Below are 169,618 nucleotides of genomic sequence, written 5' to 3'. Positions count from 1 at the left end.
CGGGCTTGCCGGTGGCCTTGATCTTGCGCAGCATCCCCAGGTCAGTGACCGACGCGGAGGCGATCTTGTACGCCACCGTATCCATCGACTCCAGGAAGTCCACGCTGGGCTCGTCCCACGGAGACGCGAACCACACCACGCCCTTTTCCTTGCAGTACGCGTCGATCTCCGAGTACTCGGCCTGCTCGAACTCGACCTTGTAGCGGTACTCCAGGTACGTCATCGTGCCCCACGGCGTCTCGCGCGGCGTGGCCTTCATGTGCTCAGGCGTGGCGATGTCGGGGGTGCGCTTTTGGAACTTCACCGCCTGCGCTCCAGCCTCAACGGCCACATCGATGAGCTTCTTCGCGTTCTCGACCGAACCGTTGTGGTTTAACCCGATCTCAGCGATCACATAGACGGGAAGCCCGTCTCCGATCGCGACATCACCAATCTTCACCGAATCAGACAACGAGGTACCTTTCGAGCAAGTGCATAGGACGGGAGCAAGCGCCTCCGCGGCGGGCCGCGATACGCAAGGGCGTCAGGAACTCCCGAGCCGCAGAGACGTCAATCTGAGTCATCCTAACCCGCTCACCTGAGAGCGCCCGGTGAGATTCACCGCTCGTTCACCAAGCCGTAAGCAACGAGCGCCGCTGCACCATTTCCGAGCGCACGCGCCCACCAGACGTCATTCGCACCCAAGGCCTGACGTCGGTGTCGCCACGCGTTGATGCGCTGACGCCACCCTCGGGGCGCCTGCACACCCGGCGAGCCCTCCGCCCGCACGGCGCCCACCAACGCGTCCAGTTCCTCTAGCCAGTTGTCTCGCTCAGGGTCATGCAAGTAATTCGCGGGTGCCCACTGAGGATCGGGCATCCGCAGGCGTAGCGCCCGCAGATCATCGAAGGACCCGTGCAGGCCTGAAGCTTCAAAACCGGTGGTGATGCGTCCCGCTTCCTCCGCGAACTCCTCAAGGCACAGCGCGGGGACCCGGGAGGCTACTGCCTCAAGTGCCGCCGTCGAGTTCACGGTCACGAGGCCGATCGCGCCGGGCAGCCAGCGACTCAGGGCGCCGTGGCCGATCGTCAAGTTGTGCGGAGCTCCTTGCCCGAGCGCGGCGAGAATTTCCTGGTATGGGTCGGAGTCGCGATGCGTCTGGGGGTCGCTTTTGTCGCCGCGCACCTTGATGACCACGTCCAGCTCTGGGTGCTCACGTGCGACATCAGCGAGCGCCTCCACAATCGCGCGACGGTCTGCGACGGCCTGTGGCACCAGTGCTTGGGGTGCGAAAATCAGGCGCCGATGCGCGGGCTCAGCGTTCGCTGGCGCGTGGGCTTGATCACGGGTGGTGTCAGCGACCAGCGACGCGAGCGCCACCGTCCGCGGCTTAGGTCCAGCATGACTGCGCACCGCCTCGCGCTCACGCTCTGAGTGCACCACCATCAGGTCGATCGAGCACCGGAGCCGCAAACCCAAATCTGTTGGCGGCATCCAGATGCCGGGTAGGCCGGCGGCCGTGACGGGGCGAGCACCGGGGCGTCCGAAGGCGTCGCGCATGAGCAGCTCGATGAGAGGACCCCGGCACGCGAGCAGCAGCGCGTCGGGCGCGCAGCGGCTGAGCCGGTTCAGCAGGTCGCGATAGGCGATGACCTCGGGAAGGCGCGCAAGGCGCCCATCTGCGGCGGCGGCTATCTGCTCACGCGTGGGAGTCACGGCAGAGCGCACCACGACCACCTCGACGTCCCACGCTGTGGCAGCCTCGAGGGCACGCGTGATCCCCCACTTCACGTACGAGTCGGCGTCGGCGACCACGAGAAGGCGGCGAGAGGGGGGCGTCACCTGGGGGGCCATGGCCGACCGTCAGCCGCGTGCCGCGAGCACGCGCTCGGCGGCCTCGCGCACCGCGCCACGCCCGCCAGGGCGAGTCAGGACCACGCGCGCCTCTGCGAGCGCCTCGGCACGCGCATCGGCCACCGCAACAGGCCACCCCACGGCGCGCATGCAGGCAACGTCGTTGATGTCATTGCCCACGTAGGCGACGCGTGTCAGATCCACGCCTTGCGCTGCGCACCAGCGCTCGAGTTCGGGCAACTTGTCGTCGATCCCGTGCAGAACGTCTACCTGGAGCTTCGCGGCGCGAGCCGCGACCACAGGGTTCTTCTCCTTCGACAAGATGAGTATCGGGACACCCGCAGCACGCAAGAGTCCCACCCCCATGCCGTCAGACCGGCTCACCGTGACGGACTCGACGCCGTCCTGGTTCACGGTCACCAAGTCGTCGGTGTGCACACCGTCGAAGTCAGTGACCAGCGCATCAGCGTCAATGGGCCCTGGGCTCGCGAGCAAGGCCGCGAGTCCACGCGACATCTCCAGCTCGGCGGCGGTATCGATTTCGATGGCACTGGACTCAGGAACCGGGGCGATCCCCACCCGGCCAAAGAACCGGTGGCCCGCGGCACGGAAGCCCTCCGCACGCATGACATAGAACGCGCCGGTCTCCTGAAAGTGAGGCTCGCGATCCTGGCGACGCGGCCGGAACGAAGAATCATGATTCACGCCTTCAGCGCCTGCCTCGCCCTCACGCCACAAGAACGCATAGGTCTCGAAGGCCGAGAACACGACGTCCTCATCACCGCTGGCCACCCGCGCCACCGCATCGGCAAGGCAATCGGCGGGGATGAAGGGGCTCGTTGCCTGAAGGAATACGAGCACGTCAACAGGCCCACCATCAGCCTCAAGAACGTCGAGGGCGTGAACGAGGGCGCTTTCCGATGTCGCCGTGTCACCCGCGATCTGCGCAGGGCGATCAATGACGGCCGCACCGTACTGGCGTGCCACCTGCGCAATGCCAGCATCATCCGTCGACACGCACACGTCAGTGATCGCCGGAACGCTGAGCGCGGCCTGCGCCGCACGGCCCACGAGCGGCACGCCGCCCACCCGTGCCACGTTCTTTCCGGGCACTCCCTTGGACCCACCCCGGGCGGGGATCACCGCGGCGATGCGTAACGAGCGTGCGCTCACTGATTGCCCCTCTCGTTGACGATGGCCTCCATGGTCGCACGCAGATGCGTGTCCGCTCGCGTAGTCCACCAGTCATCCTGCACCGGGTCAACGTGGATGCGCACCTGGCTTGGAAGGACCCCGCTGAGCGTTGCCGCAAGGCTTGAAGGGAGCATCGCCACGCGCGCCACGCGGGCTGCCGCGAGCGTCAACTCTGCAGGCAGACCAGGTCGCAGTACCGTCACGCCGTCGATTGCTGCCACCTGCGCGAGCCAGGAGCCTTCCTCGCGCCGATGCGGGAGGTACGTCACGTGCCCCCACTGGCTCGCGTAGCCGCTCACCCATGCGAGTTGCGCACGTGGCTCGATGAAGCCGTCACTCGCCAAAGCGGATCCCAGCACCACAGACTCAGTGAGTCCCATGCCCAGGTTGAGATCGGCACCACGCAACCACGCGAAGTCGTTGCTCATCACCCGGGCGCCGAGCGCCCCCAGGGCGGCCACTGCATCGGCCGTAGAGTAGGCAGTGAAGAGCGTCAGCCGACCGGCGCCGGCCAACGAGCGCAAGCGAGCAGCGGCGCGAGCGCCGAGCACACGCGACAGGCCAGACTCGACGATTCCTGGACGAGCAAGCGCTGCGCCGCTGCCAAGTTGAGCGGCGAGTGCCAGGGTGATGGCCCCGTCGTCCACCAACACCACCTGGCGCGGCCGCGCCACCGTCAACACGGCCCGTACCTGGCCGGACATGGCATCGCCCGTCACCTTGACCTGCGCGCGGGAAAACGGGGATTGCAGTGCCGAGCGGGCCGGCGGCATGATCGTGACCGATGGCGGCACGTGCGGGCGCAACACCTCGGCCGTGTGGTCGAGCTGCATCACTCGTGCGCGCGGCACGATCGCGAGCGGGACCGGCTGAGAAGCACCCCACTCAATCGCGTTGAGCAACTGCAGCGGAGACTCGACCCAAGCGACGGCCCCCACCGTCAGTTCACTTACTTGCCTGATAGGCGTTGACGACCTCCTGGGCGTCGCCGTCCATCTTGAGCACCCCGTGGTCGATCCACAGTGCGCGCTGGCACGTATCCAGAATGGAACGCATCGAGTGGCTCACCAGGAACACGGTGCCCGCCTTGTCGCGAAGCTCGCGGATACGAGCCTCGCTCTTGTCGCGGAACGCCTTGTCACCCACCGCGAGCGCCTCGTCAACCAGCAGAATCTGGTGGTCACGTGACACCGCGATCGAGAATCGCAGACGCTGCTGCATGCCAGACGAGTACGTCTTCATGGGCAGGTCCATGAAGTCCTCGATCCCCGAGAACTTCACGATGTCGTCGTATCGCTGGGCGATCTCAGCTTGGGTCAGCCCCAACGCGAGGCCGCCCAGAAGCACGTTCTTTTCACCCGTGAGGTTGGGGATGAGGGCCGCGTTCACCCCCAGGAGCGCGGGGCGGCTCGCCGCATAGACGGACCCCGACGACGCGGGGGTGAGTCCAGCGACAGCGCGCATGAGCGTGGACTTACCCGAGCCGTTGTGCCCGATCACGCCGATGGATTCGCCCTCACGGGCAACGAAGGACACGCCTTTGAGGGCATGCACCACTCGCACGCCGCGCTGGCGGGTCATGAGCGACCGGCGGTCGTTGGCCCGCTTGCCAGAAGCGAAAGACTTGTAGTCGACCTTGAGGTCGTGTGCGACGACCGTCGGGGCGCCGAGCGTGGACTCAGTCACGTCCGTACCTCTCCTCTGCACGCCAGAAGAACACGATGCCGATGGCGAGCGTGACGAACGCCCCACCCACGGCGACAATCCACACCAGCGGCTCGAGCTCCGGCCCAGCGATCATGAAGTTGCGCACCAAGGCGATGTAGTCGTGCACAGGATTGAGTTGAGCGACGGTGAGCATCCACGGCGGGTTGTCGGCGAGCACCAGCTCAAGCGAGTAGAAGATGCCGCTCGAGTAGAAGATCAGGCGGCTGATGAGCGGAATCATCTGGGTCACGTCCCGCAGGTGGACCGTCAGACGGGCGGCGATCAACGCCACGCCCAGGTTAAACATGGCCATGAGTGCGTACACCGGGATGACAAGGAGCCACTTCCAGGTGATCGCTTCGCCTGTGCCAGCCACGATGATTCCCATGACCAGGACCATGGGGATCAGTTCGATCAGTTCCTGGAGTACCTGGGCAATGGGCATGAGCATGCGCGGGAAACTTAGGCTCCGCACCAGACCCGAGTTGCCGGTGATCGATCGCGCACCTTGCGAGAAGGACTGGGCGAAGAACTGGAACGTGAAGACACCGACGACCAGGAACGCGATGAAGTTTTCTGGGCGCGAGCTGCTCGACATGATGAAGCCGAACACCAGCCCGTACAGGGCAGCGTTGAGCAAGGGCTGGAGCACGATCCATCCCAGGCCTAGCCGACTCTCGTTGAGCGAGGCTTGGATGCGGAACTTAGCAAGCGAGTAGGCGAAGGCCCGACGGCGCCAGATCTCCGCAAGGTACTCGCCCAACGGGGGCCTTGCCCCCACTCGCTTGAGGCCCGCGTCGCGCGCGATTGCCTCGTAGTCGATATCTGACACTGTGCTCCTTGACGTCCCTCAGCGCCCGGAAAATGCGTTGAGACCGCGGGTGGGACGGACCAAACCTAACAGGCAGCCCCCACCCCAGCTCAGATGCATCACGGGCAACACCACCGGCAGCAGCGCACGGGAGGGCCACGGAAGACCACGCGCGCCCACCACTGCGAGGATCAACCATCCAGCGTAAGCGATCCCAGGCAGTGCTCCCGCCGCGGTCCACGCGACGGCGGCATTGCCATGGGTGAAGAACGCGGCAATCCCCGCGCCGATCGCCACGGCGAGCGAGACGACCAAGAGTGGAGGCAAATAGAATCGCAAGCCGTTGTGTCCGGGGAATCGGCGGATGAGTTCCCCCCTCCACCGGCCGGAGGCAAAGAACTGCTTGGCGAGCGCCCGCACTGTCGAGCGAGGTCGGTAGATGACCTCCACTCGCGGCTCGAACCACACCGTGCCCCCGGCACGGCGGAGCCTGAAGTTCAGTTCCCAGTCCTCGCCACGCGAGAGATGCTCGTCGAATCCTCCGACGGCAAGGACGGCATCGCGACGGAAAACTCCGAGGTAGGCGGATTCCGCAGGGCCCGCGTCACCGCCCACGTGATACACGCCGCCACCAAGCCCCGCCGGCGAGTTGTACGCCCACGCGACGGCGCGCTGGAAGGGGCTCAGGCCCTCGGCCAACATGCGTCCCCCTACGTTGACCGCATCGGCACGCGTGATGGCCGCCAGCATTCTGCGCGTGTAGTCGGCCGGCAGCACCGAGTGAGCATCGACACGCACAACGACATCGGTGGTGGCGGCCGCAAAACCTTTGTTCAGCGCGATTGAGATCCCGTTGTCCGGGTTCTCAATCACGGAGACCTCAGGGTGACGAGCGCACAGCCCGTCAATGATCGCGTTGGTCCCATCGGTCGAACGCCCCCGCACGAGCAGGATGGGAGACCCCGTGCATCCGTCCTGAGCGAGGATCGATTCGACTGCGGACCCGATGTAATGCTCCTCGTTGAGCACGGGGACCACAAAGGTGACACCTACGCTCGCCGGTTCCGCCACGTGCACCTCTCGGGTCGCGGACATCCGAGCGAGGGCGCTCGGTGTCGTCGCGGTCGAGTCTAGGCCACGCACCCGGACAAGCCGGGCACCGTCACAGCGACCTGATCGCCGCCAAGAACGCGTCGTTCTCCTCTCGAGACCCGATGCTCACGCGCACGCCCTCACCGGCAAACGGCCTCACCAGCACGGCGGGGTCGAGCGCGCCCAGCGCGGCAGCGATCTCCCCGGTGCGCTCCCCGGCAGGCAACCACACAAAGTTGCCCTGCGCATCGGGGACGTCCCAGCCCAACTGAGCCAGCGCATCGGCCACTCGAGAACGTTCGGCGACGGTGGACTCGACCCTCTCGAGCAACTCGTCGACGGCGCTCAGCGATGCCAGTGCCGCGATCTGCGCAGGGGCCGACACGGAAAACGGCGTGACGCACGAGCGCACGGGCGTGACCAGCTCGGGGTCGCCGGCGACGTAGCCCACGCGCAGGCCCGCGAGGCCGTAGGCCTTGGAGAAGGTGCGCGCGATGAGCAGGTTGGGGTGGCGGGTCAACGCGGCAAGGCCGTCGACAGCGTCGGGGTCGCGCACGAACTCGACGTAGGCCTCGTCGAGCACCACGAGCACGCGGCGCGGCACGGCGGCCAAGAAGCGGTCTACCTCATCGGTGCGCAGCGCCGGTCCCGTGGGGTTGTTGGGGGAGCACAGCAGGATCACCTTGGTGTCGGCGGTGACGGCGGCGGCCATCGCGTCGAGGTCATGACGACCGTCGGCCGCGAGCGCCACGGGCACCGGCGTCGCGCCGGCAATCTGGACGAGGATGGGATACGCCTCGAACGAGCGCCAGGCGAACACCACCTCGTCGCCCGGCGCCGTGTACGCCTGGAGCACGTGCTGCAGCGCGGCGACCGACCCACCACCGACGGCCACATGCTGGGCGCTCAAGCCAAGAGAAGCGCCGATGCGCTCGTGCAGTTCCACCGCGAACATGTCGGGGTAGCGGTGCACCACCTCGCCGGCCGCAGCGACGGCCGCAGCGACCGAGGGCAACGGATCAAACGGGCTCTCGTTCGACGACAGCTTGACGGGCGGCAGGCCGTCCTGCGCACCGCGAGCTCCGGGCACGTAGACGGGCATGGCTGCGACGGCAGGGCGAGGCTGAGGGCGATCCATGCCTTCAAGAATGGCAGGCGCCGAGGGTGCCTGTGACAGACTCCTGGCATGAAGTTTGTGCTCAAGTCCGCTGTCATCGCCGTCGCGATCTGGATCGCCACGCTTCTGCCGCTTGACCTGGCGGTCACCGGAGGCGAAGCCGAGTGGTGGACGCGCGCCCTCGCATTCCTCGCGCTCGGTGCCGTCATCGCGGCTCTCAACGCCATCGTCAAGCCCATCCTGACCGTGCTGGCGCTGCCCATCACGATCCTGACGCTAGGCCTGTTTGCCCTGGTGATCAACTGGTTCATCCTGTGGCTGACCGCGTGGATTTCCGAGCAGGTGGACTTTGTCAACCTGTCCATCGGCGGTTTCTGGCAGACGCTGCTCGCGGCGCTGGTCATCTCGTTTGCGAGCGCGGTCATGGGCGGTCTTCTAGGGTCAAACCGGGGCTGAGCCCCAACGCCTCGGGGCCGGGAGGGACGTTCCTCACCTGGCCAGGGGGTGCTACCGGCGGTTCGCACAGCGCAACGGGTGGGGGCTCGTGGACCTGCTCGAACATCACGCGCTGCTCAAGGTCGCCCGCAAAGAACTCGCTGCTCGCAGCCATGAAGTCGTCGAGCGAGGTGCTCTCAGAAAGCTCCGCCTGGGCCATGATCGCGGCGTAGGTCTGCGCCTGGTGAGCGCCGATCAACGTGTGCGACTCCTCGGCCAGCGCCGCATCGCTGCTGATGCGCGTGTCTGCCGCGATGACCGTCTCGTTCGCCCTGGGAGGCTCGTCGAACCCGCCGGCCGCCCAGGTGGGATCGGGACCATTTCTGAACTCCGCGTACTGCACCTTGGGGTTGCGGTCCATGGCGGCCAGCGGCGTGCCGGCCGTGACGACCGTCGTGACGTTGAACCGCGCGGTCGCCTTGGACGCCACCGCGATGGTGCCCGCGACGATCCCGCCCTGTGAGTGGCCGACGAGCATGACCGGCTCGTGTGCGGCGATGCCGGCCTGCTCCATCGCGAGCAGCACCATCTCCGTCGCGTCGGAGGCGCTGCCATCCACCGCTACCAGGTTGCCCTCGATGTCGAAGACCTCGCCGTTGGCGCCCACCGTGTCGCCCGTACCCGGGATCGTGACGATCCAGGCATAGGTGCCGTCCGCCTGCAGGACCTTGTCAACCGTCACACCGCGGGGGTGATGACCGTCGAGGGCCACGAGCAGGTCTCCGAGGTCACCAAGCGCGGTGATGGGCCCCACCGCAGGGGGATCAGCCCGCGTCACGGCAATGAGCGCCGGCTCTCCGGAAAAGTGGTCGATGATCCGTGCGAGCGAGGCCGCTGCACTGCGCATCGGCTCATACAGACCCCGCTCTTTGAGGAACGTGGTGAGGATGCCCGCGGAGATGCCATTGAAGTAGCCCGCCGTGGGAGGAGGGCCGTCGGGTTCGATGGCGTCACCGATAGGGTCCCAGCCCACGGCGCTCATCAGGCCACCGAGCGGGGCCATGTCCCATACCTTGCCCGCCACGGTGCGCCCCACCCACGCCTGGGTGCCATGCCAGCTCTTGACGGCCCACCACGCCTGAGGGAGAACTCCGACGACCTGCTGCGCCTGCTGCTCGGCGGCCAGGAACGTCGCCGCCACCTGAGAGAGTCGGGTCGCCATCTCCTCCATGTCCCCGTCCAGGCGCTTGCTGCCACGAGATCCGCCGGGCGAACCGGTGCGAGCGTCTTCCACCTGCTCCTTGGCGTCCCAGACATACGGCGCGACATCGGGTAGTGACACGGGATGGGCGTCCGCCGCGAGACTCGCCGCGTTCCCGAGCACGCGGTCGGCACTGCGCACGGCCTCGGCCGCCGCTTCCAAGAGTCGCACCGCCCGCTCCATGTCCTCGGTCACTGCCACCTGCCCACCGGTGCCCCCGTGGACCGCGATCGGGATCCAGGGGCGCTCGGCAGGCTCCGGCTCGCTCACAGCTGCCCCGCGCGCTGCGCGGCCTCACGTGCCTGGATCCAGCGGCCACGCGCGTACTCGATGTCAGCCGCCAGCGCGTTCAAGTCGCCATGCATGACCGCGAGCGCGGTGCGGAACCTCCCGGCCGCAGCGGACACCCACTCCACGTCGCCGGCACCCGACAGCGCGCGCATCGCCTCGTCGACGTAGTCGCGCGCCCCGAGCAATGCGTCATAGGGCAGGTAGAGCTGGGGTGGGATCAGCGCGGAATCGTCCATGCCGCGACCGTAGGAAACCCCATCGGCTCGCTCGCACTGCACCCCCGGCGCACTGTGGACAATGCACCGGAGCCCAGGTGCTGTGACCGTGGAACAATGGGCGCCGTGACCGCCTGGAACCCCTCCGCCCTCGTGTCCTTCGCCGCGCTTGAGCCGGCCATCGCCCTCGGCCCGCTTGACGGCCGCTACCGAGCCGCCGCATCGGCCCTCGTAGACCACCTCTCCGAGCCCGCGCTCAACCGCGCGCGCCTGCACGTCGAGGTCGAGTGGTTCATCCACCTGTGCGCCACCGCCGCCGTCCCGGGCACCCGCGAACTCACGGGAGACGAGGTGGCGCTGCTGCGCGCGATCCCCGCCGAATTTGGCGCCGACGGGATCCGCGAACATGCCGAGATCGAGAAGGTCACGGTCCACGACGTCAAGGCGATCGAGTACTACATCAAGCGCCGCATTGAGGGCACGTCGCTCGCGCCGCTCGCGGAACTCGTGCACTTCGCGTGCACCTCCGAGGACATCAACAACCTGTCGTACGCCCTCATGGTCAAGGGCGCCGTCGAGCAGGTGTGGCTGCCTGCGGCCGATGCGCTGGCTGGCCAGATCGCGGACCTCGCCCGCGAGACCAAGGCGACCCCCATGCTGTCGCGCACCCATGGCCAGACGGCGACCCCCACCACCCTGGGCAAGGAGCTTGCGGTGCTCGCGCACAGGCTCCGTCGCCAGCTGTCACGTATCGAGCGCCAGGAGTACCTGGGCAAGATCAACGGCGCGACCGGCACATTCGGTGCCCACACGGCCGCTGTCCCGAGCACCGACTGGGTGAGCGTGTCGCGCACCTTCGTGGAGGGCCTGGGGCTCACGTGGAACCCGCTCACCACCCAGATCGAAAGCCACGACTGGCAGGCGGAGTTGTACGCGGACGTCGCGCGGTTTGGTCGCATTCTGCACAACCTCGCCACCGACGTGTGGACCTACATCTCGCTGGGCTACTTCGCGCAGGCGGCGGTCGCGGGCGCCATCGGGTCCTCCGCGATGCCGCACAAGATCAACCCCATCCGCTTCGAGAACGCCGAGGCCAACCTCGAGATCTCCGCGGCGCTGTTCGACACGCTGGGCGCGACGCTCGTGACGAGCCGCATGCAGCGCGACCTGACCGACTCGACGTCGCAGCGCAACATCGGCGTCGCGTTCGGCCACTCGCTGCTGGCGATCGACAACGTGCGCCGCGGTCTGGGCGCGCTGTCGGTGAACGAGGCCGCGCTCGCCGCCGACCTCGACGCTTCGTGGGAGGTGCTCGCCGAGCCCATCCAGTCGGCGATGCGCGCGGCCGCCATCGAGGGTGTGCCAGGCATGGAGAACCCCTACGAGCGTCTCAAGGACCTCACGCGAGGGCACTCGATCGACGCCGACTCGATCCGGGAATTCGTGGGCGGCCTGTCGCTGCCCGCCGAGACCGCCGAGCGCCTGGCCGCGCTCACTCCCGGCTCCTACGTCGGGCTCGCCGAGCGCCTGGTGGACGACTACCTGGCCTAGCCGTTCGTGCGCCCCAGTGGGACATGGCGGTCACTTTCCGCGCGAATCTGACACTCATGTCCCACCAGGGTGCAGCGGGCCGCGGCTGACCGGTCAGATCACGACTGCGTCGCCCAAGGTCACTAGGCCCGGCGTCACGACGTCCAGGTAGATCGCGACCCGCAGGTCACGCCGCGCACCGAGCGCCTTGAGCCACCGGGTCGGGGCATCGACGCCATCCTGGGCGAGGTCGATGGTGCGGCACCTCTCGATACGTCCCGCAGGCCGCAGCACCGTAGCGCCGATGCGCACGTCACCTACCCAGGCTTCCTCCTCGAAGGGTTCGCTCGTCTCGACCACCAGGTTGGCGCGCAGCCGCCGAGGGTCGGCGTCCACGCCTAGTTCACGCTCGCACCACTCGAGGGTGGCCGTGCCGATAAGCGAGACCGCACCGTCGTCAAAGTGCTTGACATCCGATTCGGGGGCAACCGCGACATCGGCCGCGAGCGCGTCGCACAGCCAGGCGTCGAGACTCGGGTCCCCCACGAGGCCGTGACGGCCGCCGGGGCCTGACACCACCACGCCCCGGTCTTCGGTGTGGGCGGTGAACGCGAAGATGCCGTCGCGACGCACCATGCGCCGGGTGTTCTTGCCCGATGCGAGCCGCGACTCTGCGTCCCGCACCGCGAACGCCCGGTCGCCCTCGAGCCCGCGGGCTTCTACCTGCACGGACTCGAGCGATTCGCCTCCCATCGACTTGACGGGATAGCGGCGAATCGAGGTCACGCGGGTCATACGGCCAGGTTACGGGCGCTCCCCACGTCACACCGCTACGGGAGCGCCGGTTCCGGTGACGGCTCGGGCGACAGGCTAGGCACGGGAGAGATGCTCGGCGCGGGAGAGATGCTCGGCGCGGGCGACACCGCAGGGCCAGAGCTCGGCTCCGGTGACAGACCCGGCTCCGGTGACAGACCCGGCTCCGCTGGCTCGACTGCGTCAATGCCGACGGTGGGCACGACGCTGGGCTCCGGGCTAGGCGTCACACACACCACGCTGCCCTCGGCCGCCGTAGCATCCTGCTCGTCAAGCGAGTCAAGCGAGTCAAGCGAGTCATGCAAGTCAAGCGAGCTAAGCAAGTCGACGTTGACCGCCCAGGACTCGCCACCGGTGGCCACCGTGACACCTTCGCCTGCCCCGTCCAAACTGACGGTGGCCGTGCTCCCAGAGGCAAGCTCAAGCGTCAGCGTTTCACCGGGAGTGAGCGCGATCCGCTCCCCATCACGCCGCACCACCGACGCGACGCCATCGGCGACCACCACTTCGATGTCATCTGAGACCGTCGCGGGGTACACAATCATGAACTCATCAAGCGAGGTGACACTCGGCTCGGGCGTAGGCGTCGCCGGGACCTCGACGACAGTGGTTCCGGGAGGACATTCGCCGGTCGCGGCCGTCTGCGTTGTCCACTCGGGAATCCGCGCCGCACCCCACGCGACCGCTCCCACAGAGACCGCGGCAACGGAACCTGTGCTGGCGGCACGCGCCACTCGGCGCCGCCTAATGCGGCCTCGCACCGTGGGTCCGAGCGCATCGGCGAGCAAGTCACCGCTCCCTGCCCGCGCATCGGCCGTCACGGCCCTGGACAACAGATCATGCAGATCGTTCATCATCGTGCTCCCTTCAGCACTGGCGCCTCCACGGGCACCGAGGGGGGGTCACCGGCCCAGTCGGCATGGGTGTCGAGCAATCGGGCAAGCCGGGCCGATGCGTCGGCGAGGTACCGCTTGACCGTCCCCTCGGCGATGCCGAGACGCTCGGCGATCGCCGGGACGGTGAGGTCGTCGTAGAAGCGCAGCACGATGCACGCACGTTCCCGCGGAGACAGCTGGGCTAGCGCCTGACGGACGTCGAGCACGGCGGCCGTGTCGACCACATGCGGCTCAGGGTCTCGGTTGCGGCGGTGGGCACGAGCGGCGGCGTCGCGTCGGCGCAAGCGATCGACGAAGACGCTGGGAATCGCGCGCCGAACATACGCCTCCGCGCGGTTCACGTCGTCGAAGGCGCGGCCCTTGGAGAAGCTGCGGACCAGGGCGTCCTGCAAGACATCCTGAGCCTCGGCGTGGTCGCCCGTGAGGAGCTTCGCGTACGCGAGCAGCCGTGCTCCGCGCTCGCGCATCACCGCGTCGAGTACCGGTTCCCACCGCGCCATACGCCACTCCCTGCCGCTTCACTCATCCGCATCATCGCCCACATAACGGGGCCCGTGGTGCGAATCGTTGGGGCAGTGCGCGATGGTGGAGGGCGGGGACACCACGGGGCACTCGCTCGTTAGAGTGGCCGTGACCATGGATGCTCCCGCTACCGCCGATGCGCCCGGCCCGTCCGCCGCAACCCAGCCTGCCGCTCCCGCGCCAAGCCGTCGCCGCCTGCGCGCGGAGATCTTCATCGTGCTGGGCTTGTCGCTGGGGTATTCGGCAATCCGGTCGTTCCTGCGTCTGATCGAGCGCTACCTCGCAGAGCCGTCGATTGGCGAGCAGACCACCACGCTCAATCCCACGCGCTCCGAGATCGACTACATGGATCTCGCCTACCAATTGCTGAGCCTGGCCTACCAACTCATGCCCGTCGCACTCGCGCTGTACCTGCTGAGCGCGGGCGGAGCCAGTGCATTGCGCCGCCTTGGCCTGACAGGTCCGGGACGCGCATGGTTCAAGGATCTCGGCTCAGGGTTGCTGCTGGCGGCGTGCATTGGCCTGCCCGGCCTGCTGCTGTACATCGCGGGACGCGCGATCGGCCAGACAGTCCGTGTGGACACCTCGGGCCTTCCCGACCTGTGGTGGTCGGCCACCATCTTGCTGCTCGCGGCAGCGGTCGCTGGCGTGCTCGAAGAGGTCGTGGCAGTCGGCTACTTCATGACCCGGCTCAAAGATCTGGCGTGGTCGCCATGGGCGGCGATTGTCGCATCGGCCGTGCTACGGGGCTGCTACCACCTGTACCAGGGGTGGCCCATGGCACTGGGCAACCTGGTGATGGGCTTGGTGTTCGGCTGGTGGTTCCATCGCACGGGCCGGCTGGGGCCGCTCATCCTCGCGCACTGGACGCTCGACGCCGTCGCGTTCATTGGCCCCGAGATTGTGGGCCAGGAGACCCTCGAGGCCTGGGGCATCTCCTGATGGCTGTTCAGGGCCTGTGCGCGGGGCGCCTTTCGCTCCGCCGTGTCCCGGGTGCGACCTCCTAGACTCGACGCATGACCGCAGCGGACACGATGCAGGAAGTTCCTGCGGACGACCCCTTGCGGGGCGTGACCGTCATCGACCAACCCTCCACGAGGGTGCATCGCGTCACCGACCTCATTGCGGCGATCGGCACCGTCGTGGGCATTGTGTTGGTGCTGCTGCTGGGTGCCTACGGGCACGCGACGACGCAGGGTTTTGCCGAGGATGTCTCCGGGATCGCGAAGGTGCTGCAGCGGTTGCTGGTCGCGCCCGTCAACATTTTCTCGGGCATCGTCACACTGATGGTGCCCTCCGCGGTGATCATCGACTTTGCCGCACGACGCGAGCCCCGGCGCATTCTCGAGGTGCTCGGCGCCGCGGTCCTGGCGTTTATCGCGACCCTCATCGCCGCTCTGACCACGCTCGAATGGGGCTCGGACGAGCTGATCTCGAGCCTGTCGGTGCGCGGCGCCGAGGGCGCCATGGTGGTACAGCTGCCCGCCTACCTCGCGGCGGTCGCGGCCATGCTGACCACCGCGGGCTTGCGCACGACCCGTCGTGTGCTGTCGATCTCGTGGACGCTGCTGTGGATCTCGGCGGCGGTCGCGTTCGTGTCCGGCATCGTCACCCTGCCCGCGGTCATCACCGTGATCCTCATTGGCCGCGCATCGGGCCTGACCTTGCGCTGGCTGCTGGGCTCGATGGCCGACCGCGCGTATGGCGCCGTGCTCGTCGAGGGCATTCGTCGCGCCGGGTTTGAGCCGCGCCGGGTGGTGCGCTCCGATGCACACGACGGGTACGACCCCGGAGTCATCGATCCTGTTTCCGCGGCCCTGGGCCGCACCCGCTCCGGCCGCGTATACGACGTCACCACTGTCGAGGGGCATCGCCTGATCACGATCGCCGTCGACGGAGACCGTCACGCGGCTGGCTTCCTCACCAAGCTGTGGACCACCATGCGCTTTCGCGGCATCGACGCGCGCGCAGAGATGAGTCTGCGCCACTCCGCGGAATCGACCGCGCTCGCTTCCCACGCCGCCCGCGCCGCCGGGGTGCGCACCGCTCGCGTGCTGGGCATGAGCCAGGCCCGCGACACCATGATCACCGTCTACCAGCGGCCGCTCGCCACGCGTTCGCTGCTCGACATCCCTGCCGCCGAGGTGAGCGACGCGCTGCTGGATGCCGTGTGGGCAGAAGTGTCACGGGCCAACGCGGCCGGCATCGCGCATCGGACCATCAGCGCGGACACCGTGCTGGTGGGTGAGGAAGATGCCACCGGTGCACCCGTGGTGTGGATCACCACGTGGGAGATGGGCGAGGTCGCGTCGTCGACGCTCGCGCGCAGGCTCGACAGCGTCCAGGTCCTTGCAGCGACGGCCGCCATCGTGGGTGCCGAGCGTGCCGTCAATGCGGCGTTCCGCGCGCTCGGCGAGGACGTGGTCGAGCAGATCGCTCCGCTGCTGCAGATGATCGTGCTTCCCCGCGAGACCCGCCAGGCCATCAAGCGCGACAAGTTGCTGCCCGAGCTGCGCTCGCGCATTGTTCAGCGCCTGCCCGATGCGGAGATCGAGCAGCAGAACATCGCCCGGTTTGGGTGGCGCACGATCGCGACGATCATCCTGGCGCTCATTGCCGGCGGCGTGATCCTCGCCAGTTTCAACACGGCCGATGTGGTCAGCGCCCTCGAGCAAGCCAACGCCTGGTGGATCCTGGGCGCCTTCCTGTGGTCGCTGCTGACCTTCCTGGGTGCGGCGCTGGCCATGGTCGCGTTCTCGCCGGTCAAGCTCCCGTGGACCAGGGTGGTGCTCACCCAGGTGGCGGCGGCCTACATCGCCCTAGCCGTGCCTGCTGGAGTGGGCCCGGCAGCGCTGAACCTGCGCCTGCTGACCCGGCGCCGGGTGGCCAACCCGCTCGCCGTCGCGACCGTCGCGCTCGTCCAGGTGAGCGCGATCGTCGTGACCGTCGGTGGCCTGCTGGTGCTCACGCTCATTACGGGGTCGGAAGGCACGCTCGCGGCACTGCCGTCGACCACGGTGCTCATGGGCGTTGGCGCGGTGGTGACCGTCGTGGTCGCCGCCATGCTCATCCCCCGCCTGCGCCGCTGGGTGCTGGCCAAGATCATGCCGCCGCTGCGCCAAACCTGGCCGCGCTTGGTCCAGATACTTGGCCAGCCCATGCGCCTGCTCACGGGACTCGCGGGCAACTTTGTCCAGACCATCGCCTTCGTGGGCGCGTTCTACTGCACGCTGCAGGCCTTTGGCCAGGAGCTTGCGATCATCGACGTCGCGGTGCTGTTCTTCCTGTCCAACGCGGTGGGCGCCGTGGTCCCCACCCCCGGCGGCTTGGGCGCCGTGGAGGCCGCGCTGATCGCCGGACTCACCACCTCTGCGGGACTGTCGACGGGTGTCGCGACCTCCGTGGTGATCGTCTACCGACTCATCACCTACTGGATCCGCATCCCCATGGGCTACGTGGCCATGCAGTGGCTGCAGCGCAAGGGTGAGTTGTAGGCGCCACGCCTTACTGACCCACCGGCCTCACCCTCAGCCGCGTCACGCCGCCGTCCACGTCGAGCACGGTGCCGGTGGTCGAGCCCGACAGAGGCGAGGCCAGGTACACGATCGCCCGCGCGACCTCCTCTGGCGTGACCAGCCGGCCGATCGCCTGGCGGGCCTCGAGCGCGGCGCGCTCGGCCGCCGGGTCCGGCGCCTGCGCGAGCAGCCGCTCGACCCACGCGGTGCCCACGGTGCCAGGGGAGACGGCGTTGACCCGCACTCCCTCGCGCACGTGGTCTGTGGCCATCGCGAGCGTGAGCGACATGACCGCACCCTTGGAGGCGGAGTACAGCGCACGCGCCGGCAGCCCGTTGAGCGCCGCGATGGAGCTGACGTTGACGATCGCGGCCGCCTGAGACTCCCGCAGGTACGGCAGCGCCGCCGCGCTCACTCGCGCCATCCCCACGACGTTGACGTCGAGCACCCGCGCCCAGTCCTCGTCGGCGTTGTCCTCCACGGTGCCGATGGCGCCGATACCTGCGTTGTTGACGAGGACGTCCAGGCCGCCCAGCGCATCGGCCGCCCCGGAGACGGCCGCGAAGACCGCCGGGCGCGAGCGCACATCGGCCTCGACAACGGCGAATTCCTCGGCGACCGCGGCGGGAGAGAGGTCGAGCACTGCCACGGACGCCCCCTCGGCCGCGAGCGCGCGGGCCGTCGCGAGTCCGATGCCGTCTGCGCCGCCAGTGACGAGCGCGCGCAGTCCTGCGAGGCCGGTGGCGCTCACGCCTGCACCATGCGCTGGCGTGCCGTGCCCAGCCCCTCGATAGCGAGGTCGACCACGTCTCCCTCGCGAAGATAGGGGTTGCCCTCGATGCCGAGCGCGACGCCCGCGGGGGTGCCGGTGTTGATGAGGTCGCCGGGACGCAGCACCATGAATTGGCTGAGGTACCAGACCACATGCGCGACGGAGAAGATCATCGTGACCGTCGAGCCGTCCTGGCGGCGCACGCCGTTGACCGACAGCGACATGGACAGCGCCTGTGGGTCCTCCACCTCGTCTGCAGTGAGCAACCACGGCCCCAGCGGGTTGAAGGTCTCGCAGCTCTTGCCCTTGTCCCACTGGCCGCCGCGCTCAAGTTGGAACTCGCGCTCAGAGACGTCGTGGGACAGCACGTAGCCCGCGACGTGCGCGAGCGCGTCGGCGGGCGAGTCGAGGTAGCGAGCCTCGCGGCCGATCACCACGCCGAGCTCGACCTCCCAGTCCGTCTTGGTCGAACCGCGCGGGATCAGCACGTCGTCGCGCGGCCCCACAATGGTGCCGGGGTCCTTCATGAACACCACTGGCTCGGCGGGCACCGCGGCGCCCGTCTCCGCGGCGTGATCCGAGTAGTTCAGCCCAATACACACGATCTTCGAGGGGTTCACGATCGGGGCGCCGATGCGCGTGCCCGGCTCCGTACTCAGGCGCGGCAGGGCGCCGCTTCCCAGCGCATCGGCCGCGGCGGCCACGCCACCACCGGCGAAGAAGGCGGGGTTCACGTCGGCCGCGATGGGGCGCAGGTCGTACCAGGCCTCGTCCTGCGCGACGGCGGGAATCTCCTGCCCTACCTCGCCGAATCGTGCGAATCTCATGTGCTATCTCCCTTGCTGGTGGTCGGTGAAAGGCCGTAGACCCGGGTGGCGGTGACGCCCATCACGAGGTCCCGGTCGTGGTCGGTGAGGCTCGCGAGCGCGGCGGTGGTCAGGCCCCAGGCACGCTCGAGCCCTCCGGACAGCTCGCAGATGGGCCAGTCGGAGCCGATCATCAGGCGTTGCGGCCCCACGATGTCGAGCGCTGCCTCCACCACTGCAGTCACGGCCCTCGGTTCGGGCAGGCCGTCCCGGTACAGGCCGGAGAGTTTCGCGCTGACCTGGGCCGATGCGGTGGCGTCGGCCAGCAGGTCCATCCACTGGGCGAATGTGGCGGGCTCGCGGTCGCCGCTCGCGCCGCCGACGGGCGGCTTGCCCAAGTGATCGATCACGATGGCGAGGTCGGGATCGCGCTGCGCGAGCACGGGGACGTGACGCAGGGCCTGCGGGTCGGCGCACACAAAGTCGAAGGCGAGACCCGCATCGGCCACCGCGGCCAGGCCGTCGGTGACCGCAGGCGACACGATCCAGTCGGGATCGGCCATGTCGTGGATGAGCGCCCTCACGCCGACGACGGGACCGCGGGCCGCGAGCGCCGCGAGGCGGTGCACCGCTTGCTCGGGGGAGTCGAGCGGCACCCAGACCACGACGCCAGCCACCCGCGCATCGGCCGCGGCGACGTCCATCATGTGCTCGGTGTCCTGGTCGTTGTCGGCCGCCTGCACCAGCACGGCGCGCTCGACGCCGAGCGCTTCGAGCCGGGGGGCGGCGTCCGCGACCTCGAGAGTGCGGTCGATGGGTGCGAGCTGAGCCGTGAGCCACGGGTACTCGGCGCGTGCGAGGTCCCACACATGCAGGTGACTGTCGATGACGCTCATGCGCGGCCTACGATGGTCGGATGAATCCGGGTGCCCCCGCCGAGGCCACGCCCTCGCTGTCGCAGACCGACACCGTGATCCATCGGATCAAAGCGATGATTCTCGAGGGTTCGCTCGGCCCCGGGGCGCGACTGCCCGTCGAGAAGGACCTCGCGGCCCAGCTCGGCGTCTCTCGCGGCTCGCTGCGCGAGGGCGTGCGCGCGCTCGCCCACATGGGAGTGCTCGAGACGCGCCAGGGCGACGGCACCTACGTGACGTCCCTCGAGGCCGGGCGCCTGCTCAGCCCCCTGGGATTCCTCGCGGACCTTCCCACGCCCGGCAACGCGGCCCACCTGCTCGGCGTGCGCCGCGCGCTCGAGGCCGAGAGCGTCAGCCTTGCCGCCACTCACATCAGCGCCGATGCGCTCGCAGCCCTCGCACACACGCTCGACAAGGGGGACGCTGCCGGGGATGACGCCGACCTCGACGCGTTCCTTGACGCCGACACCGAGTTCCACCTTCATATTGCGCAGGCCTCGGGCAACCCCGCCCTCGCGGCGCTCGTCGGCAGCCTGTTGGGCAGCACCGAGCGGGCGCGCGTGGTGCGCGCCATGCACGACCGCGGCGCGGTGGCCGCAACCCAGGCGGAACACCGGGCGATCCTCGCGGAACTCACGCGACGCGACCCCCAACGCGCACGCGTGCGCATGGAGGCCCACCTCATGGGCGTCGAGGAGTTCGCTCGCGATCATGACCTCGACGCAGCCTCCCAGTAGCCACCCGCGGGATACGCGTACTGCGCAAGGGACTCCTCGTGCATCTGGGCACTGTAGCCGGGCGCCTGGGGGATCAGGTAGTGCCCGTCGCGCACGATGCACGGGTCAACAAAGTGCTCGTGGAGATGGTCGACGAACTCGGTGACGCGGTCCTCGAGCGAGCCCGAGATGGCCAAGTAGTCGAAGATCGACAGGTGCTGGACCAGCTCGCACAGGCCCACGCCGCCCGCGTGCGGGCACACCGGCACGCCGAACTTCTTGGCCATGAGGTACACCGCGAGGATCTCGTTGATGCTCGCAAGCCGCGCAGAGTCGAGCTGGCAAAAGTCCAGCGCGCCCGCCTGGAACATCTGCTTGAACAGCACCCGGTTCATACCGTGCTCCCCCGTCGCGACGCCGATGGGCGCGACGGCCTTGCGGATCGCCGCGTGGCCCAGGACGTCGTCGGGGCTCGTGGGCTCCTCGATCCATAGCGGCTGGTACGGCGCCAGTTGCTCCATCCAGTCAATCGCCTGAGGCACGTCCCACACCTGGTTGGCATCGATCATGAGCTTGACGTCGGGGCCGATCACCTCACGCGCGATCGCGAGGCGCCGCTTGTCTTCCTCCAGGCTCACTCCCACCTTGAGCTTGACGTGGCGGTAGCCCGCGTCAATCGCCTCGGTGAGCAGGCGCCGCAGCTTGTCATCGCTGTAGCCGAGCCAGCCGGCGCTCGTGGTGTAGCAGGGGTAGCCGCCTCGCTCGCGCAGGGCTTCCAGGCGCTCGTCTCGTGTGGGCTCAAGCTCGGCGAGCATCTCGCGCGCCTCATCCTTAGTGAGCACGTCGCTCAGGTACCGCAGGTCGATGGCGTCGACGAGGGTGTCGACCGGCAGGCTCACGAGGTAGGCCCACAGGGGTAGACCCGCCCGGCGCGCGGCGAGGTCCCACACGGCGTTCATCACCGCGGCGAGCGACAGGTGCACCACGCCCTTCTCGGGGCCGAGCCAGCGCATCTGGGAGTCGCCGCTGAGTTCGCGATACACCGCGCCGAGGTCTGACACCAGGTCGTCGACGTCGCGGCCGATCAGCGGCTGAGCCTGCTGTCGCGCCGCCTCGGTGACGATGTCGGTGCCGCGCCCAATGGTGAACGTGAAGCCAAAGCCAGCCAGCGCATCGTCCGTCTCGAGGATCACGTAGGCGGCCGAGTAGTCGGCGTCCTTGTTCATGGCGTCCGAGCCATCCGCGCTGAGCGAGGTGGGGAAGCGCACATCGATGGCGCGCACGCCCGTAATGGTGGTCATGCCGGTCCTTCCAGGGGGTTCGCCTCGATCGCGGCGTCGATGTCGTCCCACAGGGCGGATGGCAGCTGGGCGTCGAGCCGCTCGGCGTTGGCGTTCACCTGCTGCGCCGTGCGGGCGCCGATGACCACCGACAGCACCGCGTCGTGCCGCAGCGGGAACTGCGCAGCGGCCTGCGGGAGGGTCGCGCCGTGGGACTCGCAGATGCGTGCCAGTTCCTTGGCTCGCGTGAGTCGCTGGACGTCGGCTGGCGCATAGTCGAAGCGGGCGTCGGACGCTGGTTGAGGCGTGGAGAGGAGGCCAGAGTTGTAGACGCCCGCGGCGACGATCCCCACACCACGCTCAAGCGCAAGCGGCAACAGATCGTCCTGCGCGGTGCGGTCGAGCAGCGTGTAGCGACCGGCGAGCATCACCAGGTCGAGGTCATGCTCGCGGATGAACCGCGCGGGCATCTGGGACTGGTTCATGCCGACGCCGACGGCGGCCACCATCCCTTCGTCGCGCAGCTCGATGAGCGCTGGCATCCCCTCGCGGTGGGCCTGATCCCCGTGGTCGTCCGGGTCGTGGAGGTAGAGAATGTCGACGCGGTCAAGGCCCAGGCGTGTCAGGCTCGCGTCCACGCTGCGCCGAATCCCGTCGCGGGAGAAGTCCCACTCGCGGCGTGTGCTCGCCATCACCGCGAAGCCCTGGTCGTCTTGCTTGCCCTCGCCTCCGGGATTGTCGACCAGCAGGCGACCCACCTTGGTCGAGACCAGGAAGTCGTCGCGCGGGCGCCCCTGCAGCGCCTTGCCCAGGCGGCGTTCCGACAAGCCCAGCCCGTAGTGGGGCGCGGTGTCGAAATAGCGAACGCCGGACTGCCAGGCCGCGGCCACCGCAACGGCGGCATCCTGGTCGCTCGTCTCTCGATAGAGGTTGCCCAACTGCGCCGCGCCAAACCCGTGCCGACTCATGGTCGTGCTCACCCGGCGCGCGTCGCGCATGCCCCGCCTCCGTCGTCAGAGATTAGATGTATCTGACGAGAACTTACCAGTCGACGCCGTTAAGAGGTGCTTGCGGGCCTAAAGGTCAGAGGTTTCGGCCGCTGCGACGAGATCTCGGACCCGGCGTGCCGGGACTCCGGCGTATAGGCCGTCTGGCGCGGTGTTCGCGGTCACGACCGCCCCAGCCGCCACCACACACCCAGGCGCGACGGTGACGCCCGGCAACACGATCGCACCCGCGCCGATCCACGTCCCTGCACCAATCCGCACCGGCTTCGAGCCGGGCACCCCCGCGCGCCGCTCTGGCGGGCCGGGCTCGTGCGTGGTGGTGATGAGCTTGGCGTCACAGGCGATGCTCACGCCGTCTTCGACCACGATGGGAGCATTGACATCGAGCAGCACCCCCGTATTGACGAACACCCGGTCGCCCAAAGTGAGCGAGGTGCCGCCGACAATCCTCACCCCACCCTCGAGGTGAGAATCGGTGCCGATACGCACGGCGGTCAGCCGCAACAGCATCGGGCGTACTCGATGGGGAAGTGGTCGCACGGCCGCGGCCGCCAGCACCCACTCGCTCGCCCACTGTCGTTTTGCCATGCTCGGCCTCCCCTACACCCCCACTGCGAACACTCGCTGGTTCGCACAGTACTCGCGCGCGGTACGCCAGGCACAGAGAGCACAAGGCCCGGACCGCGGGTGACGAACCTGCGGGCCGGGCCTCGCTGACAGAAACGAAGAGGTCAGCCGGTGACGCCCACGACCTCGTTGAAGGCGATGCCAGATTCAGCGGACTTCCAGACCTCACCGCCCACGTAGTCGACGGCCGTGATGGTGCCCGCGGCCGGGTCGGTCACGTACGCCATGCCCTCAAGCACGGTGAGCGACGGGTGAGCGGTCTGCCACTCCTCGGGAACCCCCCAAGCGTCGATCACGTCGATGGTGGTGGTCACCTCGCCCGTGGCCGGGTCGATCACGCGCAGCGCGCCGTCGGTACCGAGCACCAGAACCTCACCATCCTCGCCCCGGGTCAGCCCGCGCCAGGTGTAGAGCGCATCGGCGCCAGCGAAGGGGTCAACCACGGTGAGGGTCTCGTCCTCAACATTGGTCAAGGTGATCTGCGACAAGCCCAGCCCACCCTCGGGGTCGGTCTTGTAGTCGCCCAGGATCACGTTGGACTCGTCCGAGGAGAACAGGTTGCCCGTACGACCGTACGCGTCGGGGGCGTCGATCTTGTGCGCGTGCTCGCCGTGGAACAGCAGCACGCCGTCCTCGCAACCAAACGCGACCATGGTCTCTTCAGCGAGTTCGAAGGCCGTCTCGCCGTGGACGCCGGGGCACTTGTCGGACTCGACGACAACCTCGCCGTCCTCGACCAACATCGCGCCCGTGCGGCCGTCCTCGGTGCCCACCGTGACGTAGAGAGTGTCCTCGTCGGTGGCCACGGCCACTCCATGGTGCGCGGCGGCGGTCGTGTACTCGCCGATGGCGTGCGCGTGGCCGTGCTCGACCATGTCCGTCCACTCGTCCGCTTCCACGAGCACCACATGGCCGGTTCCGTCATCGAAGAGGGCGACAAGGTCGTCCTCGACCACGACGTGGCCCGGAATCTCAGCCTCGATGAGCACGCCCGAGAGCGCCGGGTCCGCGGTGTAGTAGTGGAAGTGGTCACCGTGTGCCTGCGACCAGGTGCCCGCGTCAAGGATTGCCCATCCACCGGTGGTGGAGACGGCGACGTGGCGTCCGTCGCCCGCGCTGGCTAGGCGGTTGAAGCCGGCGAGTTCGATCTGAGAGACGGTCTCGAGGGTCGCGGCGTCGATCACGGCGATACCGCCGTCGTACGTGGCGACGATGCGGGGGGTCTTCGAGGAGTTCTCGGTGGCTGAGTGCTCCTCAGTTGCCTCGTCGTGGTCGTGACCCTCTTCGGCATGAGCATCAGTTGCCTCCGTGGTGGGGGTGGCGGGCTCTTCCTCGGTGGCACACGCGGTCAGGCTCAGCGCGAGCGCGGCCGCTGCGGCGAACGATGCCACGCGGGCGGGTCGGGCGGTGAATGACATGGGTGACCTAGCCCCTCAGCGGGGCGTCCTTTCACATGGGGTGGATGGCGGGGCGAATGCCCGCTCGCGCTACGCTACACGATAGTGATAACGGTTATCAAACCTATGAGTGGGTGATGTGATGCGTGAACGGGTGGCGTGGCCCGCATCCCCACCCCGGCCCCGCGTCCCCACCCCGGTTGATACCCATCACGACGTGCCTCAGCAGGTCCGAGCGCGCTTGATACCCACCAGCACGCGAAAACCGGTCGCGAGAGGGGGTAGTGGGGACTCGCAGTCCAGCCGGCGCCAAGCAGTCCAGCCGGCGCCAAGCAGGCCAACCGGGGCCAAGCAGGCCAAAAGGTGAAGCCGAGGTCGCTAGAGGTCTTGCGCCATGTCGGCGAAGTGCGCGTAGTCCTTCTTGAAGGCGACGGCGATGGTGTCAGTAGGTCCGGCGCGGTGCTTGGCGACAATAAAGTCCGCCTCGCCCGGACGGTTGTCGCGGTCGTAGGCGTCGTCACGGTGCAGCAGGATGACGATGTCGGCGTCCTGCTCGATGGCGCCGGACTCACGCATGTCGGACAGCATCGGCTTCTTGTCGCCGCGCTGCTCGGAGCCACGGTTCAGCTGCGAGATCGCGATCACGGGGACTTCAATCTCCTTGGCGAGCAGCTTGAGCGCACGCGAGAACTCGGAGACCTCTTGCTGACGAGACTCGACCTTGCGTCCCGAGCTCATGAGTTGCAGGTAGTCCAGCACCACGAGCTTGAGGTCATGCTGCTGCTTGAGGCGGCGGCACTTGGCGCGGATCTCCATGAGCGTCATGTTGGGGGAGTCGTCGATGTAGAGGGGGGCCGACGAGATCTTGGCGGCGGTCTGCGCCAAGCGCTCCCAGTCGCTCGGTCCCATGGGCCCCTTGGTCAGGCGTGACAGCTTGACGTTCGCCTCCGCGGCGAGCATGCGCTTGGTGATCTCTTCGCGGCTCATTTCGAGCGAGAAGATCACGGACGCCTTGCCGTGGTGGATCGACGCCGAGCGCGCAATGTCCAGACCGAGCGTCGACTTACCGATCGCGGGTCGCGCGGCGATGACGACCATCTGGCCGCCCTGGAGACCACCAGTAAGGTCGTCGAGCGCACGGAAGCCGGTGGGGATCCCGAGCATCTGGCCGTCACGGTTGGAGGAGGCCTCGACCTGCTCGAGCGTCTTCTCCATGACGTCGCCAATGGACAGGTAGTCCGCGGAGTTGCGGCGCTCGGTGACCTGGAAGATCTCGGCCTGAGCGCCATCGACGACCAGGTCGACCTCGCGGCCATCCGAGTCGTAGCCCATGGCCGCGATACGCGTGCCGGCCTCGACCAGGCGGCGCAGGATCGACTGCTCGCGCACCAGGCGGGCGTAGTACCCCGCCGATGCCGCGGACGGCACCACGGAGATCAGCGTGTGGAGGTACTCCGCTCCGCCCACGCGAGCAAGCTGGTTGGTGCGCTGCAGTTCAGCGGACACCGTGAGCGCGTCGACAGGGTCGCCGGCGTTGTAGAGCTTGACGGCCACGTCGAAGATGGCCTCGTGGGCGGGCTTGTAGAAGTCGTCCGCGCGCACCGACTCGATGACGTCGGCCATCGCGTCCTTGCTGAGCAGCATGGAGCCAATGACGGACTGCTCTGCCTCGAGGTTCTGCGGGGGGAGGCGGTCGTAAGTCGCCGGCTCGGATCCGTATGAGTCAGGCCCATACGAGGCTTCGAGCTCGTCGATCGACATTCGCGTTCCTTGTCCTTTCCATGCAGTCCCACGCTCAGCTGACCACAGTGTCTCTCTGAGGGCTGACACGCCAACGTATGGCCCTGGGCGAGTTGGCACAAGTCCGCTTCTGTCCGACCGGTGGATAACTCGTGGACAACTTCCTCTGTCACGGTGGACGGCCTGTGAACAACGCGCGTGGGGGATTGTGGACAGTGGTGTGGATGACTTGAAAACTCTGTCCGCAACCAGTCATTTACCAGGCATGTCGAGAACTACACCGTTGTGGATATCTTCCGCACAAAACTCGTCGGCGTGTCGCGCCCGTGGGCGTGTCGCGCACGCCGCGCCCGAGGTGACGATCCGTCCACAAGCCAGCCAGCGCATCGGCCCTACGCGAGCCAGGACGCGCCGCCCCCTTGAACTGCGAACCGGCGTCGCGGCGACACTCCGTAGCGAACGGCGGCCAGAAGACGTTCCGCGGGGTGTCGCGCGCCCCAGCGGTTCGCAGTTCGAGAGTCGGCCCGGCCTCCCCCACCAACGCCACGAGGCCCGGCCTCCCCACAGGGAAACCGGGCCTCGCGTGCGTACGAACGCGTTACTTCGCGGCGACGACCTGCACCACGACCGTCGCGGAGACGTTGTCGTGGAGGGACACCTTCACGTCGTAGGTACCCAGCGCCTTGATGGGCTGAGCGATGTGGATGCGACGCTTGTCGACCTTGGCGCGGTCGCCAATGGCGTCGGCGATGTCGGCAGGGGTCACGGCGCCGAACAGACGACCGGAGTCGCCCGCCTTCGCCTCAACCTTGACGGGGTTCGCCTGCAGCGAGTCGCGGGCCGCCTGGGCCTCCTCGACGCTGGCGATCTCCTTCTCGCGACGCGACTTGCGCAGCGCCTCGATCTGCTTCTCCGCACCAGCGGACCACGGGGTGGCCAGCTTGCGGGGAACCAGGTAGTTGCGTGCGTAGCCGTCCTTGACGTCGACCACGTCGCCGGCGATGCCGAGGCCGGAGACCTCGTGGGTCAGGATGAGCTTGGCCATCTTCTAGCCCCCGATCAGCGGCCGGAGCCGGCGTAGGGGAGAAGGGCCATCTCGCGTGCGACCTTGATCGCGCGCGCGATCTCGCGCTGCTCCTGGACGGAAACACCGGTCACGCGACGCGAACGGATCTTGCCGCGGTCCGAGATGAACTTGCGCAGAAGAGCGGTGTCCTTGTAGTCGACCTTGTCGACCTTGGCCGCCTTGAGCGGGTTCACCTTCTTCCGCGGCTTGCGGATGTCGTGCTTAGCCATTGAATGAACTCCTGTGTGGAAAAGTGCTTAGAACGGGGGCTCGTCCGACGCGGGGGCCGAGGCCCACGGGTCGTTCGAGGAACCGCCTGCAGGGGCACCGCCGAAGCCGCCGCCCGAGTTGCCACCGAAGCCGCCGCCGTTGCCGCCCTGGCGCTGAGTACGGTTCACCTTGGCGGTGGCGTAACGCAGCGAGGGGCCGACCTCGTCGACCTGCAGCTCGACAACCGAGCGCTTCTCTCCGTTGGACTCGAACGAGCGCTGCACCAGGCGGCCGGTCACGATGACCCGCATGCCCTTGGTGAGCGACTCGGCGACGTTCTCCGCGGCCTCACGCCACAGGGAGCAACGCATGAACAGGGTCTCGCCATCCTTGAACTCGTTCGTCTGACGATCGAACGTGCGCGGCGTCGAAGCAACCGTGAAGTTGGCCACCGCAGCACCGGACTGGATGAAGCGCAGCTCCGGGTCGCCGGTCAGATTGCCGACAATCGTGATGGGAGTCTCGCCTGCCATGTGTATCCCCTTAGTTTCGTGTCGTGAGTCGTTGCAGTCGGGAGTGATCGGCTACTTGGCGTCGGGACGCAGCAGCTTGGTGCGAAGAATCGACTCGTTGAGGCCGAGCTGGCGCTCGAGCTCCTTGGCCGTGGCGGACTCCGAGGTGAAGTTGATCACCGCGTAGATGCCGTCGTTCTTCTTCTTGATCGGGTAGGCCAGGCGACGGCGGCCCCAAATGTCGACCTTGTCGACGGTGCCCTTGTCGCTGGTGACCACGTTCAGGTACTTGTCAAGCGACGGCTGAACCGTGCGCTCGTCCACCTCGGGGTCGAGGATGACCATCATTTCGTACTGACGCATCGAATACCCACCTCCTCTGGACTCATGCGGCCACGGACGTTCCGTGACAGGAGGGTTGATGCCGGCCCGCACGCCATAGGGGCATGAAGGCCACCGACAAGGATACCTTGCGTGCCCCCTGTGAGGGAATCTCTGTCCACAGGTAGCCTCGTAGCCGTGAGCGAACTGCGGGTGGAGCACTGGGACGACGACCGATTCATGGCGGCCGCACGGGCGTGGGACCACCCTGTGCCCATCGAGCAGGCGCCCGCGTGGGACGCGTTTGACCAGGCAGTTGACGGTCGCTCGCCCTGGCGTCGGCTCGCTGTCCTCGATGGGGCCGATGCGGTGGTGGCCTTGATCGCCCTCAGCCAGTTTGCGGGGCGCGGGTTCACGTATCTGTGGGCCAAGCACGGGCCAATGTGGCCCGCGCGTCCCGACGCGGCGGCAGAGGCCGCCGCGCGGGAGGCAGTGCTGGCCTACGTGCGGTGGGAGGCGCCAGAGGTGGTGTTCGTGCGCATGCATGCGTGGCACCCGGCCCCGGGGCTATGTGAACTGCTGCAGACGGTCACCTACGACCGCACTGTCGTCATCGACCTGACCCGTTCCGAGGACGAGATCCTCGCGTCCTTCACCAAGCGCGGTCGCTACAAGACTCGGCGTGCTCTCAAGGACGCCGATATGACGGTGACCGACGAGTCGGGCATGAGCGCAGCGCAGTTCGCGGAGTTGTACGAGATCTATCGGGAGACGGCAGAGCGCGACGGCTTTGGCATCTTCCCCATGTCCGTCTACACCACCATGATCGAGTCGCTCGGCGAGCACGCGAGGGTTTTCGTGGCGCGACGCCACGACACGGGACCCGAGGGCAACCTGGTCCCCGGACGCGCGGTGTCTTGGGTGGTCTCCCTCGTCCACGACGGCGGTGGCGTTGACTTCTACGCCGGCGGCAATCGCGAGGCGCGCGACACCAATGCCGCGATCGCGCTGAAGTGGCACATCTTCACGACCCTCAAGGCCGAGGGGGTGACTCGCTACGACCTCATGGGGGTGGGTTCGGAGCGCGTGCCGCAGCTCGCAGGTGTCGGCGAGTTCAAGCACCAGTTCGGCGACGACGTGGAGATCGACGGCGCGTGGGATGTCCCCGTCAAGCCCATGCGCTACCGCTCTCTCGTGCTCGCGCTGCGCGCCAAGCGCGCCCTGCGCCGCTAACCCAGCCCGCGCATCGGCCCCCTACCCGTCAAATGGATCCATTTTCATCGCGATAGCGCCCGCGTTCCCCGTCAAATGGATCCATTTTCATCGCGTGAGCACCCCCTTTTTCCAGCAAATGGATCCATTTGACGGAAGAGGGGGTGCTGGCGAAGGCCGGCGCCAGGCGCTACGGCAACGCCGGCGTGGTGACTGACGGCTCGGGGTCGGGCGTCGACACGGGCGGGGTCGAGGGCTCCGGGTCGGGCTCCTCCGTGGTCGGCTCCGGCTCAGGCTCGACTGGCTCTTCGGTGGTCTCCTCGGGCTCGGGCTCCGTTGCGGTGGGGCTCGGCGACGTGGTCGGCTCGGTGGGCGCCGCCGAGTGGTTGGTGCCGACGTTTGCGCGCTCAGGGAAGTCCACGATGTCCATCGACTCAAAAATGGGCTGCATCATCCAGGTCCACACCCGCACGGGCACGGTCGAGCCGGTGATCTGCGAGAACCCTCCAAACGGAGTGATCTGTTCGGCCGAGCCGTCCTCACCTACCTGGTACAGGGCCACCGCGCCGACGATTTGCGGCGAGAAGCCCACGAACCACGCGGAGCGGTTGTCGTTCGAGGTTCCCGTCTTGCCCGCGAGCGGTCGGTCGATGTTCTCGCCCGCGTACGAGCCCGAGCCGTACTTGACGACCTGCTGCATCGCGTAGGTCGTGTCCGCCATCACGTCCTCGGCGAAGACTCGCTCCGGCTCTTCTTCATAGACGTAGACCTGTTCGCCTTGCCAGTCGGACACCGACGCGATGAGGTGCGCTTCAGTACGCAATCCGCCGGAGGCGATCGTGGCGTAAGCGTTCGCCATGTCCAGCGGGTGCGGGGACGCCGTGCCTAACACGTTCGACAAGTTGGCCTCAAGGCCCAGCGTGTCCTCGGGGAGCCCCGCGGCGATGGCGGTTTCCATCGTCACCTGCGGCGTCACGTCCTCGTTGAGCCCCACATAGGCCGTGTTGATCGACTTCTGGGTGGCCTCGATCAGGTCGACGTACCCATAGGAGACGCCACCAAAGTTGCGCACCGGGTTCTCGAAGCCCTCGAACTCCATCTTGTTGTTGCCCAGGTATTCGCTCTCGAGCCCAATCCCCCGTTCCAGCGCCGCGATGAGCGCGAAGGGCTTGAAGGTCGAACCTGCCTGCGCGACGTCCTGGGTTACCGCGTTGCGTTGGATTTCGAGGTAATCCTCGCCGCCATACATCGAGGTAATGGCCCCGGTGGCGGCCTCGACGGTCACGGCCGCGGTGCGCAAGTTGTCGGCGTGGTCTTCCGGCATCTGCGCCACGGCCTCCTCGGCGGCCTTCTGGTGCTCGGGCACGATCGTCGTCGTGATCCGGTAGCCCATGGACTCGATCTCTTCTTGGGTAATCCCGGTCGACGCAGCGACCTCCTCGAGCGCCGCGCGCAGGATGTATCCCTCGGTGCCCGCGTAGACATCTTCGTTGACGTACTCAATGGTCTCGGGGAACTCAGTGATGTCGGCGCGCTCGTCCGCGCTGAGGAAGCCCGCGTCGACCATGCCGTCGAGGACGTAGTTCCACCTCTGCTCGGCCTTGTCGTGGTTGATGCGGGGATCCCAGGCGCTGGGCGCGGGGATCAGGCCCGCGATCATCGCCGACTCCGACACCGTCAGCTCCGAGGCGTGCTTGCCGTAGTACTGCTGCGCCGCGGCCTCGATGCCGTAGGCGCCACGACCCAGGTAGATCGTGTTCATGTAGTTCTCAAGGACGTCGGACTTCTCTTGCTCCTGGTCGATCTTGAGCGCCATGAGCGTCTCGTCGATCTTGCCCTTGATCGAGGTGGTGGTCTCGCCCACGTAGTAGCGCTCGACGTACTGCTGGGTGATCGAGGAGCCGCCTCGCGGGTTGTCGAGCACGATGGTGTCCCACAGCGCCTTGGCCATGCCGGGGATGTTGATACCCGGGTTGGTCCAGAAGCTACGGTCCTCCGCCGCGACGATCGCGTTGCCGACGTACTCGGGTAGGTCCTCGTACGCAACGATTTCTCGGTCGGCCACGCCCAGGCGCCCCATCTCCGTCTCGCCGTCCGCGTAGTAGAAGATCGAGGACTGTGCCTGCGCAAAGTCGTCGGGCTCGGGGATCTCGAGGTTCTCGTAGCGAATCCACAACGCGAGCACGGCGATCAGGCCGAGCCCGAGCATCGCGATCAGCAGACCCAGCAGAATGCGCTTGAGCCACTTCTTCCAGCCGGGCTGGTCCACGTCGCCGTCCTTCTTGTTGCCGCCCCCGTTACCTGCACCCTTGCCCTCGGTACCGGCCGATGCGGGTGCCTTCTTGGTCGCGGGCGCTCCCGTAGCGCTCCAGGCGGGCAGGCCGTTGGCCGGCTTGCCGTTCGCTCGCCGCACTCCCGTCGCGGGACGTGCAGGCGTGGAGTTCGCCGGCGTACGGGTGCTTCGGCGCTGAGGGGTGTGTTGAGATTCGCTCACAGTAGTTCCACCCTAGGGATCGTCGGGGCGGGACGCATGTATCCCGCCGGGGCGTCGGGCTGGTCGGTGGTGCGCTGCCCGTGCGTTGGCTGTTGGTCCTAACGCTCGGGCCGCGCTTTTCGTGACCGGCACACCCGACCCCGCACCCGACCCCGCCCGACAGTTCCGAACACCCGCGCCGCGACACGCCGCCGCTGGCACGCGTCGTTCACGCTGCGTCGGGGTGTCGCCGCCAGGAATGTTCGGAACTGTCGCGGGGGCAATGCGGGCAGAACGGCGGGTGCGAAGAAAGCGGCAGGCGACACGCGCATCGGCCGGCCTCGCGATGTATCGTGGCGATACAACGCTCTGCTACTGTGGCGAACGCTCCACACACGAGGCCCGGAAAGGGGGAGCGCGTGGCCAAGACCGATGTCCTGTCCCTCGCCATCCTTGGGATGCTCGCGGAGCAGCCGCTGCACGGCTATCAGATTCGCAAGCGTCTGGGCGCTGAGCTCGGCCCCTTCCGAGCGCTGAGCTACGGCTCCCTGTACCCCTGCCTCAAGCGCATGGTCGGTGCGGGGCTCATCGCAGCAGATGAGACCGATGCGGGACGAGCCTCGGGCTCCAAGCGTTCCCGTATCGCCTACCGCCTTACCGATGCCGGCCAGGCGAGCCTGGCCGAAGAACTGGCGCACGCCGGCGCATCGGCCTGGGACGACGACACCTTCGACGTACGCTTTGCGTTGTTTGCCAAGACTGACTCGGCAACGCGCCTGCGCATCCTCGAGGGCCGCCGCTCCCGACTGTCAGAACGACTCGAGGAAGTGGCCGACGGCCTCGCGCGAGTGCGCGAACGCCACGACGCCTACACCACCGAGCTTCACCGTCACGGACTTGAGCGCGTCGAGCGCGAAGTCGAGTGGTTGGACAGGCTCATCGAGAATGAACGATCCGCGCCCCGCGGAGACAATCCCAACTCCGCTTCCGCGGGCAACAACTAAGGAGACAACCATGGCAGCACTTCGCGTCGCCATCGTCGGCGTCGGCAACTGCGCCACCTCGCTGATCCAGGGCGTCGAGTTCTACAAGGACCGCTCGGCCGACGAGACCGTCCCCGGCCTCATGCACGTTCAGTTCGGTGACTACCACATCTCGGACATCGAGTTCGTGGCCGCCTTCGACGTGGACTCGCTCAAGGTGGGCAAGGAGTTGGTCGAGGCCACCGAGTGCTCCGAGAACAACACCATCAAGATCTGCGACGTCCCCAAGACGGACATCCAGGTGCTGCGTGGCCACACCCTCGACGGCCTTGGCAAGTACTACCGCCAGACCATCGTCGAGTCCGACGAGACCCCCGTCGACGTGGTCCAGGTGCTGCGCGACACCCAGGCGGACGTGCTCGTGTGCTACCTGCCCGTGGGCTCCGAAGAGGCCGCGAAGTTCTACGCCCAGTGCGCCCTTGACGCTGGCGTGGCGTTCGTCAACGCGCTGCCCGTGTTCATCGCCTCCGACCCCGAGTGGGCTGCCAAGTTCGAGGCGGCCGGCGTGCCGATCGTGGGCGACGACATCAAGTCGCAGGTGGGCGCCACCATCACCCACCGCGTGATGGCGAAGCTGTTCGAGGACCGCGGCGTGGTGCTCGACCGCACCTACCAGCTCAACGTCGGCGGCAACATGGACTTCAAGAACATGCTTGAGCGCGACCGCCTCGAGTCCAAGAAGATCTCGAAGACCCAGGCCGTCACGTCCAACCTCAACGGCCCCCTGGCCGGCAAGAAGGACGACCGCGACGTGCACATCGGCCCCTCGGACTACGTCGCCTGGCTCGACGACCGCAAGTGGGCGTACGTGCGCCTCGAGGGCCGCGCGTTCGGCGAGGTGCCCCTGAACCTTGAGTACAAGCTCGAGGTGTGGGACTCGCCCAACTCGGCCGGCATCATCATCGACGCGATCCGCGCCGCGAAGATCGCCAAGGACCGCGGTATTGGCGGCCCCATCCTGTCCGCGTCGACCTACTTCATGAAGTCGCCGCCGGTCCAGATGGAGGACACCAAGGGCCGTGCCCAGCTCGAGGCGTTCATCGCCGGCGAGGTGGAGCGCTAAGGTTCGCTGAGTAGTTCACACGAAGGCCGGGGCACCCGCTGAGGGGTGTCCCGGCCTTCGTGCATGCAGCGCCCCGACTCGGCGCCCCACCCCCGCCTTTCCGTCAAATGGATCCATTTGCTCGGGCGGGCGGGCGCGCCTCACGAGTCAAATGGATCCATTTGACTCGTGAGGGGTGTGGAACCCGGTCGCATGCATCCCTGTGACGGGGTTAGCGGGGCGCGGACTCGAGCGCCGTGGGGATCGGCACCTGCCCGCTCACGACCTCCCATTGCGCACCCACCGTCGCCGGAAGGTCAAGCACATCGGCGATCACATGGGCCACATCGGCGCGAGGAATCGACCCCCGCTCGACCGTCGGAGCCACGGCCACCCGGCCCGTCGCCGGGTCATCAGTGAGGCCTCCGGGCCGCACGATGGTCCACTCCAGGCCCGAGTCGCGCAGCGCCGCATCGGCGTCACGCTTGGCCTCGACATAGGCACGCCACACGGGCTCCGTGCCCTCGGGCAGCGGCTCGTCGACCCCGATCGCACTCACCTGTACGAACCGCGAGATGCCCGCCGCGCGCGCCCCCGCGATCGACTTGAGTGAGCCCTCCAAGTCGACCGTGCGCTTGCGGTCGATGTTGCCGTCGGGGCCGCCGCCAGCGGCGAAGACCACCGCATCCGCACCTTCAAAGGCGCGAGCGAAGTCCCGCTCCGTCGCGGCCTCGATGTCGAGTTCACGCGGGTCGGCGCCCATGGCCGCGAGGTCGAGCAGCTGCTGCTGCCTGCGCGCCAGCGGCACCACCTCCTTGCCGCGCCCGATCAGGGTCGGGATGAGCTGGCGAGCGACCTTGCCGTGGCCGCCGACGATGACGATGCGCTGTGGTGTAGTCATCCCTCCACCCTGCCCCGCCCGCGGCAGCTTCGCCACGGCGTTCGCGTTCAGGGAAAGTGGGAATGGCCGATGCGCGGGCTGGCGGCGCGCCAGCCCGCCGTCACGCGGGGGTTACGGCTGCTGGCTGGGCGGCGCGGGGTAGGTGGGCGCGGCCGGGTACGACGGATCCGTGGGGTACGCCGGGTAGGCGGGGGCGCCGTAGCCCGCCACGCCCTTGGGGTTGGGACCCCAACGGTTCTCCCCAGGCTGCGAATCGAGGAAGGCCATGATGAAGGGCACGATGCCCAAGCTCACGAGGTTCAACCACAACCAGTGACCGGTCTGGCCCATGTCATGAAGGCGGCGAGCCCATACCGCGTAGGTGGGCAGCAAGAGCGCGAGCGAGACCACCAGTAGCAGGAGGCCCGACAGTCCGAACATCGCCCAATTGCCGTCGACCAGCGGGTCGGCTCCCAGCTGCTCGGCCTCCACGAGCGCGACGACCACCTGTACGTAAGTGGCGAGGAAGAACACCGAGAATGGCAGAGTCACGAGGAACAAGAAGAGCTGGAACCACCAGAACTCACTGCGCCGTGCGCGCCCGCTGAAAGTCGCATACTTGCTGAAGCCCGTCTTCACTGCTGTGCCAAAGCCCATGGGGTTGCCCGCCTCTCGTGTCAGTCGTCGCGCGCCACTGTAGCGGGGGAGTCCGACACCGCAACGGAGCCGCGCGGCAGCGCGGCGAGCGCCGTGAGCATGGCCGATGCGCCCACCAGCACGATCGGCGCCCACGACGGCATGGGCAGACCAGCCAGGTTGCCGACGTAGCCGGTCGCCAGCCCACGGAACCCCACCACTGCAAATCCCAGCATGCCGACGATCGCGCACACCACGCCGGCGGCCGCCACGGCAGCCCGGGCCGCGGAGGGCCCCACCACCCCAGCGCGACGGGGCGCGCGCTCGAAGCGCCTGAACAGCGCGATGAGTGCCACCAGCAGCAGCGCGAAAGGGACCAGCTCTACGAGTTTCAGCAGCCACCACGCGCCGGTGCCGCCCTCCGGCCCGATCCCGAGCAGGTACTGCCCTGCGAGCACCAGGATCAGTGCCGTGAAGTGCCACAGGTACGCGGTCATGGCGACCGAGCCAGCCGCGATCACGCCCTTCCATGCGCGTGGCCGGTCGAGCCACCGGCGCAACGGGTCGCGCACCATCAGTAGCGCGCCTTGCTGCGCCACCGCGAAGGCCAGCAGCGCCACCGTGGGCGGCGTGAGGTTGCTCAACTCTTCCCCGCCAAAGCTCACCATGGCGATGCCGTAAGGGCCGAGCCCCACGAGGGCCGCGAGGGCTACGCAGCCCAGCACGAGCATCGTCCCTCCGAGCCTGCGCGGCCCCACCCGGTCCGCAGCACCGTCCGCGTAGAAGAAGCCCAGCTGGTGCACCGCGAGCCAGACGAACGCGAAGTTGAGCCACATCACGAATGGGACGTCGAAAGCCAGTCGGGCGACGTCGACCGCCACGACCGCGAGCCCCAGTGCTGCGAGGGCCGCCATCCCCCAGCGCTCGTGGGCGCGCAACATCAGTGGGGCGAGCGAAGCGGCGATGAGGTAGATGCCGATGAACCACACCAACTGACCGGCGATCTGCAGGACCGCGCCGGCCTGCGCATCGCCATCAGTGGTGAGGTCAACGACGATCGCCACCACCGCCCACACCGTGATGAAAGCGAGCGCGGGGCGTACCAAGCGCCCGATGCGCTCGGACACGAAGTCCGCGTAGCCACCACCCCGAGCTCGCAACGACCGCAGCGCCACCGCATGCGAGAAGCCGCCGACCGCGAAGAAGATCGGCATCACCTGGAGCACCAGGGTCATCCAGCGCGTCCACGGCTCGACCTCGAGGATGTTGGTGAAGGAGAAGGACCCGTCGTCGCCGATCACGAGAACGGCCATCATGAAGTGGCCCACGATGACCCCGCCGAGTGAGGCCACTCGCAGGAAGTCGATGTACCTGTCGCGCGACGCCGGTGTGCGCGCGGCCAGCTCGCTCAGGCTTGCCATGGGGCGATAGTAGCGATGGCGACATATGCGAGAAGGCAAGGGCGCATCGGCCCTGCGCGGCGACGGGACGCTCGCGGGGCGGCCCTAGGCTGTCGCCATGTCCTTCGTGCGCGACCTCCGCCACCTGTGGCGGGCGCGCGGCTTCAGGCATCTGGCATATGTGCGCCTGCTGTCGCAAGGCGGCGACGGGATGTTCCAAGTCGGGATCGCGGCGGCCTTCTTCTTTGACCCGACCATGGCGACCACACCCGAGGCGATCGCCGCCGGATTTGCCGTGCTCCTCGCGCCGTTCACCATCGTGGGGCCGTTTGTGGGGCCGCTCATCGACCGGTGGCAACGCCAGCGCATTCTCGTGGTGGGCAACTTGGTGCGCCTGGTCCTGGTCGGCGCGATTGTGCTGCTGCTCGTATGGGACACGCCGACGTGGGCGCTCTACGCGGTGGCGTTGCTGACGCTGTCGGTCAACCGGTTCTTGCTCGCCGCGATGACCGCAGGCCTGCCACGCGTGGTGGCTCCGGAGGACCTGCTGACCGCCAACGCGGTGCTCCCTACCCTGGGCACGGTCTCTGCCGCGCTCGGCGGGACCATCGGCGGCATCGTCACGTTCTTGATGCCCGACGCCAGCGATGCGGGCCTCGCGAGCGCAGCCCTCGCGGGGGCCGGCATCGCCTTTGGCCTGGCGGCATGGGCGACGCTGCTCATCGGTCACCGCGATCTGGGTCCGGCCAACCCGCTCGAGAAATTGCGCCTTGGCGCCCAGGTACGCGAACTCGGGGTGGAGCTCGCGCAGGCGGTGCGCTACCTCCGTGCGCGGGTCACACCGTTCCACGCCCTGGGCGTGATGGCCGCGCAGCGGCTGCTCTACGGAGTCATGTTCGTCGCGTCGATCCTGATCTCGCGCGAGGTGCTCGGCGACCCCTCGAAGCCCGAGGAGGCGCTGGGACGGTTCACCATCGTGGTCGGATTCGCCGCCGTGGGGTTCGGGCTCGCGGCGGTGTTGACGCCTGTACTCAAGGAGCGGTTCTCGCGGCACACGTGGATCGTGATCTGCCTGTGCATTGGCGCAGCGGGGCAGGTGGTGCTGACGGTGTCGGCGGCTCCGTGGGCACTGTTGAGCGCGGCCGTGATCGTGAGTTTCGCGGTGCAGGGCGGCAAGATCGCGGTCGACACCATCGTGCAGCGCGACACCGAGGACCACGTGCGCGGCCGGGCATTCACGCTGTACGACATGGCCTACAACGTCGCATTCATCTCGAGCGCCGTCATCGGTGGACTGGTGCTGCCGGACGACGGCTACTCGCGGTGGGTCATGGGCGCGCTGGTGGTGGTCTACCTGCTGGTCGCGGCGGTGTTCGCGCGTGCACCGCGCGCGGCGGCCCCGGCGCCAGGCCAGGCCCCAGCCCCGGCGGTGTGAGGCTCAGGACCCCTAAGCTCACCACCCCGAAACTCATCACCCCCTGTCGAGGCAACTGATGTCTACGAATCCGCGCTTCGAGAGCCTACGAGGCAACTGATGTCTGCGCGCCGCGGCTGACCAGCGTGGCGATCGCGATGTCGCGGCACCATTGAGGCCGGCTCATCACATCGACATAGTCGAACCTCACCGTCTCAATGCCCACGGAGGACAACAGGGCGTCTCGACGGAGGTCTCGCCTACGCTTGTCGACTCCTTGGTGATGAGCCTTGCTATCGAACTCGAATGCCGTGCGGGTCGCCGGGTCGTATGCGTCGAGCCGGAAGCTCTCTCCCGTGACGGTGATGCGATGCTGGCGCACGAGCCCGGCAAACGGCGCACCTGTCAGCACATCCTCCGCACCCCGCTCCTCGAGATAGCTCTCGATCCCATCGGCGGCGTGCCCGAGCCGACGCATCATCGAAGCCCGTCCGCGTACGCGTGGCAGCCTCGCGAGGTGATCTCGTACCCGCTCGAGGTTGAGTGCACCACTGCGCGTCAGTGCATAGAGCAGTTCCGCCCGCCGGTCCTCACTGGCGAAGCCATAGGCGTGAATGAACGCCAGTTCGGGATCCACCATGGGGGCGTCGTCGTGGCGCAGGTACACGGCGGGGACGTAAAGCGAACTCGTGATCGTCAGCCACGGCGGCGAGGGTCGGTGCCGCCATCGTGGCACAAAGAGGTGAACACCAGGGGGTTCCTCGGTGATGACGCCGGCTTCGCACAGCACTCCTGCACCCGTCAACGCACTGCGCTCCGGTCCCCACATCGCCGCCGCATGCGACCGCACCAGCCAAGATCTGGCATGGAGCCCGGCGGCGTAACGGTCAGGGAGCACGCGTGCGATGGCGCCGCGCCGGATCGCCGATGCGATGCCTCCCCTACTGGCGCGCCCAGTCAGGTACTCGCGGCTGAACGAGGTGGGCCGTGCTTCGAGCATCGCGATGAGGTCGTTGAGTGCCATCCCTTGGGTGTACTCGGGCCGTCGCAAAGCGCGCCGGCTGACCCACGCCGCGTTGGGGATGACACGCCCTCACCCTCGCCTGGGGACGCCCCGAGCCCCGTGCTAGAGGTCGCGAATAGGCACCACTTGCCTCGAGCGCCAAGCACGCCCACCTTCATGAGCACCACTTGCCTCGAGCGCCAAGCACGCCCACTTTCGTGAGCGCCACTTGCCTCTGGGGGAGGGGGAGCGGGGAGGGGAGGGGAGGGAGGTCGGGAGGGCCGATGTGCGGGCTGGCTCGCCGGGTCAGGCCCCCTGGGCCCGCCACCAGGACAGCAGTTCCTCGCGCGCACGCTCCTCACCGAGTGGGCCGTGTTCCATGCGAAGTTCGAGCATGTGCTTGTAGGCCATGCCTACTTCGCGACCGGGTCCAATGCCAAGGATCGACATGATCTCGTTGCCGTCGAGGTCGGGGCGGATCGAGTCGATCTCCTCTTGCTCGCGCAGTTCAGCGATGCGCTGCTCAAGGTCGTCGTACGCGAAGGACAGCCTGTCGGCGCGGCGCCGGTTGCGTGTCGTGACGTCCGCGCGCGTGAGCCGGTGGAGCCGCTCGAGCTGCGGGCCCGCATCCGTCACGTAGCGCCGCACCGCAGAGTCCGACCACCTTGCGTCGACGTAGCCGTGGAAGCGCAGGTGCAGCTCCACGAGGTGGCACACGGCACGGATGGTGTCCTTGTCAAAGCGCAGTTCCTTCATGCGCTTGCGCGTCATCTTCGCTCCCACGACCTCATGGTGGTGGAACGAGACGCCGCCGCCGGGCTCGTGGCGCTTGGTGGGTGGCTTGCCGATGTCGTGCAGCAACGCCGCAAGGCGCAGCACGAGGTCGGGCCCAGGCACGGGCCCAGCAGCATCGGTCTCGAGGTCGATCGCCTGCTCCACGACGGTGAGCGTGTGCTCGTAGACGTCCTTGTGGTGGTGGTGCTCGTCGACCTCAAGCTTGAGCGCGGGCAGCTCGGGGAGCACGTGCTGCGCGATTCCCGAGTCGACGAGTGCTCCCAGACCGCCGCGCACATCGACCCCGAGCATCAACTTGCACAACTCATCGCGCACTCGCTCAGCCGACACAATCGCGATGCGATCCGCCAGCCGCGACATCGCAGAAAACGTCGCCGGCTCGATCTCGAAGCCCAGCTGGGACGCAAATCGTGCGGCGCGCATCATGCGCAGCGGGTCGTCGCCAAAGGAGATCTCGGGCTCGACGGGGGTGCGCAGCAGGCCGCCTGCGAGGTCCGCGAGGCCGCCGTGCAGGTCGACGAATTCCTTGGACGGCAATCGCACCGCCATCGCGTTGACGGTGAAGTCACGCCTCGCGAGGTCTCCGTCGAGGGTGTCTCCAAAGGCCACCACGGGCTTGCGTGTCAGGCCGTCGTACTCGTCCGCGCGGAAGGTCGTGATCTCGACGACCAGGTCACCGCGCCGGCCGCCAATCGTGCCGAACTCGCGCCCCATGTCCCAGGTTGCCCGCGTCCACCGCTTGAGCAGCGCCTCGGTGTCGTCCGGCCTGGCAGACGTGGCAAAGTCGAGGTCCGAACTCGATCGTCCGAGGAACGCGTCCCGCACTGGACCCCCGACGAGCGCGAACTCGTGGCCGGCCCCGTCGAAGAGCTCCGCGAGTTCGGTGATCTCGGGAGGCAGCGCGTCCCACAGCAGCGAGGCACGCTGGCGCAGGACGCCCATTGACGGAGGGGTGGGTGCGGAATTCACTCCCCTATGGTCCCAGATCGCTCGTGACCCGTCCGGCCGATGCGGTTGCGCTGTCCCGAATGACCCACCGCTTGCGCTGTGCGGGCCACAGGGGGCTGGGTGCTGGGCCAGGGTGGCGTGCCCCGGCCCAGGCCCCTGGCTCGTTAGAGTGAGGCCATGCCTCGTCCGTCCGATCCGCGCCCTTCGGCCACGCCCCGGCCGCCCGCGGGTCACGCCTTGAGGATGCGCCGGGAAGCGGCGGCCCGTCGCGCTGCGCAGTTACCAGTGTCGAACGAGACCTCCGCTGGAGGCATCGCCGTGCGGGTAGAAGACGGTGTCGCCTACGCCGCATGCATTGGCCGACGTAACAGGGCGGGCCGGCTCGAGTGGTGCCTGCCCAAGGGTCACATCGAGGCAGGCGAGACGCCCGAAGAGGCGGCTATCCGCGAGGTCGCGGAGGAAACAGGCATCGACGCGGACATCATTCGTCCTATCGGCGTCATTGACTATTGGTTCACCGGCGACGACCGGCGTGTTCACAAGGTGGTGCATCACTTTCTCATGGAGGCCCGCGGAGGGATCATCACCACCGAGAACGATCCAGACATGGAAGCGGAGGTGGCGGAGTGGATTCCCGTGAGCGACCTCGGCACGCGCCTGGCCTTCCCCAACGAGCGCAAGATGGCCCACATCGCGGCCGAGTTGCTCGCGATCGCACCGTGAGGCGAATAGCAGCAGCCGCGGGCGCCGCGGTCGTGATGACCCTTGTCGCTCCCGCCGCCGTGGCAGCGTGGATGCCGACGCTCTCCCCGGAGTCGTTGCCCTCCGACGTGGTCCCGGTGGACGTGGGCGAGTTGGTCACCGCAAGCCTGAGCGACTTCACGACGGCGGCGATCGAGAAAGGCGACTCGCTCGATGCCTCGGTGACCGTCACCAATGGGTCGATGTTGCTCGTCGAGAACGTCGTGATGCGAGTCTCGCTCACGAGGGCACCATTGAGTACGGACGATGCGCTCGAGGAGTTTCTCGACAATCCCACCTCGCACGCACTTCGGTTTGTCGCTCAGGAACCCCAGCCCACGGAAGAGTCTGATGCGGCCGACGAGGGCTCGGACGCGGGGTCCGATGGCGACGGTGCGGACAGCGCAGACGGTGAACAGGACGGTGAGGCCGAGGTCGGCATTTCGATCGGCCCACGTTCGACCACGAGCATCGGAATGTCGGTCAACGCAACCGACTTGGGTCTCCCTGAGGACTCCTGGGGTGTGTACGGCGCGGTGATTGAGCTCGTGGCCGGCGACACATCGGCGGTGGTCGATGCCCTGCCGATCACGTGGGCGGCCGCGGATGTCCCCGAACTGACCACCTCAGTTCTGGCGAGTACGACTGGCGCTGATTCCCGCGTGGATACGGTGCTCACCGCGTCGAACGTTGAGGGGGTCACGGTCGCTGTTGACCCCACGATGGTGTCCAACGCCTTGGTGTTTGAGCACGACCTCACGCAGCGAGACGTGCTGCGGGTGCCGGCGGGTTCGCCGGACCTCACGTCTCTCGCGCACGCCGATGATGACGTGCTGCTTCCTGCCGCACTCAGTCAGCCTTCCTCGACGGTGCTTGGCAGTTTCGGGTCCGCTGACTGGATCTCGGTGCCGGCGGTGGTGGACGGCGAGACCGTCGCGTTGGCACACAGCAATGGCGCCGTGGCGACCGTGGCCATCGCGGGCGTGCCGGGCTACGAGGCGTTGCTTGAGGCCGACTCGACTGTTCTTGCCGCAGGCAAGAGCCAAGCGCCCGTGCTCGTCGCCAACGACATCCTCAGCACGTCGCTCGAGAGCTACCGGCCCGGGACCGTCGCGGCAAGCGCGGTGCTCGTGGCCAAGTCCGCGCTCGTCGCTGAGGACCAGGCGGGCGAACCCACGCTGGTGGTCGCGGGACCGTCGTGGCAGATCGGCGGGACGGGAACCAGCGCGGCCTTGGAGGCACTCGTTGCCGCGCCGTGGGTGTCGGTGATCCCCGTGACCGAACTGCTTGACCGGGACGCCACCGCGGTGTCCGTGGAGCAGACGCTCGACACGGACAACGATCTGCCCGCGTCGCATATCGAGGCACTGAGCGAACGCATCGGCTTGCTCGCAACCTTGGCGACCGCGACGGATCGGCCCGACACGACCGCCACCGAATGGAACGCTCCGATCGTCAAGGCGGTCCCTGTGACACTCAGGGGAGACTCGCCCGCACGGGACGTCGCGGTGTCCGAGGCCGTGCTTGCCGCCGACGACGTCCTTGGCGGCGTACGCATCGCTGCCAGCTCGGACCTGAATTTGCTCGCTGATTCTGGCGATATCCCGGTGACCGTGGTGAACACGACGGACAAAGACATGACGGTCAGGGTGATCTTGTCCAGCAGTTCGCCGAGCCTGCGGGTACGGGAGAACCCCCTCATCACGGTGCCGGCGGGACAAGAGGCGGTCGCGCCCGTCACGGTGGATGCCGTGTCGTCGGCCAATGTCACGGTCACGGCCACCCTGCGCACGCCCACGGGAGCGATGATCTCTGAGGTGCGTACCTTCGACGTCCGAGTGCGCGCGGACTGGGGCACGGCCGCCACGGCGGTGTTCTCCGTCTTGCTTGTGATGTTGATGGTCGCGGGCCTGGTCCGCACCATCCGTCGCGGGCGCAAGGACACTCGCGACGAGCCATCGCCTGCGCCCGCGACCGCGCCGACCATTCACGAACTGGGTGCGGGCGAGAGCGCTGAGAAGGACACCACGAGCGACGGCCGCGATGACTGAGTCCGACATTCCCGAGCAGGCCGCCGCCTCCACCGGCGAGGAACTCGCGCAGGCACGGGACGGAGCCACCCCGCGCAAGCGCGCCTCTCTGGGGCGCTCGACGGCGATCATGGCTGCGGGGACGGCGACCTCCCGGGCATTGGGTTTTGCCAGGGGCGCCCTGCTCGCCCTCGCTATCGGGGTGAACGCGCCTGCGGCCAACGCCTATGACATCGCCAACAAGCTACCCAACGCGATGTTCGCGATCCTGGCCGCTGGCGTGCTCAACGCCGCGCTCGTGCCCCAGATCGTCAAGGCCTTCCATGGTGCAGGCGGCAAGAAGGTTGTTGACCGCATCGTCACCATCGGCGGCGTGATCTCCCTCGCCGCTTCGGCCGTCTTGACGCTCACCGCCCCGGTCTGGGTAGCGCTCTATACCGACGGCTGGTCGCCGGAGATGCTCGCCCTGGCGACGGCGTTCGCCTACTGGTGTATCCCTCAGTTGTTCTTCTACGGCCTGTACACACTGCTGGGACAGGTCCTCAACGCCCGTGAGCAGTTTGGCCCCTTCATGTGGGCGCCGGTGCTCAACAACGTGGTCGCCATCATCGGGCTGCTCGCCTACCTGCTGACGTTCGGACCGTTCGACGAGACCAACGTGCTCGCGCCGGAGCAGTGGACACCGGGCGCTATCGCGCTCATTGGCGGTGTCGCCACCCTGGGCATTGCAAGCCAGGCACTGATCCTCATCATTCCGCTGGTGCGCGGCGGCTATCACTGGCGTTGGCGCTTGCGCGGGCCCAAGGGAGAACTCACCACCATCGGCAGGATCGCCGGCTGGGGGTTGGCCGCCGTGCTCGTCGAGCAGGTGGCCGTGCTCGTCGCGACGCAGGTGGCATCTGCCGCAGACCCGACGGGCACCTCGCAGGTCATCCCCGGCAACGCCGCGTACTTCTACGCGATGTCCCTGTACCTGGTGCCGCACTCCCTCGTGACGGTGTCGATCGCCACGGCACTGTTTACCTCGATGGCCAAGCATGCGACTCACGACGACATGGCGAGCCTGCGCATGGACCTCTCTCGTGGCATGCGCAACACGGGCGTCTTCACTGTCTTTGCGACGTTCGCCATGATCGTGCTCGCACCGTACTTGGTCCGGATCGCAGTCCCGTCGGTGAGTGCGAGCGAGGTCACTGCGATTAGCCAGGTGATGACTGCGATGTTGCTCGGTCTCGTGCCACTGGGCGCCACCGTGTTGTTCAAACAGCTGTACTTCGTGCTTGAGAATGCTCGGGCCATCTTCTTCATGCACATTCCGATGGCGCTGGCCTGGATGGGCGTCGCTTGGGGTGTGCAGGCCACCTTCGACAACAAGTGGTGGACCGTCGGTGTGGGCCTGGGACTCGCGGTGTCCAACTGGGTGGGGCTCCTGCTGCGCGCTGGCGGGCTTCGCAAGAAGCTAGGCGGGATCGACGGGCGCAATGTACTCGTGGTGCATGCGAAGGCTCTGCTCGCTTCTCTCGTGGCCGCTGGCGTCGGCTGGTTGGTACTGCTCGCCGTCCCCGAGGCTCACGAGCTGCGCGGGTGGGGTGGTCTGTTCGCGGCAGGCGGGATCGTCGTCGGCGTCGGGCTCGTGATGTGCGCCGTCTACGCCGTTGGCGTGTGGCTGTTGCGCCTCGACGAGGCGAAGAGTCTCGCGCAACCCCTCCTGAGGCGTCTGCGTCGCAGTTAGGATGGACGTTCGACGTTAAGAGACCCAGGGGGGTACACGTGCAGGCAGGTGCGACGCTTGGCCGCCGCTTCACCGTGTCGAGCACCGTCGAACACGACCTGCCCGGCGTCGAGCGTTGGATCGCCCACGATGAACGCCGTGCCGTCGAGGTCTACGTCGACGTGGTCGTGGCTGCCACTCCCAACGCCGTCCGCCAGGCGGCCGTCAGGGCGGCGCAGGTGCGCGATGCGCGGTTCGCCCGGGTTCTTGCCTCCGGTCGGGAGACCATCGCGGGCGAGCGCGTCACCTACATCGTCACCGAGCTGCCGCAGGGGATGCCGCTGTCGGCGCTCGCTGGCCAGCGCATCGTCCCTTTCCACGAGGCTGCCTCACTGATCGGCGAAGCGGCGCGAGCGCTCATGGTGGCGTCGACGCAGGGTGTACATCACGGCTATCTGCGAGCCTCGTGCCTCACCGTGACCCCCGCGGGACGTGTGGTGGTCTCAGGCGTGAACGCCGACGGTGAACTCGCTGAGCAAGCCGACCTTGGTGACGGACGCGCGGAGAACACCGACGCAGCGGCGCTGGGCGAGCTGTTCTTGACCCTGCTGACGGGCAAAGAGGCCTCGGATGTGACCGTCGCGGACGTCCCGGTGTCGTTGACCCCCGCCGCCGCCAATCTGGCGCGCATCGTCGTTGCGGGGACGGGCCCCACGACCTTGGCTCAGGTGGCCGATGCGCTCGGTCCCGCGGACATGGACCTGCTCAGGAGCGTGCGTGACAGTGCGGCGGGGTGGCCCAGCGTTCGCCGGGCACACCCCGAGCGACACGCCGTGGTGCCCGTCAATCTGGAGGCGCAGACGCTCGCCGCGGCCGAACGTGAGGCTGCCGCAAGTGTCGCGGCGGGCATCGGCGTGGCTCACCTGACTCCCGAACAGACCCAGGCACACCTCACCGCTGCGCTCACTCCGTCACCACCTCCCAATGCGACGGCCGATGCGCCCGAGACCGGCGAGGTCCGTACGCCTCGCGATCCGCTGGCTCAGTACGCGACCCCCGAAGAAGCCGCTCGATTTTCTGCGCGCACCCGGCGCGCGGTCGTCAAGTCCCAGCACCAGCCTCTCGCGCTGGACACCTTCGAGACCTTCAACGAGCGTCAAAATTCCGGTCCCGACAGATCGCTATGGCAAGCGTTCTTGGAGTTCGTCCAGCGCCATGTGCCCCAGAACGAGCCTCTCGATGCCGCAGTCGATCACGCCCGCAAGCGCGCAGCGAAGTCGGGTCCCCTCAACTCGGGACCGTTGATCGTGGCGCTCGTGCTGACGGGTCTCGTCATCCTCGGAGCCATGGCTTTCAGTTCGCTCACGGCACCGTATGTGCCCGAGGACGGAATCGCTCCTGACCGCGCACCTGGCTATCCGGAGTTCACGTTGAGCCCGTCGCCCGCACCGAGCCCCGAGGGTGACGGCGGCTAGCCCGCCCGACCAGGCTTGGAGCGGGGAAGAAGCAAGCCCTACCATCTGTTACCACGGCGGGCCCCGGACGCCCGCATCATCTGCAATGAAGGAACACCCGTGAGCGACACCCGCAACGTCATCATCGTGGGCTCTGGCCCCGCCGGCTACACCGCCGCGATCTACGCCGCACGCGCCGGGCTTGAGCCCTTGGTCGTGGCTGGCGCCATCACCGCAGGCGGCGCTCTGATGAACACCACCGAGGTAGAGAACTTCCCCGGCTTTGTCGAGGGCATCCAGGGCCCCGAGCTGATGGAGACCCTCCAGGCTCAGGCTGAGCGCTTTGGCGCCGAGGTGCTCTTTGACGACGTCACGGAACTCTCGCTCGAGGGTGACATCAAGTCGGTCCGTACCGGCATGGGCAAGGAATACCAGGCCAAGGCCATCATCCTCGCGACCGGATCTGCGTACCGCGAGCTGGGCCTCGAGGACGAGAAGCGTCTGTCCGGCAAGGGTGTGTCCTGGTGTGCCACATGCGACGGCTTCTTCTTCCGCGACCAAGAGGTCGTGGTCGTCGGCGGCGGCGACTCCGCGATGGAAGAGGCGACGTTCCTGACGCGCTTTGCCTCGAAGGTCACTGTCGTGCACCGCCGCGACGAGCTGCGCGCGTCGAAGATCATGGCCGACCGCGCCATGAACGACCCCAAGATCGAGTTCGCGTGGAACAGCGAGGTGGCGGGCCTTGATGGCGACGTCAAGCTCGAGGGAGTGCGCCTGCGCGATGTCACGACGGGCGAGGAGCGCACCGTCCCCGCGACGGGACTGTTCGTGGCGATTGGCCACGTGCCGCGCTCCGAACTGCTGACCGGCGTCATCGACACCGACGCCGAGGGCTACGTTCAGGTGCAGGGCCGCACGACGGCCACCAACGTCGCGGGTGTGTTCGCGTGTGGAGACCTGGTGGACAACCGCTACCGTCAGGCGATCACCGCCGCCGGCTCAGGTTGCGCGGCCGCCCTGGACGCCCAGCACCACCTGGATGGCCTGGCCGACATCGAGGCCGCTGACAGCGTCGCCGCAGAGGTTGTCGCCGCCGAGGCTCCCGCAGCCGCGGCGCCTTCGGTACCGATCGCGGCGACCGAGGAGTCCTTCCAGGACGAGGTCATCAAGTCGGACATCCCTGTGGTCGTGGATTTCTGGGCCACCTGGTGCGGCCCGTGCCGCGCCGTGGCGCCTCTGTTCGACGAGCTCGCGGAGGAATACGCGGGCAAGATCAAGGTCGTCAAGGTCGACACCGACGCGAATCCCTCGCTCGCAGCAGCGTATGGCGTGACCTCCATCCCGACCATGAACTTCTTCAAGGGCGGTGAACTGGTCAAGTCGGTCGTGGGCGCACGCCCCAAGCCCGCACTCGCAGCACTATTCGACGAGGTCATCGGCTAGACCTTCACACTCAAGAAGGGGCCGGGGACCACACCAGTGGCCCCGGCCTTTTCGCCTTCACACCCCTCCGAGCATGGGAGACTTTCCCGCATGAGCACCGATGAGCGCCCCGGCACACGACTGGACCCCTGGTTCGATTCGTACGCCGCACGAGCTCACGCCATGCGAGCCTCGGAGATCAGAGCACTGTTCTCCGTGGCCAACCGTCCTGAGGTGGTCTCGCTAGCCGGTGGCATGCCGTACATCGGCGGTCTCCCGCTGGAGGAAATCGCGGAGATGGCCAAGCGGCTGGTGCTCGAGCAGGGCGAGGTCGCCCTGCAGTACGGCTCGGGTCAGGGCGACGAGGGCCTGCGTGAGCACATCACCCAGGTCATGGCTCTCGAGGGCATCAATGCCCATCCGGACGATGTGGTGGTCACCACCGGCTCCCAGCAGGCTCTCGACCTGGTCACCAAGATCTTCATCGATCCCGGCGACGTGATCGTTGCTGAGGCGCCGTCGTATGTGGGTGCCTTGGGGGTCTTCCGTGCGCACGAGGCCGACGTGGTGCACGTGCCGATGGACGAGGATGGCCTCGTCCCTGCGGCACTCGAGAGCACGCTCGCGCGACTGGCGTCCGAGGGCCGGCGCGTGAAGTTCCTGTACACCGTGCCGAACTTCCACAACCCCGGGGGAGTGACCCTCTCCCTCGAGCGCCGCCCCCAGGTGCTGGAGATCTGCCGCAGGTACGGGGTCCTGGTGCTCGAGGACAATCCCTACGGGTTGCTCGGATTCGACTCGGAGCCGTTGCCTGCCATGCGGTCAATGTCTGAAGAAGGGGTAGTCTACCTGGGGTCTTTCTCTAAGACCTTCGCCCCCGGCTACCGCATCGGCTGGGCTGTTGCCCCCCACGCGGTGCGCGAAAAGTTGGTGCTGGCGTCCGAGGCAGCCATCTTGTGCCCGTCGAACGCGTCGCAGTTGGCTATCCGGACCTATCTGGACCACGCCGACTGGCAGGGGCAAATCAAGAAGTTCCGCGAGCAGTACCGCGAGCGTCGCGACGCCATGATTGGCGCGCTGGAAGAGCACATCCCCGAGGCCTCGTGGAATGTCCCCAACGGCGGCTTCTACGTGTGGGTCAAGCTCCCCGAGGGCCTCGATGCCTCGTCGATGCTGCCCCGCGCCATCACTGCGCGTGTCGCGTACGTGTCCGGCACGGCCTTCTACATGGACGGCTCGGGGTCCAACTACATGCGTCTGTCGTACTGCTATCCCACTCCTGAGCGCATTCGCGAAGGTGTGCGCCGCCTGGCTGGGGTCGTGGATGCCGAACTCGAGACGGTGCGGATCTTTGGCGACGAGTACCGTCCCGGTGGCGGCACCGTCGACTTCCCCTCGCCGGACCTCGCCTGAATCATCGCTGTTAACGGAGGACTTTCATGGACGTGATCATCCTTGCCGGTGGGCTGTCGCACGAGCGTGACGTCTCCGTGCGTTCAGGACGGCGAGTAGCCGAGGAACTCCGTGACCGCGGCTTGAAGGTTCTTGTCCAAGACGTTGACACCAGCTTGATCCCCACTTTGCGCCAGCACCCCGATGCGGTGGTCTGGCCGCTCTTGCACGGCGCCACGGGGGAGGACGGCTCCCTCCAGGCGCTCCTGGAGCTCGCCAACGTGAAGTACGTGGGTACTCGCTCGAAGGAAGCGCGCGTCGCCTGGGTCAAGCCGGTCGCCAAAGCGGTCTACGCGCGTGACGGCATCGCCACCCCTGACTATGTGACTCTCCCGCAGTCGCTGTTCCGTGAGGTGGGGGCCGAGCAGGTGCTCGACGTCATGGAGTCGCGTTTTGGGCTCCCTCTGGTGGTCAAGCCCGCGCGGGGCGGCTCAGCGTTGGGCGTATCCCTCGTACACGAGCGTGAGCAGCTCGCCCGTGCGATGGTGCACTGCTTTGCCTACGGGGACAACGCCATGGTCGAACGGGCGGTCAACGGCGTCGAGGTCGCCGTCTCCGTGATTGGCACAGGAGACGACGCGCGCGCACTGGCCCCCGTCGAGATCGTGTGCGACGGACCCTACGACTACGACGCCCGGTACAATCCTGGCCGCGTGGAGTACTTCACGCCAGCCCGTCTGAGCCCTCAGCACACGGAGGCCGTCACGGAGGCCGCGCTTGCGGTGCACCGCCGCATGGGCCTTCGCGACCTGTCCCGCACCGACATCATCGTGGACTCCGATGGCGTGGCGCAGGTGCTCGATGTCAACATCGCCCCTGGACTGACCGAGACGTCACTGCTTCCCCAGGCCGCCGTGGCCGGCGGAGAGGACCTTGGGGCACTGTACGAGAGCATCGTCAGTGCCGCCGCAGGGGCGTAGCGTCACTTATATCCCCAGGTATCTCCACACCAGGGGATAAATCGTCCACATATTGGACGCGGCCGTGTGTTAGGACTGAAGCAGGCCCGGCTCTTCGGGATCGATGAGTGACAGGATGCGGTTGAGGTCTTCCACCGACGCAAAGTCGATGGTGATTTTTCCCCTGGCCTTGCCCAGTTGCACCTTCACGCGGGTGTCGAACCGGTCTCCCAGGCGCGAACCGAGGTCGTCCAGGGCCTCCGTACGACCACCGGCCCTCACGCTGCCCTTGCGTGCGGCCTTCGGCCCGTCGACGCCGAGCGTCACGGCCTCTTCCGTGGCACGCACCGACAATCCCTCCGCGACAATGCGCTGAGCGAGCACCTCCATAGCAGCGGGGTCGGCGAGCCCCAGCAGTGCGCGCGCGTGGCCGGCACTCAGGACGCCTGCAGCCACCCTCTTCTGCACAGGGGCAGGCAACCTCAGTAGGCGCAGCGTGTTCGAGATCTGCGGGCGTGAACGGCTAATACGCTCGGCCAACTGCTCATGCGTAATACCAAAGTCCTCGAGAAGCTGCTGGTAGGCAGCCGCTTCTTCGAGAGGGTTCAGCTGACTGCGGTGCAGGTTCTCCACCAGCGCGTCGCGCAGCATGTCCGTGTCGTCGGTCTCGCGAATGATCGCGGGGATGACCTCGAGGCCAGCTTCCTTCGAGGCGCGCAGGCGACGCTCTCCCATGATGAGCTCGTAGCCCTCGCCGTGGGGATTGGTGCGCACCACAATGGGCTGAAGGACACCAATCTCCTTGATGGAGCCCACGAGCTCACTCAGTGCCTCGGGATCAAAGACTGCGCGAGGCTGACGGGGGTTGGGGACCACGCTCTGGGGGTCGATCGTGGCGAACCGCGCCCCCGGTACAGGCAGGAGTTCCACGTCCGCCGAGGGCTCCGAGCCTTCGAAGAAGACGTCGCGGGGACGGGGACGGTCCGCCACGGCGGTGCCGACCGCGGCTGCACCGTTGTCCGCAGCCACATCCGGCTCGCTCGGGATCAGCGCACCGAGTCCTCGTCCGAGTCCACGCTTGGGCTTGCTCACTGGAGTTCTCCTTCGTTGAATGCTGCCGCGCCACGCTTAGCGATTTCGCGTGCTACTGCCGTATAGGCGACGGCACCGCTGGAGTGCGGATCGTGCGTGATCACCGTCTGGCCGTGAGACGGCGCCTCGGACACTCGCACAGAGCGGGGAATGGTCTGCTCGAGGGTCTGCGCAGGGAAGTGGTTGCGCACTTCGTGGGCCACCTCGCGGGCCAAATTCGTACGGCCGTCGAACATCGTGAGCACGATCGTAGAGACCTCAAGCGTCTTGTTGAGGTGCTTGCGAACCATGTCAACGGTGCGAATGAGCTGGGTCAAGCCTTCGAGTGCGTAGTACTCGCACTGGATGGGAATCAGGATTTCCTGCGCGACCACCATCGCGTTGAGCGTCAGCAGCCCCAAACTCGGAGGGCAGTCGATGAACACGTAGTCCAGCCGCTTGCCGTGACCGTCAAGGAGGTCGATGAGCGCGTCGTGGAGGCGGAACTCACGTCTCACGACGGAGACCAACTCAATATCCGCGCCAGCGAGATCGATCGTTGCGGGCACACACCACAGGGTCGGCACATCCGGGCAGCGTTGCGCAACCTTGTGCATGGGGACGTCATCGAGCAGGACGTCATAGATCGAAGGCGTTCCGGAGCGGTGTTCGACACCCAGAGCGGTTGAGGCGTTTCCTTGCGGGTCAGCGTCGATGACCAGAACATTGGCGCCCCGCTTGGCAAGTGCTGCCGCGACGTTGACCGTCGTGGTGGTCTTACCCACGCCACCCTTCTGGTTCGAGACGGCAAAGATCCGGGTGCGGGGTGGGCGAGGGAAGTCCGACTGCTCGAGTTCACGACGCAAACGTTCGGTCGCGATCATCTCGTTCGCGAGGGGACTCCCGCCGTCGGCGCTCAGTGACGAGAACGCGTCCAGTGTTTCACGTGAAACAGAGGCCGACACTGCCTCCATCGAGGGGACGCCGGCCCGCTGGGCTCCGCCCCGAGAAGCGGAGATCGCGGACGTCGTCTGGACGCTGTCCGTGCTTTCGCTCACGCACATTCCTTTCATGTTTCACGTGAAACAGTCCCTGGCGGAACCGCGCTCCGCACGACTCTACCGCCTCAACACTGAGGGTGGACCCTGTGGACAAATCGGGGGATGACCGTCCATTTCCCGTACAAATCGGCTGTGGATAAGGCTGGGGACAAATGCGACACCCCCGCCCACGTTGGCGGCATTGACTCAGCCCTGCCGTTGCAGGCGCACGACGGTAGTCGCCTCGAGTCCTTCGAGAGTGGGGGCCTCATGCACGGATCCCACCAGGCCATGCTTGCGCAAGACGTACTTGCCTCGCTCGAGCTCATCCCCAGCGGAACGTCCTTTGAGTAACACCATCTCGCCGCTCGGACTGAGGAGGGGAGCGCTCCACTTGACGAGCTTGTCGATAGAAGCCACGGCACGGGCGGTGATGACATCGGCTTCCACGACCTCGTCAACCTCTTCGGCACGGCCTCGGACGACGGTGACGTTGTCGATGCCGCATTCCTTCGCGGACTCGAAGAGCCACTGGGTGCGCCGCTCCATGGGTTCGACCAGCACCACAGAGCGCTCGGGCAGCATGGCCGCCACCACCATGCCAGGCAATCCCGCACCCGAGCCGATGTCGACGATCGTGCCTTCACCAAGGAACGGCACGACTGCCGCCGAGTTCAGGATGTGGCGCTCCCACAGACGCGGGACCTCACGGGGACCGATCAATCCGCGCAGTACTCCCTGGTCAGCAAGCATCACCGCAAACCGCGCAACGCGGTCGTAGGAGTCACCGAAGAACTCGCGCAGGGCGGGGGAGTCGTGGAGTGGATCCGCAGTCAGGTCAACGTCAGTCATCAGCACCTCACTGTTTCACGTGAAACAGTCATCACGACGCGGGACGCACCACCACGTGGCGGTGCGGGTCGTCACCTTCGGACTCGGACACCAGTCCGGCCTCCAGGACAACATCGTGAACGACCTTACGCTCGAAGGCGTTCATCGGGGGCATCGCGACAGCGTCGCCGGACTCGTTGACCTGAGCGATGGTCTCGCGTGCCTGCTCCGCGAGTCGCTCTCGGCGGCCCGCACGGAAGTCCGCGATGTCGAGCATCAAGCGACTCAGTTCACCAGTCTCGGACTGCACCGCGAGGCGGGCGAGGTCCTGGAGCGCATCGAGCACCTCGCCGTCGGGGCCGACGAGGCGCTTGAGGTCTTGGCTGGGGCCATCGGCGATGATCGCCACCTTGGCACGGCCTGCCTCAACAGAGATATCGATGTCACCATCCATATCGAGGATGTCCAGCAGCTCCTCGAGGAAATCAGCAGCGGCGTCGCCCTCAGCCTCAAGCGCCGCGTTGTCCCGGTCAGTCATTGCCGTCCTTCTTCTTGTCTCCACCCTCGTCGGTGGGATCAATGGTGGAATCGGGGATGTCGTCGTGCCCCGTTCCCTGAGATAGCGGGGTGCCCGAGCCGCCCTTCTTGCGCTTGGCGCGCGAGCCGCCCTTCTTGGGCTGCTGGCGCTGGCCCGCCTTGGGGGCCTCGATCACCGTCGTGTCCACGCCGGTGCCCTCGATGACAATGCCCTTGCGTCGGGCCTTCTCGGCCTGGCGTGCCTTGAGCTGCTTCTCCGCCTCGGACCCGGGGGTGGGGTTGCGCCGGATCACGTAGAACTGCTGGCCCATGGTCCACAGGTTGGTGGTGGTCCAGTAGATCAGCACACCCACGGGGAAGTTGGGGCCGGTCAGCACAAAGATGAATGGCAGCGCGTACATAAGGATCTTCTGCTGCTGAGCCATCGGGCCCTCGAGCGCGGCAGCCGGCATGTTCTTGCGCGTGAGCTGACGCTGCGTGAGGAAGGTCGTGGCCACCATCGCCACGATGAGCACGGCCGAGACGATTTTTGCTGCAGACCCCTCCGAGGTAAGGAAGGTCTCCGACAACTGCGCACCAAAGACCGACGCGTCGTGGCCCTGCTGAGCAAGCTCCGGAGTCAGCATGCCAATGCTGGCGTACTCACCGTTGGCATCGGGTCGCATCTGATAGTTGAGCACCCGGAACAGCGCGAAGAAGATGGGCGCCTGGATCAGGATGGGCAGGCACGACGCGAAGGGATTGGTCTTGTGCTTGGAGTACAGCGCCATGGTCTCGCGACTCATGGCGTCACGAGAGGCCTGGTCCTTCTTGTTCTTGTACTTGGCCTGAATCGCTCTCAGTTCAGGTGCAATCACCTGCATGGCGCGCGAGGCGTTGATCTGCTTGACGAACAGCGGAATCAGCAGCACTCGGATAGTGATCACGAGGCCCACGATCGACATGGACCAGGTCCATCCCGACGCAGAGTCGAGGCCCAGAGCCGTGAACAGCCAGTGCCACAGCACCATGATGTTCGCGACCACCCATTCGAGTGGATAGAGGATCGTTTCCAACGCAGCGGTCCTTAGTTCGTGGTGACAGACGCATGCGCGTCAGGGGAAGAGTGGTGGGTGTGCCTGAACAGCGGGGTGCCCGCCGCCGGCACATCGTCAACGCCCCCGTTGCTCCAGGGGTTGCAGCGCAGCACCCGCCACGCGGCAAGAATGGTGCCCTTCGCTGCACCGTGTACCCGCACCGCTTCGAGTCCATAGGACGAGCACGACGGGTAGTACTTGCAGCGCGGTCCCAACAGGGGAGAGATCACCAGTTGGTACAGCCGAATGAGGCCGATCAGTATCAGCCGCAGAACGGCGAGAGCGCCGCGAAGGGCCCGCTCGATCGCGTTCACGACAGTGCCGCCTTGCGCAGCGCCGTGCGCGTGGCGTCCGTCACGTCGCTCCGGAGGGTCGCAAAATCGACCTGCGCGGAACGCGGCAACGCCCGCACCACCACCGAAGAGTTCGGGGGAAGCGTGGGAAGCAGCTCAGCGAGGATGGCGCGCAGTCGGCGCTTGACGCGGTTACGAACCACTGCACCTCCCACGGCCTTGGATACAGCGAAACCGGCCAGGCTGTCAGCGTGGCCGGTCTGCTTCAGATACACGACGACGGTGGACCTGCCGCTCCTGGATCCCTGACGCATCGTGGACGCGAAGTCCGTAGCGCTCGTCATCCGGGAACGGGCAGGTAGCACCTTAAGCCGACAGCTTGTCGCGGCCCTTGCGGCGACGCGACGCCAGGATCGAGCGCCCGGCACGCGTGCGCATGCGCAGACGGAAGCCGTGCGTCTTAGCGCGCTTACGGTTGTTCGGCTGGAAAGTCCGCTTGCTCACGGGTCACTCCATAAAAGTCTTCAGGGTACGGTCAGAACAGCGCACTAACGTTACGCGCGCGCCGGTCCATGGTCAAATCGCGCCGCCTACATTGGACGGCCGCTCCGAACAGGATAGGCTCCACCAACACGATCCGCATACCTGTGAGCGACACGCCGAGGTCGCGGTAACGAACAGGTGACACTGTCTCAACCGCCTGTGCACAATCATGTGGAGAACGCCGGACAGAAGGAGCGTCGATGGCTGGTCAGTCCGGCAGCGAGTCAATGGACGACGTGTGGAGCCGCACGCTCACCGTCCTCAGGGAGAACTCCGCGGTCACCGCGCAGCACCGCAGTTTCATCAGACTCATCAAGCCTCTCGCCATCGTCGAGGACAACGTCTTCCTCGCCGTGCGGGAGGACTTCACCAAGACCTACGTCGAGAACACGATCCGCGATCTCATCACGTTTGCGCTGAGCGATGTCCTGGGACGCCAGGTGCGTATCGCGGTCACCGTCGACGCCTCGGTGACTCCGCCGGAACTCAGTAGCGCACCCGACGAGGACGTGGAACCTGAAAGGCCGGCCGCCGCCATCCAGCGCCGCGAGTCTGCCCCCGCGCCGGCGGCCGTCGAGGATCCTCACCTGAACCCGCGGTACACGTTCGACACCTTCGTCATTGGCTCCTCGAACCGTTTTGCCCACGCCGCAGCGCTCGCCGTCGCCGAATCGCCTGGTAAGACCTACAACCCACTGTTCATCTACGGCGACTCTGGGCTCGGCAAGACGCACCTCCTGCACGCGATCGGGCACTACACCCGTCATCTGAAGCCGCAGACGCGGGTGCGGTATGTGAACTCCGAGGAGTTCACCAACGACTTCATCAACTCGATTCGCGACGATCAGTCGCTGAGTTTCAAGCGCACCTACCGCGAAGTGGACGTGCTACTGATCGACGACATCCAGTTCCTTCAGGGTAAGGAGCAGACGCTCGAGGAGTTCTTCCACACGTTCAACGCCTTGCACAACGCAGGCAAGCACGTGGTGATCACCTCGGATGTCAGTCCTCGCAACCTCGACGGGATCGAAGAACGCATGCGTACCCGCTTCGAGTGGGGCCTCATGACGGATGTGCAGCCGCCTGACCTCGAGACACGTATCGCGATTCTGAGGAAGAAGGCCGCGGCGGACGACGTTCAGGCGCCGTCGGATGTGCTCGAGTACATCGCCTCGAACATCACGAGCAATATTCGTGAGCTCGAGGGTGCGCTCATCCGTGTCACGGCATTCGCAGCGCTGAACAAGCAGCCCGTGGATCTGAGTCTCGCGCAGGTGGTCCTCAAGGACCTCATCTCTGATGATGATTCCGAGATCACCGCCTCCGCCATCATCGGCACCACCGCGGACTACTTCGGCATCTCGATGGAGGAACTCACCGGGACGAGCCGCAGCCGCGTGTACGTCACGGCGCGTCAGATCGCCATGTATCTGTGCCGCCAGCTCACGGATCTGTCCTTGCCCAAGATCGGCGAGCACTTTGGCGGCAAGGACCACACGACGGTGATGTACGCGGTCAAGAAGGTCGAGGACCAGATCGCGCAGCGTCGTCAGATGTACAACCAGGTCAACGAGATCCACGCCCGGATCAAGCAGCAAGCGCGCGGCTAGAGACCTCTGACAACGCTCCTGACGGCCCTCGAGAGGCCGTCAGGAGCGTTTTTCTTGCCCCGGGGGACACGAATCTCAGATTTCACACCTGTGGAAAAACCTGTGAGTGTCCGTGGATAGCCTGTGTGGGAGCACTGGGACGAATCTGTGAGCAACCGTGAGCTGACTGTGAATGACAACTTGTCATCCACGGATCGCTCAGACGAATCACAAGACTCGTCCCCATGTTCTTCACACGCAGCTTGAGATCTCTACCAGGGATTTTTGTCGTTCTCCCCAGTTTCCACGTTGCCTATGACGACTACTCACTCTTGTCATTCACACGTGCGCCCGATGGACCTTCATTTCCGGACTGCGACTTTGCGGCGCGGCTCTCGTAGGCCACTTGAGGATCGCTCGCTGTGGCGTAGTCTGTGCGTCAGCAACCGAGGAGCCCATTCATGAAATTCACCGTCGACCGCGACGTGCTCGCTGACGCCGTCGCGTGGACCTCCCGCGCCGTCCCCGCCCGTCCTCCCGTTCCTGTCCTCGCAGGGGTGCGCATCACGGCCGATGCGTCAGGTGAGGTCACGCTCGCGAGTTTCGACTACGAGGTTTCCGCTCGCGGTACGTTTGCGGCCGACGTCGACGATGCCGGCGAGGTGCTGGTCTCGGGTCGCCTCCTCAAGGAGATCGCCAACGCACTCCCACACAAGCCGGTGCAGTTTTCGCTCGACGGCACCAAGGTGTCAGTTACGTGTGGGGCCTCGCGCTTCACCCTGGCGACCATGCCCGTGGACCAGTACCCCGCGCTTCCTGAGTTGCCCGAGCAGTCCGGCACCATCGATGGCACTGAGTTCCAGCGCGCCGTGGCCCAGGTCACGGTGGCGGCGTCCCGCGACGAAACGTTGCCGATCCTCACCGGAATCCGGGTGGAGATTGAGGGCTCTCACATCTCGCTGCTGGCGACGGACCGCTACCGCCTCGCTCTGCGCGAGCTGTCGTGGAAGCCGTCCAACTCCGATGCCTCGTCGATTGCCCTGGTCCGTGCCCGCACCTTGAGTGACACCGCTAAGGCGCTTGGCGCCGGCGAGGTCACGGTGGCGCTGAGCTCGAGCACCGGTGTGGACCTGATTGGTTTTGAGGCCGCCGGCCTGACCACGACGTCGCTGCTCATGGACGGTGACTACCCGCAGGTCCGTCGTCTGTTCCCTGATGAGAGCCCCGTCAAGGCAGTGGTCAAGACTACGGATCTCATCGAGGCCACCCGCCGCGTGTCGCTGGTTGCTGAGCGCAACTCGTCGGTCCGCTTGGCATTCTCGGAAGGCGAGCTCACCCTCGACGCCGGTCAGAGCGACGATGCGCAGGCGTCCGAGGCGCTTGAGTGTGTGCTCGACGGCGACGCCATCACTGTCGCGTTCAACCCTCAGTACCTGCTCGATGGGCTCAGTGCGCTGTCGGCGGAGTACGTGCAGTTGGGCTTCACCCAGGAGACCAAGCCGGTGGAGTTCGTCGGAATCGACAAGCCCGGCGGCGATGTCGTGGCCGACTTCCGCTACCTCTTGGTGCCCATCCGTATCCAGTCGTAGGCGCAGGGCCGATGCGCGTCACGCACCTGCATCTGGTCGACTTCCGCTCGTATCGCGACCAGGAGGTTGAGTTCGGGCCCCGCGTCACCACCCTCGTGGGGCGCAACGGCCAGGGCAAAACCAATGTGGTCGAGGCGGTAAGGTATCTGTCCTCGCTGGCCTCGCATCGGGTGGCGTCGGATGCACCACTCATCAGAGCCGGAGCGGAACGAGCTGTCGTGCGAGCGCGGGTGGAGAAGTCGGCTCGCTCTCTCGCTCTCGAGGTCTCGCTGAATCTGGGCAAGGCAAACACCGCGCGCATCGGCCGTGCCAACGCCAAGCCGCGCGACCTGCTCGGAGTGCTGCGCACGGTGGTGTTCGCACCCGAGGACCTTGCACTCGTCAAGGGTGATCCTGCCGGGCGTCGGCTGTTCCTTGACGACCTGTGTGTCGCGCTCCAACCGGCGCTCGCAGGCGACTTGTCCGACTATGACCGGGTGCTGCGTCAACGCTCGAGCATGCTCAAGTCCGCCAAGCACGCGCGCGGCGACCTCACGATGCTCGACATCTGGGACGAGAAGCTCGCCCACCTGGGCGGCCGCATTCTGGCGGCCCGGCTGCGCGCGGTGCGTGCCCTTGCTCCTCACGTCACGGATGCTTACGCTGCTGTCGCGCCTGATGGCGGCGAGTGTGCCGTCTCGTATGCAACATCGCTGGCAGATCACACTTCGTGGGATGACCATGCGCCCGCTGACGTGCTCGCGGAGGTCCTTCTCGCGCGCCTGCAAGAGGTGCGTCCCAAGGAACTCGATCGTGGCGTGACACTCGCCGGACCCCATCGCGACGACCTCGAGGTGCGTCTGGGAACCCTTCCAGCCAAGGGATACGCAAGTCACGGTGAGTCGTGGTCCTGCGCGCTCGCGCTCAAGCTCGGCACGTATGCGCTCCTGACGGACGAAGGTGGTCCTGACGGCGACCCCGACGGTGAGCCCGTGCTCATCCTCGACGATGTGTTCGCTGAACTCGACTCTGGTCGCCGTGATGCTCTCGCCACCCGCTTGGCGTCCGCGAGCCAGGTCCTCATCACGGCGGCCGTGGCCTCCGATGTCCCGCCAGCACTGATCGGAAAGGTGCTCCGGGTCGCCGATGGACGGGTCACCTCGGAGGATGAGCCCACCGATGAGTGAGGAAGAGCCACGCCTGAGCGATCCGGCTCCTGTCGCCAAGTCGGGTGCCGACATGGCGAGGGAGGCGATGGAGCGAGCACGCGCATCGGCCCGCGAAAGGGGTGCCTTTCGCACCGCTCCCAAGGCGGCGCGCAAGGATCGCGAAGAAAAGCGGCGCCAATCGCAGCCGTTTTCGCCGGGTCGTGACCCGCAGCCCATGTCGCAGGCGGTCGAGGCGCTGCTGCGACGCATGGGCTGGACCGAGCAAGTGGAAGTGTCGGGCGTCACGGGCCGGTGGCGCGAGGTGGTCGGTGACCAGATTGCCGACCACTGCGAGCCGCTCAGTTTTGACGAAGGCGTGCTCACGGTCAAGGCCAGTTCCACAGCGTGGGCCACGCAGCTGGGCCTGATGTCGGGGCAGATCCGTCACCGCATCAACGAGGAGTTTGGCCGGGAGATTGTCCGAGAACTCACGGTGCTGGGACCCACAGCACGGTCCTGGGTGCGCGGCCAGCGCCGCGTCCCCGGTCGCGGCCCGCGTGACACCTATGGATGAGTGGGCGGAAGGCACGGAGATTGCTCGCGGTGCGACGGCGGTCGTGAGCCGCGGCGCACCCGGCACGGTCGTGAAGACCCTGCTACCCGGATTTCCCACGATCATCCTGAGCCTTGAAGCGACGGCGATGCAGGCCGCTCACGCGGCTGGACTTCCGGTCCCCGCGCTACTCGAGGCGCGCCTCGAAGCCGACCCGCCCTGTCTCGTGATGTCGTACGCGGAGGGAACCGAACTTGCTGACCTGGTGCCGGCCCTCGGACCGGTCGCCGTGGGCGAGATTCTCGCCGACGTTCAGCATCAGGTTCGCGGCGTGAGCGGGCCCGATGCCATGGTGACGGTGCACGACTATGTCGGCTCCAGCATCGGCCGGGCCCCTATTGGTGAGCAGTGGCGAGAGGCCGCGGTGGCCGAGTTGCGGGCGCTGCCCGACGGCCAGACGCTGTGCCACTTCGATCGGCACCCGCGCAACATCCTGTGGGACGGCCAGCCCACCATCATCGACTGGAACAACGGTGTGCAGGGGCACCCTGCGGCGGATGTGTCGCGCACCCGGATCGTGGTGGGAGGTTCGATTCACTATGTGCCCGATGAGCATCGAGCCGCCGTGACCCCCGCCCTGGGGTTGTTGCTGAAGGCGTTCGAGCGCCGTACCGAGGAACTCGCGCCCGGGCTGATCGCGCAGTCGCGCGCATGGGACGCGGTGGTGTCGGTGATGAGGCTCGACGATTCACCGCCACAGGGCCACAGGAGCGAAATAAGGGCGTTCCTGGCGGCGCGATGGGGCGAGTCCCCAAATTAGGGCCAAGGCGATTGTCCCCAAACGGCCACCAATCGCCCCAGATCGCCCCTAGAACCGTCTAGAATGGACCGCAGTACACCGCGCCCTGTCTGGGGTTGCGTGAGCCCCGCGAAAGGCGAAATTAGTGTCCGACACTGACGCACAGGCGACTCAGCCTGCCTACGGCGCAGAGAACATCACTGTCCTGGAGGGCCTTGAGGCCGTCCGCAAGCGCCCCGGCATGTACATCGGCTCGACGGGAGAGCGTGGTCTGCACCATCTCGTCTACGAGGTCGTCGACAACTCGGTGGATGAGGCACTCGCCGGGCACTGCGACACCATTGGCGTCACGCTGCTCGAAGACGGCGGCGTGCGCGTCACCGACAACGGACGCGGTATCCCCGTTGACATTCACCCCACCGAGGGCAAGCCCACCGTCGAAGTTGTGATGACGATCCTGCACGCCGGTGGAAAGTTCGGCGGCGGTGGCTACGCGGTGTCGGGTGGTTTGCACGGCGTCGGTATCTCCGTCGTCAACGCGCTGAGCTACAAGGTCGAAACCGAGGTGCGCCGCCAGGGCCACGTGTGGCGCCAGACCTTCGCCCACGGAGGCAAGCCGCAGGGCACGCTCGTCAAGGGTGAGCAGACCGACCAGACCGGAACGCAGCAGACCTTCTGGGCCGATCCGGAGATCTTCGAGACCACCGTCTTCGACTTTGAGACGCTGCGCGCTCGCTTCCAGCAGATGGCGTTCCTCAACAAGGGCCTCACCATAACGCTGACCGACGAGCGCCCCGACCACATCACCGTGACGGACGACGTGGAGGCCGAGGGCGACGACGACGCGCCCACTTCGCGCACCGTCACCTACCGCTACGACGGCGGGTTGGTCGACTACGTGGGCCACCTCAACGACACCAAAAAGTCGGAGCGAGTCCACGAAGAGGTCATTGCCCTCGAGTCGGAGGACACCGACAAGAAGATCTCGCTCGAGATGGCCATGCAGTGGACCACCTCCTACTCGGAGTCGGTATTCACCTACGCCAACACGATCTCGACCACCGAGGGCGGTACGCACGAGGAGGGCTTCCGCGCGGCGCTGACCTCGCTGATCAACCGCTACGCGCGCGACAAGTCGATCCTCAAGGACAAGGACGACAACCTCACTGGTGACGACGTGCGCGAGGGACTGACCGCGGTCATCTCCGTCAAGCTCGGCGAGCCGCAGTTCGAGGGTCAGACCAAGACCAAGCTGGGTAACACCGAGGCCAAGACCTTTGTGCAGAAGGTCGTGGGCGAGCAACTCACCGACTGGTTCGATGCTCACCCGAACGAGGCCAAGGAGATCATCCGTAAGGCGATGCAGGCCTCGCAGGCGCGCATCGCCGCTCGCAAGGCGCGCGAGGCGACCCGCCGCAAGGGTCTGCTCGAGTCCGGCGGCATGCCAGGAAAGCTGCGCGACTGCTCCTCCAAGGACCCGTCGATCTCCGAGATCTTCCTGGTCGAGGGTGACTCCGCAGGCGGCTCGGCCGTGCGCGGCCGCAACCCCGCGACCCAGGCGATCCTGCCGCTGCGAGGAAAGGTCCTCAACGTCGAGCGTGCTCGACTCGACCGCGCTCTGGGCAACACCGAGATCCAGGCGCTGTTCACCGCCTTCGGCTCCGGAATCGGCGACGAGTTCGACATCGACAAGGCCAGGTATCACAAGATTGTGTTGATGGCCGATGCTGATGTTGACGGCCAGCACATTCGCACCCTGCTGCTCACGGTGCTGTTCCGCTACATGCGTCCGCTGATCGAGGCCGGCTACGTCTACCTTGCCCAGCCGCCGCTGTACAAGATCAAGTGGTCCAACGCCGACCACGACTATGTGTTTACCGACAGGGAGCGCGACGCCGTGCTCAAGGACGGCCTTGCGGGTGGCAAGCGCATCCCCAAGGAGAACGGCATCCAGCGCTACAAGGGTCTGGGCGAGATGGACTATTCGGAGCTGTGGGAGACCACCATGGACCCCGAGACCCGCACCCTGCTCCAGGTCACCATGGACGACGCCGCTCTGGCCGACGAGACCTTCTCCATCCTTATGGGAGACGACGTCGAGTCCCGCCGCAGCTTCATCCAGCGCAACGCGAAGGACGTGAGGTTCCTTGACATCTGAGACCCACAACCACGGCAGGATCGACCAGGTCGATCTCAATGTCGAGATGCAGCAGTCGTACCTCGACTACGCCATGGCGATCATCGTCGGGCGTGCGCTGCCGGACGTGCGTGACGGCCTGAAGCCCGTGCACCGCCGCGTCATCTACGCGATGTACGACGGCGGCTACCGCCCGGACCGTGCGTTCTCCAAGTGCACCCGCATCATCGGCGAGGTGATGGGTAACTACCACCCGCACGGTGACTCCGCGGTGTACGACACCTTGGTGCGCATGGTGCAGGACTGGTCCCTGCGCTACCCGCTGGCCGACGGTCAGGGCAACTTCGGTTCCCCCGGAAACGACCCCGCGGCCGCCCACCGCTACACCGAGTCCCGCATGGCGCAGATCGCCATGGAGATGGTCCGCGACATCGACGAGGACACCGTCGACTTCCAGGACAACTACGACGGACGCACGCAGGAGCCCACGGTCCTACCGTCGCGCTTCCCGAACCTGCTGGTCAACGGCTCCGCCGGAATCGCCGTCGGTATGGCCACCAACATCCCGCCGCACAACCTCCGCGAGGTGGCCGACGGTGTGCAGTGGGCGCTGGACAACCCCCAGGCCTCTCGCGAGGAACTCCAGAACGCGCTGATCGCGCGCATCCAGGGTCCCGACTTCCCCACGGGCGCGATGATCCTTGGCCGCAAGGGCATCGAGGACGCCTACCGCACGGGTCGAGGCTCGATCACGATGCGCGCGGTGGTCAACGTCGAGGAGATTCAGGGGCGCCAGTGCCTGGTCGTCACGGAACTGCCCTACCAGGTCAACCCCGACAACCTCGCGCTCAAGATCGCCGAGCTCGTCAAGGACGGCAAGATCTCCGGCATCGCCGACATTCGCGATGAGACCTCGGGCCGCACCGGACAGCGCCTGGTCATCGTGCTCAAGCGCGATGCCGTCGCCAAGGTGGTGCTCAACAACCTCTACAAGCACACGCAGCTGCAGGAGACGTTTGGCGCCAACATGGTCGTCATCGTCGACGGCGTGCCGCGCACGCTGCCGATCGACGGCTTTGTCCGGTACTGGATTACCCACCAGATCGAGGTCATCCAGCGCCGCACCGCGTTCCGCCTGGCTAAGGCAGAGCGCGAGGCCCACATCCTGCGCGGCTACGTCAAGGCGCTCGACCAGCTCGACGACGTCATCGCCCTGATCCGCCGCTCGCCCACGGTCGAGGAGGCACGAGCAGGGCTCATCGAGCTGCTCGACGTCGACGAGATCCAGGCCAACGCGATCCTCAACCTCCAGCTTCGCCGCCTGGCCGCACTCGAGCGCCAGAAGATCGAAGAAGAGTACGCCGAGCTCATGGTCAAGGTTGAGGACCTCAAGGACATCCTCGCCAACGAGCCTCGCCAGCGCACTATCGTCTCGGACGAACTCGCTGAGATTGTGCGGAAGTTCGGCGACGAGCGCCGCACGGTGATCAGCCCCTTCGACGGTTCGGTCGACATCGAAGACCTCATCGCCGAGGAAGAGGTGGTCGTCACCATCACGCGCGGCGGCTACGCCAAGCGCACGCGCTCCGACCAGTACCGGGCGCAGAAGCGTGGTGGCAAGGGTGTGCGTGGAGCGACGCTCCGCAGCGACGACATGGTGGACCACTTCTTTGTCACCACCACCCACCACTGGCTGCTGTTCTTCACCAACCTGGGCCGCGTGTACCGCGTCAAGGGTTACGAGCTGCCCGAGGGTGGCCGCGACTCCAAGGGCCAGCACGTTGCCAACCTGCTGGCCTTCCAGCCAGGCGAAGAAATCGCACAGGTGCTCGACCTCAAGAGTTACGAGGACAAGCCCTACTTGGTGCTTGCGACCAAGCGCGGCCTGGTGAAGAAGACCGCGCTCACGGCCTACGACTCGAACCGCACCGGTGGCCTCATCGCCATCAACCTGCGGGAGGTTGAGGACGAGGACGGCACGCTGCACCCGGACGAGCTGGTCTCGGCGCGCCTGGCCGGCCCCGACGACGACCTCATGCTGGTCTCGCGCAAGGGTCAGTCGCTGCGCTTCCACGCCACCGACGAGGAGATCCGCGCGACGGGTCGAGCCACCTCGGGAGTCAAGGGCATGAGCTTCCGCGGCGACGACGAGCTGCTGGCTCTGGACGTCATCGACGCCTCCGTGCCTGCGGCCGCCGACGATGCGGACGTGGAGGACGGCGTCGAGGTGGACGAGCACATCGACTCCGAAGGTCCGTACTCGTTCGTCGTGACCCAGAACGGTTTCGCCAAGCGCACCTCGGTGTCCGCGTGGACCCCCAAGCACCGCGGTGGTCTGGGCGTCAAGGTGGCGAAGCTCACGGAGGAGCGCGGCGACCTGGTGGGCGCGATGCTCGTGGACGAGACCGACGAGGTGCTCGTGATCATGGCGTCAGGCAAGGTCATGCGCTCGTCCGTCACCGAGGTTCCGGCGAAGGGCAAGGACACCATGGGTGTGACCTTCGCCAAGCCTGCCAAGGGAGACACGATCATCGGTATTGCCCGCAACGTCGAGCGCAAGCTCGACGACGAGACCGAGGACTCCGACGAGCCCGGCGACGCCGAGGCCCCCGAGGCTGGCGCCACCGCTGAGGTCACGCCGGCGACCCCCGCATCGGCCGAGTCGGCCGAGTAACACACGACAGCACGCCCACCCTTGCCACGGTCTTCCGTGGGAAGGGTGGGCGTTGTCGTACCAGGGAACATAGTCCTTGCGGGCCGCCTGCTGGTGGGGTACGTCGCGTGGGCACTATTGGCGCCCCACGTGTCCGACACCCTCATGAGCAACGCCCTCGATCCCGAGGCGTAGGCACCCCCATTCTGAGCGCCCCAGCAGGACGTGGTGGTCGCCTTCCGGACGGCCGATGCGCCCTGCAAGGCACTCAGGTCCGCGCGGCCTCCGCAGGGGCGGCCATCGCACCCCTGTCGGCTGGCGTGTGCACGAACAGCATGAGCACCAGGCCCAACGCGACCACCGAGATCACTCCGAGCGTGCCCCAGATGGTGGCCCCGAAGACCGTGATCGCCAGCGCCCACATGGCAGAGGACATGAAGGACGCCGCGCGGCCCGTGGTCGCGTAGAGCCCAAACATCTCGGCGCCGCGTCCTGGCGGCGTGAGCCGCGCGAGCAACGAACGCGATGCCGCCTGCGCGGGTCCCACCATGCCCGACAGCAGCAGGCCGCACACCCAGAACACGATCGCGCCCACCTCGTGCAGCGCGACGATCACCACGCCCGCGCCCACAATCACGCCCAGCGCAAGCAGGATCACGCGGCGCGGCCCCCACACGTCGTCGAACCGGCCTGCGATCATCGTGGACACGCCGGCGACCAAGTTGGCTGCGATGCCAAAGATGATCACCTGCTGATCGGAGAACCCGAACGCCTTAGCAGCGATGATGGCCCCAAACGTGAACACGCCACCCAGCCCATCCCTGTACACAGCGGAAGCGAGCAGGAACCACAGGGTGGGACGCGCATCGGCCCACAGCGAGCGCAGGTCGCTCCACAGCACGGCGTAGCCACGCAGCAGGCCCACGCGCGGGCGCTCGGCTCGCGGCGCCTCTGGCACGGCCACGAACAACGGCCACGCGAACGCGAGGGTCCATACCGCGCAGCCCAACGCGATCAGGCGGTACGCCATGCCATTCGAGGTATCCATCCCGAACCAGTCGAAGGTGTCGAGCACCACCACGATGACGAGGGCGAGGATGCCGCCCATGTATCCCAGGCCCCAGCCCAGGCCGGAGACGCGGCCCATGGTTCTGGGCGTCGAGACCTGGACCATCATCGCGTAGTAGTTGACGTTGGCGATCTCCGCGATGACCGAGCCCAACGCGATCAGTCCGGCTCCCAGCCAGAACGCGTCTGGCGTGGGCTCGACAAAGTACAGTCCCGCGACACACGCCACGAGCATGAGCGTCGTTACGCCGAGCCACGACTTGCGCCGCCCGCTGGCGTCCGCGCGCTGACCCAGCACGGGAGCGAGGAGCGCCACGAGCAGGCCCGCGGCCGTCATGCCCCAACCGAGGTTGGCGTCGAGCGCGGCCATCGCGGAGTCGTACGCAGGATCTCCCGCACCCAGCGCCGCGATGTCGGGATCGATGAAGCCGTCCTCGGTCAAGTACAAGGCGGTGAAGACGAACGTGATGATCACCGAGTTGAACGGCTGCGTTGCCCAGTCCCACAGGGCCCACGCCCACACCTGTTTGCGGGGCACGCGGTCCGCGTCGGGATAGCCGGGAGCGTCGGCGACGGAGGGCAGCACGTCATCGTGGGGACTCATGCTCACAGTGTGCCCGTCCCTGGTGAATGGCCGGTTACGTCTCGCCCGGCGCGTCTCGTGGGGCCTTACTACGATCGAGTGATGGAGCCCATCACTGCCCCCGCCGCCTTGTCGTGGACAGCCGATGCGCTGGCTGGCTTCGAGCGGGCCGATCTGGTGGGCGAGGGCTCGCCGCTCGCCACGCTCGTGCGGCGCGTGGAGCGGCCTCATCCCGCGCGGGCCATCGCGTTGCACGTGCACGGTTACAACGACTACTTCTTCCAGGCCCACGTCGCCGACGTCTTCGCGGATCATGGCTGCGCCTTCTACGCGGTGGACATGCGCCGAGCGGGTCGTTCGCTGCGGCCAGGAGACCGGCCCCACCACATTGGCGATATCGCGGAGCTCGCCCAGGACATTGGCCGAGCGGTCGCGGCGGCGCGCGAAGACGCGGGCGACCTGCCCGTGATTGTCCATGCGCACTCGACGGGTGCGCTGGCCGCGGCGGTGTGGGCGCATCGGACCCCTGACCAGGCATTGGCGGGCCTGATCCTCAACAGCCCTCTGTTCGGGTTGCGTCTACGGCCGTGGGAGAGGGCCGCGATGAACGCGATGCCCACCCTGGGGCGGATTCGACCGCACCAGGTCGTGGTTCCCGTGCCGTCCCACTACACCGAGCAACTGCGGGATCAGGGCGTCTGGGCCTTCGATCACGCGTGGAAGCGGCCGGGCGGTCAGCCCGCGACCGCGGGCTGGCTGGGCGCGACGCTGCGCGCACGCCGCGAGGTGGCGCGCGGGCTCGCCATCTCCGTGCCGGTGTTGGTGGCGCGCTCGGCGAGTTGCGGTCCCGACCGGGCCGACAATCCTCGCCACCAAGAACAGGACGTCGTGGTGGATACCGCCGCGATCGCCGCGCACGCCCCTGGGCTGGGAGAGCGCGTGGAAGAACTCGTGATCGACGGTGCCATCCATGACTTGGCGCTGTCCGCCGACGGGCCACGTGACACATACCTCGACGCGGTGGCGGACTTCGTGGATAGGGTGCTGGAGTGAGCCCTCGACACCCCTACTTCGACAACGGCGGACTGCCTATCGCCCTGGCGCATCGCGGCTTCTGCCTCGAGGGCCTCGAGAATTCGATGAAGGCCTTCCAGGCCGCAGTCGACCTGGGATACCGCTACCTCGAAACGGACGCTCACGGCACCCGCGACGGCGTCGCGGTGGCCCTGCATGACGAGACGCTCGATCGCACCACGGACGCCACCGGCCTGGTCTCAGAGCGCGACTGGCGTTCGGTCAAGGTCGCTCGCATCGGCGGCGTGGAGCCGGTGCCGCTACTCGAGGACGTGCTGGGTACGTGGCCCGACGTGCGGGTCAACATCGACATTAAGGAGGCCTCTGGCATTGAGCCCGTGGCCAAGGTGATCGAGCGCACCAAGGCGCACGACCGGGTGTGTCTGGGGTCCTTCTCGGCGGCTCGCCGCCGCGCGACGCTCAAGTTGCTGTCCAAGCCCGTGGCGACGCCCGCTGCCGAGCGCGAGGTGATCGCGTGGTGGCTCGGGGTGTTCGCGGGAGTCAACGCCTCCACGACGCTCGGGGACGTTGACGCGTTGCAGATCCCGTGGCGCAAGGGCCCCGCTCCGCTGATCGGCCGCCGCCACGTCGAGGCGGCTCATGCGGCGGGCCGCGAGGTCCACATCTGGACGGTGAACCGGCGCGACCACATGGAGCACCTGCTCGACCTTGGCGTCGACGGCCTCATCACCGACCGCGCGGACCTGCTCAAGGAGCTGCTCATCGAGCGGGGTCAGTGGCGATAGGCGTCAGCCCATGCGGGCGGCAAGCCCGTCGAGGACGAGCGCCATGCCGTACTCGAACACGTCGAAGTCGGGGTTGTACTGGTCATCCGCCATCGCCTGAGCGAAGTGCGGGAATTGCGCCTCAATGAGGGGATAGACCTGCCCCAGGTTGTCTGACTCGAGAGCCGAGGTCCCGTCGTGCCAGCGGCGAGCGAGGGTCGCATGCCAGCGGGCATGGGCGGACAGCGCGAGCACGGCAGCAAGGCCGTGCGAGACCGGAAGGGACGTGGGGGCGAGCGCACCCATCGCGGCATTGGCCCATGCCAGCGGCCGAGGCGTGTTGGGTGATCCGGTGATGGGGATGTCGAGGGTCCACGGGTGGGCCAGCAGGGCTGCGGACGATGCGCGGGTCCAGCGCTCGAGGGCCTCTCGCCACGGCAATCCGGTGAGGTCTGGCGGCGAGCCTACGACGGCCTCTTGCATGAGCAACACCAGGTCGTCTTTGCCGGGCAGGTAGCGGTACAGCGCCATGGTGGTGACCCCGCAGGCCTTGGCGACCGCGGCCATCGACGCCGCCGGAAGCCCGTCACGGTCCGCGATGGCGATCGCCTCGGCGACGATGCGCTCGACGCTGAGTTCGCGCTTGGGTCCGCGGGTGGGCTCGTGAGCTACTCCCCAGGCAAGGGCGAGGCCGTGAGGCAGGTCTGGGGTGGCGTCGCTCATGCACCCACCCTAACTGTGTGCGCTTGACACAGTGAGCTCAGGGTGCATACCGTGTATTGCATACACAGAAGGAGGCGCCGATGAATGCCATCCACGTGCGCGGCCTGACCAAGGCGTTCGCCGGCCACCAGGTCCTCGACGGCATCACCCTTGACGCCATGCCGGGCAAGGTCACGGCCTTGCTGGGCTCCAACGGAGCGGGCAAGACGACCACCATCGGCATCCTCACCACCGTGATCAGGGCCGACGCCGGCAGTGCGGTGGTCGCGGGCCACGACGTGCACAGCGATCCCCGCGCTGTGAGACGGTCCATCGCCGTGACCGGGCAGTCTGCGAGTGTCGACGGCCTGCTCACCGGGCACGAGAACCTCGAATTGGTGGGCCGCTTGCAGGGGCTGCGCCGGCGCCAGGCGCGGGAGCGAGCACGCGAACTCATCAGCGCCAGCGGCCTCGACGAGGCGGGCAGTCGCCAGGTGAGCACCTACTCCGGCGGCATGCGCCGACGATTGGACCTGGCCCTGTCGCTGGTGCGCCCCGCACCGGTGCTGTTTCTCGACGAGCCCACGACCGGCCTGGACCCCCGCGCGCGGATGGCCCTCTGGGACCAGGTGCGCGACATCGCGGCCCAGGGCACCACTGTGTTTCTCACCACGCAGTACCTCGAGGAGGCCGACACGTTGGCCGACACCGTGTTCGTGTTGCATGGCGGTCGCGTGGTCGCGGCGGGCACGCCTACGGAACTCAAGAGGCGCATCGGCGCGGCAGAGGTGGAGGTGCTCTCGCCCGACGGCCGCACGCTCGATAGCGAACCCACCGACGGCACGCCCGCCGGTGTCAGGGCCGCCTTGGACTCCCTCGAGGCGCGCGGAGCTGTGCGAGAAGACTCCCGCATCGCCGTGCGCCAACCGACCCTCGACGAGGCCTTCCTCTCGCTCACCGAGGAGGTGGCATCGTGAATGCGACGCTCGCGCTGACTCGCCGCAGTGTGCTGCACACCGTGCGTGACGTCGAGACGCTCCTGATGGCGATCGTGCTACCCGTGATGCTGTTGTTGATCTTCACCTACGTGTTTGGCGGTGCGATCGCGGGGTCAACCGGCCAGTACCTCGACTACGTGGTGCCCGGCGTCATCGTGGTGTGCGCGGGATTTGGGGCGGCGCAGACGGCCGTCGCGGTGTCACGCGACATGAACGAGGGGCTCATGGATCGCTTCCGCACCATCGACATGCCACGCGCAGGTGTGGTGCTCGGCCACGTGATCGCGTCGGTGGCCCGCAACCTGGTAGCGACCGCTGTGGTGCTGATGGTCGCCCTCGCGCTGGGGTTTCGCCCGGGTGCGAGTCTCCTCGAGTGGCTGGGGGTGCTGGGCATCGTGACGCTGTACGTGCTCGCGATCACGACCCTGTTCGCGGCGGTCGGGATTGCCTCGCGTTCGGTCGAGGCGGCCAGCGGCTACGGCTTTGCGCTGCTGTTCCTGCCGTACCTGTCCAGCGCTTTTGCGCCGGTGGAGTCCATGCCGGCATGGCTGCAGCCCTTCGCCGCCCACCAGCCGCTCACTCCCGTGACCGATGCGTTGCGCGCCTACCTTCACGGGGAGGCAGCCGCGGCCCAGCCGATGCTCGCGCTGGCCTGGTGTGTGGGGCTCACCGTCGTAGGCCTGGCGTTCTCGGCATGGGCGTTCGGACGCAGGGCGCAGCGGCGATAGAACGCGCGTCGTTGTTTTGACTTTGTCAAAACAAGTGCTACCGTTGTGCTCGTGAACACGACCACCTCCCCCGACGCCGCCGCGATGCTTCGCGACGCCGGGCTACGCGTCACTGACAGCCGCGTCGCCGTCGTCGGGGCGTTGGCCCTCATGCCCCATTCGGGGGCCGATGCGGTGGTCGCCGCGGTCGAGAGCACGCTGCCGAGCACGTCCCGCCAGGCCGTGTACAACGTGCTGAACGACCTCACCCGGGCGGGCCTTGCCCGTCGCATTGAGCCCGCCGGCCAGCCGGGCCTATACGAGCTTCGCGTGGGAGACAACCACCACCACATCGTGTGCCAACGGTGCGGTGCTGTCGCCGACGTCGATTGCGTCACGGGCCACGCGCCCTGCTTGACGCCCAACACGACCAATGGCTTCGACCTCGCTGAGGCCGAAGTCACATTCTGGGGAATCTGTGGCGACTGCAAGAACGCCCCAGCAACCCCCGTCTGACACGTCCCCTCTGTCTACCTAGGAGTCATCGTGACCGAGAAGTTCACCACCACCAACTCTGGAGCCCCCGTCGCCTCCGACCAGCACTCGCTGACCGTGGGCAACAACGGCGTCACCGCGCTGACCGACCACTACCTGGTCGAGAAGCTCGCTCAGTTCAACCGTGAGCGCGTGCCCGAGCGCGTGGTCCACGCCAAGGGCGGCGGCGCCTTCGGTACCTTCACGACCACCAACCCCGACATCGCGAAGTACACGCGTGCGGCGCTGTTCCAGGACGGCGTGCAGACCGAGATGCTCGCGCGCTTCTCGTCGGTCGCCGGCGAGGCGGGTTCGCCCGACACCTGGCGCGACCCCCGCGGCTTCGCGCTCAAGTTCTACACCACCGAGGGCAACTACGACCTCGTGGGCAACAACACCCCCGTGTTCTTCATCCGCGACGGCATCAAGTTCCCCGACTTCATCCGTTCGCAGAAGCGCCTTCCCGGTTCGCACCTGCGTGACAACGACATGCAGTGGGACTTCTGGACGCTGCAGCCCGAGTCGGCTCACCAGGTGACGTGGCTCATGGGTGAGCGTGGACTGCCCCGCTCGTGGCGCGAGATGCAGGGCTACGGCTCGCACACCTACCAGTGGACCAACGCCGAAGGCGAGCGATTCTGGGTCAAGTACCACTTCAAGAGCCAGCAGGGCGTGCACGGCCTCACCATCGAAGAGGCGGGCCAGCTTGCGGGCTCCGACGGTGACCACCACATTCGCGACCTGTACGAGCACATCGAGGCTGGGGACTTCCCGCGCTGGGACCTGTTTGTCCAGGTCATGCCTTACGAGGACGCCAAGACCTACCGCTTCAACCCGTTCGACCTCACCAAGGTGTGGCCGCACGGTGACTACCCGCTGATCCCCGTGGGCGTCATGGAGCTCAACAAGAACCCCGAGAACTACTTCGCGCAGATCGAGCAGGCGACGTTCGCCCCGTCGAACTTTGTGCCCGGCATCGGGGCCTCCCCCGACAAGATGCTGATGGCCCGCATCTTCTCCTACGCGGACGCTCACCGGTACCGCGTGGGCACCAACCACGCCGACCTGCCTGTCAACGCACCGCACGCCGCCAGCGCGCACGGCCACTCCTACTCGAAGGACGGCGCCATGCGCTACTCGTTCGCGTCGGCAGACACCCCGGTCTACGCCCCCAACTCTCGCGGCGGCGCTCACGCCGACCCGGCGCGTGCGGGCGACGCGGGCAACTGGGAGTCCGACGGCGCCATGGTGCGCGCGGCTGCCACGCTGCACGCCGAGGACGACGACTTTGGTCAGGCAGGAACGCTGTACCGCGAGGTCTTCAACGACCAGCAGAAGGCGCACATCCTCGACCAGATCACCGGCCACGTGGGCGCGGTGAAGTCGGACGAGATCCGCGAGCGGGCCATCCAGTACTGGACCAATGTGGACGCGAACCTGGGTGCGCAGTTGCGCGCCAACCTGGCCGCGGAGGGCGCCCCCGTCGAGGCCGGCGAGCCTGGCACGGGTGTCGAGCCCGTCGAGGTGGGCTCCGAGGTCTGATTTCCTCGAAAAAGGATGCCCGTGATGGTGGTGCGAACCGCCGGGGCCTGGCACAATAGTCGCCAGGAACTCGGCGGTTCGCCGCCAGAGGGCCTCCCACAACTTCCGGGCGTCGCACGAGCGCGGCGTGACCGGTCACAGATCATCGGCCGGGCCGTCCCACCCCCCTAGGACGGTCCGGCCGATGCCTTTGTCCCGCGGGGACGTTCTGCGGGGAACCTCTCGCGCATCGCGAAACGTTCGGGTACCGTGGCAAGCCGAGCAGTTGGGTCCGGTGGTGACGCCAGGCGACGGCTTCTTCTATGCCTCAGTTACCCTTGACACCGAGTCCGCACATCCGCGCGGGCCAAGAGGAGATGTCATGAACGCGGATCACCGCGCCTCTACCGGCGCCGCTTCGACCTTCACGCCGCAGGGCGCACCGCAGGCGACACCGCAGGCGAACGGGGGCGCCGCCCCCCAGCGTTCGTCGTTGCGCCCCATGACCGGCGAGGTGCCCACGGTCGCGCCTCGCACCTTCTCCGCACCGTCGTACTCGCCTGCGCCCCAGGCGCCCAGCGCATCGGCCCCGGTCTCGAGCCAGCAGCCGGTCTCCACTTCACAGCCAGTGTCGAACCAGTTCCGGCCCGCTGGCCAAGCGCCCACCGCCTCTCCCTTCGCGCCTGTCACCCCGCAGCCCGTGTCGAACCCTCAGCCGGTCGGCGGGGCGCAGCCCGTGAGCGGTGCCTACCCCACGACGGGCGAGCAGGCCACGCAGGGTGAGCAGCACTCCTTCCTCTCGGACGCCGCTACCGGCGTGGGTGCCACGGTGGGTGCCGGCTTCGACAAGATCAAAGGCTTCGCCCTCAAGGCCAAGGATGACCTGACCGCTGGCGACGACATCGCCGCTGCGAGCCAGCGCGGTGGCTCCCGCAAGGCGCGCGTGCTCGTGTCGCGCGTGGACCCGTGGTCGGCCCTCAAGATGGGCTTCCTGCTGTCGGTGGCGCTGGGCATCATGCTCGTGGTCGCGGTCTACGTGATCTGGCAGACGCTCAACGGCATGGAGGTGTTCGCACTCGTGCAGAAGTGGGTGGACGATCTGTTCACCGGCGGCACCCGGGTCGACATCATGCCGTTCTTCGCGCTCAACAAGTGGATGTCGGCGGCGACCCTCGTCGCCGTCATCAACGTGTTGCTGCTCAGTGCCCTCGCGGCCCTGGGCGCACTGCTGTACAACACCGTGTCGAAGGTCGTGGGTGGCGTCTACGTCACCCTCACCGACGACTAATCGCGGCCACATCACCACCCAGGAGGGGCCGGTTTTGTCGGTCGCCCTGGCGTGGGGTATCGTTGGTCGCCGCGGCACTGCCGCAACGGGCCCATAGCTCAGGCGGTTAGAGCGCTTCGCTGATAACGAAGAGGTCGGAGGTTCAAGTCCTCCTGGGCCCACCGAGGTGGTCGAATGAAGAAGATCGTCATCCTCGCCGCAATGGTTGCGGCGGCCACGCTGGTCTACGGAGCCTTGGCCCGTGACGCCAAGCGTGACATCTGGGACGATGTCCACCACGAGTTCTGAAATCCCGCGCGTTTCGCGCACGGGGCCTTGGCGCAATTGGTAGCGCACCTGCTTTGCAAGCAGGGGGTTAGGGGTTCGAGTCCCCTAGGCTCCACCACATGAGGCTCCGCCCCTTCGGGCGGGGCCTCCTTTGCGTTTGTCGGGCCGATGCGGCGGCCGGGTCTTAGTCGACCCAGCCGAGCGAGCGGTCCACTCCCTTGCACCACTGGGCATAGGCGGCCTCCCGGTGGCGTGCGGTCGCGGTCGGCTCCCAGCGCCGGCCCTCCCGCCACTGGCGGCGCAGCTCGTCGAGGCCCGACCAGAAACCCACGGCGAGGCCCGCAGCGTAGGCAGCGCCCAGCGCGGTGGTCTCCGTGACGGCGGGACGCACCACCGCAACCCCCAGCGCATCGGCCTGCAGTTGCATCAGCAGGTCGTTGACCACCATGCCGCCGTCGACTCGCAGTTGCGGGATCGATACCCCCGTGTCGGCCGCCATCGCATCGAGCACCTGGCGGGTCTGCCAGGCGACCGCCTCGAGCGTGGCCCGAGCGATGTGCCCCGGCCCCGTGAACCGAGTCATCCCTAGCAAGGCTCCTCGCGCATCGGCCCTCCAATGGGGAGCGAGCAGTCCGGAGAAAGCCGGCACGAACACGACGCCACCGGAGTCGGGCACCGACTCAGCGAGGCTCTCGACCTGCGACGCGGTCGTGATGAGGCCGAGCGAATCGCGCAGCCATTGCACGGCGGCGCCGGTCACGGCGACCGATCCCTCAAGCGCGTACGCGATCTCGCCGGTGTCGAGCTCATACGCGATCGTGGAGATCAGCCCGTGTGCGGAGCGCACAATCTCGGCGCCCGTGTTGACGAGCACAAAGTTGCCCGTGCCGTACGTGCTCTTGGACTCGCCCGCGGCAAAGGCGGCCTGGCCGAACGTCGCGGCCTGCTGGTCGCCCAGCACCCCCGTGATGGGCACCCCGCGCAGCAAGGATGGCGCCGCGGCCGTGCCGTACGCCGCCGTCGAGGTACGAATGCGCGGCAAGGCGGCGGCGGGGATGGCGAACTCCGCGAGCATGCGCGGTGACCACTGGCGCTCGCGCAGGTCCATGAGCAAGGTGCGGCTCGCGTTGGTGACGTCGGTCGCGTGGATGCCTCCGTGTGCGCCTCCGGTGAGGTTCCACAGCAGCCACGAGTCGATGGTCCCCAGCAATACCTCACCGCGCTCGGCGCGCTCCTGGCTGCCGGTGTGGTCCAGCAGCCAGCGGTACTTGGAAGCCGAGAAGTACGCGGCCAGAGGTAGTCCCGTGAGGGTGGCGAACGCATCGGCCCCATGCTGGGCGGTGAGGCGGTCGATGAACGGCTGAGTACGGGCGTCCTGCCATACGATCGCGCGGTGCAGCGGCTTGCCGGTCGCGCGGTCCCACACCACCGCGGTCTCACGCTGGTTGGTGATGCCGATCGCGGCGACGTCCTCGGCGGTCGCGTTAGCGTGGGCGAGCGCGAGGCCCACGCACTCACGGACGGACTGCCAGATCTCCTCGGGATCGTGCTCGACCCATCCGGGCTGCGGGAAGTGCTGGGTCAGCTCGACCTGGCCCATGCCGGCCACATCGCCAGCGTGGTCGAACAGGATCGCGCGCGTACTCGTGGTGCCTTGGTCGATCGCGATCACGTACGCCACTGCCACTCCCTTGTGTCTGTTGCGGTAAATCTCACCACGCCGATGCACGGGCTGGCTAGGCGGCGGTGTCCCTCCTCGTCCCTCCTCGGGTCCACACAGCACGGCGCCCCGGCCGCATGTGGACGGGGCGCCGTGACGACTGGGGTGCGGATTACTCCTTGGCGGGCTTGTCGCTCGCGGTGGGGGTCTCCTCGGTGGCGGGAGAGTCGTCGTTCCACACGTCCTCGGCACCCTCAATAGTGCTTTCGGCGGCGGCACCGGCGCGGTCGAGGGTCTCGTCCACTGACGCGCGCACCTTGTTGACTTCGCTCGAGGCGGACTCGCGGACCCTGGACAGGGCCTCCTTGGCCTCATCAACGTAGGGGCCTGCCTGCTCCTTGGCCTTGTCGACGTACGGGCCGGCCTTTTCGCTGACCGCGGCAGCGGCGGCTGTGGCCGCCTCGCTCGCCTTCTTCGCTGCCTCAAGCGCGGCATCGGTGGCCTTGTTGACGTTGTCACGGAGCTGCTGCTTGAAGTCGCCCTCGCCTGCGAGCTCCCACTCGTCGTCCTCGCCAGCCCACTCGTCGCGGCCCGGGTCACGACGGGCCCACACCACGAGCGCTGCGGCAGCGGCTCCCGCGAGCAGGATCGGCACGATGACCTTGCCAGCCCCGCCCTTGCTGGCCTTAGGCTCGGCGGCTGCGCTCTCGACGGCGCTGATCGCGGCCGGAATGGCGGCACCGACGATCGCGGCGTGGGCGACATCGGCCCACTCGATGGCGCGGTGGCCGGCCTTGCGCACGTAGGGCTCGGCCTTGCGCGCTCCTGCGTGGTACGCCTTCTCGGCACGGGGTGCGCCCCAGGCAATGGCCTTGCCCACCTGTGGTCCCGCCCAGGCCTTGGCCTTGTCGTACTGGGGACCCGCCCACGCCTGAGCCTGCTTGGCAGCCTCCTTGGCGTGGACAGCGGCCTGCTCAGCGGCGGCCTTGGCGCTCGCCGCCGCCCCCTCAGCCTGCGCCCGGTACTTGTCGATGTCCTTGGCTTGGTGCTTCTTGCGTCCCACTGTGCTGCCTCCGTCCATACCCACAACTGTCCTGGTCATTCATCTTGTCACCAACGAGAAGTGAACGCGAGTGCCGTGGGAGAATGTTCCGCATGATCGCAACCATCGAAACCACCGCAGGCGACATTCGCATCGAACTGCTCCCCAACGACGCCCCCGCGACTGTCAAGAACTTCGTGGGTCTGGCGACCGGCGAAAAGGAGTGGGTCGACCCCGAGACCGGCGACAAGAGCAACGAGCCGTTCTACAACGGACTGGTGTTCCACCGTGTCATCGAAGGCTTCATGATCCAGGGCGGATGCCCCGAAGGCACCGGCACCGGCGGTCCCGGCTACACCTTCGACGACGAGATCCACCCCAACAACCAGTTCTCGCAGCCCTACCTGCTCGCCATGGCGAACGCGGGCAAGCGCCTGAACCCCATCACCGGCCGTCCCGGTGGCACCAACGGCTCGCAGTTCTTCATCACCGTGGCCCAGACGCCGCACCTGAACCAGGGCCACACCATCTTTGGCAAGGTTGCCGACGACGAGTCCAAGGCCGTCGTCGACAAGATCGCGACGACCCCCGTCGACGGTCGTGACCGTCCCCTCGAGGACGTGATGATCACCGGCGTCACCATCGCCTGAGAGATTCTGAGTGACTGACCAGCCGGGGGCGCCCGCCGCACCGACGTGCCCGCGCCACCCCGACCGCGTCTCCTACGTACGCTGCCAGCGCTGTGAGCGCCCGGCGTGCCCGGAGTGCCAGCGCCCCGCTCCCGTGGGAGTGCTGTGTGTCGACTGCCTGCGCGCCGCGCAGGCCCAGGCGCGCCCCGTGCGCTCCCGGCTGGGATTCACCATGACTGCAGGGCCGCCGTTGGCGACCTATGTGATCATCGGGCTCAATGTTGCGGTCTTCCTGCTCGCGCCCGTGTTGCTGGGCGGCGACGGATGGCAGTACTACCTCGCGTTGTGGCCGGACGCCACGGCGATCGAGATCGCGAGTTATATCGACGTGGGCAACGAGTGGTATCGATGGGTGACCTCGGGCTTCACCCACTTTGGCCTGCTCCACATCGGCATGAACATGCTGGCACTGTGGCAGATGGGTCAGGTGCTCGAGCCGGCCCTGGGTCGCTGGCGCTACTTGGGCCTATACGCAGGTTCGCTGCTGGGCAGCTCCCTCGCGGTGGAGCTGTTGGGCACTGGCGGGGACCTCGTGCCGGTCGCCGGCGCCTCGGGCGCGATCTTTGGCCTCATTGCCGCGTACGGCATCATCCTCAAGCGCCTGCGTTTGCCCTACACGCAGGTGTTGGTGATCGCGGCGATCTTCATTGGCGGACCTTTGCTGTCCGCCATCATTCCCGGCTTCGGGTTCTTCTCGGGACTGTCATGGCAGGGCCACTTGGGTGGCGCCGTGGTGGGCGCCGTCATCATGCTCGCGATGTTCCGCGGTGTAGACAAGCGCGAGCGCGCCTCCCACCTCTAGCCCTCCCCTCCTCCTTCGAGGCAAGTGATGTCTGCGTTCCGCGGCTCTTTCGCGCTTCGAGGCAAGTGAGGACTACTGGGGATCGCGTATGGGCGAGTTGCCAGCCTGGCTCTCTGCGGCCTGACTGCGCGTGGCCTGACTGCCGCCGCCCGCATCGGCGCTACCGGGCCGTAGCGTGCCCCGAATCTCCCTTCACGCGACCTCATGCGCCCGCGCCTGATCACCATGTGCCTCGATACGGGCTGTGGCCTAGATTCGTGAGCGCAGCTTGCCTCCAGGGGTGGGGGCGGCGGCGCGGCATCACGGACGGCGTGCCTGCAGTCCAGGGCCAGATTGCCGGCCAGGTTCCGCCGCGCACGGCCCCGGGAGTCGCTTGCGCGAGCCGCTTAAGCCTCGAGGCAACTGAGGTCCTCGATTCATGAGCCCTACGTGCCTCGAGGCACGTAGGGAGTTCTCACGCTTTCTTCCCCAGGTGTGAATAACCGCCGTGTAGTTATCCACATCTCCATCCCCACTGTGAATAACACGCGTGTAGTTATCCCCACCCTTGTCCACATCGGGGGATAACTACATAGGTGTAACTCAGGGAGCGGCTACTTCCAGCGGGTGAACAGCGCCATCGATGCGGCCATGAACACAAAGCCGACCACGAGGTTCAGGTCGCCAATAGGAGCCGGCCACTGGGCGCCGCTGATGTAGTACGTGATGATCCAGGCGGGGCCGATGATCAAGAGCGTCAGCGCCGTGGGGAGGAGCCACTTGGGGTTCTCCGACTCGGGCTTGCCCAACTTCTTGGGGGCCTTGTAGGTAGGCGTGCCATTTTGGGGCTTCTTCTTGAGGGCCACGTCGCTGCTCCATGCTTCTGCTGTGCCCGCTTGCCGGGCGTCCATGCACCAGGTTACCTACCGCGCGCACGCGTCTATATACCCCAACGGTCCTCGCGTAGGCTTGAGCCACCATGGCCACTCCCCTGCAGACCCCTCCGGGCCCGGCCGGGCGCCCACCAGCGCACGTGCGTCCCGAGCGTGCGCGCTTCAGCGTGGTGGGGATCATTGGCGAGCTGCTGATCTTCGCGGGGGCCCTGCTCGCGCTGTTCGTGGTGTGGCAGTTGTTCTATACGGACATCCAGGGAGAGCGTGCGCAGCGCGAGGTCGTGGAGGGCCTCGAGTGGGTCGACCCGGCCGTCGATGACCTGGTGCAGGGTGTCACCGCCGATACGGGGCCGCAGACCATCCCGGATGAGCTCAAGGTCACGGACGGGGACCCTCCGGCCATGGAGTACCCCGAGTTTGTGGAGACCTTCGCGACCATGATGGTGCCCCGCTGGGGCGAGGACTACGTCAGGCCCGTGACCGAGGGCGTCACCCGGCCCGATGTGCTCGACCCCCTGGGAATCGGCCATTACCCCGACACCGCCTTGCCGGGCGAGATCGGCAACTTCGCGTTGTCCGGCCACCGCACGACGTACGGCAAGCCCTTCAACAGGGTTGCTGAGCTCGAGGTCGGTGACAGCCTGATCATTCAGACCGAGGACGCCTGGTTCGTCTATCACGTCGAGTCGTGGCACATCGTGACGCCGGAGCACGTCGAGGTCATCGCCCCCACACCCAACCAGCCGGGCGTGGCACCCACGGAGCGGTCCATCACGCTGACGACCTGCCACCCGCTGTTCTCCGCTGCCGAGCGCTGGATCGTCCATGGTGTCCTGGACTACTGGGCACCCACCGGCCACGGCGTGCCCGAAGAACTCTTGGAGCTCCCCTCATGATTTCGACGTGGATCTGGAACGCGCTGCCGGGACCCACCGTGGTGCGCCTGCTCATCCTGCTGATCGTGATCGCCGGCGTCGTGCTGGTGCTGTTCGAGTACGTTTTCCCGTGGATCTCGGAGTATCTTGCGATCCAAGAGACCACCGTGGAGGAGACATGACGCGCATTCTGGTGATCGACAACTACGACTCGTTCGTCTACACGATCGTGGGTTACCTGCGTCAGATGGGCGCCGAGACGGTTGTGGTGCGCAATGACGCGGTGGCCGATGCCGGCGACATCGACGAGTACGACGGCGTGCTGGTCTCGCCTGGGCCCGGCACTCCTGCCGAGGCGGGCGCGTCCAACGACGTCATCCGCGAATGCGCGCGCACTGGCACGCCAATGCTCGGCATCTGCTTGGGCCACCAGGCCCTCGCTGAAGTCTATGGAGCGACCGTCTCCCACGCTCCCGAGCTGATGCATGGCAAGACCTCGCAGGTGACCCACGAAAGCGGGTCGGTGCTCGTAGGCCTGCCGTCACCATTCACCGCGACCCGCTACCACTCGCTCGCTGTCGAGAACCCCACCGTGCCCGCCGAACTCGAGGTCACCGCGACTACCGCCAACGGCATCATCATGGGTCTCAAGCACCGCGACCTGCCGTTGCACGGTGTGCAGTTCCACCCCGAGTCGGTGCTCACCGAGGGCGGCCACCGCTTGCTCGCGAACTGGCTTGAGGTCTGCGGTATGCCCGATGCGGAGGCACGCTCCGCAGGGCTGTCGCCCCTCGTACGTCAGTAGTCTCTGGAGTCGACGCCCACCTGCTACCCAGGGGGCGTCGCTACACGCCACGAGCGATTGTCTGCGGACACTGCCCGGGTGAGTGCGCATCGGCGTGGCTACGGAGCATTCGAGAGGGAGCGGCGCTGCAAGCGCTGGGTCACGCTCGCCCCGCCCCTTCACGAGTCAAATGGATCCATTTGACGGAGCGAAGCGCGCCGCCAACCGAGCAAATGGATCCATTTGATGGAAGAGGGGTTAGGGAGCCGGTGTCACCGTGTCGTCGGGCTCCGGCTCGGGGCCCAGCGAAAGCACCAGAGTGACCTGGGTGTCGGGTGCGACCTGAGTGCCGCCGTTCGGGTTCTGTGAGATCACAGATCCGGCCGGAATGTCGTTCGAGTACTGCTCGGCACCGTAGGTGAAACGCAGCCCCGCCGTGCCAAGCTCACGCTCGGCGTCCGCGCGACCCTTGCCCGTGACATCCGGGACGGCCACGGTGGACGGCGCGACGGCCACATCGATTTGGACCGTCGAGCGCTGCTCGACCTTGCCGGGTGAAGGGCTCTGGCTGAGCACGGTTCCGGGGGCGACCGACTCGTCCTCAACGTCCGTGAAGTCAGGGATGAGGCCCACCTCGGTGAGCGCGGCACGTGCGGCGTCCTCGTCCATACCGACTAGGTCAGGCAGTTCGACCTGTCCGGTCGACACGTACAGCACGATGTCGGAGCCGTAGGGAAGTTCCTCACCCTCGACGGGGTCGGTGCGGGTGACGCGGTCCTTCTCCAAGTCCTTGTCGTCCTCGGTCTCGACGCGCGTGACGTTGAAGCCCAGGTCTTCGAGGCGTTGGCGAGCCTCCGCCTGGAGCATGGCCCGCACGGAGGGGACCTCCACGGCATCAGGCCCGGCGGAGACCACGAGCAGCACCTCGCTGCCTTCCTCGACCTCCACGGCCTCCTCGGGCTCGCTACGGATGACCACGCCCTCCTCGACCTCGGCGGAAGCCTCGGTCTCGACGCGGGGCACGAGCCCGTCGGTGGTGAGTAGAGTCTCGGCCTCGGCCTGCGTCAGGCCGGCGACGGCGGGCACGGGAACCATGACGGTCTCCGGCTCTGTCGGCGCATCGGGCTTGAGCAGCAGCCACAGGACCAAGATCAGGGCGATCAGCGCGGCCGCCCCGAGCGAGATCCACAGGATCATCTTGCGGCGGCGCGCGTCCTCGTCGTCCTCAAGGTCGTGCTCATCCGTCACGGCCACCGTCGAGGACTGGGGCGGCGGGATCACCCCGCCATCGCCTGCACCGACGGCCGCCCATGGGGCGCCTGCCGACGTCATGACCTGGGTCTCACCGGTCACGGGAGCGTCTTGGGCTGGCATGGCCTGGGTGGGCTGGTCGGCCCACTGCTCGGGCGTGAGTTGTTCGGTGGCGGAGGTGGGGTGCGCGCCAGCGGCCGCTGCCGCAGCCACACCCGCGGCGCCGGCCCCGAAGGCGGCGGAGCCCATGGCGATCGCCCCGGTGGAGGGGCTCAGCGGCGTGCCCCCCATGACCGCACGTAGGTCCCCCAGGAACTCCTGGGCGGTCGCGTAGCGGTGGTCACGGTTCTTGGCGAGGGCACGGCCCACGACGGCGTCGAGTTCGGCAGGCACGTCGGACGCGAAGGAGGACGGCTTGGGAGCCTCCTCGCGCACGTGCTGGTACGCCACGGATACGGGCGAGTCACCGACGAAGGGAGGGCGTCCCGTCAGCAGCTCGAATAGCAGGCATCCAGCGGAGTACAGGTCGGAACGGGCGTCCACCTGCTCCCCGCGTGCCTGCTCGGGCGACAGATACTGCGCGGTGCCGACGACGGCCTGCGTCTGCGTCATGGTGTTGCCCGCATCGGCCAAGGCGCGAGCGATACCAAAGTCCATCACCTTGACAGCGCCGGTGGGCGTCAGCATGACGTTGGCGGGCTTGATGTCGCGGTGGACCAGCCCCGCGTGGTGCGCGTAGTCCAGCGCGGTCAGCACGCCCGTGGTGATCTCGACGGCCTCGTCAATGGGAGCGGCGACGTCACCCTTGAGGATGTCGCGCACGGTGTGACCCTCGACGTACTCCATGACGATGAAGGGCACGGCCTGGTGAGAGCCGTCGACGCCGAAGGTCGAGTCCTCGCCTGTGTCGTACACGGCGACGATGGCGGGGTGGTTGAGCCCGGCAGCGGCCTGCGCCTCACGGCGGAACCGCGTCTGGAAAGAGGGGTCGCGTGCGAGGTCGGGGCGCAGGATCTTGATGGCCACGGTGCGTCCCAGCCGGGTGTCGTACCCGATGTGGACCTCGGCCATGCCGCCGCGCCCGATGAGCTCACCGACTTCGTATCGGCCAGCGAGGATCTTCGCGTCGTCGTTCATTACTCTTTGTCTCCCACGTGGGTGGTCACTTCGGTGGTCATTGTCCCACTGATCCCTGTGTGCGCCCGCGAGGCTGCACGTCCGGGCGTGGGCGGTACTCCTTGGGGGCGATGCTGGGCGGCATCGTACGGCCTCGTCTGGTGCGGGTGCGGGCGCCATCGGAAGGGGCCGATGCGGCAGCGGCTGCCGTAGCATCGGCCACCTGCCGCTCGCCCCACCCGGGGGTGCGGGGTGGCTCAGTGAGTTCGAGCGCGGCCAGGCGCTCCAGAAGCGCCACGGCCGTCCGCGGCCGCTTGCGCGGGTTCTTTTCGAGCAGATCCATGATGAGGTGTGCGAGAGCAGGTGAGACCGTGTTCGGCAGGGCGGGGACGGGCTCGTTGACGTGCGCAATCGCGATGTCGACGGCGCTGGCGGCGGTGAAGGGCCGCTTGCCGTTGACGGATTCGAAGCCGATGATCCCCAGCGCGTACAGGTCCGAGGCGGGCGTTGCGGGCTTGCCGAGTGCGAGCTCCGGTGCGAGGTACTGGGCGGTGCCCATGACCATGCCGGTCTGCGTCAACGTGGTCTGGTCCGTACTGCGGGACACGCCAAAGTCGGTGATCTTCAGGGCGTCGCCGTCCGCGATCAGCAGGTTGCCTGGCTTGATGTCCCGGTGCATGATGCCGGCGTCGTGGGCGGCCTGCAGGCCGCGGGCAGTCGCGGCCATGATCGCGACCAGCCGCGGCTCGGCGAGCACCTTCTCGCGTTCGAGCACGGTGGACAGCGGTTCGCCCTCGACCAACTCCATCACGAGGTAGGCGGTGCCTTCTTGGTCGCCGTAGTCGAAGACCTGCGCAATGTTCTCGTGTGTCAGACCTGCGGCATTCTTGGCCTCGTTGCGGAACCGCTGGAGGAAGGTGTCGTTGGCTGCCGCGCCCTCCTTGAGGACCTTGACGGCCACCGGGCGGTCCAACTCCGAGTCTTGCCCGCGCCACACCTCGCCCATGCCGCCCACGGCGAGCAAGCTGTTCAGCACGTAGCGGCCCCCGAGGGTGGTGCCTGCGGTGATGCTCACAGTTCTCCCTCCCGAGCCAACTCCAAGGCGCGCTGCATGATGGTCTTGGCGATGGGTGCCGCGAGCGACCCGCCCGTGGCACTGGTCTCGCCGCCGCCCTCTTCGACGATGACTGCCAGGGCGATCACCGGGTCGTCGGCGGGAGCGAACGACACGAACCACGCGTGAGGCGCGGTGTCCTGGCCCGTCTCTGCCGTGCCGGTTTTGCCTGCCACGTCGACGCCGTCGATGCGCGCGGAGCGGCCGGTGCCATCCGCCACGACGCTCACCATCATGTCCGTAAGGTCCTGGGCATCCTTGCTTGTCATGGACTCGCGCAGCACCTCAGGCTCGGTGGTGGACAGCACCTTGAGGTCGGGGGCGCGCACCGTGTCGACCAGATAGGGCCGCATGAGGGTGCCGTCGTTGCCAATGGCGGCTGCGACCATCGCCATTTGCAGCGGAGTGGCCCTCACGTCGAACTGGCCGATGGCGCTCTGCGCGGTCTGAGCGGCGTTGGGGTCCTCGGACAGGCGCGACGGCGTGACCGACAGCGGGATGTCGAGGTCCTCACCCCAGCCAAAGGCGTCGGCCTTGCGCTCGATGACGCTCCAGCCCAGCGACATCCCCAAGTCAGCGAACGCGGTGTTGCAGCTGATGCGCAGTGCGTCTTGGAGTGACATGTAGTCGGTGCTCGAACACGTCGCGCCGCCGTAGTTGCCGATCGTGGAAGTGGTCTGCGGAAGGTCGAGCTCCGTGGGCGCGTAGACCTCGGTCTCGGGCGTGTACCCGGACTCGAGCGCTGCAGCGGTGACCACGAGCTTGAAGGTCGAACCCGGAGGGTACGTGTCGCCGGCGATCGCGCGGTTGATGAGCGGCCCATCCTCGCGGTTCAGCAGATCCGCGTAGGCGTTGTTGACCTCGCTCGTGGTGTGCCCGGCGAGCGCGGCCGGGTCATAGGTGGGGCTCGTCACCATCGCGAGAATCTCACCGGTGGCCGGGTCGAGTGCGACCACGGCGCCCGTGCGGTCACCCAGGGCCTCGGCCGCGGTCTGTTGGAGCACGCCCGACAGGGTGGTCTCGACAGAGGCGCCCTGCTGTTGCTCGCCGGAGAACAGGTTGCCCAGGCGGGTCCAGAACAGCGAGTCGGCGGTGCCGGAGAGCACTTCGTTCTCCGTCTGCTCGAGCCCGGTGCGGCCGTAGACCACGGAGTAGAAGCCCGTCGTGGAGGCGTACAGGGGGCCGTTGGCATAGGTGCGCTGGAAGTTGAACGGGTCGTCGACGGGCTCGGACCACACCACTGCCTCGCCATCCACGACGATGGGTCCGCGGAAGTTGCCGTACTCGCGGTAGAGAGTGCGGACGTTGCGGGCGTCCTGGTTGAGGTCGTCGGCGCCGATCACCTGAATCCACGACGCTGCCGCCATGAGCGCGAGGAACATGATCAGGACGATCACGCTGAGGCGCCGTGCGGGCTCGTTCATGCGGTCACCTCCTGCGCGGACCGTCTGGCCTGATCGGAGATGCGCAGCAGCAGACCCACGATGATCCAGTTGGCGAGCATGCTCGAGCCGCCGTAGGCGAGCCACGGAGTCGTCAGCCCGGTGAGGGGGATCACGCGGGTCACGCCGCCCACCACGATGAACACCTGCAGCGCGAGCGCGAAGCCCAGGCCAGCGGACAGCAACTTGCCAAAGCCGTCACGCACGCCAATCGACATGCGGAAGGCCCGCTGAACAATGATCAGGTACAGCGCGAGGATCGCCATGAGGCCGGTCAGTCCCAGCTCCTCGCCGACCGAGGCGATGATGAAGTCGGACTCGGCTGCGTAGACCAGGTCTGGGCGGCCCTCGCCCAGACCTGTGCCAAAGAGGCCGCCGGAGGCCATGCCAAACATGCCACGCACCAACTGCTCGGAGGTGCCTGCGGCGTAGAGGTCAGCATCGAGCGCATTGAGCCACGCGTCGTAGCGGGCACGCACGTGGGGGAACACCACGCCTGCGGCCACGGCGCCCACTGCGAACATCCCCAGGCCTGTGATGACCCACGAGATGCGCTGGGTTGCGACGTAGAGCATGCCAAGGAAGATGCCAAAGAACAGCAACGATGCGCCCAGGTCGCGCTGGTAGACCATCAGCAGCAGCGCCGCCGCCCACACGGCCAGCAACGGGCCCATGTCGCGCGGTCGCGGGAAACGCAATCCCAAGAACTTGGGGCCAGCGAGGGCCAACGTGTCCCGGTTGGTCACGAGGTAGCCGGCGAAGAACACCACCATGGCGACCTTGGCAAACTCGCCGGGCTGGAGGGAGCGACCGAAGATCTCGATCCAGATGCGCGCGCCGTTCACCGTGATGCCCAGTCCCGGCACCAGCGGCAGCATGTACAACACCAGTCCGACGATGCCTGCGGTGTAGGTGAAGCGTCGCAGCTTGCGATGATCGCGCAGACTGAAGATCACGCCCATCGCGAGCAGGACACCTGCGATGGTCCACCCGATCTGGGCCGCGCCAAAACTGGTGCCCTCGGCAAAGTCGATGCGGCGGATCATCGCAAGGCCTACGCCATTGATCGCGAACACCGCAGGCAGCAGGACCGGGTCGGCCGCGGGCGCATAGCGGCGCAGCATCAGGTGCGAGCCCACCAAGAGCAACGCCGCGCCGAGCGCGTACCAGCCCAGTTCGGACAGCACGAGGAAGTCGGCGTGATAGTCGACGAGGGCGCGCGCCAGCACGATGATCGACCAGGAGATCGCGAGCAACGCCAGCTCAGAGCGTCGGCCCGCGCGCACCTCGAGCTCGGCGACCGTGGCCACTAGGCCTCGTCCTCCAGGGCAGAAACCACATCCCGGGCGCCGTCGAGGCTGCCCGAACGGATCGCGGCCTCAATGCGCTGCTGTTGGTACACGGGCAGGTCGAGCAGTCGCAGATCGGTGCGCTCAACCAACGTGTGGGTGGTGACCAAGGGGAGTTCCTCCGGGATGCCCCGGAAGACCGCGACGTACCCGTCGGACGTGCCCACGTAGTACTGGGTCTGGGTCCACCGGTAGGCGCCCCAGGCGCCGCCGATCACGACGAGTAGGGCGACGAGAGGCAGCACCCACGGGCGAATCTTGGGCCACACGCGCTCCCAGCCGGACGGCTGCTCCTCCTCGTCGGCCTCCGTGGGCGTGGACAGGCGCGCGGCCTTCGCCGCGGCCGAGTTTCCACCAGCGGATGGCCGATGCCTGTCACGGGCCGCGGCCCCCACGATCTGGGAGTGCGTCGACGGCCCCACACCGTCCGGATCGGCATCGATGTCGACCACGTCCGCCACCACGCACGTGACGTTGTCCGGAGCCCCAGCGGCCAGGGCCAAGGCGACCAGCGCATCGGCGCAATCGCCGGGGTCCTCGACCTCCTTGAGCGTCGAGTGCAGGGTGTCGCGGCTCACCACGCCGCTGAGACCGTCGGAGCACAGCATCCAGCGGTCGCCCGGCCGGGTCTCGCGCACGGAAATGTCGACGGGGACGTCGGCGTCGACGTCCCCGAGCACGCGCAACAACATCGAACGCTTGGGATGGTGCTCGGCGTCGGCGGCGGAGATGCGGCCGGTGTCCACCAGGTGCTGCACAAAGGAGTGGTCCGTGGTGACCTGATCGAGCCCGCCGTCGCGCAGCAGGTAGGCGCGCGAGTCGCCGATGTGGGCCATCGACAAGGTGGATCCGGCACGCAACAGTGCCGTGACCGTGGTGCCGAGACCCGACAGCTCGGGGTCGTTCTGGGCGCGGCCCACGATGTCGGTGTGGGCGTCGGCGATGGCGCGCTTGAGCTCGTCGAGCGCCTCGTCGGGACCGTGTGATTCGCCGTCGAGAGCCGCGAGCCGGCCCACCGCGATCGACGAGGCGATGTCTCCACCGGCAGCGCCACCCATGCCGTCGGCCACCACCAGAAGGTGGGCGCCGGCGAAGGCGGAGTCTTGGTTGTTGGACCTGATCAGGCCCACGTCAGAGCGCGCGGCAAAATGGAAACCGAGGAACACGTCATCCCCTCAGCTCGACGGTGGTGGCACCCAGGCGCAGTTTGTCGCCCCGCTTGAACGGCATGGGGTCGTCCACGCGCTGGTTGTCGAGGAAGGTGCCGTTGGTTGAGCCCAAGTCCTCGACCTTCCAGCCGCCGTCCTCGGGGAAAATGCGGCAGTGCTTGGCCGAGCAGTAGTCATCGTCGATCACGAGGGTGCAGGTCGGGGAGCGGCCCACCATGATGGGCGCCGTGCCGAGCGGAATGGTGGTGCCCTTCAGGGCACCGGACGTCACCGCGAGGTGAGCCACCGCATCGTCCCTCGTGGAAATCGAGCCCGTGCGCACGCCCGTCGCGGAGCGCGACATTGCCGCGACCTTGTCGCGCGGCCCGTCATGGCGTCGCGCCTGGCGACCGCGGCCGCGCGTGGTGACGCGCGTGCCGTACAGGTCCGCACGCAGCACGCCGATCGCGGACAGGACCAGCGCCCACAACAGGATGAGGAAGCCGAACCTCAGCAGGGTGATCGAGAGTTCGCTCATGCGACTACAGGTCCTCGTCGACGGGCATGCCGTCCCAGTACATGATCGTGGTGCGGCCCACCTGGATCGCGTTGCCGTCGAGCAGCGTGACCTCGGTGATGCGCTGGCCCTCGACCTGGGTGCCATTGGTCGAACCGAGATCGGTGAGGATCGTGCCCTGGTCGGTGACCTCGAAACGGCAGTGCTGGCGACTGACGCCCGTGTCGTCGACCACGATGTCGGCCTCCGAGCCGCGGCCGATCACGGTCATCTCACCCGTGAGGTGGTAGCGCTCGCCGTCGATGTCGAGCAGCGGGTAGCGCGAGTGGTGGTCGCGTGTGGTGGCGGGGGCGACCGGTCCGCGCGTGGAGCGGCTGCGTACCGCGAGGCGGCCCGTCGACAGGGACTCGTCGAGGTTGAACTCGACCTTCACTGCCCCCACGAAGCTGTAACGCTGGCGCTCGGCGTGGTCACGCAGGGCGTCCTCGAGCTCGTGCGTGAGGGCCTCTGCGCCCCACTGCTCGATGGAGTCGTGGTCGGTCGAGGACAGGGACACCGAATACTCGTTGGGCACGACAGTGCGTGACCGGTCGACCGCGGCGGCACGCGCGTCACATTCACGCCGCACTGCGCTCGCGATCTCGACCGGCTTGACCCCTGATTTGAAGGTCTTGGCGAACGCGCCTTGCATCACGTTCTCCACGCCCTTTTCGAAGCGATCGAGCACACCCATGAGATGCATCGTATCTGGACCGTCCCCTAGGACTACAGTGCGCCCGGTCGCGACACGACTGCGCGGACGCTAGTGGGCTTGCCCCGGGGCGGCGAGCGGCGCCCGCAAAGGCCAGGCGTCGCCATCGAGGACCACTTGGAGGGCGGCACCGGTACGGGCGTTGGCGATGACGGGAGCGAGCAGGTTTGCCGTGTGATCAGAGCTTGCGCCTGGACTGACGATCACCGCAATCGTGGCGGCGTCCTGGGGTCCGAGTCCCAAGCGCTCCAGCACGGCAGCGTCAACGGTCGGGCGGTAGTCAGGGAAGTAGGGCGCTGCGAGCAGGGCAAACAACCGCACCGACGGCTCGTCCACCGCGCGCAGGGTGACCAGCAGGCCCGACTCGTCCAACGCCGCCACCTCAAAGGTGGTGAGTCCCGCCAATCCAGGGGGCGCCTCAACGAACGTGAACCGCTCTGGCCAGGCAGCGGAGATGGGGGCGGGCAGGGGGCCGGTCATCGCAGGAAGTCCAACAACGTGGGCTGGAGAACCTTAGCGGTCGCTCCTAGCGCGCCCTGGTACGCCACTTCTTGGAGTTGCAGGTCGATCACCGTCTGCGCAAGGTCGACGTCCTCGATCTGAGAGATGGCCCCCTTGACGTCCTGGAGCGACAGCGCGAGCGCGTCCTGGGCATCGGTCAGTTGGCTGTGGCGCACGCCGACATCGGTCAAGGAGGCCAGCATGGTGTTCAATCTGTCGTCAATCTGAGTCAGGCGACCGGACACCTCTGTGCCGGCACGCAGGTCGGCCGCGATGTCGTCGATGAGCTGGAAGACCGAGTCGGTGCCGGAACCGTAGGCCGCAGGCCCCGCCACGTCCACGCGCAGCGTCGTGGTGGCGCCCACGCGCCGAGTGACGGACCCCGTCGCTGAGCCCTGCCACTCGTAGGGGGTGGCCGCCGCTGCATCCGAAAAGGCGGTGCCGCCCGCGGCCGTGCCCGCGAACACTGGCCGTCCGTTGAGGCGAGTGTTGGCCAGGTCCAGCATGGAGTCGCGCAGGCCTTCGAGCTCGGTGGCGATCGCCTCGACGGCCGCGCTGCCCGCGGTGGTGGAGTTTGCGCCCCGCACCGTGAGGTCCCTGACGCGGTGCAGGACATTCACAGAGCCCTGCAGAGCAGTGTCGAGTTGTGTGAGCCACGACGCGCCGTCGTCTGCGTTGCGCTTGGCCTGCACCAAGGAGGCTTGCTCGGCACGCAGAGTCATGGCACGGCTCGCTGCGCCCGGGTCATCCGATACGGCAGAGAGGTTCTTGCCCGACGACAGGCGCGCCTGCAGGTCGGCCATGGACCGCAGGTTCAGCTGGAGGTTGCCGAGGGTTGAGCGCTGCATGGTCTGGTGTGTCACGCGAGAAATCACGGCGCTACCTTCCTACTACTCCGGTGCGATTGATGAGGGTATCGAGCATCTCGTCCATGGCCGTGAGGACCCTGGCCGCTCCCTCATAGGCGCGTTGATACGCGAGCATGTTGGTGACTTCCTCGTCGACGTCGACCGAGGTCGCCGCGAGTTGCACCGACTGAGCGGTGGTGCGGGCAGTCTCCGAGACGCTGGCGCGACGCGTCGCAGCCGCCGCGGTCACGCCGAGTTCGACCACGAACTCCCGCCAGGTGGCATCGGGCCCGTCCTGAGACGCGCCGATCTGAGACAGTGCGCTCGCGACGGAGCCGTCGAAGGCCCCCGCTCCTGCGGTAGCGGCCGCAACGTGCTGAGGGTCGGTGATAGCGACGGCGAGGCCGAGTGCGGGCGGCATGCCGTCCTGAAAGCTAAAGAAGTCGACGCCCGTGTCGTATGGCGCCCCTGCGAGGGTGGTGCCTGCGCTATGCAGGGCGTTGACGCGCGCGGCTACGTCAGAGGCGAGACCGTTCACGGCGTCGAGGGAGGAGGACAACGGGCCACCAAGAGAGGTGGGCTGGAGTGCGGTCACGATGCCGGCAAGTTCGCCGCCGTTGAGGACGAGTGCGGTGCCGTCGGCCCACTCGAGGTGTGCGGTGGCAGCGGTGGGAGCGGGCTCGCCGAGCGCCTGCGTCATCACCGCTGATCCGCCGAGTGTGATACCCGTGGCCCTGTCGCCCTGGACAAGGGGGTTGCCGGAAACCATCACGGTGACCGTGCCGTCGTGCTGGGCGGTGGCGGTGGCCCCCACGAGCGCCGACAGGCGGGTGACAAGCAGGTCGCGCTGGTCCATGAGTTCATTGGCGGAAGACCCCGCGGCGAGCACGGAGCGAATCTGCTCGTTGAGTTCTGCGACTCCCTGGGCGGAGGCCTGGACCTCCGCTACCAGTGACTGTCCGTCGCTGCGAGCGGCGTTCCACTGAGCCTCGTACGCCCGGTACGTGTCTGCCAGTTGCCCCACGAGCGCCTGGCCGGCTCCCATCACTGCGGTGCGGTTGGCTGAGCTGTCGGGACCGTTGGACAAGTCCTCCCATGCGCTCCAGAACGCCTGAAGACCAGAGGCCACTCCGGTGTCCGCCGGCTCGCTCACCACCGATTCGAGACGCGAGAAGGCGGTCGCGATCGATGAATGGTGCGAGGCCTGTGCGGTGGCGAAGCGTAGGCGAGAGTCGGCGAACTGGTCGCCGAGCCGCGCGATCCCCGTGGCACTGACACCGCTGCCGGAGGTCACCGGCGTGGAGAACAGCGAAGACACGGACGAGGCGGTGAGCGCCTCCAGGTCCGCACGCTGGCGGGTGTACCCGGCCGTGTTGGCGTTGGCGATGTTCTGTCCGCTGACTTCGAGGGCGATGCGTTGCGCCATGAGAGACGACAGGGCGGTCGACAGTCCGGAGAAGGTACTCATCTAGATGTCCTGGTCCAACAGCAGCGCGCCGCCGTCAGAGCCACGCGGAGTGCCGGTGGGGTCGTACTCGCCGGCCGCGGCCTCGATCCCCACGAGTGCTTCCCGAGTTGCCCTCAGGGTCTGCTCGAGCAGCGCGTGATTGGCGTGGCTCAGCGCGTCGATCTGCGCCGTGACGGTGGTGAGGGCGAGGTGGTGGCTGTGCATCATGTCGTTCCAGGGCTCAGGCGCTGCGCCAGCAATCTCGAGCAGGCTGGCATCAGCTCCGAGGCCGAGCAGGCTTGCGGCGTCGGTCGCTTCCACGGCTCGGCCCACCTCGAGTTCGCGCATGTGGTCGAGCACCCGCTCGACGTCGTGCGCCGCGCGCCCGAGCCACCGAGTGCGCCCGTGGGCGATGATGAGCTCTTCGACCTCGAGCTTGAACAGCAACGTGTCGAGGAGTTCGCGCTCCTTCCAGAGCACATTCGACAGTGCGTCGAGTCCCATGGGTCCTGCTCTCCCGAGCCCGGGGGCCCGTCTTTCTGTGCTGGCCGCGCACGGCCTGGTGTCACACCCATCGGCCAGGTCGAGCCGAGTTTAGGGTCTAGGCCTACAGTCCAGGTTTTTCGGAGGGAACCGTCCGCGTCAACGACCCAAAAGCTCGAATCGGTCCCAAGTGTGAGAATGTTCACATGGTGAGAATCCGGCCGTGATTGGCGGCAATTTTCCCTTTCTTCCGTTCTTTCGTTTTTCGCTCTCTCAGGCTTCTTTACGAGGGGTGTTAGTGTTCTTGCCCAAAAAAATGGGGAATGAGCGCCGTCCCTGTGCGGCAAGGGTGCAGCGCCGTGACATTTCCGGTTTCGACGCTACACAACGGCGGCAACGACGTGCGGGTCGCGGGTCCCAGCGCCCTTTGCCGTATCAATGTCGCCATGGATCACGCCGATGAAGAAGTTCGCTCCCTTGTGGAGGCGAACTTTGCGCTCGTCGGCTATTGCGTCAACGAGATCGCCGCACGAGTCCCATCCCACGTGTCACGATCCGACCTCGCGTCGGCGGGATCGTATGCCCTGGTATTGGCTGCGCGCGCGTACGACGCCCACAAGGGCGTGCCCTTCGCGCGCTACGCCTCGATGCGGATCCGGGGAGCGCTCGTCGATGAGCTGCGCTCCATGGACTGGGTGCCCCGATCGGCTCGACGCAGGGCCCGCGACGTCTCTTCTGTCGTCGAGACACTGACGGGCCAGCTCGGTCGAGCGCCCTCAACAGCGCAGGTGGCTCAGACGCTCGGCATCACGGAGGCGGAGGTCCTCGCCGCGCGGGTCGACTTGGACTCGCGCGTGCTGTCTATGGACGCCTTCGACTCTGCCGTGGCGCACAGCGTTGTGGATCCGGCAGTGACGCCCGCGGAGGCGCTGTTGGGCGCGGAACAGGTGCACTACCTGCGCGCTGGCGTGCAAGCCCTGCCGGAGAAGCTGCGCCACGTGGTCGAGGAGCTGTTCTTCCGGGATCGTCCCGTCGCAGAGTTGGCGGAGGAGATGGGCGTGACGCGCTCACGCATCAGTCAACTTCGCACCGAGGCGCTCACGCTGCTCAAGGACGGCATGCGGTCCACCCTTGATGCCGATGCCGCCCCTGTGGTGGACCCGGACGCCGGCGTCGCCGTGCGCCGGCGCCAGGCGTTCTACGCCGCCATGGCGGCGCGCGCCTCAGAAGCGGGCCATGCCCGCACCGTGGTGCCCATGCGCCAGGCCGCGTTGCCCCCAGAAGACGCGGTGCGCATCGGCTGATCGCGGGCGTCATCCCTGGATGACGATGAGGAGGCGACAATTCCTCAACTTCCCTTGACGGGCTCCGATGGGGGTCCTGAGCACCCACGGATGGGTGCCATTCCCAACACCCTCAAGGAGGAGCACCATCATGGGACTCTCGATCAACCAGAACATCGCGGCAGTCAACAGCTACCGCAACCTCTCGAACACGCAGAACGACCTCAGCAAGTCGCTGGAGAAGCTCTCGAGCGGCTTCCGCATCAACCGGGCGGCGGATGACGCAGCCGGTCTGGCGATCTCCGAGGGCCTGCGCTCGCAGGTGGGTGGCCTCAAGGTCGCCGCCCGCAACGCCCAGGACGGCATCTCCGTGGTCCAGACCGCAGAAGGTGCGCTCACCGAGGTTCACGCGATCCTCCAGCGCATGCGCGACCTGGGCGTTCAGGCCGCCAACGACTCGAACAACGCTGAGGCGCGCGCCAACATCGCGACCGAGGTCACGAGCCTCCAGTCCGAGCTGACGCGTATCGCTGACTCCACCAACTTCAACGGCACCAAGCTGCTCGACGGCTCTGCGGGCACGCTGAACTTCCAGGTGGGTGCAGATGGCAACGCCAACTCGCAGATTCAGGTCAACCTCGCCTCGGTCAACGTCAAGGCGATCTCGTCCAACCTGGGCAACGCGGGCGCGTCGTTTGAGGTGCTCACCCCGACCGACGTGACCGGCGCGATGTCGTTCACCAACGGTGCGGTGGACGCCTCGGTGACCCTCGGTGCAGCCGGCTCCTACAACACCGTTCAGGACGTTGCGGACGCCCTGAACAAGGACACTCACTTCTCGAACACCTTCTCGGCCTCCGTCAACGGGGACAACGAGCTGGTCGTGACCTCGAAGACCGGTGGCACCGTCACCGGCGGTACGGCGGCCACGCCTGCCGCTGCGGGAACCGGTGTGGGGACCGCGACCGCCATCGCGGGTGGACTTGACTTCACCTCGGCGGCGGGCGCTCAGGCGGCCATCAACCTCATCGACACCCAGATCGAGACGGTGTCGACCGCTCGTGCCAACCTCGGTGCTGTCCAGAACCGCTTCGAGCACACCATCAAGAACCTCAACGTCGCGGTGGAGAACCTGTCCGCGTCCGAGAGCCGCATTCGCGACACCGACATGGCGTCGGAAATGGTCTCGTTCACGCGTGCCCAGATCCTGTCGCAGGCCGGCACGGCCATGCTCGCCCAGGCGAACCAGATCCCCCAGGGTGTGCTCTCGCTCCTGCGCTAGCACATGACCTCTGGCCGCCGGTGGTGACGGGTATTGCCCCGGCGGTGGCGGCGCGAGACAGGCGCACCCATGCCTGTCTCGCGCCCCAGGGCCCGTCAAGAACACACGACAAGGAGGTCTCGCATGGCGAGCCTGGGCATCGACGGACTCGTCTCCGGACTCGACACCACCACGATCATTTCGCAGTTGATGCAGATCGAGGCCGCGCCGCAGACCCTCCTCAAGAGCAAGCAGGCGACCACCCAAGACGTGGTCACCGCGCTGCAGTCCATCAACGCGAAGCTCCGCTCGCTTGCCGAGGCCGCGACGAGCGCGAGCACGGCCAAGAACTGGGCGGTCTTTAGCGCGACCTCGAGCCACTCGGCCGTGAGCGCGAAGGCCTCGGGCGCGAGCACGGCGGCCAGCCTCACGTTCTCCGTGGACTCGGTGGCGACCGCGCAAGTGTCGCTCAGCCAAGCGGTGGCTGACGGCTCGCCTCTGGTGCCGGACCCGCCCCTCCTCACCATCCGCCACGCCGACGGGACGATGCGCGAGATCACTGCCGCAGGTGGGTCACCCCAAGAGGTGGCCAAGGCGGTCAACGACGCCGATGCTGGCGTGATCGCCACCGTGGTGCGAGTGCCCTCTGGTGGCGGCGAGGAGTACCGCGTGCAGTTCACCTCCGCAGCCACCGGTAGCGACGGCACGTTCGAGGTGTTCGCTGGCGACGAGGCGGCGGCCACGGCCGGCACCGCCACGCGCATCGACACGTCCATCGCGCGCGAAGCTTCCGACGCTGCGATCACCCTGTGGAAGGGCAGCGCACACGAGCAGACCTACACGCAGTCGTCGAACACCTTCGTGGGACTCATGACGGGCGTCGACGTCACCGTGTCCAAGGTGACGGCGGCGGACGACCCCGTCACGGTGACAGTCGCGGCCGACCATTCGGCGGTCAAGAGCCTCGCGAGCGGGCTCGTGGGCGCGCTTGCGGTGGTGCTGTCCGACATGGACTCCCGTACGGCCACGACGACCGTGACCAACGACGACGGGACCACGTCCGTCACCGGTGGCCTGCTCAGTGGCGACGCGGGGGTGCGCATGCTGCGCACGCAGTTGTTGCAGGCAGCCTCGTACCCCGTTGACGGGGTCTCCCCGTCGTCCGTCGGCATCGTCCTGGGCAGGGACGGCACCGTGACCTTCGACGAAGCGGCGTTTGCCCAGGCAGTCGCCGACGATCCCGAGGGCACGGCGGCATTTGTCCAAGAACTCGCCGCGCGTGTCGAGACGGCCACCACCGCCGCCTCCGATCCTTACGAAGGCACGTTCACCGCGAAGGTCGAGAGCCAGCAGTCGTTGGTCGATCGCTACGCGACGCAGATCGCCCAGTGGGATGTGAGGCTCGAGCAGCGCCGCGCGACCCTCCAAGCGACCTACACCAACCTCGAGGTCACCCTGTCGAACCTCAACTCCCAGTCCAGTTGGCTCGAGAGCCAACTGTCCGCCTTGACCACCAGCTAGGGGGCCACCTTGCTCAGCTACCAGTCCGCACGTGCGCGGTACCTCGATGACACCGTCTCGACCGCGTCGCCCGCGCTCTTGCTCACCATGCTGTACGACCGGCTCCTGGCTGACTTGGAGCGAGCCGAAGTGGCCCTGCGCGCGGGCCACCGTGACGTCGCTAACGCTCAACTCACCCACGCACAGGACATCGTCTCCGAACTCGCGGCGACGTTGAACCAAGACGCATGGGCGGGTGCGCCCCAGCTCATGAGCATCTACGCCTTCTTGGGGACGTCGCTGGTGGAGGCTAACGTCGCGGCGAGTCCGGATCAGGTGGCCGCGGCCCGCGCCCTGGTCCAGCCCCTCCATGAGGCTTGGACCCAAGCGGCCGCGCAGGTGGTCGCCGGGAGCGACACCCACGCGGTGAGCGCCCTGCGCGTCGGATGAGTACCGCGCCGTCGCCGTGGCGCGCTGCATGGGAACAGGCGCTGAGCGACCTGGAAATGGACGTCGCAGTGGCCGAAGCCATGCTCGCGTCGCATCACGGTACCCACGACAGCGCTCCCGACGGTGTCCACGACGGTGCCCCCGACGGCTCACGCAAGCAACCCTGGAGCCCTCCGCAGGGAATTGGGCTGATCCCTGCCGACCTCGACGTGAGGGCCCGGGCGTTGCTCGAGCGCCAGACGCGGGTGTGCCGCGAGCTGGCGGCTGCAGCGCGCCTGTCCCGCAGGCATGACAAGGCCATCGCGGCGCTCGATCTGGGCGGCCCCCGGGCACCGGTCTACGTCGACACCCCCGCGTAGCGCCGTGCGCCACCGTCCTTGGTGACATAGACCACTGCCGCGTTTCCTCACCGACCGACCAGGTGGGTCGATATGGCCGGTGAGCACGGATTGCTCGCTGCCTTGGCCAGGGATGGGCCTACGTCACCACGAAGGGCCTTTCCCTGTGTTCGATTCCGTGAGCTACGTAGCGATGAACAGCGCACTCGACGCGCTCTCCCTGCGCCAGCGGGTCATCGCCAACAACATCGCCAACGTCAATACCCCTGACTACCAGGCGCGAAAGGTTGCGTTTGAGGACGCCTTGGCGGCGGCGGTGGCCGACGGAACCGGCGCGGTTCAGGCCTCGGTGGGGGTGTCGCTCGAACCCACCCGCGAAGACGGCAACAACGTCAACCTCGACACCGAGGTGATCTCCAACACCGACACCACGCTGCGCTACCAGGTGGCCACCAGGGCGCTCGAAGGATCGTTCACCTCGATTCGTACGGCCTTGAGGACCAGCTGATGGGGACTTTTGCGGCCATCGGTATCGCGGGGTCGGGCCTGGGCGTGCACCGCCGTTGGCTTGACGCGATCGCGGACAACCTCGCCAACGTCAACACCGTCGCGTCCACCGATGACGAGGCGTTCCAAGCCCGGTACATCGTGGCGCAGGCCAACGCGACCGAGGGCGGGCAGACCGGCGGGGTGCACGTGGCGGGTGCGGTCCTGGGCTCGGCTCAAGGCCGCCTGGTCTACGAGCCTGAGCATGCCTTGGCGGACGAGGACGGTTACGTGCGCTACCCCGACATCGACATGTCGAGCCAGATGAGCCAGCTCATCCTTGCCCAGCGTGGCTACCAGGCCAACGCGGCCGTGGTGGACCGGGCCCGCGACATGTACTCCACCGCGCTGACCATTGGCAGGTCCTCATGAGCGTGCTTCCTGTGGAGGCGATCGGCATCCAGGGGGTCCAGGCGACGTCCTACCTCAGCACCGTCGAGCCGGTCTCGGACAACGACGGCTTCGCGTCGGTCCTGGCGGGTGCAGTCGACAATGTGAGTGCCCTCCAGTCGACGAGCACTGCACTCGGCGTCAAGGCCGTCACGGGTGACCTGGCCGACGTCCATGACTACACCGTGGCCGCGACCGAGGCCGCCGTGGCGCTTGAACTGACGGCCGCACTGCGCAACCGCGCGGTGGCCGCCTTCCAAGAGATCATGAGGATGCAGGCCTGATGCCGGCACAGGTGGAGTCGGCGCTCGAGCGGCTGCGCGCGAGCGTCCAGGCCATGTCGATGGCGCAGCGGGTGTTTGCCGTCCTGCTCGCCGCGCTCGTCGCGGTCGGTGTGGTGGCGCTGGTTACGTGGACGAGCAAGCCGGCGATGGCGCCGCTGCTGACGGACCTGGCTGCGCAGGACGCCGCCGCCGTGGTCGAGCAGTTGGAGGCCGCGGGCGTGCCATACGAGCTCACGGGTGGCGGGGGCACCATTTTGGTGCCGCACGATCAGTTGTACGACACGCGCCTGACGGTCGCGGCGGCGGGCCTGCCCACCGGGACCGAGGCTGGCTACGCGCTGCTGGATGGCATGTCCATCACGAGCTCGGAGTTCCAGCAGCACGTGACCTATCAGCGTGCGCTCGAAGGGGAGCTCGCGGCGACCATCAGCGCGATCGACGGGGTGACGGCGGCAAGCGTGAAGCTCGCCCTGCCGGAGGAGACGGTGTTCGCGGCCCAGGAGAAGGCGCCCACCGCTTCTGTGTTTGTGGAGACCTCTCCTGGCGCATCGCTCAGTTCTGCCCAGGTGCAGTCAGTCGTCCACCTGGTCTCGGCTTCCATCGAGGGCATGAGCGCCGCCGACGTCGCGGTGATTGACGCCCAAGGAATCGTGCTGTCGGCACTCGGTGGCGCATCGGCCCCCCTGGAGCACGCCGGCCAAACCTCCGAGTACGAGCAGCGCATCGCCGCCAACGTGCAAGAGATGCTTGATCGCGTGGTGGGGGTGGGCAACGCCATGGTGTCGGTGAGCGCTGAGCTCGACTTCGACCAGCGCCAGACCACCTCAGAGACCTTCGCCTCCGACCCTGACGTGCAGCCGCTGTCAGAGTCGAGCGTCCTTGAGGAGTACACGGGGACGGGCACGACGGAGGCCGGCGTGCTGGGGCCGGACAACATCTCGGTTCCAGACGGCGATACGGGAACAGGGTCGTACCGCAAGGAAGAGACCGTCCAGAACAACGCGGTCAACAAGGTCACGGAGACCACCCAAGGTGCGCAGGGAGCCGTGCGCCGTCAGAGCGTGTCTGTGGTGACCAATCGGGCCGTCGCCAGCTCTCTCGACCAGGCGGCGCTCGAGACGATGGTGATGGCGGCCGCAGGCATCGTTCCCGAACGCGGCGACGTGGTCGCGGTGACCAGCATGGCCTTTGACACGAGCGCGGCTGACGCCGCTCAGGAGGCACTGACGCAGGCCGATGCGCTCGCTGAGCAAGCGGCATCGCGCGACTTCTATGGGCGGGTCGCGACCTGGGCGGCGATCGGCCTGGCATTGGTCACCGTGCTGGTGACGCTCATGGTCATGACGCGCCGTCGTCGCCTGCGCGAGGGGGCGCTGAGCATGGAGGCCGTTGAGGAGCTGGAGGCCCGGGCCCAGGCTGCGCTCGAGGCACGCACGCAGGCCCTCCTTGAGCAGGCCAACGCCGTCTCGTTGACCGACGAGACGCTGGTGCTTGAGGCGGCGCCGGTGCCCGACATAGGTGCCGTGACGGCCGTGGTGCGTGAGGAGATCGCACAGTTTGCCGCCCAGCAGCCGGCGGAGGTAGCGGATGTGCTGCGCGGGTGGATCGGTGCGGGGAGCGCTACGTGACCACCTTGACGGGAGCGCAGAAGGCCGCCCTGGTCTTGGTCCAGATGGGCCCCGAGGCGGCATCGCAGGTCATGGCCCAGTTCAGCGAGGCCGAGATCGACCAGGTCACCGCGGAGATCGCGCAACTCGGGGCCGTCGACCCCAGCATCGTCTCCGACGTGCTCGACGAGTTTCGCCGCACCTCAGCGGCGGGCATCAACTTTCAAGGGGGGTTGGCCTACGCACAGAGGCTGCTCGAATCCACCCTCGGGCCCGCGAAGGCGGCCGAGGTCATGGAGCGGCTCTCGAGCCGCGTGCAGGTGCAGCCCTTCGAGTTCTTGAGAAGGGCCGATGCGCGTCAAGTGGTCTCCCTGCTCACCGGTGAGCATCCCCAGACCATCGCGCTGGTGCTTGCGCACCTGCGCCCCGAGCATGCGTCCGCCATCATGGCCGGACTGAGCCCGGAAACGCAGACCATCGTCGCGCGTCGCATCGCCCTCATGGAGCGTGCGTCGCCGGACGTGGTGACGTTGGTCGCCGAGGAACTGGCGCGCAAGGCCACCAAGCTGATTACGTCCCATGAGATGAGCGCGGTGGGAGGCCTGGCGCCCCTGGTGGAGATCATCAATCGCGCCGATGCCGCGACGGAGAAGCTCATCCTCGAGGGGCTCACCGAGCAAGACCCGGACCTGGCGGACCAGATTCGCCAGATGATGTTTGTGTTTGCCGACATCACGCTGCTCGAGGACAGGGCGATCCAGTTGGTGCTGCGGGGGGTGGAGACCTCGACGCTCGCGACGGCACTCAAGGGGGCCGACGATGCGGTGAGGGACAAGGTGCTGCGCAACATGTCCGAGCGCGCCAGGGAAAGCTTGGTCGAGGAGATTGACCTGCTGGGCAAGGTGCGGATGTCCCTGGTGGAAGAGGCCCGTTCACGGGTGGTGCAGGTGATCCGTGGTCTCGAGGAGACCGGCGCGATCATGATTAGCCGCGACTCCGAGGACCACTATGTCGCGTGACGGTGCAGCGAGCTTTGTGCCCGCGCCCCTCACTGCCGGCACGCGGGCAGGTGCGCACGCGGCGCAGTCGGCCGGATTCGCAGCGGGGTGGGCGGCCGGTGCCCGCGAGGCGGCCGCTCGCGCACTCGCCGAGCGCGAAGCAGAGCGCGCCGCGCTCGCGGCCCGCGAGGCGTCGCGTGACCGCGAGCTCGCTCGCGCGGTGTCGACACTGGGGCAAGAGATCGAGCGGTGGCGTGCCCGCGAGGCCCCGGCCGTCACGCAGGTGCAAGGGCTGGTGGCCCAGGCTGCGATCGAGCTTGCCGAGGCTGTGCTGGGCCACGCACTCGCGCCCGGGCCCGACGCTGCACGCACGCTCGTGGGGCGCGCACTCGCCGTCCCGCCTGGCGTCCAGGCGGTGGTGCTCCGTGTCAGCGCGTCTGATCATCCCCATCTTGAGCAGGCGCTCGCGGCCACGCCCGGTCTGCTTCCCACGGGCGTCACCGTCGAGGTAGATCCGGACTTCAGCGCCGGTGACTACGTCACCGTGCACTCCGCGGGGTCAGTGGACGGGCGCGTAGGTGAGGCGCTCGCCCGCGCGCGAGCGGCACTGAGGGGACAGCCATGACGACGGCGGTCCTGGGAGCCGACTTTGAGGCGGCCGTGCGGGCCGCGGCGCCACAGTACAGAGGGGAGGTCTCGCGCGTGGTGGGGCTGTCGCTCGACGTCGCCGGGCTCCCGGGTGCCGTGGGAGACGTCATCGAACTGGGTGACGGTCGCCAGGGCCCGACGCTGGCTGAGGTGGTCGCTGCCCATGCGTCCATGCTGCGGTGCATGCCCCTGGGTGCGGTCGAGGGGCTGCACGTGGGGATGACCGCCACGGCGACGGGAACGGCGCTCCTGGTGCCGACCGGTCCCGCACTGTTGGGGCGAGTCCTCGATGGACTGGGCCGGCCGATGGATGGCAAGGGCGCGCTCGGCGCCGCGTGCGGCCGGGTCCCTCTGTCCCACGAGGCGCCCGCGCCGCTCGACCGTCAGCGCGTCGACAGGCCGATGTCGCTGGGGGTGCGGGCGCTCGACACGCTCACCACGGTGGGCAGGGGCCAGCGCATCGGGCTGTTCGCGGGCTCGGGCGTAGGCAAGTCGAGCCTGATGTCGATGATCGCTCGGGGCACCGACGCCCACGTCAACGTCATTGCCCTCATCGGCGAGCGCGGCCGCGAAGTGCGGGAGTTCCTTGAAGATGATCTGGGACCGGACGGGCTCGCACGGTCCGTTGTCGTGATCGCGACGGCCGAGCAGCCCGCGATGGTCCGGCTGCGCGCCGCATCTGTCGCGACGCGAATCGCCGAGTCCTTTCGCGATGAAGGCCACGACGTGGTCCTGATGATGGACTCGCTGACGCGTGTGGCGATGGCGCAGCGCGAGATCGGCTTGTCGGCGGGCGAGCCGCCCGCGACCAGGGGCTACCCGCCGTCAACCTTCTCGGTCCTCGCGCAGCTCTTGGAGCGCGCGGGCACGTCCGCGCACGGTTCGATCACCGGCATCTACAGCGTGCTCGTCGACGGCGATGACCACAATGAGCCCATCGCCGATGCTGCCCGCTCGATTCTCGACGGCCACGTGGTGCTCACCCGCGCGCTGGCCAACGCGGGGCACTTTCCTTCGATCGACGTGCTGGCCTCGATCTCGAGGGTGGCCTCGCAGGTCACCACGGCGCCGCAGCGCCACCTCGCCATGACACTGCGCAGGGTGGTGGCAGCACGCCGACGCGCGCAGGACCTGATCGACGTGGGCGCTTACCAGCCGGGCAGTGATCGGCTGGTCGATGCGGCGGTCACGCACGCCGACGCCATCGACGAGTTTTTGCGTCAAGAGATCTCGGCCCAGACCACTGCTGAAGAGTCGTGGACCCACCTCGCCACCGTTGTCGCGCGCCTGGAGGTGCAGTGATGGATCGCCAGTTCCCACTCGAAGGGCTCTTGCGGGCCCGCGCGCTTGCCGAAGAGCGGGCCGCCGCTGAACTTGCGCACCACAATGGTGCCCGCACCGAGGCGGCCCGGGCGGCACAGAGCGCCCGCGCGGGCCTCGCGGGGCTCGCCGGAACCCGCGAGTGTGCCGCTGCCACGGCGACCTCCCAGGTAGACGTCGCGCTCGCGCTACGGGCGGCGGCGGCCGCGCGGGTGCGTGAACTCGACGCGGCGGTCAACGTCGCGACGGCGGCGGTGCTCGACGCCACGGTGCAGTGGGATCACGCACGCCAGCAGTCCGCCGCGATCGAACGGCTGCGCGAGCGCCACGAAGACGAGGTTGCCGCCGAGGACCAGCGCCACGAGCAGCGTGTGCTCGACGAGGTGGCGCTGCGAGACAAGGACCGCGGCGAATGACCGCCGTCGCAGTGGCCGTCCCGGCCCTTGCGCCGCGAGCGGCGTCGCGAGCGAACGCCACGGGGGCGGGCCAGGAGGTCGACACGTGGGAGCAGGCGGTCGCGCGCGCCCGGGAGGCGAGCGGCGCCGCTGAGTCGAGCACGGAGCGCGCCAGCAACGAGTCAGCCAGCGCCGAGTCAGTCGGCACCGCATCTCCCACCACCGAGCCGCTCACCGCTGAGTCGCCCAGCCATGAAGGGTCGACTCCACATCAGGACGGCGAGGCAGCGGGCGCGCCGGTGGCGGGCCTTCCCCCGAGCGCCCCTCTGGCCATCCAGGTGACGGCCGCTGCCGTGGCGGCCGAGTCGAGCGCTGACGTGGACTCGCTCGCCTTGACGGGCGCCGCGCCCGCGCAGGAGACCGACCTCGCAGGCGCGCCCGCGCCAGACGAGGCTGGCGCCGACGCCGACCGTGCCGCTGCCCGGGTGAGCGGTGGCGTGGAGCCCACCAGCGCATCGGCCCTGCAGGGCGCGCAGGCGCGCCACTCCATGGTGGCGCCAGCGAACCGCGAAGGGGAGTCGACCATGCCAGGCCACGCCGCCGCCAACCCCACGGGGAACCCCGGCGAGGCCGTGGACAACGCCCCGGTGTCCGTGCTGGCGGTACCTGCCCCACTCGCGGAGCCGGAGCCCGCGACAGGTGTCGCGCGCCCGAGCCAGGCACTGCCGACGGCGGCGCCCGCGGTCACGGTGGACGCGGGCGTGGTGGTGTCGACCTCGACGCCCGGCCAAGCGAGCACCCCGACGGTTTCGCCGCCGCTGGTCGATCAACTCACCCCCCGCCTGGCCGCCGTCAGAAGCTTGCCCGCTGGCGAGCACGTCCTGACCATCGTGGTCGAGCCGGAGAACTTTGGTCCGGTGAGAGTGGTCGCGCATATCACCGCAGACGCCACCACCGTGAACCTGCACAGCGCGACCGACGCGGGACGTGAGGCCCTGCGCGTGGCGCTGGGCGACCTCAGGCGCGACCTCGCCGCCACCGGACTGCGCGCAGACCTCAACGTCGGTGGCGACAGCGGCGCCTCCTCGCACCAGTCGTCGGACTCGTCCCCACGCGATGGGCACCGGACACCCGGCGCGAGTCCCGGAGGCCGGGGAACCGGACTGGGCGAGAGCACTGGCCGCGCGGCCGTGACTTCAGCACACCCGCCAGCCTCATCGCTGCGCGGCGTTGACCTCTACCTGTGACAGGAGCTTCATGACCACCATTGACCCCACGGGCTATGCCTCGCTGACCAGCGGCGTTGTCGCATCGACGGCCAAGCAGGAACTTGACTCGGAGATGTTCATGGCGCTGTTGGTGGCGCAATTGCGCAACCAGGACCCGTCCAGCCCCATGGACACCAACCAGATGATGTCCCAGCAGACGCAATTGGCCTCGCTCGAGAAGCTCACGGAGATGTCGACCGTGTCCCAAGAGCAGTTCGCACTGTCGATGCGCGTCGCGGCCATGAATGTGGTGGGCCAGGACGTCTCGTATCTGCTCGCTGACGGCACGGTGGTCGAGGGCCACGCCGCCGCCGCGTCATTTGCTGATGTCGTTCCCACCCTCGATGTCGACGGCGAGCACATTGCTCTCGACCGCATCTTGTCCATCCAGCCCAGCACCGACTGACCCTGACCTCAAGGAACCTCCCATGCTCCGCTCTTTGTTTTCCGGCATCTCTGGCCTGCGTGCTCACCAGACCATGCTCGACGTGACCGGCAACAACATCGCCAACGTCAACACGGCCGGCTTTAAGGCCTCGCAAGTGCAGTTCCAGGACACCCTCTCGCAGGCACTCACCAATGCGGGCGCACCGCAAGACGGCGCGGGTGGCACCAACCCCGCCCAGGTGGGCCTGGGCGTCAAGGTCGCCGGTATCACCACCAACTTTCAGCAGGGCGCCGCGCAGCTCACCAACCGTGCCACGGACATGATGATCTCCGGCGATGGCTTCTTTGTGGTGAACAAGGGTGGCGAACAGTTCTATTCGCGGGCCGGGGCCTTCACGTTCGATGCGCTGGGTCAACTGGTGACCCCCGATGGCGCGCTGGTGCAGGGGTGGAGCGCAGACGCCACCGGGAACGTCGACCTCAACGGGCCGCTGAATGACCTGCGGCTGCCGGTGTCGGCGCTCATGGGCGCCAGTGGGTCGAGCTCGGCCACCTACGAGGGCAACCTTCCTGCCGATGCGGAGGAGGGCACGGTCCTGAACCGCCAGATCGACGTGTTCACCGCCAACGGTGACAGCCACGCGATGAACGTGGCGTTCACCCGGACGGCAACGGGGTGGGACATTTCCGCCAGCGTGGCCGGTACCGGAGCGACGCAGACGGGCTCCATTTCCTTTACCTCCGAGGGCGCGATCGACGTGCTTGACTTTGCCCCGCTGCCGGCGGACGCGGCGCTCGGTCTGAGCGCGATCACGGTGGACTTGTCCGCCCTGACGGGCTTTGCTGGTGTCGAGAGCGTGGCCGCTGCGAGCCAGGATGGCCGCGCCGCTGGCACGCTGCAGGCGTTCTCGATCAACTCCGACGGCACGCTCATGGGCTCGTTCTCGAACGGCCTCAAGCAGGCGATCGGGCGCGTCGCGTTGGCGAGCTTCTCTAACCCGTCGGGTCTCGAGAAGGCCGGGGCGTCACTCTTGGCGGCCACCGTCAACTCCGGCGCGGCTCAGGTGGGTGCAGCGGGCACCGGCGGCAGGGGCGCCCTCGCGGGGGGCTCGCTCGAGATGTCCAACGTCGACCTGTCCGCCGAGTTCACCAACCTGATCGTCGCCCAGCGAGGCTTCCAGGCCAACTCGCGAGTCATCACGACCTCCGACGAGCTGTTGCAAGAACTGGTGAACCTCAAGCGCTAAGGCCCCCGCCCGGGTCCCACGCGGGGCCCGGGCGAGCCGAAGAAGGCTTACACCTGGTACGCCGTGGCCGATAGGACCACTGAGCGGGCTCACGGATGGGCTCGCAGGACAAGCCCATGGATGGTGCATCGTGATTTTCCTGACCCGGTTTCACGGGGATCGGTTTGCGGTCAACCCCGACCTGATCCAGCGCATCGAGGCAACCCCCGACACTGTGGTCACCCTCATTGATGGCAGCAAGCTGCTCATCGCGGAGTCGCTCGACGACGTGTCGGAGATTGTGCTCAACCATCGGGCGTCGATCGCGTCCCGGGCCATTGCAATGTCCGATGCGCCGGTGCTGCAACGCAGCGCCTCCGTCACGGACCTGCCCAAACGCAAGCACCTGCACCTCACGGGGGAAGGCGACTGATGGACTTTGCCGTCGTCATCGGCTTGGGTGCCGCCTTCGGATCTGTGATTCTCGCGATCTTCCTCGAAGGCTCGAGCCCCATGTCGGTCATGCTGCCCGCGCCGATGATCCTGGTCATCGGCGGGACGTTGGGCGCTGGCTTGGCGACGACCACGCTGACGGACTTTATGGCCGCGTTTAAGGCGCTTCCTCAGTACCTGCTGTACCGACCGCGTGAGGCGGCCACGACCGTGGAACTGGTGGTCTCTCTCACGGATCGCGCGCGGCGCGAGGGGTTGCTGGCGCTTGAGGAAGTTACTCGTGACCTCGACGACACGTTCTTGCGTGACGGCCTGCAGGCCGCGATCGACGGCACCGATCCCGAGGACCTGCGCCACGCCCTCGAAGCCAAGGTGGATGCTCGGCGCACCCGCGAACGCGCCATGGCCAAGCTCTTCACCGACATGGGCGGCTTTGCCCCCACCATCGGGATCATCGGCACCGTCGTGTCGCTCGTCCACGTACTGGAGAACCTCGACCAGCCGTCGACCTTGGGTCACATGATCGCGGCCGCCTTTGTCGCCACGCTGTGGGGCTTGCTCAGCGCCAACCTTGTCTGGCTACCCATCGCGGCAAGGATCAAGCGTGTCAGCGACCTCGAGTGCGCGCACATGGACATGACGATGGAAGGCCTGCTGGCTGTGCAGGCGGGGGCCAGCCCCCGCGTGGTCGGCCAGCGCCTGTGGACGCTCGCGGGCGTGGAGCCGCCCGCCTCAAGGGAGGCAGCATGAGTTCGTACCGCCGTGGCCGGGCCCACGCCGAAGAGCACGAGAACCACGAACGGTGGGCCGTGTCGTACGCGGACATGATGACGGTGCTCGTGGCGCTGTTCATCGTGTTGTACGCCATCTCGACGGTGGATCAGGTCAAGTTTGAAGAGTTGCGTCAGTCGCTCGCAGCCGGGTTTGGCGACAACGGCACCTCCATTGCCCAAGGCTCCACCGGCGCTCTAACCGGACTCGAGGCCTTTGAGATCGCACCGGACTTCACTGCGCTGTCGGACGAGTCCGCTATGGCCTCGAGCGCTCAGGGGGAGGCGCACACGCCCGCATACCTCGAGGCCGCCCGTGAGTACGAGCAGCTCGCTGACATGCTGGCGACGCTCAGTGCTGCGGTCGAGGCCGAGGGGCTCGAGAGCTACGTGCGCTTCTCGATTGACGACAGGGGCCTGGTGATCGGGCTCGTGGGGTCGAGCGTGTTCTTTTCCGCCGACAGCGCCACCTTGACGGACGTGGCGCAGCGCGTGGTGACGTCCCTTGCCGGACCGTTGCGTGACCGCGGACGCGAGCTGTCCGTGGAGGGTCACGCGAACCTGCTGCCGTCGTCCAAGTTCGACAGCAACTGGGAGCTGTCGAGCGCCAGGGCCACCCAGGTGCTGCGGCACTTTGTCGAGGCAGGCGGAATCGAGCCGCACCTCATTGGTGCCACGGGCTATGGCGACGCGCGTCCTCAGGAGGAAGGCGACAACGACGCGGCGCTCGCGACCAACAGGCGCGTGGACATCGTCGTGCGCTCGGAGGCCTCGGAGGCAGCGCGGGCCATCTTGCCGACGATCGTCGCTTCCCTTGAGGCGGGAGACCTCACGCCCCAGCAACTGCGCGAGCAGATCGTGAGCGGGTACTCGCAGAAGGGGCAGAACTCATGACCGACTCCCGCGTGGTCGCGCCCCAGACCAAGATTGGCGTGCGGCCCACGGCCGCCACGGCACCACCAGTTGCAGAGCAAGCACCCGCCCCGGCGCGAGGCGGTAGCCGCCGCTGGTCTGTCGTGGTCGGTGTGATCATCGTCGCGCTTGCGTGTGGTGGGTACTGGTTCCTGGCGGGTCCCGGTGCGGCAGCCAGTGACAGCGCGGCGACGGAACAAGCCCCGGCGCTGGGCGACGTCCAGTTGGTGGAGTCGATCTCCATCAATCTCGCGGACGGTCACTACCTGCGGCTGGGGCTGGGCCTGCAACTGTCGGCTGAGGCCAGCGGCCACGGAGACCTCGATGTCGCCAAGGCGCTCGACGCCGCGATCTCCTTGTTCACGGGCCGCACGGTGCAGGAGTTGGCGGATCCCGCCACGCGCGAGGAGCTGAAGGGGGACCTCATCGCGACGCTGGGCGACGCGTACCACGGCGAGGTTTTGGGGGTGTACTACACAGACTTCGTCACGCAGTAGAGCCGCGACTCGCGAGGCGTATGTCACACTCGCCGCATCCGCGCGCGGCTCGCGTGCCCAAAACGCTCACCACCCGCAGGGGTGCGTCGATGTGGCACGCGTGAGTGTCACTTCACCGATGCGTCGCCGCCGGGGCTCGGCCGCTCCTGTGGCGTACGACTTTCGTTCGCCTGTCACGTTGACGCGTGAGCACGCCCGTGCGCTCGAGGTCGCTGTCCAGAACTTCGCGCGGCAATGGACCACCGTGCTGACCTCGCGGCTGGGCGCGAGCGCTGGCGTCGCCCTTGATGGGCTCGAGTTGGCTCCCTACGCCGACTACATCGATTCGCTTCCGGCTGCGACGACGGCGGTCGTCCTCCATAGCGAGCCGCAACGCGCGCCCGCGCTCTTGCAGATCCCGACCCACCTGACGATGACCATGGTGGACTGCCTGCTGGGCGGCCCCGCGACGGACCTCGACATCGCCTTTCGCGAACTGACGCAAATCGAGAGCCGTCTCATGGGGGACCTCTTGGACCACGCGTGCGCCGACCTCAGTTACGGTTTCGCGTCCGTCGCTCCCGTCACCTTCAGCGTCAAGGGACTGCGCTACAACCCCGGGTTTATTCAGTTGGTCGGCGCCTCAGATCAGGTGCTGGTCGCGCGCCTCACGGTCGATGTCGGCCCGGTGTCGGGCCCCGTCACGCTCATGCTGCCTGCCGATCCGCTCTTGGGACTGCTGCGCAGTGCTGAAGAGCAGGGCGCACGCTCGGCCCAAGAGGACGCGAGTCATGCGGTCGCGCTAACGCGACTTGTCGAGGGGATCAGGGACGTTCCCGTCGAGGTTCATGCCCGTTTTCGCGGTCGCGCCATGAGCGCCAGCGACGTGTCCGCCCTCGCGGTCGGAGACGTGATCCCCCTGCACCACCGCGCCGACACTGCCCTCGACATCGTCGTGGGCGGAGTGACGCTGGCCCGCGGCGCCATTGGCGCGAGCGGGACGCGAGCCGCCTGCCTTGTCGTCTCCACAAAGGAGGAATCTTGACCACCACCGAACCGTCGTCCGTGGCGCACGCCGCCGCGGGCCAGGCCGCCCTCCATCTGCCCACGGCCATGCCGCTGAGCGTCGCCGCGTTCGCAGCGGCGTCGGCTCCGGCCCCGCAGACGCTCGCCGTACGAGCGCACCACGTGGGTGCCGAGAGCGTGGATCTGGTGATCGTCACCGGTCCCTCGACCCACGAGGCGCTTGCCGCGGCCGGCGACGGTGCGCTCGTCGAGGACTTGCTACGCCCCGCGCTCGAGGCCGCCGCGTCCACCTTGGGACCGGGAGTGCTCGACGCCGCCCGCACCGAGCCCGTGGGCGCCGCCTTCGACGACCCGGACATCGAAGCCTTCGCGCTGGTCGATGACGCGGGCCAGCCGCAAGCCTGGTTTGGCCTGCGCACGCGCACGGCCCAGCCGGCGGGAAGCGAGCCGCCAGCCGTCCTGGACGCCGTCACCGAACGCGCCCGGCTGCGCGTGCTGCACGACATCGAGTTGGTGCTGACCGCTGAGATTGGTCGCACGCGCCTGCCGATGCGTGACGTGTTGGGCTTGGTGCCGGGCACCGTGATCGAACTCGACCGCGCAGCCGGGGCACCGGCAGACATCATGGTCAACGGCCGGCTCGTGGCCCGCGGCGAGGTCGTGGTCATCGACGAGGACTACGGCGTGCGTGTGACCGAGATCGTCACCTCGGACCACGGCGGCTAGACATGCCGACTCTGCTGCTGGTCCTGCGCGTGGGCCTGTCGTTGGCCGCCGTGCTGGGCCTGCTGTGGTGGATCTCGCGGCGATTGCACTCCCGCCTTGGCGGCCAGGGTCCGCACAGCACGCTGACCGTGCTCGCTCGTCAGCACCTGGGCAAGCGCGCAGGCGTCGCCGTGATCGAAGCCGACGGCCGCAGGCTCGTCGTGGGGTTCGGCGAACACGGCGTGAGCCTGCTCCATGACGCGGGATTCCCACCCGGCCCGCCCCCAGGCGAGCGGGACACGGACCTCATGGGCGCATCGGCCCTTCACGACCCCGACCCGGTGGAGGCCTGGACGGCCGCCGCCCCACAGCAGCGCACGCCCCTCGAAGGATCGATCCTGTCGCCGGACACCTGGCGTCAGGCGGCGGCGGCGCTGCAAGAACGGACCACCCACCGGATATGAACCACCCCTACCCTCGCGGTGTCGTCACGACGCTGCGAGTGGTGCTGGCGAGTGCGGCGCTCGCCATCGCGCTGATGGTCGTCATGGGAGCGCCCTCGGGCGCCGTCGTTGACCCTGTGCCTCCCGCCGACCCTGCCGATCCCGCTGCGCCCACCACCGACGGCTCCGGGGTGTCAGTGGAGATCTTTGGCGTCGACGGTGGGCCCTCCAGTTCGGTCGTGGTGCTCATCGCGATCACGCTGCTGTCGGTCGCGCCCTCGCTGCTCCTGATGACGACGAGCTTTACCAAGATCTTCGTCGTGCTCGCGCTCAGCCGTCAGGCGCTGGGCCTGCAGTCGACGCCACCCACGTCCGTCCTCGCGGGGCTCGCGCTGTTCTTGTCCCTGTTTGTGATGGGGCCGGTGCTCAGCGACATGAATGACCTGGGCGTTCAGCCCTACCTCAACGGCGACGTGACGTTCGCGCAGGGACTTGACGCGGCCATCCAGCCGCTACGTGAGTTCATGGTGTCCTATACACGCGAGTCGGACATCGCTCTCGTCACCCGGGCCGCAGGGCTCGACAATCCCCTCACTCCCGCCGACGTCCCCATGACGACCCTCATGCCCGCCTTCATGCTGTCGGAACTGCGCGCGGCGTTCATCATCGGCTTCGTCATCTTTGTGCCGTTCCTCGTCATCGACCTCGTGGTCTCGGGCGTGCTGATGTCGATGGGCATGATGATGCTGCCGCCCGTGATGGTGTCGCTGCCGTTCAAGCTGCTGCTGTTCGTGCTGGTCGACGGCTGGGGGCTGATCGTGACCGCGCTCATCGGGACGTACGGCTGATGGACACCTCCGCCGTCCTCGATGTGGGGCTGGACGCCCTCGTGCTCGCCGCCACACTGTCCGCGCCACTCCTCATCACCGCCCTCGCGGTGGGCTTCGCGGTCTCCCTGTTTCAGTCGGTGACCCAGATTCAGGAAGTGACCCTGTCGTTCGTGCCGAAGGCCGTCGCCGTAGGAGTGGCGTTGCTGGTCTCGGGCCACTGGATGGTGCAAGAGACGGTGGCCTTCACGCATGAACTGTTCGAGCGCATCCCCGCGCTGCTGGGGATGTAGCGTGCAGTGGGCCCTCGACATGGCGCTGGTCGAGACGATCATGCTGGCATCGGTACGTCTCGTGGCCTTCCTTGTGGTGGCGCCGCCATTCCATGTCGAGGCCTTTCCCAGTTCCGTGAAAGTCGCGATCGCGCTGGGCATGGCCCTGGCCATCGCTCCCCGCGTGCAGGCCAGTGCCACGGTGCCTCCCGGCGCGCTGCTCACGGGCCCCACGGCAGGCATCATCGGGGCGCTGGTGGTCCAAGCCGTGCTGGGGCTCGCGCTGGGATTCGCGGTGCGCATGGTGTTCGCGGCGGTGCAGTCCGCTGGTGCGTTGATCGACGTCTTTGGCGGCTTCGAGCTTGCGCAGGCCTTCGACCCCGTGACCGGATCGCAGGGTGCGGTGTTCTCGCGCTTCTACTACATGGCCGCCCTGGCGCTGATGTTTGCCACGGATGCGTACCAGGTGGTGCTGCTGGGCATGGTGCGGTCGTTCGACGCGGTGCCAGTGGGCTCAGGGATGAGCCTCGACGGCCTGGGGTCCCTGATGAGCGGGGGACTGTCGCAACTGATGGTCGCCGCCCTGCAGATTGCCGGCCCGCTCCTGGTGGTGCTGTTCCTGGCCGACGTTGGCCTGGGCCTCCTGACGCGCGTGGCGCCCGCGCTGAATGCCTTCGCCTTGGGCTTTCCGCTGAAGATCCTCATCACGTTGTCCCTGGGATCGGTGGCCTTCCTGGCGCTGCCCCAGGTGGTCTCAGCGCTCGCGGACAGCGCCTTTGCCCTCATGGCTGGCGGTGCATGATGGCGGCAGACTCCGGCGACAAGTCGCACAAGGCCACTCCCAAGCGCATGCGAGAGCTGCGCCGCGAAGGCTCGCTTCAGCGCTCACAAGACGTCTCCGCATGGGTGGTCGTGGGGACGGCAGCGATGACGCTGCCGCTCGTCATCGACCACGCCGCGCAGGCCGCGTCGGGTCAGCTTGCGGCGGTGAGCCGGATCGCCCGGGAGCCCGATGCTGCGGCGGTGGAAGGCCTGCTGCGCTCGGGCCTGCTGTCGATGCTGGGCACCATGGCGCCGCTGTTGATTGCCGTGGTGCTGGCCACGATCGTCGTGGGCGCCGCGCAGGGCGGCATTCACTTTGCGCCCAAACGGCTCAAGCCCACGGCCAAGCACATGCTGCCCCAGCAGGGCTTCAAGCGGGTCTTTGGCGGACAGGCCTGGTGGAACGGCGCGAAGGCTGCGCTCAAGGCCGGCGCGATTGGGGTGGTGCTCTACACCGTCGTGCAAGGAGCCATCCCTCAGTTGCTTGGCACTGGCACCCATGCGCTCGGCGCGATCCTGGACCAGGCCAAGTCCGGTGCGTGGTCGCTCCTGCGCATCGCCGTGGCGGCCGGGCTCGTGCTCGCCTTCTTGGATGTGTTGGTCGTCATGCGGCGCAACCGCAAGCAGACCCGCATGTCGATGAAGGAGATCAAGGACGAGCACAAGCAGCTGGAGGGCGACCCGTGGATCAAGGGTCAGATTCGTGCCCGCCAGCTCGCGATGAGCCGCAACCGCATGATGGCGGAGATCGCCTCGGCCGACGTGGTGATGGTCAACCCCACCCATGTGGCCGTGGCGCTGCGCTACAAGCCCGGCTCGGGAGCGCCGACGGTAGTTGCGAAGGGGCGTGGCCACGTGGCCACCAAGATTCGCGAAGTGGCGATGGATCACCGCGTGCCGCTGGTGGCCGACGTCCCACTCGCCCGGGCGCTGCACGACGCGTGCGAACTGGGCCAGCCGATTCCGACTCACCTGTATGCGGCCGTCGCCCGCGTGCTCGCCTTCGTCATGTCCCTCAAAGCCCGCGGCGCGGCCGCGGGACTCCATCGAGACCCCCACGCAGAAGAGGTGTCGCTGTGACCGCGACTCGTCCATGGATGCCCGCCCTCAAGGAGGACCGCTCGTGAAAGGCCGGATGTCGACCCTCGCCGTCCCCGTGGGCGTCGTGGGGATTGTGCTGTTGCTGGTGGTGCCTTTGCCCGCCGCCCTGCTTGACGTGCTCATCGTCACCAACATCGCCCTATCGCTCGTGGTGCTGCTGACATCGATGTACGTGAAGCGGCCGCTCGACTTCGCGGTGTTTCCCTCGTTGCTCCTGGTCCTGACGTTGTTCCGACTGGGCCTGAACGTCGCCTCTACCCGGCTGGTGCTCAGCAACGGATACGCCGGGGAGGTCATTGGCGCGTTCGGCGAGATCGTCGTGGGTGGCTCGCTCGTGATCGGCCTGGTGATCTTCCTGATCCTGGTGATCATTCAGTTCGCCGTGATCACCAACGGCGCGGGCCGAGTCGCGGAGGTGGGCGCCCGCTTCACGCTCGACGCGATGCCCGGCAAGCAGATGGCGATCGACGCTGACCTCAACTCAGGGTTGATCGACGAGGACACCGCGCGCAAGCGACGGGCCGACGTCGCGGCCGAGGCCGACTTCTACGGAGCCATGGACGGCGGCTCCAAGTTCGTCAAGGGCGACGCGATCGCCGGCATCATCATCACCATCGTGAATCTCCTGGGCGGCCTTGCCATCGGCATGGTCCAAATGGGGATGCCCGCCGGGGAGGCGCTCGAGCGCTTTGCCCTCCTGACGGTGGGTGACGGCCTCGTCACCCAGATTCCTGCGCTGCTGATGTCGGTCTCGACCGGTTTGATCGTCACCCGTGCCACCGCATCGGCCGACATGGGCACGGCGGCGGGAGAGCAACTGCTCCAGTCACGCGCCGCCCTGTTGATCGCAGGCGGAGCCATGTGTGCGCTCGCGCTGGTCCCGGGCCTACCCAAGGTGCCTTTCATCCTGATGGGTGCGGCCTTGATCTTCGCCGGTCAACGTGCGGGCCAACGCGACAAGGCGGCGAGCGCTCCACAGATGGAGGCGGCCGCGACGGCGCCCGCCGGCGTGGCACCCGATTCCCCCGAGGCGCTCCTCGAGCAGATGCGGGTCCATGCGCTCGAGATCCAGCTCGCGCCCGACTTGGTGGACCTGGTGGGCGGCGGCGCCGACCACGACCTGCTGGCGCGGGTGCGTGGGCTCCGGCGCAAGATCGCCCTCGATCTGGGGCTCGTGGTGCCGCCGGTGCGCACCAGGGACTCGGTGGACCTGCCGCGGTCGACGTATGTGGTGCGCATCGCGGGCGTCGAGGTGGGGCGCGGCACCGCCCCCGCCGGCCGCATGCTCGCCTTGGGTGAGAACCTGGGCCACCTGGTGGGCGAGCCCGTCCAGGAGCCCGTCTTCGGCCTGCCCGGCAAGTGGATTCCGGCAGAGGCGCGAGCGCAGGCCGAACTCGCGGGCGCGACCGTGGTGGACAGGGTCTCCGTTCTGGTCACGCACTTGGGTGCGATTGTCTCGGCTCATGCACCGCGCCTGCTCAGCCGCGAAGACGTGCGGGTGCTCGTCGACGGGCTCAAGCAGGTGAGCCCCGCCGTGGTCGACGAACTCATGCCCTCGTTGCTGTCGCTCGGTGAGGTGCAACGGGTGTTGCAGGGCCTGCTCGCGGAGCGCGTGTCGATACGCGACTTGGCTCGGATCTTCGAGGGACTCAGCCTTCGTGCCAAGCAGTCGACGGACCCGGAAGGTCTCATCGAGGCCGCCCGCGCCGCCTTGGGCCCGGCCGTGGCCGCCCCCTTCGCGGCCGGGGGTCTCCTGCGCGTCGTCACGCTCGAACCCGTCTTGGAGCACCTGCTGGTCGAGGCCCGCCGCACAGGGGAAGACGGCACGCACCTGTCGATGGACCCGGACCGCCTTGAGCGCGTTCTCACGTCCGCGCGGACCCAGTTCGATGCTGTCGAACGATCCGGGCACGATGCGGTGGTCGCCTGTGCACCTGCCCTGCGCCCCGCGCTTCACCGCCTGCTCGTCACCGCCATGCCCGAGGTGAATGTCCTGTCCTACGGCGAGGTCACGAACGCTGGCCTCACCGTCGAGGCCGTGGGGGTGGTGAGCGATGGTGCCGCGATTGCGTCGTAGGGGTCGAGCGGATGGGTCGCGCGGCCGTTCGTCCTGGCAGCTGCCCGTCGTGGCTCCCGCGAGCGTGCCCGGCCACAGACGGTGGTCGTGACGCATGGCCGCGAACAGTTAGCCTCAGTCCATGCTCGTCCTGTCACGTCGCGTCGGAGAAAAGTTGGTCATTGGCGCTGACATTGTCCTGACCGTCATCGACGTGCGTTCAGATGGCGTACGGATTGGCATCGACGCGCCACGAGACGTCAAGGTCACGCGCGCCGAGATCCTTGAGGCGGTCGCACGCGAGAACGAAGGCGCCATCGCCGCCGACGAGTCAGCCGCTGAATCTCTGCGGCGGCTTGCACCCCCGACGCTCCCAGCGCCTGCCACGCCACCGACCCAGGCGTAGGTCGGGGCCCGGCACGAGCCGGAGGGGACTACTCACCAACACCGCTCGGCGGCCGATGTGACGTGCGAAGGGGCCTGACGGCCAGGACCACGGCACCGGGAGCGCGGCGATGGACGAGATGGACGAGATCGTCCGCGAATTCGTGGTGGAAAGCCGCGAGAACCTGGACCGGCTGGACCGTGACCTGGTCGAGCTCGAATCGGCCTCCGACACCCGCCCACTTCTCAGTTCGGTCTTTCGCGCCATTCACACCATCAAGGGCACGAGCGGCTTCTTGGGGTTCTCCACGCTCGAAGCCGTGACCCATGTGGGCGAGAGCCTGCTCGCCGACTTGCGCGACGGCAGGCGAGACATGAGCCAGCGCACCACCGACGTGCTGCTGGAGATGGTGGACGCGGTCCGCGACATCGTGGATGTCATCGACGCCACGGGCGCCGAAGGCGAGCACGAGGTGTCCCCGGTGGTGACGGCGATCCAGGCGATCCTCGACAACCAGGAGGCCGCGCCTACTCAGGAGGGCGCGCTCGCTCAGGAGGCCGCGCCCACTCAGGAGGGCACGCTCGCTCAGGAGGGTGACGCGAGCACGGCGCTCGCGCTGCCGCCGGCAAGTGAGGCTTCCTCCGACGGCGACGAGCCCGCAGTGCGTTCGAGCGCGGAGACGTCGATTCGCATTGATGTCGACGTGCTCGACGCGCTCATGCGCCACGTGGGGGAGTTGGTGTTGGCGCGCAATGCGATCGTGAGCCTCGCGCACGGCACGGACGACGTGCCGCTGGTGCGTGCCGTGCAGCGCCTGTCTGTGATCGCGGGCGAGCTGCAGCAGGGGGTCATGAAGACCCGGATGCAGCCCATCGACCACGTGTGGGCCAAGGTGCCCCGGATGGTGCGCGAGGTCTCTGCGGCGCTGGGACGTTCCGTCCAACTCCAGATGGTCGGCAAGGACACCGAGCTTGATCGGTCGGTGCTCGAGGCCATCAAGGACCCCCTGACCCACCTGGTGCGCAACGCGATCGACCACGGCATCGAGGTGCCCCAGGTGCGCGAGGCGGCCGGCAAGCCTGCCACCGGAGCCCTGACGCTGCGCGCCTATCACCAAGGCGGGCAGGTGGTGATTGAAGTGACCGATGACGGCAAGGGCATTGACCACGAGGTGATTGCCGCCAAGGCTGTCGACCGTGGCCTGCGCACGCCGGAGCAGGTGGCGCAGTTGGGCGCCCAGGACCTGTTGCAACTGCTGTTCTTGCCGGGCTTTTCCACCGCTGAGGCCGTGACCCACGTGTCTGGACGCGGCGTCGGCATGGACGTGGTCAAGACCAAGATTGATGCGATCGGGGGCGTGGTGGAGGTGCAGTCCGTGCTGGGCGCTGGCACCACATGGCGTTTGCGCCTGCCACTCACCCTGGCCATCATGCCCGCACTGACCGTCGACTGTGCGGGCCAGACGTATGCCATCCCCCAGGCCAACTTGCTGGAGTTGCTCGCCATCGACGCGCAGTGCTCGGGGATCGACCAGGTGGGCGAGGCGCTCGTGCTCCGCCTGCGGGGAGCGCTGCTGCCGCTGGTGGACCTGCGGGACGTGCTCCAGTGGCCTGCCAGGGCATCTCTCGCGGGCACCGTGGTGGCAGTGATGCAGGGCGACGGAGGCCGGTTTGGACTCATCGTCGATCACGTCCGCAACACCGAGGAGGTGGTCGCCAAGCCGCTGGCCGGTGCCGTCAAGGCCGTGGGGGTCTACGCCGGGGCGACCCTGCTGGGAGACGGCCGGGTGGCGCTCATCCTCGACATTCCCGCGGTCGCGCGGCGCTCCGTCCAGTTCCAGGACGGCGAGACGGACACGGCGAACCTCGCGGCCGGGCGAGGCGAGGCGGAGCGCATGCTCGTCGTGTCCGTGGGTGATGATCGCCACGTGGCGATGCCCCTGGACGCCGTCACCCGCCTGGAACGCATCGACGTCTCCGTCCTCGAGAGCGTCGCTGGGGCCACCGTCATGCAGTATCGCGGGCGCATTACGCCCGCAGTTGACCTTGCGCGGTTGTTGGGCGAGCCCGCCACCTCGCGTGACGAGCGCGCCGTCGTCGTGTGCGCCAGAGACGAGAAAGTGGTGGCACTGGTCGCGACCGAGGTAGTCGACATCGTCGACATCGCTCGTGAGGACCGTGCGGACGTGGGCGGGTACGCCCTGCTGGGATCAGCGATCGTCAAGGGCCGCGTCACCGAGCTGCTCGACCTTGACCTCGCCGTGGCCACCGCGGACGCCGCGTTCTCGACCCACGAGGACAAGATTCTCCTGGGAGCGGGGGCCTGAGATGCCGCGCCAACTGTCGACCTTTCGTCTCGATGGACGCCTGTACGGCGTCGATGTCGCGTGCGTCCAAGAGGCCCTGCGGATGCAGGCACACACTCCCGTCCCGCTTGCTCCCCACGCGGTGGCGGGCCTGGTCAACTTGCGCGGCCAGGTGGTGTTGCTGATCGACCTGCGTGCGCGCCTGGGCCGTGAACCGTTCGCCGCGGACACCGAGCCCATGATGATCGTCGTCAAGGTCGACACGGAACCCGTCGCGCTCATGGTGGACGCCGTCGAAGACGTGATCGATGCTGACCTGTCGGACGTGGTGGCACCACCGCCGACCCTCGAGCCTGCGCTGCGCGACGTGGTGACCGGCGTGCTCACCTTTGACGATGAACTGCTCCTGGTGCTCGACGTGGCCCAGGCCACACAGGTGAGCGCGTGAGTGACGCCCCTCGCGCGAATGACGCGCCTATCCGCGTGCTCGTGGTCGACGACTCGGCGGTGGTGCGCCGCATGGTCACCCATGCGTTGACGGCCGCACCGGGGGTTGAAGTGGCAGGAGTGGCCCACCACGGCCAGATGGCGCTTGACCTGGTGCAGCGGCTCCGGCCGGACCTCATCACGATGGATATCGAGATGCCCGTCCTGGACGGGATCGCCACCGTGACGCAGTTGCGAGACCGTGGGGTGCGTTGCCCCATCATCATGTTCTCGACGCTCACGGCCCACGGCGCCGCGGCCACTCTCGACGCGCTCGCGGCCGGTGCGACGGACTACGTGACCAAACCCAGCCGGGTCGCTGACCCGCAGCAGGCCATTGACGCCGTCGCGCACAGCCTTGTTCCCAAGATCATCGCGTTGTGTCGCAGGCCCGCGCCGTCGCGGCCTCTGCCATTGGCGCGTACCGCGGTCGCTCGCACGCGTCCAGTGCGGGCAGTGGTGGTGGGGTCATCCACGGGGGGACCGGAGGCGTTGTCGACCCTGCTGCGTGGCATCCCCGAGCCCTTGCCGGTGCCCATGCTGGTGGTCCAGCACATGCCACCGGTGTTCACCGCGCACTTGGCCGCTCGGCTTGATCGCCACGGACCCCATCGGGTGGTGGAGGCGAGCGCCCATCAAAGGCTCGAGCCAGGGACGGTGTACATCGCTCCAGGCGACTTCCACCTCGAGGTCGATGCTCCGTCGCTGGGGCAGCGGCTGGCCCTTCACCGCGGCCCCCAAGTGAACTACTGCCGGCCCGCGGTGGACGTGTTGTTCGACAGCGCTGTGCGGGCGTGGGGCGGCGATGTCGTGGGGGTGGTCCTGACCGGCATGGGGCATGACGGACGCGACGGCGCCAAGGCGATCGTGGACGCGGGCGGCACGGTCATCGCCCAGGACCGCGACACATCGGTGGTGTGGGGCATTCCCGGCGCAGTGGTCAACGCTGGTCTTGCCCACCAGGTACTGCCCATCGATCGGGTCGGGCCCGCCGTCGCGGCGGCGGTGAGCGCCTCGCTGCGCCCGCATCGGCGGTTGCCGTGACCCTCGCCCCCGATGCCTTCCAGTTTGTGGCGACCTTGGTGAAAGATCGCTCCGCGATCGACCTGGGCGTGGGCAAGGAGTACCTGGTCGAAAGCAGGCTTGCCCCCTTGGCGCGGTCAGCGGGGATGGCCGATGTGACGGCTTACATTCGCTCTTTGCGGACCGCCTCGCACTTGCACTCTGATGTGGTGGAGGCGATGACCACCAACGAAACCTCGTGGTTTCGGGACCGGGCCCCCTTCCAGGCATTGCGGACCACGGTGTTGCCCTCCTACGAGGCCCAGCGCCGCACGGGAATTCGCGTGTGGTCGGCCGCATGTTCGTCGGGGCAGGAGCCGTACTCGCTCGCCATGCTCGTGGCCGACGAGTTCGCGCGTCTCCAGGTCTCCATTACCGCCACGGACCTGTCCGGGCGCATGCTCGACCAGGCCCGCGCGGGACGCTACTCGCAGCTCGAGGTCAACCGCGGCCTGCCAGCCCCGTCGCTCGTCAAGCACTTCAGGCGAACGGGCGCGGCGTTCGAGATCTCGGCGTCCTTGCGCGCCGCCGTGTCCTTTCGCCACCACAACCTGCTTGACCCGCCGCCGATGGGCGGGCCCTTCGACGTCATCCTGATGCGCAACGTCCTCATCTACTTTGACGTGCCCACCAAGCGAGCAGTGTTGGCCCGCGTTCGCTCGGCGCTCGCACCAGGCGGATGGCTGATCCTCGGAGCCGCCGAAAGCACCATCGGCATCGATACCGCTTGGTCCCGCGTCGAGGTCGAAGGGACCTCCATCTACCAAGTTCACGAGGGGGAGACCTCATGAAAGCGCTCGTCATCGATGATTCGCGAGTGATGCGACGGATCGTGTCGTCGATCCTGGTTGACCTGGGGTTCGTCACCGTCGAGGCCGGCGATGGTCGTGAGGCACTCGAGCAGTTGGAGGCACACCCCGACGTCACGCTGTGTTGCATCGACTGGAACATGCCGGTGATGACGGGGCTCGAGTTCGTGGTCGAGACGCGCAAGCACGACCAGTTGCGCGATGTGACTCTCATGATGGTGACCACGGAAGGCGAGTACGACCAGATTGTGCGGGCGCTGGCCGCGGGTGCACACGAGTACGTCATCAAGCCGTTCACTCGCGACGTCATCGTCGACAAGTTGCAGCTGTTGGGGCTCATGCCCACCGGGGTCTCCCGATGAGCGGCAGCCACGCCCTCGTGATGGACGACGCGCACCTTCGCGCGCTGGTCGACGACGTGTTCGTCGCGATGGCAAGTCACGCCAAAGTCGGGACCGATGCGGGTGGGGCGCTGGCAGCGCCTGCCCAGCCGGTGCGCCACGCGTGGGTGGAGATCACTGGTGACGTGAGCGCGAGGGTCGTGATCTCCGTTGCTGGTGCGGCCGCCGAGGCCATCACTCGCGAGCTGCTCGGGCTGGGTCACGACGCGCCGGTGAGCGACGCCGACGTCAGCGATGCGCTGGGCGAACTCGTCAACGTGCTCGGAGGCAACGTGAAATCGGTACTTGCCGCAGGCGGAACCCTGTCGATCCCCGCGACTGGACTGGTGCCGCCGGCCTCACCCGCATCGGCCCTATCCACGGCGGTAGACGTGCCGTGGCGAGGCCTGCCTGTCCACGTACGACTGACGGCGCTGCCCTCAGCGGCGCCACGAAGGAGAGAAACAGCATGAAGGTGATCGTCGCCGACGACAGTCGGGTCATGCGGCAAATTGTCATCCGTACCCTGCGGCAGGCGGGGTACGACTGGTGGGAGATTGAGGAGGCCGAGGACGGGGCCGATGCGCTCGCTCGGATCCGCGCGACCGCACCAGATTTCGTGTTGTCGGATTGGAACATGCCCGAGATGACGGGCATCGAGTTGCTGCGTGCCCTGCGCGCCGAGGGCAACGAGACTCCGTTCGCGTTCGTCACGTCCGAGGGCTCGCCTCAGATGCGTGAGCAGGCTGCCGCCGCAGGCGCTCTGTTTCTGATCGCCAAGCCGTTCACCGCGGACACCTTCCGCGACACCATCGACCCCTTCATCGGATGAGCGACGTGACCCGCCCCACGCCGGTGCCGAGCGCCTTCGAGGTGCGCGACCTGTTTGAAGGCATGCTCGGTCGCGACGTGACGTGGGAGAGCCGCGGCGGTCCCGTCGATGTCCTCGACGGCGCGGCTGTCGCCGCCTACGTCGACGACCTGGGACGACTCGCAGCCCTTGCGCTCGCGGACATCCCGTTGGTGGCGCGTGCCGGCAGCGCGATCGGGCTCATGGCCCCCGCCACGGCACTCAGCGCCATCGCTGAGGGGCTCGTGACGCCCATGCAGTTCGACAACCTCAGCGAGATCCTCAACGTGGCGGCGTCGCTGCTCAACAAGGCGGACACGCCTCACCTGCGCCTGCGGGAGACGTACGCCCCGCGCGAGGCGCTGCCCGCCGACGTCCGGGACCTTGCGCTCGTCCAGGGCGGCCGGATCGACGGCACCCTCGACATTCAGGGCTACGGGCCGGGCCGGCTGAGCATCGTGGTGGACCTCTAGCCGCCGGCGGGGGTCACGGCACGTACTCCCAGTGCCAGGGTTCGCGTGCCACGTTCTCAACAAACCCGTACCTGCCAGCGTTGTCCCGCATCCAGGCCTGGGCCGTGGAGTCGAGCGCGAGATCGACGGCAAGACCCCACCCGTGCTGGCTCGTGCCCGGCTCTGCGGCGAGGCCACCCTGGGAGTACAGGCCCTTGCTCTGGGCGAGCGCTACCTGAGAGGCGTAGTCGCGATACCCATCGGTGACGCCAATAGTCACCCCGGCCGCGCGCGCATCGTCCAACAAGCGCGTCAATTGGGTCGCGGCGGGGGCCCACAGCCGCTCCGACGTCCCCGGCACCGCCTGCAGGGCCGCCTCAGGGATCTGTCCGTTGCCGTAGGCCGCGAGATCGCGGGGGACACCGTCGGCGTTGAGGCCGGTGGACGAGGCGGTGGAGTCGGCGCCGATCGCGGAGGTGAGGATGGCGTCGAACGACGTGGCCGCGGTTGCGGTTGTGGTTGCGGTTGCGGTCGAGCCGGCAAGGCCGCCGAGTGGCACCACACCGCTCGAGGTGGCCCACACGGGCGACGTGGAGCCCGCTAAGAGGGACTCGAGGTTGGAAATGCGCTGACTGATCGCGGCGATGGCGTCCACCTGGTCCTATCGGCCTCCACGGCGCGCTGTTGAGGCGGGGCACGACATCTCAACCGCACGCCCCTGCGCCCGATGGGAGAAGTAGGACGGCAGGAAGCCGTGACCCGAGCCAGCCTCGGCCAGCCACCACGGACGGAGAACCATGGACGAGCCAGTGACCCCTACCCGCAAGCGACCGCATCTGCGCGTGACGCTCATCACCAAGCTGGCAGCGGCAGTGGGGTCGGTGCTGCTCGTGTTGGCCCTCGTGGGCGTGATCGGGCTACGTGAGTTTGCGCGCGAACAGGAGTCCGGCGAGAGCATGGCGCAGGACATCCTCGCCTCAAAGGACGCCGCTGCGCATGTGACCAACGCACTGTGGGAGGTCCGTGCTCAGAGCCTCAACCTGCAGACCGCCGAAGGTACCGCGCAGGCCTTGCAGTACGCACAGTTGCTGGGGCTGCAGGGGGCGTTTGAGCAGGCCTTCGCAGAGTTCTCTGCCACCTACGAGGCGACCTTTGGCCAGCCGGTGCCGGCCGATGTCGCCCAGGGGACTGCCGTGTGGGAGGACTACAAGGCGGCCCAGGCCTCGGCCTTCGACCCCGCCTTTGTGGGCAACGAAGTCACCGCCGCCAAGCGCGAGCAGCTGGGCGATGACCTGGTCACGTCCGTCACCGCGCTGACCGAGCTGATCGCGCCCCGCATTGACGAGGGCTTTGTCGATCGCGCCGCGCAGTCGGCCGCGACCAAGCAGCTGCTCATCACCATCGTCGTGGTGGGCGCTGCTGTGGCGATTGCGCTGAGCCTCATGATCGGCCGCACCATCACCCGCAACGTCCGCAAGGTCAAGGTGGCGCTTGAGGGGCTCGCGGAGGGCGACCTGACCGTCGAGGCCGCGGTGAAGACCCGCGACGAGATTGGCGACATGGCGGCGGCGCTGGCCACCGCGCAGCAGTCGCTACGCACCACGATGGCTGACGTCGTGAGCTCGGCACAGACCGTCGCAGCCGCGGCCGAGGAGCTGTCCGCCGCGAACGCGCAGGTAGCCGCGAGCTCGCAGGAGACCTCGAGCCAGGCCGGCGTGGTCGCCAATGCCTCGGACGAGGTCAACCGCTCGGCACAAATGGTGGCGTCCAGCACGGAACAGATGGGGGCCTCGATCAAGGAGATCTCCCACAACGCCAACGAGGCCGCCCGAGTGGCGGCGCAGGCCACTCAGGTGGCGGCCTCCACCAACGACAAGGTCGCCAAGCTGGGAGCGTCCAGCCAGGAGATCGGCAACGTCATCAAGGTCATCACCGGGATCGCTGAGCAGACCAACTTGCTGGCGCTCAACGCCACCATCGAGGCCGCGCGCGCAGGCGAGGCAGGCAAGGGCTTCGCGGTGGTCGCCGGTGAGGTCAAAGACCTCGCCCAAGAGACGGCCAAGGCCACCGAGGAGGTGGCGCGCCGCGTGGCAGCCATCCAGGAAGACACGGGCTCGGCCGTGGACGCCATCAATGAGATCGCCGAGGTCGTGGGCCAAATCAACGACTTCCAGATGACCATCGCGTCAGCGGTCGAGGAGCAGACGGCGACCACCGCGGAGATGAGCCGCGGGATCGCGGAGGCGGCCGCTGGCTCGGGGGATATCGCGTCGAACATCGCCGCGGTGGCCCAGGCGTCGGCCGAGGCCTCGCAGGTTCTCGAGCAGATGGGCGCGTCGGTCGACGAGCTCGCTGAACTGTCCTCGCACCTGCGTACTCGCGTCGAGGTCTTCACCTACTAAGACCCACCCGGGCAACGTTGGCGGCGGTTGGGGACTTGCCCCCGAGCCGTGCTAAAGTTGCCCGGCACGCGCGAGTGGCGGAACGGCAGACGCGCTGGCTTCAGGTGCCAGTGTCCGAAAGGGCGTGGGGGTTCAAATCCCCCCTCGCGCACGTGTTCAGAAGGCCCCACCCGGGGAGACCGGGGTGGGGCCTTTTGCTTGCCCGCGGTGGACGCCCCGCCCCCGTCGCAAGTCAAATGGATCCATTTGACTCAACAAGGGAGGGGTGCACAGCACTCCGCGATAGGTTCGATGTGCCGCTATTGCGTCCCAGTGGGACATGACTGCCACATTTGGGCCGAATCTGACCCTCATGTCCCACCAGCACGCGCCACGTTCACCAGGAGTGAGATGACCACACACCCTCGCCCCCACGCGAGCAAGGCCTGGGTCCACGACGCGATCCGCATGCTTGAGGCCGATGCGACCCGCACCGCTGACACCCACCTGCACCGCTTCCCGCTGCCGTCCGAGTGGAACGTCGACCTGTATCTCAAGGACGAGTCGGTCCACCCCACGGGCTCCCTCAAGCACCGGCTGGCGCGCTCGCTGATTCTCTACGGCATCGTCAACGGCTGGATCGACGAGTCGACCACGCTCGTCGAGGCTTCCAGCGGCTCGACGGCTATCTCCGAGGCGTACTTTGCCCGCATGCTCGGCCTCGACTTCGTGACGGTCGTGCCCCGCTCGACGAGCGCCGAGAAGATTACGCTCATCGAGTTCCACGGCGGGCGCTGCCACTTTGTGGATGACCCTCTCGAGGTCTACCCGGAGGCGGAGCGCATCGCCGCAGAGTGTGGCGGCTACTACCTCGATCAGTTCACCCTCGCGGAGCGCGCGACCGATTGGCGCGGCAATAACAACATCGCACAGAGCGTCTTCGCGCAGATGCGCCTCGAACGCCACCCCATTCCCGCGTGGGTCGTGGTGGGCGCGGGCACGGGAGGTACGAGCGCGACGTTCGGCCGCTACGCCCGCTACATGCGTCACCACACCAGGGTCGCGGTGGCCGATCCGGAGCACTCGGCCTTCCTTGAGGGATGGCGGCGCAACGACCGTTCCTACTCGACCGGCGCATCGTCCCTGATTGAAGGGATTGGGCGGCCTCGCATGGAGGCGTCGTTCATCCCGACCCTCATCGACGACGTTATTGCGGTGCCCGACGCCGGATCCATCGCGGCCGTTCGGGTGCTGCGCGAGCTCACCATGAACTGGGCGGGTGGCTCGACGGGCACCTCGCTGTACGCGGCGTTCGGGATCATTGCCGACATGGTCGCGCGCGGGGAGTCCGGCTCGGTCGTGACGCTCATCGCCGACGGCGGCGCGCGCTACGCCGAGACCTACTTCAACGACGCCTGGGTCGAGCAGCAGGGCATGGACCTCGAGCCCCACCGCGCAAGGATCGCTCAGTTCCTCCGTACCGCTCGCTGGTAGCACCTCAGCAGGGCCGATGCGCAAGCGGCCCCCGGGGTACGACCACCCGTTGGGCCTTCCTTCAGGGAACACCCCTCAGTAGAGTCGTGACCGAGCTGCCCGTCGCGCGGCGAGACAAGGGGGCACACGCCAATCGTGGGCGCCATGGCACGGCCCGGCCGCGACCTCACCTTGGACCTGCCGGTGGAGCGGGCGCTGGCCCTGATCGCCGAGGCGGTGTCGCATGCGGTGCCACCGTGGCTGGTGCCGAGGTTACGCAAACACATGCTTGCCTTCGACGTCCGGCTGTGGGCGTTGGCGAGTGAGTCGGTGCCAGTCACCGTGCGTCTCGACCTCGACCGGCGTTCGGCCCCAGCCGTCGTGGACTCTCACTTCAGCGACCTGCTTGAGGCTCTGGACAACGACGTGCGGGCCGCGGGCGTCAACTATGCGTGGGGAGGGGGGGCACAGCACTCCGCGACGGATTCGATGTGCCGCTACTGCGTCGCAGTGGGACATGGCTGCCACATTTGGGCCATATCTGACCCCCATGTCCCACCAGTGCACGAGCCCAGGCCGCGACGTGACGCGCGCCCCGACTCCCGTCACGAGTCAAATGGATCCATTTGACGTAAGAAGGGGAGGGGTGCGCGTCACACCCCGAGAATCGCGAAGAGCCGCTCCCGGTTGGCCACGATGGATGCGCGGTGGCCGTCGACCCAGCCCCCCGTGAAACCACGTGGCTCGATCTCGATGAGTTGCACTGCCATGGACCACAGTCGGTACAGCGCGACGCGCTGTCGTGCGCGTGCATCGTTGGGCAGGCTGCGGCCGATGGCACGTTCGTAGCCAGCCACCTTCGCAGGGTCGAAGGGGCCCGACGCATGAGTCTCCGCGCCCGAGAATCCCCACAGCGGGTCCCCGTACAGCGAGCGCTCGAAGTCGACGACTCCCGTCACCTCGCCGCTTTGCGGGTCAACCAAGACGTTGCCGTGCCACAGGTCGGCGTGGACCAGGCCAGGGGTCGTGACCTCATCAAGCGCCTCCCGCGCCACCTCCCACCCGGCCAGCAGCCGCTCGGGTGCGATGTCGACGGACCACGCCGCCGCATCGGCGAGCACCGAGGCCAGGAGCCGCTCGAGGAAACTCGCCCACGTTGAGCCGCCCAGGCGAAAGCCCTGGGCCGGCATGCCAAACGAAGGCCCCCGCACGGTCGACACCGCCGCGAGGATCTCGCCCACCTGTGAGGACGCGCGAGCGTTCGCGTCGGCCGTCATGACCTCGACACCGTCCGCCCATGACATGCCTGGCATGAGCGACATGACGAGGACCTCGACGTCCACGCACTGCAGGGAGTCGTCCCACAGCAGCACCGCAGGTGCTGGCACGCCATCGATGCGCTCGAGGAGGGCGAGGAAGTCCCGCTCCGTGCGCAGCAGGTGGTGCTCGTAGCCCAGCAGCCGTGAGCGGCCGGAAGGATGGGCCGCGTCGGGCACCGCGGTTTTGACCGCCACCGTGGTGCCATCGGAGAACGCCACGCCCTGGACACTCGCGAAAGTACCGCCCGACAGGGTCCAGTGGTCGCTCACGCGTCCCAGCGGCGCAAGGACGGCCGCGAGTTCCGCGCGCGTCAGGGCGCGCTGAGTGGGCAACAAAGTGACGTCATCGGGCACCCCACCAGCGTAGGTGCCTGGCAACGGGACCCAGCCCGCGCATCGGCCCGGCGGACAATGCCAAAGGGCACGCCCCACGCAAGCGCGGAGCGTGCCCTCGGCACTGTGACGATCGCCTACAGGTACATGGGCGTGAGCGCCTCGTAGTCCTCGACGGAGCCGTCGCGCAGGCACACCTCGATGATCTCGCGGCCCAGCGGGTCCAGGTCATCGGTGAGGAACTTGGCCAGCTCCGCCTTGAAGAAGCCCGTCAGGATCGCGCAGCCAGCGTCGTAGGCCTCGAGGCCCACCTGCGACTGCGTCTCAGGGCGCAGCAGCGTACGGCGCACCGGCTGGCCGTCGAGCGAGATCTCCTTGGGCGCGTACCCGAACAGCGCGCAGCGAGCAGGCGCGAGCTGGTCCGCACGCATGCGGCCGCCGCCCTTACGGGCGAGCCACTCGCGCGTGAGCCACTCGGCGGAGAAGCCCACCTTGTACGCGCCGATGTGCTGGTTGGGGGTCAGCACGTACCGCGTGCGGTGAGCGGAGGTGAGCTGGCGTAGCAACAGGTTCGCCGCTTCCACCTGGGTGCCCGTCGAGAACGGCCAGTACGAGCCCACGCCCTCCGAGACCATGCCGCCGTGCTCGAGGGTCTTGACCGCATCGGCGGCCTCACCGATCGAGGGGTTCTTGTCGCCACGAGGGGCGATCAGGCGCCACAGCCAGGCGATGGCGGGCGGCACAAAGTGGGTCATGCCCATGATTCCGTAGGACGGCGTCTCACGCGTACATGCGGGCATGCGCACGCCGAAGGTGCGGACGTCGACGGCCTGGGGCTCATCGATGACGTCCTCGATCATGCGACGGGGAATCACCACACGCGGGTTGGGGCACGGCTTGCCGGTGGAGTCGAGGGTGTGCTCCCAGGGCAGGACGGTCGCGTCGGCCACGCCATCGATGTTGAAGAACACCAACGGGGTGTCGGGGTGGATGACCGCGCGCTCGAAGTGAGGGTCCTCGCCGTAGTTCTTGAGACCGTCGACGCGCACAAACCAGCCGTCCTCGGCGTCCGCGACCACCAGGCGACCAGAGTCGTCTTGGATGTCCTTGTGGCACAGCGTCATGTCGTCGGTGACGGGCGACAGGTCGGAGGTCTCCGACAGGGTCACCAGATACGGCTCGTCGGTGACGACGTTGGTGCCCAGCAGGATGCGGCCGTCGTCCTCGCGGCGAAGGTCCTGGCACATCTCCGACTTGCCGCCACCAGAGGCGCCCTCGTGCATGATCACGGTCTCGTTGTCGTACGGCGTGGTGACACGCACCGACGAGGCGTGGGCGGTGATCCAGCCCTCCTGCTCACCAATGTCGAGCAGCACGGAGAACACGCCCTTCTTGGCGCTGGGACCCGGGTACAGGTTGTACGCGAAGATCTCGTGCAGCGTCTCGGAGCGGTCGTGGACCACCACCTGCTTGCCGTCAAAGTGGGTGTGACGGAACGGCGGCGCGACGTACAAGATCGAGCGCGGCGTAAACGGGCCAAGCTCGTCGAGCGTCACCCAGCCCTGCAGGTCCACGAGGGCGGTCGCGAAGAACGCCGAGTTGACGGGCACGATGGCCAGCGACGGCGAGCCGTAGGTGAGGCCGCCGGCCTTGAACGGCACGACGACCAGGTCCTGCTTAGACAGCCAGGTGAGGGTGTCGTGGCGGGTGTCCGCGAAAGAGTGGCCGAACCGGTCAGCGAAGCGGGTCTTGTCCGTGGGACGGCTGTCCGCGATGACCATGCACTGCGGGTCGCGCCGGCGCATGTAGTCCTCGGGGTAGTTGACCGCCATGCCGTTGCGGCAGCGCGTGACCGTCGCTTCGGTCACGATCTCGCCGTCGACGTCGTAGTCCACCGAGAACTGAGGGCCGCCCTCGGGCCCGAGCGAGAGCGTGTACAGCTCCTCCCTCGTGGCAGGGATCGTGAGCGACGGGGCCGCTTCAAGCGCGGCGCGCACCTCCGGTGCAAGGGTGATCTGGTCCAGCATTTTCGCCTCCTTCGACGTGCATGGCGGCACCACAAGGCATGGTGCTCCCCCCGGGTGAGTCTGCCTATGTAAAAGGAAGGGTAAAAGGGACGTAGGTCACGGGCCTGCGCGCGCTGGACTGGTGGCGTGGTGGGACATGAGTGTCACTTTTGGGGCAAATGTGGCACTCATGTCCCAGCAGCACGCAGTTGGGTGCAACTAGAGCAGCGCCGAGACCACGATCAACACTGGGCCGCACAGGGCGGTCGTGAGGAGACACGCGCGCGCCGCCAGATCGACCGAGCAGCGGTAGCGCGTGGCAAACACGACCACGTTCTGCGCGGTGGGCAACGCCGCCATGGCCACCACCACGGCCAGTGCGGTCCCGTCGAGGCCCACAGCCATGCCGACTGCCCACGTGAGCAGCGGGTGCACCACGGCTCGCGAGATCCCGGCAAGCAGCATGGGGCCCGCCATGCGTTCGCGTGCGCCCCCCGTACCCGTGGCCGAGGTGACGGCCGATGCGCCCACGAGTGACATCCCCAGCGTGAGTAGGGCCAGGGGTGGGGCAGCCGCTCCCACGAGCTCGAAGGGCTCGAGCACGACGTCGGGGATCTGCCAGGGCAGCAGGGCCAGCGCGAGCCCGATGAGCGCTCCCACCGTGAGCGGATTCGACAGGGCCGTTCTCAGGGGGTGAGGCCGCCGTGGCGCGGCGGCGTCGCCCTCGCCGGCCAGCGCATCGTCCCCGCGAAAGGCCGTGCCGCGCACAGGTGACGCATCGCGCGCCCGGTCGAGGATCGCGAACGACACGGGCCCCATCACGAGCAGTTGCACAAGCATGGTGGGCACCACGGCAAGGGCGTCGCCAAAGAGGTACACCGCGAGCGGGATGCCCAGGTTGCCCGCGTTGACGTACGAGCCCGACAGCACGGTGATGGTGGCGCGGCCGGTGGGCAGGCGCAGCCCCCATCGGGCGATCGCGGCCAGGACCAGGGCCAGCACCAGGGTCGTGCCCCACGTCACCGCCGCGCCGGTGGACGCGAGCCTGTCCAGATCAGCGCGCGCGACTGTGCCCAGCAGCAGAGCCGGCCCTGCGACGCTGAAGCACACGGTTGCGAGCACCTCGCGCGCATGCGGCGGGAGCCATCCGCGCGCCTGGATCAGCCACCCGGCGGCGATCACCGCCGCCATGGTGGCCAGCGCTGCGAGGACGTCCGTCAACCGTGGGTCCAGGGGGCGCCGAGTTCGGCGAAGGTGCGTGCCTGGCTGGCCGCGGCCTCGCACCACCGCCCAATGTCCTTGATCTCGGGGCGACGTTCGCCGCCCTCCCCGTGCCAGGTCACGTGCTCGTCGCCAATGGGCCGCGGGTCTGGCGCGGTGCGTACCGCCTCCATGACGCGCATGAACGCGCCCGTGTCGCGCACGTCGCACGCGAGGGCGCGCGAGGGATCGCGGCGTGCCGCGATGAGGTCCTCGAGCAGGCCGTCGCGCCCGTAGTCCTTGACCACGTCGACGGTGTCGGTGACCACACGAACCCGGTCGGTCTCGTAGGCGAGTTCGATGCGGCCCTTGGTGCCGTACACCATCACCCGGGCGGGCTCGCGCTCGGGTGCACACAGGGTGAGCCCAAAGCCACCGCGCAGCCCTGTGGACGTGACGACCCGCACCGACGAGGTGTCATCGGCCTCGATGGGGTGTGCGTGATACAGGTCGACCACCACGTCGACCACGTCGGCCGAACGGGTGGCGCCGGCCACGCGCAGCGCCGTCGCGACCGCGTGAGCGAGGGGATTGGTGACCACTCCGTCGATGACGTCGCGGCCATCGAGTTGGCGCCGCCCCGCCCACGGAGCCCGTTCGTAGTAGGCCGCAGTGCGCACCCACAGGCCGATCCCACCCACACCGGTGACCTCGCCAATGTCACCGTCCGCGACCATGCGGTCAATCGCGCGGAGCGCGTGAGAGCCAAAGCTCTGGAATCCCACTTGGCACAGCCGGCCGGTCTCGTCGGCCACTTTCACAAGCTCGGTGTGCTCGGCGAGCGAGGCGGTGGTGGGCTTCTCGAGCAGCACGTCCACGCCCGCGCGCATGGCCGCCGAGGCGAGCGACAGGTGGGTGTGGATGGGCGTGCACAGCACGACGATGTCCGGGCGGACCTCTGGCTCGGGGGCGGACAGCAGGTCGCCGAGCGTGGGAAACCACGGAGCGCCGATGCCCACCGCATCGGACCCGTGACGGGGCCCCGCGGGCCCGCCCGTCGCGGGCGCACCCTCGCGCGCGAGTGGGCGCGGATCAACCAGTGCGCACAAGCGGACCGTGCCCGCCGCGGCCAGTTCGCGCAGGCGGCTCAGGTGTGAGGCGCCGTGACCATGGATGCCGACCAGGGCGACCGCGGGGGCCGTCGTGGTTGCCGTCACCGCACGTCCCCGACGCGCGCGGCGAGCGCGGCGGCCTCCTGAAGGGTGAGAGCCCCGTCCACCTGGACAGTGGTGAGTCCCACCTCCACGGTGCCACCAGCGGGCACCTTGAGCGGCTCGTCCCACGCCAGCGCTGGCCCGGCACCGGGGTACTCGGCCGCGCGCACAAACCACGGCCGGGGCCTGCCGTGCTGGAGGGCGAGCCACGTGCTCGTGACGTCGCCACGGCGCTGCACGAAGGCGAGCCAGCGCGAGGTCGAGCCGTGCGCGGCCTGCTCGCCCTCACCGTGCTCGCTGAGCACCGCGGAGCTGTCGCTGATGGGCAGGCGCCAGAACCAGCCGCCGTAACCCGCGCCGGGACGGCCGTTGGTGGCAGGCGAGCCGATGGTCACGGCGCCGTGGTCGGCGCGCAACACCGAACGCCACGCGAGTGCCCATGCCGTGTCGTCGACCAGGTGGGCGCTGAGAGTGCGGTTCTCCTCGAGTTGGGGGACGTCGTCGGCGTCGTGCCAGCGCACGGCGTCGTGAAGTACGTGGGCGTCTTGGGCGTCGACCCAGGCTCCAGCGCTGACCTGGCGGCCGTGGTTGTCCAGCAGCGTGGGGCCCACGTCGCGCACGAAGGTGCGTCCACCCCAGTAGCTGGTCCCGTTGACGTCAGGCACGGCCATGGACACGCCGTAGTGGTGGCGGTGGTCGAGCGGTCCTGAATCGGTGACCACGACTCCGCCGAGCGTGTGCACGGGGTGCAGGAACGGCCGTCGCGAGTGAACGGGAGGCAGGCGGTCTCCCGCCTCGTAGCGAGCGAGCGGCTCCTGGGACCACTCGAGCACGGCAGCGTCGCCATCCCTGCGCCAGCGTGGGGTGGCGGGTACTGCGGAGGCCTCTCGCGCATCGGCGCTCCTGACGGTGGCAGGCGCAGCGAGCGGAGTGTCGTGCTCAGGGGCGATGGGGGCCAGGCCTCCGTCCGCCACGGATCGCGGTACGGGGCCCGTGCTCGCGCGCACCTCAAGCCGGGGCTCGAAGCACGTGGCTGCGGAGGCGTGGTCGTCCTGAGCGTTGATCACTGCGTGCAACTCCTGCCAAGCGTGACGGCCGAGCTCATGCTGGGGCACGGCTGCGGTGGTGAGGGAGGGGGTCGAGTACTGCGCGAGCTCGATGTCATCGAAGCCCGTCACCGACAGGTCGCCGGGGACCGCGACGCCCGCCTGGTTGAGCGCCGCGAGCAGGCCAAAGGCGGCCAGGTCGTTGAACGCCACGACTGCAGTGGCGCGGGTCGCGAGCACGCGGTGCAGGGCTCCGTAGCCAGCCGCCACCGTGGCGCCGCCTGGGACTTCCACGATGTCGAGGTCGGCGACGGCTGCGGCGACCTCGTGGAGGCCCTCGCGCCGGCGGGCGTCAGAGATGGAGCCCGTGGGCCCGGCAAGGTAGACCACGCGGCGGTGCCCGAGGTCGACCAGGTGCCGCACGACGGCCGCAGCGCCCGTGCGGTAGTTGACGGTGATCGAGGGGGCCGATGCGTCGGGACTGTCCCGGTTGACCAGCACCACCGGGCTGGCTTGACGTACGAGATCGATGAGCTGGCTCTCGGGCATCCGGGGGGAGACGAGCACCACGGCGTCGCAGCGCAGGCGCGCCTCGAGCGCGATGGCGGCCTCGTCTTCGGGGCTTTGGGCGGTGTCCGCGACGAGCACGCGGTACCCGTGCAGTGCGGCGGCGTCGGTGAGACCGCTCAGCACGTGCTGGAACATCGGGTTGGCGAGTTCCGGGACCACGAGCGCGACCGTCTCGGTGCGCCCGAGCGACAGGCTTCTGGCGATATTCGAGGGACGATACTTGAGCGTCGTGGCCGCGTCCCGCACTCGCGCGGAGATCTGCGCGTCCACGGAGGCACGTCCGTTCATGACGCGCGACACCGTGGCGCGCGACACGCCAGCGGCCTCAGCGACGTCCGCGATGGTCACGGACGGGCGCCGGCTGCCTACCTTCGGCATGGGCCCTCCATTGTCTCGTCGGCTTTCCCTCGTCCGCCCCATTGCGGCCGTCTCGCGCCAGCGAGCTTCGTTTCCTAGCTGTGACCGTACACTACTGGGCAACCGTTTTCCCATGTGGTACGTTCGCAACTGGAAAGCGGTTTCACGGTATCAAACGATGCGGTGATCCGACCAGATCAACGATGATCCGGAGGGTTCCATGGTGAAGAGCCATGAACGATGCCACGCAGGCATCCCAGTAGGGGAGGTGACGCGTGGCTATCGTCGGTGAGCTGCGTGGAATGAAGGGCGCCAACGGCAAGAAGTACAAGTCGGCCCTCCACAGAGGTGACGGCAAGGCCGCCGCCCTGTTCCTGTTGCCGTGGTTTGTGGGGCTGGTGCTGATCACCGCGGGCCCCATGATCGCGTCGCTGTACCTGTCCTTTACGGACTACAGCCTGTTGCAGCCCCCGCAGTGGACCGGGCTCGAGAACTACACGCGACTGTTTGACGACCCGCGCCTGCTGAACGCGCTCAAGGTGACCTTCACCTACGTGTTCATCTCGGTGCCCCTGCAGTTGGCGGCGGCGCTCGCACTCGCGCTCGTGCTCGACAGGGGACTGCGCGGCCTGGCGATCTACCGCTCGATCTACTACCTGCCCTCGCTCCTGGGTGGCTCGGTCGCGATCGCGCTGCTGTGGCGCCAGGTGTTTGGCGCCGATGGCCTGGTCAACGGGTTCCTGTCGCTGTTCGGTATCCAGGGCGAGGGCTGGGTCTCCCACCCCGACTACGCGCTCGGCACGCTGATGATCCTCAACATCTGGACCTTTGGCGCGCCGATGATCATCTTCCTCGCGGGCCTGCGCCAGATCCCGCAGATGTACTACGAGGCGGCCTCGATCGACGGCGCGGGCAAGTGGCGCCAGTTCCGCTCCGTGACCATCCCGTTGCTGACGCCCATCATCTTCTTCAACCTGGTGCTGCAGGTCATCAACGCGTTCCAGAGCTTCACGCAGGCGTACGTGGTCAGTGGCGGCACCGGTGGGCCCGCCGACTCGACGATGTTCTACACGCTCTACCTGTACCAGAAGGGCTTTGCGTCCCTCGATATGGGCTACGCCTCCGCGATGGCCTGGCTGCTGCTAGCCATCGTCGCCGGCATGACCGCCGTCAACTTCCTCGCCTCGAAGTATTGGGTTTTCTACAATGACTAAGTCATCCGTGCGCGAGCCCGCACCCGCCGTCGCGCCTGCCGGGCCAGCGAAGCCGACCGTCGCCGAGATTGCGCAACGCTATCCCGAGCCCCAGGCCAAGGCGTCCCCGTGGCGTGGCCGAGTGCGCTCGTTCCTCAAGCACCTGGGACTGATCACGTTCGGCGCGATCATGCTCTATCCGTTGCTGTGGATGATCGCGAGCTCCTTCAAGCCCAACGCCCTGATCTTCCGTGAGCCGGGTTTGCTCGCCTCCGAGTACACGCTCGCCAACTACACCGACGGCTGGTCAGCGCTGCTGCACTCGTTCGACCACTACCTGATCAACTCGGCGATCATCGTCGCGGGATCGCTCATCGGCAACCTCGTGTCGTGCTCCATGGCCGCGTACGCCTTCGCGCGGTTGGAGTTCCGCGGTCGCAACCTGTGGTTCGCCATCATGCTGATGTCGATCATGCTGCCCATCCACGTGATCATCGTGCCGCAGTACATCCTGTTCAACCAGCTGGACTGGATCAACACGTTCCTGCCGCTCATTGTGCCCAAGCTGCTCGCCACGGACGCGTTCTTCATCTTCCTGATGGTGCAGTTCTTCCGCGGCATTCCGAAGGAGCTCGACGAGGCCGCTCGCCTGGACGGCTGCGGTCACGGCCGCATCTACTTCCAGATCATGCTGCCGCTGTCGCTGCCCGCGCTTGCGACCACGGCGATCTTCACGTTCATCTGGACGTGGAACGACTTCTTCAGTCAATTGATCTTCCTGGTCGACCCAGACATGTACACGGTGCCACTCGCGCTGCGCACATTCAGGGACTCGACGGGAGAGAGCAACTGGGGCGCGCTGTTCGCGATGTCGCTGGTCTCGCTCATTCCGATCTTTCTGGTCTTCCTGTTCGGCCAGAAGTACCTCGTCAAGGGCATCGCCACGACGGGAATCAAGTAGCAGGGCTCCCAGAGGGCGGCTAGTCCACCGAAGAACAACGAAGTTCGAACCAAAGGAGAGGGAAGTATGGAAGGAAAGTTCCGCGAGCACAGTCGCTCGCAGAAGCTCTGGTGGCGCGCAGGCGCCGGGCTCGCCGTGGGCGCGCTCGCCCTGGCTGCGTGCTCCAGCGACCCGGAGGAGCCGGCCGGCACCTCCGACACGACGGGCACCGAGACCCCCGCCGGTGAGCAGGTTGAGATCCGGTTCTCGTGGTGGGGCTCCGACGCCCGTCACGAGCTCACCCAGCAGGTCATCGACCTGTTCGAGGAGAAGAACCCCGACATCACGGTCACCCCCGACTTCACCGACTGGGGCGGCTACTGGGACAAGCTGGCCACCACCGTGGCCGGTGGCGACACCCCCGACGTCATGACCCAGGAAGAGCGCTACCTGACCGACTACGCGCACCGTGGCGTGGTCGCCGACCTCGCGTCGCTCGACATCGACACCAGCAAGATCGACGCGAGCGTGCTCACCTCGGGCACCATCGACGGCCAGCTGTCGGGCATTTCCACTGGCATCAACGCCTACGTCATCGTGGCCGACCCTCAGATGTTCGCTGACGCGGGCGTCGAGATGCCGGACGACACCACCTGGACGTGGGAGGACTTCAAGAACATCGCGACGGAGATCTCCGAGGCGCTGGGTGACGGCATGTACGGCATCCAGGACTACGGCGGCAACGAGGCGGGCTTCAACATCTACGCCCGCCAGCATGGCCAGTCGCTGTACGCCGACGACGGATCGCTGGGATACGAAGACGACGTTCTCGCTCAGTGGTGGCAGGACCAGGCGGACCTGCGTGCGTCCGGCGCCATGCCTGACGCTGCCCGTAGCGTCGAGATCGCCGAGGGTGGACCGGAGCAGTCGCTGCTGGGTACCAACACCGGCGCGATGGGCTTCTGGTGGACCAACCAGCTGGGTGCCATCTCCGAGGCCGCTGGACGCGACCTTGTCCTGCTGCGTCCTCCGGGCGAGTCCGAGTTCGAGCGCACGGGCCTGTACTACAAGCCCGCGATGTTCTACTCGATCGCCAAGGACACCGAGCACCCCGAGGCGGCCGCCCGCTTCGTGGACTTCCTGCTCAACGACGAAGAGGCCGGAGCGCTCATCCTCTCCGACCGCGGTCTGAACGCCAACACCGACGTGCGCGCCGCCGTTGCGGACAAGCTCTCGCCGCTCGAGCAGCAGGCCGCTGAATTCCTCGCAGCGATTGGCCCGGAGATCGTCGACGGCCCGCCCGCACCGCCCACCGGCGCCGCGGACGTTCCCGAGATCACCGGCCGTATCAACGAGCAGGTGCTGTTCGACACCCTCACCCCCGCCGATGCCGCCGCTCAGTGGCGCATCGAGGTGGAGTCGGTGATCAACCAGTAGGTCCCCGCTGAACCCGGAGGGCCCCCAGTTCGCTGGGGGCCCTCCGTCGTGTTCGGGCCCGTTCTCGTACGCCGCGCCCGCGAGCCCCGCCCCTCGTGAGCCCGACCCTCGCGAGCCCGCGCCGTCGCCCCCACCTCCTCGGCGTTCGCGTAGACCAGGACCACTTCTGGCAACGCCGCGCGTTCTCCGCGTAGACCAGGACCACGGCCGCCGCAGGCCGTGCTGCGCCGTCACCGAGACCGGCCACGTAGCGCCCGCCACGCCGCGCCCGCCACGCCGCGCCCGCCACCCCAAGCCATTGACCGCGAGCCACTCACCGCGCGCCCAGATCTACACGTAGGACGCAGCGGGCGCGCAAAAGTGGGCGACATCTACGCGAACCCAGGGGGGAGGGGGCGGGGTGGGGTCAGTGGGTGAGGCGAGGGCAGGGGCAGCGGCGCAGGCTCACGCCGCAGCGCCGCGCCCGGCCTAGTGCCCGCCAGAGACCAAGAAGGCGATCGCGGCGAACACCGCGAGGATCACGACGCCAAAGCACGCCCACGCGATGACCTTGCGGCCCGTGGTGACGTGCCCATCAGCGCCACGGGAGTCCGGACCGGCGAGCACGCGCACGCCGATGGCGAAGAGCGCGGGAAGGCCGGCGCCCACCAGGGTGCCGACGACCAGGATGTTGGCGAGGGCGTCCCACTCGATGTACTTGTCCATGAGCCGCTACTCTCCCTTGTCCTTGCGTCGAGCATGGGCCGGATCGGCATCGAGCGATTCGTGAGCGATGTGCTCCGCCTCGGCGGCCGCTTCGGCCTCCAGTCGAGCGAGCTCGGCTGCTTCTGCCTTGGCGGCACGCTTCTTGGACTTCTTGAGGTGCTTGCGCTTGACGCGCATGACCTCGGGGCGGTGCGACGCGACGGACTCGGCGATGTAGGCCTCGCGGTCCAGGTGCGGGTCCCACTCGTCGTTCACGTTGGAGTGGTTGACGGGCTTGCGGCGCGAGGCCCAGTAGATGAGTCCCGCCACGGCAACGAGCACGCCGAACACGACGTACGAGCCGGTGGTGCCGCCACCAAAGGCGGTGTCGAGCGAGTAGCACAGCGCACCCACGAGGGCGGCGGACGGGACGGTGATGAGCCACGCGGCGAACATGCGGCCGGCCACCGACCAACGCACCGAGGCGCCCTTCATACCCACGCCGGAACCCAGGATCGAGCCGGTCGCCACGTGCGTGGTGGAAAGCGAGTAGCCAAAGTGGCTGGAGAGCAGGATCACGGCGGCGGACGAGGTCTCGGCGGCCATGCCCTGACGGCTCGACAGCTCGACCAGACCCTTACCGAGGGTGCGGATCACGCGCCAGCCACCCACGTAGGTGCCGAGCGCCATGGCCGAGGCACAGGCCACGATCACCCAGAAGGGCACCGACGAGTCGGCCGGCACGGCGCCCGCAGCGATCAGCGCGAGCAGGATGATGCCCATCGACTTCTGCGCGTCGTTCGTGCCGTGTGCGAGGGAGACGAGGGACGCGGAGCCAATCTGGCCCCAGCGGAACATCTTGTCGTTCTCCTTCTCGGGCACGTCCTTGGTCAGACGCGTCACGATTGCGGTACCAATGGCCGCGACGATGATCGCGACGACCGGTGCGACGAGGGCAGGGATGAGCACCTTGGCGGTCAGTCCGGTCCACAGCACGCCAGAGGCGCCCGCAGAGGCAAGCACCGCTCCGACCACACCACCCACGAGGGCGTGCGAAGAGCTGGAGGGGATGCCAAAGAGCCAGGTGATGAGATTCCACACGATGCCGCCCGCGAGACCCGCGAGCACGACTTCCAGTGTGACGATCGAGGCATCAACGATGCCGGTGGCGATGGTCGCGGCTACCGTGAGCGAAAGGAACGCACCCACCATGTTCAGCACAGCGGACAACAGCACCGCTTGCTTAGGCTTCAGCGCACGGGTGGCAATGGACGTAGCCATGGCGTTGCCCGTGTCGTGGAAGCCGTTGGTGAAATCGAATGCGAGCGCAGTCGCGATGACGATACCGAGGAGGACTGGTTCGGTCACGCCCACCATTGTGACGGAAAGATGAACCGTCGGTGACGGGACTTTTGGCCGATACCGGCCTTCAGGTGCCTAGGACACGTCTCCATCGACGTACAGCCAGCGGTCATCCTCGCGCACAAACCTGCTCGTCTCGTGCATCGTTCCTGGTAGACCTGTCTCATCTTCCCAATGTGCGACAAAGGTCACGGTTGCGGCCTGCGGATCCTCGGAATTCTCTGTGAAATCCAGCACGGCCAGTCCGCGCCAGCGAACTTCGCCCAGATCGAGCTGTGGCGGCCTGGTCGAGGGGTGCCAGGTGCGCAGCAGGTAGGGCTCGTCGCCGCGCACATACGCCGTGTAGCGCGACCTCATGAGGGCCGATGCGTCGGTAGCCTCCCGTTGCCCGCTCAGGAGCGGGCGGCAACAGTCGCGGTAGGGCTCGTCGGATCCGCAGGGGCACGCCAGCGCCATTAGCGGCTCGCGTCTGAGGTGCCAGCAGATGCGGCAAGCGCCGCAAGCCGGTCGCAGTCCTCGGCCTGGGTGTCCCACGCACACATGAGGCGCACCTCCACGGTGTCGGCGCTCGTGCCGGGCTGCCAGTCGTAGAAGCGGAAGGTCTCGCGCAGGGATGCTGCGAGGGTGCGCGGCAACTCGACGAACACCGCGTTCGCCTCCGTGGGCTGGGTGAAGCGCAGCACGCCGTCGGCGGCGAGGGGCTCGAGCGCGGCGCGCAGGCGCGCCGCCATGGCGTTGGCGTGGGAGGCGTTGCGCTTCCACAGCGGCACTCCCGCGTGGTCCACGGAGGTCAGCAGCGCCGTGAGCTGCGCCGAGGTGTAGCGCATCTTGGAGCCCAATTGCATCGTGGCCTTGCGCAGGTGCGGCAGCGCGGCGGTGAGGGGCTCGTGCAGATCGGGCGCGAGCACCACGACGGCCTCTGCTCCCATGGCGCCGTTCTTGGTGCCACCGAACGACAGCACGTCCGCCCCCGCGCAGGCCTCGGCGAGCGACACGTCGAGGGCCGCCGCAGCGTTAGCGATCCGAGCCCCATCAAGGTGGACCCTCATGCCGGCAGCGTGGGCCGCGTCGGTGAGGGCCCGCATCGCGTCGAGCGAGTACACGGTGCCCAGTTCGGTGCTCTGGGTGACCGACAGCACGAGTGGCTGCGCGCGGTGCTCGTCGCCAAGGTCGCCGATCCACCGTTCGAGCGAGGCGGGCGAGAGGCGACCGTCGGGCGCGGGCACGGGAAGGATCTTCAGGCCGCCCACCCGTTCCGGGGCGCCGTTCTCGTCGACGTTGATATGCGCGTGCTCGGAGGCGACCACCCCGCCCCAGCGGGGCGATAGCGCCATGAGGGAGACCACGTTGGCGCCGGTGCCATTGAACACGGGATAGCCCACCGCATCGGCCCCAAAGACCGTGGCGACGGCCTCATCGAAAGCCGCGGTAGCCGCATCGGCCCCGTAGGCGGGCTCGTGGCCGTCGTCGACGGCAGCGATCGCGGCGAGCACCTCGGGGTGCACGGAAGCGTAGTTGTCGGAGGCGAAGTGACGGGTTTGGCTCACCTGCTGAGTGTCGCACGCACCGCTTCAGGCGCCGACCGTGCGCACGAGCCTGCCGTCGTCGAGCGCAAAGCCCACGCGCTCCAGATACGCGGTGTCCGTGCCCGGGTGGGGCAGCACTTCCAGGCGCGAGAAGCCGGCGGTGGCGAGCGCGCTGGACTCGCGGTACACAAACTCGCCCGGGGTGAAGTCGCGGAAGCGCTCGGTGACCCAGTCGAGTTCGACGCGCCCCAGGCCATCGCCGAGGTCCTTGACCGCGACCACCCCCACGGCCTCGTCGCCGCGCACGACCAGGAAGGTGTGGCGGGTGCCGCCGGCGGCCGTTCCCGCGTCGGAGTCGATGTCGAACGTCGGCTCGTGCTCGGCGATGTCCTTGGCGTGGACCGTGAGCAGGTGACGCAGGAACGCGTTGTCGGCGTCGACGGCGAGCACCTGGTAGACCGCTTCGTCGTGGGCCTCGCGGTACAGGCGCCACAGCCAATAGATGTCGATGATCGTGATGGCGAAGTTCATGAAGGCGAACTGCCACACCTCGATCGCGGCGTTGTAGCCGGTGGCGAGCGCGGCGCCAATGAGGTTCATCCAGCGGAACCGCAGCACGCGCGCCTGCATGAGGGACCACACCACCAGGATCGAACCGATCCAGCCGATCGCCTCCAGCGCCGTCTGCATAGGGCCACACTATGCCTGCCGCACTGTGCCCGCACGCAGGGCCGATGCACCGGCTGGCTGGCCGCGGCGCGTAGCCTCGTGCGCATGGACAAGTCGAGCGTGAGGGCCGATGCGTGGGTGTGGGCCGTCCGCCTGGCCAAGACTCGCTCGCAGGCGACGTCGGAATGCAAGGCGGGGCACGTACGTGTCAACGGCGACCGCGCGAAGCCGTCCACGCCCGTGAGAGTGGGCGACCGGGTCGAGGTGACGGTGGTGCACCCCAGCGGTCCGGCGCAGGTACGGATCGTCGAGGTGGTGCAGCTACTCGTGAAGCGCGTGGGCGCTCCGGTCGCAGCGGCGGCCTACGTGGACCACTCGCCGCCGCCGCCGCCCAAGGCGGAGCGGCCCGCGGCGTTTGGCGTGCGCGACCGGGGGACGGGACGTCCCACCAAGCGCGAGCGGCGCCAACTCGACCGGCTCAGGGGCCGTGACTAAGCCAGCCCTTCACGAGTCAAATGGATCCATTTGACTCGTGAAGGGGGGATAGCAGGGGTTTTAGGAAGCGTTCTGCGACACCGGCTTGGCGCCCCAGATGCGGTCCAGGTAGTCCTTGATGGAGCGGTCCGAGCTGAAGAAGCCGGTGCGCGCGATGTTGAGCACCGCTGAGCGCGACCACGCCTCGTAGTCGGTGTAGGCCACGTCGACGCGAGCCTGGGCGTCCACGTAGGAACGGAAGTCGGCGAGCGCCATGAAGCGGTCCCGCTCGGTGAGCGAGGCGAAGATCGACGCCACGGCGCCACCACGGTCGCCGCCGGTGAACGCGCCAGACGCGATCAGGTCGAGGGCCGCCTTCAGTTCGGGGTCGGTCTCGTAGACGGCGCCCGGGTCGTAGCCGCCGGCCTGGAGTGCGGCCGCAGCGGGCTCGTCCATGCCGAACAGGAAGAAGTTGTCGTCTCCCACCAGTTCGCGGATCTCGACGTTCGCGCCGTCGTCCGTGCCGATGGTCAGCGCGCCGTTGAGGGCGAACTTCATGTTGCCCGTCCCCGAGGCCTCCTTGCCGGCGAGCGAAATCTGCTCGGACAGGTCGGCAGCCGGGATCAGCGTCTCGGCGAGCGTGACGTTGTAGTTCGCAGGGAAGGCGACCTTCAAGCGGCCCTCAAGGGACGCATCGGCGTTGATCGTGGCGCCCACCGCATTGATGAGTTCGATGGTCTCCTTGGCGCGTACGTAGCCCGGCGCCGCCTTGGCGCCAAACACGAAGGTGCGCGGCGTGACGTCCTCGAGCCGCACGCGGCCGGACTGAATGCCCTCGTACAGCGACACGATGTGCAGCAACTTGAGGGACTGGCGCTTGTATTCGTGCAGGCGCTTGACCATCGCATCGATCATCGCGTCGCCGGCGATCTCGATGCCGTCGCGGGCGTGGAGCACGTCCTGGAAGCGACGCTTGTTGGCGCCCTTGATCTCGCGGAAACGGCGACGGAACTCCGCGTCGTCGGCGAGCGGCTCAAGTTCCCGCAGCCGCTCGAGGTCGGTGACCCAGCCGTCGCCGATCGCCTCGGTGATGAGGTCCGAGAGCTGGGGGTTGGACAGGCGCACGAACCGTCGCGGCGTGACGCCGTTGGTGACGTTGGTGAACTTCTCCGGCCACAGCTGAGCGAAGTCGGTCAGCACCTTGTCGGCCAGCAACTGCGAGTGCAGCGCGGCGACGCCGTTGACCTTGAAGCCGGCCACGGTGGCCAGGTGTGCCATGCGCACGGCACGCACGGGGTGCTCGGCGATGATGGACATGCGGCGCACGCGCAGCTCGTCGCCGGGGTACGCGGCGCGCACCTCCTCGAGGAACTGCTCGTTGATGCGGTAGATGATCTCGAGGTGGCGCGGGAGCAGGCGGCCCAGCAGGTCGACGGGCCACACCTCAAGCGCCTCGGGCAGCAGGGTGTGGCACGTGTAGGCGAAGACCTTTTGGGTGACGTCCCAGGCCTCGTCCCACGACCAGCCGCGCTCGTCGATCAGCAGGCGCATGAGTTCGGGCACCGCGATGACGGGGTGGGTATCGTTGAGCTGCCACGTGATGCGCTCGGGCAGGCGGTGAAGGTCGTAGTCCTCGGGCAACACGGTCTCGATGAAGTCGCGCAGCGATGCGGCCACGAAGAAGTACTGCTGCTGCAGGCGCAGTTCCTTGCCCTGCGGCGTCGAGTCCTCGGGGTACAGCACCTTGGAGATGTTCTCCGCGAATGTGCGCGACCGCACGGCCTCGACGTAGTCGCCCTCGTTGAACTCCTGGAGGTTGAAGCCCTCGATGGCGCGAGCGCTCCACAGGCGCAGCGTGTTGACGCGGCCGTTGCGGTAGCCAGGAACCATGTAGTTGTAGGGGATCGCGGTGACGCGCAGCTCGGGGGTCCAGGTGCGGGCGTCGGGCGAACCAGCATCGGCACTCGCGGTGGTGCCGCCAAAGCACACCTCGACGGCGTTCTCCGGGTGCGGCAGCTCCCACGGGGAGCCCAGGCGCAGCCAGTGGTCCGGCTTTTCCACCTGGCGACCGTTCTCGAAGGTCTGGCGGAAGATGCCGTACTCGTAGCGGATGCCGTAGCCGATGCTCGGCACGTTGAGGGTCGCGAGCGAGTCGATGAAGCACGCGGCCAGGCGCCCAAGGCCACCGTTGCCGAGGCCGGGCTCGATCTCGGAGCGGCACACCTCGGCCAGGTCGATGCCGAGTCCGGCGAGGGACTCCTGGGCGATGTCGTCGAGATCCGCCGCGAGCATGGCGTTCTCGAGCTGGGGGCCGAGCAGGAACTCGGCGGACAGGTACGCGACGGTCTTGGCCTGGTCGCGGTGCTGGTTGCGCGCCGTCTCAAGCCAGCGCGTCATCAGGTAGTGACGGACGGTGCGGGCGAGCGCGAGGTAGCGATCGTTGTCGGAGGCACGGTCAAGGTCCACCCCTTGGCCGAAGTTGAGTTCGCGCAAGAAGGCGCGGGTGAAGCTCTCTACGGTGTGCTCGGGTGCCGCAACGGGCGGGGACATGTCGTTCATACGCCCAATGTAAACGTTGACATCGCTGTCCAGGGAGGCCGTTCGTCACAGTTTTACCTGTGAGAAACATCGCACCCGCGAGTCGCGCGAGGTGGGAACAGGCCCCGCAAGCGGGCGCTTCTAGCAGGGACGATGCGCGGGCTGGCTCGGCAAGGAGCCGCCGCGTTGGGCAGGTGGGTGCCTGCCCAACGCGGCGGAGCCGGGGTCCGCGGCTACGCGGTAGCGGCCGCTTCCAGCGCGGGGGCGGTGTCCTCGAGGCCGCGTGCGGAGACGAGCACCTTGGCGCCCTGGCCCTTGCGCAGGCCCTCCATCGCGTCCATCACGCCGTCGAAGTCGGTCACGGAGACCCAGCCTTCGGTGATGTAGACGCCGTCAGCCATCGCCTGGATGACCGCGTCGAAGTCCTCGGGCAGGTAGCCCATGGCGCCAACGATGTCGATCTCGCCCATGTTGAGCTGGAGGCCGGGCACCTGCATCGGCTGCTCGTGAATGGCGACGACGACCAGGCGCCCGGTGGGGCCGAGCGCGTCGAGGCACGCCTGGAAGGCGGGTGCCACGCCCGCGGCGTCGAAGGTCGCGTCGGCGCCCAGGCCGTCGCTCATGAGCAGGACCTCGGCCTGGAGGTCAGCGGTGATGGGGTTCATGACCTTCGCGCCAAACGACGCGATGAGGGCGCGACGCTCGTCGCTCGGCTCCGACACCAGCACCTTGGTGATGCCGCGAGCCTTGAGGGCAAAGAACAAGCCGATGCCGATGGGGCCGGCGCCCGCGATCAGGACGGTCGAGTCGGGGGTGAGGATGGCGCGCTGCACCGCGTGCCAGGCAACGGCCATGGGCTCGACGAGCGCACCCATCTTGAGGTCGATGCCCTCGGGCAGCACGTGCAGGCGGTGGGCGTCGATCACGGCGTACTCGGACATGCCGCCAGCCTCGGCCGCGAGACCGAGTGAGCTCATGATCGCGCAGGCGTTGGGGCGTCCGGCCAGGCACGCGAGGCACTTGTCGCAGCCGTATCCCGGGTACACCGCGGCGTTGTCGCCAACGCTCAGACCTTCGACGCCTTCGCCGAGCGAGACGACGGTGGCGGAGAACTCGTGGCCCAACACCTGCGGCATGGTGGAGCCGGTGATGGGGTGGGGAACGTCGTGGCTGAGCCCGAGCGACTCAGGAGCCCAGACGGCGTGCAGGTCGGAGCCGCAGATGCCGCTGTAGGCATTGCGTACCAGGACCTGGCCGGGGCCGGGGGTGGGGATGTCGAGTTCGTCGATGCGAACGTCTTCTTTGCCGTGCAGCACGACAGCCTTCATAGGCATGGGTGAGCCTCCTTGCTCGGGCGGCCGTGGGGTGGGGCCGCCTATCGGGGAATCCGGGGGTGGGGACTCTAGGCAGGCTAAGCGGGACTTTGGTCCTAGGCGAACGCGTATCGGACTATCGAGTCCGCAATGTGAGCAAGACCACGCGACGCGCCGGGCGACGCGCCGATCCGGGGGTGGATGGCGATGGCCGGGCAGTGCCTAGCGGCCCGCAGCACGGTCGGCTGCGGAGACGGCCGGACCGTACTGCTGCTCCTTGAGGCGCTCGAGCTGTTGCTCGGCGAGGATTCGGTTGGACTTGAGCAAGTCTGAGATCACGCCGAGCGCGAGACACAGGGCGGCCGCGACCAGCAGGGTGGTGCCGAGGATGAGGGACTGCAGGTGGTTGCCGTGGTCGCCAATCATCACCAGGATCGCGTAGCGCACGAACGGGATGAGCCCCACGAAGCCCAGGATTCCCGCCAGCGAAGCGAACAGCGGCCACGGCCGGTACATGACCGACGAGCGCATGATCGCCTGAGCCGAACGCCACATGTGCTCGCCCATGTTGGCGAACAGCCGCGACTCGCGCGTCTTGGGATTGGTGTCGATGGGAACCGAGGTGATCGCCAGGCGCTTATCGCCCGCCTGGATGATCGTCTCCATCGTGTAGGAGAAGCGCGTGAGGATATTGAGCCGATACAGCGCAAACCGGGAGTAGGCGCGAAACCCAGAGGCCGCATCGGGCAGGCGCGTGCCGGCCGCCTTGTTGACCACCCACGACCCAAAGCGCTGCATGCGCTTCTTGAAGGGCGAGAAGTGGGCGATCTGGTGGGTCTGACGGTCGCCGATGACGATCTCGGCGGTGCCGGCGAGGATGGGTGCGACCAGGTCGCCAATGCGCTCTTGCGGGTACTGGTTGTCGCCATCGGTGTTGACGACGATATCCGCGCCGCGCGCGAGCGCCGCCTCGACCCCATCGCGGAAGGACTGCGCCAGCCCCATGGTGCGGGTGTGGCGGATCACGACGGCGCCGTGGGCAGCGGCGATGGCGGCGGTGGCGTCCGTGGAGCCGTCGTCGATGACCTGCACCTCGATCTCGTCGATGCCGTCAATCTGGGTGGGAATGGCCTCGAGCACCGTGGCGAGGGTGGCCTCCTCGTTGAGACACGGCACCTGGACGACGAGTTTCACGTCGCTCAGCCTAGCGACGCGCGGCGGCCTGACTGCGTCGCCAGGCCTTGAAGGTTCCCACGCCAATGCCCGCGAGCAGCGCGAACGCCACCGCACCGATCGCGCCACCGGCAACGGCCCCCGCGAAGGAACTGTCGGCGAGCGGCTCTTGCAGCGACGGTCCCCACCAGCGCGCGCCCAGCCATCCGCCGAGCGCTCCCGCGGCGATTCCGATCAAGGCGCCACCGTCAATCAGCGCGTGGACCTTGATCACTCCGTATCCCAGCATCGCGCCCAGAGCGACGCACACCAGCGACTCCATTGGTGCACCTCCTGGCCCACATCGTGGCACAGTCGGGCGGCCAGGCGCAGGCCGCGAGACGGCGCGCCCCGGCACCCTGTCGCGTCCAGGAGGTTTGCGCCACAATGGGCAAGTGACCTCCTTCGCTGATCGCCACATCGGGCCCGACGAGACCGCCACCGACTACATGTTGGAGGCGATCGGGCACTCCTCGTTGGCGACGCTGACGGAGGCGGCCGTTCCCGAATCGATCCGTCAGGACGACGTGCTGGTGCTGCCGGACCCGCTCACCGAAAACGACACGCTCAACGCCCTGCAGGCCTTCGCGCAGCGCAACCACGTCAACATTCAGATGATCGGCCAGGGGTATTTCGACACCATCACGCCCATGGTCATCAGGCGCAACGTGCTCGAGAACCCGGCCTGGTACACGGCCTACACGCCGTATCAGGCGGAGATCTCGCAGGGCCGGCTCGAGGCGCTGCTGAACTTCCAGACCGTGGTCGCGGACCTCACGGGCCTGCCGGTGGCCGGCGCGTCACTGCTCGACGAGGCCACGGCGGTCGCCGAGGCGGTGCTCCTCATGCGCCGCGCGGTCAAGGGTAAGGAGGACGGCGTCGTCGTCCTCGACGCCGAGTGCCTTCCGCAGACCATCGCCGTCGCGCAGGCTCGCGCTGAGGCCATCGGGATGCGCCTTGAGATTCAGGACCTGTCTGAGGGGTGGGAGGCACCCGAGGACCTGGTGGGTGTCGTCATCCAGCAACCAGGCGTGACGGGTGTGCTGCGCGACCCCGCTGCGGTGATTGCCACCGCCAAGGCGGCCGATGCGCTGGTCACCATCGCGTGCGACCTGCTCGCTTTGACCATGGTCACCCCGCCGGGTGAGTTGGGTGCGGACATCGCGGTGGGATCTGCCCAGCGCTTGGGCGTGCCGCTGTTCTTTGGTGGTCCACACGCCGCCTTCATGTCCGTGCGCGAGGGCCTCGAGCGCCAGCTCCCCGGCCGCCTGGTGGGCGTGAGTGTGGATGCCGATGGCCGTCCGGCCTACCGTCTCGCCTTGCAGACCCGCGAGCAGCACATCCGTCGGGACCGGGCAACGTCCAACATCTGTACGGCGCAGGCACTGCTCGCGATCGTCGCGGGCTTCTACGCGGTGCACCACGGTCCCGATGGCCTGCGTGCCATCGCCCAGCAGGTGCATGCCACGGCCGTCACGCTCGCCGATGCGCTCACCGCCGCGGGCGTGAAGCTGCGTCACGAGCACTTCTTCGACACGGTGGTCGCCCAGGTCCCGGGTGGGGCCGACTCGGTGATCGCGCGCGCGGCAGCACAACGCATCAACCTGCGCCGTGTTGACGACGACCACGTCGCCATCGCATGCGACGAGGTCACGAGCCTGGACATCATCGACCACCTCGTGGAGGCGGTCACGGCCGCTAAGCGTCACGCCGTCTACATTGCCCCTCGCGTGGCGATCCCGCGTGTGCTGCGCCGCACGAGCGAGTACCTCACGCACCCGGTGTTCCACGAGCACCGCTCGGAAACCTCCCTGATGCGCTACATGCGCCGCCTGTCTGACCGCGACCTCGCGCTGGACCGCACCATGATCCCGCTGGGCTCGTGCACCATGAAGCTCAACGCGGCCGTCGAGATGGCTCCCATCAGCTGGCCCGGCTTTGCGCGCATCCACCCCTTCGCGCCCTCCGACCAGACGGCGGGCTACCGCGACATGATCGCCCAGCTTGAGAGTTGGCTCGCGGACATCACCGGCTACGCGGCGGTCTCGGTGCAGCCCAACTCTGGTGCTCAGGGCGAGTATGCGGGCCTGCTCGCGATTCGTGCGTACCACCGTGACAATGGCCAGGGCGAGCGTGATGTGTGCCTGATTCCCGCATCGGCCCACGGCACCAACGCCGCCTCTGCGGCGCTGGCCGGCCTGCGCGTGGTCGTTGTGGCGACGGCGGCCGACGGCGAGGTTGACCTCGAAGACCTGCACGCCAAGATTGCGGCCCACGAGGGTCGGGTGGCGGCCATGATGATCACCTATCCCTCGACGCACGGGGTCTACGAGGCGCACGTGAGTGAGGTGTGCGCCGCTGTCCACGACGCGGGCGGTCAGGTGTTCATCGACGGCGCCAACCTCAATGCGCTCGTGGGAATCGCCAAGCCCGGTCACTTTGGCGGCGACGTGTCGCACCTGAACCTGCACAAGACGTTCTGCATCCCGCACGGTGGCGGCGGACCCGGTGTGGGCCCCGTCGCGGTCGCGGAGCACCTGGTGCCCTACCTGCCCGCACTGCGCCAGACCATTCAGCGTCCTGCCGAGTTGCGCCGCCGAGGAGCGCCGGTCAGCGCCGCCCCGTTCGGCTCGGCCGGAATCTTGCCCATCACCTGGGCGTACATCGCGCTCATGGGTCACGAGGGTCTGACCCGCGCCACCCAGTCCGCGGTGCTCGCGGCCAACTACGTCGCGGCACGCCTGGGCGACGCCTACCCGGTGCTGTACCGCGGCCCCGGCGGCCTGGTCGCGCACGAGTGCATCCTCGACATCCGCCCGTTGACCAAGACGTCCGGGGTGACGGCGGAGGACATCGCCAAGCGACTCATCGACTTTGGCATCCACGCGCCCACCATGTCCTTCCCCGTCGCTGGCACGCTCATGGTGGAGCCCACGGAGTCGGAGAACCTCGCGGAGATTGACCGGTTCATCGACGCGATGCTCACCATTCGCGCGGAGATCGACGCGATCGAGCGTGGCGACATCGCCGTCGAGGATTCGGCCTTGCGGCACGCTCCCCACACGGCCGATGCGGTGGTTTCCGACACGTGGGACCGCGCCTATTCACGTGAGCAGGCGGCCTTCCCCGTGGCGTCCCTTCGCCAGGACAAGTACTGGCCGCCCGTGGCCCGCATCGACAACGTGCACGGCGACCGCAATCTCGTGTGTGCCTGTCCCCCGATGGAGGCGTTCGCCGACCAGGGATGATGCTGCTGCTGTGCCTCGACGTGACGTGTTCCACACGGTGAGGTGCGCGCGCGTGCGTCCAGTGTGTGGCAGTCTGTGGCGGTCTGCCGGTGCTCGCCGGTGCGCCACAAGCGCCTACGCGAGCGACAGCCCTAAGCCTGGAGGTGGCACACCGTGCCCGTAGCGCAGCAGCTCGTGATCTATGCCGCGATCGCGGTGGGGGCTGGCCTGATCAGCTACGTCTGGATGGGGCTTGCGCTGGGTGCGCTGCTTGCCAAGGTTGGCGCGCGCGGGGGCCTCGCGTGGGTGCCGGTGCTGAGGTGGATGGAGGCCGCGCGGGCTGCCCGCATGGCCGTCGCCCCGGTGGTGGTCGCGCGAGCCGTCGCGATGGCCGGTTGGATCGCGGCTGTGACCGCAGTGGTCGTGGCCGTCGCCGCCGATCCCGACATGCCGCCTTTGGTGCGCCCGCTGTTGCTGGGCGGCCTCACGGTGGGATTGCTGGGCACGCTCGTGGGCTGGGCGCTGTGGATCTACGGCGCGGGCACCATCGAGATGCGGCTGCGCGCGCCAGGCACCTTCACGTGGCTTGCGGCCGTGGCACCGCCCATCTGGGCTTCGGTGCTGGGGTGGGGCAACTACGGACGCATGCTGCGCCCTGCCGGGATGAGGGCCGATGCTGCCGCGCCTGCCGCGCCTGCTGTGTCTCCCGTCGCCCCTGGTGTGCCGGCCGAACCGATGGGCGATGCGGCCGTGGCGTCTCTTGCGGACGACGTCCGCGCGCATTGGTCGGCCATGGGCGACCAAGCGGGGTGGCAAGGGACGACGGCGTCTGCCGCGTCCGCGCCCTCCGCCGTGCCCATGCCCCTGAGCGTGGCGTCAGAGACCACGGGCGACGATCTTCCGCGCGATCCGTTCGGCGCGCGGCCGTCGGAGCCGAGCCCCGCGCCGGCGCCGGCGTTCGATGACGTGCCGGAGTCGCACGTGGCCAGCGACGCCGCGTGGGCGTGGGCGCGAGAGGCCTCGCAACCCGCCGCGAGGAGCGTGTCGCCTTCGTCGGTGTCTCCTGTGGCGCCGTCGCCCGTTGTGGCATCCCCGGAAGCTACTTCACCCTCCGTGCCTTCGCCTGCGCCCATCACGGCCCCCGTGCCTAACGCCGAGCCCGTTGTCCAGCCGGTTGCCGAGCCCGTTGCCGAGCCTGCTCCAGCGCCGGCGGCCGCGTCCTCCGTGAGCCCGGTGACGGCGGCCTCCGCGACGGATTCCGAGACCGTCACGCCATACCGCGGCCCCGTGTCGCCGTACCTCAAGCCCGCGACGCCCACGGTGCCGGCCGTGCCCGAGGCCCCTGACGAGACGCGTGCCATCCCCGTGACGGCACACATCCTCGACGTGCCGTGGGCCGCGGCGCTCACCCCGGAGTCGGCGCCGCCGCTCAGCGGTGCGGTGCCGCTGGCGAGTGACGCGCCTGAGTCCGCGCCCACGCCCACGCCCACGCTCGCGCCCGCGCCCGCGCCCGAGCCCACGCCTGAGCGCGAGCCCGCACCGCAGCCCGTGGTCTCGACCCCGCCAGCCGCGGCACCGAGTGCGCCCGTGCCTTCTACGCCCGCCGCGCCTGCTGCTGTCATTGCCCCGGTGCCAGAGGTTGCCACGCAGCCCACCGTGCAGTCGGCGGCCCAGCCGGACCCCCGGGTGACGGCCCCTGCGGTGGCTGCCATCGCATCGGCCGGGCAGGACGACGACGACCACACCGTTTTTGTGAAGCGCCGCCGCGAGGCGTGGGTGCTCGAGACGGCGGACGGTGCGCGCTACGTGCTCGAGCCGGGGACCATCGTGATCGGCAGGGCGACGGCGAACCCCGTGACGGGCAGGCTCGGCGTCGCCGACTCGACGCGCACCATGTCCAAACTTCACGCCGAACTGACGTTCGCGAACGACGCCTGGAGCATTCGCGACCTGGGCTCGACGAATGGAACGTTCGTGCGGGCCGACGGCCAGGAGCATGAGGTCTCGACGGAGACGGCCAGGGTGGTCGACGGGGACCTGGTGCTCGGCGAATTGCTCGCACGCATCGTGGTGGAGCAAGTCTGATGGCCGGGTCCTGGTTCACGGGTGCGGGTGCCACCGACATTGGCCCCCGCGCAGAGAATCAGGATGCCTTCCTCAGCGAGGGCCCCGTGCAGATTGTCGCCGACGGCATGGGCGGCCACGCAGGCGGAGCCCAGGCATCAGCGGCCGTCGTGGAGGCCTTCAGAAGCCTGGCCGGGGCAAGCCTGGTCGCCCCATCGGACGTGGTGAAGGCGGTGTCGCGGGCCCGCGCCCTGGTCGCGGACGTCGCGGAACGGATCTTTGGCGACCCCGGGTCGACCCTCACCGGAGCAATCGCCGTCGAGCACGAGGGGGCGCCGTGGTGGTTCGTCATCAACGTTGGCGACTCCCGCGTGTACGCGATCGACGGCGCGAGCGCGCACCAGATCACCATCGACCACTCCCATGTCCAAGACCTCGTGACCTTGGGTCGCATCACCAAGGAGCAAGCCGAACATCACCCCGACCGCAACATCATTACGCGCGCCATCGGCGACATGCTCCCTGGTTTCGACGGCTGGCTCGTGCGCGCGAGGCCCGGCCTACGCCTCGTGATCGCGAGCGACGGGCTCACCAAGGTGGTCTCGGACGAGCGCATCGGCGCCGTGGCAGCGAGGGAAGGCAAGCCCCAGGCGGCCGCTCACGCCCTGGTGGCGCAGGCCATCGAACTGGGCACCAATGACAACGTGACGGTGGTCGTGGCAGACACGCTGCATGCCCGCACGCCCGCGCATGCCGCCGCCGGACCGTGGCAGGTGTGGGGGATCGACGAGGACGACGAAGACGGCGACACGCTCGAGCGTGGGAGCAGGTGACCAGGCGTTCCGCGGGCGCGTGCGGAACGCGTAGGTTGGTCGAGTGAGGATTCTCGAATCGCCGCTGCACGGCGAGCACGTTGCGCTTGGCGCCTCCATGGTGGACTTCGCCGGCTGGCAGATGCCGTTGCGCTATGGCGGTGACGTCGCCGAACACGCGGCCGTCCGCACCGCTGCGGGCCTGTTCGACCTGTCGCACATGGGCGAGCTCATGGTGCGCGGCGCCGACGCCGCGGCCGCGTTGGACTACGCCCTCGTGGGTCACATGAGTCGCATGGCGTTGGGCCGAGCCAAGTACACGATGCTCTGCGCGCCCGACGGCGGCGTACTCGACGACCTGGTCGTCTACCGTCGCGACTTCGATCACTTCATGGTGGTCGCCAACGCCGCGAATCGCGTGATGGTCGCGCAGGAACTGACCGAGCGCTTTGCCCTGGCTGGCCTGGATGCGTGGGTGGAGGACGAGACGCACGCGATCGCGCTCATCGCGGTGCAGGGGCCCCGCTCTGAGGGCATCGTCACCCGTATGTGTGAACTGGGCGCGGACGACATCGAGCCGCTGAAGTACTACGCCGCTGCCAACGTGGTGCTGACGGGCGGCATCCACGCGTACGTGGCGCGCACCGGCTACACGGGCGAGGACGGCTTTGAGCTGTTTGTCTCGGCCGAGGATGCCGTCGCCGTGTGGCGCCTGGCGCAGCAGGTGGGCGAGCCCGACGCGCTCGACCCATGCGGCCTCGCGTCGCGTGATTCGCTGCGCCTCGAGGCAGGCATGCCGCTGTATGGCAATGAGCTGAGCCGCGACACGACGCCCTTCGAGGCAGGTCTGGGACGGGTGGTGGCCTTCAAGGCCCCTGCGAACGCGCCGGTGCGAGGCGACTTCGTGGGGCGTGCCGCGCTCGAGGCGGCCCGCGATGCGGGTGTCGCCAAGACGCTCGTGGCACTCGTCGGAGACGGTCGCCGTGCCGCGCGCACGGGCTATGCCGTGACCGACGAGGACGACAACCAGGTGGGGATCGTGACCTCGGGTCTGCCGTCGCCGACGCTTGGCCATCCCATCGCAATGGCGTACGTCCCGCCCGCCCTCGCGGAGCCCGGCACGCCGGTGACAGTGGACGTCCGCGGCAGGCGTGAGCACATGCGTGTGGTCGCGCTACCGTTCTACCAGCGGGACGCATGACCGGCACGGGTGCCGGCCCCGAACGAGAGGTGACTGACATGGCGAGCATCCCCCAGGAGCTGAACTACTCCAAGGAGCACGAGTGGGTCGCGGGTGACGCGACTTCCGGCACCGTGGTGACGGTGGGCATCACCGCTCACGCGGCCGATGCGCTGGGCGACGTGGTCTTTGTCGAGGCCCCCGCGGTGGGCGACCAGGTCACCGCCGGTCAGGTGTGCGGCGAGCTCGAGTCGACTAAGGCAGTGTCCGAGTTGTACTCGCCCGTGACGGGTGTGGTCACCGAGTCGAACGCGGACCTCGAGTCTGGACCCGAAGTCATTAACGCGGACCCCTACGGCGCCGGCTGGATCTTCAAGGTGGAGCTGTCCGAGGACGCGACCGCCTTGCTCGATGCCGCGGGCTACGCGGCCGTCACGGAGTAGACCGATGGGTGGCGGCAGCTCGACTCGCCTCGTGGTGGCGGCCGCCATCACCGATGACCTCCTGATTCCGCGGACCCTGCTGGCCGCGAGGCGCTCGGCTCCCTCGGCGCTCGCGGGCCTATGGGAGTTCCCTGGGGGCAAGGTCGAGCGCGGCGAAAACCCCGAGAACGCGTTGCGGCGTGAGTTGCGCGAAGAGCTCGGTGTCGAGGTCGAGATTGGCGACGAGGTCGTGGGTCCCGACGACGGCCGCGGTGTCGAAGACCAGTGCGGGGACCACCCCGTGTGGATGCTCCGTCCTGGCGACGCGGACGTCGAGCGGTTGGTGATGCGCGTGTGGTGGGCCACGATTCTGCCGGGCGCCGATGGTGCTCGCGTCGAGCCCCGTCCGCTTGAGGATCACGATGCGCTGCGGTGGCTCGAGCCGGGTGGCTGGCGCGACGTCGCCTGGCTTCCCGCCGACAAGCGGATTGTCGAGGCGCTGCTCGAAGACGCGAAGGACCGTCACCGCCGCGCGTACTGCTAGCGCGCGCTCGTGCTGCTGACCGCCGCACGTGCTGCTGACCGTGGCGCGTGCTGCTGACCGCCGCGCGTACTGCTACCGCGTGCTGCTGCCAGCCCTGGGTGTTGCTACCGCGCGCTGGCGAGGCCGTTGGCCCGCTCGGCGCACTGCCCGGCCCGGTTCTTGTGCCCGGCTGCAGGCAGAGTTCTCCCGTCGCGTCTGGGTGGGCTTTCGGCACCGTCGAGATGAGCCTTGCCGCCAATCCTTGGCGTGCGGGTGGGATCGACGCCCTGGGGCGGCGTGAACCACACCTCGCCGGCAACGACGGCGACCTCCCACCCGTCGTTGTGGATGCGGTGGTGACAGGCAGTGCAGAGCAGAACGCCGTTGGACAGATCCGAGGTTCCACCCTTGGACCACCAGCGAATGTGGTGGGCCTCGCAGTAACTTGGCGGCGCGTGGCACCAGGAGCAGCCGCCGTCGCGTTCAGCGAGCGCGATCCGTTGGGCTGGCGTGAAGAGTCGTTGCGCACGCCCCACGTCGAGAGGAAGGCTTGCCCCGCCCATCACGACGGGGATGACGCACGCGTCGACGGCCATGGCACGAAGCGTCTCGATGGCGATGGGGCCAGACAGTTGATCGCACTCGCCGACTCCGATGCCCGCTTCGATGTCCGCGAAATCGGCACGGAGCACCACTGCGGCCTTGACGCCCGAGGTGGGCGCCGCGCAGCCCATTCCGTGCTGCGCGAGCATGGTGAGTGCGTCGAGGCGCATCTGGCCCGCGTCGCGGTCGTCGCCGCCGGGCTCGTCGCGCTTGCGTTGGAGGGCGTCGCGCACTTGGGCATCGACCCAGGCGCGGATGGGGGCCGCGCTGGCGGGGTCAAGCTTGCCGTGCATGATGACCATCCCACCCGGATCATCGGAGAAGCTCAGGTAGCGCTCGCGGCGCAGTCGCCGGTCACGCTCGGCTAGGTCGCGGGGCGATCGGAATGCCACCTGGCGCTGGCAGGCGCGACGGAGGTCCTTGAGTGTCAGGCGCTGGGCCTTGGCGACGAGGCTGCGCTCGAGTGCGTCGAGGTCGCCAGCCTCGGACCGAGTGGGATCGATCGCGTCGAGACATGCGGTGATCGTCCGCGCCGCCTCGAGTCCGATGAGTCCGCCGCGCACCGCTGCCGCGACGTGGGGATGCGCTGCGGGGGCGCCGTCCTCGGTGGGTGCCACGGGAGCGTCCGCGCGGCGCAAGGCCTCGCCCACCTGCATGATGCGCCCGGCGTCTCCTTGGGAGACTCCGAGGTCCTCAGCGATCATGCCCTCAGGCCGGCGGTGTCCTGCCGTTCGCGCGAGTCCCGCACTGCCCAGGTCCGGAGTCGAGCGCCGGGCGACCTCGCCTGCGACAGAGGCCACCAGGGCATCGAAGGTGCGCTTGGTGGCGCCCACGGCGGCACGCAACTGCTCGAACTCCGCGCGCGACAAGCCCTCCAGGTCGCGCCCCTCGAAGCCGCGCAGCGTCGCTGCCTCGCGGTCGAAGGTGCCGGTGGAGAAGGGCATAGTCACATCACATCATCGGGGTCTGACATTGAGGCGCCGTCTGGGTCAACGAGCCCCGATGCAGCCGGCGATGTGATCGTCTACCAGGCCGCATGCTTGCATGAGCGCATACATCGTCGTGGGTCCCACAAACACGAAGCCCAGCGACTTGAGCTCCTTGGCGAGTGCCTTGGAATCGTCGGTGGAGGCGGGCACCTGCGTCCAGTCGGCCGGGCGTGCCTCGCGCGCGGCTGGCCGATGCGACCACACCACCTCGTCGAGCGAACGGCCCTGAGCCTGGAGGTCCACCACGGCCTGGGCGTTCGTGATGGCGGCCTCGATCTTGCGGCGATTGCGGACAATGTTGGCGTCCGCCATGAGCCGCTCGACGTCGTCGCCATCAAAGGCGGCGACCGCCGCCGGATCAAACCCCGCGAACGCCTCGCGGAAGCCCTCGCGCTTGCGCAAGATGGTCAGCCAGGAAAGCCCCGACTGGAAGCCCTCGAGCACCATGCGCTCGTACAGTGCGGCATCGCCGTGCACCGGCTGTCCCCACTCCTCGTCGTGATAGCGCTCGTAGAGCGGGTCGCCGGCACCAAAGCACCGCAGCAGGTCATGGGGTTGCGTGATCATGTCCACCAGTGTGGCTGGCGGCAACGACGCCTGCGAGTGGCAGCCGCGCCGCCGGTGGACAAGCCGCACCCAAGGTGGGGTTGGGGACGCCCTGGACCCGCGCATCGGCCGGGCAGGGCCTGGCGCGCCCGCGCTTGCGCCAGTAGGGTGGCCCCGCCATGACTATCCGTGACCTGTTGCGCGCCAACGCGCCCACCCTCAGCTACGAATTGTTCCCGCCGCGAACCCCTGCGGCCGAGACCACGGTTGAGGCGACGATGCGAATGCTCGTGGACACGAACCCGGACTTCATCTCGATCACCTATGGCGCCTCGGGCACCACCCGCAGCACGTCCCGCAGCGTGGTGCACAAGTTGGCACAGTCGCACACGATTCCGCCCCTCGCGCACCTAACGTGCGTGGGCCAGTCGCGCGCCGAGCTCACCGAGATCATCGAGGGCTACCTTGCCGAGGGAGTGCGCGACTTCCTCGCGTTGCGTGGCGACCCGCCCAAGGGCCAGACGGACTGGCGCCCGCACCCCGACGGCCTGTTGTACGCGAGCGAACTCGTGTCGCTGCTGCGCGAGGTCGCGCACGGCAATGGAGTCGACAACCTCAGCATCGGCGTGACGGCCTTCCCTGCCCAGCACGCGATGCCGCAGTGGAAGCAGCAGGGCCTCGACGTGCTGCGTGCCAAGCAAGATGCGGGCGCCGACTTCGCGATCACCCAGGTGTTCTACGAAGTCGCGCAGTACACGGCGCTCGTAGACGACGCCTCGGCGCAGGGCATTGGCCTGCCGATCATCCCCGAGGTCATGCCGCTCGTGTCTGTGACCCGTGCGCATCGCGCGGCGCAGCTGACCGGTGTCGAGACCCCGGAGGCCCTGCTCGCTGACCTCGAGGCCGCCCAGGACGATGAGGCCGCGCTCGCGGCGGGTGTCGCGCACGCTGCGGCGTTCTCGAGTGACCTGCTCGACGCCGGCGCACCGGGCATCCACGTCATCACCTTCAACCGCCACGAGGCGGCCATGGAGTTGGTGTCGCGGCTGCCGCTGCGCGGCGCGACTCACGCCCGCTAACTGCTGGGGACCTCGCTCGCTCGCAGCCTGAGCGCTCTTCGCCTCCGGCGCCCACTTCGCCGCAACTACGCACCACTTTTCGGTGGGCGTGCGGCGTGTCGTGGGCGCTACGACGCCGCACGCGGCGTGTCGCTCGTGAAAGTGGTTCGTAGTTCGGGGGCGTGCGCGGGGGCGCGGGGGCGCGGGGGCGGGCGCGGGGGCGCAGGGCCCGGACCTGGGCGTCACGGAGTTTCACGGCACAGCGCTGTACGAACACTTCATTCACTGTTCACCGGCGGCACCCTGTGACGTTTACCTGGGGTGCCTAGCGTCATAGCTATGACGTCCACCGCGGCCGACGCTGCAGCCCACACCGCAGCCCACACCGCAGCCCTGACAGCAGCCGGCACCACGCCGTTGCTCGAGCGGCTGCGCGCTGAGCTTGCAGGCCTGACCCCCGCTGAGCGCCGCGTGGCAGACCAAGTACTCCGCGACCCGCTTGGCCTGATCCACCGCTCCGTGTCAGAGGTGGCTCAGTTGGCCGAGACGTCCACAGCCTCGGTGGTGCGCCTGTGCGCCACCCTGGGCCTGCGCGGCTACCAGGACCTCAAGATCACCCTCGCCACGCAGCAGATGCCGCAGTCGCGGCGGGTGCTGGGCAACGTCGACGATTCCGACGACGCGGCGGCCGTCGTGGACAAGGTGCTGCACAGTACCGCGCAGGCGCTGGAGGCGACTGCCGCATCGCTCGATGCCTCTCGCCTCGAGCAGATCGCCGATGCGGTGCTCACCGCCAGGCGTGTGCAGGTGGGCGCTGTGGGCACCTCCGCGCCGCTCGCTGCTGACGCTGCCTACCGGTTGATGACGCTCGGGATCGACGCGACCTTCGTCGCCGACGTTCACACCCAGCACGTTGCCGCCCGCATGCTCGGACCCGACGATCTGTTTCTCGCCATCAGCCATACCGGTTCGACGATCGAGACCCTCGCAGCGGCGCGGGCCGCGCGCGACTCTGGTGCGGCCACCGCCGCCATCACGAGTTTCAGCACCTCGCCGCTGACGGACCTCGTCGACGCGGTGCTGGTGGCCGGCTCCGTCGAGACTGCCTACCGCGTCGAGGCCATGGCCAGCCGGATCGTGCACCTCGCAGTCCTCGACGCCCTGCACGTCACGCTCGCGCTGCGCAGGCAGCGCAGCGCCGCCGCGCTCGCCCTCACGGAGGACGTGCTCGTCCAACACCGCATCTGACTGCCGCCTCCACGACCGCCGACTCCGCGCCCCCCGCCCCCCGCCTCACGCCCCGCGACCCCCGACCCCCGCCCCGCCGCCAGCCCCACGACTGACCTCGTGCGGTCGAGCGCGCCCTCAGACAGCCCCTACCCGCCACCACAGGAGATACCGATGCATGGATTCGTCACCGCCGCCGATGGCACCCCCTTGGCCCAGATCGCCGTGACCAATGGTCGCGACGTTGTCGCCACCGACGCTGAGGGCCGCTTTGAGCTCGAGCGCGTCACCCCGTTCGTGACGCTCACGCGCACGGCGTCCCACACGTCCGACACGTGGTGGCTTCCCGCGACCGACGACGAGCCGCTGCGCTTCACCCTCACCGAGCACGCGCCCACCTTGCCGTACGAGTTCATCCACCTCACGGACACCCACATGTCGCTACCGCGCGAGGAGGGCGACGAGGGTCGGTTCGGGTTGTACAAGGACGGCGCGATGCCGCAGGAGATCGCCGACTTCCTCGCTGACCTGCCGCGACGCGCACCGCAGGCGCAGGCAGTTTTCATCACGGGAGACCTGGTCGACCACGGCTTCGAAGCCGAGTACCAGGCGTTTGTGCCTGCCCTCGCGCACTCGCCGGTCCCCGTTCATGTGATCCCGGGCAATCACGACCACATGAACGGCGCCCACCAGGCGCTCGTGAGCCGCAACAACTACCTGACCCACGACGGCGACCCCGCGCTGTACGAGCAGTACCTGGGACCGCGTTGGTATTCGTTCGACATCCCCGGAGCGCATGTCGTCACGCTCGACTGGCTGTCCCACGAGATCGGGCTCGACCACGAGCTTCAGAACGCCTGGCTCCAGGCCGACCTCGCACGGATCGAGCCGGGCAGCCCGTGGATTCTGCTGTTCCACGACCAGCCGGGGCGGTCCATCCTCGAGCACGCCCCGTGGCCCCCCGTGGCGGCATTCTCGGGGCACTGGCACACGTCGCGGGTGGTGCGCGATGGCGACACCCTGCACGTCAACAGCCCCACGACGTTCTTTGCGAGCCTCGACTACACGCCCCCGGCCTACCGCCACGTCACGTGGGATGGCGAGCGCATCTCGCTGCGCACGCGTACGGCGCTGGTCGCTGACGCTCCCGCTCAGCTCGGGGACGTGTCCCGCTCGACCTTCGCGCCCAGCGTCCCTGGGGCCGATGCGCGTGCCGTGTCATGGAGGGCCGTCGCCTCTGGCGCCGGGCACCGCCAGGCCGTCGCCATCGCTGATGGCACCGTGTACGTGGGATCGCAGATCGAGGACGAGCCCCTGGGCTGGGTCGAAGCCTTCGACGCCGTGACCGGTGACCGCCGCTGGGCGACCGCGGTGGGCTCTGCCGTCAAGACCGCCCCGGTGGTGGCCGGCGACGTGGTCGCGGTGACCGAGGTGTCCGGCACCGTCCACGGCCTCGACCGTGTGACGGGTGAGATTCGTTGGAGCGTCGAGTCGTCCGACCCGCTGCGCCGGTTCGCGTGGAACGGTCCCGCGGCGGCCGACGGCGTCATCTACGTGGGGGACCAGGCGGACCTGCGCGCCATCGACGCCGCCACGGGCGCGGTGCTGTGGCGTCGCCACGACCTCGCACCGCACCACAACCTGGTGAACCACGCGGCGCCGCTGATCGTGGATGACCTGCTGATCATGGGCTTCTGGCCCACGCCCTCGCATCCCATTGGCCTCAACCGCCACACGGGCGAACGCGTCTGGGAAGGCGCGCCCATGGGCCAGCCCACCTTCGACATGGCCAAGGCGCTCATGGTCATCGGCACCGCGGGCTACGACCAGGGCCGCGACGCCGTGCTGATGCCGGGCTTTGCCTCCACCGCGTGCGTCGATCGCGCGACGGGGCAGGTGCGCTGGGTGTCACGCCACACGAGCGTCTTCAGCCCTGCCGCGCCCGTGGTGACGCCGGCCGGCTACGTGGTGACGGCCACCGGGCAGGGCCTGCGCCTGATCGACCCCGCCGACGGCTCCGTGCGGTGGGAACTGGCGATCGACGGCGCCGCGCCGTTCCCCATGGCCTCCTACAGCAAGAACCCTCACCCGGTCGTGGCTCCTCCCACGCTCGTGGACGATGCGCTGGTCCTGCCGTGCCTCGACGGCACCATCCGGGTGATCGGCTTGGACGGTGCCGAGCGCGGCCGTGTCCAGCTCGACACCCCGTTCGGCGCCGCCTTCACGCGCGACGGCGACCTGCTCGTGGGGCTCGGCACCGACGGCGCCGTCGTGGCGCTGTCCGCCACGGCCCTGCTCGCCCAGGCGAGCGCCGAGGTCGCGGCGGTGGGCGCATGACCACCGTCACCTCGGCGCCTCAGGCGGCCACCGCATCGGCCCTTCAGGAGGGGCCCGCCCGCACGGCGGCGAGGGCGAGCCGGCGCGAGCATTCCGATCGTTGGATGCCCGCGCTGCTCATCGCCCCTGCGGTGCTCGGCATCGTCGTATTCGTGCTGCTGCCAGCGGTGTTGTCGTTCATTGCCGCGTTCTTCTCCGTGCCGCTGGCCGGGGGGCCATGGACGTTCGTGGGCTTGGGGAACTTCGAGCGCGTGGTGACCGACCCCAAGATCCTCCAGGCGATCGGCAACACGCTGGTGTACTCGGTGCTGACGATCGTCCCGAGCCTGGGGATCGGTCTGGGGCTCGCGCTGCTCGCGGACAAGGCGGGTCGCGCCAAGCCGTGGGTGCGCACCGCGCTGTTCTTGCCCATGACCGCGAACCTCGTCGCCATGGCGGTGGTGTTCCGATGGATGTTCGCCACCCGTGGTGGGTTCATCAACGAACTGCTGTCGTTCGTCGGCGTGGGTCCGGTGGACTGGCTCGGCAGCCCGGACACCTCGCTGCTGACCGTCGCCCTCGTGGGGGTGTGGCGGGGGGCGTCCTTCGCGATGATGATCTTCTTCGCCGGGCTCGCGACCATTCCCACGACCATCGACGAGGCCACCCGCGCGGAGGGCATTCGCGGTCTCACCAAGCTGCGCCGCATCACCTTGCCGATGATCCGTCCCACGGTCGTGTTTGCCGTGGTGATCTCGGTGCTCGGCTCGCTGCAGGCGTTCGACACCATCAACGTGATGACCCAAGGTGGGCCGCTCGGCTCGTCCGAAACCATCCTCACGATGGTGTGGAAGTTGGGCTTCACCTACTACGACCTTGGCGCCGCCTCGGCGCTGTCCCTGCTGCTCCTGCTCGCCCTGGTCGGCGTCGGCATCATGCAGCGTCGACTCTTGACCGGAGGCCGCGCATGACCGCCGTCCGTCGCACCGCCACGTGGATCGCCATCGCGATCGCGGTGCTCGTCGCCCTGTTCCCCTTCTACTGGATGCTGCGCACCTCGGTGTCGCCACAAGACCAAGTGTTCTTCGACGGCATCGCGCTGCTGCCCACCTCGTTCGACCTGTCGAGCTACTCGCGTGCCTGGACCGAAGGCGGGCTGGGCCGCTCGATGCTGGTGGGCCTGGTCGTCACCGCGGCGATCGTGGCGATCCAACTCGCGACCTGCATCCCCGCCGCCTACGTGCTGTCCAAGGTGCGCGCCCGGTGGACCGGTGTGGTGCTCGCGATCATCCTGGGCTCAGTGCTCATCCCCAGCCAGGTCACGCTCGTGCCCACGTTCATTGGGATCAACGCCGTGGGGCTGGCGGACTCGATGGGTGCGCTCATCGTGCCGTTCGTCACGAGCGCCTTCGGGATCTTCCTGCTGCGCCAGCAGATGGTGGCCATCCCCGACACGCTCATGGAGGCCGCCCGCACCGACGGGCTAGGCCACCTGCGCACGCTCACCAAGGTGGTGATCCCGATGGCCTCGCCCGGCATCGCGGCCTTCTGCGTGTTCGCGGTGTTCGTCCACTGGAACGACTACATGTGGCCACTGCTCGTGGCACGCAGCGCGGACCTGCGCACCCCACCGCTCGCGCTGGCCGTGTTCCAGCAAGCGGACACCGGCTTCGACTACGCCGCGCTCGCGGCCGGAGCCGTCATCGTCACCGCCCCCGTCGTGCTCTTGTTCTTGTTCGCCCAGAAGCGTTTCGTGCAAGGCATGAGCGGCGCCGAAATCCCCGGGTGACCTGTCACCCTCCCAGCCTTCCCCGTATCCCCACTCAACCCGTAAGGACCTGATCATGAAGCGCATCACCGCCGCCGCATCGGCCCTCGCCGCCGGCTCCCTCACCCTCGCCGGATGCTCGACCTCCACCCCCGCAGACACCGACCTCGACGCAGCGATCGCCGAGGCCGCCGATGTCACGACCTGCGTGCCCGGCGAGCACACTCTGAGCGTCGTGGGTGGCAGCCAGGCCACCGACGCCATGGCCGTCGCGACCGCAGCCCTCCAAGAGAAGTACCCGGAGCTCACCATTGAGGCCGAGCCCGCCGCGACGTCCGGCTACGCCGAACTCACGCAGCAGGTCGTGGCCGACATCGCCGTGGGCAAGCGGCCCGACGTGATCATGTCCGGCCTGGGACAGCTCGGATTCTGGGTCGAGGAGTACGACGCCGCCCCCATCGACCCCAGCGCGCTCGCGGACACCTATCAGGACCAGTTCTTGGCCGCCGGCACCGTCGATGGCGAGGTCTACCTGGCCCCCGCGCAGATCTCCGCGCCGGTGCTGCTGGTCAACCAGGACGCTCTCGACGCGGCCGGCGCAGGTCAGGCCGAGGACATCGTCGACTACGCCTCGTGGATCGCGGCGGCGCAGAAGGTGACCGAGGCCACGGGCGCGCCGTCGGTGTCGATCGCATCTGTGGGACTGGCCGACTGGTACTCGCAGGCCTTTGTCCAGGCGTCTGGGGGAACCTTCGTGGCTCAGGACGGCACGGCCGGGTTTGACGACGCCACCGGGATCGAGGCGCTGAACATTTGGCCCACGATGGCGGAGCAGGGCCTCGAACTCGGGGTCCTCAACGTGCAAGAGGCGATTGCACCCTTTGCCTCCGGCGAGGCCGCCTTCGTCGTGGCGACCACCTCGATGATCGCCACGCTCCAGGGCATGGTCGGCGAGGCCTTCGCCCTGACCGCCGTGGACCTGCCGGGCGCCAACGGCACCGAAGGTGACCTTCCCGCGGGAGGAAACGGCTGGATCGTGCTCAGCGACGACTCGTGCGAGGCCGCGTACGCCAGCGAGTACATCGGCCTGTTGCTGGGAACCGAGGCGGTCCTGAAGGCCTCCGGCACCGAGTACTCCTACATCCCCGTGGACTCCGCCGCCGCCGAGCAGTTGCTCGCGACCGAGGGCTTGAGCCAGGCGGTGACCTACGCGTGGACCTACGACAAGGCGCTCACCCCCTGGGGCGGCTTCGACGGCACCATGACCGCCCAGGTCAACGACGCCATCAACACCATGGCCCAAGAGCTGCAGTTGGGCGCCGCCGCCGAGGACGCGGTGCCCGCCGCCGCGGCCGCCATCGACGCGATCGTGGGCGGCAACTGATGGCCGGCGTCGAACTGCACGGCATCCGCAAGACGTTCGGCGACGTGGTCGCGCTCGACGGGATCGACCTCGAGATCGGCGACGGGGAGAACCTGGCCGTGCTGGGGCCCTCGGGCTCGGGCAAGTCCACGCTGCTGCGCATCATCGCCGGGCTCGAGACCGAATCCGAGGGTGAGGTGCGCTTTGGCGGGGTCTCGCAGCGAGGCGTGCCGCCGCACCTGCGCGACTGCGCGATCGTGTTCCAGCACTTCGCGCTCTACCCGCACCTGTCATCGCTCGAGAACATCACGCTCGGGCTGCGGCACGGGCTGGGTCTGCCCAAGGCTGAGGCCGAGAACCGTGCGCACGACATCGCCCGGCGCATGCAGGTGGAACACCTGCTCTCGCGCCGTCCTGGCCACATGTCGGGCGGTCAGCGTCAGCGCATCGCGCTGGCCCGCGCGCTGGCGCGCAGGTCGAGCATCGTCTTGCTCGACGAGCCGCTGTCCGGGCTCGATGCCCAACTTCACGCGGTGCTGCGACTCGAGATCGCCCAGTTGCTGCGTTCCGTGGGCGCGACGGGGGTGAACGTCACCCACGACCAGCTCGACGCCATGGCCATGGCCGAC

165 protein-coding genes and 3 tRNA genes (1 of these 168 only partly in view) are annotated in these 169,618 nt (G+C 67.9%); 96 read left to right on the top strand and 72 right to left on the bottom strand.

Going from position 1 to position 169,618, the window contains the following annotated elements:
- From ACK5NO_RS03130 to hisC, 8 genes are all read right to left on the bottom strand, one after another.
- The coding region (locus tag ACK5NO_RS03130) for an N-acetylneuraminate synthase family protein (RefSeq protein ID WP_416811206.1) at window positions 1-451 on the bottom strand (451 nt) is incomplete at its 3' end.
- A 146-nt stretch (window positions 452-597) separates the two neighbouring features.
- Complete coding sequence (locus ACK5NO_RS03125; RefSeq protein ID WP_416811205.1) at window positions 598-1,821, bottom strand: DUF6716 putative glycosyltransferase; 1,224 nt, start codon at window positions 1,819-1,821, stop codon at window positions 598-600.
- A 21-nt stretch (window positions 1,822-1,842) separates the two neighbouring features.
- Window positions 1,843-3,006 carry a cytidylyltransferase domain-containing protein gene (locus tag ACK5NO_RS03120; RefSeq protein WP_416811204.1) on the bottom strand — a complete coding sequence of 388 codons (1,164 nt, stop codon included), beginning with the start codon at window positions 3,004-3,006 and terminating at the stop codon, window positions 1,843-1,845.
- On the bottom strand, window positions 3,003-3,965 hold the full coding sequence (locus ACK5NO_RS03115) for a hypothetical protein (protein ID WP_416811203.1): 963 nt from the start codon (window positions 3,963-3,965) through the stop codon (window positions 3,003-3,005). The genes ACK5NO_RS03120 and ACK5NO_RS03115 overlap by 4 nt, the downstream gene beginning before the upstream one ends.
- Before the next feature lie 7 nt (window positions 3,966-3,972).
- Window positions 3,973-4,713 carry an ABC transporter ATP-binding protein gene (locus ACK5NO_RS03110; RefSeq protein WP_416811202.1) on the bottom strand — a complete coding sequence of 247 codons (741 nt, stop codon included), beginning with the start codon at window positions 4,711-4,713 and terminating at the stop codon, window positions 3,973-3,975.
- Window positions 4,706-5,566: an ABC transporter permease gene (locus tag ACK5NO_RS03105; RefSeq protein ID WP_416811201.1), complete on the bottom strand. Its 861-nt coding sequence runs from the start codon at window positions 5,564-5,566 to the stop codon at window positions 4,706-4,708. The genes ACK5NO_RS03110 and ACK5NO_RS03105 overlap by 8 nt, the downstream gene beginning before the upstream one ends.
- Before the next feature lie 18 nt (window positions 5,567-5,584).
- On the bottom strand, window positions 5,585-6,640 hold the full coding sequence (locus tag ACK5NO_RS03100) for a glycosyltransferase family 2 protein (protein ID WP_416811200.1): 1,056 nt from the start codon (window positions 6,638-6,640) through the stop codon (window positions 5,585-5,587).
- Window positions 6,641-6,707: 67 nt separating this feature from the next.
- On the bottom strand, window positions 6,708-7,775 hold the full coding sequence (hisC, locus tag ACK5NO_RS03095; RefSeq protein ID WP_416811199.1) for a histidinol-phosphate transaminase: 1,068 nt from the start codon (window positions 7,773-7,775) through the stop codon (window positions 6,708-6,710).
- Window positions 7,776-7,823: 48 nt separating this feature from the next.
- On the opposite strand from hisC, the gene ACK5NO_RS03090 reads away from it, so the two are divergent.
- On the top strand, window positions 7,824-8,210 hold the full coding sequence (locus ACK5NO_RS03090) for a phage holin family protein (RefSeq protein ID WP_416811198.1): 387 nt from the start codon (window positions 7,824-7,826) through the stop codon (window positions 8,208-8,210).
- Here ACK5NO_RS03090 and ACK5NO_RS03085 read toward each other — a convergent pair.
- Together ACK5NO_RS03085 and ACK5NO_RS03080 are read right to left on the bottom strand one after the other, a co-directional pair.
- Window positions 8,176-9,720 (bottom strand): hypothetical protein, encoded by a 1,545-nt coding sequence (locus ACK5NO_RS03085; protein ID WP_416811197.1) that lies wholly within the window; start codon window positions 9,718-9,720, stop codon window positions 8,176-8,178. The two genes, ACK5NO_RS03090 and ACK5NO_RS03085, sit on opposite strands and share 35 nt — an antisense overlap.
- A complete protein-coding gene (locus ACK5NO_RS03080; RefSeq protein WP_416811196.1) occupies window positions 9,717-9,977 on the bottom strand; it encodes a hypothetical protein in 261 nt (86 codons plus the stop codon). The genes ACK5NO_RS03085 and ACK5NO_RS03080 overlap by 4 nt, the downstream gene beginning before the upstream one ends.
- 96 nt (window positions 9,978-10,073) lie before the next feature.
- On the opposite strand from ACK5NO_RS03080, the gene purB reads away from it, so the two are divergent.
- Entirely contained in the window at window positions 10,074-11,507 is a 1,434-nt protein-coding gene (gene purB / locus ACK5NO_RS03075) for an adenylosuccinate lyase (protein WP_416811195.1), read from the top strand.
- 93 nt (window positions 11,508-11,600) lie between these two features.
- On the opposite strand, the gene ACK5NO_RS03070 is transcribed toward purB, so the two are convergent.
- Genes ACK5NO_RS03070 through ACK5NO_RS03060 form a run of 3 tightly spaced genes read right to left on the bottom strand, consistent with a single transcriptional unit; the run spans window position 11,601 to window position 13,695 of the window.
- Window positions 11,601-12,281 (bottom strand): MOSC domain-containing protein, encoded by a 681-nt coding sequence (locus ACK5NO_RS03070; protein ID WP_416811194.1) that lies wholly within the window; start codon window positions 12,279-12,281, stop codon window positions 11,601-11,603.
- A 35-nt stretch (window positions 12,282-12,316) separates the two neighbouring features.
- Window positions 12,317-13,153: a hypothetical protein gene (locus ACK5NO_RS03065; RefSeq protein ID WP_416811193.1), complete on the bottom strand. Its 837-nt coding sequence runs from the start codon at window positions 13,151-13,153 to the stop codon at window positions 12,317-12,319.
- Complete coding sequence (locus tag ACK5NO_RS03060; protein ID WP_416811192.1) at window positions 13,153-13,695, bottom strand: RNA polymerase sigma factor; 543 nt, start codon at window positions 13,693-13,695, stop codon at window positions 13,153-13,155. The genes ACK5NO_RS03065 and ACK5NO_RS03060 overlap by 1 nt, the downstream gene beginning before the upstream one ends.
- 136 nt (window positions 13,696-13,831) lie before the next feature.
- On the opposite strand from ACK5NO_RS03060, the gene ACK5NO_RS03055 reads away from it, so the two are divergent.
- Together ACK5NO_RS03055 and ACK5NO_RS03050 are read left to right on the top strand one after the other, a co-directional pair.
- Window positions 13,832-14,659 carry a CPBP family intramembrane glutamic endopeptidase gene (locus ACK5NO_RS03055; protein WP_416811191.1) on the top strand — a complete coding sequence of 276 codons (828 nt, stop codon included), beginning with the start codon at window positions 13,832-13,834 and terminating at the stop codon, window positions 14,657-14,659.
- Between the two features lie 74 nt (window positions 14,660-14,733).
- Window positions 14,734-17,211 carry a lysylphosphatidylglycerol synthase transmembrane domain-containing protein gene (locus ACK5NO_RS03050; protein ID WP_416811190.1) on the top strand — a complete coding sequence of 826 codons (2,478 nt, stop codon included), beginning with the start codon at window positions 14,734-14,736 and terminating at the stop codon, window positions 17,209-17,211.
- 10 nt (window positions 17,212-17,221) lie between these two features.
- On the opposite strand, the gene ACK5NO_RS03045 is transcribed toward ACK5NO_RS03050, so the two are convergent.
- From ACK5NO_RS03045 to ACK5NO_RS03035, 3 genes are read right to left on the bottom strand one after another with little or no spacing between them, the layout of a single operon-like run.
- Complete coding sequence (locus tag ACK5NO_RS03045; RefSeq protein WP_416811189.1) at window positions 17,222-17,983, bottom strand: SDR family NAD(P)-dependent oxidoreductase; 762 nt, start codon at window positions 17,981-17,983, stop codon at window positions 17,222-17,224.
- Window positions 17,980-18,831, bottom strand: a complete 852-nt coding sequence (locus ACK5NO_RS03040) for a fumarylacetoacetate hydrolase family protein (protein ID WP_416811188.1) — start codon at window positions 18,829-18,831, stop codon at window positions 17,980-17,982. The genes ACK5NO_RS03045 and ACK5NO_RS03040 overlap by 4 nt, the downstream gene beginning before the upstream one ends.
- Window positions 18,828-19,706, bottom strand: coding sequence for an amidohydrolase family protein (locus ACK5NO_RS03035; RefSeq protein ID WP_416811187.1), 879 nt, complete (start codon window positions 19,704-19,706; stop codon window positions 18,828-18,830). The genes ACK5NO_RS03040 and ACK5NO_RS03035 overlap by 4 nt, the downstream gene beginning before the upstream one ends.
- 20 nt (window positions 19,707-19,726) lie before the next feature.
- Here ACK5NO_RS03035 and ACK5NO_RS03030 point away from each other — a divergent pair, with 20 nt between their 5' ends.
- Window positions 19,727-20,461 (top strand): FadR/GntR family transcriptional regulator, encoded by a 735-nt coding sequence (locus ACK5NO_RS03030; RefSeq protein ID WP_416811186.1) that lies wholly within the window; start codon window positions 19,727-19,729, stop codon window positions 20,459-20,461.
- Here the strand turns inward: ACK5NO_RS03030 and ACK5NO_RS03025 are convergent.
- The 9 genes from ACK5NO_RS03025 to rpsF all read right to left on the bottom strand — a co-directional run bounded on the left by ACK5NO_RS03025 (window position 20,434) and on the right by rpsF (window position 28,642).
- Window positions 20,434-21,741, bottom strand: a complete 1,308-nt coding sequence (locus ACK5NO_RS03025; RefSeq protein WP_416811185.1) for an enolase C-terminal domain-like protein — start codon at window positions 21,739-21,741, stop codon at window positions 20,434-20,436. The two genes, ACK5NO_RS03030 and ACK5NO_RS03025, sit on opposite strands and share 28 nt — an antisense overlap.
- Window positions 21,738-22,718, bottom strand: a complete 981-nt coding sequence (locus ACK5NO_RS03020) for an aldo/keto reductase (RefSeq protein WP_416811184.1) — start codon at window positions 22,716-22,718, stop codon at window positions 21,738-21,740. Before ACK5NO_RS03020 ends, ACK5NO_RS03025 begins: the two co-directional genes overlap by 4 nt.
- 78 nt (window positions 22,719-22,796) lie before the next feature.
- Complete coding sequence (locus tag ACK5NO_RS03015) at window positions 22,797-23,315, bottom strand: acyltransferase (RefSeq protein ID WP_416811183.1); 519 nt, start codon at window positions 23,313-23,315, stop codon at window positions 22,797-22,799.
- Between the two features lie 143 nt (window positions 23,316-23,458).
- Window positions 23,459-24,772 carry a hypothetical protein gene (locus ACK5NO_RS03010; protein WP_416811182.1) on the bottom strand — a complete coding sequence of 438 codons (1,314 nt, stop codon included), beginning with the start codon at window positions 24,770-24,772 and terminating at the stop codon, window positions 23,459-23,461.
- A gap of 357 nt (window positions 24,773-25,129) precedes the next feature.
- The gene (gene dnaB, locus ACK5NO_RS03005) at window positions 25,130-26,512 is read right to left on the bottom strand and encodes a replicative DNA helicase (protein WP_416811181.1); all 1,383 of its coding nucleotides are present in this window, start codon (window positions 26,510-26,512) and stop codon (window positions 25,130-25,132) included.
- A 577-nt stretch (window positions 26,513-27,089) separates the two neighbouring features.
- On the bottom strand, window positions 27,090-27,536 hold the full coding sequence (gene rplI, locus ACK5NO_RS03000; protein ID WP_416811180.1) for a 50S ribosomal protein L9: 447 nt from the start codon (window positions 27,534-27,536) through the stop codon (window positions 27,090-27,092).
- A 14-nt stretch (window positions 27,537-27,550) separates the two neighbouring features.
- Window positions 27,551-27,787 carry a 30S ribosomal protein S18 gene (rpsR, locus tag ACK5NO_RS02995; protein ID WP_084106245.1) on the bottom strand — a complete coding sequence of 79 codons (237 nt, stop codon included), beginning with the start codon at window positions 27,785-27,787 and terminating at the stop codon, window positions 27,551-27,553.
- 27 nt (window positions 27,788-27,814) lie between these two features.
- Window positions 27,815-28,300, bottom strand: coding sequence for a single-stranded DNA-binding protein (locus tag ACK5NO_RS02990; RefSeq protein ID WP_416811179.1), 486 nt, complete (start codon window positions 28,298-28,300; stop codon window positions 27,815-27,817).
- Between the two features lie 51 nt (window positions 28,301-28,351).
- A complete protein-coding gene (gene rpsF / locus ACK5NO_RS02985) occupies window positions 28,352-28,642 on the bottom strand; it encodes a 30S ribosomal protein S6 (protein WP_416811178.1) in 291 nt (96 codons plus the stop codon).
- Between the two features lie 156 nt (window positions 28,643-28,798).
- Here rpsF and ACK5NO_RS02980 point away from each other — a divergent pair, with 156 nt between their 5' ends.
- Entirely contained in the window at window positions 28,799-29,833 is a 1,035-nt protein-coding gene (locus ACK5NO_RS02980) for a lipid II:glycine glycyltransferase FemX (protein WP_416811177.1), read from the top strand.
- A gap of 169 nt (window positions 29,834-30,002) precedes the next feature.
- Here the strand turns inward: ACK5NO_RS02980 and ACK5NO_RS02975 are convergent, their stop codons facing one another.
- Entirely contained in the window at window positions 30,003-32,306 is a 2,304-nt protein-coding gene (locus tag ACK5NO_RS02975; RefSeq protein WP_416811176.1) for a transglycosylase domain-containing protein, read from the bottom strand.
- Between the two features lie 398 nt (window positions 32,307-32,704).
- On the opposite strand from ACK5NO_RS02975, the gene ACK5NO_RS02970 reads away from it, so the two are divergent.
- Both ACK5NO_RS02970 and ACK5NO_RS02965 read left to right on the top strand, forming a co-directional pair.
- On the top strand, window positions 32,705-33,289 hold the full coding sequence (locus ACK5NO_RS02970) for a PadR family transcriptional regulator (RefSeq protein ID WP_416811175.1): 585 nt from the start codon (window positions 32,705-32,707) through the stop codon (window positions 33,287-33,289).
- Window positions 33,290-33,299: 10 nt separating this feature from the next.
- Complete coding sequence (locus ACK5NO_RS02965) at window positions 33,300-34,391, top strand: inositol-3-phosphate synthase (RefSeq protein ID WP_416811174.1); 1,092 nt, start codon at window positions 33,300-33,302, stop codon at window positions 34,389-34,391.
- Window positions 34,392-34,602: 211 nt separating this feature from the next.
- Here ACK5NO_RS02965 and ACK5NO_RS02960 read toward each other — a convergent pair whose 3' ends face one another.
- The 3 genes from ACK5NO_RS02960 to ACK5NO_RS02950 all read right to left on the bottom strand — a co-directional run bounded on the left by ACK5NO_RS02960 (window position 34,603) and on the right by ACK5NO_RS02950 (window position 37,307).
- Window positions 34,603-35,271, bottom strand: coding sequence for an SDR family oxidoreductase (locus ACK5NO_RS02960; RefSeq protein ID WP_416811173.1), 669 nt, complete (start codon window positions 35,269-35,271; stop codon window positions 34,603-34,605).
- Between the two features lie 111 nt (window positions 35,272-35,382).
- The gene (locus tag ACK5NO_RS02955; protein WP_416811172.1) at window positions 35,383-35,907 is read right to left on the bottom strand and encodes a DUF805 domain-containing protein; all 525 of its coding nucleotides are present in this window, start codon (window positions 35,905-35,907) and stop codon (window positions 35,383-35,385) included.
- 20 nt (window positions 35,908-35,927) lie between these two features.
- Window positions 35,928-37,307, bottom strand: coding sequence for an acyltransferase family protein (locus tag ACK5NO_RS02950; RefSeq protein ID WP_416811171.1), 1,380 nt, complete (start codon window positions 37,305-37,307; stop codon window positions 35,928-35,930).
- A gap of 97 nt (window positions 37,308-37,404) precedes the next feature.
- Here ACK5NO_RS02950 and ACK5NO_RS02945 point away from each other — a divergent pair, with 97 nt between their 5' ends.
- Entirely contained in the window at window positions 37,405-38,721 is a 1,317-nt protein-coding gene (locus ACK5NO_RS02945; RefSeq protein ID WP_416811170.1) for an MFS transporter, read from the top strand.
- Between the two features lie 85 nt (window positions 38,722-38,806).
- Here the strand turns inward: ACK5NO_RS02945 and ACK5NO_RS02940 are convergent, their stop codons facing one another.
- Both ACK5NO_RS02940 and ACK5NO_RS02935 read right to left on the bottom strand, forming a co-directional pair.
- Window positions 38,807-39,724, bottom strand: coding sequence for a hypothetical protein (locus tag ACK5NO_RS02940; RefSeq protein WP_416811169.1), 918 nt, complete (start codon window positions 39,722-39,724; stop codon window positions 38,807-38,809).
- Between the two features lie 285 nt (window positions 39,725-40,009).
- Window positions 40,010-41,440: a CCA tRNA nucleotidyltransferase gene (locus ACK5NO_RS02935; RefSeq protein WP_416811168.1), complete on the bottom strand. Its 1,431-nt coding sequence runs from the start codon at window positions 41,438-41,440 to the stop codon at window positions 40,010-40,012.
- Between the two features lie 183 nt (window positions 41,441-41,623).
- Between ACK5NO_RS02935 and ACK5NO_RS02930 the strand changes: the two genes are divergently transcribed.
- The 7 genes from ACK5NO_RS02930 (at window position 41,624) to ACK5NO_RS02900 (ending at window position 51,176) form a co-directional block, all read left to right on the top strand.
- Window positions 41,624-42,169, top strand: a complete 546-nt coding sequence (locus tag ACK5NO_RS02930) for an NUDIX hydrolase (RefSeq protein ID WP_416811167.1) — start codon at window positions 41,624-41,626, stop codon at window positions 42,167-42,169.
- A complete protein-coding gene (locus ACK5NO_RS02925) occupies window positions 42,166-44,238 on the top strand; it encodes a DUF6049 family protein (RefSeq protein ID WP_416811166.1) in 2,073 nt (690 codons plus the stop codon). The genes ACK5NO_RS02930 and ACK5NO_RS02925 overlap by 4 nt, the downstream gene beginning before the upstream one ends.
- On the top strand, window positions 44,231-45,949 hold the full coding sequence (gene murJ / locus ACK5NO_RS02920; protein ID WP_416811165.1) for a murein biosynthesis integral membrane protein MurJ: 1,719 nt from the start codon (window positions 44,231-44,233) through the stop codon (window positions 45,947-45,949). Before ACK5NO_RS02925 ends, murJ begins: the two co-directional genes overlap by 8 nt.
- A 38-nt stretch (window positions 45,950-45,987) precedes the next feature.
- On the top strand, window positions 45,988-47,403 hold the full coding sequence (locus ACK5NO_RS02915; protein WP_416811164.1) for a hypothetical protein: 1,416 nt from the start codon (window positions 45,988-45,990) through the stop codon (window positions 47,401-47,403).
- A 78-nt stretch (window positions 47,404-47,481) separates the two neighbouring features.
- Entirely contained in the window at window positions 47,482-48,825 is a 1,344-nt protein-coding gene (trxB, locus tag ACK5NO_RS02910) for a thioredoxin-disulfide reductase (RefSeq protein WP_416811215.1), read from the top strand.
- Between the two features lie 90 nt (window positions 48,826-48,915).
- Window positions 48,916-50,217, top strand: coding sequence for a PLP-dependent aminotransferase family protein (locus ACK5NO_RS02905; protein ID WP_416811163.1), 1,302 nt, complete (start codon window positions 48,916-48,918; stop codon window positions 50,215-50,217).
- A 26-nt stretch (window positions 50,218-50,243) separates the two neighbouring features.
- Window positions 50,244-51,176, top strand: a complete 933-nt coding sequence (locus tag ACK5NO_RS02900) for a D-alanine--D-alanine ligase family protein (protein ID WP_416811162.1) — start codon at window positions 50,244-50,246, stop codon at window positions 51,174-51,176.
- Between the two features lie 69 nt (window positions 51,177-51,245).
- On the opposite strand, the gene ACK5NO_RS02895 is transcribed toward ACK5NO_RS02900, so the two are convergent.
- From ACK5NO_RS02895 to rpmH, 8 genes are all read right to left on the bottom strand, one after another.
- Window positions 51,246-52,247, bottom strand: a complete 1,002-nt coding sequence (locus ACK5NO_RS02895) for a ParB/RepB/Spo0J family partition protein (protein WP_416811161.1) — start codon at window positions 52,245-52,247, stop codon at window positions 51,246-51,248.
- Window positions 52,244-53,284 carry an AAA family ATPase gene (locus tag ACK5NO_RS02890; RefSeq protein WP_416811160.1) on the bottom strand — a complete coding sequence of 347 codons (1,041 nt, stop codon included), beginning with the start codon at window positions 53,282-53,284 and terminating at the stop codon, window positions 52,244-52,246. The genes ACK5NO_RS02895 and ACK5NO_RS02890 overlap by 4 nt, the downstream gene beginning before the upstream one ends.
- A gap of 189 nt (window positions 53,285-53,473) precedes the next feature.
- The gene (gene rsmG / locus ACK5NO_RS02885) at window positions 53,474-54,118 is read right to left on the bottom strand and encodes a 16S rRNA (guanine(527)-N(7))-methyltransferase RsmG (RefSeq protein ID WP_416811159.1); all 645 of its coding nucleotides are present in this window, start codon (window positions 54,116-54,118) and stop codon (window positions 53,474-53,476) included.
- 31 nt (window positions 54,119-54,149) lie between these two features.
- Entirely contained in the window at window positions 54,150-54,635 is a 486-nt protein-coding gene (locus ACK5NO_RS02880; RefSeq protein WP_416811158.1) for a protein jag, read from the bottom strand.
- Window positions 54,628-55,689 (bottom strand): membrane protein insertase YidC, encoded by a 1,062-nt coding sequence (gene yidC / locus ACK5NO_RS02875; protein ID WP_416811157.1) that lies wholly within the window; start codon window positions 55,687-55,689, stop codon window positions 54,628-54,630. Before yidC ends, ACK5NO_RS02880 begins: the two co-directional genes overlap by 8 nt.
- 11 nt (window positions 55,690-55,700) lie before the next feature.
- Entirely contained in the window at window positions 55,701-56,015 is a 315-nt protein-coding gene (yidD, locus tag ACK5NO_RS02870; RefSeq protein ID WP_416811214.1) for a membrane protein insertion efficiency factor YidD, read from the bottom strand.
- 5 nt (window positions 56,016-56,020) lie between these two features.
- Complete coding sequence (gene rnpA, locus ACK5NO_RS02865) at window positions 56,021-56,368, bottom strand: ribonuclease P protein component (RefSeq protein ID WP_416811156.1); 348 nt, start codon at window positions 56,366-56,368, stop codon at window positions 56,021-56,023.
- A gap of 1 nt (window position 56,369) precedes the next feature.
- On the bottom strand, window positions 56,370-56,507 hold the full coding sequence (rpmH, locus tag ACK5NO_RS02860) for a 50S ribosomal protein L34 (protein ID WP_084039018.1): 138 nt from the start codon (window positions 56,505-56,507) through the stop codon (window positions 56,370-56,372).
- A 239-nt stretch (window positions 56,508-56,746) separates the two neighbouring features.
- Between rpmH and dnaA the strand changes: the two genes are divergently transcribed.
- From dnaA to ACK5NO_RS02820, 8 genes are all read left to right on the top strand, one after another.
- A complete protein-coding gene (gene dnaA / locus ACK5NO_RS02855; protein WP_416811155.1) occupies window positions 56,747-58,156 on the top strand; it encodes a chromosomal replication initiator protein DnaA in 1,410 nt (469 codons plus the stop codon).
- 440 nt (window positions 58,157-58,596) lie between these two features.
- The gene (dnaN, locus tag ACK5NO_RS02850; RefSeq protein ID WP_416811154.1) at window positions 58,597-59,724 is read left to right on the top strand and encodes a DNA polymerase III subunit beta; all 1,128 of its coding nucleotides are present in this window, start codon (window positions 58,597-58,599) and stop codon (window positions 59,722-59,724) included.
- 11 nt (window positions 59,725-59,735) lie between these two features.
- Window positions 59,736-60,890, top strand: a complete 1,155-nt coding sequence (gene recF, locus ACK5NO_RS02845; protein ID WP_416811153.1) for a DNA replication/repair protein RecF — start codon at window positions 59,736-59,738, stop codon at window positions 60,888-60,890.
- Window positions 60,883-61,425, top strand: a complete 543-nt coding sequence (locus ACK5NO_RS02840; protein WP_416811152.1) for a DUF721 domain-containing protein — start codon at window positions 60,883-60,885, stop codon at window positions 61,423-61,425. The genes recF and ACK5NO_RS02840 overlap by 8 nt, the downstream gene beginning before the upstream one ends.
- Window positions 61,418-62,224, top strand: coding sequence for a phosphotransferase family protein (locus ACK5NO_RS02835; RefSeq protein ID WP_416811151.1), 807 nt, complete (start codon window positions 61,418-61,420; stop codon window positions 62,222-62,224). Before ACK5NO_RS02840 ends, ACK5NO_RS02835 begins: the two co-directional genes overlap by 8 nt.
- Window positions 62,225-62,348: 124 nt before the next feature.
- Window positions 62,349-64,361 carry a DNA topoisomerase (ATP-hydrolyzing) subunit B gene (gyrB, locus tag ACK5NO_RS02830; protein ID WP_416811150.1) on the top strand — a complete coding sequence of 671 codons (2,013 nt, stop codon included), beginning with the start codon at window positions 62,349-62,351 and terminating at the stop codon, window positions 64,359-64,361.
- Between the two features lie 46 nt (window positions 64,362-64,407).
- On the top strand, window positions 64,408-67,014 hold the full coding sequence (gene gyrA / locus ACK5NO_RS02825) for a DNA gyrase subunit A (protein WP_416811213.1): 2,607 nt from the start codon (window positions 64,408-64,410) through the stop codon (window positions 67,012-67,014).
- A gap of 45 nt (window positions 67,015-67,059) precedes the next feature.
- Window positions 67,060-67,188 carry a hypothetical protein gene (locus ACK5NO_RS02820; protein ID WP_416811149.1) on the top strand — a complete coding sequence of 43 codons (129 nt, stop codon included), beginning with the start codon at window positions 67,060-67,062 and terminating at the stop codon, window positions 67,186-67,188.
- Window positions 67,189-67,261: 73 nt separating this feature from the next.
- Here ACK5NO_RS02820 and ACK5NO_RS02815 read toward each other — a convergent pair whose 3' ends face one another.
- Window positions 67,262-68,665, bottom strand: a complete 1,404-nt coding sequence (locus tag ACK5NO_RS02815; RefSeq protein WP_416811148.1) for an MFS transporter — start codon at window positions 68,663-68,665, stop codon at window positions 67,262-67,264.
- Window positions 68,666-68,746: 81 nt separating this feature from the next.
- Between ACK5NO_RS02815 and ACK5NO_RS02810 the strand changes: the two genes are divergently transcribed.
- Together ACK5NO_RS02810 and ACK5NO_RS02805 are read left to right on the top strand one after the other, a co-directional pair.
- Window positions 68,747-69,697: an alpha/beta hydrolase gene (locus tag ACK5NO_RS02810; RefSeq protein ID WP_416811147.1), complete on the top strand. Its 951-nt coding sequence runs from the start codon at window positions 68,747-68,749 to the stop codon at window positions 69,695-69,697.
- Window positions 69,694-70,464 carry a glycerophosphodiester phosphodiesterase gene (locus ACK5NO_RS02805; RefSeq protein WP_416811146.1) on the top strand — a complete coding sequence of 257 codons (771 nt, stop codon included), beginning with the start codon at window positions 69,694-69,696 and terminating at the stop codon, window positions 70,462-70,464. The genes ACK5NO_RS02810 and ACK5NO_RS02805 overlap by 4 nt, the downstream gene beginning before the upstream one ends.
- Window positions 70,465-70,467: 3 nt before the next feature.
- Here the strand turns inward: ACK5NO_RS02805 and ACK5NO_RS02800 are convergent, their stop codons facing one another.
- Window positions 70,468-71,166, bottom strand: a complete 699-nt coding sequence (locus ACK5NO_RS02800; RefSeq protein ID WP_416811145.1) for a TetR/AcrR family transcriptional regulator — start codon at window positions 71,164-71,166, stop codon at window positions 70,468-70,470.
- 80 nt (window positions 71,167-71,246) lie between these two features.
- On the opposite strand from ACK5NO_RS02800, the gene ACK5NO_RS02795 reads away from it, so the two are divergent.
- From ACK5NO_RS02795 to ACK5NO_RS02765, 7 genes are all read left to right on the top strand, one after another.
- Complete coding sequence (locus ACK5NO_RS02795) at window positions 71,247-72,122, top strand: ABC transporter ATP-binding protein (protein ID WP_416811144.1); 876 nt, start codon at window positions 71,247-71,249, stop codon at window positions 72,120-72,122.
- Entirely contained in the window at window positions 72,119-72,871 is a 753-nt protein-coding gene (locus ACK5NO_RS02790) for an ABC transporter permease (protein WP_416811143.1), read from the top strand. Before ACK5NO_RS02795 ends, ACK5NO_RS02790 begins: the two co-directional genes overlap by 4 nt.
- 84 nt (window positions 72,872-72,955) lie before the next feature.
- The gene (locus tag ACK5NO_RS02785; protein WP_416811212.1) at window positions 72,956-73,366 is read left to right on the top strand and encodes a Fur family transcriptional regulator; all 411 of its coding nucleotides are present in this window, start codon (window positions 72,956-72,958) and stop codon (window positions 73,364-73,366) included.
- Between the two features lie 27 nt (window positions 73,367-73,393).
- Window positions 73,394-74,926, top strand: coding sequence for a catalase (locus ACK5NO_RS02780; protein WP_416811211.1), 1,533 nt, complete (start codon window positions 73,394-73,396; stop codon window positions 74,924-74,926).
- A gap of 361 nt (window positions 74,927-75,287) precedes the next feature.
- The gene (locus tag ACK5NO_RS02775) at window positions 75,288-76,193 is read left to right on the top strand and encodes a DUF3566 domain-containing protein (protein WP_416811142.1); all 906 of its coding nucleotides are present in this window, start codon (window positions 75,288-75,290) and stop codon (window positions 76,191-76,193) included.
- Window positions 76,194-76,280: 87 nt separating this feature from the next.
- Window positions 76,281-76,354: transfer RNA gene (locus ACK5NO_RS02770), tRNA-Ile, on the top strand.
- Between the two features lie 148 nt (window positions 76,355-76,502).
- Window positions 76,503-76,578, top strand: a tRNA-Ala gene (locus tag ACK5NO_RS02765).
- 66 nt (window positions 76,579-76,644) lie between these two features.
- On the opposite strand, the gene glpK is transcribed toward ACK5NO_RS02765, so the two are convergent.
- Window positions 76,645-78,147, bottom strand: coding sequence for a glycerol kinase GlpK (glpK, locus tag ACK5NO_RS02760; protein WP_416811141.1), 1,503 nt, complete (start codon window positions 78,145-78,147; stop codon window positions 76,645-76,647).
- 145 nt (window positions 78,148-78,292) lie between these two features.
- The gene (locus tag ACK5NO_RS02755; protein ID WP_416811140.1) at window positions 78,293-79,201 is read right to left on the bottom strand and encodes a hypothetical protein; all 909 of its coding nucleotides are present in this window, start codon (window positions 79,199-79,201) and stop codon (window positions 78,293-78,295) included.
- Window positions 79,202-79,275: 74 nt separating this feature from the next.
- Between ACK5NO_RS02755 and ACK5NO_RS02750 the strand changes: the two genes are divergently transcribed.
- Both ACK5NO_RS02750 and ACK5NO_RS02745 read left to right on the top strand, forming a co-directional pair.
- On the top strand, window positions 79,276-79,812 hold the full coding sequence (locus tag ACK5NO_RS02750; RefSeq protein WP_416811139.1) for a peptidylprolyl isomerase: 537 nt from the start codon (window positions 79,276-79,278) through the stop codon (window positions 79,810-79,812).
- 211 nt (window positions 79,813-80,023) lie between these two features.
- The gene (locus tag ACK5NO_RS02745; RefSeq protein WP_416811138.1) at window positions 80,024-80,653 is read left to right on the top strand and encodes a rhomboid family intramembrane serine protease; all 630 of its coding nucleotides are present in this window, start codon (window positions 80,024-80,026) and stop codon (window positions 80,651-80,653) included.
- 593 nt (window positions 80,654-81,246) lie between these two features.
- Here ACK5NO_RS02745 and ACK5NO_RS02740 read toward each other — a convergent pair.
- Window positions 81,247-81,498, bottom strand: coding sequence for a cell division protein CrgA (locus ACK5NO_RS02740; RefSeq protein ID WP_416811137.1), 252 nt, complete (start codon window positions 81,496-81,498; stop codon window positions 81,247-81,249).
- Window positions 81,499-81,611: 113 nt separating this feature from the next.
- On the opposite strand from ACK5NO_RS02740, the gene ACK5NO_RS02735 reads away from it, so the two are divergent.
- From ACK5NO_RS02735 to ACK5NO_RS02725, 3 genes are read left to right on the top strand one after another with little or no spacing between them, the layout of a single operon-like run.
- The gene (locus ACK5NO_RS02735) at window positions 81,612-82,421 is read left to right on the top strand and encodes a class E sortase (RefSeq protein WP_416811136.1); all 810 of its coding nucleotides are present in this window, start codon (window positions 81,612-81,614) and stop codon (window positions 82,419-82,421) included.
- Complete coding sequence (locus tag ACK5NO_RS02730; RefSeq protein ID WP_416811135.1) at window positions 82,418-82,582, top strand: hypothetical protein; 165 nt, start codon at window positions 82,418-82,420, stop codon at window positions 82,580-82,582. The genes ACK5NO_RS02735 and ACK5NO_RS02730 overlap by 4 nt, the downstream gene beginning before the upstream one ends.
- On the top strand, window positions 82,579-83,205 hold the full coding sequence (locus ACK5NO_RS02725) for an aminodeoxychorismate/anthranilate synthase component II (protein WP_416811134.1): 627 nt from the start codon (window positions 82,579-82,581) through the stop codon (window positions 83,203-83,205). The genes ACK5NO_RS02730 and ACK5NO_RS02725 overlap by 4 nt, the downstream gene beginning before the upstream one ends.
- Window positions 83,206-83,442: 237 nt before the next feature.
- Here the strand turns inward: ACK5NO_RS02725 and pknB are convergent, their stop codons facing one another.
- From pknB to flgN, 11 genes are all read right to left on the bottom strand, one after another.
- Entirely contained in the window at window positions 83,443-85,572 is a 2,130-nt protein-coding gene (pknB, locus tag ACK5NO_RS02720; protein WP_416811133.1) for a Stk1 family PASTA domain-containing Ser/Thr kinase, read from the bottom strand.
- A 37-nt stretch (window positions 85,573-85,609) separates the two neighbouring features.
- A complete protein-coding gene (locus ACK5NO_RS02715) occupies window positions 85,610-86,626 on the bottom strand; it encodes a serine/threonine-protein kinase (protein WP_416811132.1) in 1,017 nt (338 codons plus the stop codon).
- Complete coding sequence (locus ACK5NO_RS02710) at window positions 86,623-88,089, bottom strand: peptidoglycan D,D-transpeptidase FtsI family protein (protein WP_416811131.1); 1,467 nt, start codon at window positions 88,087-88,089, stop codon at window positions 86,623-86,625. Before ACK5NO_RS02710 ends, ACK5NO_RS02715 begins: the two co-directional genes overlap by 4 nt.
- Complete coding sequence (locus ACK5NO_RS02705) at window positions 88,086-89,417, bottom strand: FtsW/RodA/SpoVE family cell cycle protein (RefSeq protein ID WP_416811130.1); 1,332 nt, start codon at window positions 89,415-89,417, stop codon at window positions 88,086-88,088. Before ACK5NO_RS02705 ends, ACK5NO_RS02710 begins: the two co-directional genes overlap by 4 nt.
- Window positions 89,417-90,622 (bottom strand): PP2C family protein-serine/threonine phosphatase, encoded by a 1,206-nt coding sequence (locus tag ACK5NO_RS02700; protein ID WP_416811129.1) that lies wholly within the window; start codon window positions 90,620-90,622, stop codon window positions 89,417-89,419. The genes ACK5NO_RS02705 and ACK5NO_RS02700 overlap by 1 nt, the downstream gene beginning before the upstream one ends.
- Window position 90,623: 1 nt before the next feature.
- Window positions 90,624-91,142: an FHA domain-containing protein gene (locus ACK5NO_RS02695; RefSeq protein ID WP_416811128.1), complete on the bottom strand. Its 519-nt coding sequence runs from the start codon at window positions 91,140-91,142 to the stop codon at window positions 90,624-90,626.
- A gap of 4 nt (window positions 91,143-91,146) precedes the next feature.
- Window positions 91,147-91,854 (bottom strand): FhaA domain-containing protein, encoded by a 708-nt coding sequence (locus tag ACK5NO_RS02690; protein ID WP_416811127.1) that lies wholly within the window; start codon window positions 91,852-91,854, stop codon window positions 91,147-91,149.
- 69 nt (window positions 91,855-91,923) lie between these two features.
- Window positions 91,924-92,352, bottom strand: coding sequence for a flagellar assembly protein FliW (gene fliW / locus ACK5NO_RS02685; protein ID WP_416811126.1), 429 nt, complete (start codon window positions 92,350-92,352; stop codon window positions 91,924-91,926).
- Window positions 92,349-93,248, bottom strand: a complete 900-nt coding sequence (gene flgL / locus ACK5NO_RS02680) for a flagellar hook-associated protein FlgL (protein ID WP_416811125.1) — start codon at window positions 93,246-93,248, stop codon at window positions 92,349-92,351. The genes fliW and flgL overlap by 4 nt, the downstream gene beginning before the upstream one ends.
- Before the next feature lie 4 nt (window positions 93,249-93,252).
- Window positions 93,253-94,689: a flagellar hook-associated protein FlgK gene (gene flgK, locus ACK5NO_RS02675; RefSeq protein WP_416811124.1), complete on the bottom strand. Its 1,437-nt coding sequence runs from the start codon at window positions 94,687-94,689 to the stop codon at window positions 93,253-93,255.
- Complete coding sequence (gene flgN, locus ACK5NO_RS02670) at window positions 94,690-95,172, bottom strand: flagellar export chaperone FlgN (RefSeq protein ID WP_416811123.1); 483 nt, start codon at window positions 95,170-95,172, stop codon at window positions 94,690-94,692.
- Between the two features lie 338 nt (window positions 95,173-95,510).
- On the opposite strand from flgN, the gene ACK5NO_RS02665 reads away from it, so the two are divergent.
- The 37 genes from ACK5NO_RS02665 to ACK5NO_RS02485 all read left to right on the top strand — a co-directional run bounded on the left by ACK5NO_RS02665 (window position 95,511) and on the right by ACK5NO_RS02485 (window position 125,665).
- A complete protein-coding gene (locus tag ACK5NO_RS02665) occupies window positions 95,511-96,455 on the top strand; it encodes a sigma-70 family RNA polymerase sigma factor (protein WP_416811122.1) in 945 nt (314 codons plus the stop codon).
- Between the two features lie 130 nt (window positions 96,456-96,585).
- Complete coding sequence (locus tag ACK5NO_RS02660) at window positions 96,586-97,716, top strand: flagellin (protein ID WP_416811121.1); 1,131 nt, start codon at window positions 96,586-96,588, stop codon at window positions 97,714-97,716.
- Between the two features lie 123 nt (window positions 97,717-97,839).
- Window positions 97,840-99,216, top strand: a complete 1,377-nt coding sequence (gene fliD, locus ACK5NO_RS02655) for a flagellar filament capping protein FliD (protein ID WP_416811120.1) — start codon at window positions 97,840-97,842, stop codon at window positions 99,214-99,216.
- Window positions 99,217-99,225: 9 nt separating this feature from the next.
- Window positions 99,226-99,645 carry a flagellar export chaperone FliS gene (fliS, locus tag ACK5NO_RS02650; RefSeq protein ID WP_416811119.1) on the top strand — a complete coding sequence of 140 codons (420 nt, stop codon included), beginning with the start codon at window positions 99,226-99,228 and terminating at the stop codon, window positions 99,643-99,645.
- Window positions 99,642-100,004: a hypothetical protein gene (locus ACK5NO_RS02645; RefSeq protein ID WP_416811118.1), complete on the top strand. Its 363-nt coding sequence runs from the start codon at window positions 99,642-99,644 to the stop codon at window positions 100,002-100,004. The genes fliS and ACK5NO_RS02645 overlap by 4 nt, the downstream gene beginning before the upstream one ends.
- Before the next feature lie 145 nt (window positions 100,005-100,149).
- Window positions 100,150-100,491 carry a flagellar basal body rod protein FlgB gene (locus ACK5NO_RS02640; RefSeq protein WP_416811117.1) on the top strand — a complete coding sequence of 114 codons (342 nt, stop codon included), beginning with the start codon at window positions 100,150-100,152 and terminating at the stop codon, window positions 100,489-100,491.
- Window positions 100,491-100,901 (top strand): flagellar basal body rod protein FlgC, encoded by a 411-nt coding sequence (gene flgC / locus ACK5NO_RS02635; RefSeq protein WP_416811116.1) that lies wholly within the window; start codon window positions 100,491-100,493, stop codon window positions 100,899-100,901. The genes ACK5NO_RS02640 and flgC overlap by 1 nt, the downstream gene beginning before the upstream one ends.
- Window positions 100,898-101,203 carry a flagellar hook-basal body complex protein FliE gene (fliE, locus tag ACK5NO_RS02630; RefSeq protein ID WP_416811115.1) on the top strand — a complete coding sequence of 102 codons (306 nt, stop codon included), beginning with the start codon at window positions 100,898-100,900 and terminating at the stop codon, window positions 101,201-101,203. The genes flgC and fliE overlap by 4 nt, the downstream gene beginning before the upstream one ends.
- Complete coding sequence (gene fliF, locus ACK5NO_RS02625; RefSeq protein WP_416811114.1) at window positions 101,203-102,831, top strand: flagellar basal-body MS-ring/collar protein FliF; 1,629 nt, start codon at window positions 101,203-101,205, stop codon at window positions 102,829-102,831. Before fliE ends, fliF begins: the two co-directional genes overlap by 1 nt.
- Window positions 102,828-103,829: a flagellar motor switch protein FliG gene (gene fliG / locus ACK5NO_RS02620; RefSeq protein ID WP_416811113.1), complete on the top strand. Its 1,002-nt coding sequence runs from the start codon at window positions 102,828-102,830 to the stop codon at window positions 103,827-103,829. The genes fliF and fliG overlap by 4 nt, the downstream gene beginning before the upstream one ends.
- Complete coding sequence (locus tag ACK5NO_RS02615; RefSeq protein WP_416811112.1) at window positions 103,819-104,433, top strand: FliH/SctL family protein; 615 nt, start codon at window positions 103,819-103,821, stop codon at window positions 104,431-104,433. Before fliG ends, ACK5NO_RS02615 begins: the two co-directional genes overlap by 11 nt.
- Window positions 104,430-105,758, top strand: coding sequence for a FliI/YscN family ATPase (locus ACK5NO_RS02610; RefSeq protein WP_416811111.1), 1,329 nt, complete (start codon window positions 104,430-104,432; stop codon window positions 105,756-105,758). Before ACK5NO_RS02615 ends, ACK5NO_RS02610 begins: the two co-directional genes overlap by 4 nt.
- Window positions 105,758-106,192: a flagellar FliJ family protein gene (locus ACK5NO_RS02605; RefSeq protein ID WP_416811110.1), complete on the top strand. Its 435-nt coding sequence runs from the start codon at window positions 105,758-105,760 to the stop codon at window positions 106,190-106,192. Before ACK5NO_RS02610 ends, ACK5NO_RS02605 begins: the two co-directional genes overlap by 1 nt.
- Window positions 106,189-107,418, top strand: a complete 1,230-nt coding sequence (locus tag ACK5NO_RS02600) for a flagellar hook-length control protein FliK (RefSeq protein WP_416811109.1) — start codon at window positions 106,189-106,191, stop codon at window positions 107,416-107,418. Before ACK5NO_RS02605 ends, ACK5NO_RS02600 begins: the two co-directional genes overlap by 4 nt.
- A 10-nt stretch (window positions 107,419-107,428) precedes the next feature.
- Window positions 107,429-107,845 carry a flagellar hook assembly protein FlgD gene (locus ACK5NO_RS02595; RefSeq protein ID WP_416811108.1) on the top strand — a complete coding sequence of 139 codons (417 nt, stop codon included), beginning with the start codon at window positions 107,429-107,431 and terminating at the stop codon, window positions 107,843-107,845.
- A 22-nt stretch (window positions 107,846-107,867) separates the two neighbouring features.
- A complete protein-coding gene (locus ACK5NO_RS02590) occupies window positions 107,868-109,073 on the top strand; it encodes a flagellar hook protein FlgE (protein ID WP_416811107.1) in 1,206 nt (401 codons plus the stop codon).
- A 130-nt stretch (window positions 109,074-109,203) separates the two neighbouring features.
- Window positions 109,204-109,485 (top strand): flagellar FlbD family protein, encoded by a 282-nt coding sequence (locus ACK5NO_RS02585; protein WP_416811106.1) that lies wholly within the window; start codon window positions 109,204-109,206, stop codon window positions 109,483-109,485.
- On the top strand, window positions 109,485-110,255 hold the full coding sequence (locus tag ACK5NO_RS02580; RefSeq protein WP_416811105.1) for a motility protein A: 771 nt from the start codon (window positions 109,485-109,487) through the stop codon (window positions 110,253-110,255). Before ACK5NO_RS02585 ends, ACK5NO_RS02580 begins: the two co-directional genes overlap by 1 nt.
- Window positions 110,252-111,169 carry a flagellar motor protein MotB gene (locus ACK5NO_RS02575; RefSeq protein WP_416811104.1) on the top strand — a complete coding sequence of 306 codons (918 nt, stop codon included), beginning with the start codon at window positions 110,252-110,254 and terminating at the stop codon, window positions 111,167-111,169. Before ACK5NO_RS02580 ends, ACK5NO_RS02575 begins: the two co-directional genes overlap by 4 nt.
- Window positions 111,166-111,684 carry a flagellar basal body-associated FliL family protein gene (locus tag ACK5NO_RS02570; RefSeq protein ID WP_416811103.1) on the top strand — a complete coding sequence of 173 codons (519 nt, stop codon included), beginning with the start codon at window positions 111,166-111,168 and terminating at the stop codon, window positions 111,682-111,684. Before ACK5NO_RS02575 ends, ACK5NO_RS02570 begins: the two co-directional genes overlap by 4 nt.
- A 100-nt stretch (window positions 111,685-111,784) precedes the next feature.
- The gene (locus ACK5NO_RS02565; protein WP_416811102.1) at window positions 111,785-112,708 is read left to right on the top strand and encodes a flagellar motor switch protein FliM; all 924 of its coding nucleotides are present in this window, start codon (window positions 111,785-111,787) and stop codon (window positions 112,706-112,708) included.
- Entirely contained in the window at window positions 112,705-113,415 is a 711-nt protein-coding gene (gene fliN, locus ACK5NO_RS02560; protein ID WP_416811101.1) for a flagellar motor switch protein FliN, read from the top strand. The genes ACK5NO_RS02565 and fliN overlap by 4 nt, the downstream gene beginning before the upstream one ends.
- Window positions 113,416-113,417: 2 nt before the next feature.
- The gene (locus ACK5NO_RS02555; RefSeq protein WP_416811100.1) at window positions 113,418-113,858 is read left to right on the top strand and encodes a FliO/MopB family protein; all 441 of its coding nucleotides are present in this window, start codon (window positions 113,418-113,420) and stop codon (window positions 113,856-113,858) included.
- Window positions 113,855-114,685, top strand: a complete 831-nt coding sequence (gene fliP / locus ACK5NO_RS02550) for a flagellar type III secretion system pore protein FliP (protein ID WP_416811099.1) — start codon at window positions 113,855-113,857, stop codon at window positions 114,683-114,685. Before ACK5NO_RS02555 ends, fliP begins: the two co-directional genes overlap by 4 nt.
- Complete coding sequence (gene fliQ / locus ACK5NO_RS02545) at window positions 114,685-114,957, top strand: flagellar biosynthesis protein FliQ (protein WP_416811098.1); 273 nt, start codon at window positions 114,685-114,687, stop codon at window positions 114,955-114,957. Before fliP ends, fliQ begins: the two co-directional genes overlap by 1 nt.
- Window position 114,958: 1 nt before the next feature.
- The gene (locus ACK5NO_RS02540; RefSeq protein ID WP_416811097.1) at window positions 114,959-115,738 is read left to right on the top strand and encodes a flagellar biosynthetic protein FliR; all 780 of its coding nucleotides are present in this window, start codon (window positions 114,959-114,961) and stop codon (window positions 115,736-115,738) included.
- Window positions 115,735-116,838 carry an EscU/YscU/HrcU family type III secretion system export apparatus switch protein gene (locus ACK5NO_RS02535; RefSeq protein WP_416811096.1) on the top strand — a complete coding sequence of 368 codons (1,104 nt, stop codon included), beginning with the start codon at window positions 115,735-115,737 and terminating at the stop codon, window positions 116,836-116,838. Before ACK5NO_RS02540 ends, ACK5NO_RS02535 begins: the two co-directional genes overlap by 4 nt.
- Before the next feature lie 55 nt (window positions 116,839-116,893).
- Window positions 116,894-118,936 (top strand): flagellar biosynthesis protein FlhA, encoded by a 2,043-nt coding sequence (locus ACK5NO_RS02530; RefSeq protein ID WP_416811210.1) that lies wholly within the window; start codon window positions 116,894-116,896, stop codon window positions 118,934-118,936.
- 121 nt (window positions 118,937-119,057) lie between these two features.
- Window positions 119,058-119,321 (top strand): carbon storage regulator CsrA, encoded by a 264-nt coding sequence (gene csrA, locus ACK5NO_RS02525; protein ID WP_416811095.1) that lies wholly within the window; start codon window positions 119,058-119,060, stop codon window positions 119,319-119,321.
- Window positions 119,322-119,430: 109 nt separating this feature from the next.
- Window positions 119,431-121,626 (top strand): chemotaxis protein CheW, encoded by a 2,196-nt coding sequence (locus ACK5NO_RS02520; RefSeq protein WP_416811094.1) that lies wholly within the window; start codon window positions 119,431-119,433, stop codon window positions 121,624-121,626.
- Between the two features lies 1 nt (window position 121,627).
- Complete coding sequence (locus ACK5NO_RS02515; protein ID WP_416811093.1) at window positions 121,628-122,053, top strand: chemotaxis protein CheW; 426 nt, start codon at window positions 121,628-121,630, stop codon at window positions 122,051-122,053.
- Complete coding sequence (cheB, locus tag ACK5NO_RS02510; RefSeq protein WP_416811092.1) at window positions 122,050-123,135, top strand: chemotaxis-specific protein-glutamate methyltransferase CheB; 1,086 nt, start codon at window positions 122,050-122,052, stop codon at window positions 123,133-123,135. Before ACK5NO_RS02515 ends, cheB begins: the two co-directional genes overlap by 4 nt.
- On the top strand, window positions 123,132-123,944 hold the full coding sequence (locus tag ACK5NO_RS02505; RefSeq protein WP_416811091.1) for a CheR family methyltransferase: 813 nt from the start codon (window positions 123,132-123,134) through the stop codon (window positions 123,942-123,944). Before cheB ends, ACK5NO_RS02505 begins: the two co-directional genes overlap by 4 nt.
- Window positions 123,941-124,324 carry a response regulator gene (locus ACK5NO_RS02500; RefSeq protein WP_416811090.1) on the top strand — a complete coding sequence of 128 codons (384 nt, stop codon included), beginning with the start codon at window positions 123,941-123,943 and terminating at the stop codon, window positions 124,322-124,324. Before ACK5NO_RS02505 ends, ACK5NO_RS02500 begins: the two co-directional genes overlap by 4 nt.
- Entirely contained in the window at window positions 124,321-124,815 is a 495-nt protein-coding gene (locus tag ACK5NO_RS02495; RefSeq protein WP_416811089.1) for a chemotaxis protein CheX, read from the top strand. Before ACK5NO_RS02500 ends, ACK5NO_RS02495 begins: the two co-directional genes overlap by 4 nt.
- Window positions 124,812-125,174, top strand: a complete 363-nt coding sequence (locus ACK5NO_RS02490) for a response regulator (protein WP_416811088.1) — start codon at window positions 124,812-124,814, stop codon at window positions 125,172-125,174. Before ACK5NO_RS02495 ends, ACK5NO_RS02490 begins: the two co-directional genes overlap by 4 nt.
- Before the next feature lie 5 nt (window positions 125,175-125,179).
- The gene (locus ACK5NO_RS02485) at window positions 125,180-125,665 is read left to right on the top strand and encodes a hypothetical protein (protein WP_416811087.1); all 486 of its coding nucleotides are present in this window, start codon (window positions 125,180-125,182) and stop codon (window positions 125,663-125,665) included.
- A gap of 13 nt (window positions 125,666-125,678) precedes the next feature.
- On the opposite strand, the gene ACK5NO_RS02480 is transcribed toward ACK5NO_RS02485, so the two are convergent.
- A complete protein-coding gene (locus tag ACK5NO_RS02480) occupies window positions 125,679-126,299 on the bottom strand; it encodes a M15 family metallopeptidase (protein WP_416811086.1) in 621 nt (206 codons plus the stop codon).
- 142 nt (window positions 126,300-126,441) lie between these two features.
- Here ACK5NO_RS02480 and ACK5NO_RS02475 point away from each other — a divergent pair, with 142 nt between their 5' ends.
- From ACK5NO_RS02475 to ACK5NO_RS02460, 4 genes are all read left to right on the top strand, one after another.
- On the top strand, window positions 126,442-128,046 hold the full coding sequence (locus ACK5NO_RS02475) for a methyl-accepting chemotaxis protein (RefSeq protein ID WP_416811085.1): 1,605 nt from the start codon (window positions 126,442-126,444) through the stop codon (window positions 128,044-128,046).
- A gap of 68 nt (window positions 128,047-128,114) precedes the next feature.
- Window positions 128,115-128,197 (top strand) — tRNA-Leu (locus tag ACK5NO_RS02470).
- 239 nt (window positions 128,198-128,436) lie between these two features.
- The gene (locus tag ACK5NO_RS02465; protein WP_416811084.1) at window positions 128,437-129,519 is read left to right on the top strand and encodes a PLP-dependent cysteine synthase family protein; all 1,083 of its coding nucleotides are present in this window, start codon (window positions 128,437-128,439) and stop codon (window positions 129,517-129,519) included.
- A 144-nt stretch (window positions 129,520-129,663) separates the two neighbouring features.
- A complete protein-coding gene (locus tag ACK5NO_RS02460) occupies window positions 129,664-130,128 on the top strand; it encodes a hypothetical protein (RefSeq protein WP_416811083.1) in 465 nt (154 codons plus the stop codon).
- Between the two features lie 23 nt (window positions 130,129-130,151).
- Here ACK5NO_RS02460 and ACK5NO_RS02455 read toward each other — a convergent pair whose 3' ends face one another.
- The 5 genes from ACK5NO_RS02455 to ACK5NO_RS02435 form a co-directional block, all read right to left on the bottom strand.
- Window positions 130,152-131,171 carry a phosphotransferase family protein gene (locus tag ACK5NO_RS02455; protein ID WP_416811082.1) on the bottom strand — a complete coding sequence of 340 codons (1,020 nt, stop codon included), beginning with the start codon at window positions 131,169-131,171 and terminating at the stop codon, window positions 130,152-130,154.
- Window positions 131,172-131,287: 116 nt separating this feature from the next.
- Complete coding sequence (locus tag ACK5NO_RS02450; RefSeq protein WP_416811081.1) at window positions 131,288-133,177, bottom strand: DUF4914 family protein; 1,890 nt, start codon at window positions 133,175-133,177, stop codon at window positions 131,288-131,290.
- A gap of 198 nt (window positions 133,178-133,375) precedes the next feature.
- Window positions 133,376-134,377, bottom strand: a complete 1,002-nt coding sequence (locus tag ACK5NO_RS02445) for an AEC family transporter (protein ID WP_416811080.1) — start codon at window positions 134,375-134,377, stop codon at window positions 133,376-133,378.
- A complete protein-coding gene (locus ACK5NO_RS02440; protein ID WP_416811079.1) occupies window positions 134,374-135,573 on the bottom strand; it encodes a Gfo/Idh/MocA family protein in 1,200 nt (399 codons plus the stop codon). Before ACK5NO_RS02440 ends, ACK5NO_RS02445 begins: the two co-directional genes overlap by 4 nt.
- Entirely contained in the window at window positions 135,570-137,564 is a 1,995-nt protein-coding gene (locus ACK5NO_RS02435) for a DUF6807 family protein (protein ID WP_416811078.1), read from the bottom strand. The genes ACK5NO_RS02440 and ACK5NO_RS02435 overlap by 4 nt, the downstream gene beginning before the upstream one ends.
- Window positions 137,565-137,818: 254 nt before the next feature.
- On the opposite strand from ACK5NO_RS02435, the gene ACK5NO_RS02430 reads away from it, so the two are divergent.
- The 3 genes from ACK5NO_RS02430 (at window position 137,819) to ACK5NO_RS02420 (ending at window position 141,113) form a co-directional block, all read left to right on the top strand.
- Entirely contained in the window at window positions 137,819-138,757 is a 939-nt protein-coding gene (locus tag ACK5NO_RS02430; RefSeq protein WP_416811077.1) for a carbohydrate ABC transporter permease, read from the top strand.
- A complete protein-coding gene (locus ACK5NO_RS02425) occupies window positions 138,750-139,697 on the top strand; it encodes a carbohydrate ABC transporter permease (protein ID WP_416811076.1) in 948 nt (315 codons plus the stop codon). The genes ACK5NO_RS02430 and ACK5NO_RS02425 overlap by 8 nt, the downstream gene beginning before the upstream one ends.
- Window positions 139,698-139,763: 66 nt before the next feature.
- Window positions 139,764-141,113, top strand: coding sequence for an ABC transporter substrate-binding protein (locus ACK5NO_RS02420; protein WP_416811075.1), 1,350 nt, complete (start codon window positions 139,764-139,766; stop codon window positions 141,111-141,113).
- Window positions 141,114-141,581: 468 nt separating this feature from the next.
- Here ACK5NO_RS02420 and ACK5NO_RS02415 read toward each other — a convergent pair whose 3' ends face one another.
- The 5 genes from ACK5NO_RS02415 to ACK5NO_RS02395 all read right to left on the bottom strand — a co-directional run bounded on the left by ACK5NO_RS02415 (window position 141,582) and on the right by ACK5NO_RS02395 (window position 145,375).
- Window positions 141,582-141,818, bottom strand: coding sequence for a hypothetical protein (locus tag ACK5NO_RS02415; protein WP_416811074.1), 237 nt, complete (start codon window positions 141,816-141,818; stop codon window positions 141,582-141,584).
- A gap of 6 nt (window positions 141,819-141,824) precedes the next feature.
- On the bottom strand, window positions 141,825-143,165 hold the full coding sequence (locus ACK5NO_RS02410; RefSeq protein WP_416811073.1) for an anion permease: 1,341 nt from the start codon (window positions 143,163-143,165) through the stop codon (window positions 141,825-141,827).
- Between the two features lie 69 nt (window positions 143,166-143,234).
- Window positions 143,235-143,516 carry a YchJ family protein gene (locus ACK5NO_RS02405; protein WP_416811072.1) on the bottom strand — a complete coding sequence of 94 codons (282 nt, stop codon included), beginning with the start codon at window positions 143,514-143,516 and terminating at the stop codon, window positions 143,235-143,237.
- A 98-nt stretch (window positions 143,517-143,614) separates the two neighbouring features.
- Window positions 143,615-144,706 (bottom strand): threonine aldolase family protein, encoded by a 1,092-nt coding sequence (locus tag ACK5NO_RS02400; protein WP_416811071.1) that lies wholly within the window; start codon window positions 144,704-144,706, stop codon window positions 143,615-143,617.
- Window positions 144,707-144,730: 24 nt separating this feature from the next.
- Window positions 144,731-145,375 carry a hypothetical protein gene (locus ACK5NO_RS02395; RefSeq protein ID WP_416811070.1) on the bottom strand — a complete coding sequence of 215 codons (645 nt, stop codon included), beginning with the start codon at window positions 145,373-145,375 and terminating at the stop codon, window positions 144,731-144,733.
- 84 nt (window positions 145,376-145,459) lie between these two features.
- Between ACK5NO_RS02395 and ACK5NO_RS02390 the strand changes: the two genes are divergently transcribed.
- Entirely contained in the window at window positions 145,460-145,849 is a 390-nt protein-coding gene (locus ACK5NO_RS02390; RefSeq protein ID WP_416811069.1) for an RNA-binding S4 domain-containing protein, read from the top strand.
- A 60-nt stretch (window positions 145,850-145,909) separates the two neighbouring features.
- Here the strand turns inward: ACK5NO_RS02390 and ACK5NO_RS02385 are convergent, their stop codons facing one another.
- The 4 genes from ACK5NO_RS02385 to ACK5NO_RS02370 all read right to left on the bottom strand — a co-directional run bounded on the left by ACK5NO_RS02385 (window position 145,910) and on the right by ACK5NO_RS02370 (window position 151,174).
- Window positions 145,910-148,387 carry a glycogen/starch/alpha-glucan phosphorylase gene (locus tag ACK5NO_RS02385; RefSeq protein ID WP_416811068.1) on the bottom strand — a complete coding sequence of 826 codons (2,478 nt, stop codon included), beginning with the start codon at window positions 148,385-148,387 and terminating at the stop codon, window positions 145,910-145,912.
- A gap of 212 nt (window positions 148,388-148,599) precedes the next feature.
- Window positions 148,600-149,700: a 2,3-butanediol dehydrogenase gene (locus ACK5NO_RS02380; protein WP_416811067.1), complete on the bottom strand. Its 1,101-nt coding sequence runs from the start codon at window positions 149,698-149,700 to the stop codon at window positions 148,600-148,602.
- Between the two features lie 201 nt (window positions 149,701-149,901).
- Window positions 149,902-150,873, bottom strand: coding sequence for a glycosyltransferase family 2 protein (locus ACK5NO_RS02375; protein WP_416811066.1), 972 nt, complete (start codon window positions 150,871-150,873; stop codon window positions 149,902-149,904).
- A gap of 10 nt (window positions 150,874-150,883) precedes the next feature.
- Window positions 150,884-151,174, bottom strand: coding sequence for a hypothetical protein (locus ACK5NO_RS02370; RefSeq protein WP_416811065.1), 291 nt, complete (start codon window positions 151,172-151,174; stop codon window positions 150,884-150,886).
- A gap of 112 nt (window positions 151,175-151,286) precedes the next feature.
- Between ACK5NO_RS02370 and gcvP the strand changes: the two genes are divergently transcribed.
- The 6 genes from gcvP (at window position 151,287) to ACK5NO_RS02340 (ending at window position 159,140) form a co-directional block, all read left to right on the top strand.
- Window positions 151,287-154,139 (top strand): aminomethyl-transferring glycine dehydrogenase, encoded by a 2,853-nt coding sequence (gene gcvP, locus ACK5NO_RS02365; protein ID WP_416811064.1) that lies wholly within the window; start codon window positions 151,287-151,289, stop codon window positions 154,137-154,139.
- 153 nt (window positions 154,140-154,292) lie between these two features.
- The gene (locus ACK5NO_RS02360) at window positions 154,293-156,203 is read left to right on the top strand and encodes an FHA domain-containing protein (RefSeq protein WP_416811063.1); all 1,911 of its coding nucleotides are present in this window, start codon (window positions 154,293-154,295) and stop codon (window positions 156,201-156,203) included.
- A complete protein-coding gene (locus ACK5NO_RS02355; RefSeq protein ID WP_416811062.1) occupies window positions 156,203-157,015 on the top strand; it encodes a PP2C family protein-serine/threonine phosphatase in 813 nt (270 codons plus the stop codon). The genes ACK5NO_RS02360 and ACK5NO_RS02355 overlap by 1 nt, the downstream gene beginning before the upstream one ends.
- Window positions 157,016-157,058: 43 nt before the next feature.
- Window positions 157,059-158,195, top strand: a complete 1,137-nt coding sequence (gcvT, locus tag ACK5NO_RS02350; protein WP_416811061.1) for a glycine cleavage system aminomethyltransferase GcvT — start codon at window positions 157,059-157,061, stop codon at window positions 158,193-158,195.
- A gap of 38 nt (window positions 158,196-158,233) precedes the next feature.
- Complete coding sequence (gene gcvH, locus ACK5NO_RS02345; RefSeq protein ID WP_416811060.1) at window positions 158,234-158,617, top strand: glycine cleavage system protein GcvH; 384 nt, start codon at window positions 158,234-158,236, stop codon at window positions 158,615-158,617.
- Between the two features lie 4 nt (window positions 158,618-158,621).
- Window positions 158,622-159,140 carry a (deoxy)nucleoside triphosphate pyrophosphohydrolase gene (locus tag ACK5NO_RS02340; protein ID WP_416811059.1) on the top strand — a complete coding sequence of 173 codons (519 nt, stop codon included), beginning with the start codon at window positions 158,622-158,624 and terminating at the stop codon, window positions 159,138-159,140.
- Window positions 159,141-159,244: 104 nt separating this feature from the next.
- Here the strand turns inward: ACK5NO_RS02340 and ACK5NO_RS02335 are convergent, their stop codons facing one another.
- On the bottom strand, window positions 159,245-160,666 hold the full coding sequence (locus ACK5NO_RS02335) for a DUF222 domain-containing protein (RefSeq protein WP_416811209.1): 1,422 nt from the start codon (window positions 160,664-160,666) through the stop codon (window positions 159,245-159,247).
- A 45-nt stretch (window positions 160,667-160,711) separates the two neighbouring features.
- Entirely contained in the window at window positions 160,712-161,278 is a 567-nt protein-coding gene (locus tag ACK5NO_RS02330; protein WP_416811058.1) for a DNA-3-methyladenine glycosylase I, read from the bottom strand.
- Window positions 161,279-161,436: 158 nt separating this feature from the next.
- Here ACK5NO_RS02330 and ACK5NO_RS02325 point away from each other — a divergent pair, with 158 nt between their 5' ends.
- From ACK5NO_RS02325 to ACK5NO_RS02295, 7 genes are all read left to right on the top strand, one after another.
- Entirely contained in the window at window positions 161,437-162,336 is a 900-nt protein-coding gene (locus ACK5NO_RS02325) for a methylenetetrahydrofolate reductase (protein WP_416811057.1), read from the top strand.
- Window positions 162,337-162,654: 318 nt separating this feature from the next.
- Entirely contained in the window at window positions 162,655-163,563 is a 909-nt protein-coding gene (locus tag ACK5NO_RS02320; protein ID WP_416811056.1) for a MurR/RpiR family transcriptional regulator, read from the top strand.
- Between the two features lie 153 nt (window positions 163,564-163,716).
- The gene (locus ACK5NO_RS02315; protein ID WP_416811055.1) at window positions 163,717-165,879 is read left to right on the top strand and encodes a PQQ-binding-like beta-propeller repeat protein; all 2,163 of its coding nucleotides are present in this window, start codon (window positions 163,717-163,719) and stop codon (window positions 165,877-165,879) included.
- A complete protein-coding gene (locus tag ACK5NO_RS02310) occupies window positions 165,876-166,829 on the top strand; it encodes a carbohydrate ABC transporter permease (protein ID WP_416811054.1) in 954 nt (317 codons plus the stop codon). The genes ACK5NO_RS02315 and ACK5NO_RS02310 overlap by 4 nt, the downstream gene beginning before the upstream one ends.
- Window positions 166,826-167,647 (top strand): carbohydrate ABC transporter permease, encoded by an 822-nt coding sequence (locus ACK5NO_RS02305; RefSeq protein WP_416811053.1) that lies wholly within the window; start codon window positions 166,826-166,828, stop codon window positions 167,645-167,647. Before ACK5NO_RS02310 ends, ACK5NO_RS02305 begins: the two co-directional genes overlap by 4 nt.
- Before the next feature lie 55 nt (window positions 167,648-167,702).
- Window positions 167,703-169,010 (top strand): hypothetical protein, encoded by a 1,308-nt coding sequence (locus ACK5NO_RS02300; RefSeq protein WP_416811052.1) that lies wholly within the window; start codon window positions 167,703-167,705, stop codon window positions 169,008-169,010.
- A protein-coding gene (locus ACK5NO_RS02295) for an ABC transporter ATP-binding protein (RefSeq protein WP_416811051.1) crosses the window boundary here: on the top strand, window positions 169,010-169,618 show its 5' portion. It continues 492 nt past the right edge of the window; only the first 609 of its 1,101 coding nucleotides appear in the window; its start codon is at window positions 169,010-169,012; the stop codon falls past the right edge of the window. Before ACK5NO_RS02300 ends, ACK5NO_RS02295 begins: the two co-directional genes overlap by 1 nt.

It is taken from the genome of Demequina sp. (assembly GCF_047975725.1).
GTDB lineage: Bacteria > Actinomycetota > Actinomycetes > Actinomycetales > Demequinaceae > Demequina.
Note: the sequence above shows the minus strand (reverse complement) of the source record. Positions and strands in the feature narration are given on the sequence as shown.

Coding starts and splice junctions, on each gene's coding strand:
- ACK5NO_RS03100 (WP_416811200.1), bottom strand. CDS start 6,640: ATGTCCGCGACCCGAGAGGTGCACGTGGCGGAACCGGCGAGCGTAGGT.
- hisC (WP_416811199.1), bottom strand. CDS start 7,775: ATGGATCGCCCTCAGCCTCGCCCTGCCGTCGCAGCCATGCCCGTCTAC.
- ACK5NO_RS03090 (WP_416811198.1), top strand. CDS start 7,824: ATGAAGTTTGTGCTCAAGTCCGCTGTCATCGCCGTCGCGATCTGGATC.
- ACK5NO_RS03080 (WP_416811196.1), bottom strand. CDS start 9,977: ATGGACGATTCCGCGCTGATCCCACCCCAGCTCTACCTGCCCTATGAC.
- purB (WP_416811195.1), top strand. CDS start 10,074: ATGGGCGCCGTGACCGCCTGGAACCCCTCCGCCCTCGTGTCCTTCGCC.
- ACK5NO_RS03070 (WP_416811194.1), bottom strand. CDS start 12,281: ATGACCCGCGTGACCTCGATTCGCCGCTATCCCGTCAAGTCGATGGGA.
- ACK5NO_RS03065 (WP_416811193.1), bottom strand. CDS start 13,153: ATGAACGATCTGCATGATCTGTTGTCCAGGGCCGTGACGGCCGATGCG.
- ACK5NO_RS03060 (WP_416811192.1), bottom strand. CDS start 13,695: ATGGCGCGGTGGGAACCGGTACTCGACGCGGTGATGCGCGAGCGCGGA.
- ACK5NO_RS03055 (WP_416811191.1), top strand. CDS start 13,832: ATGGATGCTCCCGCTACCGCCGATGCGCCCGGCCCGTCCGCCGCAACC.
- ACK5NO_RS03050 (WP_416811190.1), top strand. CDS start 14,734: ATGACCGCAGCGGACACGATGCAGGAAGTTCCTGCGGACGACCCCTTG.
- ACK5NO_RS03040 (WP_416811188.1), bottom strand. CDS start 18,831: ATGAGATTCGCACGATTCGGCGAGGTAGGGCAGGAGATTCCCGCCGTC.
- ACK5NO_RS03035 (WP_416811187.1), bottom strand. CDS start 19,706: ATGAGCGTCATCGACAGTCACCTGCATGTGTGGGACCTCGCACGCGCC.
- ACK5NO_RS03030 (WP_416811186.1), top strand. CDS start 19,727: ATGAATCCGGGTGCCCCCGCCGAGGCCACGCCCTCGCTGTCGCAGACC.
- ACK5NO_RS03025 (WP_416811185.1), bottom strand. CDS start 21,741: ATGACCACCATTACGGGCGTGCGCGCCATCGATGTGCGCTTCCCCACC.
- ACK5NO_RS03020 (WP_416811184.1), bottom strand. CDS start 22,718: ATGCGCGACGCGCGCCGGGTGAGCACGACCATGAGTCGGCACGGGTTT.
- ACK5NO_RS03015 (WP_416811183.1), bottom strand. CDS start 23,315: ATGGCAAAACGACAGTGGGCGAGCGAGTGGGTGCTGGCGGCCGCGGCC.
- ACK5NO_RS03010 (WP_416811182.1), bottom strand. CDS start 24,772: ATGTCATTCACCGCCCGACCCGCCCGCGTGGCATCGTTCGCCGCAGCG.
- dnaB (WP_416811181.1), bottom strand. CDS start 26,512: ATGTCGATCGACGAGCTCGAAGCCTCGTATGGGCCTGACTCATACGGA.
- rplI (WP_416811180.1), bottom strand. CDS start 27,536: ATGGCCAAGCTCATCCTGACCCACGAGGTCTCCGGCCTCGGCATCGCC.
- rpsR (WP_084106245.1), bottom strand. CDS start 27,787: ATGGCTAAGCACGACATCCGCAAGCCGCGGAAGAAGGTGAACCCGCTC.
- ACK5NO_RS02990 (WP_416811179.1), bottom strand. CDS start 28,300: ATGGCAGGCGAGACTCCCATCACGATTGTCGGCAATCTGACCGGCGAC.
- rpsF (WP_416811178.1), bottom strand. CDS start 28,642: ATGCGTCAGTACGAAATGATGGTCATCCTCGACCCCGAGGTGGACGAG.
- ACK5NO_RS02965 (WP_416811174.1), top strand. CDS start 33,300: ATGGCAGCACTTCGCGTCGCCATCGTCGGCGTCGGCAACTGCGCCACC.
- ACK5NO_RS02960 (WP_416811173.1), bottom strand. CDS start 35,271: ATGACTACACCACAGCGCATCGTCATCGTCGGCGGCCACGGCAAGGTC.
- ACK5NO_RS02955 (WP_416811172.1), bottom strand. CDS start 35,907: ATGGGCTTTGGCACAGCAGTGAAGACGGGCTTCAGCAAGTATGCGACT.
- ACK5NO_RS02950 (WP_416811171.1), bottom strand. CDS start 37,307: ATGGCAAGCCTGAGCGAGCTGGCCGCGCGCACACCGGCGTCGCGCGAC.
- ACK5NO_RS02945 (WP_416811170.1), top strand. CDS start 37,405: ATGTCCTTCGTGCGCGACCTCCGCCACCTGTGGCGGGCGCGCGGCTTC.
- ACK5NO_RS02940 (WP_416811169.1), bottom strand. CDS start 39,724: ATGGCACTCAACGACCTCATCGCGATGCTCGAAGCACGGCCCACCTCG.
- ACK5NO_RS02935 (WP_416811168.1), bottom strand. CDS start 41,440: ATGGGCGTCCTGCGCCAGCGTGCCTCGCTGCTGTGGGACGCGCTGCCT.
- ACK5NO_RS02930 (WP_416811167.1), top strand. CDS start 41,624: ATGCCTCGTCCGTCCGATCCGCGCCCTTCGGCCACGCCCCGGCCGCCC.
- murJ (WP_416811165.1), top strand. CDS start 44,231: ATGACTGAGTCCGACATTCCCGAGCAGGCCGCCGCCTCCACCGGCGAG.
- ACK5NO_RS02905 (WP_416811163.1), top strand. CDS start 48,916: ATGAGCACCGATGAGCGCCCCGGCACACGACTGGACCCCTGGTTCGAT.
- ACK5NO_RS02900 (WP_416811162.1), top strand. CDS start 50,244: ATGGACGTGATCATCCTTGCCGGTGGGCTGTCGCACGAGCGTGACGTC.
- rsmG (WP_416811159.1), bottom strand. CDS start 54,118: ATGACTGACGTTGACCTGACTGCGGATCCACTCCACGACTCCCCCGCC.
- ACK5NO_RS02880 (WP_416811158.1), bottom strand. CDS start 54,635: ATGACTGACCGGGACAACGCGGCGCTTGAGGCTGAGGGCGACGCCGCT.
- dnaA (WP_416811155.1), top strand. CDS start 56,747: ATGGCTGGTCAGTCCGGCAGCGAGTCAATGGACGACGTGTGGAGCCGC.
- dnaN (WP_416811154.1), top strand. CDS start 58,597: ATGAAATTCACCGTCGACCGCGACGTGCTCGCTGACGCCGTCGCGTGG.
- recF (WP_416811153.1), top strand. CDS start 59,736: ATGCGCGTCACGCACCTGCATCTGGTCGACTTCCGCTCGTATCGCGAC.
- ACK5NO_RS02840 (WP_416811152.1), top strand. CDS start 60,883: ATGAGTGAGGAAGAGCCACGCCTGAGCGATCCGGCTCCTGTCGCCAAG.
- ACK5NO_RS02835 (WP_416811151.1), top strand. CDS start 61,418: ATGGATGAGTGGGCGGAAGGCACGGAGATTGCTCGCGGTGCGACGGCG.
- gyrA (WP_416811213.1), top strand. CDS start 64,408: ATGCAGCAGTCGTACCTCGACTACGCCATGGCGATCATCGTCGGGCGT.
- ACK5NO_RS02815 (WP_416811148.1), bottom strand. CDS start 68,665: ATGAGTCCCCACGATGACGTGCTGCCCTCCGTCGCCGACGCTCCCGGC.
- ACK5NO_RS02810 (WP_416811147.1), top strand. CDS start 68,747: ATGGAGCCCATCACTGCCCCCGCCGCCTTGTCGTGGACAGCCGATGCG.
- ACK5NO_RS02800 (WP_416811145.1), bottom strand. CDS start 71,166: ATGAGCGACGCCACCCCAGACCTGCCTCACGGCCTCGCCCTTGCCTGG.
- ACK5NO_RS02795 (WP_416811144.1), top strand. CDS start 71,247: ATGAATGCCATCCACGTGCGCGGCCTGACCAAGGCGTTCGCCGGCCAC.
- ACK5NO_RS02785 (WP_416811212.1), top strand. CDS start 72,956: ATGCTTCGCGACGCCGGGCTACGCGTCACTGACAGCCGCGTCGCCGTC.
- ACK5NO_RS02775 (WP_416811142.1), top strand. CDS start 75,288: ATGAACGCGGATCACCGCGCCTCTACCGGCGCCGCTTCGACCTTCACG.
- ACK5NO_RS02755 (WP_416811140.1), bottom strand. CDS start 79,201: ATGGACGGAGGCAGCACAGTGGGACGCAAGAAGCACCAAGCCAAGGAC.
- ACK5NO_RS02750 (WP_416811139.1), top strand. CDS start 79,276: ATGATCGCAACCATCGAAACCACCGCAGGCGACATTCGCATCGAACTG.
- ACK5NO_RS02745 (WP_416811138.1), top strand. CDS start 80,024: ATGACTGCAGGGCCGCCGTTGGCGACCTATGTGATCATCGGGCTCAAT.
- ACK5NO_RS02735 (WP_416811136.1), top strand. CDS start 81,612: ATGGCCACTCCCCTGCAGACCCCTCCGGGCCCGGCCGGGCGCCCACCA.
- ACK5NO_RS02730 (WP_416811135.1), top strand. CDS start 82,418: ATGATTTCGACGTGGATCTGGAACGCGCTGCCGGGACCCACCGTGGTG.
- ACK5NO_RS02725 (WP_416811134.1), top strand. CDS start 82,579: ATGACGCGCATTCTGGTGATCGACAACTACGACTCGTTCGTCTACACG.
- pknB (WP_416811133.1), bottom strand. CDS start 85,572: ATGAACGACGACGCGAAGATCCTCGCTGGCCGATACGAAGTCGGTGAG.
- ACK5NO_RS02710 (WP_416811131.1), bottom strand. CDS start 88,089: ATGAACGAGCCCGCACGGCGCCTCAGCGTGATCGTCCTGATCATGTTC.
- ACK5NO_RS02695 (WP_416811128.1), bottom strand. CDS start 91,142: ATGAGCGAACTCTCGATCACCCTGCTGAGGTTCGGCTTCCTCATCCTG.
- ACK5NO_RS02690 (WP_416811127.1), bottom strand. CDS start 91,854: ATGGGTGTGCTCGATCGCTTCGAAAAGGGCGTGGAGAACGTGATGCAA.
- fliW (WP_416811126.1), bottom strand. CDS start 92,352: ATGACCGGCCCCCTGCCCGCCCCCATCTCCGCTGCCTGGCCAGAGCGG.
- flgK (WP_416811124.1), bottom strand. CDS start 94,689: ATGAGTACCTTCTCCGGACTGTCGACCGCCCTGTCGTCTCTCATGGCG.
- flgN (WP_416811123.1), bottom strand. CDS start 95,172: ATGGGACTCGACGCACTGTCGAATGTGCTCTGGAAGGAGCGCGAACTC.
- ACK5NO_RS02660 (WP_416811121.1), top strand. CDS start 96,586: ATGGGACTCTCGATCAACCAGAACATCGCGGCAGTCAACAGCTACCGC.
- fliD (WP_416811120.1), top strand. CDS start 97,840: ATGGCGAGCCTGGGCATCGACGGACTCGTCTCCGGACTCGACACCACC.
- ACK5NO_RS02645 (WP_416811118.1), top strand. CDS start 99,642: ATGAGTACCGCGCCGTCGCCGTGGCGCGCTGCATGGGAACAGGCGCTG.
- flgC (WP_416811116.1), top strand. CDS start 100,491: ATGGGGACTTTTGCGGCCATCGGTATCGCGGGGTCGGGCCTGGGCGTG.
- fliE (WP_416811115.1), top strand. CDS start 100,898: ATGAGCGTGCTTCCTGTGGAGGCGATCGGCATCCAGGGGGTCCAGGCG.
- fliF (WP_416811114.1), top strand. CDS start 101,203: ATGCCGGCACAGGTGGAGTCGGCGCTCGAGCGGCTGCGCGCGAGCGTC.
- ACK5NO_RS02615 (WP_416811112.1), top strand. CDS start 103,819: ATGTCGCGTGACGGTGCAGCGAGCTTTGTGCCCGCGCCCCTCACTGCC.
- ACK5NO_RS02610 (WP_416811111.1), top strand. CDS start 104,430: ATGACGACGGCGGTCCTGGGAGCCGACTTTGAGGCGGCCGTGCGGGCC.
- ACK5NO_RS02605 (WP_416811110.1), top strand. CDS start 105,758: ATGGATCGCCAGTTCCCACTCGAAGGGCTCTTGCGGGCCCGCGCGCTT.
- ACK5NO_RS02600 (WP_416811109.1), top strand. CDS start 106,189: ATGACCGCCGTCGCAGTGGCCGTCCCGGCCCTTGCGCCGCGAGCGGCG.
- ACK5NO_RS02595 (WP_416811108.1), top strand. CDS start 107,429: ATGACCACCATTGACCCCACGGGCTATGCCTCGCTGACCAGCGGCGTT.
- ACK5NO_RS02590 (WP_416811107.1), top strand. CDS start 107,868: ATGCTCCGCTCTTTGTTTTCCGGCATCTCTGGCCTGCGTGCTCACCAG.
- ACK5NO_RS02580 (WP_416811105.1), top strand. CDS start 109,485: ATGGACTTTGCCGTCGTCATCGGCTTGGGTGCCGCCTTCGGATCTGTG.
- ACK5NO_RS02575 (WP_416811104.1), top strand. CDS start 110,252: ATGAGTTCGTACCGCCGTGGCCGGGCCCACGCCGAAGAGCACGAGAAC.
- ACK5NO_RS02570 (WP_416811103.1), top strand. CDS start 111,166: ATGACCGACTCCCGCGTGGTCGCGCCCCAGACCAAGATTGGCGTGCGG.
- ACK5NO_RS02555 (WP_416811100.1), top strand. CDS start 113,418: ATGCCGACTCTGCTGCTGGTCCTGCGCGTGGGCCTGTCGTTGGCCGCC.
- fliP (WP_416811099.1), top strand. CDS start 113,855: ATGAACCACCCCTACCCTCGCGGTGTCGTCACGACGCTGCGAGTGGTG.
- fliQ (WP_416811098.1), top strand. CDS start 114,685: ATGGACACCTCCGCCGTCCTCGATGTGGGGCTGGACGCCCTCGTGCTC.
- ACK5NO_RS02535 (WP_416811096.1), top strand. CDS start 115,735: ATGATGGCGGCAGACTCCGGCGACAAGTCGCACAAGGCCACTCCCAAG.
- ACK5NO_RS02530 (WP_416811210.1), top strand. CDS start 116,894: ATGTCGACCCTCGCCGTCCCCGTGGGCGTCGTGGGGATTGTGCTGTTG.
- csrA (WP_416811095.1), top strand. CDS start 119,058: ATGCTCGTCCTGTCACGTCGCGTCGGAGAAAAGTTGGTCATTGGCGCT.
- ACK5NO_RS02520 (WP_416811094.1), top strand. CDS start 119,431: ATGGACGAGATGGACGAGATCGTCCGCGAATTCGTGGTGGAAAGCCGC.
- ACK5NO_RS02515 (WP_416811093.1), top strand. CDS start 121,628: ATGCCGCGCCAACTGTCGACCTTTCGTCTCGATGGACGCCTGTACGGC.
- ACK5NO_RS02500 (WP_416811090.1), top strand. CDS start 123,941: ATGAAAGCGCTCGTCATCGATGATTCGCGAGTGATGCGACGGATCGTG.
- ACK5NO_RS02495 (WP_416811089.1), top strand. CDS start 124,321: ATGAGCGGCAGCCACGCCCTCGTGATGGACGACGCGCACCTTCGCGCG.
- ACK5NO_RS02490 (WP_416811088.1), top strand. CDS start 124,812: ATGAAGGTGATCGTCGCCGACGACAGTCGGGTCATGCGGCAAATTGTC.
- ACK5NO_RS02475 (WP_416811085.1), top strand. CDS start 126,442: ATGGACGAGCCAGTGACCCCTACCCGCAAGCGACCGCATCTGCGCGTG.
- ACK5NO_RS02465 (WP_416811084.1), top strand. CDS start 128,437: ATGACCACACACCCTCGCCCCCACGCGAGCAAGGCCTGGGTCCACGAC.
- ACK5NO_RS02460 (WP_416811083.1), top strand. CDS start 129,664: ATGGCACGGCCCGGCCGCGACCTCACCTTGGACCTGCCGGTGGAGCGG.
- ACK5NO_RS02450 (WP_416811081.1), bottom strand. CDS start 133,177: ATGCTGGACCAGATCACCCTTGCACCGGAGGTGCGCGCCGCGCTTGAA.
- ACK5NO_RS02435 (WP_416811078.1), bottom strand. CDS start 137,564: ATGCCGAAGGTAGGCAGCCGGCGCCCGTCCGTGACCATCGCGGACGTC.
- ACK5NO_RS02425 (WP_416811076.1), top strand. CDS start 138,750: ATGACTAAGTCATCCGTGCGCGAGCCCGCACCCGCCGTCGCGCCTGCC.
- ACK5NO_RS02420 (WP_416811075.1), top strand. CDS start 139,764: ATGGAAGGAAAGTTCCGCGAGCACAGTCGCTCGCAGAAGCTCTGGTGG.
- ACK5NO_RS02415 (WP_416811074.1), bottom strand. CDS start 141,818: ATGGACAAGTACATCGAGTGGGACGCCCTCGCCAACATCCTGGTCGTC.
- ACK5NO_RS02405 (WP_416811072.1), bottom strand. CDS start 143,516: ATGAGGTCGCGCTACACGGCGTATGTGCGCGGCGACGAGCCCTACCTG.
- ACK5NO_RS02395 (WP_416811070.1), bottom strand. CDS start 145,375: ATGCAGACGGCGCTGGAGGCGATCGGCTGGATCGGTTCGATCCTGGTG.
- ACK5NO_RS02390 (WP_416811069.1), top strand. CDS start 145,460: ATGGACAAGTCGAGCGTGAGGGCCGATGCGTGGGTGTGGGCCGTCCGC.
- ACK5NO_RS02385 (WP_416811068.1), bottom strand. CDS start 148,387: ATGAACGACATGTCCCCGCCCGTTGCGGCACCCGAGCACACCGTAGAG.
- ACK5NO_RS02380 (WP_416811067.1), bottom strand. CDS start 149,700: ATGCCTATGAAGGCTGTCGTGCTGCACGGCAAAGAAGACGTTCGCATC.
- ACK5NO_RS02370 (WP_416811065.1), bottom strand. CDS start 151,174: ATGGAGTCGCTGGTGTGCGTCGCTCTGGGCGCGATGCTGGGATACGGA.
- ACK5NO_RS02355 (WP_416811062.1), top strand. CDS start 156,203: ATGGCCGGGTCCTGGTTCACGGGTGCGGGTGCCACCGACATTGGCCCC.
- gcvH (WP_416811060.1), top strand. CDS start 158,234: ATGGCGAGCATCCCCCAGGAGCTGAACTACTCCAAGGAGCACGAGTGG.
- ACK5NO_RS02340 (WP_416811059.1), top strand. CDS start 158,622: ATGGGTGGCGGCAGCTCGACTCGCCTCGTGGTGGCGGCCGCCATCACC.
- ACK5NO_RS02335 (WP_416811209.1), bottom strand. CDS start 160,666: ATGCCCTTCTCCACCGGCACCTTCGACCGCGAGGCAGCGACGCTGCGC.
- ACK5NO_RS02330 (WP_416811058.1), bottom strand. CDS start 161,278: ATGATCACGCAACCCCATGACCTGCTGCGGTGCTTTGGTGCCGGCGAC.
- ACK5NO_RS02325 (WP_416811057.1), top strand. CDS start 161,437: ATGACTATCCGTGACCTGTTGCGCGCCAACGCGCCCACCCTCAGCTAC.
- ACK5NO_RS02320 (WP_416811056.1), top strand. CDS start 162,655: ATGACGTCCACCGCGGCCGACGCTGCAGCCCACACCGCAGCCCACACC.
- ACK5NO_RS02315 (WP_416811055.1), top strand. CDS start 163,717: ATGCATGGATTCGTCACCGCCGCCGATGGCACCCCCTTGGCCCAGATC.
- ACK5NO_RS02310 (WP_416811054.1), top strand. CDS start 165,876: ATGACCACCGTCACCTCGGCGCCTCAGGCGGCCACCGCATCGGCCCTT.
- ACK5NO_RS02305 (WP_416811053.1), top strand. CDS start 166,826: ATGACCGCCGTCCGTCGCACCGCCACGTGGATCGCCATCGCGATCGCG.
- ACK5NO_RS02300 (WP_416811052.1), top strand. CDS start 167,703: ATGAAGCGCATCACCGCCGCCGCATCGGCCCTCGCCGCCGGCTCCCTC.